General features: G+C 56.6%; 198 protein-coding genes and 3 pseudogenes (2 of these 201 cut by a window edge). 86 read left to right on the top strand and 115 right to left on the bottom strand.

From position 1 onward, the window contains the following. A protein-coding gene (gene pqqU / locus N5C09_RS01270) for a TonB-dependent receptor PqqU (RefSeq protein WP_279748291.1) crosses the window boundary here: on the bottom strand, positions 1-1,305 show its 5' portion. The gene continues 813 nt to the left of window position 1, outside the view; the window shows 1,305 of its 2,118 coding nt (coding positions 1-1,305); the start codon lies at positions 1,303-1,305; its stop codon lies off the left edge, out of view. 246 nt (positions 1,306-1,551) lie between these two features. Between pqqU and N5C09_RS01265 the strand changes: the two genes are divergently transcribed. Next, a complete protein-coding gene (locus N5C09_RS01265; RefSeq protein ID WP_279748290.1) occupies positions 1,552-2,613 on the top strand; it encodes a YncE family protein in 1,062 nt (353 codons plus the stop codon). Positions 2,614-2,705: 92 nt separating this feature from the next. Here N5C09_RS01265 and ansP read toward each other — a convergent pair whose 3' ends face one another. Further along, on the bottom strand, positions 2,706-4,202 hold the full coding sequence (gene ansP / locus N5C09_RS01260) for an L-asparagine permease (protein ID WP_279748289.1): 1,497 nt from the start codon (positions 4,200-4,202) through the stop codon (positions 2,706-2,708). 582 nt (positions 4,203-4,784) lie between these two features. Between ansP and N5C09_RS01255 the strand changes: the two genes are divergently transcribed. From N5C09_RS01255 to N5C09_RS01210, 10 genes and pseudogenes are all read left to right on the top strand, one after another. Beyond that, positions 4,785-5,786, top strand: a complete 1,002-nt coding sequence (locus tag N5C09_RS01255; protein ID WP_204642343.1) for an LLM class flavin-dependent oxidoreductase — start codon at positions 4,785-4,787, stop codon at positions 5,784-5,786. Further along, positions 5,783-6,904, top strand: a complete 1,122-nt coding sequence (locus tag N5C09_RS01250; RefSeq protein WP_279748288.1) for an amidohydrolase — start codon at positions 5,783-5,785, stop codon at positions 6,902-6,904. The genes N5C09_RS01255 and N5C09_RS01250 overlap by 4 nt, the downstream gene beginning before the upstream one ends. A gap of 16 nt (positions 6,905-6,920) precedes the next feature. Next, a pseudogene (locus N5C09_RS01245) lies at positions 6,921-9,184 on the top strand (NtaA/DmoA family FMN-dependent monooxygenase). Between the two features lie 9 nt (positions 9,185-9,193). Further along, a complete protein-coding gene (locus N5C09_RS01240) occupies positions 9,194-9,703 on the top strand; it encodes a GNAT family N-acetyltransferase (RefSeq protein WP_131637160.1) in 510 nt (169 codons plus the stop codon). Between the two features lie 9 nt (positions 9,704-9,712). Beyond that, a complete protein-coding gene (locus N5C09_RS01235) occupies positions 9,713-10,639 on the top strand; it encodes an amino acid ABC transporter permease (RefSeq protein ID WP_279748287.1) in 927 nt (308 codons plus the stop codon). After that, positions 10,623-11,396 carry an amino acid ABC transporter ATP-binding protein gene (locus tag N5C09_RS01230; RefSeq protein ID WP_279748286.1) on the top strand — a complete coding sequence of 258 codons (774 nt, stop codon included), beginning with the start codon at positions 10,623-10,625 and terminating at the stop codon, positions 11,394-11,396. The genes N5C09_RS01235 and N5C09_RS01230 overlap by 17 nt, the downstream gene beginning before the upstream one ends. A 67-nt stretch (positions 11,397-11,463) precedes the next feature. Beyond that, positions 11,464-12,081, top strand: a complete 618-nt coding sequence (locus N5C09_RS01225; protein WP_279748285.1) for a glutathione S-transferase family protein — start codon at positions 11,464-11,466, stop codon at positions 12,079-12,081. A gap of 37 nt (positions 12,082-12,118) precedes the next feature. Further along, a complete protein-coding gene (gene pptA / locus N5C09_RS01220; RefSeq protein ID WP_063866648.1) occupies positions 12,119-12,349 on the top strand; it encodes a tautomerase PptA in 231 nt (76 codons plus the stop codon). Positions 12,350-12,534: 185 nt separating this feature from the next. Then, positions 12,535-13,536 carry an LpxL/LpxP family Kdo(2)-lipid IV(A) lauroyl/palmitoleoyl acyltransferasee gene (locus tag N5C09_RS01215; RefSeq protein WP_279748284.1) on the top strand — a complete coding sequence of 334 codons (1,002 nt, stop codon included), beginning with the start codon at positions 12,535-12,537 and terminating at the stop codon, positions 13,534-13,536. Positions 13,537-13,627: 91 nt separating this feature from the next. After that, positions 13,628-14,263, top strand: a complete 636-nt coding sequence (locus N5C09_RS01210) for a helix-turn-helix domain-containing protein (RefSeq protein WP_279748283.1) — start codon at positions 13,628-13,630, stop codon at positions 14,261-14,263. A gap of 141 nt (positions 14,264-14,404) precedes the next feature. Here N5C09_RS01210 and N5C09_RS01205 read toward each other — a convergent pair whose 3' ends face one another. Further along, positions 14,405-14,881 carry a GNAT family N-acetyltransferase gene (locus N5C09_RS01205; RefSeq protein ID WP_279748282.1) on the bottom strand — a complete coding sequence of 159 codons (477 nt, stop codon included), beginning with the start codon at positions 14,879-14,881 and terminating at the stop codon, positions 14,405-14,407. 85 nt (positions 14,882-14,966) lie between these two features. Between N5C09_RS01205 and N5C09_RS01200 the strand changes: the two are divergent. Continuing rightward, a pseudogene (locus N5C09_RS01200) lies at positions 14,967-15,899 on the top strand (LysR family transcriptional regulator). On the opposite strand, the gene N5C09_RS01195 reads toward N5C09_RS01200, so the two are convergent. Next, positions 15,888-16,199 carry a helix-turn-helix domain-containing protein gene (locus N5C09_RS01195; RefSeq protein ID WP_279748281.1) on the bottom strand — a complete coding sequence of 104 codons (312 nt, stop codon included), beginning with the start codon at positions 16,197-16,199 and terminating at the stop codon, positions 15,888-15,890. The pseudogene N5C09_RS01200 and the gene N5C09_RS01195 overlap by 12 nt on opposite strands. A 161-nt stretch (positions 16,200-16,360) precedes the next feature. On the opposite strand from N5C09_RS01195, the gene fusA reads away from it, so the two are divergent. After that, positions 16,361-18,463: an elongation factor G gene (gene fusA / locus N5C09_RS01190; protein ID WP_279748280.1), complete on the top strand. Its 2,103-nt coding sequence runs from the start codon at positions 16,361-16,363 to the stop codon at positions 18,461-18,463. Positions 18,464-18,759: 296 nt separating this feature from the next. Here fusA and N5C09_RS01185 read toward each other — a convergent pair whose 3' ends face one another. From N5C09_RS01185 to N5C09_RS01165, 5 genes are read right to left on the bottom strand one after another with little or no spacing between them, the layout of a single operon-like run. Continuing rightward, positions 18,760-19,713 (bottom strand): HpcH/HpaI aldolase/citrate lyase family protein, encoded by a 954-nt coding sequence (locus N5C09_RS01185; protein ID WP_279748279.1) that lies wholly within the window; start codon positions 19,711-19,713, stop codon positions 18,760-18,762. Next, the gene (locus N5C09_RS01180) at positions 19,713-20,792 is read right to left on the bottom strand and encodes a cysteine protease StiP family protein (protein ID WP_279748278.1); all 1,080 of its coding nucleotides are present in this window, start codon (positions 20,790-20,792) and stop codon (positions 19,713-19,715) included. Before N5C09_RS01180 ends, N5C09_RS01185 begins: the two co-directional genes overlap by 1 nt. Before the next feature lies 1 nt (position 20,793). Beyond that, complete coding sequence (locus N5C09_RS01175) at positions 20,794-21,567, bottom strand: hypothetical protein (RefSeq protein WP_193033946.1); 774 nt, start codon at positions 21,565-21,567, stop codon at positions 20,794-20,796. Then, a complete protein-coding gene (locus N5C09_RS01170) occupies positions 21,560-22,702 on the bottom strand; it encodes a phosphoribosyltransferase domain-containing protein (RefSeq protein ID WP_279748277.1) in 1,143 nt (380 codons plus the stop codon). Before N5C09_RS01170 ends, N5C09_RS01175 begins: the two co-directional genes overlap by 8 nt. Before the next feature lie 9 nt (positions 22,703-22,711). Next, positions 22,712-23,770, bottom strand: a complete 1,059-nt coding sequence (locus N5C09_RS01165) for an ATP-grasp domain-containing protein (RefSeq protein ID WP_279748276.1) — start codon at positions 23,768-23,770, stop codon at positions 22,712-22,714. 317 nt (positions 23,771-24,087) lie between these two features. Here N5C09_RS01165 and N5C09_RS01160 point away from each other — a divergent pair, with 317 nt between their 5' ends. The 6 genes from N5C09_RS01160 to N5C09_RS01135 all read left to right on the top strand — a co-directional run bounded on the left by N5C09_RS01160 (position 24,088) and on the right by N5C09_RS01135 (position 28,637). Further along, a complete protein-coding gene (locus tag N5C09_RS01160) occupies positions 24,088-24,669 on the top strand; it encodes a tellurium resistance TerZ family protein (RefSeq protein ID WP_279748275.1) in 582 nt (193 codons plus the stop codon). Beyond that, entirely contained in the window at positions 24,669-25,826 is a 1,158-nt protein-coding gene (locus tag N5C09_RS01155; protein ID WP_279748274.1) for a TerD family protein, read from the top strand. The genes N5C09_RS01160 and N5C09_RS01155 overlap by 1 nt, the downstream gene beginning before the upstream one ends. A 22-nt stretch (positions 25,827-25,848) precedes the next feature. Further along, the gene (locus tag N5C09_RS01150; protein WP_203464748.1) at positions 25,849-26,304 is read left to right on the top strand and encodes a tellurite resistance TerB family protein; all 456 of its coding nucleotides are present in this window, start codon (positions 25,849-25,851) and stop codon (positions 26,302-26,304) included. Between the two features lie 22 nt (positions 26,305-26,326). Then, positions 26,327-27,367, top strand: a complete 1,041-nt coding sequence (terC, locus tag N5C09_RS01145) for a tellurium resistance membrane protein TerC (RefSeq protein ID WP_279748273.1) — start codon at positions 26,327-26,329, stop codon at positions 27,365-27,367. 48 nt (positions 27,368-27,415) lie between these two features. Further along, positions 27,416-27,994, top strand: a complete 579-nt coding sequence (gene terD, locus N5C09_RS01140) for a tellurium resistance membrane protein TerD (RefSeq protein ID WP_203464746.1) — start codon at positions 27,416-27,418, stop codon at positions 27,992-27,994. A gap of 67 nt (positions 27,995-28,061) precedes the next feature. Beyond that, a complete protein-coding gene (locus N5C09_RS01135) occupies positions 28,062-28,637 on the top strand; it encodes a TerD family protein (protein ID WP_279748272.1) in 576 nt (191 codons plus the stop codon). Between the two features lie 150 nt (positions 28,638-28,787). Here N5C09_RS01135 and N5C09_RS01130 read toward each other — a convergent pair whose 3' ends face one another. Beyond that, positions 28,788-29,360, bottom strand: a complete 573-nt coding sequence (locus N5C09_RS01130) for a flavin reductase family protein (RefSeq protein WP_279748271.1) — start codon at positions 29,358-29,360, stop codon at positions 28,788-28,790. Positions 29,361-29,465: 105 nt separating this feature from the next. On the opposite strand from N5C09_RS01130, the gene nhoA reads away from it, so the two are divergent. Next, positions 29,466-30,311 (top strand): N-hydroxyarylamine O-acetyltransferase, encoded by an 846-nt coding sequence (gene nhoA / locus N5C09_RS01125; protein WP_279748270.1) that lies wholly within the window; start codon positions 29,466-29,468, stop codon positions 30,309-30,311. A gap of 65 nt (positions 30,312-30,376) precedes the next feature. Here the strand turns inward: nhoA and narI are convergent, their stop codons facing one another. The 6 genes from narI to N5C09_RS01095 all read right to left on the bottom strand — a co-directional run bounded on the left by narI (position 30,377) and on the right by N5C09_RS01095 (position 39,270). Then, positions 30,377-31,057: a respiratory nitrate reductase subunit gamma gene (narI, locus tag N5C09_RS01120; protein ID WP_063451247.1), complete on the bottom strand. Its 681-nt coding sequence runs from the start codon at positions 31,055-31,057 to the stop codon at positions 30,377-30,379. After that, complete coding sequence (gene narW / locus N5C09_RS01115) at positions 31,054-31,749, bottom strand: nitrate reductase molybdenum cofactor assembly chaperone (RefSeq protein ID WP_063866655.1); 696 nt, start codon at positions 31,747-31,749, stop codon at positions 31,054-31,056. Before narW ends, narI begins: the two co-directional genes overlap by 4 nt. After that, positions 31,749-33,293, bottom strand: coding sequence for a nitrate reductase subunit beta (narH, locus tag N5C09_RS01110; protein WP_279748269.1), 1,545 nt, complete (start codon positions 33,291-33,293; stop codon positions 31,749-31,751). The genes narW and narH overlap by 1 nt, the downstream gene beginning before the upstream one ends. Further along, positions 33,290-37,030 (bottom strand): nitrate reductase subunit alpha, encoded by a 3,741-nt coding sequence (locus tag N5C09_RS01105; protein WP_279748268.1) that lies wholly within the window; start codon positions 37,028-37,030, stop codon positions 33,290-33,292. The genes narH and N5C09_RS01105 overlap by 4 nt, the downstream gene beginning before the upstream one ends. A gap of 67 nt (positions 37,031-37,097) precedes the next feature. Further along, positions 37,098-38,483 carry a NarK family nitrate/nitrite MFS transporter gene (locus N5C09_RS01100; protein WP_063451251.1) on the bottom strand — a complete coding sequence of 462 codons (1,386 nt, stop codon included), beginning with the start codon at positions 38,481-38,483 and terminating at the stop codon, positions 37,098-37,100. 211 nt (positions 38,484-38,694) lie between these two features. After that, complete coding sequence (locus N5C09_RS01095) at positions 38,695-39,270, bottom strand: TetR family transcriptional regulator (RefSeq protein ID WP_279748267.1); 576 nt, start codon at positions 39,268-39,270, stop codon at positions 38,695-38,697. Between the two features lie 116 nt (positions 39,271-39,386). Between N5C09_RS01095 and N5C09_RS01090 the strand changes: the two genes are divergently transcribed. Then, entirely contained in the window at positions 39,387-40,877 is a 1,491-nt protein-coding gene (locus tag N5C09_RS01090; RefSeq protein ID WP_279748266.1) for an MFS transporter, read from the top strand. Positions 40,878-40,920: 43 nt separating this feature from the next. Here the strand turns inward: N5C09_RS01090 and ompC are convergent, their stop codons facing one another. Both ompC and yddG read right to left on the bottom strand, forming a co-directional pair. Then, complete coding sequence (gene ompC / locus N5C09_RS01085; RefSeq protein ID WP_063866659.1) at positions 40,921-41,994, bottom strand: porin OmpC; 1,074 nt, start codon at positions 41,992-41,994, stop codon at positions 40,921-40,923. A gap of 623 nt (positions 41,995-42,617) precedes the next feature. Next, entirely contained in the window at positions 42,618-43,496 is an 879-nt protein-coding gene (yddG, locus tag N5C09_RS01080; protein ID WP_279748265.1) for an aromatic amino acid DMT transporter YddG, read from the bottom strand. 220 nt (positions 43,497-43,716) lie between these two features. Between yddG and fdnG the strand changes: the two genes are divergently transcribed. From fdnG to fdnI, 3 genes are read left to right on the top strand one after another with little or no spacing between them, the layout of a single operon-like run. Further along, positions 43,717-46,764 (top strand): formate dehydrogenase-N subunit alpha, encoded by a 3,048-nt coding sequence (fdnG, locus tag N5C09_RS01075; protein ID WP_193033690.1) that lies wholly within the window; start codon positions 43,717-43,719, stop codon positions 46,762-46,764. Positions 46,765-46,775: 11 nt separating this feature from the next. Further along, positions 46,776-47,660, top strand: a complete 885-nt coding sequence (gene fdxH / locus N5C09_RS01070; protein ID WP_003857048.1) for a formate dehydrogenase subunit beta — start codon at positions 46,776-46,778, stop codon at positions 47,658-47,660. Next, the gene (gene fdnI, locus N5C09_RS01065; RefSeq protein ID WP_063451259.1) at positions 47,653-48,309 is read left to right on the top strand and encodes a formate dehydrogenase-N subunit gamma; all 657 of its coding nucleotides are present in this window, start codon (positions 47,653-47,655) and stop codon (positions 48,307-48,309) included. Before fdxH ends, fdnI begins: the two co-directional genes overlap by 8 nt. Before the next feature lie 61 nt (positions 48,310-48,370). Here the strand turns inward: fdnI and ppk2 are convergent, their stop codons facing one another. Next, positions 48,371-49,189 carry a polyphosphate kinase 2 gene (ppk2, locus tag N5C09_RS01060; RefSeq protein ID WP_102751144.1) on the bottom strand — a complete coding sequence of 273 codons (819 nt, stop codon included), beginning with the start codon at positions 49,187-49,189 and terminating at the stop codon, positions 48,371-48,373. A 161-nt stretch (positions 49,190-49,350) separates the two neighbouring features. On the opposite strand from ppk2, the gene araJ reads away from it, so the two are divergent. Further along, positions 49,351-50,526, top strand: a complete 1,176-nt coding sequence (gene araJ / locus N5C09_RS01055) for an MFS transporter AraJ (RefSeq protein ID WP_279748264.1) — start codon at positions 49,351-49,353, stop codon at positions 50,524-50,526. Positions 50,527-50,566: 40 nt separating this feature from the next. On the opposite strand, the gene N5C09_RS01050 is transcribed toward araJ, so the two are convergent. Continuing rightward, positions 50,567-51,769 carry an NAD(P)/FAD-dependent oxidoreductase gene (locus N5C09_RS01050; RefSeq protein WP_279748263.1) on the bottom strand — a complete coding sequence of 401 codons (1,203 nt, stop codon included), beginning with the start codon at positions 51,767-51,769 and terminating at the stop codon, positions 50,567-50,569. Between the two features lie 130 nt (positions 51,770-51,899). Between N5C09_RS01050 and N5C09_RS01045 the strand changes: the two genes are divergently transcribed. After that, positions 51,900-52,409, top strand: a complete 510-nt coding sequence (locus N5C09_RS01045) for an Rrf2 family transcriptional regulator (RefSeq protein WP_063451263.1) — start codon at positions 51,900-51,902, stop codon at positions 52,407-52,409. 40 nt (positions 52,410-52,449) lie between these two features. Here N5C09_RS01045 and adhP read toward each other — a convergent pair whose 3' ends face one another. From adhP to N5C09_RS01010, 7 genes are all read right to left on the bottom strand, one after another. Further along, a complete protein-coding gene (gene adhP / locus N5C09_RS01040) occupies positions 52,450-53,460 on the bottom strand; it encodes an alcohol dehydrogenase AdhP (protein ID WP_063451264.1) in 1,011 nt (336 codons plus the stop codon). 208 nt (positions 53,461-53,668) lie between these two features. Next, complete coding sequence (locus N5C09_RS01035; RefSeq protein WP_279748262.1) at positions 53,669-55,378, bottom strand: ABC-F family ATP-binding cassette domain-containing protein; 1,710 nt, start codon at positions 55,376-55,378, stop codon at positions 53,669-53,671. A gap of 344 nt (positions 55,379-55,722) precedes the next feature. Then, positions 55,723-57,420, bottom strand: a complete 1,698-nt coding sequence (locus tag N5C09_RS01030; protein WP_003857058.1) for an NAD-dependent malic enzyme — start codon at positions 57,418-57,420, stop codon at positions 55,723-55,725. Between the two features lie 176 nt (positions 57,421-57,596). Then, entirely contained in the window at positions 57,597-57,734 is a 138-nt protein-coding gene (gene sra, locus N5C09_RS01025) for a stationary-phase-induced ribosome-associated protein (RefSeq protein WP_003857059.1), read from the bottom strand. Positions 57,735-57,829: 95 nt separating this feature from the next. Beyond that, a complete protein-coding gene (gene bdm / locus N5C09_RS01020; RefSeq protein WP_022648192.1) occupies positions 57,830-58,045 on the bottom strand; it encodes a biofilm-dependent modulation protein in 216 nt (71 codons plus the stop codon). Between the two features lie 141 nt (positions 58,046-58,186). Further along, on the bottom strand, positions 58,187-58,708 hold the full coding sequence (locus tag N5C09_RS01015) for a VOC family protein (RefSeq protein ID WP_063866669.1): 522 nt from the start codon (positions 58,706-58,708) through the stop codon (positions 58,187-58,189). A 51-nt stretch (positions 58,709-58,759) separates the two neighbouring features. Continuing rightward, positions 58,760-59,611 carry a Vmh family MBL fold metallo-hydrolase gene (locus N5C09_RS01010; RefSeq protein ID WP_279748467.1) on the bottom strand — a complete coding sequence of 284 codons (852 nt, stop codon included), beginning with the start codon at positions 59,609-59,611 and terminating at the stop codon, positions 58,760-58,762. Positions 59,612-59,722: 111 nt separating this feature from the next. Here N5C09_RS01010 and N5C09_RS01005 point away from each other — a divergent pair, with 111 nt between their 5' ends. Both N5C09_RS01005 and N5C09_RS01000 read left to right on the top strand, forming a co-directional pair. Next, a complete protein-coding gene (locus N5C09_RS01005; RefSeq protein WP_279748261.1) occupies positions 59,723-60,610 on the top strand; it encodes a LysR family transcriptional regulator in 888 nt (295 codons plus the stop codon). A gap of 69 nt (positions 60,611-60,679) precedes the next feature. Further along, complete coding sequence (locus N5C09_RS01000; RefSeq protein WP_063866672.1) at positions 60,680-61,108, top strand: OsmC family protein; 429 nt, start codon at positions 60,680-60,682, stop codon at positions 61,106-61,108. A gap of 31 nt (positions 61,109-61,139) precedes the next feature. Here the strand turns inward: N5C09_RS01000 and N5C09_RS00995 are convergent, their stop codons facing one another. From N5C09_RS00995 to N5C09_RS00965, 7 genes are read right to left on the bottom strand one after another with little or no spacing between them, the layout of a single operon-like run. Next, positions 61,140-62,066 (bottom strand): ABC transporter ATP-binding protein, encoded by a 927-nt coding sequence (locus tag N5C09_RS00995; protein ID WP_279748260.1) that lies wholly within the window; start codon positions 62,064-62,066, stop codon positions 61,140-61,142. Further along, entirely contained in the window at positions 62,059-63,045 is a 987-nt protein-coding gene (locus N5C09_RS00990) for an ABC transporter ATP-binding protein (protein WP_279748259.1), read from the bottom strand. Before N5C09_RS00990 ends, N5C09_RS00995 begins: the two co-directional genes overlap by 8 nt. Then, complete coding sequence (gene ddpC / locus N5C09_RS00985) at positions 63,042-63,938, bottom strand: D,D-dipeptide ABC transporter permease (RefSeq protein WP_279748258.1); 897 nt, start codon at positions 63,936-63,938, stop codon at positions 63,042-63,044. Before ddpC ends, N5C09_RS00990 begins: the two co-directional genes overlap by 4 nt. Beyond that, positions 63,935-64,957: an ABC transporter permease gene (locus tag N5C09_RS00980; RefSeq protein WP_003857077.1), complete on the bottom strand. Its 1,023-nt coding sequence runs from the start codon at positions 64,955-64,957 to the stop codon at positions 63,935-63,937. The genes ddpC and N5C09_RS00980 overlap by 4 nt, the downstream gene beginning before the upstream one ends. Positions 64,958-64,980: 23 nt before the next feature. Continuing rightward, the gene (locus N5C09_RS00975) at positions 64,981-66,513 is read right to left on the bottom strand and encodes an ABC transporter substrate-binding protein (protein WP_279748257.1); all 1,533 of its coding nucleotides are present in this window, start codon (positions 66,511-66,513) and stop codon (positions 64,981-64,983) included. 15 nt (positions 66,514-66,528) lie between these two features. Then, positions 66,529-67,101: a D-alanyl-D-alanine dipeptidase gene (gene ddpX, locus N5C09_RS00970; RefSeq protein WP_063866677.1), complete on the bottom strand. Its 573-nt coding sequence runs from the start codon at positions 67,099-67,101 to the stop codon at positions 66,529-66,531. 12 nt (positions 67,102-67,113) lie between these two features. Then, positions 67,114-67,968 (bottom strand): MurR/RpiR family transcriptional regulator, encoded by an 855-nt coding sequence (locus tag N5C09_RS00965; protein ID WP_203464727.1) that lies wholly within the window; start codon positions 67,966-67,968, stop codon positions 67,114-67,116. A 267-nt stretch (positions 67,969-68,235) separates the two neighbouring features. Between N5C09_RS00965 and N5C09_RS00960 the strand changes: the two genes are divergently transcribed. The 9 genes from N5C09_RS00960 to dsbG all read left to right on the top strand — a co-directional run bounded on the left by N5C09_RS00960 (position 68,236) and on the right by dsbG (position 80,059). Then, complete coding sequence (locus tag N5C09_RS00960) at positions 68,236-69,711, top strand: alpha/beta hydrolase (protein WP_279748256.1); 1,476 nt, start codon at positions 68,236-68,238, stop codon at positions 69,709-69,711. Positions 69,712-69,796: 85 nt separating this feature from the next. Beyond that, on the top strand, positions 69,797-71,008 hold the full coding sequence (locus N5C09_RS00955) for a diguanylate phosphodiesterase (RefSeq protein ID WP_279748255.1): 1,212 nt from the start codon (positions 69,797-69,799) through the stop codon (positions 71,006-71,008). Positions 71,009-71,096: 88 nt separating this feature from the next. Next, the gene (locus tag N5C09_RS00950) at positions 71,097-71,993 is read left to right on the top strand and encodes an aminoimidazole riboside kinase (RefSeq protein WP_063451276.1); all 897 of its coding nucleotides are present in this window, start codon (positions 71,097-71,099) and stop codon (positions 71,991-71,993) included. Between the two features lie 170 nt (positions 71,994-72,163). Then, positions 72,164-73,681, top strand: a complete 1,518-nt coding sequence (locus N5C09_RS00945) for a carbohydrate porin (RefSeq protein ID WP_193527388.1) — start codon at positions 72,164-72,166, stop codon at positions 73,679-73,681. Between the two features lie 66 nt (positions 73,682-73,747). Then, a complete protein-coding gene (locus N5C09_RS00940) occupies positions 73,748-75,118 on the top strand; it encodes a sucrose-specific PTS transporter subunit IIBC (RefSeq protein ID WP_003857085.1) in 1,371 nt (456 codons plus the stop codon). Further along, entirely contained in the window at positions 75,118-76,524 is a 1,407-nt protein-coding gene (locus N5C09_RS00935; protein ID WP_279748254.1) for a sucrose-6-phosphate hydrolase, read from the top strand. The genes N5C09_RS00940 and N5C09_RS00935 overlap by 1 nt, the downstream gene beginning before the upstream one ends. A gap of 28 nt (positions 76,525-76,552) precedes the next feature. After that, on the top strand, positions 76,553-77,569 hold the full coding sequence (locus N5C09_RS00930; protein ID WP_279748253.1) for a LacI family DNA-binding transcriptional regulator: 1,017 nt from the start codon (positions 76,553-76,555) through the stop codon (positions 77,567-77,569). A 98-nt stretch (positions 77,570-77,667) separates the two neighbouring features. Continuing rightward, positions 77,668-79,218, top strand: coding sequence for a methyl-accepting chemotaxis protein (locus tag N5C09_RS00925; RefSeq protein ID WP_279748252.1), 1,551 nt, complete (start codon positions 77,668-77,670; stop codon positions 79,216-79,218). A 64-nt stretch (positions 79,219-79,282) separates the two neighbouring features. After that, a complete protein-coding gene (gene dsbG / locus N5C09_RS00920) occupies positions 79,283-80,059 on the top strand; it encodes a thiol:disulfide interchange protein DsbG (protein ID WP_102751162.1) in 777 nt (258 codons plus the stop codon). Positions 80,060-80,097: 38 nt separating this feature from the next. On the opposite strand, the gene N5C09_RS00915 is transcribed toward dsbG, so the two are convergent. The 3 genes from N5C09_RS00915 to N5C09_RS00905 form a co-directional block, all read right to left on the bottom strand. After that, positions 80,098-81,387 carry a glycoside hydrolase family 10 protein gene (locus N5C09_RS00915; RefSeq protein ID WP_063866685.1) on the bottom strand — a complete coding sequence of 430 codons (1,290 nt, stop codon included), beginning with the start codon at positions 81,385-81,387 and terminating at the stop codon, positions 80,098-80,100. Positions 81,388-81,394: 7 nt separating this feature from the next. Beyond that, positions 81,395-81,682 (bottom strand): VF530 family protein, encoded by a 288-nt coding sequence (locus N5C09_RS00910; protein ID WP_063451283.1) that lies wholly within the window; start codon positions 81,680-81,682, stop codon positions 81,395-81,397. A gap of 125 nt (positions 81,683-81,807) precedes the next feature. After that, positions 81,808-83,289 carry a UbiD family decarboxylase gene (locus tag N5C09_RS00905; protein WP_279748251.1) on the bottom strand — a complete coding sequence of 494 codons (1,482 nt, stop codon included), beginning with the start codon at positions 83,287-83,289 and terminating at the stop codon, positions 81,808-81,810. A 111-nt stretch (positions 83,290-83,400) separates the two neighbouring features. Here N5C09_RS00905 and N5C09_RS00900 point away from each other — a divergent pair, with 111 nt between their 5' ends. Beyond that, positions 83,401-84,285: a LysR substrate-binding domain-containing protein gene (locus tag N5C09_RS00900; RefSeq protein WP_279748250.1), complete on the top strand. Its 885-nt coding sequence runs from the start codon at positions 83,401-83,403 to the stop codon at positions 84,283-84,285. Here the strand turns inward: N5C09_RS00900 and N5C09_RS00895 are convergent. From N5C09_RS00895 to N5C09_RS00880, 4 genes are all read right to left on the bottom strand, one after another. Then, entirely contained in the window at positions 84,276-85,169 is an 894-nt protein-coding gene (locus tag N5C09_RS00895; RefSeq protein WP_279748249.1) for a LysR family transcriptional regulator, read from the bottom strand. The two genes, N5C09_RS00900 and N5C09_RS00895, sit on opposite strands and share 10 nt — an antisense overlap. Positions 85,170-85,185: 16 nt before the next feature. After that, a complete protein-coding gene (locus N5C09_RS00890) occupies positions 85,186-86,163 on the bottom strand; it encodes an MBL fold metallo-hydrolase (RefSeq protein WP_193036839.1) in 978 nt (325 codons plus the stop codon). Positions 86,164-86,270: 107 nt separating this feature from the next. Then, positions 86,271-87,155 carry an SDR family oxidoreductase gene (locus tag N5C09_RS00885; protein WP_063866691.1) on the bottom strand — a complete coding sequence of 295 codons (885 nt, stop codon included), beginning with the start codon at positions 87,153-87,155 and terminating at the stop codon, positions 86,271-86,273. Between the two features lie 112 nt (positions 87,156-87,267). Beyond that, positions 87,268-87,795 carry a GNAT family N-acetyltransferase gene (locus N5C09_RS00880; protein ID WP_003857109.1) on the bottom strand — a complete coding sequence of 176 codons (528 nt, stop codon included), beginning with the start codon at positions 87,793-87,795 and terminating at the stop codon, positions 87,268-87,270. 131 nt (positions 87,796-87,926) lie between these two features. Between N5C09_RS00880 and treZ the strand changes: the two genes are divergently transcribed. The 3 genes from treZ to glgX are packed head-to-tail and all read left to right on the top strand — an operon-like array spanning position 87,927 to position 94,270. Then, positions 87,927-89,714: a malto-oligosyltrehalose trehalohydrolase gene (treZ, locus tag N5C09_RS00875; protein WP_279748248.1), complete on the top strand. Its 1,788-nt coding sequence runs from the start codon at positions 87,927-87,929 to the stop codon at positions 89,712-89,714. Beyond that, positions 89,711-92,179 (top strand): malto-oligosyltrehalose synthase, encoded by a 2,469-nt coding sequence (gene treY, locus N5C09_RS00870; RefSeq protein ID WP_279748247.1) that lies wholly within the window; start codon positions 89,711-89,713, stop codon positions 92,177-92,179. The genes treZ and treY overlap by 4 nt, the downstream gene beginning before the upstream one ends. A gap of 15 nt (positions 92,180-92,194) precedes the next feature. After that, entirely contained in the window at positions 92,195-94,270 is a 2,076-nt protein-coding gene (gene glgX, locus N5C09_RS00865; RefSeq protein ID WP_279748246.1) for a glycogen debranching protein GlgX, read from the top strand. On the opposite strand, the gene N5C09_RS00860 is transcribed toward glgX, so the two are convergent. Further along, positions 94,267-94,815: a winged helix DNA-binding protein gene (locus N5C09_RS00860; protein ID WP_063866695.1), complete on the bottom strand. Its 549-nt coding sequence runs from the start codon at positions 94,813-94,815 to the stop codon at positions 94,267-94,269. The genes glgX and N5C09_RS00860 overlap by 4 nt on opposite strands. A gap of 224 nt (positions 94,816-95,039) precedes the next feature. Here N5C09_RS00860 and N5C09_RS00855 point away from each other — a divergent pair, with 224 nt between their 5' ends. From N5C09_RS00855 to N5C09_RS00845, 3 genes are read left to right on the top strand one after another with little or no spacing between them, the layout of a single operon-like run. Next, complete coding sequence (locus N5C09_RS00855) at positions 95,040-95,762, top strand: DUF969 domain-containing protein (protein WP_063451294.1); 723 nt, start codon at positions 95,040-95,042, stop codon at positions 95,760-95,762. Continuing rightward, positions 95,759-96,745, top strand: coding sequence for a DUF979 domain-containing protein (locus N5C09_RS00850; RefSeq protein WP_063866697.1), 987 nt, complete (start codon positions 95,759-95,761; stop codon positions 96,743-96,745). The genes N5C09_RS00855 and N5C09_RS00850 overlap by 4 nt, the downstream gene beginning before the upstream one ends. Before the next feature lie 9 nt (positions 96,746-96,754). Then, on the top strand, positions 96,755-97,789 hold the full coding sequence (locus tag N5C09_RS00845) for a DUF2891 domain-containing protein (protein WP_279748245.1): 1,035 nt from the start codon (positions 96,755-96,757) through the stop codon (positions 97,787-97,789). On the opposite strand, the gene N5C09_RS00840 is transcribed toward N5C09_RS00845, so the two are convergent. Beyond that, positions 97,763-99,142 carry a DHA2 family efflux MFS transporter permease subunit gene (locus N5C09_RS00840; RefSeq protein ID WP_279748466.1) on the bottom strand — a complete coding sequence of 460 codons (1,380 nt, stop codon included), beginning with the start codon at positions 99,140-99,142 and terminating at the stop codon, positions 97,763-97,765. The two genes, N5C09_RS00845 and N5C09_RS00840, sit on opposite strands and share 27 nt — an antisense overlap. A 127-nt stretch (positions 99,143-99,269) precedes the next feature. Between N5C09_RS00840 and N5C09_RS00835 the strand changes: the two genes are divergently transcribed. The 3 genes from N5C09_RS00835 to N5C09_RS00825 all read left to right on the top strand — a co-directional run bounded on the left by N5C09_RS00835 (position 99,270) and on the right by N5C09_RS00825 (position 101,011). Beyond that, positions 99,270-100,178 (top strand): LysR family transcriptional regulator, encoded by a 909-nt coding sequence (locus N5C09_RS00835; protein ID WP_279748244.1) that lies wholly within the window; start codon positions 99,270-99,272, stop codon positions 100,176-100,178. Positions 100,179-100,271: 93 nt separating this feature from the next. Further along, positions 100,272-100,538: a DUF1778 domain-containing protein gene (locus N5C09_RS00830; protein WP_063451299.1), complete on the top strand. Its 267-nt coding sequence runs from the start codon at positions 100,272-100,274 to the stop codon at positions 100,536-100,538. Beyond that, entirely contained in the window at positions 100,526-101,011 is a 486-nt protein-coding gene (locus tag N5C09_RS00825) for a GNAT family N-acetyltransferase (protein ID WP_279748243.1), read from the top strand. Before N5C09_RS00830 ends, N5C09_RS00825 begins: the two co-directional genes overlap by 13 nt. Before the next feature lie 135 nt (positions 101,012-101,146). Here the strand turns inward: N5C09_RS00825 and N5C09_RS00820 are convergent, their stop codons facing one another. From N5C09_RS00820 to N5C09_RS00800, 5 genes are all read right to left on the bottom strand, one after another. Then, complete coding sequence (locus tag N5C09_RS00820) at positions 101,147-101,716, bottom strand: hypothetical protein (RefSeq protein WP_279748242.1); 570 nt, start codon at positions 101,714-101,716, stop codon at positions 101,147-101,149. A gap of 15 nt (positions 101,717-101,731) precedes the next feature. Next, on the bottom strand, positions 101,732-102,697 hold the full coding sequence (locus N5C09_RS00815) for a hypothetical protein (RefSeq protein ID WP_279748241.1): 966 nt from the start codon (positions 102,695-102,697) through the stop codon (positions 101,732-101,734). Between the two features lie 271 nt (positions 102,698-102,968). Then, positions 102,969-103,637, bottom strand: coding sequence for an epoxyqueuosine reductase QueH (locus N5C09_RS00810; RefSeq protein WP_063451313.1), 669 nt, complete (start codon positions 103,635-103,637; stop codon positions 102,969-102,971). Between the two features lie 85 nt (positions 103,638-103,722). Further along, positions 103,723-105,015, bottom strand: coding sequence for a glycosyl hydrolase family 28 protein (locus N5C09_RS00805; RefSeq protein ID WP_279748240.1), 1,293 nt, complete (start codon positions 105,013-105,015; stop codon positions 103,723-103,725). 104 nt (positions 105,016-105,119) lie between these two features. Beyond that, the gene (locus N5C09_RS00800) at positions 105,120-105,878 is read right to left on the bottom strand and encodes a DeoR/GlpR family DNA-binding transcription regulator (protein WP_279748239.1); all 759 of its coding nucleotides are present in this window, start codon (positions 105,876-105,878) and stop codon (positions 105,120-105,122) included. 86 nt (positions 105,879-105,964) lie between these two features. Here N5C09_RS00800 and N5C09_RS00795 point away from each other — a divergent pair, with 86 nt between their 5' ends. Both N5C09_RS00795 and tam read left to right on the top strand, forming a co-directional pair. Beyond that, entirely contained in the window at positions 105,965-106,549 is a 585-nt protein-coding gene (locus N5C09_RS00795; protein WP_279748238.1) for a GDP-mannose pyrophosphatase, read from the top strand. An 85-nt stretch (positions 106,550-106,634) separates the two neighbouring features. Continuing rightward, entirely contained in the window at positions 106,635-107,393 is a 759-nt protein-coding gene (tam, locus tag N5C09_RS00790) for a trans-aconitate 2-methyltransferase (RefSeq protein WP_279748237.1), read from the top strand. Between the two features lie 6 nt (positions 107,394-107,399). Here tam and N5C09_RS00785 read toward each other — a convergent pair whose 3' ends face one another. The 4 genes from N5C09_RS00785 to N5C09_RS00770 all read right to left on the bottom strand — a co-directional run bounded on the left by N5C09_RS00785 (position 107,400) and on the right by N5C09_RS00770 (position 111,798). Beyond that, complete coding sequence (locus N5C09_RS00785; protein WP_279748236.1) at positions 107,400-108,590, bottom strand: cytochrome c biogenesis protein/redoxin; 1,191 nt, start codon at positions 108,588-108,590, stop codon at positions 107,400-107,402. A 135-nt stretch (positions 108,591-108,725) separates the two neighbouring features. After that, entirely contained in the window at positions 108,726-110,021 is a 1,296-nt protein-coding gene (locus N5C09_RS00780) for an ATP-binding protein (RefSeq protein WP_279748235.1), read from the bottom strand. Then, a complete protein-coding gene (locus N5C09_RS00775; RefSeq protein ID WP_279748234.1) occupies positions 110,018-110,758 on the bottom strand; it encodes a response regulator in 741 nt (246 codons plus the stop codon). Before N5C09_RS00775 ends, N5C09_RS00780 begins: the two co-directional genes overlap by 4 nt. A gap of 44 nt (positions 110,759-110,802) precedes the next feature. Then, the gene (locus tag N5C09_RS00770; protein ID WP_279748233.1) at positions 110,803-111,798 is read right to left on the bottom strand and encodes an alpha/beta hydrolase; all 996 of its coding nucleotides are present in this window, start codon (positions 111,796-111,798) and stop codon (positions 110,803-110,805) included. A 648-nt stretch (positions 111,799-112,446) separates the two neighbouring features. Here N5C09_RS00770 and N5C09_RS00765 point away from each other — a divergent pair. Next, positions 112,447-113,015: pseudogene (locus N5C09_RS00765) on the top strand (GNAT family N-acetyltransferase). Here the strand turns inward: N5C09_RS00765 and N5C09_RS00760 are convergent. The 8 genes from N5C09_RS00760 to sad all read right to left on the bottom strand — a co-directional run bounded on the left by N5C09_RS00760 (position 113,003) and on the right by sad (position 121,771). After that, positions 113,003-113,917 (bottom strand): bestrophin family protein, encoded by a 915-nt coding sequence (locus N5C09_RS00760; RefSeq protein ID WP_279748232.1) that lies wholly within the window; start codon positions 113,915-113,917, stop codon positions 113,003-113,005. The pseudogene N5C09_RS00765 and the gene N5C09_RS00760 overlap by 13 nt on opposite strands. 200 nt (positions 113,918-114,117) lie before the next feature. Then, positions 114,118-115,569, bottom strand: a complete 1,452-nt coding sequence (locus N5C09_RS00755; protein WP_279748231.1) for a tagaturonate reductase — start codon at positions 115,567-115,569, stop codon at positions 114,118-114,120. A 117-nt stretch (positions 115,570-115,686) separates the two neighbouring features. After that, positions 115,687-116,214: a GNAT family N-acetyltransferase gene (locus N5C09_RS00750; RefSeq protein WP_063866713.1), complete on the bottom strand. Its 528-nt coding sequence runs from the start codon at positions 116,212-116,214 to the stop codon at positions 115,687-115,689. Between the two features lie 82 nt (positions 116,215-116,296). Next, positions 116,297-117,262 carry a sensor domain-containing diguanylate cyclase gene (locus N5C09_RS00745; protein ID WP_279748230.1) on the bottom strand — a complete coding sequence of 322 codons (966 nt, stop codon included), beginning with the start codon at positions 117,260-117,262 and terminating at the stop codon, positions 116,297-116,299. A gap of 58 nt (positions 117,263-117,320) precedes the next feature. Beyond that, on the bottom strand, positions 117,321-117,683 hold the full coding sequence (locus N5C09_RS00740; RefSeq protein WP_063451328.1) for a DUF4186 domain-containing protein: 363 nt from the start codon (positions 117,681-117,683) through the stop codon (positions 117,321-117,323). After that, a complete protein-coding gene (gene glsB / locus N5C09_RS00735) occupies positions 117,683-118,609 on the bottom strand; it encodes a glutaminase B (RefSeq protein WP_063866715.1) in 927 nt (308 codons plus the stop codon). The genes N5C09_RS00740 and glsB overlap by 1 nt, the downstream gene beginning before the upstream one ends. 62 nt (positions 118,610-118,671) lie before the next feature. Continuing rightward, positions 118,672-120,261 (bottom strand): methyl-accepting chemotaxis protein, encoded by a 1,590-nt coding sequence (locus N5C09_RS00730; protein WP_063866716.1) that lies wholly within the window; start codon positions 120,259-120,261, stop codon positions 118,672-118,674. Positions 120,262-120,388: 127 nt separating this feature from the next. Further along, positions 120,389-121,771: a succinate-semialdehyde dehydrogenase gene (gene sad / locus N5C09_RS00725; RefSeq protein WP_279748229.1), complete on the bottom strand. Its 1,383-nt coding sequence runs from the start codon at positions 121,769-121,771 to the stop codon at positions 120,389-120,391. A 99-nt stretch (positions 121,772-121,870) separates the two neighbouring features. Here sad and N5C09_RS00720 point away from each other — a divergent pair, with 99 nt between their 5' ends. Beyond that, positions 121,871-122,749: a LysR family transcriptional regulator gene (locus N5C09_RS00720; protein WP_279748228.1), complete on the top strand. Its 879-nt coding sequence runs from the start codon at positions 121,871-121,873 to the stop codon at positions 122,747-122,749. A 20-nt stretch (positions 122,750-122,769) separates the two neighbouring features. Here N5C09_RS00720 and N5C09_RS00715 read toward each other — a convergent pair whose 3' ends face one another. Both N5C09_RS00715 and N5C09_RS00710 read right to left on the bottom strand, forming a co-directional pair. Further along, positions 122,770-123,582, bottom strand: coding sequence for a PhzF family phenazine biosynthesis protein (locus tag N5C09_RS00715; RefSeq protein WP_279748227.1), 813 nt, complete (start codon positions 123,580-123,582; stop codon positions 122,770-122,772). Between the two features lie 24 nt (positions 123,583-123,606). Beyond that, on the bottom strand, positions 123,607-124,395 hold the full coding sequence (locus N5C09_RS00710) for a PhzF family phenazine biosynthesis protein (protein ID WP_236329811.1): 789 nt from the start codon (positions 124,393-124,395) through the stop codon (positions 123,607-123,609). Between the two features lie 176 nt (positions 124,396-124,571). On the opposite strand from N5C09_RS00710, the gene N5C09_RS00705 reads away from it, so the two are divergent. Beyond that, the gene (locus tag N5C09_RS00705; RefSeq protein ID WP_063866721.1) at positions 124,572-125,768 is read left to right on the top strand and encodes a sugar transporter; all 1,197 of its coding nucleotides are present in this window, start codon (positions 124,572-124,574) and stop codon (positions 125,766-125,768) included. 45 nt (positions 125,769-125,813) lie between these two features. Here the strand turns inward: N5C09_RS00705 and N5C09_RS00700 are convergent, their stop codons facing one another. After that, a complete protein-coding gene (locus N5C09_RS00700; protein ID WP_063866722.1) occupies positions 125,814-126,479 on the bottom strand; it encodes a MarC family NAAT transporter in 666 nt (221 codons plus the stop codon). A gap of 256 nt (positions 126,480-126,735) precedes the next feature. Here N5C09_RS00700 and marR point away from each other — a divergent pair, with 256 nt between their 5' ends. Genes marR through marB form a run of 3 tightly spaced genes read left to right on the top strand, consistent with a single transcriptional unit; the run spans position 126,736 to position 127,819 of the window. Continuing rightward, positions 126,736-127,170 carry a multiple antibiotic resistance transcriptional regulator MarR gene (gene marR, locus N5C09_RS00695; RefSeq protein WP_003857182.1) on the top strand — a complete coding sequence of 145 codons (435 nt, stop codon included), beginning with the start codon at positions 126,736-126,738 and terminating at the stop codon, positions 127,168-127,170. 20 nt (positions 127,171-127,190) lie between these two features. Beyond that, entirely contained in the window at positions 127,191-127,571 is a 381-nt protein-coding gene (marA, locus tag N5C09_RS00690) for an MDR efflux pump AcrAB transcriptional activator MarA (protein WP_001303241.1), read from the top strand. Positions 127,572-127,603: 32 nt separating this feature from the next. Next, entirely contained in the window at positions 127,604-127,819 is a 216-nt protein-coding gene (marB, locus tag N5C09_RS00685; RefSeq protein WP_063866723.1) for a multiple antibiotic resistance protein MarB, read from the top strand. A 38-nt stretch (positions 127,820-127,857) separates the two neighbouring features. Here marB and eamA read toward each other — a convergent pair whose 3' ends face one another. Beyond that, positions 127,858-128,757 carry an O-acetylserine/cysteine exporter gene (gene eamA / locus N5C09_RS00680; protein WP_063451338.1) on the bottom strand — a complete coding sequence of 300 codons (900 nt, stop codon included), beginning with the start codon at positions 128,755-128,757 and terminating at the stop codon, positions 127,858-127,860. A gap of 193 nt (positions 128,758-128,950) precedes the next feature. Between eamA and ydeE the strand changes: the two genes are divergently transcribed. Beyond that, the gene (ydeE, locus tag N5C09_RS00675; protein ID WP_102751203.1) at positions 128,951-130,168 is read left to right on the top strand and encodes an efflux MFS transporter YdeE; all 1,218 of its coding nucleotides are present in this window, start codon (positions 128,951-128,953) and stop codon (positions 130,166-130,168) included. A gap of 46 nt (positions 130,169-130,214) precedes the next feature. Here ydeE and zinT read toward each other — a convergent pair whose 3' ends face one another. From zinT to N5C09_RS00635, 8 genes are all read right to left on the bottom strand, one after another. After that, a complete protein-coding gene (gene zinT / locus N5C09_RS00670; protein WP_063867073.1) occupies positions 130,215-130,853 on the bottom strand; it encodes a metal-binding protein ZinT in 639 nt (212 codons plus the stop codon). Positions 130,854-130,905: 52 nt separating this feature from the next. Beyond that, positions 130,906-131,604: an urea ABC transporter ATP-binding subunit UrtE gene (gene urtE / locus N5C09_RS00665; protein ID WP_063451340.1), complete on the bottom strand. Its 699-nt coding sequence runs from the start codon at positions 131,602-131,604 to the stop codon at positions 130,906-130,908. A 9-nt stretch (positions 131,605-131,613) separates the two neighbouring features. Then, positions 131,614-132,411: an urea ABC transporter ATP-binding protein UrtD gene (gene urtD / locus N5C09_RS00660; RefSeq protein WP_064910555.1), complete on the bottom strand. Its 798-nt coding sequence runs from the start codon at positions 132,409-132,411 to the stop codon at positions 131,614-131,616. Beyond that, positions 132,411-133,484 (bottom strand): urea ABC transporter permease subunit UrtC, encoded by a 1,074-nt coding sequence (gene urtC / locus N5C09_RS00655; RefSeq protein WP_279748226.1) that lies wholly within the window; start codon positions 133,482-133,484, stop codon positions 132,411-132,413. Before urtC ends, urtD begins: the two co-directional genes overlap by 1 nt. Then, positions 133,484-135,058: an urea ABC transporter permease subunit UrtB gene (urtB, locus tag N5C09_RS00650; RefSeq protein WP_279748225.1), complete on the bottom strand. Its 1,575-nt coding sequence runs from the start codon at positions 135,056-135,058 to the stop codon at positions 133,484-133,486. Before urtB ends, urtC begins: the two co-directional genes overlap by 1 nt. A gap of 23 nt (positions 135,059-135,081) precedes the next feature. After that, positions 135,082-136,353 (bottom strand): urea ABC transporter substrate-binding protein, encoded by a 1,272-nt coding sequence (gene urtA, locus N5C09_RS00645; RefSeq protein ID WP_279748224.1) that lies wholly within the window; start codon positions 136,351-136,353, stop codon positions 135,082-135,084. A gap of 200 nt (positions 136,354-136,553) precedes the next feature. Further along, positions 136,554-137,657: a cobalamin-independent methionine synthase II family protein gene (locus N5C09_RS00640; protein ID WP_279748223.1), complete on the bottom strand. Its 1,104-nt coding sequence runs from the start codon at positions 137,655-137,657 to the stop codon at positions 136,554-136,556. 150 nt (positions 137,658-137,807) lie between these two features. Next, the gene (locus N5C09_RS00635) at positions 137,808-138,224 is read right to left on the bottom strand and encodes a rhodanese-like domain-containing protein (protein ID WP_279748222.1); all 417 of its coding nucleotides are present in this window, start codon (positions 138,222-138,224) and stop codon (positions 137,808-137,810) included. Between the two features lie 73 nt (positions 138,225-138,297). On the opposite strand from N5C09_RS00635, the gene ftrA reads away from it, so the two are divergent. Beyond that, entirely contained in the window at positions 138,298-139,296 is a 999-nt protein-coding gene (ftrA, locus tag N5C09_RS00630) for a transcriptional regulator FtrA (protein WP_279748221.1), read from the top strand. A 148-nt stretch (positions 139,297-139,444) separates the two neighbouring features. Here ftrA and N5C09_RS00625 read toward each other — a convergent pair whose 3' ends face one another. After that, positions 139,445-139,807, bottom strand: a complete 363-nt coding sequence (locus N5C09_RS00625) for a hypothetical protein (protein ID WP_015570547.1) — start codon at positions 139,805-139,807, stop codon at positions 139,445-139,447. Positions 139,808-140,050: 243 nt separating this feature from the next. Here N5C09_RS00625 and N5C09_RS00620 point away from each other — a divergent pair, with 243 nt between their 5' ends. Next, a complete protein-coding gene (locus N5C09_RS00620) occupies positions 140,051-140,284 on the top strand; it encodes a DUF2554 family protein (RefSeq protein ID WP_279748220.1) in 234 nt (77 codons plus the stop codon). On the opposite strand, the gene N5C09_RS00615 is transcribed toward N5C09_RS00620, so the two are convergent. Beyond that, positions 140,281-142,245 carry a U32 family peptidase gene (locus N5C09_RS00615; protein ID WP_063451350.1) on the bottom strand — a complete coding sequence of 655 codons (1,965 nt, stop codon included), beginning with the start codon at positions 142,243-142,245 and terminating at the stop codon, positions 140,281-140,283. The two genes, N5C09_RS00620 and N5C09_RS00615, sit on opposite strands and share 4 nt — an antisense overlap. Positions 142,246-142,325: 80 nt before the next feature. Beyond that, positions 142,326-142,853, bottom strand: coding sequence for an XRE family transcriptional regulator (locus tag N5C09_RS00610; RefSeq protein WP_063866735.1), 528 nt, complete (start codon positions 142,851-142,853; stop codon positions 142,326-142,328). A 91-nt stretch (positions 142,854-142,944) separates the two neighbouring features. On the opposite strand from N5C09_RS00610, the gene N5C09_RS00605 reads away from it, so the two are divergent. After that, the gene (locus N5C09_RS00605) at positions 142,945-144,111 is read left to right on the top strand and encodes a benzoate/H(+) symporter BenE family transporter (RefSeq protein WP_279748219.1); all 1,167 of its coding nucleotides are present in this window, start codon (positions 142,945-142,947) and stop codon (positions 144,109-144,111) included. Here the strand turns inward: N5C09_RS00605 and N5C09_RS00600 are convergent. After that, a complete protein-coding gene (locus N5C09_RS00600; RefSeq protein ID WP_279748218.1) occupies positions 144,091-144,963 on the bottom strand; it encodes an AraC family transcriptional regulator in 873 nt (290 codons plus the stop codon). The genes N5C09_RS00605 and N5C09_RS00600 overlap by 21 nt on opposite strands. A 174-nt stretch (positions 144,964-145,137) precedes the next feature. Here N5C09_RS00600 and N5C09_RS00595 point away from each other — a divergent pair, with 174 nt between their 5' ends. Continuing rightward, the gene (locus tag N5C09_RS00595) at positions 145,138-146,034 is read left to right on the top strand and encodes an EamA family transporter (protein ID WP_112792302.1); all 897 of its coding nucleotides are present in this window, start codon (positions 145,138-145,140) and stop codon (positions 146,032-146,034) included. A gap of 33 nt (positions 146,035-146,067) precedes the next feature. Here N5C09_RS00595 and N5C09_RS00590 read toward each other — a convergent pair whose 3' ends face one another. Together N5C09_RS00590 and N5C09_RS00585 are read right to left on the bottom strand one after the other, a co-directional pair. Continuing rightward, positions 146,068-146,742 carry a DUF3313 domain-containing protein gene (locus tag N5C09_RS00590; RefSeq protein ID WP_063866739.1) on the bottom strand — a complete coding sequence of 225 codons (675 nt, stop codon included), beginning with the start codon at positions 146,740-146,742 and terminating at the stop codon, positions 146,068-146,070. 132 nt (positions 146,743-146,874) lie between these two features. Then, positions 146,875-148,473 (bottom strand): ABC transporter substrate-binding protein, encoded by a 1,599-nt coding sequence (locus N5C09_RS00585; protein WP_279748465.1) that lies wholly within the window; start codon positions 148,471-148,473, stop codon positions 146,875-146,877. Positions 148,474-148,584: 111 nt separating this feature from the next. On the opposite strand from N5C09_RS00585, the gene pepT reads away from it, so the two are divergent. Continuing rightward, positions 148,585-149,814 (top strand): peptidase T, encoded by a 1,230-nt coding sequence (gene pepT / locus N5C09_RS00580; protein ID WP_279748217.1) that lies wholly within the window; start codon positions 148,585-148,587, stop codon positions 149,812-149,814. On the opposite strand, the gene tehB is transcribed toward pepT, so the two are convergent. Next, positions 149,811-150,404 carry a tellurite resistance methyltransferase TehB gene (tehB, locus tag N5C09_RS00575; protein ID WP_279748216.1) on the bottom strand — a complete coding sequence of 198 codons (594 nt, stop codon included), beginning with the start codon at positions 150,402-150,404 and terminating at the stop codon, positions 149,811-149,813. The genes pepT and tehB overlap by 4 nt on opposite strands. Beyond that, a complete protein-coding gene (tehA, locus tag N5C09_RS00570; RefSeq protein WP_279748215.1) occupies positions 150,401-151,399 on the bottom strand; it encodes a dicarboxylate transporter/tellurite-resistance protein TehA in 999 nt (332 codons plus the stop codon). The genes tehB and tehA overlap by 4 nt, the downstream gene beginning before the upstream one ends. 121 nt (positions 151,400-151,520) lie before the next feature. On the opposite strand from tehA, the gene ydcK reads away from it, so the two are divergent. Then, the gene (gene ydcK, locus N5C09_RS00565) at positions 151,521-152,501 is read left to right on the top strand and encodes a YdcK family protein (RefSeq protein ID WP_279748214.1); all 981 of its coding nucleotides are present in this window, start codon (positions 151,521-151,523) and stop codon (positions 152,499-152,501) included. On the opposite strand, the gene rimL is transcribed toward ydcK, so the two are convergent. The 4 genes from rimL to N5C09_RS00545 form a co-directional block, all read right to left on the bottom strand. After that, positions 152,496-153,035, bottom strand: coding sequence for a 50S ribosomal protein L7/L12-serine acetyltransferase (gene rimL, locus N5C09_RS00560; RefSeq protein WP_279748213.1), 540 nt, complete (start codon positions 153,033-153,035; stop codon positions 152,496-152,498). The genes ydcK and rimL overlap by 6 nt on opposite strands. A gap of 59 nt (positions 153,036-153,094) precedes the next feature. Next, complete coding sequence (locus tag N5C09_RS00555; protein ID WP_063866746.1) at positions 153,095-154,750, bottom strand: glucan biosynthesis protein; 1,656 nt, start codon at positions 154,748-154,750, stop codon at positions 153,095-153,097. Between the two features lie 229 nt (positions 154,751-154,979). Continuing rightward, positions 154,980-155,753, bottom strand: coding sequence for an ABC transporter substrate-binding protein (locus N5C09_RS00550; protein WP_279748211.1), 774 nt, complete (start codon positions 155,751-155,753; stop codon positions 154,980-154,982). Between the two features lies 1 nt (position 155,754). Continuing rightward, complete coding sequence (locus N5C09_RS00545; protein WP_279748210.1) at positions 155,755-156,933, bottom strand: pyridoxal phosphate-dependent aminotransferase; 1,179 nt, start codon at positions 156,931-156,933, stop codon at positions 155,755-155,757. A gap of 113 nt (positions 156,934-157,046) precedes the next feature. On the opposite strand from N5C09_RS00545, the gene N5C09_RS00540 reads away from it, so the two are divergent. Further along, entirely contained in the window at positions 157,047-157,889 is an 843-nt protein-coding gene (locus tag N5C09_RS00540; protein ID WP_279748209.1) for a LysR family transcriptional regulator, read from the top strand. On the opposite strand, the gene N5C09_RS00535 is transcribed toward N5C09_RS00540, so the two are convergent. Further along, the gene (locus tag N5C09_RS00535) at positions 157,876-159,381 is read right to left on the bottom strand and encodes a carboxylesterase/lipase family protein (protein WP_279748208.1); all 1,506 of its coding nucleotides are present in this window, start codon (positions 159,379-159,381) and stop codon (positions 157,876-157,878) included. The genes N5C09_RS00540 and N5C09_RS00535 overlap by 14 nt on opposite strands. A gap of 42 nt (positions 159,382-159,423) precedes the next feature. Next, entirely contained in the window at positions 159,424-160,767 is a 1,344-nt protein-coding gene (locus tag N5C09_RS00530) for a VOC family protein (RefSeq protein ID WP_193033751.1), read from the bottom strand. Between the two features lie 227 nt (positions 160,768-160,994). On the opposite strand from N5C09_RS00530, the gene N5C09_RS00525 reads away from it, so the two are divergent. Continuing rightward, positions 160,995-161,918, top strand: coding sequence for a LysR substrate-binding domain-containing protein (locus N5C09_RS00525; protein WP_063451367.1), 924 nt, complete (start codon positions 160,995-160,997; stop codon positions 161,916-161,918). Between the two features lie 41 nt (positions 161,919-161,959). Here the strand turns inward: N5C09_RS00525 and N5C09_RS00520 are convergent, their stop codons facing one another. The 3 genes from N5C09_RS00520 to N5C09_RS00510 all read right to left on the bottom strand — a co-directional run bounded on the left by N5C09_RS00520 (position 161,960) and on the right by N5C09_RS00510 (position 165,237). Beyond that, positions 161,960-163,651: a methyl-accepting chemotaxis protein gene (locus N5C09_RS00520; RefSeq protein ID WP_279748207.1), complete on the bottom strand. Its 1,692-nt coding sequence runs from the start codon at positions 163,649-163,651 to the stop codon at positions 161,960-161,962. 159 nt (positions 163,652-163,810) lie between these two features. Further along, entirely contained in the window at positions 163,811-164,929 is a 1,119-nt protein-coding gene (locus N5C09_RS00515; protein ID WP_063866753.1) for an S-(hydroxymethyl)glutathione dehydrogenase/class III alcohol dehydrogenase, read from the bottom strand. Positions 164,930-164,961: 32 nt separating this feature from the next. After that, positions 164,962-165,237, bottom strand: a complete 276-nt coding sequence (locus N5C09_RS00510; RefSeq protein ID WP_063451370.1) for a metal/formaldehyde-sensitive transcriptional repressor — start codon at positions 165,235-165,237, stop codon at positions 164,962-164,964. A gap of 244 nt (positions 165,238-165,481) precedes the next feature. Between N5C09_RS00510 and N5C09_RS00505 the strand changes: the two genes are divergently transcribed. From N5C09_RS00505 to N5C09_RS00485, 5 genes are all read left to right on the top strand, one after another. Next, complete coding sequence (locus N5C09_RS00505; protein WP_063866754.1) at positions 165,482-166,087, top strand: hypothetical protein; 606 nt, start codon at positions 165,482-165,484, stop codon at positions 166,085-166,087. Positions 166,088-166,275: 188 nt separating this feature from the next. Further along, the gene (locus tag N5C09_RS00500; RefSeq protein WP_003857263.1) at positions 166,276-166,548 is read left to right on the top strand and encodes a CsbD family protein; all 273 of its coding nucleotides are present in this window, start codon (positions 166,276-166,278) and stop codon (positions 166,546-166,548) included. Between the two features lie 188 nt (positions 166,549-166,736). Next, positions 166,737-166,976 carry a regulatory protein YcgZ gene (ycgZ, locus tag N5C09_RS00495; protein ID WP_003857265.1) on the top strand — a complete coding sequence of 80 codons (240 nt, stop codon included), beginning with the start codon at positions 166,737-166,739 and terminating at the stop codon, positions 166,974-166,976. Between the two features lie 118 nt (positions 166,977-167,094). Beyond that, positions 167,095-167,394 (top strand): hypothetical protein, encoded by a 300-nt coding sequence (locus N5C09_RS00490; protein WP_063866755.1) that lies wholly within the window; start codon positions 167,095-167,097, stop codon positions 167,392-167,394. Between the two features lie 35 nt (positions 167,395-167,429). Next, a complete protein-coding gene (locus N5C09_RS00485) occupies positions 167,430-167,696 on the top strand; it encodes a biofilm development regulator YmgB/AriR family protein (protein WP_063867076.1) in 267 nt (88 codons plus the stop codon). Positions 167,697-167,781: 85 nt separating this feature from the next. Here N5C09_RS00485 and N5C09_RS00480 read toward each other — a convergent pair whose 3' ends face one another. Next, positions 167,782-169,239, bottom strand: coding sequence for an EAL domain-containing protein (locus tag N5C09_RS00480; protein WP_279748206.1), 1,458 nt, complete (start codon positions 169,237-169,239; stop codon positions 167,782-167,784). A 285-nt stretch (positions 169,240-169,524) separates the two neighbouring features. On the opposite strand from N5C09_RS00480, the gene N5C09_RS00475 reads away from it, so the two are divergent. Continuing rightward, on the top strand, positions 169,525-170,409 hold the full coding sequence (locus tag N5C09_RS00475; RefSeq protein ID WP_279748205.1) for a MarR family transcriptional regulator: 885 nt from the start codon (positions 169,525-169,527) through the stop codon (positions 170,407-170,409). A gap of 32 nt (positions 170,410-170,441) precedes the next feature. On the opposite strand, the gene N5C09_RS00470 is transcribed toward N5C09_RS00475, so the two are convergent. The 4 genes from N5C09_RS00470 to N5C09_RS00455 form a co-directional block, all read right to left on the bottom strand. Beyond that, the gene (locus N5C09_RS00470) at positions 170,442-171,617 is read right to left on the bottom strand and encodes an HlyD family type I secretion periplasmic adaptor subunit (RefSeq protein WP_279748204.1); all 1,176 of its coding nucleotides are present in this window, start codon (positions 171,615-171,617) and stop codon (positions 170,442-170,444) included. Then, positions 171,614-173,779: a type I secretion system permease/ATPase gene (locus tag N5C09_RS00465; protein ID WP_279748203.1), complete on the bottom strand. Its 2,166-nt coding sequence runs from the start codon at positions 173,777-173,779 to the stop codon at positions 171,614-171,616. The genes N5C09_RS00470 and N5C09_RS00465 overlap by 4 nt, the downstream gene beginning before the upstream one ends. Before the next feature lie 176 nt (positions 173,780-173,955). After that, a complete protein-coding gene (locus N5C09_RS00460; RefSeq protein WP_279748202.1) occupies positions 173,956-191,964 on the bottom strand; it encodes an Ig-like domain-containing protein in 18,009 nt (6,002 codons plus the stop codon). Positions 191,965-192,085: 121 nt separating this feature from the next. Further along, a complete protein-coding gene (locus tag N5C09_RS00455) occupies positions 192,086-193,423 on the bottom strand; it encodes a TolC family outer membrane protein (RefSeq protein WP_112792287.1) in 1,338 nt (445 codons plus the stop codon). A 732-nt stretch (positions 193,424-194,155) separates the two neighbouring features. On the opposite strand from N5C09_RS00455, the gene N5C09_RS00450 reads away from it, so the two are divergent. Both N5C09_RS00450 and N5C09_RS00445 read left to right on the top strand, forming a co-directional pair. Continuing rightward, positions 194,156-194,899 carry a DeoR/GlpR family DNA-binding transcription regulator gene (locus tag N5C09_RS00450; RefSeq protein WP_279748201.1) on the top strand — a complete coding sequence of 248 codons (744 nt, stop codon included), beginning with the start codon at positions 194,156-194,158 and terminating at the stop codon, positions 194,897-194,899. A 13-nt stretch (positions 194,900-194,912) separates the two neighbouring features. Continuing rightward, on the top strand, positions 194,913-195,980 hold the full coding sequence (locus N5C09_RS00445) for an oxidoreductase (RefSeq protein ID WP_279748200.1): 1,068 nt from the start codon (positions 194,913-194,915) through the stop codon (positions 195,978-195,980). Between the two features lie 42 nt (positions 195,981-196,022). Here N5C09_RS00445 and cybB read toward each other — a convergent pair whose 3' ends face one another. The 3 genes from cybB to N5C09_RS00430 form a co-directional block, all read right to left on the bottom strand. Next, positions 196,023-196,553 carry a cytochrome b561 gene (gene cybB, locus N5C09_RS00440; RefSeq protein WP_064910579.1) on the bottom strand — a complete coding sequence of 177 codons (531 nt, stop codon included), beginning with the start codon at positions 196,551-196,553 and terminating at the stop codon, positions 196,023-196,025. Positions 196,554-196,640: 87 nt separating this feature from the next. Then, positions 196,641-198,080, bottom strand: coding sequence for an aldehyde dehydrogenase (aldA, locus tag N5C09_RS00435; protein ID WP_063866765.1), 1,440 nt, complete (start codon positions 198,078-198,080; stop codon positions 196,641-196,643). 198 nt (positions 198,081-198,278) lie between these two features. Then, positions 198,279-199,073, bottom strand: a complete 795-nt coding sequence (locus N5C09_RS00430; protein WP_193527324.1) for a YdcF family protein — start codon at positions 199,071-199,073, stop codon at positions 198,279-198,281. Positions 199,074-199,464: 391 nt separating this feature from the next. Here N5C09_RS00430 and N5C09_RS00425 point away from each other — a divergent pair, with 391 nt between their 5' ends. The 5 genes from N5C09_RS00425 (at position 199,465) to N5C09_RS00405 (ending at position 205,946) form a co-directional block, all read left to right on the top strand. Then, on the top strand, positions 199,465-200,784 hold the full coding sequence (locus N5C09_RS00425; protein ID WP_279748199.1) for an MFS transporter: 1,320 nt from the start codon (positions 199,465-199,467) through the stop codon (positions 200,782-200,784). A gap of 164 nt (positions 200,785-200,948) precedes the next feature. After that, on the top strand, positions 200,949-202,598 hold the full coding sequence (locus tag N5C09_RS00420) for an MFS transporter (protein ID WP_279748464.1): 1,650 nt from the start codon (positions 200,949-200,951) through the stop codon (positions 202,596-202,598). A gap of 19 nt (positions 202,599-202,617) precedes the next feature. After that, entirely contained in the window at positions 202,618-203,700 is a 1,083-nt protein-coding gene (locus N5C09_RS00415) for an HlyD family secretion protein (protein WP_063866768.1), read from the top strand. Continuing rightward, a complete protein-coding gene (locus N5C09_RS00410) occupies positions 203,697-205,076 on the top strand; it encodes an efflux transporter outer membrane subunit (RefSeq protein WP_279748198.1) in 1,380 nt (459 codons plus the stop codon). Before N5C09_RS00415 ends, N5C09_RS00410 begins: the two co-directional genes overlap by 4 nt. A 210-nt stretch (positions 205,077-205,286) precedes the next feature. Then, positions 205,287-205,946 carry an O-methyltransferase gene (locus N5C09_RS00405; protein WP_279748197.1) on the top strand — a complete coding sequence of 220 codons (660 nt, stop codon included), beginning with the start codon at positions 205,287-205,289 and terminating at the stop codon, positions 205,944-205,946. Between the two features lie 82 nt (positions 205,947-206,028). Here the strand turns inward: N5C09_RS00405 and hrpA are convergent, their stop codons facing one another. Then, positions 206,029-209,931 carry an ATP-dependent RNA helicase HrpA gene (gene hrpA / locus N5C09_RS00400; protein ID WP_279748196.1) on the bottom strand — a complete coding sequence of 1,301 codons (3,903 nt, stop codon included), beginning with the start codon at positions 209,929-209,931 and terminating at the stop codon, positions 206,029-206,031. 204 nt (positions 209,932-210,135) lie between these two features. Here hrpA and azoR point away from each other — a divergent pair, with 204 nt between their 5' ends. After that, entirely contained in the window at positions 210,136-210,741 is a 606-nt protein-coding gene (azoR, locus tag N5C09_RS00395) for an FMN-dependent NADH-azoreductase (RefSeq protein ID WP_279748195.1), read from the top strand. A gap of 90 nt (positions 210,742-210,831) precedes the next feature. Then, on the top strand, positions 210,832-211,518 hold the full coding sequence (locus N5C09_RS00390) for an RluA family pseudouridine synthase (protein ID WP_279748194.1): 687 nt from the start codon (positions 210,832-210,834) through the stop codon (positions 211,516-211,518). Between the two features lie 7 nt (positions 211,519-211,525). Here N5C09_RS00390 and N5C09_RS00385 read toward each other — a convergent pair whose 3' ends face one another. The 4 genes from N5C09_RS00385 to N5C09_RS00370 all read right to left on the bottom strand — a co-directional run bounded on the left by N5C09_RS00385 (position 211,526) and on the right by N5C09_RS00370 (position 213,618). Beyond that, the gene (locus N5C09_RS00385; RefSeq protein ID WP_063451397.1) at positions 211,526-212,065 is read right to left on the bottom strand and encodes a DUF2058 domain-containing protein; all 540 of its coding nucleotides are present in this window, start codon (positions 212,063-212,065) and stop codon (positions 211,526-211,528) included. Between the two features lie 137 nt (positions 212,066-212,202). Continuing rightward, positions 212,203-212,703: a type VI secretion system tube protein Hcp gene (locus N5C09_RS00380; RefSeq protein ID WP_279748193.1), complete on the bottom strand. Its 501-nt coding sequence runs from the start codon at positions 212,701-212,703 to the stop codon at positions 212,203-212,205. A 1-nt stretch (position 212,704) separates the two neighbouring features. Continuing rightward, positions 212,705-213,046, bottom strand: coding sequence for a putative T6SS immunity periplasmic lipoprotein (locus N5C09_RS00375; RefSeq protein WP_279748192.1), 342 nt, complete (start codon positions 213,044-213,046; stop codon positions 212,705-212,707). Positions 213,047-213,057: 11 nt separating this feature from the next. Further along, a complete protein-coding gene (locus N5C09_RS00370; RefSeq protein ID WP_279748191.1) occupies positions 213,058-213,618 on the bottom strand; it encodes a type IV secretion protein Rhs in 561 nt (186 codons plus the stop codon). A 309-nt stretch (positions 213,619-213,927) separates the two neighbouring features. On the opposite strand from N5C09_RS00370, the gene N5C09_RS00365 reads away from it, so the two are divergent. After that, on the top strand, positions 213,928-214,902 hold the full coding sequence (locus N5C09_RS00365) for a DUF1852 domain-containing protein (protein WP_203466113.1): 975 nt from the start codon (positions 213,928-213,930) through the stop codon (positions 214,900-214,902). A 27-nt stretch (positions 214,903-214,929) separates the two neighbouring features. After that, complete coding sequence (locus N5C09_RS00360) at positions 214,930-215,958, top strand: methionine synthase (RefSeq protein WP_279748190.1); 1,029 nt, start codon at positions 214,930-214,932, stop codon at positions 215,956-215,958. 3 nt (positions 215,959-215,961) lie between these two features. Here N5C09_RS00360 and N5C09_RS00355 read toward each other — a convergent pair whose 3' ends face one another. Further along, positions 215,962-216,894 carry a LysR family transcriptional regulator gene (locus N5C09_RS00355; RefSeq protein WP_193032478.1) on the bottom strand — a complete coding sequence of 311 codons (933 nt, stop codon included), beginning with the start codon at positions 216,892-216,894 and terminating at the stop codon, positions 215,962-215,964. Between the two features lie 98 nt (positions 216,895-216,992). Here N5C09_RS00355 and N5C09_RS00350 point away from each other — a divergent pair, with 98 nt between their 5' ends. Beyond that, entirely contained in the window at positions 216,993-217,427 is a 435-nt protein-coding gene (locus N5C09_RS00350; protein ID WP_003857304.1) for a DMT family transporter, read from the top strand. Between the two features lie 4 nt (positions 217,428-217,431). Then, a complete protein-coding gene (locus N5C09_RS00345) occupies positions 217,432-217,890 on the top strand; it encodes a DMT family transporter (RefSeq protein WP_107535305.1) in 459 nt (152 codons plus the stop codon). Here N5C09_RS00345 and N5C09_RS00340 read toward each other — a convergent pair. From N5C09_RS00340 to N5C09_RS00305, 8 genes are read right to left on the bottom strand one after another with little or no spacing between them, the layout of a single operon-like run. Next, positions 217,887-218,420, bottom strand: a complete 534-nt coding sequence (locus tag N5C09_RS00340; protein WP_063866776.1) for a DUF3833 domain-containing protein — start codon at positions 218,418-218,420, stop codon at positions 217,887-217,889. The two genes, N5C09_RS00345 and N5C09_RS00340, sit on opposite strands and share 4 nt — an antisense overlap. Then, positions 218,417-218,941 (bottom strand): hypothetical protein, encoded by a 525-nt coding sequence (locus N5C09_RS00335; RefSeq protein ID WP_279748189.1) that lies wholly within the window; start codon positions 218,939-218,941, stop codon positions 218,417-218,419. The genes N5C09_RS00340 and N5C09_RS00335 overlap by 4 nt, the downstream gene beginning before the upstream one ends. Next, positions 218,938-219,423 (bottom strand): DUF2878 domain-containing protein, encoded by a 486-nt coding sequence (locus tag N5C09_RS00330; protein ID WP_279748188.1) that lies wholly within the window; start codon positions 219,421-219,423, stop codon positions 218,938-218,940. The genes N5C09_RS00335 and N5C09_RS00330 overlap by 4 nt, the downstream gene beginning before the upstream one ends. Further along, the gene (locus N5C09_RS00325) at positions 219,420-220,640 is read right to left on the bottom strand and encodes a cyclopropane-fatty-acyl-phospholipid synthase (protein WP_279748187.1); all 1,221 of its coding nucleotides are present in this window, start codon (positions 220,638-220,640) and stop codon (positions 219,420-219,422) included. Before N5C09_RS00325 ends, N5C09_RS00330 begins: the two co-directional genes overlap by 4 nt. Then, the gene (locus N5C09_RS00320) at positions 220,637-221,359 is read right to left on the bottom strand and encodes a DUF1365 domain-containing protein (RefSeq protein WP_279748186.1); all 723 of its coding nucleotides are present in this window, start codon (positions 221,357-221,359) and stop codon (positions 220,637-220,639) included. Before N5C09_RS00320 ends, N5C09_RS00325 begins: the two co-directional genes overlap by 4 nt. A gap of 1 nt (position 221,360) precedes the next feature. Beyond that, positions 221,361-222,620: an FAD-dependent oxidoreductase gene (locus N5C09_RS00315; RefSeq protein ID WP_279748185.1), complete on the bottom strand. Its 1,260-nt coding sequence runs from the start codon at positions 222,618-222,620 to the stop codon at positions 221,361-221,363. Further along, on the bottom strand, positions 222,617-223,336 hold the full coding sequence (locus tag N5C09_RS00310) for an SDR family NAD(P)-dependent oxidoreductase (RefSeq protein ID WP_279748184.1): 720 nt from the start codon (positions 223,334-223,336) through the stop codon (positions 222,617-222,619). The genes N5C09_RS00315 and N5C09_RS00310 overlap by 4 nt, the downstream gene beginning before the upstream one ends. After that, positions 223,333-223,767, bottom strand: a complete 435-nt coding sequence (locus N5C09_RS00305; RefSeq protein WP_063451410.1) for a nuclear transport factor 2 family protein — start codon at positions 223,765-223,767, stop codon at positions 223,333-223,335. Before N5C09_RS00305 ends, N5C09_RS00310 begins: the two co-directional genes overlap by 4 nt. Before the next feature lie 258 nt (positions 223,768-224,025). Between N5C09_RS00305 and N5C09_RS00300 the strand changes: the two genes are divergently transcribed. Further along, positions 224,026-224,223: a hypothetical protein gene (locus N5C09_RS00300; protein WP_022648035.1), complete on the top strand. Its 198-nt coding sequence runs from the start codon at positions 224,026-224,028 to the stop codon at positions 224,221-224,223. Position 224,224: 1 nt separating this feature from the next. Next, positions 224,225-224,977: a hypothetical protein gene (locus tag N5C09_RS00295; protein ID WP_063866783.1), complete on the top strand. Its 753-nt coding sequence runs from the start codon at positions 224,225-224,227 to the stop codon at positions 224,975-224,977. A gap of 53 nt (positions 224,978-225,030) precedes the next feature. Here the strand turns inward: N5C09_RS00295 and N5C09_RS00290 are convergent, their stop codons facing one another. Beyond that, positions 225,031-227,007 carry an alkyl sulfatase dimerization domain-containing protein gene (locus N5C09_RS00290; protein ID WP_279748183.1) on the bottom strand — a complete coding sequence of 659 codons (1,977 nt, stop codon included), beginning with the start codon at positions 227,005-227,007 and terminating at the stop codon, positions 225,031-225,033. A 201-nt stretch (positions 227,008-227,208) separates the two neighbouring features. Between N5C09_RS00290 and N5C09_RS00285 the strand changes: the two genes are divergently transcribed. Next, positions 227,209-227,844: a helix-turn-helix domain-containing protein gene (locus tag N5C09_RS00285; protein WP_063866785.1), complete on the top strand. Its 636-nt coding sequence runs from the start codon at positions 227,209-227,211 to the stop codon at positions 227,842-227,844. A 40-nt stretch (positions 227,845-227,884) separates the two neighbouring features. On the opposite strand, the gene paaY is transcribed toward N5C09_RS00285, so the two are convergent. The 3 genes from paaY to paaK form a co-directional block, all read right to left on the bottom strand. After that, positions 227,885-228,490, bottom strand: coding sequence for a phenylacetic acid degradation protein PaaY (paaY, locus tag N5C09_RS00280; protein ID WP_102750680.1), 606 nt, complete (start codon positions 228,488-228,490; stop codon positions 227,885-227,887). 9 nt (positions 228,491-228,499) lie between these two features. After that, complete coding sequence (paaX, locus tag N5C09_RS00275; RefSeq protein ID WP_279748182.1) at positions 228,500-229,435, bottom strand: phenylacetic acid degradation operon negative regulatory protein PaaX; 936 nt, start codon at positions 229,433-229,435, stop codon at positions 228,500-228,502. A gap of 110 nt (positions 229,436-229,545) precedes the next feature. Continuing rightward, positions 229,546-230,686, bottom strand: the 3' portion of a protein-coding gene (paaK, locus tag N5C09_RS00270; RefSeq protein ID WP_279748181.1) for a phenylacetate--CoA ligase PaaK. Its footprint extends 176 nt past the window's final position; 1,141 of the gene's 1,317 nt are visible here — the last part of the coding sequence; the start codon falls outside the window, past its right edge — the gene reads right to left on this strand; the stop codon is at positions 229,546-229,548.

The raw sequence follows: 230,686 nt of genomic DNA, 5'->3' as shown, positions 1-230,686 counted from the left end.
GTAACGATCGTTGGAGTCAAACCAGACGGAACTGTACCGTACGCCCGCCTCAACGGACAGTTTTTGCGTTAGCTGCCACTGGGTTTGCAGATAGGGATCGAGGTTCCACATCAGGTTACGTTCGTCCCGGCGTTTGTTGCCCTTCACGCCAAGTTCCGGCACGCCGTTATCCATAACGAAGTTTTCATACCCGCGACGATTTTCACTCATGTTTTCGTAGTTCAGGCCGGTGGTAAAGGTCACCGGTATCAGCAGCTCGCCCCGGTGTGTCCAGCGCGTATCAATACCCTGATAGTGACGCTGCATATCAATCACGCCGCCCGCATGCGCAGGGTTTGCTGTCTGCGTGGTAGCAGGAATGGACTGGTACTGGGTCATTTCACGCTCACCGGCATACATCATCACGCTGAGGTCGTCCTGCTCGCTCAGCTGACGGTCGTAGCGGAGTCCGGCCTGGGTCTGCTTAATGGTCTTCCGCGTGTTGTACTGATCGCCGCGGGGTGACTGACGCGGGTTGTTCTGCCACTCCTGATAGCTCAGTCCGCCCGGATCGTTGGCTTTCATGTCCACGCTGTTAAAAATCAGCGTCAGCTTGCTGACGTCATCAATGCGGACACCCAGTTTCGCGTTGGCGAGGTTCTTTCGTGCGCCGCTGTGATCGCGATAGCCATGGGTGGTGAAACGGGTGGTGGATACGGCGTAGTCCACGTCTCCCGCCTGCGTACCGTCGCCCACCGCGCCGGTGGCCTTCAAGCCGTAACGCCAGGTGCCGTAGCTGCCGTAATAGCTGCTGGCCTCAACGGTGGCCGGCTGCTGTCCGGTCTGGGTATTAATGTTGATCACGCCGCCGGAGGCATTGCCGTACAGGGCGGAGAAGGGGCCGCGCAGCACGTCGATGCTCTCTACGCTGCTGAGATCGATGTTTGACGTTTGCCCCTGGCCGTCGGGCATGGTCGCCGGAATGCCGTCCACGTACATGCGGATCCCGCGTACGCCAAAGGTTGAGCGCGCGCCAAATCCGCGGACTGAAAGTTGCAGATCCTGGGCATAGTTCTGGCGATTCTGGATTTGCAGGCCAGGGACGCTCCCCAGAGATTCAGAGAGATTGATGCGCGGGGCGGCATGGCGCATGTCTTCACCCTGTACCACGCTGACTGCGGCTGGCGTATCCAGCTCGGAGACGGTTTGTGGCGTAGCGCTCACAATCAGGGTTTGTTCTTCTGCGGCCAACGCACTCAGCGGGCCAAAAGCGACGGGGACGAACAACAGTGGTAGCGATGCCCTGCGGGCAGAAATGATTTTCATGGAATAAACCGTTTAAGAAAAATTCGAACCAAATCAACTGGAACCTGTGTATATATGTTAAATCCTTTGTAAATCTTATGAAAACTATAACCGCACATTTCGTGAATGTAATGGAATGAGGGAAAGAAATACTCCACATTCAACTCATTAATGATTACTATTCTCATTAAAATAGCGGCAAAGCGATGACTTTGCCCCCTGGAAGCGATGTCAGCGGTATATCTCCTCATTTAAAAAGGAATTGTTATGTCTTTACGTCATCTGTGCTCGCCGCGCCTGCGTGGGTCTCTGCTGTTGGGTTCTTTACTGATCGCCGGTACGTTCCAGGCTCATGCTGCTGAAGAGATGCTGCGCAAAGCGGTAGGCAAGGGCGCGTATGAAATGGCCGTCAGCCAGCAGGAAAACGCGCTGTGGGTTGCGACGACTCAAAGCCGCAAAACCGATAAAGGCGGCGTGGTTTATCGCCTGGATCCGGTCACGCTGGAAGTGACGCAGGCGATTCATAACGATCTCAAGCCGTTTGGCGCCACGATCGATAAAGCCACCCAGACCCTGTGGTTCGGAAACACCGTCAACAGCGCCGTAACGGCCATTGACGCCAAAACGGGCGAGGTGAAAGGGCGCCTGGTGCTGGACGATCGCAAGCGTAGCGACACGGTGAAGCCTCTTCAGCCGCGCCAGCTGGTGGCCGATGACGCGACCAATACGGTGTACATTACCGGTATCGGTAAAGAAAGCGTGATTTGGGTGGTGGACGGCGCAACGCTGAAGCTGAAAGACACCATCACGAACACCGGCACGTTCAGCACCGGCCTGGCTCTGGATGCACAGGCAAAACGTCTGTACACCACCAATGCGGACGGCGAGCTGGTCACCATTGATACCGCGACCAATAAAATCCTCAGCCGTAAGAAGGTACAGGACGACGGTAAAGAGCACTTCTACCTGAACCTGAGCCTGGACACTGCCGGTCAGCGCGCGTTCCTGACGGATTCTAAACAGCCAGAAGTGCTGGTGGCGAGCCTGAAAGATGGCAGCGTGATGCAGAAAATCGCCGCGCCAGAATCGCTGGCCGTACTGTTTAACCCGGCACGCAATGAAGCCTACGTGACGCACCGCGAGGCAGGTAAAGTGAGCGTGATTGACGCGAAAACTTACAAAGTGACCAAAACCTACGATACGCCGGTTTACCCGAACAGCCTGGCGCTGTCAGCGGATGGCAAGACGCTGTACGTGACGGTGAAACAAAAGTCTACCCGTCAGCAGGAAGCAACCCAGCCTGACGATGTGATTCGTATTGCACTCTGATGTGGGAATTGCCCGGTGGCGCAGCGCTTACCGGGCATACAAAACAATGAAATGTAGGCCGGGTATGGCGAAGCCGCCACCCGGCTTTTTTATTAACGCGACGTCTCTTCCACCAGCGGACCGTTCTGTTTGCCCTCTTCAGGATGAACCGGTGCGGTACTGTGAATTTCGTTCACGCGTTTACGCACGCCAAACCAGCCGGCAATCAGCAACACCGCCAGCAGCGGGATCGTCGCGATGGTGTAAGTACCGTTCGGGTAGTCGAACGCCATCAGCACCAGCACGCTCAGCAGGAACAGCAGAGTAAGCCAGGAGGTCACCGGCGCGCCCGGCAGCTTGAAGCTGACGTCAGCCGCTTTCCCTTCTTTGATCGCCTTACGCAGACGCATCTGACACACCACGATAAAGGCCCAGGAGGCGATGATGCCCAGCGCGGCGACGTTCAGTACGATCTCAAACACCTGAGACGGAACCAGATAGTTCAGGAACACGCCGAAGACGTACACCACCAGCGTGGCCAGAATACCCGCGTAAGGCACCTGCTGCTTGCTCATTTTCGACATAAACTTTGGCGCAGATCCGCCCATCGACATAGAGCGCAGAATACGGCCTGTTGAATAGAGGCCGGAGTTCAGGCTGGAGAGCGCAGCGGTCAATACCACGATGTTCATGATGCTGCCCACATACGGCACGCCCAGCTTAGAGAAGAAGGTCACAAACGGACTTTGACCCGCCTGGTACGCGTTCCATGGCAGCAGCAGTACAAGCAGCACCACGGAGCCAACGTAGAACAGGCCGATACGCCAGATTACGCTGTTGATCGCTTTTGGCACCATCGTCTGCGGATCTTTGCATTCACCTGCCGCCGTACCGACCAGCTCAATGGAGGCAAAGGCGAACACCACGCCCTGCACCAGAACCAGGGCTGGCAGCAGGCCGTGCGGGAAGAAACCGCCGTTATCGGTTATCAGATGGAAGCCCGTAGCGTTGCCGTCCAGCGGTTTACCGGTGCCGAGGAATACGGTACCGACCACCAGGAAGATCACGATGGCCAACACCTTCACCAGCGCGAACCAGAACTCCATCTCGGCGAACCACTTCACGCCGATCATGTTCATGGTCCCGACAATCGCCAGCGCGCCCAGAGCGAACACCCACTGTGGCACATCGCCAAACGCGCCCCAGTAGTGCATGTACAGCGCGACGGCGGTGATATCGACGATGCCTGTCATGGCCCAGTTTACGAAGTACATCCAGCCTGCGACATACGCGGCTTTTTCACCGAGAAACTCACGGGCGTAAGAGACAAAGCTGCCGCTGGAAGGGCGGTGAAGCACCAGCTCGCCCAGGGCACGAAGAATGAAGAAAGAGAAGATCCCGCACACCAGATAGACAAGGGCGAGAGCGGGGCCGGCCATTTGCAGACGTGCGCCTGCACCTAAAAACAGACCCGTACCGATAGCGCCGCCGATGGCGATCATCTGCACCTGACGGTTGCCCATCGCCTTGTGATAGCCCTCTTCGTGAGAGTTCAACCAGCGACGTTTCGCAGCATGATGATCGGCTGCGCTTTTATTGCTTGTTTTCATTGAGTTACCTGTTTGCCTGTCTGAACCATTAACGTGATAGTCCTGCCTGGCAGAAGCCGAAACAAACGATTGCTTCTGCGCAGACACATGCTGCCTTTCCAGTCATTCTGTGTATGGATAAGGCAAAACATGGCGTGGCATCCTACCCGCAATTGATAAGCGACGCAAAATATAACCGTGTCGAAAGTGATGCATGTCGAAGGAAATCGTGTGGTCAGAGCAGACGGGGATCGTAATGCGCTGAATCGTGGCGCTTTTTTAGGCAAAAAGGCCGGTGAACGCGGATTAATCCATCAGGTTTACTTGATAATTACTGCCTGGTAGAGATTATGAATGCCGCAGGGCTTCAATGAGTAATTTATAGGCGATAATGTCGATTACGACACTGGAAGGCGATACAGCACAGTAAAAACAATATATAGGCACCTGCGGAAGTGGGAATACTGATTATTTCGCTCAACTCACTCCGTTGACAGATCCTCTATTTCCGTTTTCCGGCAATCCAAATGTAAATTAATTGTTTCTCAGAGGTGAAATCCTCACTTAATAATGACGACATGTTAAGTCAAACGAGAACGCAACATGTCATGGCGAATCAGCATTCTGGATAAAAGCCCCGTCGCAGAACACGAAACCGCCGCCGATGCGCTGGCGCGTACCTTAACGCTGGCGCAACAGGCGGAAACGTTGGGTTATCACCGCTTCTGGATTGCCGAACACCATAATACCCCGCAGCTTGCCAGCCCCTCGCCGGAACTGCTGATTGCCTGGATCCTCGGGCAAACAAAGCGTATTCGCGTGGGCTCAGGCGGCGTCATGCTGCAACATTACAGCCCCTATAAAGTCGCTGAAAACTTTAACGTACTGGCCGCCATCGCGCCGGGCCGGGTTGATCTGGGCGTCGGTAAAGCGCCCGGCGGTCTGCCGCTCTCTACCCGCGCGTTGCAGCGCGGCCTTAATCCGCAGGAAAAAGGCAGCTTTGCGGAACAACTGACGCAGCTCGATCGCTGGATCCGCCCTGAAAATCAGTCAGCGGAGGAGACGGTTCGCGCCACGCCTCTGCCCCCGGTACCTGCCCAGGGGTTTCTGCTGGGCGCCAGCACCGAAAGCGCGCTGCTGGCGGCCTCCCTCGACTGGCATTTTGTCTTTGCCGCACACCTGAACGGTGACCCTGAGCTGCTGCGCGAGGTGGTCACAGCCTGGCGTCAACACAGCGTCCGGGAGGTGATGGTGGCCGTGCAGGTGATTGTTGCCCCAACCCAGGCCGAGGCCGACGCGCTGGCGCAAAAGGTTGAAGTGTGGGGCGTGGCGCTGGCAAACGGGCAGCGCGTTACCGTGGCCAGCGAAGAACAGGCCTACGCCTTTGCGCGGCAGGCGGAAAGTGAACCGGTGCGCATCGCGCGTCGGGCGCAGTCTCTGCTGGCCGGAACGGCGGAATCGGTGCTTGAACAGCTCAACGCGCTGCATCAGCAGTGGGGCATTGACGAATTTATCATCGACACGCCGGTCGCTGACGGCGCAACGCGCGTGCAGTCCCTGCGACTGCTGGCCGAGGTACGTCTTAACAGGGAGGTTACCGTATGAACTTCAGCGAACAGCTGATTGCCTGGCGCCGGGAGCTGCACCAGTACCCTGAGCTGTCCGGTCAGGAGGTCGAAACAACGGCCCGCCTGCGCGAGTGGCTGACGGCGGTCGGGATTGCCCCGCTGGATTACGATCTTCAGACCGGGCTGGTTGCGGAGATAGGTCAAGGCAACGCACTGATTGCGCTGCGCGCCGATATTGACGCGTTACCTATCGACGAGCGCAGCGGAGTGCCGTTCAGCTCCCGGCGTGCAGGAGTGATGCACGCCTGTGGTCACGACGTTCACACCAGCGTGATCCTCGGCGCCGCGTTAAAGCTGAAGGAGCGGGAAGCCTCGCTCAACGGTCGCGTGCGGATCCTGTTCCAGCCTGCGGAAGAAAATTTCGGCGGAGCGAAAAGCATGGTGCGGGCCGGGGCGTTACGCGACGTACGCGCGATTTTCGGGATGCATAACGAGCCGTCACTGCCGGTTGGTGAATTTGCCACGCGCGGCGGCCCGTTCTATGCCAACGTCGATCGCTTCGTTATTCACATCACCGGTAAAGGCGCGCATGCCGCACGCCCCCATGAAGGTAATGACGCCATCGTGCTGGCAAGCCAGCTGGTGACCGCGCTGCAAAGCGTCGCCAGCCGTAACGTTAATACGCTGGATTCAGTCGTGCTGAGCGTGACGCGCATCGCCGGCGGGAATACCTGGAACGTGCTGCCGGAAAGCGTTGAGCTGGAGGGCACGCTGCGCACGCACCGCATGGAAGTGCAGCAGAACGTAAAGGCGCGCGTCGGTGAAATCGCCGCCGGATTTGCCAGCGCCTTTAGCGCGCAGATCAACATCACCTGGTACGCCGGACCCACCGCGCTGGTGAACGACGAGCACTGGGCCGGGTTTGCCACCTCGGTCGCGCGCGAGGCGGGGTATGAAACCCGTCATGCTGAACTGCACATGGGCGGAGAAGATTTTGCGGTCTATCTGCAAAACGTTCCCGGCGCGTTTGTCAGCATTGGCAGCAACAGCCCGTTTGGTTTACATCACCCGGCATTTAACCCTGACGAAGCATTAATTGAACCCGCTGCCCGCTATTTTGCACAGCTCGCGGAAAAAGCCCTGCAACACGTTTAATTTATTTGAGGTGAATATGTCTGCACATCGTCAATTGCGGCTGGGGACCATTTTGCATGGTGCATCCGGAAATATGTCCGCCTGGCGTCATCCGGCGGCCGTCGCGGATGCCAGTATAAATTTTGATTTCGTCAAAGAAACCGCATTAAAAGCGGAAGAGGGCAAGCTCGACTTTATCTTCGTTGCTGACGGTCTTTATATTAACGAGAAATCCATTCCGCATTTTTTAAACCGTTTTGAGCCGCTGACGGTGTTGTCCGCGCTGGCAAGCGTCACCTCGCGCCTGGGGCTGGTCGGTACGTTGTCCACCTCCTACAGCGAGCCTTTCACCGTTGCGCGTCAGTTTGCCAGCCTCGATCACCTGAGCAACGGTCGCGCGGGCTGGAACGTAGTGACCTCACCGCTGGAAGGATCGGCGAAGAATTTCTCCCGCGAAAAACACCCTGAGCATGCGCTGCGCTACCGCATTGCCGATGAGTATCTCGACGTGGTGAAAGGGCTGTGGGACTCCTGGGAAGGGGATGCCTTTATCCGCAATAAAGAGAGCGGACAGTTTTTTGACGCGTCGAAACTGCACACCCTGGATCACCATGGTGACTTCTTCCAGGTTTCTGGCCCGCTGAATATTGGCCGCACGCCGCAGGGACGTCCGATTGTCTTTCAGGCCGGCGCGTCCGACGACGGTAAAAAGCTGGCAGCAAAACACGCCGACGCCATCTTTACCCACCATGACACGCTGGAAGAAGCGCAGGCCTTTTACCGCGACGTCAAACGGCAGCTGGAAAGTCACGGTCGCCGCGCGGGTGATTTACATATATTCCAGGGCGTCAGCGTGATTGTCGGAAATGACGCCGATGACGTTGAAAACCAGTATCAAACCACGGCGGCACTGGTCTCCATTCATGATGCGCTGAACTATCTCGGGCGTTATTTCGAGCATCACGACTTTAGCCAGTATCCCCTTGACGCGCCGTTCCCGGATATCGGCGATTTAGGCAAAAACAGCTTTCGCAGCACCACCGATGACATCAAGCGTAACGCCCGTGAGCGCAACTTAACTCTGCGTCAGGTCGCGCTGGAAGCCGCATCGCCGCGCCCGCGTTTTTCCGGCACGCCGGAGCAGGTAGCCGATGGTTTACAGGCCTGGTTCGAGGAGAAGGCGGCAGACGGCTTCATCATTCAGGGCGGTACGCCGGATACCTTCCCGCGCTTTGTCGACCAGGTGGTGCCCGTTTTACAGGCGCGCGGCCTGTTCCGCACTGACTATCCCGGCACCACGCTGCGCGAAAGTCTGGGCTTAGACGAACCCAAAAATCAGTTCACACAACAATAAAAGAGAAAAACGCTATGCAGAAATCATCGCTTATTCTGGCGCTTGCGCTGGCCTTTACCCCTGCCGTCTGGGCAGAGAACGTCAATATTAACGGCACCGGCGTGAGCATTGAGGCTAATAAAACGCCGATCGACACCGCCAAAAACAGCGATGCGATCGCCCAGTTGCCGAAAGACTATCGCTTTGCCGTGCCGGGGAAATTTACCGTGGCGGTGGCGGGGCTGAATCAGCCGCCGCTGACGGTCTTTTCCGACGACAACAAAACCCTGCTGGGGAGTGAGGTCGACATTGCGCGCCTGGTGGCGGACAGCCTCGGGCTGGAGCTAAACGTGGTTCCCACCTCCTGGGAGGACTGGCCGCTGGGGGTGGCATCCGGGAAATACGACGCGGCGATCAGCAACATCACCGTCACCAAAGCGCGCAAAGAGAAATTCGACTTCGCCACCTATCGCAAGGATTCCCTTGGCTTTTACGTGAAATCCACCAGCCCGATCGCGTCGCTCCAGAAGGCGGAGGATATCGCCGGGCTGCGCATCATCGTTGGCTCCGGTACTAACCAGGAGGCGATCCTGCTGGCGTGGAACGAAGAGAACCTTAAAAAAGGGCTTAAGCCGTTTATCCCGGTCTACACCAAAGACGATGCGGCGCAAACCCTCGCGCTACAGTCAGGTCGTGCAGACGCCTATTTTGGCCCGAACGTGATCGGCGCCTGGAAAGCGGCGCTGACCGGTAAAACCAAACTGGTTGGCAGCGTCGACGGCGGCTGGCCGAAGGCGGCGCATATCGCGGTGACGCTGAAAAAAGGGAGCGGCCTGGTCGAACCGGTTCAAACCGCGCTTAACGGCGTAATTAAGAACGGAGATTACGACAAAGTGCTGAACCGCTGGGGAGAAGGCGTTGAGCGTATCCCCCGTTCCGAGGTTAACCCGGCTGGTCTGGGCGATTAAGGAGGCGCTATGCGGGAACAATTTCGTGACGTTTCGCCGGAAGATAGCGATCTTCAGCCCATTATTAACGGCCTGTTCGGTGAATACGCCGCTCGTTACGGCGACTACTTTTCAAAGGATGCGGAAGTCGAGCTGACGGAGTGGTACCTGGCGCCGCAGGGGCTGTTTATCGTGCTGGAGCGCGATGGCGAAATCATCGCTACCGGCGCTTACAAGCCCTTCGACGAACGCACGGCAGAAATCAAACGTATCTGGACGAATAAAACGCTGCGCCAGCAGGGGCTGGCCGCGCGCGTGGTACAGGAGCTGGAGCGCAGGGCGATACTGGCGGGCTACAGCCACATATACCTCACTACCGGGTTTCGTCAGCCGGAGGCGGTACGGCTCTATCTCAGTCAGGGGTATCAGCCGCAGTTCGATCTCAACCGCGATCCGGAAGAGTACAGCCAGCCGCCGTTCGATGGTCGGCTGCGTTTCACCAAGACGCTGATCCGCGAAGCGCTCAGCAAAACCGCATAAGGAGCGACGATGAGTAACGTTGAAACCATAAAAGTGGTCCCCGCACGTTATCCGCTGCGCGCAGTCGGCGCTGCGGTGGCGCTGTTTGTGCTGGCGGTCGTGATTCAGTCCGTGGCCTTTAATCCACGCTGGGAGTGGGCGGTATTTGCTCGCTGGTTCTTTGATCCGGTGATCCTCGAAGGCGTCGGTCAGACGCTGCTGCTCACGTTGATAGGCACTGTGCTGAGCGTGGTGATTGGCGGCATGCTGGCGCTGGCGCGGCTCTCGTCATCCTGGCTGTTGAGCAGCCTGGCATGGGGATACATTTGGCTTTTCCGCTCGCTGCCGCTGATCGTGGTGCTGATCGTTCTTTATAACTTCTCCTATCTCTACGACACGCTCTCTCTCGGCGTGCCTTTTACCGGTATTACCTGGGGCAGCGTTGAAACCATCAACGTGCTCGGGCAGTTTTCTACCGCCGTCGTGGGGCTGACGCTGGTGCAGAGCGCCTATACGGCGGAAATTATTCGCGGGGGCTTCCTTGGGGTCGATCACGGCCAGTATGAGGCGGCCGCCGCGCTTGGGCTGCCGGCGTGGCGTCGCACCGTGCGCATTATTCTTCCGCAGGCGCTGCGCACCATTTTGCCGTCCGGATTTAATGAAATCATCAGCCTCGCCAAGGGTACGGCGATGGTTTACGTGCTGGCGATGCCGGAGCTGTTCTACACGATCCAGATGATCTACAACCGTACGCAGGAGGTGATCCCGTTGCTGATGGTGGGAGCCGTCTGGTATCTGGTGATTACCACCGTCCTGTCTGCCATCCAGCATATCGTTGAGCGTGGGCTCGCCCGCAGCGAGCGCCGCTCCGCCGTAAACCAGAATCGGGCAGCCAGCCGGACGCGTTCCGTTACCACCTCACCAGAACAGGAGCCTGTTCATGCAAGCCTCTCCTGAAGGACACATTTCTATTACCGGCGTCAGCAAGTTTTTTGGCCGACATAAAGCGCTCGATAACGTCACGCTTGAGATACCGCCGGGTTCCGTCACGGTGATCCTCGGCCCATCCGGATCGGGGAAATCGACGCTGCTGCGTACCATTAACCATCTGGAGCGCGTAGACGAAGGCTTTATTCAGATTGACGGAGAGTACATTGGCTACCGCCGCCAGGGTGACAAACTGTACGAGCTTAAAGAGAAAGAGATCCTCAAACAGCGCGTTAACGTGGGCTACGTTTTTCAGAACTTCAACCTGTTTCCGCATCTTACGGTGCTGGAAAACCTGATTGAGGCGCCGATCGCGCATAAGAAACTCACCCGAAAGGCGGCCATCGAGAACGCATACAGCCTGCTGGATGTGGTCGGCCTGCGCGAAAAAGCCGATGCCTGGTCGCGTCACCTTTCCGGCGGCCAGCAGCAGCGCATCGCCATTGCCCGCGCGCTGGCGCTGCGCCCCCGCGTGATGCTGTTTGATGAGCCCACCTCAGCGCTTGACCCGGAACTGGTTGGTGAAGTGCTGGACGTGATTAAAAAGCTGGCCCGTTCCGGCACGACGCTGGTGGTGGTTACCCATGAGATCGGCTTTGCCCGGGAAGTGGCGGACCAGGTGGTGTTTATGGTTGACGGAAAAATTGTGGAGCAGGGCAGCAGCGAGGACGTGTTAAACCGACCTTCGCATCCGCGAACGCGCCAGTTTTTGTCGAAAGTATTGTAGTTTTCCCGCCTGGGATAACCTGGTCATGCTGCTCTACACTTAGGGTTTTCATCCCTGAGGGGGCAACATGATCAAACTCTATGGCGTACCCGGCTGGGGATCGGCAATCGGTGAAGTGATGCTGACTCTGGCAGACATCCCGTATCAGTTCGTCAACGTGGACGGGTTTGACCAGCCCGGCCCGCAGCGCGAACTGCTGTTAAAACTGAACCCGCTGTGCCAGGTGCCGACGCTGGAACTGGAAAACGGGACGATCGTGACGGAAACTGCGGCGATTGCCCTGATGGTGCTCGACAGATGTCCCGATCTCGCGCCGCCCGTAGGGCAGGCCGAGCGCCAGCAGTTTCAGCGCCTGCTCATCTGGTTTGTGGCCAACGTCTATCCCACCTTTACGTATGCAGACTATCCGGAACGCTGGGTGCCTGATGCTCCCGAACAGCTGAAGAAAAACTGCATTGAGTACCGAAAAGCGCTCTATCTGTGGTTCGACACGCAACTCAGCGCCTCGCCTTTCGCTTTTGGCACACAGCTGACGCTGCTTGACGTCTATATTGCCGTCGCGCGTACCTGGGGGCCACGTCATGAGTGGTTTGCCACCAATACGCCCCATATCACCGCCATCGCGGATGCGGTTTGCGCGCTGCCGGAACTGCACAAGGTGCTAAAAGCTAACGACATAATCTGATAACGTGGAACGCTCATCTACAAAAGGAGCCCTGCCCATGCCACATGTTGATATCAAATGTTTTCCACGCGATCTAAATGACGAACAAAAAACGGCGCTGGCGGCGGATATCGCCGAAGCGATCGCCCGTCATCTGAACAGCAAAGATCGCTCAATCTCCGTGGCGCTTCAGGAAGTTCAGGAAGCTGACTGGAAGGCGCAGGTCTGGGATACCGAGATCGGCCCGAAACTCGATAAGCTGATTAAGAAACCCGGCTATTCGATGTAACCCGCTTGCCGGGTGGTGCACTGTCACCCGGCGATCCCCGCCTTTATTTGCTATCGCAAAAATCGATAATAAAAACCATAACGATTCCGCTACAATTCTTCCTTCCGAACAATATTCGTTAAATCAGCAGGTAAGCACTGCAACTGCACCAGATTAAGTACAGATAGTAAAAGGATAATTTTTTCATGACAAAATTACCTCGGTTTTCACTCGCCTTTATTCATCCTCGTTACTGGCTCAGCTGGGCAGGTATCGCCGCACTCTGGTGTACGGTCCAGCTCCCCTATTCGCTTCTGTTAAAAGCAGGGCACGGACTCGGGCGTCTGGCCATGCGCCTGCTTCCACGCCGCGTGGAGATCGCCAGACGAAATCTTGAGCTTTGCTTTCCGGAGATGAAAGAGGATGCGCGAGAGCGTTTACTCGAGCGTAATTTTGAATCGGTTGGAATGGGCGTCATCGAAACGGGGATAGCGTGGTTCTGGCCTGACTGGCGCGTGCGCAAACACTTTAGCGTGACCGGCTACGAACATATGGAACAGGCTCGGGCGCAAGGAAAGGGCGTGGTGCTTATCGGCATGCATTTTCTCACGCTCGAGCTGGGCGCGCGCATCTTCGGCATGCTCAACGCAGGTATTGGAGTGTATCGACCCAACAATAATGCACTGCTCGACTGGCTACAGACGCGCGGGCGCCTGCGTTCCAATAAAACCATGCTTGACCGCCATGACCTGAAGGGCATGATCCGCGCGCTGAAGCAAAATGAGATCCTGTGGTATGCCCCGGACCACGACTATGGCAAAGCGAATAGCGTGTTTGTGCCGTTTTTTGCCGTCCCGGACGCTGCCACTACGGCCGGGAGCTACATGCTGGTGAAAAGTGCCAGACCGGCCGTGATCCCGTTTGTACCATGCCGTAAAGCAGACGGTACAGGGTATGAGCTGATTATCCTGGAAGATATCAGCGATACGTTGCAGGGGGGCGATAAAGCGTCGGTGGCCACGCAGATGAACAGAGCGATTGAGCGCGCCGTGCTGATGGCACCCGAGCAATATATGTGGCTGCATCGCCGCTTCAAAACTCGCCCGGAAGGCCAGCCGGACCGCTATGCACGCAAAAAACAGGCCCGTTCTCCAGCAAGAACCTTCTCTGCCAGCGACATGTCGGACGAGTCGCGAATTCAGCAGTAGAAAAGGAGGGCGGATGCCGGTGCGCTCCGCCCTTTATAAAACCTGCGGCGCTGGATAGAATTACCGCATCCACATTGTCGGGATGCAAAACATGACCGGAAGAGTCGATTATCACCTCGAAAAATACCTCCTCACCGAAGCCGCCGAGCCAGAACGCCTGACGCGCCAGTGGGCGGAAGTGATGCGCGAATGCCATGACCAGAAATCAGGGGCCGAAGAGCGCCTGCGTCTCGCGCTGCTGAATGTGGATTATGTCACCAGCTTTGAGCTTCCCTTCCGGTTACTCCTCACTCGCGCCCCGCAGTTGATTGATGGGATCAGAAATGAGTTTCAGCTCAGTCAAAAAAATGTCCTTTTCAACGGTAAACGCTTTGGCTGCGTCTACAGCCTTAAGCAGGATTTGAACGGCATTCCCGATGAGTTTACCTATCATCTTAAGACCCGTATTCAGCGAATCGATGCGGCAGGCGGTTCGGAAGTACCTTACCGGCACATTGCTCAGCAGGTGAAAGCCCCTCGCGAGCGCCTCAAGCTGGCGCTGGAAAATGGGCTTGCGGTCACGGCGCTTGACGGACTGTTCTGGTTTGGTATTCAGCGCATAGCCGCCGACGTGCAGCGGTTAAGAAAAACGGGTATGAGGATAGTGACGTCAGAGACTGAGGTGTTCGATACGCTGACGATGACAACCCGGCAGATCCCCGTCTACAGCCTGACTCAGCCGGAATGAACCTCGGTCACCGATCCTTCGAGTGCCTCAGAGAGGACGGAAAATGGCGGTAATTTCTTTCTCAGATATTCCGTGCTTCAGTAACGCCTACACTGACATTATGCCCCTGAGAAAGAGGGGCGTTTTCACGCGATGACAGCGTTAGCCAGCAAATGCCCGCAACGCATCCCCATCAAGACGATAGCGTACCCATTCGGACTGCGGTAACGCGCCGATGCTTAAATAAAAATCAATGGCAGACTGGTTCCAGTCAAGCACGCTCCATTCCAGCCGGCCGCAGTCACGTTCCACTGCGCATTGCGCGATTTTTTTTAGCAGTGCTTTTCCCGCTCCCTTGTTGCGGTATTCCGGGGAGACATATAAATCTTCCATATAGATACCGTTGCGGCCAAGCCAGGTGGAGTAGCTGGTGAAAAAAACGGCATACCCCACCACGCGGCCAGCATCTTCGGCGATCAGCGCTTCGGTTTTACTGTCTGCACCAAACAGCGTTTTGCGGATCTCGTCCGGGGTGGTGACCACTTCTTCTGGCGCTTTTTCATAGACCGCGAGTTCGTAAATCATATCGTAAATTGCCGCTGCATCTTCAGGTCGCGCCTGACGAATCGTAATGCTCATTGGTTTCCCTTTATTAGAGTTTGTAGTTGATGGAGGTAAGCATAAAGGCTAATGTCAGAAGAATTAAGTGCAATGAAATCAACCAATGATGAATATTATGCATCCGGCCTTAAGGCGCCTCGATTTAAACCTCCTGCCGGTTTTTGACGCGATTTATCGCCACAGTTCCGTTCGACTGGCGGCGGATGAGCTGGCGATGAGCACCTCGGCGCTCAGCCATGCTTTGTCACGGCTGCGTGTTTCGCTCAACGATCCGCTGTTCTACCGGGAGGGGCATCGAATGTGTCCCAGTGTCTATGCCACGCAGCTTGCGCCTGTTATTGCATCGGCCCTGAAGTCTCTTGATCGGGAGCTCTCGCCGCAGCCGGAGTTTGATCCTGCTGTGAGTACAGCGTGTTTGCAGATTGCGATAACGGACTTTACTGCGTTCTGCATATTTCCTGCGCTCATGAATGTACTTCAACATGAGGCGCCTGGCCTGCGTCTGGAATTACGTTATTTGCCGCACAGCCCAGCGTTGACGTAGTTACTGGCTGGAGAGGTGGATCTGGCCCTGGGATTCAGCACCGTTGAGGATCCCCGGTACCCGGAGCTGGAAGAGATTAGTTGGTTCGAAGATGAGTATGTGGTGATTAGCAATGCGAGCCGGATGGCACTGACGCTGGAGGATTATCTCGCCGCCCGGCATCTTGTGGTTACGCCGTGGAACGAGAAGCAGGGGGTGCTGGATTTGCAGCTTGAACGCATGGGCTATACCCGACACATTGCGATTAAAACCCCGTCCATGCTCAGCGCCCCGTTTGTTATTGCAGAAAGCGATCTGCTGATGGCATTACCGCGATTCGCCGCTCAAAAGCTACTGCCAGCCACCAATATCAAAATTTTTGACTTGCCGTTCCACATCAGTCCGTTTGAAGTAAAAATTTATTCGCATAAACGCAGCGGTAAACGAGGCGTCACGAACTGGCTAAAAGCGACACTGGGCGCGCTGGCTGAAGGCCTACAGTCAGAACGCTGATGATTTCGACTGTAACAGGATCGCCATCAGTCCCGGAAAACGGGCGTCCAGATCCTCTCTTCTCAGTGAAATCATATTCTCGCGCCCCTGCGGGCGCTGCCAGATCACGCCGCTGTCGCGCAGCACGCGCCAGTGGTGAGTCATGGTGGATTTCACCACGTCGTCCGGGCGCAGCGCGTTACAGCTCAGTTCGCTGCCGTCGGCCAGCCTGCGGACGATCGCTAATCGCAGCGGATTGCCGAGGGCGAACAGCACATTTTCCAGCAGTATTTGTTCAGGTTCCGGGTGGTTTGGGATCATCGTTTTCCTGCGTCTCGGGTCAGATTGAGCTATATCAACAATAGGTCAACCGTTAAAAAATAGTTCGATAATACTCGTACAATAGGACTATTATAACAAACGAACTCACACGCGACCATCCCGGTCGTCACAAACCAGTCTCAAAGACTTAAGGAAATATCATGCCCCGACCCATTCCACTCGAACGTTATCGCAACATCGGTATCTCCGCGCATATCGATGCCGGCAAAACCACCACTACCGAGCGCATTCTGTTTTACACCGGGATGAGCCACAAGCTGGGTGAAGTACACGATGGCGCGGCAACCACCGACTGGATGGCGCAGGAGCAGGAGCGCGGGATCACCATTACTTCGGCAGCGGTAAGCTGTTTCTGGCCCGGCATGGACAGAGGTTTTGAACCGCACCGCATCAATATTATTGATACCCCCGGGCACGTCGATTTTACCATTGAGGTGGAACGTTCCATGCGGGTACTCGACGGCGCGGTGATGGTGTACGACTCCGTCGGTGGCGTGCAGCCGCAGTCGGAAACCGTCTGGCGTCAGGCGAATAAATACCACGTCCCGCGGCTGGCATTCGTCAACAAAATGGACCGCCCGGGCGCAGATTTCTTCCGCGTGGTGCGGATGATGCAGGAGCGCCTGAAAGCCAATCCGGTGCCGATCGTGATTCCGGTGGGGGCGGAAGAACACTTCACCGGCGTGGTGGATCTCATCAAGATGCGCACCATCCTCTGGGACGATGCCACGCAGGGCATGGCGTTTAGCTACGCGCCGGTGCCGGACGATCTGCTGAGTACCGCTCAGGAGTGGCGAGAAAAAATGGTCTCAGCTGCGGCAGAAGCCAGCGATGCGCTGATGGACAAGTATCTGGAAACGGGCGATCTGGATGAAGCGGAAATCATCCAGGGGCTGCGCGTCCGGACCATCTCCGGTGAAATCCAGCCGATGCTGTGCGGTAGCGCATTCAAGAACAAGGGCGTGCAGCGCATGCTTGACGCGGTAATTGAGCTGATGCCGTCTCCACTGGACGTACCCGCTATTGATGGGGTAGACGAAGACGGGCAGCACGCTGTGCGTCATCCAAGCGATGATGAACCGTTTTCGGCGCTGGCCTTCAAGCTGATGAGCGATCCGTACGTCGGGCAGTTGACCTTTATCCGCGTCTATTCCGGCATACTGCGTAAAGGCGACGCAGTGTACAACCCGGTGAAGGGCAAGAAAGAGCGTATCGGGCGCATTGTGCTGATGCATGCCAACGATCGCCATGAGGTGGACGAGTTGCGTGCAGGGGATATTGCAGCCTGTGTCGGTCTGAAAGACGTCACTACCGGCGACACGCTGACCGACCCGAACGCGGTGATCACCCTTGAGCGGATGGAGTTCCCGGATCCGGTCATTTCGCTTGCGATCGAGCCGAAAACCAAAGCCGATCAGGAGAAAATGGGGATCGCACTACAGCGCCTGGCGGCGGAGGATCCGTCGTTCCGCCTGCACACGGATGAGGAATCCGGCCAGACGATTATCTCCGGGATGGGCGAGCTGCATCTGGAAATCATCGTCGACCGCATGAAGCGCGAGTTTGGCGTCGAGGCGAACATTGGTCGTCCTCAGGTCACCTACCGTGAAACCCTGCGCAAAGCGGTCAAGGATATTGAAGGGAAATTTGTCCGACAGTCCGGCGGGAAAGGGCAGTACGGCCATGTGGTCCTGAGCCTGGAGCCGCTAGCGGCCGGGAGTGGTTTTGTGTTTGAAGATGCCACTAAAGGCGGCGTGGTGCCGCGCGAGTACATCCCGTCGGTGGAGAAAGGCTTGCGTGAAGCCATGAACACCGGGGTGCTGGCGGGCTATCCGGTTGTGGATGTGAAAGCGACCCTGACCTTTGGTTCGTACCACGATGTCGACTCCTCGGAGATGGCCTTCCGCATGGCGGCGATCCTCGGTTTTAAAGAGGGCGCGCGGCGGGCGGACCCGGTAATTCTTGAGCCGGTGATGCACGTTGAGGTGGAAACGCCGGAGGAATATGCCGGGAACATTATGGGCGATCTCTCCTCACGTCGTGGCATGGTGCAGGGAATGGCAGAGCAGTATGGCAGCCAGATTATTCGCGCTGACGTCCCGCTGGCCGAGATGTTTGGCTATGCCACCACGCTGCGATCGATGTCGCAGGGGCGCGCAACGTATACGATGGAGTTCCACCATTTTGCGGAGGCTCCGCGAAATGTGGCGGATGAGATTATTGCGAAGCGCGTGAAGAGTTAATTAATTACACATGGTAGTCGGTTGGCTACCATGTGTTTTTTAGTTACTCTTAAAGCTTCTTCTGGCGAGTTGGTGATGAGTCCTGTGCGGTGAAATTTTTAACAATGTTCATGCGAGGATATTTATCCCTGATAACCACAAAGAGAAAAAACAGACCGAAGGGATTATTAGAGTTCATCCAACGTTTTGATGTATTCACTCGATCAATGATGATGGGCAAGTATTTAGGCGATAGTTTATTAATTCGCTAAAACGGAATATTTTAATGGTGCAATTGGTAATAATCAGAAGCCGTTTCAGGGTAATCTGTTAACAGCCATTTTGATTCCATCATCGCCTTGTTCATTCTTTAATCCGTAAAAACGCGCTCTCTCTAAAATTCCTGCTGCCCAGCGGCGATGTGTGGCGGGTTCGCACATTGCCCCCTGTGACTTAAATACCGCCAGGGAAGAATTTAGGATCCGCAGAGCGTCAGAGTGCTCACCGTGCGAGATCATTAGGGAATTATGAATAATCTCTATTTGACGTGGGTGAATGGCTGTTTTACCAACAAGTCCATGCGCCATATCAAGAGCCAGTTCTCTGGCCATGACTGCATGATCGTCAATATGCTCACATACGGGCGCGGTCAGGGCAAAATCACGCGGCCCGAAGATCGAAACAAGCATTTTGATGACGTAGCCCATCGGGCTGTCGTACAGCGTCAGATTGCGGGGACGTCGTAGCGACACTACGTTCATGAGATCGTTGCCGCCGATTCGCAGCGCAATAATGCGTTCGTGGCAGGGATGTTCAACCAGGCGGGTGGCCAGCTCGCGCATCTGAACCACGTCAAAGACGTCTTCTGTTTCCAGCGTTGGCATCATGCACAGGTGAGTCTCCCCCATGATATCCCACCATTCAGCTAACGAACTGAGGGTAAATTTCGGCAACACGAACCCGTCGACAGCGGAAAGATCATAATGCGCTTTTAACCATCTGCCCATTTCGGCATGCCGGGGACGAATGAACACCAGAGGCCAGTCATTTTTACCCAGGCTACGCATGCTGTTACTGAGCTCGTGCAGCAGGTGCTCCAGATTTTTGAGGGCGATGGGGATGTCTGCTTCACTGACAGCATCCTCCAGGCAAATCACCAGAGAGCGCAAACCCGGGATTTTTCCGTACAGAATGGCATCAGCAATATCTTCCCGTGTTGCAGGCATGTATAGCGTGGCTCCCAGATTCCAGGGAGAAAGACGATTTTTCATCAGAGCACCTTCTTGATAATGGTTACAGCCCGATACTGGCCGAGGCTTTTCCCCATTTCTGTAACAATAATTCCCCTTTCACGTGCAAGCCCCATAAGTAGTGAAACGTCCGGATCGTCAATCGAACGCACAAATATATGGTCCGGTACCCGACGTAATACAGCCCGGGTTGCCTCAGCAATACCGGGTTTAATACGATTGACGCTGTCCACTTTGAATTCATCGGCCAGGAACGCGATAACGTCGCGACTTGTTTGCCGTAAGACATGGGCTGATTCCGTATTCCAGCTCAGAGGTGCGAGTGATGACGGTGTTAACTTTTCACGGAAATGGGCAACGGTATCGACAAGCATTCTGCTGCATTCGTATCTGCTTAGATGCTCGCAAATCATGCATCCATGTAACCCTTCAGATGACCACACTGACCGGGATATCAGGCCTGACACCGGCGCACCCATGATGCCAAAAGGGATGAGCCAGTCGTCATCACTGGCCGCAAGCCAGGAACAGCCACAGGGATCGGCCAGGACAACCAGTCGCGGCTGCTCAGGATAGCCCGGGCGATCTTTTAGTGCGCGTACAAGCTCTCCGGTAATTACGCCTTTTCCTGTCCATCCGTCTACAAACACAATACCTTGGGTACCATGTCGCTTTTCAATGAGGTCGAGTGCTGCATTGTCTATTCCGCGATCCCGGATAATACTGACACCGTAATGCCATGAGGTTTCACCCATATCCCGCAGAGTCTGGTGCAGCATAACCCCGAGCGGAACGCCAGCTCTGACAAGACTGACCAGAACGATGGGCTCGTCACCGAAGCGTTTGGCCAGAGCAAAAGCGAGCTGCGTGACTTCTTTTGCAAGTCTCTCTGCGCCCCGATCCAGCGCCCGGTGAAACAAATCAAGATGCCATTGTGTAGGCGCTGGCTCCTGGCTGAGCATGTCCGAATAGTGTTTCTTTCCTGACTGAATCAGCTCTTCTTTATGCTCAACCGGCGTCATCTCAATGACAATCGGCTTTAGCAGGAATTCCACGTCACCGGGCTGGTATGATCCTGAGAAAGTTACATGTGGCTGCATTTCATTTTTCTCCAAAAATTCGCTGTGAAATGGCATCTGCAAACTGACTCTGACGCGGTATACCAAACCAGCTGCACAGTTTCATAAAACGATGATCGCTCAGGCTGTCGCCCAGACCAATTACGGGGAAAACGCCGCGTTCAGCCCGAAGTTTTTCAAGCAGCCAGCTGACAGCCAGCCCTTTCTCAACCGGTGTGGGAAGCCAGGCCACGTTATTACTGTTGCGGTGGATGTAGAAGCCCTCGGTCGGAAACACCGTTTCTATCTCATCTGCAATGGCATTGAGCTCGTCAAGGCGGGTGCTGTCGCGGTGTTTCATTACCATATAAACCGCCGTTTCACCGTATTCGGAGTTCAGTCTTGCCCAGGCATTGATCCCTTTGGCGTCCATCATTTCAGTGATCAGACGCTGCATTGATGTCAGCTTTTCCTGGTAGGGAGCCAGCTGGCCAAGCATATGGGCCTTCCACTCCTCGTCGGGCTTGCCTTCAGGTGTGAGAATAACGGCTCCGTGCGTGGTGATTGCCCATGAGTGGAAAGGGATCCGGACGCGGCTGATTTCTTCAGTACCCCGTGCGGTAACGGGAATGAGTTCAGCCTGCTCCAGGAGCCAGTCCACTAACATGGACTGTTCTTCCGTCATAAAGCTTCGTGGATTCAGGGTGCGATCAACGGCACCGGTACGGAATGGCTCCAGGGCCAGCTCGTCCACCATTTTACGACGGGTCTGAAAGAGTGTGTCGTCAAGGTCGCTCAGAACAATGGGTTTATTCATAGGTAACAATCTCCACGACGGGCGCAACTTCAGCCAGCGCCTTAAGAAGCTGCGAGTCAATACTTTCTGCGGGTGTCTCAGTACACAGAAGAATGCGGTCAAACTGCTGGTGGGCGACGTTATAGACAAAATTGGGGATGCCCAGCCCGTAGTTATCCATAAAGGAGATCGCGGACTTAATGGCATAACCAACGGCGATAGGGGAGCGGGTGGTCGAACCATAAAATGCCTGTGCCCCGGCAGCTTCGAGCCGTTCAGCAAGCAGGAACGGCTCCCAGACGAATTCCCCTGTCCCGAGAACCAGAACACGCTCTCCCTTCCGGACTGAGACCTCATGGCCGAGATCGGCCGCAGGTGCGAGCATCCCAAGTCGTCCCCATGACTGTTTTCCCTGGATGTCCCATTCTCCGCGTGAAGTGACGTTGACCTTCGGCATGTCCGGGACAGGTGCATCAGGGAATGGGGTCCATCCCCACTGACCGCTTACAAGAGAAACCGAAGTGACGGGTAAGGGGCAGCGATCGGACAGGGCATTGCCACTCCAGTCGGTAAGCGTAACGGCGATAACCTGTTCAATATGTTGAAGCTGGTCAGTTTTACGCAGGGCAGAAAGCAGGTTAATAAAGGTATTACCTGTGGTTGCCTCGTCATCAATTAAAACCAGCGTTCGTGCGTTAGTGACACGACGTCTTTTCTCTTCATCATCTGGCAGATAGATCAGATGATCGGTGGCGTGGCTGTGTTCTTCCTTGAACTCGCAAAGTAACGTGCCATCAACCGGATGCCGGGTAGAAGTCAGATAAACAGATTCACAATGCAGGTGGCGCACTTCATCAAATACACCGGCCCCAAGCCCAACGGCCGTTTCAGCCATACCGATAAACAGCACAGGCCCTGTCAGCGTTGAGGGGAATTGGCAGGCAAGCTGCCTGTAAGCCTGTCGCATGACTGAGGGTGGTACGGGTATGTGCCTGCCGAGAACTTTGCTGACAAACAGGAAGGCCCGTTTTGGGTTGCGTCTTTCGGCGATATCAAAGAGATTGTTGAGCGGAACTTCACCCCGGTACCGGGTAACCTGTATCGTACCGCATGAGAGTGTGCGGCGATAAATCATATCTTCGAGGATGACAGACATAAATACGCCTTAATTCAGCCGGTTAGAAAGTGTTTCTGGGTAGGCGATTACATCCGTGATGGACCTCACCGCAACCGGAGAAAAGGTTTTTTTAGCGCTCTGCATCACCGCATCTTCAGACATCAGACCGAGCTTAAAGGCAGCAAACAACCCGGGAAGATTCACACCGCTATGAAGGGTATAACCAACTCCGCCTGACGGACGCATGTTTGTTTCAAGAAGCACCGGATTGCCATTCACATCGTTTCGCGTCTGAACGTTCACCAGCCCGTCTGCTTTCATTGTCCGCGCACAAGCACACGCCAGTTCCAGGGCGCTTCCTTCGTTGACCAGATACTGGATAGCCCCTTCTTTACGGCGTCCTACGGCTGCGAGTATTTCGCCCTTATCCGCGAGGATATCGACGGAATATTCCGGGCCTGGCAGATAAGGCATTAAAACAAGGGGGTTGAACGGCCCAGAAGCCGATGCTGCTGCAATATACTGTTGCGGACTGACCAGACGATATTCTGGATGATTAAAGACGTCCATGGGCGAAGCACTGTCATCAAAGCGCCAGAACCCCATGCCATAGATACCCGTCACCGGCTTCACGCATATCGGGCTGTCCGAAAAAGGCGGAGCCAGAAGATGCGCCTTTAACTCAGCGAGGGTATTCACGCGCCAGGATGGCACGACGGCGAGCCCATTTTGCTCCATGAAACGGGCAAAATTAACTTTCTCGTCAGCCATAGTGAGCCAGTCGACGCCCCTTGCACCGGTAGTAAGGGTGGCTCCGGTCGATTCAATAGCTTTGCGGTGTTCTTCAAACCACTGGCTGTTACGGCCCGTATGAATATGATGGATGCCGTGGTTTTGGATAGTTTCCTGAATAAACAGAAGGCGCTTTTGAGGCTCTTCAGGTTCAGTTAAAGAATAATCCGCAACAGAGAGAATTTCATTTCTTTCGTAACGGTGGGAGGCAACAACTATAATGTCAAGATTATATTTATTAGAAAATAATTTGATCCCATGAATAATATCTCGCTGGGAGGAAAGGCCTTCCATAAGCCAAATTTTTTTATTCATTCCTTTTGGATGTCCAGCATGTCGAGTTATTTAGATAAGTGAGCTGAGTCTATGGGTGTCGTTTTAACATGTCAATCAAAGTATGACTGATTGCTATTAGCTGATTCACGCGGAGCGATATTCAAGACGACATAAGTAATTCATTGATGACTGTTATGTGAATTTTGAATGTGCTAATTTTTTATTATATAAGAATCGAAGTGTAAACTTAAAATGCGCAAATCCTACTTGAACGGAAATTTCATCGTGATATTCTCTTTCGCGATTTTCGAATATACATTTTGTTGTCTTGGTTATTGCCATTCAAGGAATTAAGCATGGTTTCATTAAGTAAAAACCAGACGGTTTCACTCAGTAAAGAATCTTCTTCATTAAGCAGACTTCAATTCGGTCTCGGTTGGGATCCGATTAAGAAAATAGGATTTCTTAGCGGATTAATAGGTAGCAACGACTCAATCGATCTCGATGCTGGTTGCGTATTAATGGACAGCACCGGAAATAGAGTGGACACCATCTGGTTCCGCAAACTGAAATCCACTTGCGGCGCTGTTGTTCACAGTGGCGATAATCTGACCGGTGAAGGAGACGGCGACGATGAAGTGATCAAAGTCGATCTCACCCGACTGCCAGCAATCGTTGAATATTTAGCGTTTACGGTTAACAGCTTCAGAGGACAATCATTCAATGACGTCGATAATGCGTTCTGCCGCGTGGTCGATCAAACCGGCAAAGAGCTGGCTCGCTATAAGCTGACAGAGCAGGGAGCACATACCGGGATCGTTATTTCTTCCCTGCGCCGTAATAACGGCAACTGGGACTTTACCGCCCTTGGTCATGCCTGTCGCGGACGTACAATCGACGATATGCACTCCGATATCGTTTCAGCAGTTATCCGTTAATGAACCTGACGCCGGGGGGCAATGCCCCCGTTCCATCCCAGGAATTGCGCGTCCGGATCACCTCGGGCGGTCAGGTAGATGCTTCGGCGTTTCGCCTGTATGCAGACGGAAAGGTGCAGGGTGATGCAGACATGGTGTTCTATGGTCAGACACGTAACGATGATGGCACCGTCAGCCTGGTCAGTGATGGCCACTACTCAACATTTGCTGTCGCGCTCAACCGGCTGAAACCTGATGTCCAGAAAATGGCGTTCACAGTAACCTGTGACGGCGGGCAGACAATATCTGGTCTTCGTAATCTTTCCATTGACGTTGAGCAGGGGGCTACCGGCCTGGTTAGCGGCACTGTTGAACTGAGCGGGCGTCAGGAAGCAGCCTTAATTCTTGGTGAATTTTACCGTCGTAACCAGGACTGGAAATTCCGTTTTGTTGCTCAAGGTTTTAATGGTGGACTTAAACCACTGGCAGAACATTTCGGCGTAAATATTGCCGACGAGCCATCTCCCGCTGCACCAACTCCTCCTGTAGTAACACCTCCGCCAGCTGAGAAAAAATTTAGCCTGAGCAAGGTATCGCTGACAAAAGAGAAGCCTGCAATCAGCCTGACCAAAAGGGATAACTTCGGCGAAATCCGGATAAACCTGAACTGGCACCGTGGGAGCAGCAAATCAGGCTTTGCAGGCATGTTCGGCTCCAGAGGTATTGACTTGGATCTAGGGGCTTTTGTTGCGCTTCAGAACGGTTATAAGTCGGTTATTCAGGCGCTGGGGAATGCTTTCGGTGACTTCCGGGATGAGCCTTACGTTCAGCTCAAGGGGGATGACCGGACGGGTGATATGTCAGACGGCGAGTGGCTGCATATCAATGGCCGTGAATGGAAGCATATCCGTGAAGTGCTGATATATGCCTTTATTTATGAAGGTGTTCCTGGATGGGACAAAACTGATGGTGTGGTCACCATTCACGTTCCGGATCAACCTCCCATTGAGACCCGCCTCACAGAAGGTGAAAACCGTCGCACATTGTGCGCTATTGCCAGACTCGTCAACGAAAACGGCGCGATTAAAGTCGAGCGCATCAACCAGTACTTTAAAGGCCAGAACGAAATGGACCGTGCTTTTGGTTGGGGATTTCGCTGGCGCGCGGGTTCTAAATAATACAGCAACAAAGGAAACAGGTATGAGCTTTTTTGACAAAGTTAAAGGTGCCATTAATACCGGTCGGGACGAACTGACGCGCCAGGTTGGCCGTTTCAAAAACAAAAAATTTATGCACGGCACCGTTGCTGTCTGCGCACGTATTGCCGTATCGAGTGACGGCGTGAGCGCAGAAGAAAAGCAGAAAATGATGGGCTTTTTGCGATCTTCGGAAGAGCTAAAGGTCTTCGATACCAACGAGGTGATTGAGTTCTTCAATAAACTGGTTTCAAGCTTTGATTTCGATATGGAAATCGGCAAGGGCGAAACCATGAAATACATCCTGGCGTTGAAAGATCAGCCCGAGGCCGCTCAGCTAGCCTTACGCGTTGGTATTGCCGTTGCTAAGAGTGACGGTAACTTCGATCAGGATGAAAAGCTGGCCTCCCGAGAGATCGCTATCGCGTTAGGTTTCGACCCGGCTGAATTTGGTCTCTGATCTACATCCCTAAGGGTAAATTATGGTTTCAACACACATCGGCTTCCCGGCTGAAACAGTCATTGTTTTCATTGCGCTTTCAGTCGGTGCCATCTTTATTGATCTGTTTATGCACCGTAATGATAAGCCAATCTCCCTGATGAGTGCGGCGTTATGGTCCGTATTCTGGGTCGTGGTTGCGATGGCATTTGCCGGTTTCCTTTACATCCACCACGGTGCTGAAGTTGCCAGTCTGTTTGTGACAGGTTATGCGCTGGAGAAAGTGCTGTCCGTTGACAACCTGTTTGTCATGATGGCCATTTTCTCCTGGTTCGCCGTTCCGGATCGTTACCGCCACCGCGTCCTCTACTGGGGAGTCATTGGTGCCATTGTCTTCAGGGGCATCTTTGTCGCGATCGGTACAAGTCTGCTGAGTCTGGGGCCGTATGTTGAAGTCGTCTTCGCTATCATCGTTGCCTGGACAGCGGTCATGATGCTTAAAAGCGCTGATGATGACGATGAAATTGAGGATTACTCCCAGCATCTTGCTTACCGCATGGTTACACGCTTCTTTCCTGTCTGGCCGAAGCTCAAAGGTCATGCTTTCCTGCTTAATCAGAAGGAAGTGGATGTCGAACTGACAAAGCCGGAAAACAGCGATGTGAGCATCGGGCGTGGTAAAAAGGCCGCACTGTATGCCACTCCGCTATTCCTTTGTGTGGCCGTTGTCGAGCTCTCGGATGTTATGTTCGCGTTTGACTCGGTACCGGCAATTATTGCTGTCAGCCGTGAACCGCTTATCGTCTATAGCGCCATGATGTTTGCCATCCTGGGTCTGCGCACTCTGTACTTTGTCCTTGAAGCACTGAAACAGTATCTGGTTCATCTGGAGAAGGCCGTTATCGTACTGCTCTTTTTCATTGCGGCAAAACTGGGTCTGAATGCGACCGATCACATTTGGCATCATGGTTACAGCATCGCGGCGACAACCAGCCTCTATGTTGTACTGGGCGTCCTGGCACTGGGTATCGTTGCAAGCGTCACGTTCCCGGTCAAACCTGAATCTGAGGAAAAGGGGAGCTAATTCCCTGAAGACTTAACCAGAACAATGACTAATCGAAGAGGTAATTTTATGAGTGTTTCTCTTTCTAAAGGCGGAAACGTCTCCCTCAGTAAAGCAGCACCGTCAATGAAGAATGTCCTTGTTGGCCTTGGCTGGGATGCGCGTTCAACTGACGGTCAGGACTTTGACCTGGATGCTTCAGCATTCCTTCTGGCCGCTAACGGTAAAGTGCGCGGCGATACAGATTTCATCTTCTATAACAACCTGACGTCATCAAATGGTTCCGTAACACATACCGGCGATAACCGTACCGGTGAAGGCGATGGTGATGATGAATCGCTGAAAATCAAACTGGACGCCGTCCCGTCTGACGTTGACAAGATCATCTTCGTTGTGACGATCCATGATGCCCAGGCTCGTCGCCAGAGCTTTGGTCAGGTATCCGGTGCGTTTATCCGCCTGGTTAATGACGATAATCAGACTGAAGTTGCTCGCTACGATCTGACCGAAGACGCGTCGACGGAAACCGCCATGCTGTTCGGCGAGCTGTATCGCCACAATGGCGAGTGGAAATTCCGCGCAGTGGGACAGGGCTATGCTGGTGGTTTGGCAACTGTATGTGCTCAGTACGGTATTAACGCGTCTTGATCGAAAAGTAGTTTTCATATCCGGGGCTGTTAATTCAGCCTCATTCAACTGTTTGCAGGAGCTAAAAATGGCAGTTTCTCTCGTAAAAGGCGGCAACGTTTCTCTGACCAAAGAAGCACCAACCATGAACGTCGCTATGGTTGGTCTGGGCTGGGACGCCCGTTTAACTGATGGTCAAGCTTTTGATCTGGACGCTTCCGTGTTCGCAGTTGGCGAAGACGGCAAAGTACTGTCAGATGCCCATTTCATATTCTTCAATAACAAAACCAGCCCTGATGGCGCGGTAGAACACCAGGGCGACAACCTTACTGGTGAAGGCGACGGTGACGATGAAAAGGTCAAAATCGATCTGACTAAAGTTTCACCAGACATTAAAAAACTGGTGTTTGCCGTTACCATCTATGATGCAGAAGCGCGTAAACAAAATTTTGGCATGGTGTGCAATAGCTTCATGCGCGTTTACAACAACGACAACGGAGCTGAAATTGCCCGTTTCGATCTGTCTGAAGACGCCTCAACCGAAACCGCTATGGTCTTCGGTGAACTGTATCGCCATGGCGCTGAGTGGAAGTTTAAAGCTGTCGGTCAGGGTTTTGCCGGTGGCCTGTCTGCGCTTGCCTCTCAACACGGCGTTAATGTTTAAAAGACGCTGAGTTTGACCCCGGTACAATGCCGGGGATTTTATGTACAGTCAGTATGAGAGGTCAGGAACATCTGGTTGTCGTTATTCGGTTCTAACATGATTTTTGTAGGAAAATGGTAGACCATGTAACGTTTGATATGATTATGTAAATCAATCCAGCGCCTTCACCATCTTCCCACTCGTCACAAACGTGCCCGCCCCCAGATGATGCAACGTATTCAGCTTATCCTCGTCAAACTGCCAGCGTCCGGCCACAAAAGCGCGCTCATCCGCCGCGGCGGAAACGACCTCCCCAAACAGGGTGTCATATTTTTCTGCCGCAGAAGTGACAGGTAATAACCGACACTCCATCCACGCCAGACATTTATCTTCTATAACCGGCAGGCCAAGTTCAGGACCATAAATAACCGGGATACCGTAGCAGTTAAATTTATCCTCGTCGCGTCCGCTGACGCTGCCGACCGCGTAGGTCCAGTTCGCTGCCGCCACGCCCGGGATAACGATGCCGAATTTACCGCTGTGCTCGATCAGCTCTCGCGACCAGGCGCTTTTGTCCACCACAATCGCGATGCGAGGCGGTTCAAATTCCACCGGCATGGACCATGCGGCGGCCATAACGTTGCGTCTGTCTATCGTTTCATCCCGACTGGTAATAAGCACGGTGGGCCCGTGATTCAGAAGACGGCTGGCATGGCGTAATTCAACGGGGCGAAAATGGCTCATAGGATCTCCTCATGTACACGATGAGTATGACGAAAAAGCACTTTTGCGCATATGCATTAGGCAAATTAGTTTATAAACAGGGAATATCCCATTCTGGAGCAGACCATGTCCCCATTTCTGAGTGCTTATTTCGCCCGCACGGGCTGGCAGCAGCCCGTACAGGTTGATATCGATACCCTGCGGGGGCTGCATTTACACCACAACTGTGCGATCCCGTTCGAAAATATTGACGTCGTTCTGCCGCGCGAAATCCATCTTGAAGATCAATGTCTGGTCGACAAGCTGGTGACGGCGCGACGCGGGGGATATTGCTTCGAGCAAAACGGTCTGTTCGAGCGAGTACTGCGCGAAGTCGGGTTTACCGTGCGCAGCGTGCTGGGGCGGGTCGTGCTGGCAAATCCGTCCCAGATGCCGCCGCGCACGCATCGGCTGCTGCTGATAGAGCTGAACGGCGAACGCTGGATCGCCGATGTGGGATTTGGCGGACAAACGTTGACGGCACCGATTCGTTTGATCGCCAACGAGGAGCAGGAAACCCCGCACGGCATGTACCGTCTTCTGAGCGAGGGTAACGACTGGGTATTACAGTTCCGCCATCACGATCACTGGCAGTCGATGTACCATTTTGACCTGGGGACGCAATACTTCAACGATTACGTGATGGGAAACTTCTGGTCGGCGCACTGGCCGCAGTCCCATTTTCGTCATCATCTGCTGATGTGTCGCCACCTGCCGGACGGGGGCAAGCTGACGCTGACCAACTTCAACTTCACCCACTGGCAGAACGGTCACGTGGAGGAGCAGATCCATTTGCCGGATGCACAGGCGCTGTATCAGCTGATGCGGGAACGCTTTGGGTTGGGTGTTGACGATCCGAAGCACGGCTTTACGCTGGCAGAACTAACGGCGGTGATGGCGGGGTTTGATACGCATCCGCAGGCGGGGAAATAGCCCGGTGGCGGCTGCGCCTTACCGGGCCCGTAGGTCGGGTAAGGCGAAGCCGCCACCCGACAAAATCAACGACGCGATCTCACCACCTGGTACCGACGGGTAAAATATTCAAACGGCGCGCTCCACACGTGCACCAGGCGGGTGAACGGGAAGATGAGGAAAATCGTCATCCCCAGTACCAGATGAACCCGGAAGATCGGCGCGACGCCGCTCAGCATCTCCGATGAGCCCCCCCTGAACGTCACGATCCCTTGCGCCCAGCCGACCAGCTTCATCATCTCGCTCCCGTCAGGGTACTGAGCGGAGAAAGGAATGGTCGACAGCCCGAGGATGCACTGAAGCAGCAGGATACTCATGATGATAATATCCGGCGTTGTGGAGGTCGCGCGCACCCGCTGGTTGAAGAGGCGGCGGATCAGCAGCATTGACCCACCAATCAGCGTCAGTACGCCGCAAATACCTCCCGCAATCATGGCTAACTGCTGTTTAACCGCGACGGGTAAAAACCAGGCATACATCCAGTGCGGGGTTAACATCCCGAACAGGTGCCCGAAGAAGATCCCCAAAATCCCGATATGAAACAGGTTAGAGCCCCAGTTCATACCGCGCTTGCTGAGCATCTGGCTCGACGAGGCGCGCCAGGTATATTGTCCGTAGTCGTAGCGCAGCCAGCTGCCGAGGAAAAAGACGGTGGCGCAGATATACGGGTAAATATCATAGAAAAATACATTCAGATAATGCGTCATTTTGGGCCTCCGGCGCTGACGTCCACGTACTGCGGCGCGACGTCCTGGCTAAAGCGTCGTTGATATTGCTGCATCGGCGAACTGTCGCACGACGTCGCGTTGTCTTCGATAAACTTCACCTGTTCTTCTTCCCACACGGCATCCAGCGCCTGACGGGTGTCATCCCGTTTTTCACCGGACACCTGCTTCGCCACGCTGTCGCTGGAAAGCCGCGTACCGGCCATCGTCAGCAAGGCGTCAAACAGCTGGTAATGCGCCACGCCGCGCTGCTTAAGGCGACCTCCAATCAGCGCCAGGATCGGCGCGACGTTTTGCAGACCTTCACGCGCCTCGTCGTCGGTGACGAGGCTGAGATATTCCAGATAGAGCGGCAGGTAGTCGGGCAGCTCGCGGCAGTCCAGCTCCAGCCCGGCTTTCTCATACTGGCTCATCAGGTCGACCATTGCCTGACCGCGATCGCGCGACTCGGCGTGAACGTGCTCGAACAGCAGCAGCGACGTCGCGCGGCCCCGTTCAAACACCTCGCACCATTCTGCCTGCTTGTCCAGCAGCGGGGCGCTCAGGTGCTGCTGCGCGAAGGGCAGCAGCATGGGTGCGTCCTGTTCTACCAGGGAAAGCGCTTCTTCGCGGTTTTCCCACAGCAGCTCATCGGGATACTCAATGAGCAGCGCGATGATTTTAAGGATCTGCATTATTCTCCCTCCCCGTGATCGCGCACTTCGGTGATGTTAATCGCGTCGATGCGGCTGCTGTTAAAGAGGTTGAACTTGGTATCGGAGCCGTGGCAGCCGTCGCCAAAGGTGAAGCCGCAGCCATTTTTTTCCGGGAAGGCGTCGCGCGCCATTTCGCGGTGGCTGGTCGGGATCACGAAGCGGTCTTCGTAGTTAGCGATAGCCAGGTAGCGATACATCTCCTCAACCTGCGCTTCGGTCAGGCCCACTTCCTCAATGGCGCGGGTGTCGGTCACGCCTTCCACGGTCTGGGAGCGTTTGTAATGACGCATCGCCATCATGCGTTTCAGGGCGCGCAGCACCGGGCCGGTATCGCCCGCGCTGAGCATGTTCGCCAGATACTGCACCGGGATGCGCAGGCTCTCGACGGCGGGCAGAACGCCATCGCTTTGCGGCAGGCCGCCGGCATCCGCGTAGGACTGAATTGGCGATAGCGGCGGCACGTACCAGACCATCGGCAGGGTGCGGTATTCCGGGTGCAGCGGCAGGGCGAGCTTCCAGTCCATCGCCATTTTATAAACCGGTGAGCGCTGCGCTGCGTCGATGACGTTCTGTGGGATGCCCTGCTTCAGCGCTTCTTCAATCACCGCCGGGTCGTTCGGATCCAGGAACACGTCGCACTGGCGCTCATACAGGTCGGTCTCATGTTCGGTGCTGGCGGCCTCTTCAATACGGTCCGCGTCATACAGCAGCACGCCGAGATAGCGGATGCGACCGACGCAGGTTTCCGAACAAACGGTCGGCTGGCCGGACTCGATGCGCGGATAGCAGAAGATGCATTTCTCGGACTTGCCGCTCTTCCAGTTGAAGTAAATTTTCTTGTATGGACAGCCGCTGATGCACAGGCGCCAGCCGCGGCATTTGTCCTGGTCGATCAGCACAATACCGTCCTCTTCGCGCTTGTAAATTGCGCCGCTCGGGCAGGTGGCCACGCAGCTCGGGTTCAGGCAGTGCTCGCACAGGCGCGGCAGATACATCATGAAGGTGTTTTCAAACTGGCCGTACATCTCTTTCTGGATCTTCTGGAAGTTGCGGTCGCGGGCGCGCTTTTCGAACTCGCCGCCCAGCAGCTCCTCCCAGTTTGGCCCCCAGACGATTTTGTCCATCCGCTTGCCGTCAATCAGCGAGCGCGGGCGGGCGGTAGGGAGGTGATCGCCTTCCGGCGCGCGGTGCAGATCCTGATAATCGAAGGTGAACGGTTCGTAGTAATCGTCAATCTGCGGCAGAACGGGGTTGGTAAAAATCTTCGACAGCACGCCCATTTTGCCGCCGAGGCGTGGGGTCAGCTTGCCGTGGATCCCGCGTATCCAGCCGCCTTGCCACTCGTCCTGATCTTCCCAGTTTTTCGGATAGCCGATGCCCGGCTTGGTCTCCACGTTGTTAAACCACGCATACTCCATCCCTTCGCGCCCGGTCCAGACGTTCTTGCAGGTGACCGAGCAGGTGTGGCAGCCAATGCATTTGTCGAGATTCAGTACCATGCCAACCTGTGAGCGTATTTTCATTTTTTCGCCTCCTGAACCTGATCCCGACCTTCGCCGTCCAGCCAGTTAATGTTTTTCATTTTGCGGATCATGATGAACTCGTCGCGGTTCGAGCCGACGGTACCGTAATAGTTGAAGCTATAGGCCAGCTGCGCATAGCCGCCGATCATATGGGTCGGTTTTGGGCAGACGCGGGTGACCGAGTTGTGGATCCCGCCGCGCCGTCCGGTCACTTCCGAGCCCGGGATGTTCAGAATGCGCTCCTGGGCGTGGTACATCATGGTCATGCCCGGCGGCACGCGCTGGCTGACCACCGCGCGGGCGGTGAGGGCGCCGTTGGCATTAAAGGCTTCGATCCAGTCGTTGTCCTCAATGCCCAGCTCGCGCGCGTCGGTTTCGCTGATCCAGACGATGGGCCCCCCGCGCGACAGGGTCTGCATCAGCAGGTTTTCGCTGTAGGTGGAGTGAATGCCCCATTTCTGGTGCGGCGTCAGGAAGTTCAGCGCTTTTTCCGGGAAGCCGTTCGGCGGGATTTCGCGCATGTGGGTCACGCTGCGGGTATCAATCGGTGGGCGATAGGCCACCAGGCTCTCCCCGAAGGCGCGCATCCAGGTATGATCCTGATACAGCTGCTGGCGGCCAGACAGCGTGCGCCATGGGATCAGCTCATGCACGTTGGTATAGCCCGCATTATACGACACGTGTTCGCTCTCAAGGCCTGACCACGTCGGGCTGGAGATGATTTTGCGCGGCTGCGCCTGAATATCGCGGAAGCGAATTTTCTCGTCTTCCTTGTTTAGCGCCAGATGGGTGTGGTCGCGCCCGGTCAGTTCGCCGAGCGCTTCCCAGGCTTTGACCGCCACCTGACCGTTGGTTTCCGGCGCAAGGGCAAGGATCACCTCGGAGGCGTCAATGGCCGTTTCGATGCGCGGACGGCCTTTCGCCGGACCGTCGAGCTTGACGTAGTTGAGCTTACCGAGGAAATCGACCTCGTTCTGCGTGTTCCACGAAATGCCTTTCCCGCCGTTGCCGAGTTTGTCCAGCAGCGGCCCAAGAGCCGTAAAGCGCTCATAGGTTTCCGGATAGTTGCGCTCGACGACCGCAATATTCGGTGCGGTTTTGCCGGGGATCAGGTCGCATTCCCCTTTGCGCCAGTCCAGGATATCAAACGGCTGCGACAGCTCCCCCGGAGAGTCATGCTGTAGCGGCTGAAGCACCACGTCGGTTTCGGTGCCAAGGTGGCCGAGGCACACTTCCGAGAAGACTTTGGCGATGCCCTTGTAGATCTCCCAGTCGCTGCGTGATTCCCACGCCGGGTCAACGGCGGCGGAAAGCGGGTGAATAAACGGATGCATGTCCGAAGTATTCATATCGTCTTTTTCATACCAGGTGGCGGTAGGCAGGACGATATCGGAGAACAGGCAGGTGCTGGACATGCGGAAATCGAGCGTCACCAGCAGGTCCAGCTTGCCCTCAATGGCGGCGGTCTGCCACTCGACCTCTTCAGGCTTCACGTCGTCCGTTGAGCCTAAATCTTCACCCTGAATGCCACTCTCGGTGCCGAGCAGGTATTTCAGCATATACTCGTGGCCTTTACCGGACGAGCCGAGCAGGTTTGAACGCCAGACGAAAAGGTTACGCGGATGGTTCTTGCCGTTGTCCGGCTGTTCGCAGGCGAAGCGGATATCACCGGTTTTTAACGCGTGCACGGTGTAATCCTGCGGCGACATTCCGGCGGCGTCGGCGCGGGCCTTCACGTGCAGCGGGTTGAGGTTGAGCTGTGGTGCGGACGGCAGCCAGCCCATGCGCTCGGCGCGAACGTTGAAGTCAATCAGGTGACCGGTAAACTTCGACGCGTCCGCGAGCGGGGAGAGCAGTTCCTGCGCGGTGAGCTTCTCATAGCGCCACTGGCTGGCGTGGTTGTAGAAGTACGACGTGCTGTTCATCTGGCGCGGCGGGCGGTTCCAGTCCAGCGCGAAGGCCAGCGGCAGCCAGCCGGTTTGCGGGCGCAGTTTTTCCTGGCCGACATAGTGGGACCAGCCGCCGCCGCTCTGCCCGACGCAGCCGCAGAAGACCAGCATATTGATCATCCCGCGGTAGTTCATGTCCATGTGATACCAGTGGTTCACACCGGCACCGAGGATGATCATCGAGCGGCCATGGGTTTTGTGCGCCGTGTCGGCAAACTCGCGGGCAATTTTTTCGATCAGGTAGGCGGGTACGCCGGTAATTTGCTCGCCCCAGGCCGGGGTATAGGCCTTAATCTCGGCGTAATTTAACGCGGCGTTGCTGTCTTCCAGGCCGCGATCGAGGCCGTAGTTTGCGAGCACCAGATCGTACACGCTCACCACGCGTCTCTGGCTGCCGTCGGCCAGCGTCAGGGTTTTACTCGGCACGCGGCGCGTCAGCACCGGCTCCTGCTTCACGCTGCGGAAGTGCGGGTTCTCGTTGCCGCCAAAGTACGGGAAGGCGACGTCCGCCACGCTGTCGTGGGTCATGAGCAGGGAAAGCGTCAGCTCGGTTTCCTGGCCTGCGGCGAGCGACTCCAGGTTCCATTTGCCTTTTTCGCCCCAGCGGAAGCCGATGGAGCCGTTTGGCACCACCAGATCCCCGGCCACGTTAAAGGCGATAGTTTTCCACTCCGGATTGTTGGCTTCCCCCAGCCTGTCGGCCAGATCGGACGCGCGCAGCATCCGGCCCGGCACCAGGCGGCCGTCTGCCTGCTCGTCGAGCAGCACCAGCATCGGCATGTCGGTGTAGCGTCGGCAGTAGTTGAGGAAGTAGTCGCTCGGGTTATCGAGGTGGAACTCTTTGAGGATCACGTGGCCCATCGCCATGGCGAGGGCGCTGTCGGTGCCCTGTTTGGGCGCCAGCCACTGGTCGCTCAGCTTGGCGACCTCCGAGAAGTCCGGCGTAATCGCAACGGTCTTGGTGCCCTTGTAGCGCACCTCGGTAAAGAAGTGGGCGTCCGGAGTACGCGTCTGCGGCACGTTCGAGCCCCAGGCGATGATATAGCTGGAGTTGTACCAGTCTGCGGATTCCGGTACGTCCGTCTGTTCGCCCCACGTCATCGGCGACGCGGGCGGCAAATCGCAGTACCAGTCGTAGAAGCTGAGGCAGGTGCCGCCGAGCAGGGAGAGGTAGCGCGTACCGGCGGCGTAAGAGACCATCGACATCGCCGGAATAGGCGAAAAACCGGCCACGCGGTCCGGGCCGTAATGTTTGATGGTCCAGACGTTGGCGGCGGCAATCAGCTGGTTCAGCTCTTTCCAGTTCGAGCGGATAAACCCGCCTTTACCGCGCACCTTCCTGTAGCTCTGTGCCTTTTGCGGATCGTTCTGGATGGCGTCCCAGGCCAGCACCGGATCGCTGTGCTGCGCCAGCGCCTCGCGCCAGAGTTCGATCAGCCTGCGGCGCACCAGCGGGTACTTAAGACGGTTGGCGCTGTAGAGATACCAGGAGTAGCTTGCGCCACGCGGGCAGCCGCGCGGCTCGTGGTTAGGCAGGTCAGGGCGGGTGCGCGGGTAGTCGGTCTGCTGGGTTTCCCAGGTGACCAGGCCGTTTTTAACGTAAATCTTCCAGCTACAGGAGCCGGTGCAGTTCACGCCGTGGGTGGAACGCACAATTTTGTCGAACTGCCAGCGCTGACGGTAGCTGTCCTCCCAGTCGCGGTTGGTGTGATACACCTGCCCGTGCCCCTCGGCGAAACTGTCGCCTTTTGTTTTGAAGTAACGGAAGCGGTCCAACAGTTTGCTCATGACATTTCTCCTGCTTCGATAGCATTGCCGGAGGGCGATGCATCACGCTCCGGCGAAAATGTAGTTATTATTTTTTTGAGGATTTGCGGCCGTACACCAGCCAGGTGACGAACACGCAGACGATGTAAAACACGAGGAAAACTTTCATGGCCCCAACCGGCGAACCGGTCATGGCCAGCGATGTGCCGAACGCTTTAGGGATAAAGAATCCACCCACCGCGCCGATGGCGGAGATAAAGCCCAGCGCGGCGGCGGTTTCCGTCACCGCTTCGTGCTGCGCCTGCTCGTCGGTGCCGCCTTGCTTTTTCACGCGGTCGAGGGTGATTTGGCGGAAGATGATTGCAATCATCTGGAAGGTCGATCCGCTGCCGAGACCCGCGGTGAGGAACAGCCCCATAAAGACCAGATAGAACGCCATAAAGCTGCCGGAGCCGGAGCCGGGAAGCGTCAGGAAGATCAGGGCGCTAAAGACGGCCATAAAGACGAAGTTGATCAGCGTAACCCGCACGCCGCCCAGCCGGTCGGAGATCATTCCGCCCGCCGAACGCGCCAGAGCGCCAATCAGCGGGCCGAAGAAGGCGAGATGCAGGATGTTAACGTCCGGGAACTGGGTTTTCGACAGCATGGCAAAGCCCGCCGAGAAGCCGATAAACGAGCCGAAGGTGGCGAGATACAGCAGGCTCAGCAGCCACAGGTGAAAGCGTTTCAGCACCGGCAACTGGCTGGCAATGGACGCTTTCGAGCTGGCGATATCGTTCATGCCAAAGAACGCGGCAATCGTGGCCAGAATGAGCAGCGGCACCCAGATCCAGGCGGCATTCGCCAGCCACATCGTTGAGCCGTCTTCCTGCGGCACGCCGTGCACGCCGAGGAAGGTGAACATTGGCAGGAAAATCACCAGCGGCGCGACCAGCTGCATGACGCTGACGCCCAGGTTACCCAGCCCGCCATTAATGCCCAGCGCGCTGCCCTGTTTGGCTTTCGGGAAGAAGAAGCTGATATTGCCCATGCTGGAGGCAAAGTTAGCCCCGGCAAAGCCGCACAGCAGCGCGATGATGATAAACACCCAGTACGGCGTGGCGGTATTCTGAATGGCGAAACCAAGCCAGACGCAGGGAACCACCAGAATGACGGTGCTTAGCACGGTCCAGTAACGCCCGCCAAATATCGGAACCATAAAAGAGTAGGGGACACGCAATATCGCGCCGGACAGGGAAGGTAATGCCGTTAGCATAAAAAGCTGATCGGTGCTGAAATTAAATCCGACTTTATTAAGGTTAACCGCAACGGCGCTAAATAACATCCATACGCAAAACGCCAGCAGTAAACAAGCAACGGAAATCCATAGGTTTCTTCGTGCGATATGTTTCCCTTTATTTTCCCAAAATTGCGCGTTTTCCGGTTTCCAGTTACTCAATAGATGCTGATTACTTTTCTCACTTTGTTGTGACATATCGCCCTCTTGCTCAACCAGATTAAGAGAAAAAACAATTAAAAACAGTCAGATATCTGTTGGTAGTATGTAGATGTTATTGGATTTTTTGGGATACATCTGAAAGGATAGATAAAAAAAGCGAATACCTGAGTTTAGAAAGGGAATCAGGGTTCGCTTTATGTGTTACGAAATGTAACTTTTTGCGGAAATTAATACTCCGATGGGAGTATTAAAACAATTCGAGGGAGATAAGTTTGTCCAGTTGCTTATTAAATGCCGCATCGTCCATTTCCGGCATATTTAAAACGTAAATACCGTCGAGACCGCAGACCAGCCCGATTAAGCGCCAGGCAATATTTTCTGGCCGGTCGGTGAGGGTAAAGGCGTTGGCCTCCGCCCCGGCACGAATTATCGCCACCGTCTCCTGGTGCCACATTTCCATGGTCAGAACATACGCACCTTTTATGTCGCTATCCCGACTTGCCAGGATCTGGGCTTCGCGCCACAGGCGAATGTAGGGCTCAAACCCGCCGTCATCGCTGCCGAGCATGGCGTGCAGGCGTTCGCGCCAGCCGGCATTTTCACCCACGACCTCCGCATCCAGCAGATCGCGGATCAGCCGTACAAACGCCAGCGCTTTGAGTTCCCCCGCCGAAGCAAAATGATGATGAACCTGCCCGGTCGAGATGCCCGCTTCGGTAGCGATGCGGCGGACGGTCATCGCCGATAGCCCTTCAGACAGGGCCACGCGCATCGCAGCGTGTAATATTTCTTCCCGACGCTCGTCCTTGCTCAGATAACGCATATTTCCTCACTCTCAATGGCAACGCAACGAGTGTAACAAAGAGCTGGACAAGTGTTCAACTTTACGTAGGATCGCATTCTGGACATGTGTCCAGTTTTTAACTGAAAAGGAAATTTATGTTTCGTCAGTGGTTAGCGTTAGTGATTATCGTGCTGGTGTATATCCCGGTGGCGATTGACGCGACGGTGCTGCACGTGGCCGCACCGACATTGAGCATGACGCTGGGTGCCAGCGGCAACGAATTGCTGTGGATTATTGATATCTACTCGCTGGTGATGGCGGGAATGGTGCTGCCCATGGGCGCGCTGGGGGATCGCATTGGCTTCAAGCGCCTGCTGATGATTGGCAGTACGCTGTTTGGCCTGTCGTCGCTGGCGGCGGCCTTCGCACCTACGGCGGGCTGGCTGATTGCCGCCCGCGCATCGCTGGCGATTGGCGCGGCGATGATCATCCCGGCCACGCTTGCGGGCATCCGCACGCTGTTTGTCGACGCGCGGCATCGTAATATCGCGCTTGGCGTCTGGGCGGCGGTGGGCTCGGGCGGGGCGGCGTTTGGCCCGCTGATTGGCGGCATGCTGCTGGAACACTTTTACTGGGGATCGGTGTTCCTGATTAACGTGCCCATTGTCCTGATTGTGGTGTCGCTCGCAGCGCGCTTTGTGCCTGCTCAGCAGGGACGGCCAGAGCAGCCGCTGAATATCAGCCATGCGATCATGCTGATTGTGGCGATCCTGCTGCTGGTTTACAGCGCAAAAACGGCCCTGAAAGGGGTGCTGTCCCCGTGGATCGTGGCCAGCACCCTACTGACCGGGGCGGCGATGCTGTTTGTCTTCGTCCGTATCCAGCTGCGCGCGAGCGTGCCGATGATCGACATGCGCCTGTTTTGCCACCGCATCATTTTAAGCGGCGTGGTGATGGCGATGACCGCCATGATTGCGCTGGTGGGCTTTGAGCTGCTGATGGCGCAGGAGTTGCAGTTCGTGCATGGTTTTACGCCGTTTGAAGCAGGGATGTTTATGCTGCCGGTGATGGTGGCGAGCGGCTTCAGCGGGCCGATTGCCGGCGTGCTGGTGGGACGTCTGGGGCTGCGCATTGTCGCAGCCGGAGGCATGGGGCTAAGCGCGGTCAGTTTTATCGGCCTGTCGACGCTCGATTTCAGTACGCAACAGTGGCAGGCGTGGAGCCTGATGGTGCTGCTGGGCTTTAGCGCTGCCAGCGCGCTGCTCGCCTCCACGTCGGCGATCATGGCCGCCGCGCCGAAAGAGAAAGCCGCCGCCGCGGGCGCGATCGAAACCATGTCCTATGAGCTGGGGGCAGGTCTGGGGATCGCCATTTTCGGTCTGCTGTTAACCCGCAGCTTCTCGGCATCCATTGAGCTGCCGCAGGCGCTGGACGCGTCGCTTGTAGATAAGGCCTCGTCATCCATCGGCGAAGCGGTCAGGGTGGCGCAGGATTTGACGCCAGCCCTCGCTGACTCGGTGATTGACGCCGCCAAAACGGCGTTTATCACGTCACACAGCGTCGCGTTAGGCAGTGCGGGAGGCATGCTGCTGATCCTGGCGGTCGGGATCTGGTTTAGTCTGGCGAAGGCAGGAGAGCAGGCATAAAAAAAGCCAGCCGCAGAGGCTGGCTTTTCATAACGAACCTGTCTTAGAACTGGTAGGTCAGACCAACGGCAACGATGTTGTCGGTTGCCACTTTGGCATCTTTGGTGAACTGGCTGTCATCAACCAGGTTGATTTTGTAATCAACGTAGGTGGACATGTTTTTGTTGAAGTAGTAGCTCGCGCCAACATCAATGTATTCCACCAGGTCCTGGTCGCCGTAAGAGCCGATGTCTTTACCTTTGGATTTCAGGTAAGCGATGGACGGACGCAGGCCGAAGTCGAACTGGTACTGTGCTACAACTTCAAAGTTCTGCGCTTTGTTTGCAACGTGGCCGTCACCGAACGCGGTCATGTTGCGGGTTTCAGAGTAGGTGGTTGCCAGGTAGATGTTGTTCGCATCGTACTTCAGTCCCGCTGCCCATACTTCTGCGTTATCGCCGCCTGCGTTCAGGTTGCTTGCTGCACGAACCTGACGGTCAGTACGGTCAGATTTCGCGTAGGTTGCGCCCACGCCGAAGCCGTCGAATTCATAGGTAGAAGACAGACCCCAGCCGTCACCGTTTGATTCGGTGATATTAGTACGGTCGTTTTTACCCTGGTACTGAGCGGCAACGTTCAGGCCGTCGACCAGACCGAAGAAGTCGGTGTTACGGTAGGTTGCAACGCCGGTGGTACGGCCAGTCATGAAGCCGTCCGTCTGCGTCCAGGTATCGCCACCGAATTCTGGCAGAACGTCAGTCCATGCGCCAACGTCGTAAGCAACACCGTAGTTACGACCGTAGTCGAAAGAACCGAATTCATCGAACTTCAGACCCGCGTAGGCCAGACGGGTTTTGTTGCCGTCGGAACCCTGAGCTTCAGAGCGGTTGCCCTTGAACTCATATTCCCACTGGCCGTAACCGGTCAGACGATCGTTGATCTGCGTTTCACCTTTGAAACCCAGACGAACATACGTTTTGTCGCCGTCGCTACCTGCATCATCAGAGAAATAGTGCAGACCTGTAACTTTACCGTACAGATCCAGCTTGTTACCGTCTTTGTTAAAAACTTCAGCCGCGTTAACAACGCCTGCTGCCAACATGGAAGTGACTGCCACTGCAACTAATTTAAGTTTCATCTTAATTGACCTTTATAATTTTAATTAGGTATTTCCTAAACCATATGAGCGATTTTTAAACGAGGCTTATCGTCAATGGCAGACTATTTTTAAAATTCCGTAGACTGCTTTCAATAATAAGTTTCAAAATATTAAAGAAAATTTCAATTAGTGTGATCGCGATCTGAAAAATTGCCGTAAATGTGGATAAATAGATTAATATTTATACATAAAACGTTTATTAACTCGCCATGATAATTTAGCGGCTTATAATTTAATAGCGGACGCTTTATTTTCTAATTCAGAGCGATAGAATGACGTTACTTAAGTGGAATTATTTTTAATTGCTGTTAAAACAGCATGTTGGGGGCGTTGTTTTAAACAGGGAAGTTGTCCTTAATAGACACATTCAGAAATAAACTATTGCAGTTTGTGCTATATAGGGTGGGAATATTTCGCTGTAATTAATTACGGGCGTTGTCAGTTTTTGTCAATTTAACGCCGCAGTCAAAGCGCATAAGGGCAATATAAGCGGAATACGTCACCCTCTCTAATGTTATAAATGATATTCTCAAGTGTGATCACATTTTAAATTTATGTTAATTAATAGCCGGGCATGGCAACCCCGGCCAGAAATAAAATGTCTATTTACGGGTGGCATACCAGCACAGTAATGACCCGGCGCAAACCATTAATGCTCCTTGCCAGAATGAGAATGAAAGCGGCGAGCTCAGCACAATAGCCGCCAGTGCGGCAGAAAGTACCGGGGTGAAGTAGGAGACGGCTGCAAGCACCGTCACGTTACCGTGGAGGATCCCAATATTCCAGGCGGCATAGCCGAAGCCAAGAGCAACGCCGCACATCAGTAGCTTCACCACTACCGGCACGCTGAACACCATATCGGGCTGGTCGCTTAGGGCATATTTCACCCACAGGCTTAAGGCGGTCAGCAGGACGAATAGGGTAATGCCGTTTTGCCCTCTGGCATACCTGCTGGTGACGGTGCAGTAGGCGGCCCAGATAAAGGCGCCGGCAAATGCCAGCCCGTAGCTCAGCGGGCTGGAAACGATGTTGTGCATGATGTCGTGAACGTGCAGCCCGTTTTCGCCGCCTAAGACCCAGCCCACGCCCAGCAGGGAGACCGCTAAGCCGGGGATCACCCACAGGGTGGATTTTTGCCCGTTGAACAAAATGGCGAACACAATCGTCAGGCTTGGCCAGAGATAGTTGACCATGCCCACCTCAATTGCCTGCGAGCGTGTCGCGGCAAAACCAAGCGACAGGGCAAGGCACATTTCATAGCTGACAAACAGGGCGCTGCCCGCAATGAGATAGCCTTTCGAAAACCGTTTAATATCCGGGAAACCTACCGTCGCCAGACACAATAACCCGCTGACGGTGTAGATCATCGCTGCGCCCCCCACCGGGCCCAGTCCCTCACTGACGCTGCGGATGAGACCCACCATGGTGCTCCACAGCAGTATGGCCGCCAGACCAATCAGCGTTGCTTTTTTTCTGTCCATTACCCTGCCAGTCTTATAAAAATCAAAGGGTAAACTTATAGCATCTAACCCATTCACCAGGCGAATTTTCTGTTTCGCGGTTAACCCGAAAGGAGTAATAAATCATACCGGCGGTGACTATTAAGGGGGCGAAGTTCGGCGACCTTGATTTGACGCAAAAAAAACAGGGGCTTTGCTGTTAGTTTGCGGCGCGAAGTCTTTTCAGATAACGAGGACAGCAATGGACGTCAGCCGCAGACAATTTTTTAAAATCTGCGCGGGCGGTATGGCCGGAACAACAGCCGCAATGCTGGGATTCGCTCCCAAAATGGCGCTGGCTCAGGCACGCAACTATAAACTGCTGCGTGCGAAAGAGATCCGTAACACCTGCACATACTGCTCCGTGGGTTGTGGGCTATTAATGTATAGCCTGGGTGATGGCGCGAAGAACGCCAAAGAAGCGATTTATCATATTGAAGGGGACCCGGATCATCCGGTGAGCCGCGGGGCACTTTGCCCGAAAGGGGCGGGACTGCTGGACTACGTTCACAGTGAAAACCGCCTGCGCTATCCGGAATACCGTGCACCGGGTTCCGACAAATGGCAGCGCATCTCCTGGGACGAGGCCTTCTCCCGTATTGCAAAACTGATGAAAGCGGACCGCGACGCCAACTTTATTGAAAAGAACGAGCAGGGCGTCACGGTTAACCGCTGGACCTCCACCGGGATGCTGTGCGCGTCTGCGGCAAGTAATGAAACCGGCATGCTGACGCAGAAGTTTGTGCGCTCCCTTGGCATGCTGGCGGTAGATAACCAGGCGCGCGTCTGACACGGACCAACGGTAGCAAGTCTTGCTCCAACATTTGGTCGCGGTGCGATGACCAACCACTGGGTTGATATCAAAAACGCTAACGTCGTGGTGGTGATGGGCGGTAACGCCGCTGAAGCCCATCCGGTGGGTTTCCGCTGGGCGATGGAAGCGAAAAATAACAACGATGCGACGCTCATCGTCGTCGATCCGCGCTTTACGCGTACGGCATCGGTGGCGGATATCTATGCGCCGATCCGCTCCGGTACGGACATTACGTTCCTTTCCGGCGTGCTGCTGTATCTGATTGAAAACAACAAAATCAACGCGGAATACGTTAAGCACTACACCAACGCCAGCCTGCTGGTGCGGGAAGATTTCGCCTTTGAAGATGGCCTGTTCAGCGGCTATGACGCGGAAAAACGTCAGTACGATAAATCGTCCTGGAACTACCAGTTCGACGAAAACGGCTACGCGAAACGCGACGACACCCTGACCGATCCGCGCTGCGTGTGGAATTTGCTGAAGCAGCACGTTTCCCGCTACACGCCGGACGTTGTTGAAAACATCTGCGGAACGCCAAAAGCCGATTTCCTGAAGGTGTGTGAAGTGCTGGCTTCCACCAGCGCCGCCGACAGGACCACCACGTTCCTGTATGCGCTGGGCTGGACACAGCACACCGTCGGGGCGCAGAACATCCGCACCATGGCGATGATCCAGCTGCTGCTCGGCAATATGGGCATGGCTGGCGGCGGCGTGAACGCGCTGCGCGGACACTCCAACATTCAGGGCTTAACCGACCTCGGCCTGCTGTCAACCAGCCTGCCGGGCTACCTGACGCTGCCGTCCGAGAAGCAGAGCGACTGGCAAAGCTGGCTTGACGCCAACACGCCGAAAGCGACGCGTCCGGATCAGGTGAACTACTGGAGCAACTATCCGAAGTTTGCCGTTAGCCTGATGAAATCCTTCTACGGCGACGCGGCGCAGAAGGAAAACGACTGGGGCTTTGAGTGGTTGCCGAAATGGGATCAGGCGTATGACGTCATCAAGTATTTCAACATGATGGATAAGGGCGACGTCACCGGTTATATCTGTCAGGGCTTTAACCCGGTTGCGTCATTCCCGGATAAAAACAAAGTCGTTCGCAGCCTGAGCAAGCTGAAGTACATGGTGGTTATCGATCCGCTGGTCACCGAAACGTCTACCTTCTGGCAGAACCATGGTGAATCGAACGATGTCGATCCGGCAGCGATCCAGACCGAGGTCTTCCGCCTGCCATCTACCTGCTTTGCGGAAGAAGATGGTTCTATTGCCAACTCTGGCCGCTGGCTTCAGTGGCACTGGAAAGGGCAGGATGCGCCGGGCGAAGCGCGTAATGACGGCGAAATTCTGGCCGGTATTTACCATCGTCTGCGCGAAATGTACCGCACCGAAGGCGGCAAAGGCGCCGAGCCGCTGCTGAAGATGAGCTGGAACTACAAGCAGCCGGATCGTCCTGAGTCTGAGGAAGTCGCGAAAGAGAACAACGGCGTGGCGCTGGCGGATCTCTACGACGCCAACGGCAACCTGGTGGCGAAGAAAGGCCAGCTGCTGAACAGCTTCGCGCTGCTGCGTGACGACGGTACTACCGCCTCTTCCTGCTGGATCTACACCGGCAGCTGGACGGAGCAGGGTAACCAGATGGCTAACCGCGATAACGCCGACCCGTCAGGCCTGGGCAATACCCTGGGCTGGGCCTGGGCGTGGCCGCTGAACCGTCGCGTATTGTACAACCGTGCATCCGCCGACGTGAACGGCAAGCCGTGGGATCCGAAACGCATGCTGATCGAGTGGAACGGCACGAAGTGGACGGGGAATGATATCCCGGACTTCAATACCGCCGCGCCGGGAAGCAACACCGGGCCGTTTATCATGCAGCCGGAAGGGCTGGGACGTCTGTTTGCTATCGACAAGCTGGCGGAAGGGCCGTTCCCGGAACACTACGAGCCAATGGAAACGCCGCTCGGCACTAACCCGCTGCACCCGAACGTGGTCTCCAGCCCGGTGGTGCGCATCTATGAAGACGACGTGCTGCGTTTAGGTAAAAAGGACAAGTTCCCGTATGTCGGAACGACCTACCGCCTGACCGAGCATTTCCACACCTGGACCAAGCACGCGCGGCTTAACGCTATCGCGCAGCCAGAACAGTTTGTGGAGATCAGCGAAACGCTGGCGAAAGCGAAGGGCATTGCCAACGGCGATCGCGTGAAGGTGAGCAGCAAGCGCGGCTTTATTCGCGCGGTGGCGGTGGTGACCCGTCGTTTGCAGTCGCTGAACGTGCACGGCCAGCAGGTCGAGACGGTGGGTATTCCGCTGCACTGGGGCTTTGAAGGGGTGGCGCAGAAAGGCTATATCGCCAACACCCTGACGCCAAACGTCGGCGATTCCAACTCGCAAACGCCGGAGTACAAAGCGTTTCTGGTCAACATCGAGAAAGCGTAAGGAGCGATTAAATGGCGATGGAAACACAAGACATTATTAAACGCTCCGCGACCAACCCGATAACCCCCGCGCCTCGTGCGCGGGACTACAAGGCAGAAGTCGCCAAGCTGATTGATGTCTCCTCCTGCGTGGGCTGTAAAGCCTGCCAGGTGGCCTGCTCGGAGTGGAACGATATCCGCGACGAGGTAGGGCACTGCGTCGGGGTTTACGATAACCCGGCTGACCTGAGCGCCAAGTCCTGGACGGTGATGCGCTTTAGCGAAACCGATCAGAACGGCAAGCTTGAGTGGCTGATCCGCAAAGACGGCTGTATGCACTGTGAAGATCCGGGCTGCCTGAAGGCGTGCCCGTCTGCTGGCGCCATTATTCAGTACGCCAACGGCATAGTCGACTTCCAGCAGGACAACTGTATCGGCTGCGGCTACTGCATCGCGGGCTGTCCGTTTAATATCCCGCGCCTCAATAAAGAGGATAACCGGGTATACAAATGCACGCTGTGCGTCGATCGCGTCAGCGTCGGCCAGGAGCCTGCGTGCGTGAAGACCTGTCCGACCGGGGCGATCCACTTCGGCACCAAAAAAGAGATGCTGGAAGTGGCGCAGCAGCGGGTGGATAAGCTCAAAGCGCGGGGCTATGACAAGGCAGGGATTTATAACCCGCAGGGCGTGGGGGGTACGCACGTCATGTATGTTCTGCACCACAATGACCAGCCGGAGCTGTATCACAATCTGCCGAAAGATCCGGCGATCGATACCTCAATCAACCTCTGGAAAGGGGCGCTTAAACCGCTCTCTGCGGCGGGCTTTATCGCCACCTTTGCCGGGCTGATTTATCACTACATTGGTATCGGGCCGAATAAAGAGGTGGATGACGACGAGGAGGAGCATCATGAGTAAGTCGAAAATGATAGTGCGCACAAAGTTTGTCGATCGCGCCTGTCACTGGACGGTGGTGATCTGCTTCTTCCTGGTGGCGGTATCCGGCATATCGTTCTTTTTCCCCACGCTACAGTGGCTTACGGAAACCTTCGGGACGCCGCAGATGGGGCGCATTCTGCATCCGTTCTTCGGCGTGCTGATTTTCGTGGTGCTGATGTTTATGTTCGTGCGTTTCGTTCATCACAACATCCCTGACAAGCAGGATATTCCCTGGATTAAAGGGATTGTTGAGGTGCTGAAAGGCAACGAGCATAAGGTCGCGAAGGTAGGCAAATACAACGCCGGGCAGAAGATGATGTTCTGGACCATCATGAGCATGATTTTTGTGCTGCTGGTGACCGGGGTGATTATCTGGCGACCGTATTTTGCGCACTATTTCCCGATTCAGGTGGTGCGCTACGCACTGCTGATCCACGCGACGTCAGCCATTATTTTGATCCATGCCATCCTGATCCATATGTATATGGCATTCTGGGTGAAAGGTTCAATTAAAGGCATGATTGAAGGGAAGGTGAGCCGCCGCTGGGCGCAGAAGCACCACCCGCGCTGGTACCGGGACGTTGAGCGTCTTGAAGCGCAAAAAGAGAGTTCAGAAGGGATGAAGTAAATGCCCTGCGCCGTCGGCTTTGCCCGGCGGCGCTGCGCTTGCGCGGGCCTACTTCTCAATATCAAAACCGCTCTGCAATATACCGGAAGGGATATTTTGTTGGCTTCACTTTGCCGATTTTTCGTTTCGGTAAATCCACCTTGTCGACGTGAACGTCTTTATAAGGGATCTGCGAAAGCAGATGCGAAATAATATTCAGCCGCACCCTTTTTTTGTCTTCTGAACGCGCCACAAACCACGGCGCCCAGGCGGTGTCGGTCGCTTTAAACATGGCGTCACGGGCGAGGGTATATTCATCCCACAGATTGAAAGATTTAATGTCCATTGGAGACAGCTTCCAGATCTTGCGACCGTCGTTAATGCGGTCGCGCAGGCGGCGCTCCTGCTCTTTTGGCGTGACCTCAAGCCAGTATTTCAGCAAAATGATCCCGGCATCGACCATCGCTTTTTCCATCACCGGCGTTCCATCAAGAAATTTTTCGACCTGCTCTTCGGTACAGAAACCCATTACCTTCTCCACGCCAGCGCGGTTGTACCAGCTGCGGTCGAAAATCACGATTTCACCGGCAGAGGGCAGATGGGATACGTAACGCTGAAAATAGAGCTGACTTTTCTCTTTATCGGTAGGGGCCGGTAGCGCAACGACGCGGAAAACCCGAGGGCTGACGCGCTCGGTGATGGCTTTGATGGTGCCGCCTTTACCGGCGCCGTCCCGTCCTTCAAAAACAATACAGACCTTTAACCCTTTGGCGACCACCCATAGCTGGAGCTTAACCAGTTCAACATGGAGGCGGCGAAGTTCTTGCTCATACGCTTTGGTTTTGAGTGGCGCATTTTTAGCGACATCATCAACAATACGGGTTTTCTTCTTACTGACCATGGTGGGTCTCCCTTTGTGTGCGGTCGCGGAATCGAGGCCGTACTAAGAGTGTAATCGACCTGAATGAATGGATTAATGTGTCAGAAAGCTGATTTGAACTGGTTCACCATACAAGTTTATTCAATAATGCACGCTGCATATTTTTCAACAGTGGTTGCGGTATGAAAAAAACAATTTTTTCGTTAGCACTGGCTACCTTTGGCCTGGGGATGGCTGAATTTGGCATCATGGGCGTGCTGACAGAGCTGGCTCATGACACGGGCATTTCGATTCCCTCCGCCGGGAATATGATTTCCTTTTATGCTTTTGGCGTGGTGATCGGCGCGCCGATTGTGGCGCTGTGCTCCAGCAAATTCTCGCTGAAAACCACGCTGCTGTTTCTGGTGGCGATGTGCGTCCTCGGTAATGCGCTTTTTACTTTCTCTGACTCGTACGTAGGGCTGGCAGCGGGGCGGTTGATCTCTGGTTTCCCGCATGGCGCGATTTTCGGTGTGGGAGCGATAATTCTGTCAAAAATTGCACCGCCGGGAAAAGTAACGGTCGCTGTGGCCGGGATGATAGCCGGGATGACCGTTGCCAATTTGCTTGGCGTCCCGCTCGGGACGTGGCTGGGACATGAATTTAACTGGCGTTACACCTTCTTTTTAATTGCGGTGTTTGACGCCCTGGTGATCCTGTCTGTCCTGCTCTGGGTTCCCTCTCTCTATGACAATTCCACCACCCGCCTGGCAGAGCAATTCCACTTTCTGAAGAAGCCTGAACCGTGGCTGATCTTTGCCGCAACGATGTTTGGTAACGCCGGGGTGTTTGCCTGGTTTAGCTTCGTGAAGCCGTTTATGGTCAACGTGTCAGGCTTCTCCGAGGGCGTTATGACCGCGATCATGATGCTGATGGGGCTGGGTATGGTGCTGGGCAATCTGCTCAGCGGGAAGCTATCGGCGCGCTTTAGCCCATTGCGTATTGCCGCCACCACCGACCTGGTGATTGTGGCTTCGCTGCTGTTACTGTTTGCGTTTGGCGAACTGAAAACGGCCTCGCTGGTGATGGGATTTGTCTGCTGCGCCGGGCTGTTTGCGCTCTCAGCGCCGCTGCAAATTCTGCTGCTGCAAAATGCGAAGGGAGGCGAGATGCTGGGGGCCGCAGGCGGGCAAATGGCGTTCAATCTCGGCAGCGCGATTGGCGCCTGTTTTGGTGGAATGATGATTACCCTTGGCTTTAGCTGGAGTTATGTCACGCTCCCGGCAGCGATCTTATCCTTCTCGGCGATGACCTCACTGCTGCTGTATGGCCTCCGGTGCGCTAAAAAGCGTCAGGCCAACGCGGGGGCATTGGCCTGATTTCACACGTTGCCCGCAGGTCGCGGCACGTAAGCGTGAACTACACAAATTTCGCCAGCGGGTCAGCGGCGGCAAATGCGACCGCTCTGTCTGCTGCTGGCGGGTAAATCAGTTCGTTGGTGATGGCCACTTTGATTTTCTTGCCCTCATTGCGCACGGATTTAACACGCTGTTCCCACCCCTCGGTATACACCGCGCCCCAGCCACCCAGATCCAGACAGGTAACGTAATTCACCTGACGGTAAGGGTACGGCGCCAGATTTAACAGGCTGGCGGCGGCGTTATGTCCGGCGAATTTTCCCAGCTGGATCGCGTGCTGGCAGGTCATGAGCGCCGTGTTGCCCACGTCGTCCGTTTTTGCGTGCGCCATATCACCCGTCGCGTAAACCTCCGGATGCGCAGGCACCTGCAACGTGTCGGTGACTTTCAGACGTCCCTGCGGGTCGCGTTCCCCGGTAACGTGCTGGCTGAGGGGGTTCGCTTCGACACCTGCCGTCCATACCACGGTAGCGCTGGCAATGCGCTCTCCTTTTTTGAGCGTCACGCCGCAGGCATCAATGGCTTCAATTTCACTGTTTAAACGCCATTCAACCCCCAGCGCGTTGCTGGCTTCTTCAATTGTGTTACGCAGCGCCTCGCTGTAACGTCCGCCAAGGGTTGCACCTCGCTCTACTACGATTACTTTGGTCTTCTTATCAGCACCGAAACGAGTGCGAAGTCGGGCTGGGAGTTCCGTTGCCAGCTCAATGCCGGTAAAACCGCCGCCGCACACTACCACGGTATTACGCTCCGGGGAGGAAGGGCGTGTAGCCAGGGCGTCCAGGTGTTGCTCGAGCAGCCTTGCGGATTCAAGCTGGTCGATATCAAAGGCGTATTCCGCCAGGCCGGCAATAGGGGGACGCTTAGTCTGGCTACCGGTTGCGAGGATCAGGCGTTCGTAGGTGACTTCAGCTGTGGCGCCGTTTGAATCGCGATAAAAAACGGTTTTTGACGTTGTATCAATGCGTTGTGCTTCACCCGAAATAAACGCAATATCCAGTTCAGCAAACAGATCGGTCAGCGGCGCGACCATCGTTGACACATTTTCCTCATAAAAGCGGGGGCGAACGCGCAGTTCCGGGACGGGGGCCAGCACGGCAATGTTAAGGCTGTTGTTACCCTCCAGAGCAGAAAGACGCGCGGCGCTGACCGCAGCCCACATGCCGGAAAACCCACTACCCACAATTAAAATCTGCTTTTTCATACTCGATCCTTTTGATCGTCAGGCCATATGTCTGACATAACTGCCACTATACTTGTCGGAGTTAACTACGACAACTTTTTTCTGAGTTAAAAATCGTTATAATGCAGCGAACGATAACCCGGAGTAAGCCATGGCGTTTTACAGTTCTGGTGTGGAATACGGCATTCACAGCCTGATGTGTATGGTGGATGCTAAAGGTAATGAGCGTGAGATGAGCGTCCGGGAGATGGCGGCCTTGCAGGGCGTGCCGTACGACTATCTTGGAAAGATCTTCACCCGATTGTCCCGTGCGGGGCTGGTTATCAGCACCGAAGGCAAAGGGGGCGGGTTCCGGCTGGCGCGTCCGGCAGAGTTGATTACCGTGCTGGACGTGGCGCATGCCATCGACGGCGAGAAAAATATGTTTGAGTGTCGGGAAGTGCGACAACGCCTGGCGGTGTTTGATGAAACGCCACCGGCCTGGGTGTGCGACGGCCCGTGCGGAGTGCGGTCAGTTATGGACAGCGCGCAGCAGCGGATGGAAGAGGAGTTAGGGCGCCATACTATCCTCGACCTGGCGCGTAAAATGTACCGAAAAGCGCCGGACACGTTCCAGATTGAAGTTCAGGAATGGATTTCCGATCGGCGTTCATCCACGTGAAAGGCCGGGCAGGGCAAAGCCGCCACCCGGCAACTGCCGTTTAAGAACGTAAATCAATCACCATACGGCCACGGATCTGGCCCTGTTCCATCTCTTTGAAGATGGCGTTGATATCTTCCAGTGGGCGCATCGTGACTTTCGGAACCACCTTACCTTCTGCGGCAAACTGGAAGGCTTCGAGCAGATCCTGACGGGTACCCACCAGGGAGCCCACCACCTGAATACCATCCAGCACCAGACGAGGAATATCCAGGCTCATCGCTTCCGGCGGCAGGCCAACGGCCACCACGCGCCCACCGGCGCGAACCGCGTCAACGGCAGAGTTGAAGGCCGCTTTCGCTACCGCCGTCACCACCGCCGCATGGGCGCCGCCGGTTTTCTCCTGAATGACTTTTGCCGCATCTTCATTGCGGGAGTTCACGGTTAAGTCTGCGCCCATGCTGGCAGCCAGTTTAAGCTGCTCATCGTTCACATCAATGGCGATGACTTTTGCATTAAAGACGTTTTTCGCGTATTGCAGGGCGAGGTTACCCAATCCGCCAAGACCGTAGATCGCAATCCACTGACCCGGTTTGATCTCGGACACTTTCACCGCTTTGTAGGTGGTGACCCCGGCGCAGGTGATGCTGCTGGCCGCAGCAGAGTCCAGCCCCTCCGGGACCTTAACCGCGTAATCCGCGGTTACGATGCACTCTTCCGCCATGCCGCCGTCAACGGAGTAACCCGCGTTTTTCACGTCGCGACACAGGGTTTCGTTGCCGGTATTACAATATTCACAGTGGCCACAGCCTTCGAAGAACCACGCCACGCTCGCACGATCGCCTACTTTCAGCGAGGTGACGCCCGGACCAATTTCTTTGACGATACCAATCCCTTCGTGGCCGAGGATCACCCCGGTCTTGTCGCCAAAATCGCCATTTTTAACGTGGAGATCGGTATGGCAAACGCCACAGCACTCCATCTTCAGCAGCGCTTCACCATGCTTGAGCGCACGTAAGGTTTTCTCTGTAACGTTAACCTGATGATCCTGAGTGACAACAGCAGCCTTCATGTGTTTCTCCTTTTCATGATGAGTCTCTGCATTGCAGGTGTAATACCCATTAAGGATTAATACTTTGGCGCAGTAATGCAAGGCAGCCGCAACATAATGTCATCATTTAGTGCAGTTTCAGATTAAGAATACGGCGATCCTCTAATAATCAGTAGGGGAAAACACTGACATCAAAAAAGACCCGGCGTAGCAACCGCCGGGTACAGATTTACAGTTGGGCTTCTATCACCTCAATCTCTTTTCGCCATTGCGCCTGCAACTGCGGTTTTTGATGTTTGGGCTTGCGCGCCAAATCCTCTTCCAGCAGCGTTTCCAGCGCGACCAGGCGTTCGAGCAAATCATCAGACGCAGCAGGTGGCGCGTTTAGCGCTGATATCGACGGCTCGGGGACAACCGGACCGGTCCCCTCGCGCAGACGTTCGAACACCGCCTCCGCATCGTGCCATTCGCTCAGCCTGCCGTCCTCAATCAGCCAGAAACGGTTACAGCTCTGGCCGATCAGTTGACGGTCATGGCTCACCAGCAGCACGCCGCCTTCAAACTGTTGCAGGGTAACAGCCAGCGCGTCTTTGCCTTCCATGTCCAGATGATTTGTCGGTTCATCCAGCATCAGCAGGCTATAGCGGGCAAGCGTCAGGCCGACGAACAGCAGGCGCGAACGTTCCCCGCCGCTCAGCGTACTGACTTTTTGCCCGTGCCGCGCCCACGGGAAGCCGGCACTGATGAGCGCCATTTTACGGGTCTGCGGATCTGGCGCGAAAGGTTCCAGCGCATCCAGCAGCGCCGCATCGTCCGGCAGCTGGTGCAGCGTCTGGTCGTAGTAGCCGACCGAGACGCGCGGATGACGCTTAAGCCTGTCGTCTAAAATCTCGTCGCGAAAATGACGCCAGATAAGCTTCATCAGTGACGATTTACCGCAGCCGTTACGCCCCACAATCGCCACGCGATCCCCACTTTTCAGCCGCGCGCTGTCGAGGGTAAACAGCGCTGGCAGACCCGGCTCCGGAGGCACGCCGAGGCAGGTTATTTCCAGCAGGCGATCGGCCCGCAGCGCGTCCCCGCGCAGGGTTAAGGTCCACGGGCTTCCCGCAGTCAGTTCTGTCTGGTTTTCTTTCAGCCGTTCGACCTGTTTTTCCATCTGCTTAGCCTTACGGGAGAGATCTTCGTTGTCGTAGACCTTGCCCCAGGTCGCGAGGCGTTTGGCGCTGGCCGTTACGCGGTCGATCTCTTTTTGCTCTGCCTTGTGGCGCTGCGCATCGCTTTCGTCTTTCGCCTCCAGCGCCTGACGGGCGGCAGTGCAGGGAAGGGCGAAGTAGTGCAGTGTTTTATCGCGCAGGATCCAGCTGCCGTTGGTTACCGCGTCCAGCAGCTGTCTGTCGTGAGAGACCAGCACAAAGCTGCCGGACCAGCGCTGTAAAAACTGCTCCAGCCACAGCAGGGTCGGCAGGTCGAGGTGGTTGCTCGGTTCGTCCAGTAACAGCAGATCCGGATCGTTTATCAGCGCTCTCGCCAGCAATAAACGCGTATGCTGACCGCCGCTCAGCGTGGCGGATTGCAGCGCCGTTTCCTGCGTCGTAAAGCCCATTTCGGCCAGCAGCGTCTCGGCCTTCCAGCGCAGACTGTCGCGCTCAGCGGTCGGCAGCTGCGCCAGCACTGCATCCAGCATGGTCAGGGGATAAAGGGTCTCCGGCAGATGTTGTTCCACGCGCGCCAGCAGGCAATGTCCCGCCAGTGAAACGGTTCCGGCAGCAGGGGACTGCGCCCCGTCGAGGATTTTCAGCAGCGTACTTTTTCCGCAGCCGTTATCACCCAGCAGGCCAATGCGGTCGCCCTTTTTCAACGTAAAGGAGAGAGAGTCGAAGAGCGTGCTAAACGCTGTATCAACACGTAAAGAATGTGCAGTGAGTAGAGTGCTCATTGTTGCTTACCCAGGAGTTACAGGCATGTTTATGCCTCGTCAAACATCGCTGACGATAACTCAGTAAGCCCGAGAGAAGGGATTTCAGGGGTTGGTGTCTTCGCTCAAGCGGAAGTTATCGCAGCACGATACCGATAACGCTTGAGCTGGTGCGATCACCAAATGTATGTGAAACATTGAAAATTTCACAGTACAGCATAATTGGCCTCCTTATATATTCAATGGGTTGATGGATGAAGGGAGTGTAGCGGGGGAATGTGGGTTTGGCTAGCGGGAAGTGCCGTATATTCCCTTCACCCTGACCCTCTCCCCTTTAGGGAGAGGGCTGGGATAAGGGACAAAATTTAAATCGAAGTACGACGATAGCTACGGTATTCCGGCATCCAGAAATTATCGTCAATTGCCTGCTGCAACGCATCGGCAGAGGTTTTCACCGCTACGCCTTGCTGCTGCGCCATTTTGCCCACCGCAAAGGCAATGGCACGGGACACCTTATGTATGTCCTTCAGCTCCGGCAGTACCAGTCCTTCACCGTTGTTCACCAGCGGAGAGTGGCCCGCCAGCGTTTCGCTCGCGGACATCAGCATTTCGTCGGTGATGCGTGATGCGCCGGAGGCAATGACACCCAGGCCAATACCCGGGAAGATGTAGGAGTTGTTGCACTGCGCGATGGGGTAGAGTTTGTCCTTCCACACCACCGGATCGAACGGACTGCCGGTCGCGACCAGGGCGTTGCCTTCGGTCCAGGCGATGATGTCCTGCGGCGTTGCTTCCACGCGTGAGGTCGGGTTTGACAGCGGCATCACGATAGGACGTTCGCAGTGCTTGTGCATTTCGCGAATGATCTCTTCCGTAAAGAGGCCAGTCTGCCCGGACACGCCAATCAAAATGTCCGGCTTGACGTTGCGCACCACGTCAAGAAGGGAAAGCACTTCGTTGTCGGTATCCCAGTTTTTCAGGTTCTCGCGCTTCTGCACCAGTTTGGTCTGGAACGGGAGCAGGTTCGGCATGCCGTCGGTCAGCAGGCCAAAGCGGTCCACCATAAAGACGCGCGAGCGCGCCAGCTCTTCGCTCAGGCCTTCACGCTGGGTCTGGGCAATAATTTGCTCGGCGATGCCGCAGCCCGCAGAGCCCGCGCCCAGGAAGACAATTTTCTGATAGCTGAGCTGGCTGCCCGCCGCACGGCTCGCGGCAATCAGCGTACCGACGGTCACTGCCGCGGTGCCCTGAATGTCGTCGTTGAACGAGCAGATCTCATCGCGATAACGGTTAAGCAGCGGCATGGCGTTTTTCTGCGCGAAGTCTTCGAACTGCAACAGAACGTCCGGCCAGCGGTGCTTCACGGCCTGAATGAAATCATCAACAAACTGATAGTACTCGTCGTCGGTAATGCGCGGGTGACGCCAGCCCATGTACAGCGGATCGTTCAGCAGCTGCTGGTTGTTGGTCCCCACGTCCAGCACCACCGGCAGGGTATAGGCCGGGCTGATGCCGCCGCAGGCGGTATAGAGAGAAAGCTTACCGATAGGAATACCCATCCCGCCAATGCCCTGATCGCCAAGGCCAAGAATACGTTCTCCATCGGTCACCACGATCACTTTGATGTTGTGGTTCGGCACGTTTTGCAGAATGTCGTCCATGTTGTGACGGTTCTGATAGGAGATGAACACGCCGCGGGAACGGCGGTAGATCTCGGAGAAGCGTTCGCACGCCGCGCCGACCGTTGGGGTGTAAATCACCGGCATCATCTCTTCGAGATGGTTCTGCACGAGGCGGTAGAAAAGGGTTTCGTTGGTATCCTGGATATTACGCAGGTAGATGTGTTTATCGATTTCGGTTTTAAAGCCCTGATACTGGATCCAGGCACGTTCTGCCTGTTCTTCAATGGTTTCAACCACTTCAGGCAGCAGGCCCAGCAGGTTAAAGCTGCTGCGCTCTTCCATGCTAAAGGCGCTGCCTTTGTTCAGAAGAGGGAACTCCAGTAAAACCGGACCGGCGTAAGGAATATAAAGGGAACGATGTTTTTTCAGTTTGTTGTCCATGTCACTCACTCTTTTTAAGAAGATCCGTCCCTGACACTGCTGTTTGTCATCTTTCTGGCCTGTGCTACGGGGTGCGGTCGGTTGGTATTATAAAGGAGCTGAATATTAATTACCGCAACACATAAACAAAAACACCATCGGGATTACCGATGGTGTTGTGAATATCGTGCCGGAACTTACTTGCCGGAAGGGCGTTTTCTGCCGGTAGCGTGGGTAACCTGCGTTTCGCTACCCTCCTCAATAACCACTTTACGCTTGTTAGAGAGCTTGTAGTTCAGTCCCAGAATGTGGCGTGCCTGACGGTTCGATTTCATATTAACTCCTCAATCCTGTTGATAGTTTTAAGGACAAGTTTGCTTACGCAAACGAAATGTAACCCCTTAGGTTGCAGATCCAGCTTAGCAGGTTTTTATAAAGGTGCGTTGCGCCCGCTAACCACATAGTTGATGGTTTGCTGGTAGATGTCACTGAGGATGTCATTGTCCGTGGCTTCCACCCACTTGGTCAGTTCCATCAAAATGTCATCTTCAGTAACAACACCGTGCTCGGCGTGAAGACCTTGTGCGATCGCGTTAACAAGTTCCGGTTGTGCTGCTGTGGTATGTGCCGGGTAATAAGTAAACATGCTGCCTCCGTGTCGTTGTCTGTTTAATGTTACGGCGTGCAAAATCGTAATTCACATTCAGAGTGACAAATATTTTCGTCGTTGTGGCTCAGATTCGTCCTGGAAATAAAAATATCACATGCCGTAGCACAGAAATAAATTTTAGGGCTTCCAGCGGCGTAAATTCGTCGTTTTTTCATAAGGCATGGGCGTCGGCCAGGAGATCAATTCTACAACGCTGCCCCAGGGGGTTTGACCATAGCAGAAAGCATTGCCTTCACCTTGCTCATCCGGAAAGCTAAGCGGCTTCGGCGCGGTAAACATCTCGCCGCCGGCGGCGGTGAAAGCCGCGATGGCACTATCAAAATCATCAACATAAACAGCAAAATGCTGAAGGCCAAAATCGCTGGCGCGGGCGGGCATACCCTGCTCAGGACCGTGCATTTCGAAGAGTTCAATGCCGGGTCCGTGAGGCATGGCGAGCATGCGGATGGCATGAATTTTAGTGCCGGGAAATAATTTTAAGGTGTGTTGCTGAGCGGACTGGTCAATATTATCGGTTTCAGCATCGACAGAATGATATAAAACCTTCGCGCCGAAAGCGTGCTCAAAAAATAGGGTGGCTTTTTCAATGTCGGGCACGGTAATACCGATATGGTCGATGCCCCTTACTGGCGATTGCATATAAAACTCCTGCTATAAAAAATTTAAATATAGCAGGAGATAATCAGGCTATTACCACTTCATTTCGCCGGTATTCACTTTGGCGCTCAGTTCCAGAGAACTTTCTTCCGCAAGGTTCGGCCACTGTTTTTTCATTGCGTTGATGACGCCGGTTGATTCTTTATGCGTCGTGAGGGCCAGTTCAAAACGCTGTAGATAGTCACGGGTAAAGTCAATCGCGCCGGTTCCCGCGGGCGGTGTTCCCAGATAGTGGCCCGGAATCACGCGATCGGGCTTACGGGCGGCCATATTATCCAGGGTCTGCTGCCACTGTTTGCGGCTTTCTGGCGTTTGGGTATCCGCCGTCCAGACGTGAATGCCCCAGGCGACGCCCGTGCCGCCGAGGATGGTTTTCGCGGAGGGGATCCAGACGTACGCCGCATAGCTTTCAGGCTCTTCAATGCTCACTCTCTCACCGTCAATCATAAAGGTGGTTGAGGCAAGCACCTGCGGTACGTAAAGCTGCGCGGGCGCGCCGTCTTTCATCTGCGGCCCCCAGAAGGCGAGCTTGGCGTCTTTAGTGGCATTGATATGATCCACCACCTGCTGCGTAGCGACAACCTTGGCGTTCGGGAAGGCTTTCACCAGCGGTTGCAGTCCGAAATAGAAATCCGGATCGCCGGAGGTGATCACAATTTTGTTCAGCGTTTTACCGCTGTGGCGAATTTTTTCCACCAGTGCTTCGCCATCCTTCACGCTGAACTGCGCATCAAACAGCACTGCCTCTTTCGGCCCAGATACCAGGGTGGATGAGACGGCAAAAATGCCTTTTTCTTGCGGGTTGTACGTATCAATGGTTAACGGCGCGGCAAACGCGGCCGGAGTAACAAGGGTGGTCAGCAAAGCAAGGCGGGCGATGGTCATGGTCAACTCTCTGTTCATCAGGAAAGTCTCTATTGTACGGATCTCTGCATTTGCCAGAATTCCTGAAACAGGAGATGCTTAGTTTCATAAATCGAGCAAATGGAGGTCAGAATGGATCGCGTAATTGCCGCCCAGGTGTACAACCGCATCTGTAAGCTGGGAAGTTTAAGCGCGGCGGCGCGGGCGCTGGGGATCTCTCGCCCGATGGTGAGCCGCTATCTGGAGCAGATGGAGAAGTGGGCCGGTGCGCGGCTGGTGAACCGTTCCACCCGCAAGCTGACGCTGACGGCGGCGGGAGAGAAAGTGCTGCAAAAGACCCGTACGCTGTCGCAAATTTCTCAGGAAATCGAAGATCAGTCCGTGAAGGATCTGCCCTCAGGCACCCTGCGCGTCGCCTGCGCGCATTTTACCGCGACCCAGCTGATCGCTCCGGTGCTGCCGGATCTGTTGCAGCGTTACCCTCAGCTGCGCATCGAACTGGATGTCAATAATCATCCGGTGAGCCTGGTGGGAGAGCGAATTGACGTGGCGATCCGCATCACCGATAGCCCCGAGCCCGGCATGATCGCCCGCAGGCTGGGAGAGTGCAGGTCCGTGCTTTGCGCCTCGCCGCAGTATCTTGCCAGCCGGGGCGTTCCTGAACAGCTTGAAGATTTAGCCCGGCACAACTGCCTGCATTACAGCTTCTTCGCGGGGCAATCGTGGCGTTTTTTGACGCCCGAAGGCGAAGCGATCGCAACGGCGGTGAGCGGCAATCTGAGCGCCAGTATCTCGTCTCTGCTGATGGAGGCAGCGATAAACCACTGCGGTATTGCCATGCTGCCCGAACGCGAGGCCAGCGCGGCGCTCAGAGAGGGCAGCCTGGTGCCGGTGCTTAACGCCTTTACGCCAAAACCGATCGGCATTTTTGGCATTTATCAGTCGCGTGACTATCAGCCGGCGGCGCAGCGCGTGTTTCTCGACGCGCTGGCAAACCACCTCGCTGCGCCTTCGGACTAGTCTGTGTTCCCTGCAAAATGGGTGAGGCGTCCTATACTTAACCCTTTGTAAGCCAAAAGGAGAGCAAGAATGACGATTCATAAGCACGGTTCAGCACACTGGTCAGGCGACATTAAGCGCGGCAAAGGGACGGTATCAACCGAAAGCGGCGTCCTTAACCAGCAACCTTACGGCTTCAACACCCGCTTTGAGGGCGAGAAGGGAACCAACCCGGAAGAGCTGATTGGTGCAGCGCACGCAGCGTGTTTCTCCATGGCCCTGTCGCTGATGCTGGGAGAAGCGGGCTACACCGCTGACTCCATCGATACCACGGCGGACGTCTCGCTGGATAAAACCGACGGGGGTTTTGCCATCAGCAAGGTCGCGCTGCAAAGCAAGGTGACGGTACCGGGTATCGATCCGCAGCAGTTCGACGGCATTATCCAGAAAGCGAAGGCGGGCTGTCCGGTCTCGCAGCTGCTGAAAGCGGAAATTACGCTGGACTATAAGCTGAACTGATTGCAGGCCGGGCAGATGCCCGGCTTATTTTTTAACGGTTACGCCAGCAGCGCACGCTTTGGCTCCCGGAAGAGGATTGAAGTTGTTGCGGCTGTTCACATCCCTGCGTCGCCAGTGGGCAACGGTCTCGGAAATAGCATCCCACCGGCAGGTGCCGGTTGCCGGGCAGATCGGTTTTTCGCAGCGCCAGCGCGTCGTCAAGCGGCTGGCCGGTGCGGGGAACGGAGTCAAGCAGCAGCTGTGTATACGGATGACGCGGCTGGCCCAGCACCTGTTCTGCCGTGCCCAGCTCAACAATCTGCCCCAGATACATCACCGCCACGCGATCGCTCATGTGCCGGACCACCGAGACGTTGTGCGAGATCAGCACGTAGGTGAGATTTCGCTGCTGTTGCAGGGCAACCAGCAAATTGAGGATCTGCGCCTGGACGGAAATATCCAGCGCGCTGGTGGGTTCATCCAGCACGATGATGTCCGGATCCGAGGAGAGCGCCCGGGCAATGGCGATTCGCTGACGCTGTCCGCCCGAAAACGCATGCGGCAGACGGTCAAGATATTCAGCACGAATGCCCACCTGCTGCGCCAGGGTTTCGGCCAGCTGACGACGCTCCCGCTCGCTGCGGCGTTGCTGTATCCACACCGGCTCGGTGATGATGCGCCAGACGGGTAAACGCGGATCGAGGGATGAGAGCGGATCCTGAAACACCATCTGCATACCGCCCGCCGCGTTCGCGCGCTGACAGGCGCCGGTGCTCGGTTTGAGCATGCCCATCAGCAGCTGCGCCAGCGTACTCTTTCCACAGCCGGATTCCCCCACAATGCCCAGCGTTTCGCCGCGATGGATCTTGAGATCCATGCCGTTCAGAGCGTGCACCTGTTCCGTCACGCGCCCCAGCCAGTTTTTGCGCGCGGGAAAATTCACGTGCACGTCGTCCAGTTCCAGCAATACCTCAGACATGGCGTGTCTCCTGTTGCGGATACCAGCAGGCTGCCTGCTGGCCTTCTGCGCCCGTGGAGTGTAAGCGCGGCGTTTCACCGCATTTCGCACCGGCCGCAAAACAGCGCTCGCGAAAGGCACATCCGCGCGGCAGGTGGCTGAGATTAGGCACCGTGCCGGGAATGGCCGGGAGGATCTCACGCGGTTCGCCATTTTCCGGCGCGCACCGCAGCAGGCCAATCGAATAGGGATGCACAGGATGGTGAATCAAGGTCTGCGTGCTGCCGCTTTCGATCACGCTGCCCGCGTACATGACGTACACCCGGTCACAAAGCTGCGACACTACCGCCATATCGTGACTGATAAACAGCACCGACGTTCCGCTGGCGCGCGCTTTATGTTTCAACAGCCGCAGCACCTGGAGCTGGACGGTCACATCCAGCGCGGTGGTGGGTTCATCGGCGATGATCAGCTCCGGCTCGCAGGAGAAGGCAAGGGCGATCATCACTCGCTGGCGCATGCCGCCGGAAAGCTCAAACGGATAGCGATCCATCACCTGTGCCGCGTCCGGAATCTGCATCTCGCCAAGCAGGGAGATCGCTTTTTGCTGCGCTTCACGCCGTGAAAACGGCTGATGCTGGCGGATCACCTCCACCATCTGCCTGCCGATCCGCCGCGTGGGGTTGAGCGCCGTCATCGGCTCCTGAAAAATCATCGCCACCTTTGCGCCGCGCCACTGGCGAAGCTGTTTTTCCGATGCGTTCAGTACATCTTCCCCGAGCAGCGTGACCCGCCCGTGGTGAACATGGTAACTGCCTTCCGGCAGCAGGCGCATCGCCAGCATCGCGGTGACCGATTTTCCCGAGCCGGATTCGCCCACTACGCCAACAATTTCACCCCGGCCAATCTCCAGCGAAACGTGGTTGAGCGCATGTACATCGCCGCGAAAAATGGGGAAGCTCAGGTGTAAATCTTCAATCGATAATACAGAATCACTCATGACTGCTTCCCTCCTGATTTGGGATCCAGCAGGTCGCGAAGACCATCGCCAAACAGATTAAACCCGACCGCCGTAATCAAAATGGCTGCCCCGGGAAACGCGCAGTACCACCACTGGTCAAGCACGTAGTTACGTCCGACGGCCACCATCGCGCCCCATTCGGCGGTGGGCTGCTGCGCACCTAACCCAATAAAGCCCAGCGTGGCGGCCATCAGAATAGCGCTGCCGATATCCAGCGACGCCTGAACGATCAGCGGCGGCAGGGCGTTACGCAGGATATGCCAGCGAATCAGGTGCCAGCGCGATGCGCCAAAGGTACGGGCGGCCTGCACATAGGTAAACTGGCGCACGACCAGCGTCTGACCACGGGCCAGCCGTACGTAAAACGGAATGCGGACAATCGCAATCGCCAGCATCGCGTTAAACAGGCTTGGGCCGAGCGCAGCTGCCAGCGCCATGGTCAGCACCAGCGAGGGGATTGAGAGCATAATGTCCATGATGCGCATGATGATGGCGTCGCCGCGCCCACCGAGTACGCCGGACAAGCAGCCGAGCAGCGAACCGATGCCGCCCGCAATCACCACCACCGCCAGCCCCGCCGTGATGGACTGCTGGCTGCCCACCAGCACCCGGCTGAACAGATCCCGGCCCACCTCATCGGTGCCGAACCAGTGCTGGAATGACGGCGCCTGCAAACGCGCGGTGAGATCCAGCGCGTTCGGATCGTGCGGCACTATCCACGGCGAAACCACCATCATCAGCAGCATCAGGATCATAATGACCCCGCCGATCAGCGTGAGCGGGCTTTTGCGTAGCATCCAGAACAGCCTCGCCCACTGGATGCGCTGTTTAGCGGTGCTGACAGGGACAGGCGTTTCCTGAGTTAACATCATTCGGCACCTCCGCGCCCGATTCGCGGGTCGATCCACAGATACAGCAGATCTACCACCAGATTGACGAAGACGTAGGCCAGCGACACCACGACCGCGAAGCCCATGACGGCAGGGAAGTCCAGCGCCTGAATGGAGGTCACGACCCAGGCGCCCATTCCCGGCCAGGCAAACACGGTTTCGGTGAGGACGGCCCCGTACAGCAGATCGCCCAGCGCCAGCCCGAGCACAGTAATGGAGGGGATCATGGCGTTGGGTAAGGCATAGCGCAGCACGATGTACCAGCCCGGGAGCCCGCTCGCCCGAGCGGTACGAATATAATCCTCGCTCAGCTGCTCCAGCATGGCGGAGCGCACCTGACGCGCCACAATTCCCAGATGCACAAAGGCCAGGGTCAGGGACGGCAAAATCAGGTGCTGAAGCGCGTTGAAGAACACTTCACCGTTGCCTTCCAGCAGGGCGTCAAGCAGATAAAAGCCGGTCACGTGGGCAGGGGGATCGAGCCAGTCGTCCAGCCTGCCGCCGCCGGGCAGAATTTGCAGCTGCCCATAGAACAGCACGATGACCCCCAGACCCAGCCAGAAGGCAGGGGTCGAGATGCCCGTCATCGCCATCAGCCGCACCAGGTGATCCAGCCAGCGGTTACGGTACACCGCCGATAAAATTCCCAGCGGTACGCCAATCACCAGCGCCAGCAGCAGGGAGCAGAAGGCCAGTTCCAGCGTGGCGGGGAAAAAGGCTTTCAAATCTTCCGCAACGGGACGACCGGTGCGAATGGACGTGCCCAAATCACCGTGCGCCAGCGCCTCAACATAGCGGCCAAACTGAATATAAAGCGGCTGGTCCAGGCCCAGCTGCTGGCGGATGCCCTGCACAATTTCATCGCTCGCGCGGTCACCGGCCAGCAGGCGGGCCGGATCGCCGGGGATCAGGTGTGAAATAATAAAGGTAATAATACAGACACCGGCCACGACGAGGATTAACCCCCAGCAGCGCTGGCGCACGATGCTCCAGAACGTCATACACTTTCCCCCGGCATGGACCGTTACTTACTCATGGTGGCGATGTTAAAGACCTGCTCCAGCATCGGATTAAAGGTGAAGCCTTTGACCTCTTTGTTCATCGCCAGCTGGTAGTTCTTCTGGAACAGATAAACGTAAGCCGCCTCGTCAATCACCACTTTCTGCGCCTGCTGATAGTCTTTGGTGCGTTCCGCCTGATCGGTGGTTTTCAGTGCCGCCTGCAACAGCGCATCGACCTCTTTGTTCTCATAGAATGAGCGGTTGCCCGGCAGCCCTTTTTTGTCCGATTCGAACCAGTAGTTCATGAACATGTACGGATCGGCGAAGTCCGGGCTCCAGTTACCAATCGCGATGTCATAATCACCTTTGCCGACGCGGTCGCGCATGGTGGCGTTCGCCAGTTTCTCCAGCTTGACGTTAATCCCGAGCTTGTTCAGGCTCGCCTGGGTGGAGAGGGCGATAGGCTCCCAGTTCGGGTCGTTATCGGAGTAGAGGAACGTCAGGCTGGCGGGTTTATCGTTGACTTTTTCCAGCGCCGCTTTGGCTTTGGCCTCGTCAAAGCTGTACTGCATGGCGTTTGCATCGAAGCCCCACATGCCCTCCGGGATCGGGCCGCGCATCTGCTTGCCGTTCCCGCTGATAATGCCTTTCACCATTCCCTGATAATCGGTCGCCCAGGAGACCGCGCGGCGCAAATCCACCTGATTCATCGGGGCTTTACTGTTGTTCAGATAGAGATAGGTCACCCGAAGGGATGGGTATTCCGCCACGGCCACTTTGCCTTCCTGCTTCAGGGCGGCAAGCTGATCCACCGGCAGGGCGTCGGCGATATCCAGATCGCCACGGGAAAGTTGCAGGCGACGCGAGGCGCTTTCACCGATAATCTTCACCGAGACGCGCTTAAAGTGCGGCTTTTCGCCCGGCCAGTGCGGGTTGGGCACCATTATCAGCTGTTGACCTTTGCGCCAGCTTTTCAGCATAAATGGCCCGGAACCTGCGGTGTTTTGCGCCAGGAAACCCCGCGCATCGTCGGCGGCATTGGCCTTCAGCACCGCCGGGTTGACGATCGACGCGCCGTCATTCGCCAGCGTGTAGAGGAACGGGGCAAACGGCTGGCTGAGGGTGAATTTCACCGTATGTTCATCCACCGCGTCCACTTTCAAATCTTTCGGGAACGCTTCGGATGGCCCCTGGTTAATTTTCAGCAGGCGTTCAAACGACAGCTTAACCGCTTCGGCGGTCACCGGCGTGCCGTCGGAGAATTTTGCATTGTCCGCCAGGGTAAACGTCCATTCTTTCTGATCGTCTGACGCCTTCCAGCCCGTCGACAGATCGCCTTCCACCTCCGTGGTGCCAGGCTTGTATTTCACCAGACGCTGGTACGAGGGGTAGGTCACCGTCCAGTCGTTGTTATCGATAGTCACCGCCGGATCCAGCGTTTGCGGATCGGCAGCTTTACCTATTACCAGCATATCTTTTGGCACTGCCGCCAGCGCGAGCGGGGCGCTGAGGGCGAGCGTAGCGGCAATCAGGGTAGTAAGCAGCGTTGTTTTCATGGCCGGGCTCCAGAATTACAGTGAGGGTGTGGTCGAATAACAGGCGAACTGGTCGTCCAGCAGCGGGTAGCTTGCGGCGTTCGGCAGCTCGAAATGCCACCATTCGCTGCTGATGCCGACAAAACCGCCGCCGGACATCACGGCGTTCAGGAGCAGACGATTACGCTGTGCCGCGGGCGGAACGGAAGGGTGCCAGGCATGAGAGCGGTCGTGCATTTCGTCAAACGCGGCCCCCATATCCAGCACGTTGTCGTGTTCATCCATCAGCGTGACGTCAATGGCGGTGCCCCGGCTGTGGTTGGAGCCAATCGCGACGTCCACCACATATTGCGGATTGGGGCAGGCATCCCAGAGTTGCGCCTGCGCCTGCTGTGGACGATAGGCGTCGTAGACCACCAGTTTCAGACCGGCCAGCGTGGCAATGCCGATCGCTTTTGCCAGTGCGGTGGCGGCGTCCGTATGCAGCAGACACGCGGCGTGCTGGTAGATTGGGCGTCCGGTAATGTTATCGGCAGTGGCGTATTTCAGATCGATATGCAGCGTTGGAAAGGTTTTCGCCACATCAATCAGTTGACTCTCTTCAGGCATAGCTCCGCTCCTTTAGCGTTCAAATTGACCAAACTCTTGTTGTAATTGTCGGTTGACTGCCAGACGCTCCGGCAGCGCATCCCCCAGCGCCTCCACCACACCCGACAGCAGCAGGTTGAACAGACAGCTCACCGGCGCCAGCGAATCCCAGAAATGGCCGGTATCGGTCTTCACCTGGAGTAAATCAATTGGGTAATCCCGCGCCCACGGGCACCAGATATCGGTGATCAGCGCCATCGACAGCCCTTTTTCACTCGCCACGCGACAGTACTGGCGGGCAATGGCGGAGTAGGCGCGGGTATCGGTCAGCACGATATAGGGGTGCGCAAACCCGGAGTTAAGCGACTCCACCCAGCTGCCGGAGAGCCCTTCGGAATAGCTCACGCGCGGACGCAGGTACTCCAGGTGGCTGAAGAAGGCATTGGCGATCCCGCGCGTGGACTGGATCCCCAGCACGAAGACGGCATCGGCATGAGCAAGTTGATGGACTACCTGCCTGAACGTTTCGCTTTGCGCCAGCTGGTAGACATGGGCAATGGCCTCCACCTCCAGCGACAGGGAGTGCTGAACGCGATCCGACAGCGGCTGCTGCTGCTTCCAGGAGTCGAGGCGCTCGTTAATGCCCCAGGGCTGATGGGGATCGCGCAGGCTTTTTTTGGCATCGTCCAGGTTGCGATAGCCCAGCTTGCGCAGAAAACGCCCGACGGTGATCCCGCTGGTGGCCGTGGCCAGCGCCACGCTTTCTGCCGTTTCGAACGGGATCTGCCCGACGTGCGCCAGCATCCAGCTTGCCACCCGCTTTTCGCTCGGGGTGAGCTGACTGAAGGTCGCTTCGATACGGCTTAACACCTCAGGTTTGGTCGTCATACCGCCTCGCTGTTAACTGGCTGTCATTGGCCGGATTTCTGTTACCGCATTAACAATGCAGGACGCGTGCCATGTTCACATTGCGGCGAAAACGCGCTGTGCAGTTAAGTTAATGCAATATTTGTTTAACAGATGATCAACATTTGTGCAGCGTAGTTCACTTTTGGTGCAGTGTCCGACCCGAGAGATATCTATTTGGTGAATACGTCAGTCTCTTCACATTTTTTGGTAAGATGAAGGATCTGTGGACAAGAGAGGGAGCCTCACATGGCGAATTTGCCCTGGCGGGTCAGCGTGCGCCTGATGGCTCTCGCAAAAAAACTGGCGATGGTTATCGGGATCATTGTGCTCGTCCTGCTCGCGGTGCGGGTTTATCTGTCCCAGCAGGGACCGGCCCTGCATCACTGGCACACCTGGCGCGCTGACGAGATGTCCGTGCAGGAGATGGATAACGCGAGCTTCGCGGCCTATGTCGCCCGTGAAAACGCCATCTTCACCGATCTCGACGCTGAGGTGACGGCGAAAGCCACCGCAGCGGAGCGCACGCCGTTAAACCGCTATTATCGCCAGAGCCTGGTGTGGCCAGGACAGTTTTCTCCGGATGCGAACCGGTCGTTTGTGCTGATGCCTGCCGGAAAGCCGCGCGGGGCGGTGGTGCTGCTTCACGGTCTGACGGATTCGCCCTACAGCGTCAGGCATTTGGCTCTCAATTATCAAAAGCACGGCTTTGTGGCCGTTGTTCCTCGTTTGCCCGGACACGGCACGGCGCCGGGCGCGCTGACAAACGTCGAGTGGGAAGCGTGGCTCGCGGCGACGCGCCTTGCGGTTCGTGAAGCGACGCGTCTGACGGGGAGCGATCTCCCGCTGCATCTGGTGGGCTACTCCAACGGCGGGGCGCTGGCGATGAAATATGCCCTCGACGCCCTTGATGCGCCGGCACTGCGTAAACCCCAGCAGATTGTTTTGCTGTCACCGATGATTGGCGTCACGGCGTTTGCTCGCTTTGCCGGTTTCGCCGGGCTACCGGCCATGTTACCGGCGTTTGCCAAAGCCGCATGGCTCAACATTGTGCCGGAATACAACCCTTACAAATACAACTCGTTTCCGGTGAATGCGGCACGTCAGTCCTGGCTGCTTACCCAGGCGCTGCATGAGCAGTTAAATCGCGATGTTCAGGACCACAAACTGGCACAGCTCCCGCCGGTTCTGGCGTTTCAGTCGGTTATGGATTCAACGGTCAGTACCCGCGCCGTGGTTACCGGGCTGTTTGATCGGCTTCCGGATAACGGCAGCGAACTGGTGGTATTTGATATCAACCAGGCCGGGAGCTTCCGTCCGCTGTTCAGGCCTTCATCCTGGACGGCGGTGGCCGATCTGCTGCCCGTGGTAAAAAGACGTTACAGTGTCACGATTGTAACCAATGCCAGCCCCGACAACTTCGATATGGTGGCAAAGGCAACGCCAGCGGGTAGCACCCGGGAAACGGTGGTGCCGCTGTCGGTCTCTTATCCGCAAGAGGTGTATTCCCTGTCGCACGTTGCCATTCCGTTCCCGCCCAATGACGATCTGTATGGCCGACATCCTGAGGTAAAAAATCACTATGGCATTAGCCTCGGGACGATTGCCCTGTGGGGAGAAACATCGGTGCTGAGCGTCGGCAAAGATGCGCTAATGCGCGTGACGTCGAATCCGTTCTACGATTACATGCAGGCGCGGATTGACAGCCGCATCGGGGAAAATTAATTCCGCTGCGGAATAGATTAGGTCCCGCCGGGGAACTGTGTTAAACAGTACCGCTCTGGCCTAAATCCCTATCGGACCTCTTTCTGTGCTGACAACTCTCATTTATCGAAGCCAGCTGAGCTTAACCTGCACCTCCGCAGCGTTAAGCGAGCTGGTTGAACAGGCCAGGATCCGCAATACGGAGCAGGGCATATCCGGCATTCTTCTCTCCAGTGGCCGTGACGTCCTGCAAATTCTTGAGGGAACGGAACAGAGCGTAGTCGCGCTGTTTAATACCATCCGCGAAGATAACCGGCATACCGGCGTAGTGGAGCTGATGCGCGATTACGGTCCGCGCAGACGGTTCGATAACGTGGGGATGCTGCGGTTCGACCTGGAGGTTCAGACCCCGAAGGCGATTCTGGCCTCGGTACTGCACTACAGCAAGCTGGAAAGCTACCTCACTTCTGAGGATCGGGTCTTCAAATTCATCCAGACCTTTGTCACCGGCAAAATCTCTGCGCCACGGGCTTCGAACTATGAGCCTGATAAATGGACGCTGTCGCGGGAAAGCACGCCGTTTGGTGAAGGGTTAGGACTGCTTGCGGGCCAGCCCTGCCAGTTTGCGCTGCAACCGATTGTCGAGCCGTCCGAAGGCAAAATCAGCTCTCTTGAGGCGCTCATACGCGGAAACGACGGCGGTAGCCCGGAGCATTTCTTCAGAAGCCTCGATCACCAACGGATTTACGAAGTCGACCTGCAAACCAAAGCCTGGACCTTTTCGCTGGCGAAAAAGCTGGGCATTGGTAGCCACAAGCTGGCGGTGAATCTCCTGCCGATGTCGCTGGTTAACGTGCCCGGTGCGGTTGAGTTTCTGGTGACGCAAATCAAACAGCACGGTCTCCAGCCAGAGCAGGTGGTCATTGAAGTCACTGAGAACGAGATGATTTCCGGCTTCAACCAGTTTAACAGTGCCATCAAACAGCTGCGCGCGGAGGGGGTTGGGCTGGCGATAGATGATTTTGGTTCCGGCTATGCCGGCCTGTCGCTGCTCACGCGATTCCAGCCGGACAAGCTTAAAATCGACAGGGAGATCGTCAGCGATATCCACCTGAGCGGCCCCAAGCAGGCGATTGTGAAGTCGATAATCAGCTGCTGCACTGATCTGGAGATTACCCTGGTCGCGGAAGGTATTGAGAAGATAGAGGAGTGGTGCTGGCTTGAGTCTGCCGGTATTCGCCGCTTTCAGGGCTTTTTGTTCGCCCGTCCACAGCTCAATGGCGTGGGTGATATCCACTGGCCCCATCGGGTGCGTTAAGCAAATTTTCCCTCGCCTTATTTCCCCAATACCACGCCTGTGCTTAAATAGCTAAACCGGTTTAATATTATTTAGCTAAGAGAGTGATATGGAGACGATCTGGGTACTTGGCGATGCGGTGGTAGATCTTTTGCCCGATGGCGAAGGCAAACTGCTGCAATGTCCGGGCGGCGCGCCGGCCAACGTTGCGGTGGGGATTGCGCGTCTGGGTGGCAGGAGCGCGTTTATCGGCCGGGTGGGCGACGATCCGTTTGGGCGTTTTATGCAAAAAACGCTTGCGGATGAGCAGGTTAATACAGAATGGCTGCGTCTGGACCCGCAGCAGCGGACCTCCACGGTGGTAGTGGATCTCGATAACGACGGTGAACGTTCCTTTACCTTTATGGTTCGCCCGAGCGCGGATTTATTCCTCGATGCTGGCGACCTCCCGCCATTTCGCGCCGGAGAGTGGCTGCACGTTTGTTCCATCGCGCTCAGCGCCGAACCCAGCCGTTCCGCGACGTTTCAGGCGATGGCCGCTGTCAGACAGGCGGGCGGTTTCGTCAGCTTTGACCCCAATATTCGCGCCGATCTCTGGCACGATGAAGCCGAGCTGCGCCACTGTCTTGAGCGGGCATTGGCCTGTGCAGACGTGGTGAAACTCTCGGTAGAGGAATTGGCGTTCTTAACCGGAAATGCGCAGGTGCATGAGGGGCTGGCGGCACTGACGCGTACCTGTCCGGCCAGACGGGTACTGGTGACGCAGGGAAAAGCGGGGGTGACCGCCTGGCAGGAAGGCACATTGACGCACTATCCTGCATCACCCGTGGAATGCATTGATACCACCGGGGCGGGAGATGCTTTCGTCGCCGGGCTGCTGTTCGGCCTGGCACGTGATGGCGAAGCCAGCCTCTCAGACGTTATCACGCTCGCCCAGCGCTGCGGGGCGCTGGCGACAACCGCAAAAGGGGCAATGACCGCGCTGCCTTACCATCACGAACTGTAATTCTCCTCTCATGGGCCGCCGGTCGGCGGCCTGAATTGTCGCCTCGATCACACTTACTAAAACGGTTTAGCAAAAACAGTTGCCGATCCAAAATTTGGCGGTTTAGTATCATCAGCCTAAACCGGTTTAGCAATTTAGCACTTTCACCAATATTTTCGGGATGCGACAAAATGTATAAAAAACGCAGACTTGCCGTGATGATAGGCATGCTGGCCGGCAGTACCTCTGTTTTTGCCCAGACGGATATGACGCGTATCGAAGCACGTCTGGCGGCGCTGGAGCAACGCTTGCAGGAGGCAGAAACCCGCGCGCAGGCCGCTGAAAAGCGCGCCACGATAGCGGAAGAGAAAACGCAGCAGCTTGTCACCGCGCAACAAAAAGCGCAAACCACCACCCAGGCGGTGGCGCAGCGTACCACGGCCCTGGAGGAGAAAGCCGATCGGTCCGGCGGCTTTGAGTTTCACGGTTATGCCCGTTCCGGCCTGCTGATGAACGACGCGGCCTCCAGCAGCAAAAGCGGTCCCTATCTGACTCCCGCAGGGGAAACGGGCGGGGCCATCGGGCGTCTGGGGAACGAAGCGGATACCTACGTGGAGCTGAACGTTGAGCACAAGCAGACGCTGGATAACGGCGCGACGACGCGCTTCAAGGCGATGCTGGCCGACGGACAGAAAACCTATAACGACTGGTCAGCAGACAGCAGCGACCTGAACGTCCGTCAGGCCTTTGCCGAACTGGGCAATCTGCCGGACTTCACCGGCGCGCTGAAGGGCAGCACCTTCTGGGCGGGCAAGCGTTTTGATCGCGACAACTTCGACATTCACTGGCTGGATTCCGACGTGGTATTCCTCGCCGGGACCGGCGGCGGCGTCTATGACGTGAAATGGAACGATACGCTGCGCAGTAACTTTTCCCTTTATGGCCGTAACTTCGGCAGCGAAGAGGAGATCGACAATAACGTTCAGAACTATATCCTCAGCATGAATCACTTCGCCGGGCCGGTGCAGCTGATGGTCAGCGGCCTGCGGGCAAAAGATAATGACGACCGTAAGGACAGCAACGGCGATCCGATTAAAACCGACGCGGCGAACAACGGGGTGCATGCGCTGGTTGGTTTGCATAACGAGAGCTTCTACGGCCTGCGGGAAGGTTCCGCCAAAACGGCGCTGCTTTACGGCCACGGTCTGGGTGCCGAGGTGAAAAGCATCGGTTCTGACGGCGCGCTGCTGTCTGAGGCCGATACCTGGCGCTTCGCAAGTTACGGTGTCACGCCGCTGGGCGGTGGCTGGCATATAGCGCCCGCCGTGCTGGCGCAAAGCAGTAAGGACCGCTACGTGAAGGGCGACAGCTATGAGTGGGTCACGCTCAACACGCGTCTGATCAAAGAGGTGACCCAGAATTTCGCCCTCGCGTTCGAGGGCAGCTATCAGTACATGGATTTGAATCCGGAAGGCTACAAGGATCGCAATGCGGTTAACGGCAGCTTCTACAAGCTGACCTTCGCCCCGACGCTAAAGGCGGGCAAGATTGGCGATTTCTTCAGCCGTCCGGAGCTGCGCCTGTTCGCCACCTGGATGGACTGGAGCAGCAGGCTGGATAACTACGCCAGCGATGACGCCTTTGGCAGCAGCGGCTTCAACGCGGGTGGGGAATGGAACTTTGGGGTGCAGATGGAAACCTGGTTTTAACCCTTCACGCTCCGGCATCGCGGGGGCGTTTCGAACATCATAAAAAGAGGTCAGGAAGAGGTATCTATGGATTTTAATCATATTGCTCGCGAGCTTATTCCGCTGCTCGGTGGCAAAGAGAACATTGCCAGCGCGGCGCACTGCGCCACGCGCCTTCGTCTGGTGCTGGTCGACGATGCGCTTGCCGACCAGCAGGCTATCGGCAAGGTTGAAGGCGTAAAGGGCTGTTTTCGCAATGCCGGGCAGATGCAGGTGATCTTCGGCACGGGCGTGGTGAATAAGGTTTACGCGGCATTTATTCAGGCGGCAGGAATTAGCGAGTCCAGTAAATCAGAAGCGGCGGATATTGCGGCCCGCAAGCTGAACCCGTTCCAGCGTATCGCGCGCTTGCTCTCTAATATTTTCGTGCCGATTATCCCGGCGATTGTGGCCTCGGGTCTGCTGATGGGCCTGCTCGGGATGGTTAAAACCTACGGCTGGGTCAACCCGGATAACGCGCTGTATATCATGCTGGATATGTGCAGCTCGGCGGCGTTTATCATTTTGCCGATCCTGATTGGCTTCACCGCCGCGCGCGAGTTTGGCGGCAACCCGTATCTGGGCGCGACGCTGGGCGGCATTCTGACGCACCCGGCGCTGACCAACGCCTGGGGCGTGGCGTCCGGCTTCCACACCATGAACTTCTTCGGCCTCGAAATCGCCATGATTGGCTATCAGGGAACCGTCTTCCCGGTGCTGTTAGCGGTATGGTTTATGAGCATTGTGGAAAAACAGCTGCGCCGGGCGATTCCGGATGCGTTAGATCTGATCCTCACGCCGTTCCTGACCGTCATTATCTCCGGCTTTATTGCGCTGTTGATTATTGGCCCGGCGGGGCGCGCGCTGGGCGACGGGATCTCCTTCATTCTCAGCACCCTCATTGCCCACGCAGGCTGGCTGGCCGGGCTGCTGTTCGGTGGGCTTTATTCGGTGATTGTCATTACCGGTATCCACCATAGCTTCCACGCCATTGAGGCCGGGCTGCTGGGTAATCCGTCAATCGGCGTTAACTTCCTGCTGCCGATCTGGGCGATGGCGAACGTGGCCCAGGGCGGGGCGTGTCTGGCGGTGTGGTTCAAAACCCGCGATGCCAAAATCAAGGCCATTACCTTACCGTCGGCGTTTTCTGCGATGCTGGGCATCACCGAAGCGGCGATTTTTGGTATTAACCTGCGCTTCGTGAAGCCGTTTATCGCGGCGCTGATCGGTGGCGCGGCGGGCGGTGCCTGGGTGGTATCGGTGCATGTCTACATGACCGCCGTTGGGCTGACGGCGCTGCCCGGGATGGCGATTGTCCAGGCCAGCTCGCTGCTCAACTATATCATCGGTATGGTGATAGCCTTTGGCGTGGCGTTCACCGTCTCTCTGCTGCTGAAATATAAAACGGACTCTGAATAATGACGTTACCTTCCCGCTGGCCTGCCGTGTTGCAGGCCGTGATGCAAGGCCAGCCGCGCGCGCTGGCAGACAGCCATTATCCGCAGTGGCATCCCGCACCCGTGACGGGGCTGATGAACGATCCGAACGGCTTTATCTGGTTTGCCGGACGTTACCACCTGTTCTATCAGTGGAACCCGCTGGACAGCGATCATCGCTATAAGTGCTGGGGACACTGGAGTTCAGCGGATCTGGTGCACTGGCGGCACGAGCCCATGGCGCTGATGCCCGACGAAGAGTACGACCGCAACGGCTGTTACTCCGGCAGCGCCGTGGATAACAACGGCGTGCTGACCCTGTGCTATACCGGCAACGTAAAGTTTGACGATGGGGGCCGCACCGCCTGGCAGTGTCTGGCGGTGCAAAACGACGATGGCACTTTTGCCAAGCTGGGGCCGGTGTTGCCCCTGCCGGAAGGGTATACCGGGCACGTTCGGGATCCGAAAATGTGGCGCCATGACGGGCAGTGGTACATGGTGCTCGGGGCGCAGGATCGGCATAAGCGCGGCAAGGTGCTGCTGTTTAAATCAGCCGATTTGCACGCCTGGGTCTCCTGCGGTGAAATCGCCGGTCACGGCGTCAACGGGCTGGCGGACGCAGGCTATATGTGGGAGTGCCCGGATCTCTTTGCGCTCGACGGCACGCACGTGCTGATCTGCTGCCCGCAGGGGCTGGCGCGCGAGCCGCATCGCTATCTCAATACCTATCCGGCCGTCTGGATGAGCGGGGCATTTGATTATCAAACGTCTGCCTTTGCGCATGGCGAACTGCACGAGCTTGACGCTGGGTTTGAGTTTTATGCGCCACAAACCGCAGTAGCAGAGGATGGCCGCCGCATTCTCATCGGCTGGATGGGCGTGCCGGACGGCGAGGAGATGCTTCAGCCCACCCGCGCGCACGGCTGGATCCACCAGATGACCTGTCCACGCGAGCTGCGCTACCGCGACGGTAAGCTCTGGCAAACGCCGGTGCGTGAGCTGGAAGCGCTGCGCGAGGATGAACACCACTGGCAGGGGCGTGCCGACGATGCGCCGGACCTGGACGGGACGCGCCTTGAGTTCGAGCTAAGCGCTTCGCACGTGAAGGTGAACTTTGCCGGTGCGTTGCGGCTGGTTATGGATGATGAGGGTTTACGTCTGGCGCGCGCCAGTCTGGAAACCGGAGAAACGATGACCCGCTACTGGAAGGGTGACGTTAATCATTTGCGCGTGCTATGCGACCGTTCCAGCGTCGAAATTTTCATTAATCACGGTGAAGGCGTGATGAGCAGCCGCTATTTTCCTGACCATCCGGCACGGGTGCGCGTCGAAGGTGCGTCCGACATCACATTACGCTACTGGTCGCTGCGCACCTGCATGATAGAATAGGCGTTTTGGCAGCCGGATCTAAGTCGTTGTGAGAAAAACAAAACGCGTCACCATCAAAGATATCGCGGAGCTGGCGGGGGTATCAAAAGCCACCGCCAGCCTGGTTCTGAACGGCCGCAGCAAAGAGCTTCGCGTGGCGGAAGAGACGCGGGAGCGCGTGCTGGCGATTGCCAAAGAACAGCATTATCAGCCCAGTATTCACGCCCGTTCGCTGCGGGATAACCGCAGCCACACCATTGGACTGGTGGTGCCCGAAATCACCAACTACGGTTTTGCCGTTTTTTCGCACGAGCTTGAGACCCTCTGCCGCGAGGCGGGCGTTCAACTGCTGATCTCCTGTAGCGATGAAAATCCGGGCCAGGAGACGGTGGTGGTCAACAACATGGTGGCCCGCCAGGTGGACGGGCTTATTGTCGCCTCCAGCATGCTCAACGACGCGGACTATCAAAAGCTGAGCGAACAGCTGCCCGTTGTGCTCTTTGACCGTCATATGAACGACAGCTCCCTGCCGCTGGTCATCACCGATTCGATTACCCCAACCGCCAGGCTGGTGGCCGAGATTGCGCGCCAGCATCCGGACGAGTTCTACTTCCTCGGCGGGCAGCCGAGGCTTTCCCCAACCCGTGACCGTCTTGAAGGTTTTAAGCAGGGGCTGCGCGACGCCAGCGTCGAGTTACGTCCGGAGTGGATCATTCATGGTAATTACCATCCGAGCTCCGGCTACGAAATGTTTGCCGAGCTTTGCGCGCGCCTGGGCCGCCCGCCAAAAGCCCTTTTTACCGCCGCCTGTGGCCTGCTGGAAGGGGTGTTGCGCTACATGGGGCAACATAACCTGCTGCAAAGCGATATCCGTCTGGCCAGCTTCGACGATCACTATCTCTATGACTCTCTGTCTATTCCCGTCGATACCGTTCGTCAGGATAACCGACAGCTCGCCTGGCACTGCTTTGATCTGATTGGCAAACTGATTGAGGGGGAGACGCCGGAGCCGATCCAGCGCAAGCTGGATGCAACCCTGCAACGTCGTTACCGGTCAGCCGAATAAAAGATGAGCAACTCGCGAATACGCCCATAACTTTAATTAATTAAAGATCTGTTTTCGCCGATAACCAAAGGGAAACTATATTCCTGAGGTTTGTTGTTATGTCGTTGAAAAAATCATCACTGATTATCCTGTTTTCCCTGCTTTTCTTCTTTGTGGCCAGCACCATCACCAGCGTTGGGCTCATCATCAAAAGTAATAATTCGCTGGATAACGTGAACAAAGAAATTCAGGTGGTTCTGTCGATTATTGACCCCATTAACCACAGCCGAACCCTGCGCGTCAGGGTCATGGAGTATGTGAAAATGGTGGAAGCGGGGGACGCAGCCGTTTCGTCCGCAAAACTGGCCTCGGTGAAGGAGGCGCTGACCAAAGCCGACCGTGCCTTTTCGGCGTTTATGGCCTCGCCGCGTTTGCAGGATGAAGCCCCACTGGTCAATGACTACCAGGTGGCGTGGCAAAACTACCGTAACCAGGGGTTGGCGCCGCTGATCGCCGCGGCTGCCGCTCGCGATGTGTCACGCTTCAATACCCTCATCCCCGTGGTGTCCCAGCTCGATCGCCAATATGAAATTGTGCTCGATCAGGTGCTTTCCGTTCACCAGAAGTACGCGAAAACGCTGAACGAGGATGCGAGCCGTAATTTCGTGTCGGGGCTGGTCATTATCGCCAGCATTGCCGCGCTGTTCGTGGTGGTGATCCTTGCCGTCAGCCTGCTGATGAAACGCCTTGTCTTTGCGCCGGTTGACCTGGCGCGTGAGCACTGTAGCCATATTGCGGCAGGGAAGCTGGATGTACCGGTACCCGTCAAGGATGATTCCGGGAATGAAATCGATCGCCTGATGGGCTCAATGGAGCAGATGCGTCAGGCGCTCCTCTCCACGCTTTCTCAGGTGCGCGATGCCAGCCATACCGTAACCCACGCGGCGCAGGAAATTGCCTCCGGTAATATCGACCTGGCCTCGCGTACCGAGCAGCAGGCCTCCGCCCTGACCCAGACGGCGGCCAGCATGGAAGAGCTGAGCGCGACGGTGGCGAATAACACCGATAACGTTTTCCAGGCCGGTAAGCTGGTGCAGGATGCCGTGAAAAATGCCCGTACCGGCGAAGCGGTAACCCGTGAAGTCATCGAGACGATGAATACCATCGCGTCCAATTCGAAGCGCATTGAAGACATCACCAGCGTCATCAACAGCATTGCTTTCCAGACCAACATTCTGGCGCTGAACGCGGCCGTTGAAGCGGCGCGTGCCGGTACGCAGGGACGGGGATTTGCCGTCGTGGCGAGTGAAGTCCGCACGCTGGCGCAGAAAAGCGCGGTGGCGGCGAAGGATATCGAAAGCCTTATCGCCCAGTCTGTTTCCAGCGTGAAAAACGGGGCGGAGCTGGTGAACCGCTCGGGAGAGGTGATTCATTCTATTATCAGCTCTGTGAATAAAGTGAATGCGCTGATGGAGCAGATTTCGGTTGCCTCGGAAGAGCAGAGCCGCGGAATTGGTCAGGTTGGGCAGGCCGTAACCGAGATGGACGGCGTAACCCAGCAGAACGCGGCGCTGGTGCAGCAGTCCGCCGCTGCGGCAGCCTCGCTGGAGGAGCAGGCGCAGCAGCTGTCGCAGAGTATTTCAAGTTTCAGTCTGCCCAGGACGGCGTAACGAGCAAGCGTTGACAGGGCACGCATCTTCGACCACTCTAAAACTCTATCTTAGAGAGGTCGTTATGCTTCAACGGTTTGCAAAGAAAAAGGTGCTGTTACTTTCTGCTCTGCTGGCTTCAGGGCTGGTCAGGGCAGAGGAGACGCTTCCGGATGTGGTGAAGCACTTCAGCGAACAGCAGGACATCAAAATCATAAAGAAAATTGATGCCCCCGGCGGCGCGCCTGCGTGGCTGGGGCAGTATCAGGACATGGGCGTGACGCTCTTTCTGACCCCTGACGGAAAGCACGTGGTGTCTGGCTATCTGTATGATGATAAGGGAACAAACCTCAGCGAAGCCTATTTCCAGAAGGAAATATACGCCCCGATGGGCCGCGAGATGTGGAAGAAGCTCAATGCGGCGCATCCGCTAAAAGAGGGCGCGGAAACTGCGCCGAAGAAAGTTTTTGTCTTTGCCGACCCGTTCTGCCCGTACTGCAAACAGTTCTGGGCAGAAGCGCAGCCGTGGGTGAAGGCCGGGAAAGTCCAGCTCAACACGCTGCTGGTCGCGTTCCTCAACCCGAACAGCGGGCGTAATGCTTCGGCGATCCTGAACGCGAAAGATCCGGTCTCGGCCTGGAAAGAGTACGAGCTCTCCGGCGGCAAAAAGCTGCCGAAACCGGAAGGCGCGGCCTCCCGGGAAACCGTTGAGATCCTGCAAAATCATCAGACGTTAATGGACAGCCTCGGCGCGAATGCCACGCCGGCGATTTATTACCTGAATGAACAAAACGAACTGCAACAGGTCGTGGGCATGCCCGACGCGAAACAGCTTGAGGCGATGTTCGGGCCGAAGCCCTAAAAGAAAGGCAGAAACAGGGCGTTTCTGCCTTTTCTTCATCAGCTACCCCAGCGTCCCCGCAGGTAATTCACCGCGTCCTGCGTCTGGGGCTGGTTAAGATAATCTTCGCGGAACAGGATAGTGCCCTTTACGTCAGGCAGGGAATCGTTGAGATCGAGCTGTTTTTTCAGCTCCGGCACGCCGCCGTTCACCGTCCAGTCCGGTTCATTTCTGGAAGGCGCGCCCACCTTGTAGAACGCGATCCCGATATACAGGCGGGTATGGGTCGGTTTCACCACGTCAGCCCACCATTTTGTCAGCACATCGTAACGTGCTGCGTCGCGGGCGAAGGGCCAGTAAATCTGCGGCGCTATGTAATCCAGTAACCCCTGCTGTACCCACTTGCGCGTGTCAGCGTAGGATTCATCGTAGGCTGCGGCACCGCGCGTGTCCGAACCTGCCGGGTCGAAGGAGCGGTTGCGCCAGACGCCCGCCGGGCTTACGCCAAACTCTACCTCAGGTTTAGCCTGCTTAATCGCCCGGGAGACCTGCACAATCAGCTCCTGGGTATTATGCCGCCGCCAGTCGGCTTTTGACGCAAATCCCTCGCCGTAGCGCCTGAAGGTCCAGGCATCATTCAGGGCTGAACCCGGCGTTTCGGTATAAAAATAGTCATCGAACTGAACGCCGTCGACAGGGTAGCGATTCACCACTTCCATCACCACCTGGGTTATCCAGTCCCGCACCTCGGGAATGCCCGGGTCGAGAACAAAACGATCCCCCGAGGTGCGGATCCACTCCGGATGTTGAACGTACACGCTGGAGGGATGAAGCGACGAGGTCCGGTTTAACGCGGCAATGGTCGACGGCTTCGTATTGGTGGAAACGCGGTACGGGTTAAACCAGGCGTGAACCTTCATGCCGCGCCTGTGCGCTTCATCCAGCATAAACTGGAGCGGATCGTAACCGGGATCTTCCCCGATAGTCCCCGTCAGGGTATCCGACCACGGCAGGATTTTAGAGGACCACAGCGCCGTGCTGTCCGGTTTTACCTGAAAGAAGACGGTATTGATCCCCAGGGTTTTCAGCTTATCGAGCTTGTCCGTCAGCGCCCGCTGCTGCTGGGCGATACGCTGGTCCGCGCTGCGGCCATTCACCGAGGAAACGGGTGGCCAGTCGAGACGGGAGACGGTCGCCAGCCAGATCCCGCGCATGGGTTCGTTGGTCTGCTGTACTGGTTTCGCCTGCGGCAGCGGGGTAACGAGTGATTTGGGTGGTTTGGAGGTGCAACTTACCAGTAAAAGCGCGCAGCCAAGCAGCGCGCCGGTCCGTTTTACGTGTCGCATCATTTGCGTTTTAGCTCCTGGGTGTCCGGCTTTCCGTCCAGGGATTAAAGGCCGGTTCGTCCTGTTCCCCGGGACCGTCATCGTGAAGGGATTCGAGGTAAAGGGCTTCGACTTCCGCCCGCGCCCATGGGGTACGGCGCAGAAATTTCAGACTCGATTTAACACTCGGGTCCTTGCGAAAACAGTTGATTTTGATTCGGTTGCCCAGTTCATTCCAGCCATATCGCGCAACCAGCGCGTTAACCTGCATTTCGAGCGTTACGCCATGCAAAGGATCGTTGGAAGTATGTGCAGTCATAGGCGTCCGGTAGTCTCAATTTTTATGGGGATGTGATAAACGCTCAAAGGTTACAAGAAAGCAGGGGACGCGGCAATTTCAGCGTGAGGTTCTTCACCCTTGAGAGGGTGAAGAAGAGGGGATTACTATTTTTTAAACAGTTCAGGCGCCCACGGCGTTGGGTCTACTTCCATAAACGGCGCGCGCTCAAAGCGAGACTTCAGCGCCCAGGGTACCGTACAGTCAAAAATCGTCTTGCAGGTTATCCCGTTTCCACGAATGGAGGGGCTGTAGTCCGGCGACTGCGAAGGATCGAGCTGATGACCGCGGAGCCCCGGCAAATGGGTGATGCTGACGTCGCCCTGCATGCGGGTGGTCATCGCCCACAAAATGTCGTCGCTGTCGAAGATATCCACGTCTTCATCGACGAGAATAATGTTTTTCAGCTCGGAATAGGTGGCTAGCGCGATAAGAGCCGCCTGACCCTGACGCCCTTCGTCAGAGGGCTGGCGTTTTTTCACCTGCAAGATGCCGAGGAATTTGCCGCCCCCAGCGGTATGCGCGTAAACGTTTTGCAGGAAACCGGGGATGGCTTCTTCCACCGCATTGCGGATGCTGGCCTCGGTGGGTAAACCGGCAAGCGTGGTGTGCTCTTCGCCTGGACCGACCAGCGTTTGCAGGATCGCCTGATGGCGCATCGTGACGGCCTTCACCTTGATCACCGGCAGCGAAGGGTTCGCCTCCCCGCAGTAGCCGGGGAATTCCGGCATCGCATGCCCGGTATGGGTATGCTGATCTTCTTCGACGCGCACGCCCGGCAGCAGTTCGCCTTCAATGATAATTTCCGCACGCGCAATCGCTTTTTCATTTACGGCCACGCCCTGCACCAGTTCAACCGGGCGTTGACGCAGGGCACCGGCGACGCCCAGCTCGTTATAGCCGAAGGGCGTGGTCGGCGCTTCGAAGCAAGCGCCAATGTAGATAGCCGGATCAAGACCCATGTTGATGGTGACCGGCAGCGGTTTTCCCGCCTCTTCGGCTTTCTTACGGAACACTTCGATGTGACGGCCCGCGGCAAGGAACATGGAGAGCTCGTCGCGCTCCTGAACGCAGAGACGGTGAATGGTGACGTCGGTCAGCGACGCGTCTTCCGGATCGCTCGCCAGCACCAGCCCCAGGCAGAAGAACGGGCCGGCATCTATCGGCGTATTGGTCGGGGCCGGAAGCAGCTTACGCAGATCGAAGTTCGGATCGTCGGCGTAAAACACCTGTTCCTGGCACGGCGCCTGTGCCGCCGGAACGACAATGGGCGCAACCGGGTTTTTCACCGCCTGGCCGACGTGTTTTGCCAGTTCAGAGGGCTCGCACCCCAACAGCAGCGCCGCCCGTTCGCGGCTGGCGTGCATGCCCACCAGGATGCGGGAATCCGGATAACCCTTCACGTTATTGAACATCATAGCCGGGCCGATGCGCGTCGGACGTTTGACCGTGCCGCCAGCGCCGATGTGCCGGTAAACGCCCGCCAGCTCTGCATTCGGATCGACCGGATGGTCAGTTTCAATGTACTGGCCTTCGTGGGGCTGGAGCAGTTCGATGGCACTTCTGAGATCGTTAATGTAGTTTTCCATATTTACCTCCTTGGTTGAATGCTTCCATTCTTAACCGGACGAACATTGCTATCAATTGCATCATTTATGCTATTTTGATAAGAAAATTAGTATCAATGACGGAGGCACGATTTGCAGTTTCGACTGATGCGCAATTTTATTGTGGTGGCCGAAGAGCTCCACATGCACCGGGCGGCAGAGCGCCTGAACATGGCGCAGCCCGCGCTGAGCCAGCAGATTAAAACCCTTGAAGATCGCCTGGGGGTCACGCTGTTCAGCCGGGCGAATCGTCGCTTAACGCTGACGCCAGCCGGAGAGGCGTTTCTCCATAAAGCCAGAATCGCGATATTTATGACCGATCAGGCGATTCTGGACGCCAGGCAAACGGCCAGGGGCGAGCAGGGCGTGCTGAATCTCGGATGTGTTTCAAGCGCGATATTCGACAGCAAACTGCCCGCCGCGCTGCGGCTACTTCATGAGAAATGGCCGGCCATCACCCTTTCTATGATGACGGGGAACGTGCAAACCCTTTACACCGGCGTGCAAAGTAACCAACTGGATGTGGCCATCATCCGTGCGCCGCTACCGCTGCTGCCTGACGATCTGCAAAGCCGTCCTTTCACCACGGAAAAAGTCGTGCTGGCGTTACCGCATCACCATAGCCTGGCGGGATCTTCCGCGCTGACGCTTTCGTCTGTGAAGGAGGAAAAGTGGATTACCCTGCGCGATCCGCAGGGTATGGGACTGGAGCAATACTTTTATGATGCCTGCCATAGCGCGGGTATACAGCCTAACGTCGTGCAAAATGCCACCGATGTCCCCACGGTGATAAGCCTTGTCGCCGCGGGGTTTGGCATCGCCATGCTGCCAGCCTCAGCGAAGGCAATACGCGTACAAAACGTGGTCTTTGTGGATATTCTTGACCGACTCCGGGAGAGTGAGCTGACGCTGGTTTGCCATCGGGTGGTTCGCTCTGAGGTTCTGAAAAAATTGATGAACATTCTCGATCATATCTGACGCCCGGCGGCCTGAAGAAGCTGTTCCCGCAGCCAGCGGTTAGCCGGGTCCTGACCGTTTTTCGGGTGCCAGTACATACCAATAACGATCGGCGGGAGATCCAGCGGCGGCGGAAAAATATCCAGCGTTTGCGCGAAGCGTTGCAGCATGCGTCTGGGTAGGGTGCAGAGCAAATCGGTACCGCCAACAATCGCAGGCGCCATCGCGTAGCTTTGCGTCGACATCACCACGTTACGCTGGTGGCCAAGCCCCGCCAGATGCCGATCGACAAAGCCTGAGAAAGGGTCCCCCTCGGACGAAACCACCAGGTGGGAAAGGGCGCAATAGCTTTTCAGATCCATCGGCCCCGTACCGCGCGGATGGCCTTTACGCTGGGCGGTGGCATATTCATCGTCAAACAGTTTTCGTCTGACCCATGCATCGTGCGCGCCCGCGTTAATGCCGACATAAATATCCACCTCGCCATTTTCCATCTGCGCCGCCAGCAGCTGGGTTTCGGGGAGCGCAAAACGCAGGCGGATGCCCGGTGCCGCAGCGCTAATCTGATTCTGCAACTCCGCCCCGAGCATCAGCGCCGGGTTCTCATGCAGGGCAATCACAAAGGTGCGGTTGCTGTTTTGCGCGTTGAACGTGGTGGGTTCAAGCATTGACGAAATGCCCTGTAAAACCGTCGTGACCTGCGGCCTTAACGCCTCGGCGCGCGGCGTAGGTAACACCCCACGTCCGTGTGGGGAAGGGACAAACAGCGGCTCACCGAACAGGAGACGCAGGCGCGCAAGGCGGGCAGACATTGCCGGCTGGCTGATGCCCAGCCGCGCGGCCGCATGGGTGATATTCTGCTCCCTGAGCAGGGCATCCAGCGTCAGGAGCAGATCTATATCCATATCGGAAGGTGGCATCTTATTTTGCGTCACGGTTGGTATAGGTCACCGGGACCCACGCGTAGCCTTGCCGCTCGCCCTGCGTGACATAACCGATACCGGGGAAAGGCAGGTGCGGAGCCGCAATGAGATCTTTGTTTTTCACAAACTCCGCGAACGCCGCGTTACGCACCCTGGCGGCGCCGTCCTGATCCTCATCGTAAGCAATCGTCACATTCGGCTGGGGGAACTGAACCGCAGCGACGTGAATAATGTCGCCGACAAAGGTGATTTTTTCACCTTTGCTCTCCAGCGTATAGAACGCCGAACCTGGGGTGTGGCCCGGATGTACCGTTCCGCGGATGCCCGGCAGAAGCTGTTCCGTCCCGGAGAAGGTCTTCACTTTTCCGGCGTCCAGATAAGGTTTTAAGGTTTTGCGCGCAACGTCGAAGTAGTTCTGGTCATAACCAGATTTTTTCTGGTTCTCGTCGTTAAAGAAAAATTCGATATCCGGTTTGCCGACATAGACCTGCGCATGAGTAAACACGCGCTGGCCGTCTTTCACCAGGCCACCGGCGTGATCGGAGTGAGCATGGGTGATGAGAATATCGGTAATATCTTCGGGTTTGATGCCCTGCGTCGCCAGGCTTTCAATCAGTCGGCCGCCTTTGCCGGGCCCAAAGAGTTGGCCTGAACCGGTGTCCACCAGGATTTTGTGGCCGGGCAGCGCGATATAGAACGCATTAATTGACGCTTCAACCGGGTTGGCCTGGAAATTTTTTGCCAGTAACGCATCGGTATTTTCCGCCGTCGTCCGGCGCAACAGGGCGTGCAGATCCTGCGGTACGCTGCCGTCCGTAAAGGCGGTGACAATCGTATCGCCAACCTGAACGCTATAGCCGCCAGCCTGCTGTTTCACCACGTGCTGGGGAACGCTGGCCACCGCGTGGATCGCGGGAAAGAAAAGAACAGAACCGGTAAACAGGGTTGATAAAGCAAGTTTTTTCACAGTAAACATGATGGGCTCCTCAATAGTAAGTTCATCATAGTTCAACTGAGATTTTTGAGAACGGAAGGGGGGTGAATGTGACCTATCCATGAAATGGATAGGTCTGAGAGAAGTTTTTACAGAACGCCGGTACCGCCGTCAGAACACCAGACCTGTCCGGAGGCGTATGAGCAGGTATCGGAGGCAAACAGCACGTACAGCGGTGCGATTTCAACCGGCTGGCCCGGTCTGCCCAGCGGGGTATCTTCCCCGAACTTCTGGACCTTGGATTGAGGCTGGCCGCCGCTGGACTGAAGAGGCGTCCAGTACGGACCCGGCGCGACAGCGTTCACACGAATGCCGCGCGGCCCCAGCTGCTGCGCCAGAGATTTGGTAAAGGCCACGTTACAGGCTTTGGTCTGCGCATAGTCGACCAGGATCGCGCTCGGCTTAAATGCCTGAACGGAAGTGGTGTTGATGATCACGGCGCCTTCCTGCAAATGGCGCAGCGCGGCTTTTGTGATCCAGAAGGGCGCATAGACGTTGGTTTTGAACGTCGCGTCAAAATCAGCGGTAGTGAGATCGTCGATCGATTCGCAGAACTGCTGGCGCCCGGCGTTATTCACCAGAATATCCAGGCCGCCCAGTTCGGCGACGGCTTTTTCCACCAGCGTATCGCAGAACGACTCTACGCGAATGTCGCCGGGAATAGCGACCGCTTTACGGCCTTCGGCCTTAATCAGCGCAATGACCGATGCGGCATCGGATTCCTCTTCAGGCAGATAGCCGATGGCAACATCTGCCCCTTCACGGGCATAGGCGATGGCGACCGCGCGACCAATGCCGGAATCACCGCCGGTGATCAGCGCTTTTTTTCCTGCCAGTTTTCCCGACCCGATATAACTTGTTTCACCATGATCCGGTATTGGCTTCATTTCCGATGCCAGCCCGGGGGCCATTTGCGGTTGTTCAGCAAACGGTGGACGAGGGTAATGCAGCGTGTGATTATTTCCTGTAGACATACCGGCCTCCTTAAATAGTGAATTCCAAGATTAGTCGTTAATTAGACGCAAGCGGGCAAAATTGACAAATTCAGACAAATCTATATTCCATTGCCGGATGTAAAATATTTTCTTAAGCCAGCATGTAATACCAGAAAAGGGCGACCTCATCTTTTTCCGGCAGGGCGTTGTAAAGATAGCGATCGTAACCGCCCAGAATAAATCCATAGTGACGATAGAACAGACAGGCTGAAACGTTGACGTTCTGCGTCTCCAGCCGTAAGCCGGGCGCATTGAGGCTTCGCGCCCAGACGTGGGTGGCAGACATCAGCTTATGCGCCGCGCCCGTCCGGCGCTTTGAACGCTCCACGGCAATGTAATCCACTGAGATAAATTTATTCCAGTTACAGGATGCAGTAATAAAACCGGCGATTTCTCCGTCATCCGTTTCGGCAATCAGAAATATTGAATCCGGATTAACGCAATGGTTTTCCAGCGTCTGGAGATCCAGTTCATACGTTTTAAGATAAGGCTCTGTTAACGCTTCAATATGCAAATCGCCATTGAGAAAGGGCTCTCTGGCAATCTCATCAACCGTGAAAGAAAAATCACAGCATTCAAGACGGGCGAGATCGGTACTTAATCCTTTTCGAATATGCATGGTATTCCTTAAGTGGGAGTTATAAATAGATAATAGACGAAGCGGCATACCCTGCTGGCATAACACTCTGTTGATCCTGGTCTAAGCTTGTATTTCGTTCCGCGTAGAATGTGGTCATTCGAGGACAGTGAATGGAATTCAGAACATGTCGCAGGCACTGGGGTGCCGAGTTTATTTCCGATGACGTTGTACGTTTTCGCGTCTGGGCTGAAGGGCAGAAAGATCTCACGTTGCGTTTAACCGACACCGACATTCCGATGGCGGCGGTGGGCGACGGCTGGTTTCAGATTGACGTTCCCGGCGTCAGGCACGGTACGACGTATCAGTTTGTTTTACAGGATGGGTTGGCAGTGCCGGATCCGGCCTCACGGGCCCAGCAGAATGACGTCAACGGCCCGTCGGTGGTGATCGACCCCCGACGCAATCCGTCCACGCAACCAGAATGGAAAGGGCGGCCGTGGGAAGAGACGGTAATTTACGAACTGCATATCGGGACCTTCACCAAGGAAGGAACCTTCAGGGCGGCTATCGCAAAACTGCCTTATCTGGCCGAACTGGGCATTACGCAGCTGGAAGTGATGCCCGTTTCCCAGTTTGGGGGGCAACGCGGCTGGGGGTATGACGGCGTATTGCTGTATGCCCCGCACCCGGCTTACGGCACGCCGGAAGATTTTCATGCCTTTATCGACGCCGCCCACGCGCTTGGGCTTGCCGTGGTGCTCGATATCGTACTCAATCACTTTGGCCCGGAAGGGAACTACCTGCCGTTACTCTCGCCGGCGTTTTTCCATCAGGATCGGATGACCCCGTGGGGCAACGGGATTGCCTATGAGGTTGACGCGGTCCGGCAATACATTGCCGAGGCGCCGTTATTCTGGCTGTCGGAGTATCATCTTGACGGTCTGCGCTTCGACGCCATCGACCAGATCCATGACGACGCAGAGACCCATATTCTTCCCCACATTGCGCAACGGATCCGCGACGCATTTCCGGATCGTCATATCCATCTCACCACCGAAGACAGTCGCAACGTCATTTTCCTGCATCCGCGCGATGAGCATGGTCAGACGCCGCTTTTCACCGCCGAATGGAATGATGATTTTCACAACGCCGCGCATGTCTTCGCGACCGGGGAATCTCACGCCTATTACCAGGATTTCGCCTACGAGCCGGAGAAAAAGCTGGCGCGAGCGCTGGCCGAAGGCTTTGTCTACCAGGGCGAAATCTCGCTTCAGACCGGAAAATCGCGCGGAGTAGAGTGTCGCGAGCAGCCTCCGCAATTTTTTGTCGATTTTATTCAGAACCACGATCAGGTCGGCAACCGTGCCCAGGGTGAGAGGCTCATCTCTCTGGCTGGCGCGGATAAAACGCGGGTGCTGTTCGCGGCGCTGCTCCTGTCGCCTCATATACCGCTGCTGTTTATGGGCGAGGAGTATGGCGAAACGCAACCGTTCCTCTTTTTCACCGACTTCCACGGTGACCTGGCGAAAGCGGTGCGGGAAGGGCGCGCGAAAGAGTTTACCGGCCATGCCGGGCACGATGAAACCGTACCGGATCCCAACGACCTGAATACCTTTATGTGCTCGAAGCTGGACTGGAACAGGGTGGAGACGGAGGAAGGCAGAGCGTGGCTGCACCTGACGCGCGAACTGATTGCGCTGCGTCAGCGCTATGTCGTCCCGTTACTGAAGCAGCACGGCGCTGTTGAGGGTAACGTCCTGCAAACGACACTCGGCATGGTTGCCGTGAGCTGGCGTTTTCCGTCCGGTACGCTGTCGCTGGCGCTGAATATCGGTAAAAAGCCGCTCACCTTGCCGGACCTGCCCGGAAAACCGATCTTTAGCTGGCCGGAGGCAATCGAAAACCTGTCGCCGAACAGCATTGTTGTTCGCTTTGCTGAAGGAGAAGCAACGCTATGATCCCGTCCTCAACCTATCGCATTCAGTTTCGCAACGGCATGACCTTTGACCGCGTGGTGACCCTGATACCGTATATGAAAGATCTCGGTATCAGCCATCTCTACGCGTCACCTGTTTTCACGGCAACCACGGATTCTACTCACGGCTATGACGTGACGAACCCCAACGAAATCGACCCGGCGATTGGCGGGCGGGAAGGGTTTGACCGCATGGCGGCGGCGCTTAAACAGGCAGAGATGGGGCTGATTCTGGATATTGTGCCGAACCACATGTCCACCTCCCTGGAGAACCGCTGGTGGCGCGATGTGATCGAGCACGGCAGGCAGAGCCGCTACGCGACCTATTTTGATATCGACTGGTCCAGACCGCTAACGCTGCCGTTTCTTGGCGACAACTTCGAAGCCGAGCTGGAGCGCGGGGCTATCACCATAAAACGTGACAGTGTCACTAATAAGGCGGAACTGGTTTACTACGACACCGCCTATCCGCTCAATCCCGGCACGTTTGCCGAGGACAAAAGCTTCGCTGAGATCCACGAGGCGCAAAGCTGGCGCCTCATGTCCTGGCGGGAAGCGCCGAAACAGCTTTCATGGCGACGCTTTTTTGAAATTACCGGGCTGGTGGGCGTGCGGGTGGAGGATGAGGCGGTATTTGCAGACACGCACCGCCTGATCCTTGAGCTTGTTCACGCTGGCGTCGTCGACGGCCTGCGCATTGACCATGTGGACGGGCTTGCCGATCCGCTGGGTTATTTGCAGCGCCTGCGGGCGGCGACCGGGCCGGATTGCTACATCACGGTGGAGAAGATCCTCGCGAAAGGGGAACAGCTTCCTGCGGAGTGGCCCGTCTCGGGTACTACGGGCTATGAGTTTATCGCCTCGCTGGCAGAAGTGCTGGTGGACGATAACAACCTCTCGCGGCTGGAGACGCTCCACGACGAGACGCTGGGCACGACCGTGGACAGGCATACGGAGCTGCGCAAGGCAAAAGGCCTGATGACCGACCGTAACTTTGAGGGCGAATTCACCACGTTGCTGACTATTGCCAGCGAGCTGGCCCGGCGCAACGACGTGGCGGTGCAGCACGACGATATTCGCCACGCCCTGCGCGAGCTGCTTATCGCCTTTCCGGTGTATCGCACCTACGGCACCGCAGAGGGGCTGACGCCCTCGGACGTGGCGCTGCTTAGCCGGGTGGTCGCCAACGTGAACACGTCCGAACCCGCCCTGAGCCTGATCGTCCGTATTCTTACCGGCGATCTGCCGGAGCATGACCACGCGCAGGCATCCCTTTTCCGCACCCGTTTTCAGCAGCTGACCGGGCCGCTGATGGCGAAATCGGTAGAGGATACGCTGTTCTTCCGCCACAACCTGGAGCTGGCGCTGAACGAAGTAGGCGCCGACCCGACGCCGCGCGCGTTTTCACTTTCCCGTTTTCACCAGGAGATGCGCATTCGTCTTGCCCGCCAGCCCGACGCGCTGCTGGGGACCTCTACCCACGACACCAAACGCGGCGAGGATGCGCGAGCGCGTCTGTACACGCTGACGGAAGCGCCGGATCTGTGGGGAGAAAACCTGGCGCGCTGGCGGCAGATGAACCAGACGCAGGTCCGGTTCCTGAACGATGGCACCGCGCCGAACGCCGCCGATACCTGGATGATCTACCAGGCGCTGGCGGGCGTCTGGCCTGCCACGCTCTCGCCTGACGATCGCGACGGGCTTAAGTCACTGGAAGAGCGTTTCCTCGGTTTTATCGAAAAAGCCCTGCGCGAGGCCAAGCAGCGGACCGACTGGATCGACAGCAACGAAGATTACGAGAGCGTGGTGCTGGACTACGTGCGGCATCTGCTCTCCCCGGATAACACCCTGTTCCTGCGTGATTTTAGTGCCGCACTACAGCCGTTCATTCGGGCGGGATTGCTGAACAGCCTGAGCCAGACGGTGATCAAGCTGACTGCCCCCGGCGTACCGGACATCTATCAGGGTAGCGAAGGGCTTAACTTTAGCCTGGTCGACCCGGATAACCGACGCGAACCGGATTTCACCGCGCTGGCGGAGAACCTGAGCACGGCGGATGGCAACATCTTTAACGATGCGCAACGCTGGCGCGACGGCAGCGTGAAGCAGTATGTCACCGCCACGCTGTTACGGATCCGGCCGCATTACCCAGCGCTTTTCCGCTACGGCGACTGGCTGCCGCTGAAGGTGACCGGCGAGCGCGAGGAGAACCTGATTGTCTATGCGCGCCTTCACGAGGAAGAGGCGCTTATCGTTGCCGTGCCGCGCCTGGTGTTTGACGTCACCGACAATGCGGCTCTGTGGGCCAATACCACCGTGGCCATACCCCAGGAGCTGGCCGGAAAGCACTATCGGGATCTGTTTACCGGAGAGCGTCGCCTACTGCCAGAGACGCTGGATTTAACGTCTGAAAAGGGATGTTTGTTGGTTCTGCTTACCTGCGAATAATCGAGGAGAACAAAAATGCCAAAGGATACAACGTTTGAAATTCGGGCCGGCCATGGCCAGCAGCTTGGCGCAAATTATGACGGAAAGGGGGTAAACTTCGCCCTGTTTTCCGCCCACGCGGAGCGGGTAGAGCTCTGTCTGTTTGACCCCTCCGGCAAAACCGAAATCGCCCGACTGGAGCTGCCGGAATATACGCATGAGGTGTGGCACGGCTATGTGCCCGACCTCGAGCCGGGCGCGCTCTACGGCTATCGCGTTCACGGCCCCTATGATCCGGAGAATGGCCATCGTTTTAACCCCAACAAGTTGCTTATCGATCCGTATGCCCGCGAACTGGTGGGCGACATTGCGTGGAACGATGCCCACTTCGGCTATGAGCTGGGGCATGACGAGCTCGATCTCAGCTTTGATACGCGCGACAGCGCGCCGTTTACGCCGAAATGTAAGGTCATCGACCCAAACGCCGCCGACTGGCAGGACTCGCGTCGGCCTGACGTTCCGTGGCCACACACCGTGGTCTATGAAAGCCATGTGAAAGGTTTTACCCAGCTTAATCCGGCCATTCCGCCCGAACTGCGTGGTACGTTTGAAGGGATGGGACACAAAGCCTCCGTGGATTACATCAAAAGCCTGGGGATCACCTCGGTGGAGCTGCTGCCGGTTCACTGGTTCCCGGACGATCAGCACCTGCTGGATCGCGGTCTTAAAAACTTCTGGGGCTATAACTCGCTGGCTTTCTTTGCGCCAGCGTCCCGCTATTACGGTCCGGCGGGTATCCAGGGTTTCCGCGACATGGTGCGCGCGTATCATGATGCGGGCATCGAGGTGATCCTCGACGTGGTTTATAACCACACGGCGGAGGGCAACGAGCTGGGGCCAACCCTGTCGTTTAAAGGGATTGATAACTTCTGCTATTACCGCACCATGCCGGATCAGCACCGTTATTACATCAACGATACCGGCACCGGGAACACCGTTAACACGTCGCACCCGCGCGTGTTGCAGATGGTCATGGACTCCCTGCGTTACTGGGCGGAATCGATGCAGATTGATGGCTTCCGCTTTGATCTCGGAACCATACTCGGACGCGAGCCGGAGGGCTTCGATCCGCGCGGCGGCTTCTTCGATGCCGTGACCCAGGACCCGGTACTGTCGAAGCTGAAGCTCATTGGTGAGCCGTGGGATATCGGCCCGGGTGGATATCAGGTTGGGGGCTTCCCGCCAGGCTGGGGCGAGTGGAACGATAAATACCGCGATACGGTACGTGAATACTGGAAGGGGGATAACGTCTCTAACGATTTTGCCGCCCGCCTGCTGGGGTCCGGCGATCTGTATGACCTGCGCGGTCGTCGTCCGTGGGCCAGCGTCAATTTTATCACCGCGCATGACGGCTTCACGCTCAACGACCTGGTATCGTACAACGAGAAGCATAACGCCGATAACGGGGAAGATAATAACGACGGACATAACGATAACCGTTCGTATAACTACGGCGAAGAAGGGCCGACGGAAAACCCGGATATCATCGCCACCCGCGAGCGGCAGAAGCGTAATTTCCTCACCACGCTTTTCTTCTCCCACGGCACGCCGATGCTGCTGGCGGGAGATGAGTTTGGCCGGACGCAAATGGGCAACAACAACGGATACTGTCAGGACAGCGAGATCTCCTGGATAAACTGGGAAGGGCTGTCAGAAAACGACGAGGCGCTGCGCGAGTTTACCCGTCGGCTGATCGCCCTGCGCGCGGAGCAACCGCTGCTGCGCCGGGAGAACTGGCGCGACGGGCTGGAGATCCGCTGGTTTAACGCCGGCGGCGGCCCGCAGCAGTCGGAACAGTGGGACGAGGGCTCCACCCTTGGTCTCTCCATCAGCCGTCCGGATCTTCAGCAGGAAGAGGGCGTCTGGCACGACGTGCTGATGCTGTTCAATCCGTTTGAAGGCACCGTGCCTTTCCAGATCCCGCAGTTTGGTGAAGGGGGATGGGTGCTCGAACTCTCGACGGCGGAGGATGCCCCCACGGGGGAAATCATCACTGAATCTGTCGATTATGAGCTGGCCGGGCGGAGTATCACCCTGTTCCGCCGCCCTTAAAGCGAGGCCGCCGCGCGTGCGGCGGTATCGTACAGGGACGAGATCGCGCGCAGCAGTTGCGCGGTCTCGCCAATTGACGTTCCCGGAATGCCACTTTCCGCATGAATGTTGATCAGGCAGGCTTCCCGCACCTCACGGTACTTCATGCACAGCGCTTTCCCGTCCTCGGTCGTAGAGAAAAAAAGCTCTTTCCCCGCTTTCTCGCTGGTGACGTAGCCCGCCTTCACCAGCTTTTTCAGCGCATACGTCACCACGTGGGTATCTTCCACGTTCAGCACAAAGCAGATGTCGGCCAGCTTCTTCTTGCGGTTGCGGTGATTCACGTGGTGCAGAAGCGAAACGTCAAAGGCTCCCATATCCGGTTCACCTGCTGCGGTCATGCAGCGCACCATCCACTTGTTGAACGCGTTGCTGGTCATGATCAGAGCGTATTCCAGCTCTGATAATTCGGCGCACCGCTCTGAGACCAGATGACGGGAGGAGACGATACGCCCGTCCGCAATATCGTCGTGGTTTAACGCTGCCTTCGTTTTCTTAGTCGTCATACCGATCCTTTCTCCAGAATGTAAACCCGTCGATAAAATAAGAACATTTTATTGATAAATTGTTTACATGTTTTTGACGTTCAGATATAGCTTTTTAGTGCAGGTTCTGCGGAGCCTGACGCAAAACACAACATCGCGCGCCGTAATGCACCGGCTTCGCTCTGCTGCGAAGTATAAAAAATAGCCGTCGGCGCGCAACGCTCACTTTGGATAGGGTAACGTTTATGGACAGTTCTACACTGTTGCCGCTTATCGGGATTCCGGTGGTGGTTATTGGTTTTGCACTGCGTTTCAACCCGCTGCTGGTTGTCGTGGTGGCGGGGCTGGCGACGGGCCTGCTGGTTGGCATGGATTTCGGCATGCTGCTGGAAACCTTTGGCGAAAAGTTTGTGAATAGCCGATCGCTTGCCACCTTCATCCTGATCCTGCCGGTGATTGGCCTGCTGGAGTATTACGGGCTGAAAGAGCGCGCCCAGGCCTGGGTGGCGAAGATCGCCAGCGCCACCTCGGCGCGTATCCTGATGCTCTACTTTGTCGCCCGCGAAGGGACGGCTGCGCTCGGGCTGATGTCGCTGGGCGGCCACGCGCAGACGGTGCGTCCGCTGCTGGCGCCGATGGCGGAAGGGGCCGCGCTGAATGAATACGGCGACCTGCCGCAGCACATTCGCGACAAAATCAAAGCCCATGCCGCCGCCTGCGACAATATCGCGGTTTTCTTTGGGGAAGATATCTTTATTGCCTTCGGCGCGGTGCTGCTGATTGACGCCTTCCTCAAGGAGAACGGGATCGAGGGGATCGAGCCGCTGCATATCGGCCTGTGGGCCATTCCGACCGCCATCGCGGCCCTGATTATCCATATGACGCGCCTGCTGCGTCTCGACGCCAGCATTCGTCGCGACGTGATGGCCTGGAAAGCAGAGCAGGGCACGCAGGAGATCGCATCATGATGACGCTCATCACCATTAACCGCGTGTACTACCTGATTGGCTTCGTCGTGATGCTGCTGGTGGTCATGACCCTTCGCGATCGCGCCAACCCGAAACGCTTTACGACCGCGCTGTTCTGGTTCCTCTTCGGCGGGATCTTCCTGTTTGGCGATCTGATGGTGCAGGAGCTGGGCAGGTCGCTGGCGTATCGCATTATTGGCGGCGCCGTGATCGTGATTGCGCTGCTGGCCGGTTTCGGGCTGGTCGGGAAGGGGCACTATAAAATGGCTACCGAGGAGGAACGCGTTGCCTCGTCGAACCGGCTCAAAAACTGGCTGTTTTTACCCGCGCTGATGATCCCGGTGGTGACGGTGATCGGGACGCTGTTCCTGAAGGGCGTCTCGATCGGCGGCGTTTACCTGCTCGACCAGAAACAGCTCACCCTGGCGGCGCTGTGCGTGGCCTGCGTGGCGGCGATCCTCACCGGCTGGTGGCTGACGAAAGGCACGCCGCTGCACGCGATTCGTCAGTCTCGTCGGCTGGTCGACACCATCGGCTGGGCGGTGATCCTGCCGCAGATGCTCGCCATGCTCGGTGGGGTGTTTGTGGTGGCCAATACCGGTGAATCGGTGCAGAAGGTGGTCAGCCTGTTTGTGAACCCGGACAGCCGCTTCATGCTGGTGGTGATTTACTGCGTGGGGATGGCGCTGTTTACCATGATCATGGGTAACGCTTTTGCGGCGTTCCCGGTGCTGAGCGCCGGTATTGCCTTGCCGTTCCTGATTAACGTTCATCACGGCAACCCGGCGCCGTTGCTGGCTATCGGCATGTACGCGGGCTACTGCGGCACGCTGATGACGCCTATGGCCGCTAACTTCAACATCGTGCCCGCCGCGCTGCTGGAGCTAAAAGACAAATATCAGGTCATCAAGATCCAGATCCCGACCGCGTTAACCCTGCTGGTGGTGAACGTGTTCTTAATGTATTTCCTCGTGTTTCGCTAAGGAGCCGCTATGGAATTAACGCAACATCAGGCTGACGCCTTCGCCAGAATGCCGTTGACCTATTTACGTCAGGAATACCCGAACCACATTATGCACCTGCTCAACGACGACGGTGACGTATTGCCGCCTCGCGAGCTGCATCCGATATTTTACGGCTGCTTCGACTGGCATTCGGCTGTACATGGCTACTGGTTACTGCTGCGCTGCCTGCGTATCTATCCCGAACTGCCGTGTCGGGAGGAGATTATCGCCCTGTTCGACGAACACCTGACCGATGAGAAGGTGGCGAAGGAGCTGGCCTATTTTACCGCGCCGTTCCGCGCGTCGTTTGAACGGCCCTATGGCTACGGCTGGCTGCTGGCGCTGGCGCAGGAGCTGCAACAATCGACGCTGCCGCAGGCGGAGCGCTGGTACCAGACGCTGCAACCGCTAACCCTGGACATTCGCCAGCGGCTGGTGGATTACCTCAGCAAGCTTACCTATCCGATCCGCGTCGGGACGCACTACAACACGGCGTTTGCCCTCGCGCTGGGGCTGGACTATGCCCGCGCGGTGAACGACGACACGCTCGAGCACGCCATCCTGGACGCATCGACGCGGTTTTATCTCGCGGATACGCATTATCCGGCACATTATGAGCCGGGCGGCGACGAGTATATCTCCGGGGCACTGACCGAGGCCCTGCTGATGAGCAAGGTGGCGGAGGATTTCCCGGCCTGGTTCGATGCGTTTCTGCCCGAAATCGCGTCCGTTTCTGCACTGATGCATCCGGCAGAGGTGAGCGACCGCACCGATCCGAAAATTGCGCACCTGGACGGGCTCAACCTCAGCCGCGCGTGGTGCATGAAGCACATTGCCCGTGCCTTACCGGAGAATCATCGCGCCCGGCAGGCATTACGCGATGCCGTTGCGCGCCATCTTTCGGCAAGCGTGGAGCATGTCGTCGGCAGCCACTACAGCGGCGGACACTGGCTGGCGAGCTTTGCGCTGCTGGCGCTGGAGAAGCCCAGCCGGGCCTCATTTTATCAGCCTCAGCGACCGTAACCGGCTTACGCTAACCAATACGGATACCGCTGAGGCTGCCGTGGCGATCCACAGCGCAGCATGAACGGGCCCTCCATCTGCTGTCAGCATTACCCCTACAACCGCTGCACCGAGACACTGTCCGAACGTCCGCATGATGGACAAAACGCCTGAAGCAAAGCTCGCATGGTCACGCGTAACGTTTGAGAGCATCTCCCGGTTATTGGGGCTCTGGAAGCAGCCAAACCCCATACCGCACACCAGGCACCGCAGGCAGATGTCCCACATGGCTGGGCTGGCAGGCAGCGTCGCCAGTAGCCCCAACCCCACAGCGAAAATCATCAGCCCGAGAGTGGAGATCGGCGGAGCCGAAATCGTGTCCGCCCACCGGCCTGCATGCGGTGCAATCAGCACGATCCCCAGCGGCCACGGCGTAAACAGCAGGGCAGAGACGAGCGGGCTAAAGCCATAGACGCTTTGAAGCAGGAACGGCAGGGCAATGAAGGCGATCCCCTGGCTGACGAACGCCATCATCGACGTAAGGGCCGCGAGGGTAAAACGTTCATTTTTGAAGATGGCAGGCGGCAATAATGGGTTAGCCGAGCGGCGGATCTGCCAGACAAAGGCGATGCCGCTTAGCGCGGCGAGCGCCGACCAGCAGAGGCTGGTGATGTGATGTTCTGCATTCTGGAAACTGTTCGCCGCCACGATCGTTGAGCCCAACAGCAGCGCCGACAATATTGCCCCCGGTGTATCGAAGGGCGCTTGCGTTCGAACCGCGTCACGCGGCAGCGCTCTGACAGCCAGATACAAGGCGAGAGCGCCCGGTATAATGTTTATCGCAAACAGCCATTGCCAGCTCAGCATATGAAGAATTGTACCGCCCAATACCGGCCCGATAGCGGAGCTGAAGGCGATGAGCAGGGCGTGCAGCCCCAGAACGCGGCCCAGCAATCGTCCGGGGAACACGGACCGCAATATCGCGGGGGCAATACTCAGCGTCGCTGCGCCACCGATCCCCTGAAGCACACGCATGCCGACGAGCGCTTCCGGGGTATTCACCAGCGCGCAGCCCAGTGACGTGAGGGTAAAGGTCGTCAGGCCTGCGAGAAATACGGGGCGGTAACCCAGGCGGGCCGCAAGCGCCGCAAATATCGCCAGCGACATCGCAGCCGCCAGTAAATATCCGTTGGCGAACCAGACGGCAAAACTGGCATATACCTGCATCTCCTGAGCCATAGACGGCAGGGCAATATTGATCATGGTGCCATCAAACACGCCCATTAACGTGGTGGTCATGACTGCGGCCATCACCCGTGCGCGCGCCGGGCCAGGCAGTCCTTCGTCGCCGGGTTGACTGGAAAAGAGCGTCATCATGTTGTCCTCTCAAAGTTTATGGATGACGAAACTATAAAGATGGCTTTTACCGGGCGGAAGGCGCACCATTTGCACTTTATCGTTGCATGAAACGCCTTATCCGAATTTGCAGGGAGGAGGGATAATGTCCGATCCGGATTTTAATTTGCTGATAGCGCTCGACATACTGCTGAGCGAAGCGAGCGTGGCAGGCGCGGCACGTCGTTTGAACCTCAGCACCTCGGCCATGAGCCGCACGCTGAGCAGGTTACGTGACGTCACAGGCGATCCGATTCTGGTACGCGCCGGACGAAACATGGTCCTGACCCCGTGGGCCGAAGCAACGCGGGATCGCGCCCGGCACGCGATGCACGAGGCGAAGGCGGTATTGCAGCCCTCAACCGAAACGTTCAACGTGGAAACTCTGGAGCGCCTTTTCACCATCCGGGCAAACGATGGTTTTGTGGTGGCGTTTGGGCCTGCGCTTATAGCGGCTGTGGCCAACGCCGCGTCGGGCGTCTGTATACGCTTTGCGCCCAAGCCGGAAAAAACGTCGCGCTATCTACGGGAAGGACTGGTCGATCTGGAGATTGGCGTCCAGAGCAATATGGGGCCTGAAATCCGTTTGCAACGGCTGTTTGAGGATCGGTTTGTGGGCGTTGTGCGTAAAGGACACCCGCTGGCTGCCCTGGCAGATATACGCGTGGACGACTATGTCTCGTGGGGCCATGTGGTGGCGTCACCCGAGGGTGCATTGCACGGATCCGTGGACGATGCGCTGGCCGGGATAGGGATGAAGCGTAAAATCGCAAGCGTCGTACCGGGATTTCCGACGGCCCTGTCCGTGGCGCTGGAATCAGATCTTATCGCCATGATACCCGCGCTCTATTTACTTAATCAGCAGGTAACAGACCAGGTACACGTTTTCGAACTGCCGTTCAAAAGCAGGCGTATTACGGTGTCGCAAATGTGGCATCCGCGAATGGAACGCGACCCTGGTCACCGCTGGCTGAGAGACAAAATTCTTGCGATATGTGGTGAGGGCAGGTCTTAACGTTAACGGCTTCCGTATGAATTTGTATAGAGATTGCTATACACAATGCCTGTGCTATGCTTGTAAAGCAAATGCTATACAAGAGGTGTTCCCATGAAATCAGATGTTCAGCTCAATCTTAGAGCCAAAGAATCTCAGCGGGCGCTTATCGATGCCGCCGCAGAGATCCTCCATAAATCACGTACGGACTTCATTCTGGAGATGGCCTGCCAGGCGGCCGAGAATGTGATCCTCGATCGGCGTGTATTCAATTTTAACGATGAACAGTATGCCGAGTTCATTGATATGCTCGATGCCCCGGTGGCGGACGATCCTGCCTTAGAAAAACTGCTGGCAAGGAAACCCCAGTGGGACGTGTAACCGCACCAAAGCCATTAACCAGCGTCCATCAACTGGCGGAGTTCGTCAGTGGTGAAGCCGTGCTTGATGAATGGCTAAAACAAAGAGGTCTGAAAAACCAGGCGCTCGGCGCAGCCCGAACGTTCGTTGTTTGTAAAACGGGCACGAAGCAGGTAGCGGGTTTTTACTCACTGGCTACCGGCAGCGTTAACCATACGGAAGCGACCGGTAATCTACGGCGTAACATGCCGGATCCCATTCCCGTGATTGTACTTGCCCGTCTGGCAGTCGATGTCTCATTGCGTGGAAAGGGGTTGGGAGCCGATTTACTCCATGATGCGGTTTTACGCTGTTATCGGGTGGCAGAAAACATCGGCGTGCGGGCGATCATGGTTCATGCACTGACTGAGGAAGCCAAGGCTTTTTATATTCACCATGGTTTCAGGGCATCGCAGACTCAGGAACGGACATTGTTTCTGAGACTTCCTCAGTAGAGATAAAGGGGAAGGGGTGAATGTGAGGAGCTTTTATTACCTTTTACTCGATGATCGATTGTTTAGCACCTCTTGGTATAAAAGCTATAAAGAAATCCCGCCGGTAGCGGCGAGATTTCTTTATGGAATAAATGTTTAGCGCGTCTGGCTGATAAGCTTGCGCCAGACTTTGTTATGCAAAGTAAATAGCAGCATCTTATAGAAAGCGGTAGAAAGGATACAGCTTCCGCTAATCCCAAGCATGACAATACTTACTAGCGCCGCGGTCAGGCTGACGCCCGGAGAAGAACTACCGCTCAGCGCGGCCAGCAGATAGGCTGCCGTTAATACCAGGCTTAGCACAGCTAACATAAGATGTAACCGCACGGCACGCATGCTACCTTTGCCAATCATAAACATCGTCACTCCGTTGATGCCGGCGAAGAGCAGGGCGATCAGCACAACCCACACGAATACGCGCTCTGCTGGCTGGCCGAGTGCAGCGAGTACGCCATACCCCAGCCACAGTTGAGGAATGGCGAAACTGACAATCACCCCGAGCGTACTGACCGCCGCCGGAATGCCCATGGTATGTAGCCCCACTGGCTTACCCATATCTTCAGCCAACTGCGTCTTCAACTGCTGCAACTGTGTCGGGGCGGCATTTTTTATGCTGGCAGACACCTCGTTACAATATTGCAGGCGACGGGTTAAAACTTTAAACATTTGAATACTCAGCGTTTAGTTAGGTAAAAAAGACTGCAACACACCAACCACATAACGTCCTGACTGGACGGTATTTTGTGGATTGCGGATAGTCCCTGTGAGTGAACTCCCCACAAAGGCAGATGCGTTATTGACCGCATTCATTAGCTCGCGTTGCAGTGATTTTTGTAACGATTCGCTGGGGAAACGTTTCGGATAAACACCTGCACGGATCGCGGCCTTTACGCCAGCACTGGAGATGCCTGGATTCTGCGCTTTAATAATTTCTTCCGTGATGCGCTTACGCTCGGCACGGCTCAGGCTCTGGAACCAGGCGGTAACTTTACTTGAAGATGCCGCTTTCATCAGCTTGTACGTTTCTAAAGTACCTCGTAGCGCGGTTCCTGCCGCAGTCAGCGAAATAACGTCCAGAACCGTCGTGGTGGCAACGTACCAGTCCTGGCTGTCGAGCCAGGCAACATCGGAACCATGGTCGTTATGGATAGCCAGCAGACGGCCCGCGCCAATCATGCATTGTGCTCCCGTAGCCAGCGTGCCGGACAGGCTAATCGCAGCAATCACGCCGGATCCGCCAGCGGTAAAAGGCACGGCCGCACCGGCACCAAACGCCATGACAAGCGTAACAATCATCGCGCCACAGGCGAAACCGGTTGAGGTGATTTCTGTCGCAAGTGCTGGCGTGGTTAACGTCGCCACCACGGCTTTTTCCGCACTGGTTTCCTTAGCATCTGGAATTCTACTTATGACCACATGGCTGACGGTACTCTGATTCACATCAGCAATGCGTCGTGACGGGCGAACCAGCCAGCGTTGCTTGCCATCATCGAAAATGATGCCGACATTGTAAAAGTTACGTGTGCAGTCGAGCTGCGCAGCCAGCTTTTTAAAGTCGATATCAGTACCGGCCAGTAAGCCAAGGCTTCGCGAGAGATCATAAGAGGGAAGGGTGCTGTCAGGCGACTGCTGACCGGGTAAATTCATCGGAGAGCTCCTTCATTCCGTGAGGACTGTGAATTAGCAGGGTAATTTATTGAAAAAATTTATGATTCCAACTTTTAGACTTAGATAATAGCAGCGTTAACTCAGCGATCAAATCACAAACAATTCATCACAATAAGTGATTTAACATAATATACATTATGCGCACTAAGATTAAAGAAGCTAAATTCTAGCGTCCGTCTCAGTCCAATCCCCAATCCGCGAAAGTTACACCATGGCGCAAAATCTGGTGCGGTTCCAGGCGTCTCTCATACTATTGACCTTCATCTTCCTTACCATAGTAAAGTTTACCGAGTTTAATCAGCGGCCTGCCTTGTGATTTACGGTGCATGTTAGTATCACGCAATGAATAAACGCAGCCACAGTACTCCTGCTGATAAAACTGTTCGCGCTTGCTGATCTCAATCATGCGCGACGATCCTCCCTGTTTACGCCAGTTGTAATCCCAGTACACCATTCCCGGATAATGCGCGGCGGCGCGCTGTCCGCAGTCGTTAATCTGCTGCATATTTTTCCAGCGGGAAATTCCGAGCGAGCTGCTGATCACGCTGAACCCATTTTCAGCGGCATACAGCGCTGTGCGCTCAAAGCGCATATCAAAGCACATGGTGCACCGAACGCCGCGCTCAGGCTCCCATTCCATACCTTTGGCGCGCTCAAACCAGTTATCGGTATCGTAATCTGCATCGACAAATGGCACGCCATGTTTCTCAGCGAAACGAATATTCTCCTCCTTGCGGATGAGATACTCTTTCTGCGGATGAATGTTCGGATTGTAAAAGAAGATGGTGTAATCAATGCCCGACGCCTGAATGGCCTCCATGACCTCACCGGAACAAGGGGCGCAACACGAGTGCAACAACAGTTTATCTGCGCCGTTTGGAAGCTGTAGTTTCGGACGTTCAAAATTAGTCATAGCCATCAGTTATTTGATTCAGGAAATTTATGGTTGCGGACAGTGTAGCATTGAAAAGATTGCTTTAAAAAATGCGATGAGTGTTGTGCTCTCAACGCTCATAAACATCATTGCTGTCCCGCGTGGCCTCCCTTGCCGTGACATGGACATCATTAAAGTGCAGCCCGTCAACGCCCGAAATCTTCCCGAACTCGGTGGCATCAATCGCAATATCTTCCAGCACGAGCCCGGATACCGGACGCTCCGGATACCCTTCAATGAAAAACGCGCGTGAAAAAATGGTATTGGCGGATCGCCGGGTCACAATGTTTTTAAGCGTCAGGCGGCTGACCGCAGTAAGCCCGGCTTCTCCCTCGACGCCCTCAGCCAGCTTGCGCCAGTGTTCTGGTTTTTCAGATAAATTGCCCTGGTCGCCATAGCTGTACTGCGGAAACCAGTTCAGCTGGATCAGAACAGGAAAGCGTACGTCCGTAAGTCGCAAATTCTGTACGGTAATATCCCGAATGAACCCGCCTCGGTTGCGGGCAGACTTAATGCGAAATCCAACGCCCGTACCGTTAAACGCATTATCTTCGATCAGGACGCGTTCAATGCCGCCTGAGGTTTCGCTCCCAAGGGTGATCCCGGACCCTTTATTCAGCGTACAGCCGCGAATCACTATATCCCGCGCCGGACGTGCTTTTTGCGCCGCTTCGCGACCCCGTCCTGATTTGATGCAGATATTGTCGTCATTGCAGGAAACGATGCAGCCTTCAACGCGCACCTGTTCACAGGAGTCGATGTCTATTCCGTCGGTGCTCGGCCCCGCAGAATTGCTAATCTGCACGCCCTCAACCGCGATATGGCGCGAATAACAGAGGTGCATGTTCCAGAATCCGGATTCCCGACTGGTGAAGTCACGCAGCAAAATGGTCTGGCTTTCATAAACCAGAACATTGCGCGGGCGCTGACAGTCGTAATCAACCACCCAGCGCAACCCTCTGGCGCTGTAGTCACCGACCATTCCGCTGTGCTCGTCCTCGCCCCAGAAGCGTTGCCACCAGACTGCACCCTGCCCGTCTATCGTGCCCGTACCGGTAATGCTGACGTTTTCACAGTTGATAATATTAATGATGCCTGCCGGCCAGCGCATTTCAATGCCGGCTACCCGGGTATCAATCAGCGGGTAATCTGCTAAATCCTGGCTTCCCATAAGCCGAGCGCCGGCGTCCAGACGAAGCGATACTCCACTTTTCAGGAACAGTGCTCCGGTCAGAAAATGGCCTTGCGGGATAACGATGACGTCGTTGCGTTGCGCGGTATTGATGGCTTGCTGAATGGCGGAAGTTGACAGGCGTTGCGCGGTTGGGTCCGCGCCGAAGGCCAGAATGGAGATCGCTTTCATGGGTTGTCCTTAAAAGAATGAAAGCGTTAGTGTAAGAATCAGCGTGACGCATAACCTTTGTCTGTTTGACAGCCCCGCAGCCAGGCTGGCAAAAAAGCGGATATTTACTGGCTTGCGATCACCGCAATGCCCTTTTCTTTCATGGCGTTGACCCAGCGTTCATCCGTTGTGTCCTCAACGACCAGCGTATTGACCAGCGACAAATCGCCAATCACAAACGCCGAGGCCGTATTGATCTTTTCCGGCGAGGCCAGTATTACCGTTTCCGCCGCTCTGCCGGAAAATGCACGTTTGATGCACGCTTCCTCATAATCTCCTGTAGTCAGCCCGGCCTCGGGATGAACGCCGGTGACGCCCATGAAGAACAGATCTGCATGAATATTGTTGATGCCTTCAATAGCGGCCGCGCCGACCGTGACGATGGAGTGTTTATACAATCGACCGCCAATCAGGATCACTTCTATGCTCGGATGGTCGACCAGCCCCAATGCGATACCCGGGCTGTGCGTCACCACGGTAATCCGTAGATCTGGCGGTAAGAACGTGATCAGTTCTGAGGTGGTCGTCCCGCCATCGACAATCACCACCTGCCCCGGCGAAATGAGCTGCGCGCCCCGACGGGCCACGCGTTTCTTGGCATCCATTTTAACGGACTGGCGCTCGGCAAAAGGCGCAATCGCTGACGATGCCGGAAGCGCGCCGCCGTGGACACGCTGCAAACGCCCTTCTGCCGCCAGTTCGCGTAAATCCCGGCGAATAGTGTCCTCTGACACCGAAAATAAGTGGCTAAGCGCAGTTGACTGAACCTGGCCTTCCGCCTCCAGCTTTTCAAGGATTAACTGTTTACGCTGACTGGTGAGCATTTTTTATTCCTGGTATTGCACGATACAGCTTGTTTTTGCACGATAGTGCTGCTTATGATGTTTACTCTACGAGAGGAGAGTTAAACGTGCAATCAAAACGTGCAGATATACGCATTATCACTAGCGAAACGTTGTCCGATAACTGGTATAACCTGAAAAAATACACTTTTGACCTCCAGCGCAGCGATGGCGACTGGCAGCGGCAAGAGCGCGAAGTATATGACCGCGGGAATGGCGCGACGATCCTGCTCTATAATCGCGACAGCAAAACCGTTATTCTGACGCGTCAGTTCCGTTTCCCGGTGTGTATCAATGGTCACGAAGAGGACCTCATTGAGGCAGCCGCGGGGTTGCTTGATAACCTGGATCCTGAAAGCCGGATTAAGGCCGAAGCGGAAGAAGAAACCGGGTTTAAGGTGACGCGCGTTGAGAAAGTTTTTGAGGCCTACATGAGCCCGGGCTCCGTTACCGAAAAGCTCTATTTCTATCTGGCGGAATATCACCCGCAGGATCGGGCCAGCGCGGGCGGCGGCGTTAAGGCCGAGGGGGAAGATATCGACGTGCTGGAAATGACGCTGGACGACGCGCTACGGGGCATTGAGAACGGCCAGATTGTTGACGGTAAAACCATCATGCTGCTTTATCACGTAGCCCTGAAAGGCATTTTATAATCTCACGGTTATCCAGATACCTGCCACGGCGCAGGTTTCTGCCTGTGCTATTCTTGCTGAACACCTCAACATGGAGATGCGAAAAATGGCAGACTGGGATCCCTCTCTTTATCTTCAGTACAGCGCAGAGCGCACGCGTCCCGCCGCTGAGTTACTCGCCCGGGTGCCGCTTTCAGACGTAACGTTTGCCGTGGATCTGGGCTGCGGGCCGGGTAACAGCACGGCGCTGCTGAAACAGCGTTGGACTACAGCGCAGATCGCCGGCGTGGATAACTCCCCTGCCATGCTGGACGAAGCCCGACAGGCTCTGCCAGACTGTCAGTTTATTGAAGCGGATATTCGTCACTACAAACCTGAACAGCCTCTTAGCCTGATCTACGCCAACGCCTCCCTGCAATGGATCCCGGACCATTATCACCTTCTGCCACATCTGGTTTCACTGCTTCAGCTAAACGGCGTGCTGGCGGTGCAAATGCCCGACAACTGGCTTGAGCCCACGCACGCCCTGATGCGTGAAGTCGCAGCGGAACAGGGCTACCCCGATCGTGGCCGCGAGCCGTTGCCGGGTATCCATGCCTACTACGATATTTTGACGGAAGCGGGATGCGACGTGGATATCTGGCGCACCACCTACTTCCATCAGATGAGCTCTCATCAGGCGATTATTGACTGGGTCAGCGCAACGGGGTTAAGGCCGTGGTTGCAGGATCTCAACGAGAGCGAGCAGAAAAACTTTCTGAAACGCTATCATGAACGGCTGGTAGAGCAGTATCCGCTCCAGGAAAACGGGCAGATACTGCTGGCCTTTCCTCGCCTGTTTATGGTTGCTCAGCGGGCACCCTGAGCCGGATCAGGAACGCGCCTCCTTGAGCAGCTGTTGTATAACGGCCTCCTGCTTGTCGTAGTGACCTTCGCCGAACGAGGTGTAACGCAGTTGCCCTTTCGCATCGAAAAAGTAATGCGCCGGCCAGTACTGGTTTCCGAACGCGCGCCAGATTTTATAGTTATTATCCGTCACTACGCGGTACGGCAGCTGCCATTTGTTGACCGCGTTTTTCACCGATGATAACGGCTTTTCCCATGGATATTCCGGGGTGTGGACGCCAATCACCACCAGGCCTTCAGACTGGTATTTCTTCGCCCAGTCACGTACGTGCGGGAGCGTGTGCTGGCAGTTAATGCAGTCCCACGTCCAGAAATCAATAAGCACCACCTTTCCTCGCAGGGATGCAGACGTGACAGGGTCACCCTTTATCCAGCCCGTGCCGCCGTCCAGCGACGGCAGCTGGCTGTTCGGCACCGCTTCAGCCACAGGTTGCAGTTTCACCTGCGTGGAGGCTGGTTGCGCAAGCCTTAACAGGGCGTTTTCCAGACGGTCAGCAATGCCGTTAGCTCCTTTCAGCGACGAACTCATTCCTGATGCGTTAAAGGCCACGGCGGTTAACATCATTACCCCTGCGCCCTGACGCAGACGCGCCATCAACGCGGATTTTGCCCTCAGAGGGGTGATCAGCTTACGCCCTCCGATGACGAGCAGCCCCAGCATCAGCGCGCATCCTCCGCCGTAAGCGGCTAACAGCGCGACGGTTGCAATGGCCGAGTGACCCGCAATATTGATGCTGAATATTGCCCCGAGAATCGGTCCGGCACAGGGAGACCACAGGAGTCCTACGGACAGCCCTGCCAGAAATGCCGACAACATGCCGCGCGTCTGTGCGCTGCGGGTGTTTAGCACGTTTCCGACGTTGACCGCCGGGCTGGCAATTCGTTGTGCGAACTGGGGGAAAATGAGGGCCAGTGCGGCGATGCCCAGCACCAGAAGCGCAATCCAGCGGGCGATAACGGTAGCGTCGGCGATCCACTCGCTGGCAACCGTGACCACCATCGCCACCAACGTAAACATCACAATCATCCCCCCGAGTAGCGCCAGAATGTGTTTGCGCTGCCCCTGGAAACCGGCGAACAGCAGAGGAATGACGGGAAGCGTACACGGGCTGAGCAGGCTAATCATGCCGCCCAAAAAAGCAATTATCAGAAACATAAAGACCTCACAATACCGTTGCTGCGAAGGTGCAGTGAGGTCATTTCACCGTAAGAATGTGTTCAGGCTGTGTGCTAAAAGCTGCATTTCGTCTGCCCGTGTATCGGCGCGGCGTACAGATACACAGGGGTACAATTAACCGCGCGGAAGGGTCACGCTGACGGCCAGCCCGCCCTCGTTACGGTTTGCAAGATGCAGTTTCCCGTCAAGCTGGGCGGTGAGCTGCGCGGCAATCGCGAGGCCTAATCCGGTGCCGCCCGTGTCGCGGTTGCGCGACGTTTCAACCCGATAAAACGGCTGTAACACGGCCTCCAGTTCAGCCTCAGGAATGCCAGGACCGTTATCCAGAATGCGGATTGCCACCTGATTTTCATCTGCATCAATGTCTATTACCGCGCTATCGCCAAACTTCAGCGCATTATCCAGCAGATTGGTCATTACCCGACGCAACGCCTGTGGGCGGGTAACGATCGGCAGACGCGTAGCGGGTGCATGAAACTGCACGTTTTTACCGATGTCCTGATAATCACTGGCGATGCTGTTAATCCACGCACTCAGTTCCAGTTTCAGCGTGGTCTCTTCAAGGGATTCTGATGACCGGGCATAGGCAATACCCTCCCGTACCAGGCGCGACATATTATCGAGGTCACTCATCAACTTATCGCGCAACTCGGGCCGATCCGCCATTTCGACCCGCAGCTTCATGCGCGTGATGGGCGTCTGGAGATCGTGAGAAATGGACGCCAGAATTTGCGCGCGTTCACGCAGATACGTCTGTATCCTCGACTGCATCTCATTAAACGCATGCGCCGCCTGACGCACCTCAATCGGTCCTTTTTCAGTCATGGGTGAATGGGCCGCAGGATCGAGCGAATCAACCGCGCGCGTGAATTGCAGGAACGGCCGGACAACCTGGCGCACGGCAATCCAGGAACAAAGCGCGACAAGTAACAGCTGAAGAACCAGCACCACGGGTAACCAGCTGGCGACGGGCGGCATACGCGGGATCAGATCGATGGTGAGCGGTGCCCCGTCGCGGAGCGTCAGATGGGCCTGAATATGGGAGATCGGCCCCGGAACCGCCGTGAACTGGAGCGGATATTGGGCAGAAAGCGTCTCTTTCAGGGTACGAACCGCGTCCCGCGAGCGTTTATCCACTGGCGCGGCGCCGGCCTCACCGGGGCCAAGAATGTAACGATAATTCCCCCGGCTTAGCCGTTCCAGCCACTGCGGGCGCTCTTTCGCGGGAAGCCGGTCGAGAATGGCCACGCTGGTGGCAACGTCATTCTCAAGATTGCCCAGCATAACCGTGCGCGCGCTGTGCATTCGCTCCACCATGACCAGCGTCAGGCTGAGTGCGTTAGCCAGCAATAGCCCAAGCAGCACAATGATCAGCAGCCGGGCCAGTAATGTTTTGGGCCACAGCGTCATTCATTGGCCTCAACGATGGTCACCGGCATGGTAAACACGTAGCCTTCACTGCGTACGGTTTTTATGTAGGCCGGCGTGCGGGCATCCTCATTCAGGCGCTGCCGCACGCGGCTCACCAGAAGATCAATCGAACGCTCAAACAGTTCGGCATCGCGTCCCTGCGTCAGGTTCAGCAGTTGGTCACGGGTTAACACCCGCTGAGGATGATCGAGGAACACGCGCAGGAGCCGGTATTCTGCCCCGCTGAGCGCCACGATCATCCCTTCATTATCGATCAGATGACGCGCCACGGTATCCAGCTGCCATTCGCCGAACACCACCAGGCGCCCTGCCTCGGTCACCTGAAGATTTGGCGGCATGGTGCGAAACCGCCGCAGGATGGCTTTGATACGCGCCAGCAGTTCGCGGGCCACAAATGGTTTTACCACGTAATCGTCTGCGCCCATCTCCAGCCCCAGGATCCGGTCCGTGTCCTCGTTGCGCGCGGTAAGCATCAGGATCGGCAGATCCTTATACCTGCTGCTGCGCAGCTGTCGGCACAGCGTCAGACCGTCATCGCTGGGCATCATCACGTCCAGCACCACCAGGTCGATATGCTGTTTGTCGAGCATCACGCGCATCTCTTTCCCGTTCGCCGCGCCAGAGGCGTGATAACCGGATTTCACGAGGTAATCGACAATCAGTTCACGAATATCCCTGTCGTCATCGACAACAAGGATGCGATCAATATGCTCCACCGCAGGCTCCTGATTAAGAGGTAACGGATTGAAAATAGCACATGTCAGAGCTTATCCGCGTCGACAACCGCTTTAACAAAGTCCTGCGGATCTTCCTGCGGCGGGTTGTGGCCAACCTTAGCGCCAAAGGTGCGGTGCTCATATTTCCCGGTAAATTTTCCGGCATAGGCCGCAGGTGCCGGATGTGGAGCTCCGTTGTTACCGCCCTCGATGGTGATGGTCGGCACCGTAATATTCGGCAACGCGGCGAGCTTTTGTTCATAGGCGTCATATTTCTGCTCACCCTTCTCCAGCCCCAGACGCCAGCGGTAATTACTGAGCGTGACGGCTACGTGGTCCGGATTATCGAGGGATTTGGCGCTGGTATTGAAGGTGGCATCGCTGAATGTCCAGTCAGGCGAAGCCTGGGACCAGATCAGGCGGGCAAAATCGTGCGTATTTTTAGCATAGCCTTCAGCACCGCGCGGCGTGGCGAAGTAGAACTGATACCACCACTGTACCTCCGCTTTCGGCGGTAAAGGTTGTTGACCAATCGCCTGGCTGCTAATCAGGTAGCCGCTCACCGAGACCAGCGATTTCACGCGCTCCGGCCAAAGCGCCGCAACGATATCCGCCGTACGTGCTCCCCAGTCATAACCGGCAAACACCGCCTGTTTGATATTCAGGGCGTCCATCAGGTTGACGATGTCTTTCGCCATTGCCGAAGGCTGGCCGTTACGCGGTGTTTTATCAGAGATAAATCGCGTGGTGCCGTAACCGCGCAGGGACGGCACGATGACACGATACCCTTTCGCGGCCAGCGCGGGGGCAACTTCCGCGTAGCTGTGAATATCGTACGGCCAGCCATGCAGCAGGATCACCGGTTGCCCGTCTTTCGGCCCGATATCGACATAACCGACGTTCAGATCGCCGGCATTAATTTGTTTTACCTGGTTAAAAGCCGACGAGTAATCCTTACCCATCGCTTCTGCCTGACAGGACATTACGGTGCCAAGCGAAACGGTCAATGCGACTGCTGAATAGGCGAGTTTGTTAAGCATGATGTTATCTCCGGGTGAGTTCAGTTGACGGAGATATAACACCATGAGTTTGTATAGGGGATGTGTGCGGAGGCGGTATTATTGCATACCCGTGTATGTCTCTCAGGCGCAGATACAGTGTGATACAAATCGGGTTAAAGGGTGATTCGATAACGGACGTAATCGTCGAGGCTTTACCTGCCCCTGCGTCACGTTCGGTAGCATCAGCAAACAGATCTACCAGATAGGGGTAAGTTTGGATATCGAACAATGTATTTCATTTATTTTTCAATCGGTTCACCAAGTTAACGCCCCATCGGGTTACCGCTATTAATACAATCAACGCAATAAGAAACCTTGAAACAACCCCCGGTCGTGATGCTTCGGCAAACTCAAGAACATCAGCGTATTTCAAAAGGGTAAAGGCGATAATGAAAAAAAGTAGGTAAATGAGGAAATTAAAGAATGGCTTCATATTAAACCCGTATGCTCGTTATTAGTTTAACTTTATGGAAACATGACCACTTCGAGTCATCATTAAACATCAATGAAGCGTTTGCACTACTACCTTAGAATCAAAAAATTGCACTACATCCGTTCAGAATATCATTAAGATAAAAATACCAGAACCCAAACAAAAACATAACGCTCAAATATGGAGATCACCGGATGACGATACCCACGCTGACGACAGCACGCCTATTGCTTAAACCCCTCGTTGCCGCCGATGCCGTTCAGATCCAGCAGCGTTATCCACGCTGGGAAATTGTTCGCTATATGGTGGCTTCCGTACCCTGGCCCTATCCGGACGACGGTGCTCAAAGCTATGTCAACAACGTTGCGCTGCCCGATATGGCCAAAGGTAAAGCGTGGTTCTGGACGATTCGCCGTCGCGAAGCGCCTGATGAACTGATGGGATTAATTTGCCTGTACGACGTGGAAGACAACAACCGAGGCTTCTGGCTCTCGTCGGAATTTCAGGGACAGGGATATATGCGGGAGGCGAGTATCGCGGCCACGGATTATTGGTTCAATACGCTTAACAAACCGGTGCTACGTGCGCCGAAAGCGGCTGCCAATAGCCGAAAGCGGCTGCCAATAGCCGCTCCCGACGTATTTCAGACAGTAGCGGCATGCGGCTCATCAGGACGGAGAAGAAAGCCTACGTCAGCGGCGTGCTGGACTCGGAACTGTGGGAAATCACCCGCGACGAGTGGAATGCCCGTCAGGTCAGCTGATAATGCTTATCCGGCATCAGTCTTTCAGGGATGTTCTCTTCATCGTTCATCTGCAACAGATCGCGCTCCATCATGTTGCAGATGGCGTCCAGCGGCAGGTCGTTATCTTCTGTCCCAAACGGATCTTCCAGCTCTTCCGCCAGGGTATCCAGCGAGATAAAGGTGTACGAAATCAGCGCGGAGACGAACGGCGTCATGTAATGCAGATCAACAACCAGCGCAAACGGCAGCATGATGCAGAACAGATACACCGTTCGGTGCAGGATCAGCGTATAGGCAAACGGGACGGGCGTATTGGCGATACGCTCGCAGCCGGCCAGCACGATGGACATATCGTTCAGGCGGTTGTTCAGGCTGTGAAACAGGATGTCTGAGAGATGCCCGCTACGCCGACGTACGGCCAGCCACTCCCCCATAATCAGCAGGATACGGTTCGCCGGGGAGTTGGCGTCCATCACCTTACGTAAATCGTCCGGAGACAGATAGCGAGAAAGCCGCTCGGCATTGATTTCTTTACGCAGAGTCATGCGCAGACAGTTAGCAAAAGCGATTTGCAGGCGGACAAACTCTCCGAGATGTTTATCATCCGGTAAGGTGTTTTTTACCTCGCGAAACAGCGAGCGCGCCGCTAACATCAACTGCCCCCAAAGCAGACGAGCCTCAACGTAGCGCGAATAGCAGGCGTTGTTCCGAAAGCCAAGGAAGATAGCGATAGCCACGCCCAGAATGCTGAATGGCGCGACGGTAAACCGGATGCCCAGCGAGGTATACCACGGCAGCATGACAATCACGGCGATGGAAAGCAGGAAGTTAAGCAGCAGTCGGGTATAAATTTTGGGTAGTACCGAACCATGCCAGACAAAAATCAGTTGCAGCCAGTGCTGTTGAGGACGAACAATCATAATCAGCTTCTGAAAAGTAAAGAGCGCGGCTATTAAACGTGATCCCTGTCACGGTTGCAAGCATGTTAACAACTCATTGCATTCCCTCACCTGATTAGCCTAAACCGCACGGTGCTGCATATGATTTAAAAAAAAGAACCTATAGTATGTTGTAACTAAAAAGAGTTGATAAAATACCCGGCTAACGCCGGGCAGTCTGATTAGCAGAGCGGTTTCACCGCATCGCGCATCCCTTTATTTAAAATCGCATCCAGATCCTGCGCAACCTGTTCTACCAGTCCATTCACTTGTGTCAGGTCCTGCTCCCAGTGCTCGCTCACGCTTAACACCGACGACACCAGATCGTGCGTAGTAATCTGCTTGTCGTGATGCTGCGTCCACAGCTGCTGATAACGTTCCAGCCAGTGCGCATCGTCCTGCACCGGATAACGCTCACCGTTGCGTTCGGCACGGTAGAAGGCAATCAGCGCCGCCAGGGCAAATGTGAGTCGTGCGGGCAGTTTGCCGGTCGTCTTCTGCCCTGCCAGCAGCTGCGGCAGAATGCGGGTGCGGTATTTCGTCATCCCGTTTAAGGCAATCGACAGCAGCTGGTGCTTAATGTACGGATTACGGAAGCGCCCCGTTACGGCACGGGCGAAGGATTGCAGCTCGTCGCGCGGCAGATCCAGTACCGGAATAATCTCCTCATAGATAGCGTTTTCAACGAACGCGCAAATCTCCGCGTCGTTCATGGCTTCCCCTACCGTATCCAGTCCGGCCTGATAAGCAACCGGCACCAGCGCCGTGTGCGCGCCGTTGAGGATCGCCACCTTACGCTCTTTATACGGTTTGATATCGTCAACAATCAGGACGTTGAGCGGGTATTTATCCAGGCGCAGTTCGGCTGCAAGCGATTTTGGCCCCTGAATAACAAACAGATAGAAATGTTCAGCGGTGTCCAGGAAACCGTCGTGATAGCCCAGCCCGGCTTCCAGCTCCGCCACCTCATCACGCGGGTAGCCGGTAACAATGCGGTCAACCAGCGTCGAGCAGAAGGTGTTCGCGTCGTTCAGCCAGGCAATGAACGCCGCCGGCAGCGCCCACTCCTGCGCATAACGCAGCACCAGTTCACGCAGGGCTTCGCCGTTGTAGTCAATGAGTTCGCATGGAATGATGATCCAGCCTTTATCCGCAGCCCCGTTGAAGTGGGTAAAGCGTTCGAACAGCAGACGCGTCAGCTTGGCCGGATAGCTGGCAGCAGGCGCATCGTCAAACTTATCGCCCGCGTGATAGCTGATGCCCGCTTCCGTGGTGTTGGAGAAGACAAACCGCATGTCCGGGTTATGGGCGAGCGCCAGAAATTCATCGTACTGGCTGTAGACGCTGATTTCACGGTTCACAGAGCGAATAAGACGCGCATCGCTTACCGCTTCCCCCTGCTCGTTCAGACCCCGAATAATCGTGGTATACAGACCATCCTGAGTACTCAGCGACGGAGGAAAATCGCTCTGGATCGGCCGAACAATCACCACACCTGAGTTGAGATCGGTGTGCTCGTTCAAAAGGTCGATTTGCCAGTCAACGAACGCGCGCAGGAAGTTACCTTCGCCGAACTGGATGATACGTTCAGGGTAGCGCGCACCGGGGAAATCACGACGGTTGAGTGTGTTCACAATGGAGGTCCTTTATGATTAGTCATACAGCCTGATAAGATTGGTGTAATAACTTATCAAAACTTCACAACCAGAACCCCTGTCTGGATCAACTCATGACGCAATGGCGAAAAATAATCACAAAAATTTATAGAACACCGAGGTCGCCGCCATATCGCCGTTCGGCATCAACGCGTATCGTGGGATCTCCCCCACCTTTTGCCAGCCTGCACGCTGGTAAAACGTCTCCGCGCCGCTGCCGGTCGTGGTATCAAGCACCAGCACCGTCAGCGCTTTTTCACGCGCAACTGCCTCCAGCGCTTCCATCAGCGCCATGGCTACCCCTTTACGGCGCGCCTTCTCGTGAACCAGAAGTTTTGCGACGTCTGCGCGGTGCGGCTGGTTTTCAGGCTGATCGGTGATGAGCTGTACCGTTCCTATTAGGCCCTGCTCTTCATCGAAACAGCCCAGGACTGTACGTTCGCCGCGCCCGGCGCTGTCCGCAACGCCGAGCCAGAACGTACGCGCCTTCTCAGCAGTAAAAGGCAGCATAAAACTGACGGAGGCACCGCCGTTAACGCAGTTGACAAGAATATCGATCAGGTCATCGAGGTGGGTAAGAATGTCCTGCCGGGAAAGAGGTTTAATTAGCATGGGAGAGTTCATAGCGCGTCCTTAGGTTGAATCTCTCCACTTTGCTATTAACATTTTTGTAACGCAACAGGCGATGACATAGGATTTTGTTATGTCATTTTTCGCGGTGATGTTGCTGCTTCATGGCGTACATCTGCGTATCCGCCTGTTTTAACCACGCCTGCATATCGTTCCGGTGATGATCGAACTCGCTCAGCCCCCAGGAGAACTGTAACGACCAGGGATGCAGCTGGCGCGCGTTGTACTTTTCCGTTTGTTCGACGAGATACTGCATGGCGATCCAGGCGCCTGGCTCATCGGTGTCCGCAAACAGCACCGCGAACTCATCTCCGCCGAAACGTACCAGCAGATCGGCCTCGCGGAAGGAGGAACGCATCAGGTTAGCCATCGCTTTCAGGGCTTTGTCGCCCTCCTGATGGCCGAAGCGATCGTTAATGGTTTTGAAATGGTCCAGATCCAGCCAGCCAAGCGTTAACGGCTCTGCCCGACGCCGCGCAACCGACAGGGCAAAATGCGCAAACTGATTAAACCCGCGACGGTTGAACAACCCCGTAAGCTCATCGGTCGTGGCCGCGCTGACTGCGGCAAATTCATCTTCTGCCAGCGCGCTAAGATCGGCCAGCACGGCGGAATCCGCCGCCGTAAATTCGCGCGGTGCGTAATCAATAATGCACAGCGATCCTACGCACGCCCCGTCGCGTAAACGCAGCGGAAAACCGGCATAAAAGCGTATGCCGCCCTCTATCACCACCTGCGGATTATCCGCAAAGCGTTCGTCCAGAAGCGTGTCACTCACCACCAGCGGGGCATCACCCAGAATCGTATGGCCACAGAACGAGAGATCGCGAGGCTGCCTGACGGGCACTTTGCCCTCGGCAGACTTCACGATGACGGCGTTGTCATCCACCAGCGTTATCATCGCCAGCGGCACCCTGAAAAAGCGTGATGCCAGCCGCGTCAGACGATCAAACGCGGGATTATTGTCGATCTCGAGCAGACCGGACTCGCGCAGAGCAATCAGGCGCTCCGCTTCATTAACGGGAACTAAAGGTGCTTTCATAACGTCTCCTGACGCTGAGCATTAGTAAAAGCGTAGCTTAAACAGAGACATTGTCAGTTCAGGAGGCACGATTTACCTCAATGACCAGCCAATGATGGATCACGTTGACGATATACTGTTGTTGCTGCGCATTGAGCGGCACGCCCTGCGGGATAGCGTGCCACTTAGCCAGACAGCCCCGACAGCAGGTTGCCGTGGCATGCTGGGCGATAAAAACCGGATGGCCGCGCATCGGCGTCTGCTTACCGTCATTCACCGGGTGTGCAGGTGCCAGCCGCGCGGATACAAAATCGGCAGCATGCCGATCGATAGTCTCCACGCCCTTATCCCAGCAGTATTGCCGCTCTTTGGTACCCAAACGAAAACGCGAACGGAACGTCGAGCGAGCCAGGCGCGCAAATAAAGGATCGAGCGTAGACATCAGTAGACGGACCGTCCCAGACGTTTGGTCAGCTGTTCCAGCGCCGCCACGCCCGCCAGTGAATTACCGGTCTCGTCCAGTTCCGGGCTCCAGACGGCAATCGCCATCTCGTGGGGGACAATTGCCACAACCCCACCGCCAACGCCGGATTTAGCCGGTAGCCCCACGCGCCAGGCAAACTCCCCGGCGTTCTGATACATGCCGCTGGTTGCCATTAAGGCGTTAATTTGCCGGGCCTGCATCGGAGAGACGACGTCCTCGGCCAGATGCGGGGCATGGCCCTGATGCGCCAGAAAAAGGAAAGTCTGCGCCAGCTCGACACAGTTCATCTTCAGCGCGCAGTAATGGAAATAGTTTTGCAGCACCGTAGCAACGTCATTATGAAAATTGCCGAAGGACTTCATCAGCCAGGCAATGGCGGCGTTACGGGCGGAGTGTTCAAATTCGGACCGCGCCACCACCGGATCGTAGGCAATGTCCTGTACGCCGGAAAGCTGACGTACAATTTCCAGCATTCTTTGCCGCGGCGCGCTCAGCCGGCTTTGCAGCATATCGCACACCACCAGCGCTCCGGCATTAATAAACGGGTTACGCGGCTTACCCTGCTCTATTTCGAGCTGAAGAAGGGAGTTGAACGGCTGACCGGACGGATCTTTGCCTACCCGCTGCCAGATCTCCTGCTCGTCATACTGGCGCATGGCGGCAACCAGGCTAAGCACTTTTGAGATCGACTGAATGGAAAAGCGCTCCAGCGCGTCTCCCGCCTGAAAGCGCTGACCGTCGATAGTACAAATGGCGATGCCGAGCTTATTCCCGCTGACTGAAGCCAGCGCGGGAATGTAATCGGCAACGTTACCCTGCCCCAGTAACGGACGAACCTGCGCCAGAATCTCGTCCAGCATCTCATTATGGATGACCGCAGCCACACTTTGCTCCTTGCCCTCAGGCTAAAACGGGCTGCGAGTATAACAGAGGCTGATACGTCACGTCAGGCAGGGAGACGAAAACGCGAGACGGCCTGCATCAAAAGATCGGACGCCTGATGCAGGCGTTCAGAGGCATTCGACGCTTCGCTGACCAGCACGTCCGTCTGACGCGATACCTGATTCAGCGCCTGAAGCTGACGGGTCATCTGATGGATACTTTCCCCCTGATTCAGGGTAGCCAGCGAAATATCGTTCAGCAGGCTGCTCAGATTCGCCACCAGCCCGGTGACCTGTTGCAGATTATCCTCCAGACGGTTGACCACCTGAGAACCTTCCTCAATGCCCTGAAGCGAGTGGTTGATCAGCGCCTGGATGGTTTGCGTGGAGTGACTGCTTTTTCGGGCAAGTAGCCCCACTTCCCGCGCGACCACCGCAAATCCGCGCCCCTGTTCCCCCGCATGGGCGGCTTCAATGGCGGCGTTAAGGGCCAGAATGTTGGTCTGAAACGCCACGCTGTCGATCATTGCGACGATCCCGCGCATTTCTGAGGATCGGTCAACGATCGTCTGCATTGAGCCATTCACCGCAGACATCATTTGCTCCCCGCCGGCGGCAGCCTGTCGGGCCTCATCGGCACGCGAGCGGGCGAGCTTTGCATAACCCGTATTGCCCTCAACGTGGGTTTCGAGATCGGCAATATGTGCCGTTACCTCCTCCAGCTCTTTTGCCTGACGCGTAGACTGCTGATAAAGCTTCTGATTTCCCTGCGCAAGTGACCCGATATTCTCAACCATGGAGGTGGTGGCCTCGCTGACCTGAGTCACCAGCTGCTGTAGCCCGCGCTGCATGGCGGTAATACTGTTGCTGAGCTGGCTGATTTCCCGGTTAAAGCGCATAACGTCAGGCGGCGTGCCCGACAGGTCCCCTGCCGCAAGCTGGTTGATATGGGCAATCAGACGGCGTAGCGGAGATATCACCCATTTCGCCATTCCGAACCAGACGGCAATGGCAATGGCGAGCAGCACCAGCGGCGCAAACAGGAACAGCCGTTGCAGGCCTGAGAGTTGTTCCATCAACGATTGACGCCCCTGTATCGCCTGCTTCTCGCTCCGTTGCTGATAGCGCGCAAAGTTGTCATTAAAATCGGTCTGAAACGCCTGGGCAGGTACGGCAAAAAAGAGATCGATACTGTTGGTTTTCACCAGCCCTTCCGCCTGCTCTCTGATGGCGCCGAAGAAAAGCTGATAGCTGTTAACCAGCCCCTCGTCTTTCGGCGGATTAAGCGCGAGCCAGGCTTGCCATGCCTGCTGAGACGCCGCCAGGGATTTTTGCGCCTCGTCCATCAGGCTATGCCAGCTCCCTTCAGAGCCGGTCTCTTTATCCTGCATAAAGTAAACGCCGGAGCGGTTGAGCAGATCGCTGGCGGCCAGCAGGGAAACGCGTGCCTGATCCAGCTTACTCTGCTGCTGCCAGGCCAGCTGATTACGCTGTTCGTTACGCTGGGCTTCATTGAGGGAGGCGGTCAGCAGGAAGGAGGAAGAGAGTTGCAGAGCGGAGAAAAGGCCAATAATACAAAAGATGCCGGTCAGCAGGCCAAACTGACGGGGAATAATGCGCTGCGCAAGACGGCGAAAAATTTGCGTTAGGTTCATAATTTTCTTCTGTAACAATACGTTAGACGCGAGCGAGTCTACGAAACGAAAATGACAGAACCATTGCAGAATAATGACAGGAAACATGAACAGCCGGGTAGCGGCCTTGCCCTACCCGGCAACAACATTACACCCGATCCTTCCAGACCGTCTGAACGTTACAGAACTCGTGCAGACCGAAATGAGAAAGCTCTCGCCCGAAGCCGCTCTTCTTCACGCCGCCAAAGGCGACGCGCGCATCGCTGGCGCTGTAGCCGTTGATAAACACGCCGCCGCACTCCAGTTCGCGAGAGAAGGTTTCAGCCTGCGCGTCGTTCGCGGTAAAGACCGTCGCAGATAAGCCAAAGTCGCTGTCGTTAGCCAGCTGCAAGGCATGCGCCGCATCGTTCGCAACGGTAATTGCGGCTACCGGGCCAAACAGCTCCTGACGGAAGGCCGTCATCTCCGGGGTGACGCCGCCGAGTACGGTTGGTGCGTAATAGTTACCGGTCCCGGACATCTTCTCTCCGCCCAGCAGCAGGGTCGCCCCTTCCGCCAGCGTAGCCTGCACCTGCCGATGCAGTTCATCGCGAAGGTCAAATCGCGCCATCGGGCCAATGTAGTGCTCTTCTTCATCCGGTGCGCCCATCTTCAGCGCCGCAACCGCGTCAACAAAGCGTTGGGTAAAGGCTTCCGCCACGCCCGCTTCCACGATAAAGCGTTTCGCCGCCGCGCAAACCTGTCCGGTATTCTGATAACGCCCGGCCACGGCCGCGCTGACGGCCAGATCCAGATCGGCATCGTTCAGGACGATAAACGGATCGGAGCCACCCAGTTCCAGCACGCATTTCTTCAGCGCCGCACCTGCCTGCGCGCCAATCGCCGCGCCTGCCCGAACGCTGCCGGTCACCGTCACCGCCGCAATACGACGATCGTTAATCGCCTGGCTGACGCCGTCATTCGTCGCGTTTACCCAGCCAAAGACACCCTCCGGGAAGCCGGCATCCGCGAACACCTGCCCAATCAGGTTCGCCGAGCCGAGCACGTTTGGCGCATGCTTAAGCAGATAGCTGTTCCCCGCCAGCAGGATCGGCACCGCGCCGCGCAACACTTGCCAGAGCGGGAAGTTCCATGGCATCACCGCCAGGATCGGCCCCAGCGGACGATACTCAATGACCGCATTTTCGACCTGGGTGGATTCCGCGCGCAACATCGCCGGGCCGTGTTCGGCGTACCAGTCGCAAAGGCTGGCTGATTTCGCCACTTCCGCACGCGCCTGGACAATGGGCTTGCCCATCTCGCAGGAGATAGTCTGCGCCATCTCTTCCGCACGGCTGCGCAGCGCCGTACCCAAATCGCGAAGTTTTTGTGCCCGGTGCGCTATGCCTTCGCGTCGCCACTGGCGAAAACCGGCATCGGCCAGCGCAATGGCTCGCTCCACGTCCTGAGACGTTGCCCACGGCCAGGCGGACAGCGTTTCGCCGGTCGCCGGGTTAACAGAGAGAGCATGGGTTGCAGATGAATAGGTCATGATGTTCTCCACGTAATAACGGTTGATTCATTGTGGCCCACTCTGGTATTTCTTAAAAATGAATAATACTCACCACCTTATTCACGAATCGAGAATGGTATGGACTTAACACAGCTTGAGATGTTTAACGCCGTCGCGCTGACCGGCAGCATTACCCAGGCGGCGCAGAAGGTGCACCGGGTGCCTTCAAACCTCACCACCCGCATCCGTCAGCTTGAGGCAGATCTGGGCGTGGAGCTGTTTATTCGCGAGAATCAGCGCCTGCGGCTTTCCCCCGCCGGGCACAATTTTTTACGTTACAGCAAGCAGATCCTGGCGCTGGTCGACGAAGCCCGAATGGTGGTCGCCGGGGATGAACCGCAGGGATTATTCTCCCTCGGCGCGCTGGAAAGTACCGCCGCCGTGCGCATTCCGGAAAGCCTGGCGCTGTTTAACCAGCGCTATCCGCGCATTCAGTTTGCGCTGTCTACCGGGCCCTCCGGCACGATGATTGACGGCGTGCTTGAGGGCACGCTCAGCGCGGCCTTTGTCGACGGGCCGCTCTCGCACCCGGAGCTGGAAGGCATGCCGGTTTACCGGGAAGAGATGATGCTGGTCACCCCTGCGGGACACGCAGAAGTATCAAAAGCCGCGCAGGTGAGCGGCAGCGACGTTTACGCCTTTCGCGCCAACTGCTCGTACCGGCGTCATCTGGAGAGCTGGTTTCATGCTGACCGCGTCACGCCGGGACGGATCCATGAGATGGAGTCCTATCACGGGATGCTCGCCTGCGTGATCGCGGGAGCAGGCATTGCGCTGATGCCCCGCTCCATGCTGGAGAGCATGCCGGGGCACCACCAGGTAGCGGCGTGGCCGCTGGCGGAGAACTGGCGCTGGCTCACCACCTGGCTGGTGTGGCGACGCGGGGCGATGACGCGCCAGCTCGAGGCATTTATCGCGTTGCTGAACGAACGTCAGCCATCGGCGACTTCTGCATAACAGCATCAGCGTACGGGCAATTAACGTTGTCCGTAATCCTGAAGGCGAAGGTAAACTTTCCCCTTCATATACAGCGTGGCCTGCCCGCCAATCAATACGCGGTCGCCCTTCAGCGCGCAGCGCAAATCGCCGCCGCGTCGGGACACCTGGCGGGCAACCATCTGCGTTTTACCGAGCTTTTCGCTCCAGTACGGGATTAGCATGCTGTGGGTTGAGCCCGTGACCGGATCTTCCGGCACCCCTTCACCCGGACAGAAGAAGCGGCTGACGAAATCATACGCGTCCCCCGGCGCCGTGATGCAGACCATTTTCCCCAGCGGGATCATCGCCGCGATGTCCGGCGTCAGGGCCTCCACCTGCTGCTGGCTGTCGAGCACGACCATATAGTCACGACCGACGCGCACCTCTTTCGCCGCGCTAATGCCCAGCGCGCTGAACAGCGCCGGCGGCGGGTTGTCGACGGCCTCGGTTGACCAGGCCGGGAAATTCAGCGTCAGCCAGTCGCCGCTGCGAGTTACCGTCAGATCCCCCACGAAGCGCGTGCTAAAGGTAATCTCCGTGTGCGGATAGTCCAGGTATTCAAAAATGACGTGCGCGGCGGCCAGGGTCGCGTGGCCGCACAGGTTAATTTCATCCTGCGTGGTAAACCAGCGCAGCTCAAAGCCTTCGTCCGTGCGCACGAAGAACGCCGTCTCCGACTGGTTATGCTGTTTCGCCATGTTGAGCAACGTCTCGTCCGCAAGCCAGGACTCCAGCGGACACACTGCCGCTGCGTTGCCGCCGAACGCCCTGTCGCTGAAGGCATCTACCAGATAAAAATCAATTTCCTGCATCGTTTATTCCTCTTATCCATTTAGTCAGCGCAGAAAAACTGTGCCCTTGAGATACAGTGACGCCTGCCCGCCCATCAGCACGCGGTCGCCCTTAAGTTCGCAGCGGACGTCCCCACCGCGGGCAGAAACCTGACGCGCAAACATCTTTGTTTTACCGAGTTTCTCACTCCAGTATGGGACCAGCATGGTGTGTGCGGAGCCGGTGACCGGATCTTCCGGCACGGCCACGCCCGGCGAAAAGAAACGGCTGACAAAATCATACTCCCCCTCATCCCGGGCGGTCACAGCCACCTTATGAACGCCCGGCAACATGGCGGAGAAGTCCGGCGTAACGGCTTCCACCTGCTCGCGGTTTTCCAGCACCAGCACCCAGGCACGGCCTATGCGGGCGTCAACATAGCGGCTGATACCGAGCGCGGAGAGCATCTCTGGAGGCGGCATCTGCGCCTGCGTCGGGCAGGCGGGGAAATCCAGCGTCATCCAGTCACCCTCCCGGCTGACGGTCAGGCGGCCGGAAGCGGTATCGAAATGAATGCGCGAGTCCGGATAGTCCAGTTCGTTGAACAGAACATACGCTGCGGCAAGGGTCGCGTGACCGCAGAGATTAACCTCGGTAAGCGTGGTGAACCAGCGCAGCTCAATCCCCCCTTCGGTGCAGACAAAAAACGCGGTTTCCGACTGGTTATGCTGTTGCGCCATACGCAGTAACGTCTCATCCGGCAGCCACGCTTTCAGCGGGCATACCGCCGCCGGGTTGCCGCCAAAGGAGGACGCGCTGAACGCATCTACCAGATAAAAATCAATCTCCTGCATCGAGTTACCGCCCGTTTTTGTTGTGTTGTTCTCTATCTTCAATGAAATCCCCCTCGCTCGCTACCGCTGCATGAAGGTAAATTTTGTGATTCACGTCACATAACGGTTGAGTTTTCGCCGTTTAACGCTTTAAGATCGTCACCTCATCTTTCAGGCAACGAATCCCAGATATCCCTATGACAACACACACGGTTTCCCGCAGGGTCGCGTGGCTACGCGTGGTCACGCTCGCCATCGCAGCGTTTATTTTCAACACCACGGAGTTTGTTCCGGTTGGACTGCTGTCTGACATCGCAGCCAGCTTCAACATGGAGACGGCACAGGCAGGCATCATGCTGACCATCTATGCATGGGTCGTGGCGCTGATGTCGCTGCCGTTTATGCTGCTGACCAGCCAGATGGAACGCCGTAAGCTGCTGATTGGGCTGTTTGTGGTGTTCATTGCCAGCCATGTGCTGTCGTTTATGGCATGGAACTTTACGGTGCTGGTCATCAGCCGCACGGGTATCGCCTTTGCCCATGCCGTTTTCTGGTCGATTACCGCGTCGCTCGCCATTCGTCTGGCGCCCGCGGGTAAACGCGCCCAGGCGCTTAGCCTGATTGCCACCGGAACGGCGCTGGCGATGGTGTTAGGCTTGCCCATCGGGCGTATCGTGGGTCAATACTTTGGCTGGCGCACCACCTTCTTTGCCATCGGCATGGGGGCGCTGATCACGCTGGTGTGTCTGGTTAAACTGCTGCCAAAACTGCCGAGCGAACACTCCGGCTCGCTGAAAAGTCTGCCGCTGCTGGTGCGTCGTCCGGCGCTGATGAGCATCTATCTGCTGACCGTGATTGTGGTGACTGCCCACTATACGGCCTATAGCTATATTGAGCCGTTCGTACAGGTTGTCGCGGGCTTCAGCGCCAACTTCGCCACCGTTCTGCTGCTGATCCTGGGCGGCGCGGGGATTATCGGCAGTGTCCTGTTTGGGAAGCTGGGCAATCGACACGCGTCTGCGCTTGTAAGCGGTGCGATTGGCCTGCTGCTGGCGTGCCTGCTTTTACTGATGCCTGCGGCGGGTAGCGAAAGCCATCTGGCGATCCTCAGCCTGTTTTGGGGCGTGGCGATCATGATTATCGGTCTGGGAATGCAGGTCAAAGTGCTGGCACTGGCACCGGATGCCACGGACGTGGCGATGTCGCTCTTCTCCGGAATTTTTAATCTGGGAATTGGGGCCGGCGCGCTGGTGGGTAATCAGATCAGCCTGCATGTGTCGATGTCGGCCATTGGCTATCTTGGGGCTGTTCCGGCGCTGATCGCACTGATCTGGTCGGTGCTGATCTTCCGTAAATGGCCGGTCGCGATGGAAGAACAGACCAGCCACGGTTGACGTTGAGTTTGCCGGGTAAGGCGTAGCCGCCACCCGGCACTGTTCTCAATGGTACGTCTTCACAATCTCCAGCACGCCGTTAATAATAAACTGCACGCCCATACAGACCAGCAGGAAGCCCATCAGACGGGAGATAGCTTCAATCCCCCCCTTGCCTACCCAGCGCATAATCGCCCCGGAACTGCGTAACGATCCCCAGACGATAAGGGCGATAAGCCCAAAAATGAGCGGCGGCGCAACGGTGATAACCCAGTCCGGGAAAGTCGAACCATCGCGCACCGTTGAGGCGGAACTGATGATCATCGCAATCGTCCCCGGCCCCGCCGTGCTCGGCATGGCTAACGGCACAAAGGCGATATTGGCGCTCGGTTCGCTTTCAAGCTCCTCCGATTTGCTTTTCGCTTCCGGCGATTCGTGCGCTTTTTGCGCCGGGAACAGCATCCGGAAACCAATAAAGGCCACGATCAGCCCGCCGGCAATACGCAGGCCCGGAATGGAGATGCCGAAGGTATTCATCACCAGCTGCCCGGCATAATACGCCACCATCATGATGGCAAAAACGTATACGGAGGCCATCATCGACTGCTGATTGCGCTCCGCGCTGTTCATGTTCCCCGCCAGCCCCAGAAATAGTGCTACCGTCGTTAACGGGTTCGCCAGCGGCAGCAACACCACCAGCCCAAGCCCCACTGCCTTAATCAAATCCAACATAGTGCACCGCAGTCCTTATCCTTATTCAACACCGCAATTATAGGGGGAAACCCTCGTCCTGAGCCATCCGCGTAACGTAACTCTCATTGCCCCGCGCAACCAATAACCTCAGATTATGTAACTGATTTAAAAGCGTACTGAAAAAGTTCCTGAAGCGTTTTAGCAATTCGTGGCATCGGCTGATTCATTCAGTTGACTTATACTTGCCTGAGCAATAATATCTGCCGTGACTAAACTACTTGCCAGGGCAACCATTGTGAAAAGCACCAGTGACCTCTTTAACGACATAATCCCACTGGGTCGTCTTATTCATATGGTTAACCAGAAAAAAGATCGCCTGCTCAATGACTACCTGTCACCGCTGGATATCACCGCAACACAGTTCAAAGTGCTGTGTTCCATTCGCTGCGAAGTGTGTATCACGCCGGTTGAGCTGAAAAAGGTGCTCTCTGTCGATCTGGGTGCGTTAACCCGCATGCTGGATCGTCTCGTCTGTAAAGGATGGGTCGAACGAAGCCCTAACCCGAATGACAAACGTGGCGTACTGGTGAAACTGACCAGCGATGGCGCGGCCATGTGTGAGCAATGTCATCAATTAGTAGGACAAACACTGCACCAGGAACTAACAAAAAACTTAACGGCAGATGAAGTGGCAACGCTTGAGCTTTTACTCAAGAAAATCCTGCCGTAAACAGAAAAAGAGGTATGACGATGTCCAGACGCAATACTGACGCTATCACCATTCATAGCATTTTGGACTGGATCGAAGATAACCTGGAATCTCCGCTCTCTCTTGAAAAAGTGTCTGAGCGTTCAGGTTACTCAAAATGGCACCTGCAACGGATGTTCAAAAAAGAGACCGGTCATTCATTAGGTCAATATATTCGCAGCCGCAAGCTGACGGAGATTGCCCAGAAGCTGAAAGAAAGCAATGAGCCGATCCTTTATCTGGCGGAGCGTTATGGTTTTGAATCGCAGCAAACCCTGACGCGTACGTTCAAGAACTACTTTGACGTGCCGCCTCATAAGTACCGTATTACCAGTATGCCGGGTGAATCCCGTTATCTGTATCCGCTAAAACATTGCAGTTAATCATCGCCTGTTAAGACGTAACCGAGGAAATCATGAAATTTATCGTCTCCGCCGCCCTCACCTTGCTGGTGCTGGTTTCCGGCCAGAGTTTCGCGGAGCAAACCCCCAGTGCGGGGCAGCAAAATAATCGTGACACCATGATTATGCCGTCCACGCAAAGCCAGTCTCCCTATGACTTCAATCACATGGGCGCTGGCAGCGACAAATCCGACGAATTAGGCGTGCCGTATTACAACCACGACCTGTAATTCGTTTTTGCCCCGCTATGGCGGGGCTTTTTTCTGCCTTAACTCCGCACTCGCGTCGCCCGACGCACCCGTAAGCCAAAGACGTTGATATACAGCCCGGCCATAATCAACCCCGCACCAGACAGTTGCAGCGCGCTGAGCGTTTCGTCCAGTAAAAGTGCGGAGCTGGCAAGCCCGACCACCGGCACCAGCAGCGATAACGGCGCCACGCGCCAGGTTTCATAGCGCCCGAGCAGCGATCCCCAGATGCCGTAGCCAATGATTGAGGCAACTAACGCCAGATAGACCAGCGACAAAATGGTCGTCAGGTCGATCTCCACCAGGCTTTTCAGCATCACCTGCGGGCCATCCAGAATAAACGACGCGGCCATAAACGGCACGATGGGGATCAACGCGCTCCAGACCACCAGCGACATCACCGCCGGACGCGCCTCGTGCTGCATTATCAGCTTGTTGAAGATGTTGCCGCACGCCCAGCTCAGCCCCGCCGCCAGGGTCAGCATAAAGCCCAGCAGGGCGACATGCTGACCGTTAAGGCTGCCTTCTATCAGCACCAGCACGCCAAAGACCGCAAGGCTTATGCCCGCCAGCTGTTTGCCCTGCAAGCGCTCGCCAAAGACAAACGCGCCGAGAATAATGGTAAAGAACGCCTGCACCTGGAGCACCAGCGAAGCCAGACCCGCAGGCATACCGAATTTAATGGCGCAAAAGAGAAACGCAAACTGACCAAAACTGATGGTCAGGCCGTAGCCCAGCAGAAGCTTGAGGGGAATTTTCGGACGGGCAACGAACAGCAGCGCCGGGAACGCCACCAGCAGGAAGCGCAGACCGGCCAGCATCAGCGGAGGCATGTTGTGCAACCCCATTTTGATGACCACAAAATTGAGTCCCCACACCACCACAACCAGCAACGCCAACAGCCCGTCTTTACGCGTCATCTTCCGCCCCTGAATTATTAAATTTTTGTAAACACTTCAAGGTAACAGAAAAAATAGCCCCGCGAGAAGATCATTAATTCTGGTACAGAGGCGAAGCACTTGCGGATAAATTGGGTGCTATACAAGCTGCCGATCCCGTGATAATCCTGTAATAACACAACAAAAAAAGCATAAGCATTTGTCGGGCAGGAAAATGAAACCATCTCTCAGGCGCTCAACCGCAGCGCTGCTGGCGTCGTCATTGTTATTAACAATTGGCCGCGGGGCAACGCTGCCCTTTATGACCATTTATCTCACGCGCGTGTACAACATGAGCGTGGAGAATATTGGCTACGCCCTTACCGTGGCGTTGACCATAGGCGTGGTGTTTAGCCTGGGGTTTGGCATCCTGGCGGATAAGTTCGACAAAAAACGCTATATGCTGATCGCCATCGTGGCCTTTATTGCCGGGTTTGTGGCCATTCCGCTGGTGAATAACGTTACGCTGGTGGTGCTGTTCTTTGCCCTGATTAACTGCGCCTATTCCGTATTCTCAACGGTGCTGAAAGCATGGTTTGCCGACGTGCTGACCACCAGCGAAAAGGCGCGCGTGTTCTCGCTCAACTACAGTTTTCTGAATATCGGCTGGACCATCGGGCCGCCGATGGGCACCCTGCTGGTGATGTACAGCCTGCAACTGCCGTTCTGGCTGGCGGCCTTCTGCGCCGCACTGCCGCTCGGGTTTATCCATTTCTTTGTGCAGAAAAGCGTAGCGTCTGACAGCGTGGAAGAAAAAGCGCCGTGGCAGCCCTCGGTGCTGCTGAAGGACCGGGCGCTGTTCTGGTACACGCTCTCCGGCCTGCTGGCGTCCTACGTGGGCGGATCGTTCGCCACCTGCATTTCTCAATATGTCCTCGCCGCGTATGCGGACAGCGATTTCGCAGAAAAGGTGGTGGCCGTTGTGTTGCCCGTCAACGCGGTGGTGGTGGTCACCCTGCAATACGCCCTTGGCCGCAAGATCTCCGCCAGCAACATCCGCCCGCTAATGACTGCCGCGACGCTCTTTTTCATCCTCGGGCTGGGTGGGTTTATGCTCTCCGGCGAGAACCTGATTTACTGGGGGATCGCGGCGGCGATTTTCACCCTGGGTGAAATTATCTATGCGCCGGGCGAATACATGCTGATCGACAATATCGCCCCGCCGGGCATGAAGGCGAGCTACTTCTCCGCGCAAGCGCTGGGCTGGCTGGGGGCGGCGGCGAACCCGATGATCACGGGGCTGATCCTGACGCATCTGCCGCACTGGTCGTTATTTATTATTATGATGGCCGCCATCGTCGCGGCGTGGCTGATGATTTTGCGCGGGATGCGCGTGAAAAGTGAAGATAGCGTGTCGGGTGGCGCTGCGCTTACCCGACCTGGAAAACCCTAATCGTAGGCCGGGTAAGGCGAAGCCGCCACCCGGCAAAACCAACAGCCTAGTGGTGCAACATCTCTTCCACCACCTGCTCTTTGTACATCTCATTCGGGTAATAGGTCGGCCAGTTATCCATCTCCTTCAGCAGCGCCTCGTGGGAGGTGTTTCCCATGAAGATATGGAAGTGTGAAGAGGCTTTCGGCCCGATGGTATGGTCGCTGAACTGCACAAATTTCGGCGCCTGGCTCGCGTTATCCTTACACTCAAACAGGTAGCGAACGCCCTTTTTACCCGAAGCATAGGTCAAAATTTTGTAGCCGCTATAGTCGTAGCGGCAGCTGCTCACCGTCTTGCCTCGGTGGAACGCCATCACGTTGTTTTCAATACCAATGGCGTCCACGTCCGTGGCGTAACCCTTGCGGTAGTAAGCTTTCACCTCGTCAGCGGATTTGTCACCCTTCTCTGCTTTCTTTTGAAAAACCGGATCCAGCGAACCATCAAGCAGGAACGGATAAACAGACTGCCAGGTCCCGTCCCAGTCAGACAATTTTCTGTCCCTGACGTCTTTATCTTCAAAGACGCCGTTCGCCGCCTTCTGTTCCGCCTCCGTCATCTGATGACCGTGCGAATGGGCAAAAAGCGAGCCGCTTACCAGCAGCGTTCCCAGAGTCAGCGCAATTTTTCCAGCATGTGCAGCCAAAGCAAAACCCTCATTCCGTGTTATAAGAATGAGGATGTTATAGTATAACATCTCAGATCGCAACCAGTCCGCGAACGCCCTCCTGCTCCATATTTTCCCCGCGCCCGTGCTGGACAATACTGCCGCGCGACATCACCAGATAGCTGTCGGCCAGCTCCGCTGCAAAATCGTAAAACTGCTCCACCAGCAAAATCGCCATATCCCCCCGGTTTGCCAGGCTGCGGATCACCTGGCCGATCTCTTTAATCACCGACGGCTGAATACCTTCCGTAGGTTCATCCAGGATCAGCAACCGTGGACGGCTCGCCAGCGCCCGCCCAATCGCCAGCTGCTGCTGCTGACCACCGGAAAGATCGCCCCCGCGACGGTGCTTCATCTCTTTCAGCACCGGGAAAAGCTGCCATATCTCCTCCGGTACGCCTTTTGCACTGCGCGCGGAAAAGCGCGACAGCCCCATCAGCAGATTTTCCTCAACGGTGAGACGGGGAAAAATCTCGCGCCCCTGCGGAACATATGCCACGCCGGACTGCACCCGCTGGTGCGGCTTACTGTGGGTGATGGTTTTCCCCTGCCAGACCACCTCCCCGGTTTTCACCGGGATCAGCCCCATCAGGCACCTCAGCAGGGTGGTTTTGCCCACCCCGTTGCGCCCCAAAAGGCAGGTGACTTCCCCGACGGCCGCTTCAAAGTTCACCCCGCGCAGAATATGGCTTCCGCCGTAGTACTGATTCAGCTCGTTAACCTGCAACATGCGTTCTCCTTAGCGTCCCAGATAGACGTCAATCACCTGTTCATTGGCCTGTACCTCGCGAAGCGAGCCTTCTGCCAGCACGCGTCCCTGATGCAGCACCGTGACGTGGTCGGCGATGGTCTCAACGAAGCCCATATCGTGCTCAACCACCATCAACGAATGTTTACCTGCCAGGGTGCGGAACAGTTCGGCGGTGTATTCCGTCTCGGCGTCGGTCATGCCGGCGGCGGGTTCGTCCAGCAGCAGCAGATGCGGGTCCTGCACCAGCAGCATGCCAATCTCCAGAAACTGCTTCTGCCCGTGGGAAAGCAGTCCGGCGCGGCGATCGCGCTCGCTGCCAAGCCGCAGCAATAACAGCATTTCGTCAATGCGGTCGCGCTGTTCGCCGCTGAGCGTGGCCCGCAGGCTCGCCCAGACAGACCTGTCGGCCTTCATGGCGATTTCGAGGTTTTCCCATACGGTCAGCGCTTCAAACACCGTCGGCTTCTGGAACTTACGCCCAATCCCCTGCCGGGCAATGGCAGCCGGTTCAAGGGTTGTCAGATCGATGGACTGATCGTAAATGGCTTTGCCGCTTTTTGGCCGGGTTTTGCCGGTGATCACGTCCATCAGCGTGGTTTTGCCCGCACCGTTAGGCCCAATGATGCAGCGCAGCTCCCCGACGCCGATATTCAGCGAGAGATCGGTCAATGCCTTAAAGCCGTCGAAGCTGACGTTAATTGCCTCAAGCTGCAATACCGGATCGGTCTGCTCGCGGTAACGATCGCCCGGCAGCTGGCGGGTAAAGAGTCCTTCAGAGGGCTGCATTATTTCTCTCCCTTACGCAACAGACCGAACACGCCGCGCGGTAAAAACAGCGTGACGGCAATGAAAATCAGCCCCAGAAACAGCTGCCAGTACTCCGGCATCGCCACGGTGAAAAAGCTCTTCGCACCGTTGACCAGCGCCGCGCCGATCACCGGGCCCACCAGCGTGCCGCGCCCGCCCAGCGCGACCCAGATGGCCGCTTCAATGGAGTTGGTTGGCGACATCTCGCCCGGGTTGATAATGCCCACCTGCGGAACGTACAGCGCCCCCGCCAGGCCGCACAGCACGGCAGAGAGCGTCCAGACCAGCAGCTTGAAGCCGCGCAGATCGTAGCCGCAAAACGTCAGGCGGTTTTCCGCGTCGCGTACCGCCGTCAAAATGCGGCCAAACTTACTCTTCGCCAGCGCGTAGCCTGTGCCCAGAGCCAGAAGCAGCAGCATTACGGTCGAGATAAACAGCGCGATCCGCGTCGTGGTCGCCGTGACGGAAAACCCGAGCAGCGTGGTAAAGCCGGTAAAGCCGTTATTGCCGCCAAAGCCGGTTTCATTGCGAAAGAAAAGCAGCATCCCCGCATAGGTCAGCGCCTGGGTCATAATGGAGAAATAGACCCCTTTGATCTTTGAGCGGAAAGCAAACCAGCCGAAGACCAGCGCCAGCAGGCCGGGGACCGTCACGATTAAAACCAGCGCCCAGGCGAAATGCTGCGTCCCCCACCAGAACCACGGCAGTTCACTCCACGACAGAAACGACATAAACGCGGGCAGGCCGTCGCCAGCCGCCTGGCGCATCAGGTACATGCCCATCGCATACCCGCCCAGGGCGAAGAATATGCCGTGCCCCAGCGAGAGCATGCCGGCATAGCCCCACACCAGATCGAGGGCCACGGCGACAACCGCGTAGCAGAGGATTTTGCCGACGAGCGTCAGCATCCACGTGGAGACAGCCAGCGGATGCGTGGAAGGCAACAGCGCGAGAAAAGGCAGCACCAGCAGCGCCGCAACCAGCAGGCTGCCGACAATCTGCGTGGTACGCGGTGCGCTGCGCGCCAGTGTTAAGGTCATTGGCTGGCTCATCAGTCTGTCACCCTCCCTTTCAGTGCGAATAACCCCTGCGGACGCTTCTGGATAAAGAGAATAATCGCCACCAGAATCAGGATTTTGCCCAGCACCGCGCCCATCTGCGGTTCAAGAATTTTATTGAAGATGCCAAGTCCAAAGGCCGCCGCCACGCTACCGGCGAGCTGACCGACGCCGCCCAGCACCACCACCAGGAACGAATCGATGATGTACCCCTGACCCAGCTCCGGCCCCACGTTCCCCAGCTGGGACAATGCCACGCCGCCCAGCCCGGCGATGCCGGACCCGAGGCCAAACGCCAGCATATCAACCCGCCCGGTCGGCACGCCGCAGCAGGCCGCCATGCTGCGGTTTTGCGTCACCGCCCGCACGTTCAGGCCCAGACGCGTTTTGTTCAGAATCAGCCAGGTGAAAAACAGCACCAGCAGCACAAAGCCGAGCACCACAATGCGGTTCCACGGTAGCGTCAGGTTGGCGAAAACCTGCACGCCGCCGGACAGCCAGGCCGGGTTCGCGACCTCAAGGTTCTGTGCGCCAAAGGTCATGCGCACCAGCTGGATGAGCATCAGGCTGATCCCCCAGGTGGCGAGCAGCGTTTCCAGCGGGCGGCCATACAGATGGCGTATCACCGTGCGCTCCAGCACCATGCCGATACCTGCCGTCAGGCAAAACGCCACCGGCAGCGCTATCACCGGATAGAGCGCCAGCCACTGAGGCATCCACTGCGCCATCATCTGCTGCACCATCCAGGTGGCATACGCCCCGAGCATCAGCATCTCGCCGTGCGCCATGTTGATCACGCCCAGCAGACCATAGGTGATAGCCAGCCCGAGGGCGGCCAGCAGCAGCACCGATCCCAACGACAGGCCCATAAAGGCCTGCCCCAGCAGTTCGCCCCACATTAAACGGTGCTGGATACGATCCAGGCTTTCGGTAGCTGCGGCACGTACCCGTGCATCCGGTTCGGTTTGCGCCTGGGTGAGCGGTGCCAGCGTGGCCTGCACGTCCGGATCGTCAGACTGTCCCAGCAGCTCAACCGCCTTCAGCCGTATTTCAGCCTGTGGGCTGGTCAGCTGAAGGTTTGCCAGCGCCAGCATCAGCGACTGCCGGGTGACATCGTCCGTTTCGCGACCGGCTCGCTGTTGCAGGAAGCCGAGCATCTCCGGCTGGGCATCACGCTGAAGCTGCCGCGCGGCATGCCGCCTTTCCGTGACACTGTCACTGACAAGCTGATGGGTCGCCAGCGCCGTGAGGGTTAATACGCGCAGCCGGTTGGTGAGGCGCACGGCTTTGGTTGCCCCTTCGGCGGTTTTTGATGCCCCCAGTGCAACCATGCCGCCGTCGATGCGGGTAAAAGCATGCTTCTGGCTGTCGGTATAAAGATTCTCGGTTTGCAGCGCCTTAAGCAGCGACAAACGTGCAGGTTCCGGCGCGGCCGCCCACCGGGTCAGCATAGCGGTCTGCTGGCTCCGGGTGGCGGCAACGAAATCATCGGCATCCGATGCCTGCGCCATCCCTGGCAGCAGTCCGGTAAGCCACACAATCGCAATAATGATGCGCATGGCGTTCATGACGTCTCTCCCTGGGTGTTGGCTTAGTTGCTGGCGGTTTTCATCGGCTGGTCAGGCTTTTTGTCGTTCCCGGCGATAAACGGGCTCCACGGCTGAGCGCGTACCGGCTGTTCGGTCTGCCAGACGACGTTGAACTGGCCGTTACCTTCGATTTCGCCAATCATGACGGGCTTATGCAGGTGGTGGTTGGTGGCATCCATGGTCAGCGTAAAGCCGGACGGCGCGCTGAAGGACTGGCCCGCCATTGCCGCGCGCACTTTATCCACGTCGGTCGTACCGGCTTTCTCAACCGCCTGCGCCCACATATGGAGGCCAACGTAGGTCGCTTCCATCGGATCGTTGGTGACTACGGTGTCAGCATTCGGCAGCTTGTGTGCTTTCGCGTAGGCTTTGTAGGCCGCGACGAAGGTCTGGTTGGTCGGGTTATCAACGGATTCAAAGTAGTTCCACGCCGCCAGGTTACCCACCAGCGGTTTGGTATCAATACCGCGCAGCTCCTCCTCGCCAACCGAGAACGCCACCACCGGCACGTCAGTGGCTTTCAGCCCCTGGTTCGCCAGCTCTTTGTAGAAAGGCACGTTGGAATCACCGTTAATGGTGGAGACCACCGCCGTTTTGCCGCCCGCGGAGAATTTCTTGATATTGGCAACGATGGTCTGGTAATCGCTGTGACCAAACGGGGTGTAGACCTCTTCAATATCTTTATCTTCCACGCCCTTCGAGTGCAGGAAGGCACGCAGGATCTTGTTAGTCGTGCGCGGGTAAACGTAGTCCGTACCCAGCAGGAAGAAGCGCTTCGCGCTGCCGCCGTCTTCGCTCATCAGGTACTCCACCGCAGGGATCGCCTGCTGGTTGGGTGCCGCGCCGGTATAGAAGACGTAAGGCGACATCTCTTCACCTTCGTACTGCACCGGATAGAACAGCAAACCGTTCAGCTCTTCAAAGACCGGCAGAACCGATTTACGCGAAACCGACGTCCAGCAGCCAAACACCACGGCGACCTTATCCTGACTCAGAAGCTGGCGGGCCTTTTCGGCAAACAGCGGCCAGTTGGATGCCGGATCGACCACCACCGGTTCCAGCTTTTTCCCCAGCACGCCGCCTTTGGCGTTGATTTCATCGATGGTCATCAGGGCGACATCTTTCAGGGGTGTTTCTGAGATGGCCATCGTGCCGGACAGAGAGTGCATAATCCCAACTTTGATGGTGTCTGCGGCCTGGACGCCAAAGCTCATGCCCATGGCGACGACGGATGCGGACAGGGCGAACGCTTTAATAAGGGTACGACGGTGCATATTTTCACTCCTGAAAAAGAAAGCTGTGCGAAGACGTCCGTTACCGCCCGGACGCAGAAAAAGTAACGTCAGTTTCAGGAGAGCAAAAAGAGTGCCAGGTTGCAGAGGCTAGATTTTAAAGGGATGCGAGAGAAGGATGACGGGAAACGACTCAGAATGGTACAGCGCTGCACTGTAATAATGCAGCGCTGTGGAGGGCGTTACCAGACGTCGCTGGCGATTTGCGTCACCAGGCGAACTTTGTCCCACTGCTGGGCTTCGCTCAGGCTGTTACCCTCTTCCGTGGAGGCAAATCCGCACTGCGGGCTGAGGCAAATCTGCTCTTTCGCGACGTACTGCGCAGCTTCTTCCAGACGTGCTTTCACCCCTTCAGGGTTCTCCAGTTCGCCGTGCTTGGTGGTAATAAGCCCCAGAACCACCTGCTGTTTGCCCGGGCGCACAAAACGCAGTGGCGCGAAGTCGCCGCTACGATCGTTGTCGTACTCCAGGAAGAACGCGTCGACGTTAACCGTGCCGAACAGCACCTCTGCCACCGGCTCATAGCCGCCCTCTGAAATCCACGTTGAGCGGAAATTGCCGCGGCAGACGTGCAGCCCGATGGTCAGGTCGTCCGGCTTGCCTTCCAGCGCTTTGTTCAGCACGTTGGCATAGATGCGGGCCAGTTCGTCAGCGTCATCCCCCCGCTCCCGGATCTGGCGGCGCTGATCTTCCGAACAGAGATAGGCCCATACGGTGTCGTCCAGTTGCAGATAGCGGCAGCCCGCGTCGTAGAATGCCCGAATGGCGTCGCGCCAGGTGGTTGCCAGATCGTCAAAGTAGTCGTTCAGGTCCGGATAGACCGTGGCATCAATATCTTTGCGGCCACCGCGGAAGTGCAGCACGCTCGGGCTCGGAATGGTCATTTTCGGTTGCGCGTTGCCGCTGATGCTTTTAAGGTAGCGGAAGTCTTCCAGCATAGGATGATCGCCGAAGCCCAGCTTGCCCGTGACGCGCACGCCGTGGGCTTTGGTCTGCACCCCGTTGAACTGTATGCCCTGCTGAGCGTCATAACGCTCCACGCCCTGAAGCCCGTCAAAGAAGTCGAAGTGCCACCAGGCGCGGCGGAACTCACCGTCCGTCACCACGTTCAGACCGCAGGCGCACTGCTGCTCAACGACGTGGCGAATGGCCTCGTCCTCGACCGCGCGAAGCTGCCCGGCATCGATCTCACCGCTGGCAAATTGCAGGCGCGCCTGTTTAATGGAATCCGGGCGTAAAAAGCTGCCGACTACATCGGCGCGGAACGGGGCGTGGTGTCGCTGCATGGAAATCTCCTTTGTCTGTCGGCGTTAATTGCCCACAGTGATAATTCATCTCTTGAATCTTTAGACTTCTGGATGTCTAAACGTCTTAAGAAGATGTCACACCGTCTCCCTGCCGACAAACGAGAAAATTTCATCTGTGTTGAAAAAAATTCATGTTCCAGAGCCGGATGATGACGATCCTGCAAACGCGAACTGCTCATCCTCCCAGCCGGTCATGCCCCCGAGCATAATCTTGACCGGCAGACCCAGACGCGCCAGCTTCAGCGCCGCCCTGTCCGCGCCGTTGCAGTGCGGGCCAGCACAATAGACGACAAATAGCGTGCCCGCCGGCCACGCGTTCATCCGCTCTGCGGTAATCTGGCTCCAGGGTAAATGCTGCGCGCCGGGCAGATGACGCCGGGCAAAATGCTCGGGCTTCCCGACCACGTGCAGCAGAGCGAAGTCCTGCTCACCGCTGGATATAGCGTGTTGCACATCGGCGCAGTCCGTCTCTACGCTTAAGCGTCGCAGAAAATGCCCCACGGATTCCTGCGGCTCGGCAGCCGGAAATTCAGTAACATAGCTCATGAATCTTCCTCATTTGTGGTGTTTGTGTTAACACTACTCTATCCCTTAATACAGCCCATGAATGCCTCCACCTATGCCAGAAAACAGCAAAAAGATGACAAACTTAAGACACACTCCTCCGCGCGCGGTCGTGCTGGCGTATGACGGTTTGTGCACCTTTGAGTTTGGCGTGGCGGTAGAAATCTTTGGCCTGCCGCGCCCGGAGATGGGCGACGACTGGTATCGGTTCGCCGTGGCGAGCGTGGATGAAGGCGAACTCCGGGCAACGGGCGGGATACGCATTCTGGCCGATGGCGATCTGCACCTGCTGGAGACGGCGGATCTGATTGTTGTACCCGGCTGGCGAGGGCTGGACGAACCCGTACCCGAGGCGCTCTGTCAGGCGTTACGCGCGGCGCACGCCCGCGGCTGTCAGCTGCTCTCAATCTGTTCTGGCGTTTTTGTGCTGGCAGCCACGAGCCTGCTCAACGGGCGGAAGGCGACCACCCACTGGCGTTACACGCACGCGCTGAAATCACGTTATCCTGCCGTCACCGTGGTGGAAGATGTGCTGTATCAGGACGAGGGGGATATTCTTACCTCCGCCGGCAGCGCGGCGGGGATCGATCTGTGCCTGCACGTGGTGCGCCGGGATTACGGTATGGAGGCGGCAAACCGCGTGGCGCGTCGGCTGGTGATCCCGCCCCACAGAGATGGCTCGCAAACCCAGCAGCTAAGCCGGCCGGTGGCTCAACTGCGGGAAAGTCAGCGCCTGGGCCATCTGTTTGATTATCTTCATCAGCATCTTGCCGTGCCACATACCGTCGGGTCGCTGGCCCTGCGGGTTGGCATGAGTCAGCGTACCTTTCTGCGCCGTTTCCAGGACGCGACCGGAACCACGCCCGCGCGCTGGTTATTGACGGCGAGATTGCAGCGGGCGAAGGATTATCTCGAAAATAGCCGACTCAGCATCGACAATATTGCAGAACAAACCGGTTTTGGACTCAGCGCCACGCTGCGCCACCATTTCCGCCAGCAATATGCCCTTTCCCCGACGCAATATCGAAAGCAGTTTTTGCAGCCGACCAGATAAAAAGGCAAAAAAAAACCGCCATATTCTGGCGGTAAATGCTTGCATGGATAGATTTGTATTTTGGTATCTACGCTCCGGTATTCCATACCGGGATGTGGATCACCTGCAATCTACCACCGTGAGCCTCAACGAAGCATAAACGAATCGATTAACCCGCTTTGGTATTAATTTGCAGATAACGCATCAGCCCCTGCTCGGCGCTCTGGCGGGCATCATCATTAATCGCTTCGAGATAGAACGCGCGAGAGACTCCGTACGGTGCCTGCTCGGATGGGTAAACGGCAAACTGAAAGGTTTTCCCCCTCGCCTTGTTGGTGCAGCCCAGCTCCCAGCGATCTTCACTTACCTGGGTGCTATTACATTCGACGCGGCCGTAATCACTGGTTAAATACGAACCGACGCGGCTTTTCGCTGACTGAATATATTCTGGTTCTTCGTTTGAATAGATGCTGGCAGCAGCACCCACAGCAACCACTACGCCCAAAAGTGATAGCACGATTATTTTTTTCATTTATTAGATCCAATCCTTAGCCAGAAAAATCTTATTGTAAATGATTTCCCCATAAATCTAGCTGCTCTTTTCATACCAGAAATGGGAGTTTACAACGTCAATATTGCTTTTAAGAATAGTCTCAGATGCGCTGTATTGCGATCACAAATTTTGACAGTTTGTTTTCTCAAATTTGAACAGTTAAATAATTACTCTATGAAATTATCCCTACGATAACCCTGGCGTATTTTCGGGGGATGAAGGATGTTCAGAAAAGGGTTGTCGCTACTGCTGGTGATAAGCGCTCTGTTCTCAGGGCAGATTATGGCGGAGCACAAAGGACATGAATTTCTGTATGTAAAAAACGCCGACCATCAGCTTCGTCATGAAGGTGACAGCGACGCGTTACGCAGCGAGGCAGAGGAGTCTGCGGAGGGGTTGCGCGAGCGCCATTCCTGGCTGAAATCGCGCAAACCCGATACCCACTTTCCGGGTTAGCTGCCTTTACGCTTCGGCAGGGTTTTCATCAAGTCGTCAGGGCTGACGGAGGCCACAATGCTGCCAGGCGACGGCATTTTGAAGATGTGATTCTTCATCTTACCGATAACGTGCATTTCACACGGACGGCAGTCGAATTTCAGCGTCAGCACTTCGTCACCATTCACCAGCTGCATCGGGGTTGCTTTCCAGCTTTTGATATTGCCTTTCGCCTGCTTCGGGCAGAGGTTAAAGGCAAACCGCAGGCAGTGTTTGGTGATCATCACCGGCACGTCGCCCTTCTCTTCATGCGCTTCATACGCGGCGTCAATCAGCTGCACGCCGTGACGATGATAAAACGCACGCGCTTTGTGGTTATAAACGTTCGCAAGGAAGGAGAGATGCGTGTCCGGGTAAACCGGCGCAGGCACCGCTTCGGCCTTACGGCTGCCGCGCGGATAGTTTGCCAGGCGCGCGTCATCCAGCATCTCAGCCGTTTCGCGACGGAACTGATTCAGCAGGCTGTTCGGCACGAACAGCGCATCCGGCAGATTCACCTCAATATTACGCGCGTAATAAATGGTCTGACCCAGCTTCGCCACGCCGTCCTTCAGGCTGTTCAGCGCTTTCTCCGCGTTGTTCGCTACCTCGAACATGCCGTCGAGGGTATGCGTCACGCTGATACCGTCTTCACAGGTCATGGTCAGGATCAGCTGCTCTTCCCAGCCCCCCAGCGCGATATCCACCGCAATGCGGCGCTCGCTGGAGGTCTTGAGCAACGCCTGCTGCCAGTTGTGGTCCAGGTTACGGTTCAGCGCCGCGTTGGGACGGGCTTTGTAGAGATCGGCAGGCATTTCGTTCGGCCAGACCCGATAGCGGTTTTCGCCGGTTTTCTCCACGGTATTGGCGCGGAAACCGACCACTTCACGTTTAATCATCACGTTAAGACCGTCGCCGTTCGCCAGCGGCTCTGTAACCTGAACGTCGAGATGGTCCTTCGCCACCTTCAGCACTTCACCCACCGGCAGGCCGATAAACTTTGGTGAGTCAAACGCGCCGATGTCCCCTTTGCGCGCATTCACAAAGTAATCCGTGCTGCCGCGGTGGAAGGTTTTGTCCGTGGACGGAATAAAGAAATGCTCCGTACGTCCGGCGGAGGCGCGGGCCAGATCACCGCGATCGTCGATGATGGCATCCAGCATCTGACGATAATGGGCGGTGATATTTTTCACGTAGCTCATGTCCTTGTAGCGCCCTTCAATTTTGAAGGAGCGCACCCCGGCGTCGATCAGCGCGCCGAGGTTCGCCGTCTGATCGTTATCTTTCATCGACAGCAGGTGTTTTTCGAACGCCACCACGCGGCCCTGATCGTCTTTCAGGGTATACGGCAGACGGCAGGCCTGAGAGCAGTCGCCCCGGTTAGCGCTGCGCCCCGTCTGGGCATGAGAGATATTACACTGCCCGGAATACGCCACGCACAGCGCACCGTGGATAAAGAATTCAATAGTGGCGTCGGTCGCCTGGTGAATATCGCGGATCTGGTTCAGGTTCAGCTCGCGCGCCAGAACAATCTGTGTGAACCCAACGTCCGAAAGGAACTTTGCCTTCTCAACGGTGCGGATATCGCACTGGGTGCTGGCGTGCAGCTCAATCGGCGGGATATCCAGTTCCAGCACGCCCATATCCTGAACGATCAGCGCGTCAACGCCGGTCTGGTAGAGATCGGTTATCAGACGCTGCGCAGGCTCAAGCTCATCATCATGAAGAATGGTGTTCAGGGTCACGAACACCTTCGCCCCGAAACGGTGGGCGAACGGCACCAGTTCGGCAATATCGCGCAGGCTGTTGCTGGCGTTATGACGGGCACCGAAGCCAGGGCCGCCAATGTAGACGGCATCCGCACCGTGAAGAATGGCTTCACGGGCAATGGCGGCGTCGCGGGCCGGGCTGAGCAGTTCAAGATGATGGGAGTGCAGGCGCATACTTCGTCGTTATCCGTTATGGTCAAAATGGCGGCTATTGTAGTCAGAAGTCTGTGTCAGTGAAACCGTTTTGCGACGCTTTAGCGGGGATAATGGATCAGAGAGTGAAAATGGACCGTCCGGGCGCTGCTGTTGCGGTACGCGTGCGGTTTGTCGCCGGCAAAACGCACCCCAGAATCAGCATAAATCGTCCGCCAGATGCCGTCGATCTGCATCTCCAGTTCACCGCTTATCACCACCACGTGTTCAATCACCCCGGCTTCGTGCGGGGTGGACTCGCTCAGCGCGCCGGGCGACAGCGTGATGGAGAAATGGTCAAACCTGAGCTGGTCGTCCCAGGGGAAAAGCGGCTTCACCACCATCGCCTGCTGTTGCGGATCAAATACCGCCTGCGGGTCGCTCTCTGGGGTAATAAACGCCGAAAAAGGCACGTTCAGCCCGGTGGCGATTTTCCACAGGGTGGAGACCGTCGGGCTGGACTCGTTGCGTTCGATTTGCCCAAGCATCGCTTTCGACACGCCCGTCTCTTCGGCCAGCTTCGACAGGCTCCAGCCCCGCGCCTGACGCAGCGCTTTCAGTGTAGTGGCAAGGTGTTGCGTAATATCCATGGTTCCTCCCGTTGTGCGAAGCATACCACTTGTACGCTATAGCGCACAGTGATACCTTACGCCGGACGTTATAACGCACAACGGAGTTCCCATGCGATCGACTGCCCCTCTCTTTCCTGCCGTACTGGCCGGTTTTGTTGCCGTCCTGGTGGGCTATGCCAGCTCTGCCGCCATTATCTGGCAGGCCGCCGCGGCGGCAGGCGCAACCCCACAGCAAATCGGCGGATGGATGACCGCGCTGGGCCTCGGGATGGGGATCAGCACGCTTGCGTTATCGTGGTGGTACAAGGCGCCGGTGCTGACCGCCTGGTCAACGCCCGGCGCGGCGCTGCTCGCCACCAGCCTGCATGGCGTCACGCTGGCGGAAACCATCGGGGTATTTATGTTTGCAAATGCGCTGATCCTGCTGTGCGGCGTGACCGGCCTGTTTGCCCGGCTGATGAAGCTGATCCCGCACTCGCTTGCCGCCGCTATGCTCGCGGGCGTGCTGTTACAGTTCGGCCTGAAGGCATTCAGCAACCTTGAGGGGCACCTTTTTCTTTGCGGCAGTATGCTGGCCGCCTGGCTGGTGGCCAAAGCCGTGGCTCCCCGTTACGCCATTGTCGTCACGCTGCTGGTGGGCATTCTCGCGGCCTGGGCCGGAAGTGACGTTGTCACGGATAAAATGACGTTATCGGTTATCATGCCTGAATTTATTGCCCCTGCGTTCACGTTCACCAGCCTGATAAGCATCGGCTTGCCCTTCTTTCTGGTGACCATGGCGTCGCAGAATGCGCCCGGCTTCGCCACCATGCAGGCTTCGGGCTACCCGCTGGCGGTCTCACCGCTTATCGTTGCGACCGGCGGGCTGGCGCTGGTGTTATCCCCCTTCGGCGTCTATTCCATCTGCATCGCCGCTATCACCGCCGCCATTTGCCAGAGCCCCGACGCCCACCCGGATGCCAGTAAACGCTGGCTGGCCGCGGTGGCCGCAGGCGGGTTTTATCTGCTGGCGGGGGTTTTTGGCGGCTCGATTTCCGGGCTGATGGCCGCCCTGCCGCTGAGCGGGATCCAGACGCTGGCCGGGCTGGCGCTTCTCGGTACGATTAGCGGCAGTCTGTATCAGGCGCTGAATCATGAAGCGGAGCGCGACGCGGCGATCGTCACCTTTTTGATGACCGCCAGCGGCGTCACGATCCTGGGGATTGGCTCCGCCTTCTGGGGGCTGGTACTGGGTGGGTTATGTTACGCGGTCTTTTCACGCCTTCGTCGCGCGTAACTGGGACGGCGTCATCCCCGTCATGCTGCGAAAACGGTTACTGAAGTGGCTGGCGGAGCTGAATCCGCAGGCCAGCGCGATGTCGGTGAGCGGCGTGGTGGTGTGCTGCACCAGCGCTTTGGCCTTCTCCATGCGGCGCTGCATAACGTACTGATGCGGCGCCAGCCCCATCGACTGGCGGAACATTCTGGCGAAGTGATACTCGCTGAGCGCGGCCTGACCCGCCAGCTCCGCCAGCGTTAAGGGTTGCGCCAGATTTTCCTCGATAAAGGCCACTACGTTACGCAGCACAAACGGCGATAACCCGCCGGTGACCACCGGTAACTTCCACTGTACGCTGGAATAATGCTGGACTAAATGCGTCAGCAGTAAGGTCGACGCGGTGCTCAGGGTGAGCTGATTGGCGTTTTGCTGCCAGTCGCAGCCCAGCAAAAACTGACGATAGAGTGCGGTGATTTTCGGATCGCTGCCAAAGATTTTTTCATCCAGCGTCAGCGATAACGGACGTTTATCCCAGATTTTCTCCCCCACGTCCCGCAGATGTTCATCGGTGCAGTAAAGGTGGACGAACGACAGGTCGTCACGAATATCCCACGTGGATTCGCTCTCTTCGGGCATCAGGCAAAAACGATCCGGCCCGCCGCCATTTTTCCAGCCACCGGGGGTTTTTTGATAGCTTTCATAGCCATCCGCCACGTACAGGCTGAGCGTATGGTGGTTGCTTTTTACGGTGATCGTATCGTGCTTGTTGTACCACGCCGCCAGTTGAATGCCAGAATTGAGCGCGACGGTTTCCCGCAGCACCGCATTTTGTTGGCGTAACGTTTCAAAGGTGTCGTAAACGAGAGACATGGCCGTAAACAGGTGATTAATCAGACTGTCAGTCTATGAAGTGTTGCAGCCTGTTACCAGCGTTCGCGTGAGAAAAAAGCGCAAGAATGTGCAAGTCCGGCGCAAGCCGATGAAAGCCGCCCGCCCGCGCTTTCGTCACACTGGGGTTTTTCGCGGTATGAGAAGAGAGAAACCATGAACGCATTACTCTATGGGCTGGTCGTTGTTATCTGGGGCACCACCTGGATCGCCATTTTTCTGCAACAGGGGCCGGTTCCCGCCCCGGTTTCCATTTTCTGGCGCTTCGCCGTGGCCAGCGCCACCATGATGATTGTCCTGCTCGCCCTTCGCCGCCTGCGCAGGCTGGCGCTGCGGGATCACCTCTACTGCCTGCTTCAGGGCTGCTGCGTATTCTGCTTCAACTTCTGGTGCTTTTACACCGCCGCCGCCCATATCAATACCGGCCTCGAGTCGGTGATCTTCTCGATGGCCGTGCTGTATAACGCCATCAACAGCTTTATCTTCTTCGGCCAGCGCCCGCCCGCACGCTTCTGGACGGCGGCAGCGCTGGGGCTTATCGGGATCATCACCCTGTTCTGGAACGATCTGCTCGCCAGCGGCTGGAGCGCGTCGTTGCTCACCGGTATTGGACTTTCCGCCCTCGGCACCTACGGCTTCTCGCTGGGGAATATGATCAGCATGCGTCATCAGCGCAACGGACTGGAAACCATGACCACCAATGCCTGGGCGATGCTGTATGGCACCGTCGTGATGGGCCTTATCGCCCTCTTCAGGGGTGATAGCTTTATGCCGGAATGGACGGTGAGCTATATGGGGGCGCTGCTGTATCTTGCGCTGTTTGGCTCGGTGATTGCCTTCGGGGCCTATTTTACGCTGGTGGGCCGCATTGGTCCCGGTAAAGCCGCGTACAGCACCCTGCTGTTCCCGCTGGTGGCCCTGTCGATTTCAACAATTTACGAGGGCTACGTATGGCATCTCAATGGGATCGCAGGCCTGCTGCTGATTCTGGGGGGAAATATGGTGATGTTTACCAAACCGGAGACCTGGTTCCGACGCCTGCGGACGGCATAAAAAAACGGCCTGCGAAGGTGCAGGCCGTGTTGATTATTTTGCAGTCTGATGAACATCAAACATGGTGGCATCCGTCGCCATGTCATCCACAACCTGTTTCAGCGTGGCGAAGCCTATCGGCGTATTTTCATTTGCCAGCTCTTCACCTTCACCTTTACGAACAACTTTAATTACCGGCTTGTTGGTGGCCGCATCGATCAGCTCGCCTTCGAAGAACAGATGCGTATCCATGGTGCGATGGCCAGTTGCCATCTGCGTTCCCGCAACCAGCAGCGCGACAGGAACCACTTCATAGAACTGCAAACCTTCTTTGTCCGAGCTCACGCCGGTGATGGCGCCACGGAAGATCAGGCTATGTTTGCCTGGCGTCGTGACAATCGGCTTACGCTGGCCAATCGCGGTTTTCAGTTTGGTATTGGTATAACTCAACACCTCATCAAGCGTTTTTTGCCCAAGCTGAGTGGTCGGTTTTGGCGCCGGGTAATAGGTAATCGGCGTCCAGATAATGCTGTCGTAATTCGCCTCATTGTAGGAAGGATCAACCCAACGCAGGGTTGGCTTCCCGGTTGCAGATGTCATCTCCTGCAAGCCTGAGTAATCTTTTAAAAAGCCTGAATACTGCTCGGGGGCTGCGACTTTTGACGCGCAGCCTGAAAGGGCCAACAGGCCAGAAAGCACTGCAACTTTAAAAAAAGTCTGAGTACGCATGATGGTATTCCATGTTATCTGCAAGTATGCACTTGAAGTTATAACAAAAAAGGAGGGAACGTGGTGTGGCAAAAAATGACGAAGACAGCACAAATAGCGAAAATAGTGCCCGGCTGAAACCGGGCAGTATAACTATTCCTCTTTCAGATCCACTTGCCAGAACAGGTGCTTGCCGAAGGGATCGATTTCATAGCCCGTGACCTCTTTACGGACCGGCTCAAAAATGGTCGAGTGGGCAATCATCACCGCCGGCATTTGATCGTGCATCATCTGCTGCGCCTGCTTGTACAGCGCCACGCGTTTTTCGCGATCGGTTATCGATTTAGCTTCGGCAATCAGGTTATCAAAGGGCTTATAACACCATTTTGCCGAGTTCGACCCGCCGTTGGCGGACGTACAGGTAAACAGCGGCCCGAAGAAGTTATCCGGATCGCCTGTCGCCGTTGTCCAGCCCATCAGCGCGGCCTGATGTTCCCCTCCTTTCACGCGCTTCAGGTATTCGCCCCATTCATAGGTCACGATCTTGGTCTGTACGCCAACTTTCGCCCAGTCCGCCTGGATCATTTCAGCCATCCGTTTCGCGTTCGGGTTATAAGGCCGCTGCACCGGCATGGCCCACAGTTCGATGCTGACGCCGTTGGCAAATCCCGCCGCCTTTAGCAGCGCCTTCGCTTTTTCAGGATCGTAATCGTAGTCTTTCAGCGCGCTGTCGGCACTCCAGACGCCAGGCGGCAGCAGGTTTTTCGCCGCCGTGCCGGTTCCGTGGAACACCGCGTCAATGATGGCGGGTTTGTTAATTGCCATCGCCAGCGCCTGGCGCACCTTCAGATTATCCAGCGGCGGCTTTTGCGTGTTAAACGCCAGGAAACCGGTATTCAGGCCAGCCTTGCTCATCAGATTGATGTCTTTGTTGGCCTTCATGCGCGGCAGATCCGCCGGATTCGGAAACGGCATCACCTGGCACTCGTTCTTCTCAACTTTGGCAAAACGCACCGAGGCGTCCGGCGTGATGGTGAACACCAGACGATCCAGCTTCGATTTCCCCTGCCAGTATTGCGGGAAGGCGGTAAAGAGGATGCGGGAATCCTTCTGGTACTGCGCCAGCTTAAACGGACCGGTGCCAATCGGCTGCATATCGACCTTTTCTGGCGTGCCCGCTTTCAGCATGGCATGGGCATATTCCGCCGACAGGATGGAGGCAAAATACCACGCCAGGTCAGCGACAAACGGTGCTTCCGGGTGCGCCAGGGTGAAGCGCACGGTGTGCTCGTCAACCTTGTCGATGGCCGTTATCAGGCTGCCAAACTCCAGGCTTTCAAAGTTGGAATAGCTGCCGTTCGAGACGTTATGGTAAGGATGATTCACATCCTTCTGGCGCATAAACGAGAAAATCACGTCATCCGCGTTGAAGTCGCGCGTCGGCGTAAACAGCTTATTACTGTGGAATTTCACCCCTTTGCGCAGGTGGAAGGTGTAGATCTTGCCATCCTCGCTCACCTCCCAGCTTTCGGCCAGGCTCGGCACCAGCTCGGTGGTGCCGGGTGTGAAATCGACCAGACGGTTATAAACCGGTACGGCGCTGGCATCCACGCTGGTTCCCGAGGTGTATAGCTGAGGATTGAAGTTTTCCGGCGATCCTTCAGAGCAATACACCAGCGTTTTTGCCGCGACGGTGGAACTGACCGTCAGCGCAGCCAGCGCCAGCGTTATGGTTGTGAATGTGCTTTTCATCATTATTTCCTGTCTTTTTAATTCGACGGCTAATTACTTCTTTTGCCGTTCCATAAATAACATTAAAGTGATGGCGCAAACACATGAAAAATAAATACAGAAGGAAACACTATGGGCTCTGAACTCTCCAGACAATTAACCCGTCGCTTTTTTCGTTATCTCGCCATTACCAGCCAGAGCGATCCAAAAGTGAAAACGTTGCCCTCCACGCCGGGCCAGCACGACATGGCGCGGGAACTGGCGAACGAGCTGGAAAAGCTGGGGTTGGACGACATTGTGATTGATGAATTCGCTACCGTTACCGCCGTGAAAAAAGGCAATGTCGCGGGTGCGCCGCGCATTGGTTTTATTACCCATATCGACACGGTGGACGTCGGTTTATCTCCGGATATTCATCCGCAAATATTAACGTTTAGGGGTGAAGATCTCTGCCTGAATAAAGAGAAAGGGATCTGGCTGCGCGTCAAAGAGCACCCGGAAATTCTGGCTTACCCTAATGAAGAGATTATTTTCAGCGACGGAACCAGCGTATTAGGCGCAGATAATAAAGCGGCCGTCACCGTGGTTATGACGGTACTGGAAAACCTGACGACCGAGCATAAGCATGGCGATATTGTGGTGGCGTTTGTGCCTGACGAGGAGATTGGCCTGTGCGGTGCGAAAGCGCTGGATTTGAAACGCTTCGACGTCGATTTTGCCTGGACCATCGACTGCTGCGAACTGGGGGAAATTGTTTATGAGAACTTCAACGCGGCAGCGGCTGACATTCGCTTTACCGGCGTAACGGCCCACCCGATGTCCGCCAAAGGGGTGCTGGTCAACCCACTCCTGATGGCCACGGACTTCATCAGCCAGTTCGATCGCCAGCAAACTCCGGAATGCACCGAAGGGCGCGAGGGCTACATCTGGTTTAACGGTATCCAGGCCGGACAAAACGAAGCGGTGCTGAAAGCCAACATCCGTGATTTCGACAAAGAGGGTTTTGCCGCCCGCAAGCAGCAAATTACCGATGTGGCGGCGCAAATAGCCGCGCAGCACCCTACGGCAAACGTGGAAGTCCACATTGAGGACACCTACAGCAATATCAGTAACGCGATTGGTGAAGATCGCCGCGCCATCGACCTGATGTTCGAGGCAATGGAATCGCTCGGTATCGCGCCCAAGCCAACGCCGATGCGCGGCGGCACGGACGGCGCAGCGCTGTCAGCCAAAGGCTTGCTCACCCCGAACTTCTTCACCGGCGCCCATAACTTCCATTCAAAGTTTGAGTTTTTACCGCTGTCGTCGTTCGAGGCGTCCTACCGCACCGCCCTACAACTCTGTCTGCTGGCCGCGCGTTAAGCGGGCTTGCGCGCAAGCATCGTGGCGAAGCGCAGCTTGATACGGTTCCCGTTGGCATCAGTACGGTGGAGTTCACCCACCTCTTCGTTGTAATTGAGCAGCTCCCAGCCTTGGTAATAGTTGCTCAGTTCACCGGTTTTGAACGCAAACGGGAAGCCAACGGTACACGGATAATCCTCGGTATCCATCGCCGCAACGATCAGGTTATAGCCGCCCGGCCTGGTGCAGCGCTGCATATTGGCGATAAGACCAGGGATGGTTTTCGCCTCAAGGAACATCAATACGACGGTAGAAAGAATAAAGTCATATTCGCCGTCAAAGGTCAGGCTGTTCAGATCCTGAATCGCCGTTTGCAGATTCGTAATCCCTTCCGCCGCCTTAATGCGCTCGATGTTATCGATGCTCATCGGGTTTTTATCCCACGCCGTCACGTCATAGCCGTTGGCCGCCAGGTAAAGGCTGTTACGGCCATTTCCGCAACCGAGATCGAGCGTTTTACCCGGCTTAACAATATTCGCGCTATGTAGCACCTCTGAGTGCGTACGGGTCAGACCATATTTCTCGGTAAAGTAGTTTTCATCGACAGTCATTGTTTTTCCTCAGATTGCATAAGCAGTGCCTTATCAGCGCGCACCAGAAGTTTGCCCTGCATCAGCAAGATAAAAGTACGGACCAGCAGCATCGCGATGATGACGTTGGTGAAAATAAACAGTGGAACAGCAAGGGCGTGAAAGAACCCTGACGGGCTGCTTTGCCCAAGATGCAAACCGGTAGTCGCCAGCGCCGAGACCCCGAACGAGAAGCTCCAGAACGACGCGTTGAACGGCTGCGACAGATACCACGGCATCAGACGCAGCATAAACAGCAGCTGCAACAGGCCATAGCCAAACAGCATTTTGGCGAAGGTGTCCGCTTCGCCGCCGTTGACGCTAAGCCAGGCGCTACAGGCCACCAGGGCTGGCGCAAGCTGGATCCCAAGCGAGGTACGAAGCGCTGCGGGTAGTTCGCCGGCGCTGCGCAGGCGCTGCAAAATGACCGGCTCCAGGCTCAGCCAGGAAAAGACGCCGGCGCCAAGGAACACCAGTCCGGCATCGTGGAAACCCAGCGCGCCGCAGGCCATCGCGCTAATAAAATTGTTCGCCACCGTCGGCAGATAGAGGCCCGGCGTTGTCGCCTCTCCCGGGTGCTTACCGCGCCACAGCCCGGCGCTTTGCCAGGCGGCATACGCAAGCTGGATCACCACGCCCACACTAAATAACACCAGCGACACCGGGCGGTACCACGGCACGAAGCCGATGGCCACCAGCATCGTTGTGGCGGGAAACAGGCTGACAAAACTGCTCATCACCGGATGTCGCATCTCTGCCAGCACGCTGCGTGGAAACCGTACCGCACGGGTGAGAAACGCTACGCTTAAAAAGAACCAGATCGTCACCGCCAGCGCCACCAGGATCTCTCCCGGCCAGCGCGTAACCGGCCAGACAGAGCTGGCATAACGCCAGGCGAACCCCATGCCAATGGTACCCAATACCATGCCAAAGTACCCGGCGGGCAAATTAAGAACGCGTTGGTTTTCATTATGCATTTTTTTTAAACTTTAAAATGTATTTGAAATGCCATTTTAAGGGGTTTCCCGTGTGGACGCCAGCACTTCGACAAGCCAAAAGTTTGCTACGTTTAGTGAAAGGCTTTTCAGGGATCAGACGATGACAAAATATCGGCTTAGCAATGAAACCCGTCTGTGGCGCTGGCAGGACGGGACCACGCCGCGCACAACGCCCCTCAGACAGATCGTTGCCGTGGACGATTTTAACGATGTTGCCCGCGGGACAAAAGGCGGTTGGGTTGAGGATGAGAACGTCCTCGCACAGGACGGGGATTGCTGGATTTACGATGAAAACAGCGTGGTCTTTGCCGGTGCCCGGGTATCCGGTAATGCCCGCCTTACCCAGCCCTGCTTCGTAAGCCACCGCGCACACGTTAGCGGCAACAGCTGGCTGGACGCCGCCGAGGTGAGTCACGGCGCGATAATAAGTGACAACGTCACTATTCAGCACTCTACGGTGCGTGGGGAATGCCGCATCGCAGGTGATGCGCGGGTGCTGCATAACAGCATGGTGATCGCAGCCAAAGGGCTTACGCCCGACCGCGAGCAGATCCTGCAAATCTACGACAGCGCAACGGTCAGCCAGTCGCGTATTGTGCATCAGGCGCAAATTTACGGCGATGCCATGGTGACCTGGGCCTTTGTAGAGCACCGCGCGGAGGTGTTCGATCGCGCCATTCTTGAGGGCAACGCGCTTAATAACGTCTGGGTGTGCGACTGCGCCAAAGTGTACGGCAACGCCCGCCTGCTGGCCGGCTCAGAGGACGATGCAATCCCGACGTTGCGGTACAGTTCACAGGTTGCGGAAAACGCCCTCGTCGAAGGCAACTGCGTTATTAAACATCACGTGCTGATAGGCGGCGAGGCGTGGTTGCGCGGCGGGCCGATCCTGATTGACGACCACGTCGTGATTCAGGGCCGGGCGCGTATCAGTGGCGATGTACTGATTGAGCATCAGGTGGAAATTTCAGACGATGCGGTTATTGAGGCGCTTGAGGGTGAAAGCATTCACGTCCGGGGATCGAAAGTGATCAACGGCGACACGCGGATCACCCGAACGCCGCTGCTGGGGGCACTATAGCGGGAAAAGCCTGGCGTAAAGATTCACGTCATCGTAGCGGCCATTGAGCATTTCCGCTTCCCGCAGGCATCCTTCCAGCACAAAACCGTTGCGCTGAGCCACACGGTTACTGCTCTGGTTATCCACGCGACACTTAATGACAAAGCGGCGGATCTCGCCGCGCTCAACGTAATAGCGCATAAACGCCTGGAGCGCCTGAGAGAGAATGCCCTGCCCCTGATGCGCTTCGTCGAGCCAGTAGCCAATGTACCCGGCCTTGTTCGCAGGCTCGATGGCGTTAAAGGAGAGCACGCCCACCAGCGCGTCGTTCATGAAAATCAGGAACATTTTGGCGTAACCGCGCTCGTGCAGCATCTGGTTGCTCTGCACGTTGCGTCGCGTGTCCTCTTCGCTGCCGACATGCTGCGCCCAGTCGAAGGCGGTTTGCAGCCAGGTTTTGTTTTTAATCACGAGGTTATGCAGATCGGCGGTATAACGTTCTTCAACGGCGCGAAGCTCGATATCCTGGTTAACGGGGATAATTTCTGAAGACATAGTGCCTCTTATTAATTGCCGGGTGGCGCTAACGCTTACCCGGCACAATCCCAAAATGATTAGCGCATAATCCGGTCGTCAACGTAGTTACGTTTGTCCGGCGCTGGCGGGAAGTATTGATACAGCCAGGTCTCGCTGATGGCGTCGCCCTGACAGCGCAGGAACAGGCGCATATCGACCGGCTCGGTAGAGTCAGAGGTTGGATACCAGTCAAACAGGATGCGATACCCGTCGAACGGCTCGACGTAGAGGATCTCCACCTGTTTCGCTTCACCGCTGGACAGCGTGATCACCGGCTCAATGCCCTTCGGTGCGGCGGCCTTCAAATCGCCCCCGACGAAGTCAATGGCAAAGCGACGGGCCCACACTTTCGGGTAATTTTCGCCCGGCGCCCAGCCCTCCGGGAAGCCGCCCATACCGGTACGGGTCGCGTAGACGTTTGCCAGCGGCGAACGCACCGGTGGCTGCGCGCTCCAGTAAAGACGGTATTTGAAGTCCAGTTCGTCGCCCGCCTGCACCGGCTTCTCCGGCTGCCAGAAGCAGACCACGTTATCGAGCGTCTCGCCGGTTGTCGGGATCTCCATCAGGGCAATGGAGCCTTTGCCCCAATTATTGCGCGGCTCGACCCACAGGCTTGGTCGCTTGTTATACCAGCCCATGACGTCCTGATAATGGGAGAAATCACGGTCAAGCTGCAATAAACCAAAGCCTTTCGGGTTCTTATCCTGAAACGCGTTAAATTGCAGCTTTTGCGGGTTGTTCAGCGGTCGGCAGATCCACTCCCCGTTGCCGCGCCACATCGCCAGACGGTCTGAGTCGTGGATCTGCGGATGAATGGTGTCGCACATGCGGCGTTCGTTGTTGCCGCAGCTAAACATGCTGGTCATCGGCGCGATGCCGAGCTGCTTGATCGCTTTGCGCGCGTAGAGGTGGTTTTCGACGTCCATGATCACCTGGCTCTTCTCGCAATGGATCACGAACTTATAGGCACCGGTAATGCTCGGGCTGTCCAGCAGCGCATAGACGGTAAAGGTGGTATCACCCGGCTTAACGGTTTCAAACCAGAAGGAGGTGAAGTCCGGGAACTCTTCCGGGGTGTCGGTAAAGGTATCCACCGCCAGGCCACGCGCGGAAAGGCCGTACTGGTAGGTATCATCCACCGCGCGGAAGTAGCTCGCGCCCAGGAACGAAACGATATCGCGTCGCGCCAGCTCGGGGGCTTTAAACACGCGGAATCCGGCAAACCCGAGGTCGCTCTGCCCTTCCAGCTGGCGGGTATCCACGCCCGTATCGCCGTAGCTGAACAGCTCAGGTCGGAAGTGGATCTCGCGCGCCTGAGAGGTGGTTTGATCCAGCGAGAACATGCGCACGCGGCGGCGGAACCCCATCCCCATATGGAAGAACTGGGCGTCCAGCTGACGACCTTCAATGTTATTCCACAGCGACTGCTTCTCATCGTAACGAATGGCGTTGTACGCCTGCGGCGTCATGGTGGCCAGCGTTTCCGGCAGCGGACGCGGCGCGCCGCCCCACGGGGTTTTCGCCAGATCGTGCGCCATGGATTGCAGAACGGAGAAGTCAAAGCGGCGGCTCTGACCGTCGGCAATATCGGAATCAGCAGCATACGCCGCCTGGGAAAACAGAGAAGCAAGGCCAGAAGTGCCGCTCAGGGCAGCCATTGCCAGGGAACCTTTGAGAAAACGTCTGCGATTCATGCCTGAGAAAACGTCCTTATGGTCGTGTGAATGAGTTTCGCGCGCAGCGAAATGACGGCAAGAAAGAACGCACAGCCTAAACAAAAACGGTTAAGAATCCAATTGTTGGCGGGTGATTATCTGAACAAACCAGGAAATATTTTCTGTCGACCAGAACGGCCTGAAAAAGGGGTAAAGTTATGTATAAAATGTCCCGGCTGGACATCAACAGCCGGGACCAACGAGGCGGTTATTTTACGCTGACATCGATACCCGGGAAGTACTTATCAGCCAGTTTAGCGATCGTGCCATCGGCACGTACTTTATCAATGGCGGCATCAAGCTGCTTCTTGGTGGCCTCATCCCCCTTCCGCAGCCCAAAGCCGATACCACTGCCGAGGATCGTGTCGTCTGACACAGGTTTGCCGATAAAGCCAAACCCTTTACCCTGCGGCTTGCTGAGGAAACCCGCCTGCCCGGCCGCTGACATCACCAGCGAGGCGTCGATGCGGCCATTCAGCAAATCTCCCCACGCCATATTCTGATCTTTATAAGACACCACGGTGACACCGTGCTTTTCCCAGTGCTCTTTGGCGTAGGTTTCCTGAATCGAACCCTGGAGAACGCCGATGGTTTTGCCCTTCAGCTCTTCCGGTGTGGCCTCTACCGCAGAGCCGGCTTTGCCCACCAGCTGGGAGGGAATGCGATAGATGGGCTGAGTAAAGTCAATGCTCTTGCGGCGCTGCTCGGTGATGTTCATCGCCGAGTTAATCGCGTCGAACTTTTTCGCCACCAGACCGGGGATCAGCGCATCAAACGAGGTTTCCACCCAGCTGCACTTCAGCGCGGCGGCTTTGCAGATGGCATTTCCCAGCTCTACGTCAAAGCCCTCCAGCTCCCCTGACGCATTGCGGCTTTCAAACGGCGGATATTCCGCCTCCAGACCGTACCGCAACTCGTTGGCGGCGAATGACGAAAATGAACACAGCAGCCCCATGCCGACAACTAACGCGCGTAATTTCATCTTAAACTCCTGAACGTGGTGTGATCCGACACAGGGCCTGGGCACCTGCCCGTAACGTCGCCTCATCTTTCGCAAAAGAGAGACGAATCAGTTTATTGTCCGTGCCATCGGCATAAAACGCCGACAGCGGAATAGTGGCAACCCCGCACTCGACAATCAGCCTTTTCACCATCTCGCTGTCGCGCTCGTCGCTGAAGCCGCTGTAATCAGCCAGCAGGAAAAACGATCCTTTGCTCGGCAGCAGCGTAAACGGCGAGTCGGCCAGCAGGCTTTGCAGCAGATCGCGCTTGCGCTGATAAAACGCCGCCAGCGACAGCCAGGTTTGCGGATCGGCCATATGTTCTGCAAACGCGTACTGCATTGGCGTATCGGCAGAGAACATTAAAAATTGATGGACCTTACATATCTCATCCATCAGCTCTGCGGGCGCCACACAATAACCCACGCGCCAGCCGGTCACGTGATAGGTTTTTCCGAAGGAAGAAATTATCACGCTGCGCTCCGCCAGCTGCGGGTGCGTCGCCATCCCGTGGTGTGGCTCGCCGTCAAAAACGACGTGCTCATACACTTCGTCAGACAAAATAATGATGTCGGTGTGGCGCGTCAGCGCCGCCAACTGGTGCAGATCGGCGGCCGAAAATACCTGTCCGCTCGGGTTGTGCGGCGTATTGACGATGATCATCCGCGTGCGCGGGGTGATGGCCGCCCGCACTTCGTCCCAGTTTACGGCAAAATCCGGTACCGTCAGCTTAATGGCGATCGGCGTCGCCCCTTGCAAACGGACAATCGGCGCATAGCTGTCAAAGGAGGGTTCGAAATAGATCACCTCATCGCCAGGATGAACCAGCCCGCTGATGGCCGAGTAAAGCCCTTCGCTGGCGCTGGCGGTCACCAGCACCTCACTGTCCGGGTTATAGTGCGTACCGTAGAGTGTGGCAATTTTGTCCGCGATGCGCGCCTTAAGCGGCTGTAGTCCGGTCATGGACGCGTACTGGTTATGCCCTGCCTCCATGGCGCGGGTCACGCCGGAGATCAGTTTTGGGTCGCAGGAAAAATTCGGCGCCCCCTGAGAAAGGTTGATCGCGTTATGCTGGGCAGAAAGCTGGCCGATAACGGTAAAAATGGTGGTTCCCACATCCGGCAATTTGGAGCGTGTCTGCACCGGCGTTTTCAAAGTCATCCTCTGTCCCTTCTCATGGTGAATGCATAACTATTCAAACAACAACTTCGCTGTCGGGACAATCGAATTGTTGTCATAATAGCCATGACAAAAACGCATAGCTAAGGTGAGATATGTCGCGTCGTTCATTTCCGCTTAATGCCGTAGAGACTTTTTTAGTGACCGCGCGTCACCTGAATCTGACCCATGCCGCAAAGGAGCTTTGTCTGACGCAGGGGGCGGTAAGCCGTAAAATCGCCGCGCTGGAAAGCTGGTTCGGCTTCCCGCTGTTCGAACGCCACGCGCGCGGCCTGCGTCTCTCATCACAGGGAAGCGCCCTGCTGCCGGAGCTGCAATCTGCGTTTGAGCATCTGCTGAACGTTGCCGAGCAGGCGCGGACGCACCAGACCGTGATCCGCCTGAAAGCGCCAACCTGCGCGATGCGCTGGCTGGTGCCGAGGCTGCTACAGGTGGAGCGTGAACAGCCGGATCTGCAAATTGCGCTGACCACCACCACCGATCATAACGTCAATTTCAAAACCGAATCCTATGATGCGGCGATTGTGTTTGGGACGCACATGAGCGCCGGCGATCTGCTGTTCGAAGAGGCCTTAACGCCGGTAATGAGCCCGCTGCGGGCCGGTTCTGCGCTGGAAACACTCACTTTCCTGCACCCGACGCGGGACAAAACGGACTGGACGCTGTGGCTGGCGAAACAGCCGCGCCCGGCGCCAGCTATGCTCAAAAATCAACACTTCGAGACGATGGATTTGGCTATTACCGCCGCTATTCAGGGGCTGGGCATCGCCATAGCGGATGAAACGCTGGTGGAGGAGGACGTGCGCGCCGGACGCCTGATGCGGCCTTACGATACGAGCATAAAAACCGGGGCGAGCTACCGGCTGGTATTCCGCGACGCACCCGGCCCGGAGAACGGGCTGGATGCGTTTCGTGCCTGTCTGCTCAGTCGAGGCTGACGTGGTGTTTCATCACCCGTTTGAAGAGGCTCATACGGGCACGCATGAAGCGGTTTTCAAGCCGAAAACCTGCATGTTTATTCACACCAATGCGTAACAGCACGTCCCGCCCTTTCCGGCAGGCGGGCCAGCGCGTCGGCCCCGGCAGGCTGTCACGTTTCCCCGCGTCCCGAGCGAAGCTCACCCAGTAGTCCGCCACCCGAGCCGCGAAGGTCAGATCGCGTTCGTTCACGTACTGTCGCGAGGGCTCGACCTGCCCGAGGGTATCGAACACGTAAGGCACTTCGTTGCCGTGCCATGCGCCGTTGATGTACGTTGCGTGCTCGGCTTCGGCCACATAATCAAACCAGTATCGCCAGCACAGGCCACCCGCTCGCTGCTGCGCCTGCATCACCACGTAGCCCATGGTGGTGAATGCCATGTCGCGGCACACCTGCCTGCCGAGCTCCTCATCGCCCTTCACGCCCGGATAAAGCAGCTTGATCAGCCCCAGACCAAAGCGCCGCTCGCGGCGGAGCTTCTGGATCTGCCCGGCCAGATCGACGCCGAACACCGACATCACGCTGGCTTCGTCGCTGTTCGACCCAATCATCACCGGCACAGGATGTTGACGGGCCGCGAAGAAGACGTCGAGCATGGCTTCAGGCAAAACGCAGTCGCCCACAATGGGCGCAGGCGCGATATTCAGCGGCGAGGTCAGCGGCCAGAACGCCTCCGGCGGGATCGCGCGAAGCTGTTCTGCGGTGGCGTTTTCCAGGCCGAAATGCGCGGCAATCGCTTCGCCTTTACGCATGGCCTGCTCGCGCGGGGTGTCCGGCAGCGTGTACCCGCTTTGCACAATGGCTTTATGGAACAGCCCTCCCGCAAGCGGGGACGCCATCAGCGAGAGTACGCTGCGCGCCCCGGCCGACTCGCCAAATACTGTGACGTTATCGGGATCGCCGCCGAACGCGGCAATATTATCGCGCACCCATTCCAGGGCCTGGATTTGATCGAGCAACGCAAAGTTATGCACTACGCGCTCTTCTTCACCCTCCAGCGCCGGATGGGCAAAAAAACCGAGGTGCCCAAGACGGTAATTTATCGTCACCACCACCGCGCCGCGCTTCGCCAGCGCCCTGCCGTTATACGGAGGCAGACCGCCAGCACCGAGGGTAAATCCCCCGCCGTGCAGCCAGACCATCACCGGAAGCGGCGCGGCGCGCGCGATCGGCGACCAGACGTTAAGGTACAGGCAATCTTCGGAGAACTGGCCGGGATCGCCGCCGCCCAGCTCCTGGCAGCTTTCGCCGCTCTGCCAGCTGGAGGCGGAGAACGCCGTTGCCGGGCGCACGCCGTCCCAGCGCCCGGGAGGACGCGGGGAGCGCCAGCGCAAAGAGCCAACCGGCGGGGCCGCATAGGGGATGCCGCACCACACGTGCGTATCGTCTTCAGTAAAACCAATCAGTGCGCCGTGGCGCGTTTCAACCACAGGGGCGGAGGGATTTTCCATAACAACCTTCTTTTTCCATCACACCCCAGCAGAGTAACGGTTTCAGAGCAAACCGCAACGCTGTTTGCTGCGCACTTCTGCCTCGTGGTAAAGGGAAAACTCGTCGTGTACCGCACAGCCGAGCGCGGCTTCGAAGGCCTGGCGGCTGGCATTGCCGTGGCTGCGCGCCTGCGTTTCATTGCCGAGATTTGACTGGAATATCCCCGCCGCGCTGACGGGCAGAAAATCTTCATAGGTGATCGGCTGCGCCACAACCCAGCCGCGCTCGATCAGCGGCTGCGGATCGTCGCCCGGACGAAACGCGTGGCGATGCGCCTCCCCTGTCGGGGTCAGACGGTAGCGGAAATAGGCCAGCTCCTGACGACGCAGGAACATTTCGCTATCCGGGAAGGCGCTGAAGATCTCGCGCAGATGAAGCTGGTGGGTCAGGTTGTCTTTACCGGTCCCGGCCTGGTTTAGCAGGCTGTCGTACAGCTCGCGTCCTTTTGGCGTAAGCGCCACGCCGCGCTGCTCAATTTCACCGAAACGCGCGGTATGGGTGCCCTGGTCTTCTCCCGCGAAAAGCACCGGCTCTTCCAGCGCCTTGAAGCTGGTCTGGCGCAGGAGGATCGGCACCTCGCGACGCGGTGGGCCTTCAATCAGAATTTTTGGCTCAATGCCGTACTTCGGCATCAGCTCCTGCACCCGGTCGATATCCAGCGTGCGCGGCGTAAGATGGTTAATATGGCACCCCGGGAAACAGACCACGTCGGCGATCAGGCGATGTTCGTTGCTCAGCGCCAGATAGGTTTCCCGATCCACCGTCGCATGGCGATGCCAGCGGAAGGTTTCTAAGGCTTCCTGCACAAATTCACGCGCCTGCGCTCCGGTAAAGTGTCCCTGCGCATCATGCAGGTCGATCAGTTCAAGGCAGCGCGGCGTAAAGATATTGCGTCGGGAGAGAATCTCCGCCGCCTTTTCGCGCAGCGCAACGTTTTCTATCAGCTCCAGGCGCAGCAGCGAGGTAAAAATGCGAAACGGATTGCGGCAGAGTGCCGCATCGTCCGTGGGACGAAACGCCGTCGAGTGGACGGGCACGCCCGCCTGGGAGAGATCGTAATAGCTGACCGGGTGCATGCCCATAATGGCGAAGATCCGGCGCAGGGTGGAAAGCTCCTGCGCGGTGCCAACGCGGATCGCACCGTGACGTTCAACATTCAGGCGCGCCAGTTCGTCTGCGTTTGCCAGTTGTTCGTGTAAAAGGGGGTTATTTTCCAGAACCGCCAGGTTAACGTCCGCCACCAGTTCCAGCAAGGTGCCGTACTGCGGAACTTCCTGCTGGTACATCGCCGACATAGCCTGCGAAAAGTGTTCCCGAATATCATCAGCCGTGATGGTGTTCGCCATGATGTCATGCCTCCAGTGAATACTACCTGGAGTGTAGAGAAGCTCGTTCCTTTCGTTGGGAAGAATTTAGAAATTGTGATCCAGGCAGACGAGTGGTCAAGGCGTGGACGTTTTCGAAAAACAGTTGTAACTCAAACAGATCAAATGTTAATAATATTTTGCTATCAGGTTATCAAATTCAAACATCTTAACTTGTCACCCGCGTCGCTCTGTTTTTAACATCGCCTATGGAAAAAAATGGTCTGTTCAGTCAGCGCATACGCTTGCGCCATTTGCATACTTTTGTGGCCGTCGCTCAACAGGGAACGCTGGGGCGAGCGGCTGAAACCCTTAACCTCAGTCAGCCTGCACTCTCCAAAACGCTGAACGAACTGGAACAGCTTACCGGAACGCGCCTGTTCGATCGCGGCCGTCTGGGCGCTCAGCTTACCCTGGTGGGTGAACAGTTCCTGACGCACGCCGTTAAAGTTCTTGATGCGCTCAATACCGCTGGTCAGGCGTTAAATCGTAAAGAGGAGCCGGCCAGCGATATCGTGCGCGTGGGCGCGCTGCCGACGGCGGCGCTGGGTATACTGCCTGCGGCGATCGGCCAGTTCCACCGCCAGCAAAAGCACGCCACGCTTCAGGTCGCGACCATGAACAACACCATGCTGCTGGCGGGCCTGAAGTCAGGGGAGCTGGATCTGGGCATTGGTCGAATGTCCGATCCCGAACTGATGAGCGGTCTTAATTACGAACTGTTGTTCCTGGAATCACTGAAGCTGGTGGTGCGTCCGAATCATCCTCTGTTGCAGGATACCGTCACCCTGAGCCGCGTAATGGAGTGGCCGGTGGTGGTCTCACCGAAAGGAACCGTTCCCCGTCAGAATGCGGAAGCGTTGCTGCAAATGCAGGGCTGCACGCTGCCGTCAGGATGTATTGAAACGCTTTCCGCGTCGCTTTCGCGCCAGCTGACGGTGGATTATGACTACGTGTGGTTTGTACCGTCCGGCGCGGTGAAGGACGATCTGCGACGCGGCGTGCTCACGGCGCTGCCGGTCACATCGCCCGGGGCGGGTGAACCGATTGGGATCCTGACGCGGGTAGATGCGCCGCTCTCTGAGGGCGCCCAGGCGCTGCTCAGCGCCATTCGTAAATCAATGCCTCTCTGACCGTAAACGCAGGACCCGCCGCGAGGGCGGGTCTGTTTTATTCAGAACGTTTCCCAGTGATCACCTGAAACGGCCGCCGCCGGGGTTAAGGGCGCGGGCTTGACTGCGGATGCAGCCGCGGTAGACCGTCCTGCGCGCGTCCCGTTGAGACGAAACGCACCAACGGCTTGCGTCAGACGTGCGCCCTGCTCTTCCAGCGAGGCCGCCGCCGCCGAGGCTTCTTCCACCAGCGAGGCATTTTGCTGCGTCACTTTATCCATTTCGGAAATCGCCTGGCTCACCTGAACAATACCGCGGCTCTGCTCATCGGACGCCGCCGCAATCTCGAGCATGATATCGGTGACGCGTTTCACCGCCTCGACGATCTCATTCATGGTATTGCCCGCCGCAACCACTTCCCCGGAGCCCTGATCGATAAGCGACACCGATTCATTAATCAGGCTTTCAATCTCTTTCGCCGCGTTCGCGCTGCGGCTTGCCAGCGTGCGGACTTCGCTCGCCACTACCGCAAAGCCGCGCCCCTGTTCACCCGCACGCGCCGCCTCGACCGCCGCGTTGAGCGCCAGAATATTGGTCTGGAACGCGATACTGTTAATCACGGCGGTAATTTCGGAGATCTTCTTCGAGCTGGTGGAAATATTACCCATGGTTTTCACCACGCCGGAGACCATTTGCCCCCCGCGGCTGGCCTTACCGGAGGCATCTTCCGCCAGCTTGCTGGCATGATGCGCGTTATCGGCGTTCTGTTTCACCGTCGCGGTCAGCTGCTCCATGCTGGCCGCCGTCTGTTCAATGGCCGCCGCCTGCTGCTCGGTACGGGATGAGAGATCGGTGTTACCCGCAGAAATCTCGCTGGTTCCCCGGTAGATCTCCTCCGCTCCCTGCCGCACGGTGCCCACGGTGGTAACCAGCGCGTGCTGCATCGTTTGCAGATCGCGCGTCAGGCGGCCAATTTCGCTGCGCCCGGTCGGTTCGTCCGGCAGGGTCAAATCACCTTTTGCGATATTTTCGATACGCGCTGCGGCGCGCTGGAGCGGGCTAATCACCGTGCGGCGCAGCACCACGAAGGTGATGACGGCCAGCGCCAGCGCCAGGCCGAAAGCGCCGAACATAAATATCAGCCCCAGCCGGGTGCGGGTGTGAGCCTGTGCCGTTAGCGCGTTCGCGCGTTCGGTGCGGATTTTAATCGCCTTCAGCAGCACTGCGTTATAGGCATCGTCCAGCGGACGCGCGGTCTCATTTTCGTGGTTGATTATGGCTTCAAACATGCCGTTTTTGGCATATTTCAGCATCGGCTGCATGCCGGCAATGTAGGCGTCGTAGCGGGCTTTCAGATCGCCATCCAGCGCTTCATCAGCCGGGGTGCGAACGGAGCGCTTCATATAGGAAGCAAATCCATCCTGCGACTGTTTGAGGCGGGTTTCGGCCTCAGCGATGTTTTGCTTCATCGCCTCCATTTCGGCAATACGGCTCGCGGCCCCCGCGTGGATCATGTTGATACGGGCCGTGCGTAAATGGTTCGAACTGTTTGACAGCCCGGTGCGCACCTGGATTTCCGCCGTGACATCCTGCTGATCGTTATCGGCCTGGAGCAGGAAATACCCTGCCAGACCCGAGCTCAATGCAAACAGGAGAATAATGCCACCGAGAATGGAGGAAAACAGCGGAACCAGCCGGATGTGATGCAAGAAACCAAGCTTGTGCTGCGTCTGCATCGATGTTGTGTTGTCCATGACCGTCGACTCTCTTATAGGTAAGATGCGTAAAAACACGCCTGTAAAAGAGTCATCGGCACGGACGGGGATAAAATTACGCCTAAAAGCGCCAGACAGTTCACACTTTAGAAAAGATTGGGGAAGAAATGCCAGCGGCAAAAACCGCTGGCAGAATAATCAGTTGTCGCCGAAATGGATAACGGTACGAATGGATTTTCCTTCGTGCATCAGATCAAAGGCTTCGTTGATCTGATCCAGCGGCAGGCGGTGCGTAATGAACGGGTCGAGCTGAATTTTGCCGACCATCGCATCTTCTACCATGCCAGGCAGCTGAGTACGGCCCTTCACGCCGCCAAATGCCGAACCACGCCATACTCGCCCCGTCACCAGCTGGAACGGACGGGTTTTGATCTCCTGCCCCGCGCCGGCCACACCGATAATAATGCTTTCGCCCCAGCCCTTATGGCAGCACTCCAGCGCTGAGCGCATCACGTTGACGTTGCCGATACATTCGAAACTGAAGTCCACGCCGCCGTCGGTCAGCTCAACGATCACGTCCTGAACCGGCTTATCGTAGTCTTTCGGATTGATGAAATCGGTCGCCCCCATTTCACCTGCGAGCGTGAATTTCTCCGGGTTGGTATCTACAGCAATGATACGACCGGCTTTTGCCTGTACCGCGCCCTGGATGACCGCCAGGCCGATCCCGCCCAGGCCGAACACCGCCACGGTGTCGCCCTCTTTCACTTTCGCCGTGTTATGCACCGCACCGATACCGGTAGTGACGCCGCAGCCGAGCAGACAGACTTTATCCAGCGGGGCCTGCGGGTTAACTTTCGCCAGCGAGATCTCGGCGCACACCGTGTATTCACTGAATGTGCTGGTACCCATGTAGTGATAAACAGGCTCACCGTTGTAGGAGAAACGGGTGGTGCCGTCCGGCATAAGCCCCTTGCCCTGCGTGGCGCGTACGGCCTGACAGAGGTTGGTTTTGCCGGACTTGCAGAACTTACACTCGCCGCACTCTGCGGTGTACAGCGGGATCACGTGGTCGCCGGGCTTCAGGCTGGTGACGCCTTCACCCACTTCCACCACCACACCGCCCCCTTCGTGGCCAAGCACCGCCGGGAATACGCCTTCCGGATCGTCACCGGACAGGGTAAACGCGTCGGTATGGCAGACGCCAGTGTGGGTAATTTTGATCAGCACTTCGCCTTTCTTCGGCGGAGCAACATCAATTTCAACGATTTTCAGCGGCTGGCCTGGGCCGAACGCGACGGCTGCGCGAGATTTCATGATGTCTTTCCCTTGTTGTGAGGTGTGTGGGTTTATTTTAGATAAGAGCGCAGCAAATGGCCGACTTCCGCCATTCGTACTGCCCGCTGGTCCGGGGTAGTCTCCCCCGTCACCAGCTCATCTTTGAGGTGAATTTCGACCATCTCTCCCATCAGGCCATTGGCAGCACCGCGCACGGCGGCGATTTGCTGCAAAATGGCGAGACAGGGCTCGCCCGACTCCAGCGCGCGCTCAAGGGCATCAACCTGGCCTCGAATGCGGCGGACGCGGGTCAGAATACGTTTTTTATCTTCGGGTGAATGCGGCATACGCCCTCCTGATACTATAGGGGGGTATAGTAGCTCGTATGCTATTGCTCTGTAAACCACAAGAAAAAAACGTTGAAATAAGCAAACAGCCTAAACGGTGCAAATGATATTTACGGTTTACTTTTGCCGCTGCGAAACCTATTTAGCTCGTAATGTTAAAAATCCACACTTATATGGCACGATGTGAACAGAAATAACATTCTCGTCACCTAACATACCTGCTACAAACAAAATGGTGGTGTTAATGATTGTACTAAAAAGCTTTTTATTCTTCGTTGGCGCGGCAGCAGCTTGCGCACTTATTATACTGTGTCTTTGGGTTGATATGCGGTTTGTTGGTCATGATATTCCGGAATTATCACTAACGGAAATTATGCAGGAAACGGTATTAGCGACCATCGTCTTTCTCCATTTTCGTCTGGCAAAAATGGACGAATCCATGCGTTACTGCAATATTCTGGTGGGCGGATTTTTCCTGACGATGTTAATTCGGGAACTTGATGCGCTTTTTGATCTTATTGCTCACGGGAGCTGGGTATGGTTCGCCCTCATTACCGCTCTGCTGGCCTTAATTCGTCCCGTTATGCATATTCGCGCTACCCTGGAACAGCTGGCAAAATACACCCAGTCCCCCTGGTATGGCATTTTGTTGAGCGGCCTGCTGGCCGTGCTGGTCTTCTCGCGACTCTTTGGCATGCAGGCGCTGTGGCACACCATTCTGGAGCATGGCTATATTCGTGTCGTGAAAAACGCCGTAGAGGAAGGTTCGGAATCGTTCGGCTATATGCTGTGCCTGGCTGCATCCCTTGGCTATTACGTTACCTTTCGCGCTAACGAACGCCAGAAATAATCCCTCGTCCCGCTGCGTATAAAAAGACGGCGAGGGAAATATCCATCAACTTCCCCCTTCGTATGTAATGGTGGTCAAGTAAGAAAGACATATCCTAAAAATGAGTCATCGGATGCCGATTTTAGTGAATTCCCTCTCACTCTTGCAAACAGCGGCTATCCTTAGACTGTCAACAAAAGGAGGTAAGAATGTCTGATTTCGACACTGATAAAAATGCACAATACGCTGGCGATAAAGCCAAAAACAAACTTGATGAATTGTCCGGCTCTGCACAGCAGCAGTTTGGTGAATTCGTTGATTCGCCTAAACACCAGGTGAAGGGTGCTGCGAAAAAATATGCTGCCCAGGCCAGTGACGCCGTCTCGGACGTCACTGAGGCCGTCAGGAACAACCCGCTAACGGGCTTAATCGCTGCGGGTGCGGTAGGTATCGTTCTGGGACTTCTGCTGGGACGTAAATAATTTCAGGCCCTCCGGGGCCTTCTTTTTTCCCCTCTTTTACCGCTTACTCCCCCCTAATTTTGATAGTTCTCATGGCGAAAGCCCGATCCTTACGAAAAACTTGTACAATTTATGTGTACAGATTTAACTGAATGGTATAAATTCGATGCCAGTGATGTTACAAAATTGTTTGTCAACGGTGGAAAATTATGCGTCGCAACCATGCTCCTTCAACAGCAGAAAGCGCTATTACTCTGTATTTTAACAAGGATAACGTGCCAACACAGCAGGAAACCCTTGGCGCCATCGTCAGTGAGATCATCAAAGAAAATGTACAATTGAGCAGAATGACAATTTGTACAAAGCTGCTGCGCAGAATCGAAGAATCAACGTCTGACGTTGAAAAAGCGCACTATAACGGTCTGATTGCCCTCTTCTTCGAGCGTTAACCTGAACACTGTTTTTTAACTTACTAAGTTAGTCATGCTGAGTGAGAATAGAGACTCTGGATGCGATGACTAACCCCATGCTACAGCCTGGCGCGTGTAGCAGAGTGAGATTGAAGCTATGCATAGAACTAAATTTGAACGACTTAAGGATGACCTTATCGGTGAGGCCGTTTTATCCATCATAAAAGAGAACGGACCCATTACCTTTGCGTCTCTTGCTAATCGCCTGCGGGCAATGGCTAACGTTGAATCAAATGATGAACGTAAAAATGCATTGATTGCTGCTGAAGATGAAGTGCGCCAGCGGGTAACTGGCGTATCGCACGATCGTGGAAGAGTGATGGGCGACTATGAAATTGGTCGCATGCGCTCTCTCTTCAGCCACACTACGCTTCTGACACCAGACAAGAAACACTAATTTTAACCGACACGGTGACCACCATGAGTAAAGCGATGACGCAGCAGACGTATAATTTTGAAGCACTGCACGATAAAGGACTGGCAGAACATTTCCTTAACGCCGGAAGGCATCTCAATGGTGAGGCTGAAGTGTTGGGCTCAGCAATACGCTGTATTCTGCTTACCGGTGACAATCTCTCGAATAAAGAGATTATTCTGCAACTGATTCACGCCCTGGAAATTACCGAAGAGCCTGAAGCCTGCGATGTCATTCGTAACACGCTTGAAATTGTTGTCGGTTTTACTCGCGATGATATCTGAGAAGTCATTATTGCGGCGGTGAGTGCCTGTTTTTTGCGGGTGGTCGAATACTTAAGTATGTCGTACTACCCGCATAGTGAGGCGATTAACTGAATAACCGTACCATCCTATCCAGCTCCTCTTCTTTCACTGCCCGTGAAAGGTAATAGCCCTGAAATCGCTTAACGCCTAACGCGACAAGTTTTTGAAATTTTTCCTCGCTATCGACGCCTTCCGCAATGCATTCGGTTCCCGTCATGTCGCTATAAACCTGTATCGCTTTTATAATGCTATAGTCTTTGTCGTTAGCCATAAAGTGCTCAACAATATCGCGGTCAAGCTTCAGTCCATCGACATTAATCTGTCTGATGGGCAACATTGCATGATATTTTGAAAAACAGTCATCCAGAAAAAGCCGACAACCCTCGGCGCGTAAACGCTGGAGGGTTTCGGGAATATTACTATCCTTTGTTACGTCTATCGTTTCAGCGAGTTCAAAGACCAGCTTCCCGGCCCACTGCGGTTTGAGTAACATTTCGACGGCCTTTTTTGCCATCCCCGGCAGCGCATTTCCCGAAGCAAGCTGGGGAGGAATATTAACTGAAAAATAATATTTCCCATTGTATTTATTGATACCCGACACAGCCGCATGGATAACAAGCGCCGTCAGCTTGAGCCATATTTCACTGTTTTTTATCCCTCCCAGAAAATGGGCGGGCTTCAGGATTTGACCGTTTTTATTCCAGCGCAGCAGGATTTCAAATCCAACGCCTTTTTTATCACCATCCGTAATAATTTGATAAGCCGCAAAGATCTCCCGCTTATGTAACGCCTGTAATACATCTATTTCGGTTTCCGAAAACGCCTGTGATTTATTCTTTACTGCACAGACTTCATTCCTGAATACGCGCGCGTCGCTAAACCATACCCGAATAAGATACAGTTTACCTAAACCCACCTTCCGATGGGTATAAATCGTTTTATCTGACAGCCCTAACCTTTCACACTGCTCTTTTATCGAAACGCCCCGATAAAAATTCAGCAATACGGTTAACTCGCGATGTGTTAAACCATGCAGATTTTCTTTACCCTCTTTATCCGGTACGTTACGCAGCAAGCGTAATGAGTCGGCACGCACGTCTGCATTATTTTTTACACAGCCCATTATTTCTGTAATATTCGCTATCCGGATCGTAGAAAGCTTTTTTGTATTATTAACGAGACTTCTCAACGTTGCATAAAGCCATCGCTCAGGTATTGCACCATACAGGGTGACGCTGCAAATCACCGGCAGTGCATTCAGAACGGACACCAGCCGCTTCAGGCTTTCCAGAAAGGCAGCAACGTCACGACCCAGAAAAACGGAAACCTCAGGCGATTGATTTTCCATCATTTTTTCAACGTCCGCAGAACATATTTCATCCTCTTCGAAATGAAGTCGCGTGACGTTTACGCCACAAGACTTAAGGAGCAAGCTATACCCCTCGAAGGTGAAACCGCAGGCTGAAATAACAAATCGTTGCTTGTAGCAAGCACCCTGCATAAAAGGTAAAGTTTGAGACATAACCTGCTCCTGAGAATGTAAACACCATTCCCGCATGTGATGAAAGCTCATCTTTTTTTCGCATTGAATAATGTTACCGCACCCCCTTTGGTTAATAAACCGTTATCAATGTTATACGCAGGAACATCTTTGCGTTAATCAACCGACTCATCCATATGCATCATAAATATTACTTTCTTTGCATATAACGACAGTAACCAGGGCTTTCTCAAGGTATAATGAAAATTCCGAAAAAGAAGTCCGGATACTTCATCTCATCGGCTAAGACATAAAAGAGAAAATGCTATGGATAATCACATCTCATCCAGAGCTTTGCTACATCGACGGGATGTCATTAAAAACAACCCGCGATTTAGTGAAGCTATAAGAGAACACTACAGAATCAATGACGCCATTTATAAAAAGCAGCCCTTATTCTACAAAACGATGCTTCAGGAATCACGGTTCAACATAATACTGTCAATGTGTTGTTTTGTTTTTGGCAATCAGGCTGAATCGGTTTCCGAGATTAAGGCGCTATGCTCTCGTTATAATATTGCCAGCCCTAACAGCGTTATTGCGATCATCACCATACTTAAAACCACCGGGCGAATTAAGACCTGGCGTTGTACCGAAGATCGGCGAAAAACAAAAATCGCGCCTACGGAAAAAGGGCTGGATGAGCTTAAGCGCTATATGTCCGGAGCGTTTACCCCTGTAAGCATTCTTTATCCGGCATTTAATATTGATGTTAACCTGATGGACAATGAAATTCTGAGGCACAACTTTTTCCGGCGCGCCGCAGAATATCTTTTCCGCGGATTAACATTCAAAAAAGTGCTTCCGGAGGTAGGCTTGTTCATCGATAAAGATGGTGGCCGAATGATTATGCTTTATCTCTATTTGCAGGCCATTAAAAATAAAACCGCACACGGCGCCACGATAGCGTATTCAGCCAGCACGCTGGCAAAAGAATTTTTCGTTTCGCGTATTCATGTTAACCGGATTATCAAATCGGCGCAGGAGGCAGGTTATCTTAAAGATCGCGGCGATGGCCGGATGTCGGTTTATCCGGCCTTTATCGAGCTTGTCGAAAATTATACCGGACTCTATTTTGCGTACGTCACGCATTACATCAACGTGGTACCGAAAGAACGGCGCCATACTCTTAACATGACGCCTTCACTCTAATCTGACCGGCGTTCGGTTACTGAACGCCTTTTTTATCTCTCGCGCAGCGCCTCTTTTGCCTTATTCAACGGTTTCAACAGATAATCGAGGACCGATTTACTGCCGGTTTTGATATCGACCGTGGCTATCATGCCCGGGAAAACCGGAAAGGCTTTTCCCTGCTTGTTCGTCAGATGGTTACTGTCCGTTCGGATATAAACGCGATAATAATAAACATCCCGTTTCACCTCATCCTGAAGGGTATCCGGGGAGATCATCGTCACCTGACCTTCCAGCCCGCCATAGATCGAGTAGTCGTAAGCGGTAATTTTCACCAGCGCTTTTTGTCCAGGATGGATAAACGCCACGTCGCGCGGAGAGATTTTCGCTTCGATGACCATCCGATCGTCAAGCGGCACCAGGCTCATCAGCTTGCCGTTCGGCGGGATCACCCCGCCCACCGTCGTGACGTCAATGTCCTTTACGATGCCGCGCACCGGGGCATTGAACGTTAAGCGGGTCAGCGAGTCTTCGCGCCCTTTCATGACGGAACGCTGGGCTTCGATCTCCGCATTCGCCTTCGCCAGCTCTTCGCGCGCGCGGACGTAATACTGGTTTTTCATCTCGGTAATTTTATTCTCAAGCTCGTTCTTCTGGCGCTCAAGACGTAACACCTCCACTTTGCTGGCTGCGCCCTGAACCACCAGCGGACGGGTCAACGCCAGTTCGCGCTGCACCAGCTCCGCGCCCTGACGCAAACCGGCCAGACCTTTCTCCAGGCTCTCGCGGCGTGACTGATAAAGCGCCGTTTCCTGCTTAACCAGTTCGACGTCATCATCCAGCTCCGCCGGGAAGGTCAGCTCCGTGTCGTTAACTTCGGCCTTCAGGCGCGCGGCGGTGGCCAGCGCGGCTTTTAACCGGGATTCACTTTCCAGCACGCTGGATTCGGTTTTGGTGCGGTCGAGCTGTGCAAGCTGCTGACCGCGCTCGACGATATCGCCTTCGCGAACCAGCAGTTTGTGGATAATGCCGCCTTCCAGGGACTGAATCACCTGCTCGTGGGAGGACGGGATCACCTTGCCGCTGCCCGTGGTGACCTCATCCAGTTCGAACAGGCTGGCCCAGATGATAAATACCGCAAGCAAAGCGAACAGCGTCCATGCCACCAGCGACGATCGCGGCAGGCGGGGTTCCTTCAGCCGGCTGTTAAAGCGGGAGAAATCATTCATGCCACGCCCTCCGTTTTCAGTTTGACGGTGCGCTGCGGCGCCCGCTGCGGGGCCATTCCGTGCTGGCGCAAAATGGCATCACGTGGTCCGTCCATCACCACGCTGCCGTTTTCCAGGACGATGATGCGGTCAACCAGGTCCAGGATCGGCAGACGATGCGTCGCCACCACCAGCGTCCGACGCTTGCCCAGCCACTGGTGCAGGTGCTGAATAAACTGCTTCTCGCTGACCTCATCCAGCCAGGCGGTGGGTTCATCCAGCAGCAGAATGTTCGGGGATGTGATCAGCGCGCGGGCCAGCAGCAGCGCCTGACGCTGTCCGCCTGAAAGCCCGGCTCCCCCTTCGTTGATGATATAGTTCAGCCCCATTTTCTGCTTACGCACAAACTCCAGCGCGCCGCTGTTGACCAGCGCCTGATGGATTTCCTCGTCTGTCGCCAGCGGATTGCCCATCAGAATATTGTCACGCACGGAGCCGAAGAACAGCCGCGCCTGCTGGCTGAGCAGCTGCATGTCGCGGCGCACATCAGCCGGGTCAAGGTGATTCAGGGCAATATCGTCCAGCAAAATGCTGCCCTGCTGCGGCTCCTGCATGCCGGCCAGCAAATGCAGCAAGGTGCTTTTCCCCGAACCGTTACGCCCGAGCACCGCCACGCGCTCACCGGCGCGAATGTGCAGTTTGCTGATGTTCAGCACGGTGAGTTTCTCTTCTTCGTCATAGTAGAAGCCGACGTCTTCCAGCCGGTAATCCCCGCGCAGGTGGGCTTTGTGCACCTTCTTCCCGTGCTGGGGATCGTCAATCGGGCGCTGCATCAGGTCGTCCAGCCCCTTTCGGGCCACCTTTGCCGACTGCCAGCGCGACAGCACGCCAGAAATCTGCGACAGGGGCGCGATGGTGCGGGACGCCAGAATCGAGGTTCCCACCAGCGCACCGGTGGTCATGTCGCCGCTGATGACCAGGTAACAGCCCACCAGCAGCACCACGGCGTAGACGATAGACTGCACCTCCTGGGTCCAGGTCAGCAGCAGCCCCGTCAGCCAGCGCTGTTTCATGCCGACGCTCGCGGCCACGTCATTGGTGTTATTCCACTGGTTCTGGAACCGCTGCTCGGCGCGCATCAGCTTGATGTCTTCAAGGCCCTGCACCGCTTCCACCAGCGTGGCGTTACGAATGGCAGATTCTCGCATCCCTTCGCTGGAAAGTTTTCCCAGCGGGCGCTGCACCAGCAGGCCGGGAATAAGCAGTAGCGGCACGGCCAGCAGAACGACCAGGACCAGCGGGCCGCCAATCATCCACAGAATGAAAACAAACAGCAGGAAGAACGGCAGATCGGAGATGGCCGCAATGGTGGTGGAGGTGATCAGTTCACGCACCGACTCCAGCTCGCGGATCTGGGCGATAAACGACCCGGTTGATTTCGACCGCGCGCCGTTTTTGATCCGCAGCGCGTGGGCAAACACGCGCTCGGAAATACGCAGGTCGGCGCGCTTCCCCACCACGTCCGAAATATGCACGCGCAGCATCCGCATGATGAATTCAAACACGATGGCGATCATCACGCCGCCAAACAGTACCCACAGCGTGGCTTCCGACTGCGACGGCACCACCCTGTCATACACCTGCATGGAAAAGACCATGCCGGAAAGCGCCAGCACGTTGGCGACCAGCGCCACCAGCATGATGTCGCCGTAACGTCGCCAGTCTTTCAGCGCCAGCTGCCAGAACCAGTTTTTCTCATAGGGTTTAATGTAATCATCCACCCGCGCGTCCGGCGTTGACTCCAGCGGACGCAATACCATCAGCCCCTTTAAGCGCGAACTGAGCTCGTCGCGCGTTAATGTCGTCTCCAGGCCGCCGTCGCCGCTGAACTGCACGCTGACGTTTCCTTCGTTGTCCATACGGTTGATGACCGCGATTTGCCCGCCGGTGAACTCGGCCAGCAGCGGTAAACGCCACGGATCGAGCGATACGGCTTCAGCCGCCATCCAACGCATCCCCAGCCCAAGCTGGCGCGCCATCTCTTCCAGCACCAGCTGGCGCGGAGACTGACTTTCATGGTTAATCGTGACCCGAACATGCTCTGCTGAAAAATCCAGCCGATAATACTTCGCGATGATAAGCATGCCCTGCAACCAGGGTTCGTACTGTGGATGTGTCTTCATAATGCTACGTCCTGTTCAGGGCGGTAATTTCGTCCTGAAATGATACCTTTACGGAATGATTTAAAACGGAACGCTTTCTAAACGAACCCGCAAAATAATCTTGTGAAATATAGGGTTATGGCTAGTGATGTAAAGAAACGCAAAAAGCCGCGAGGATCGCTCCCCGCGGCAGTGTTTTACGCAATTAACAGCTGATGATTAGCCAGCAGCGTTGCCAGATCCGTCTGCACGCCGTTCAGCGTCAGCAGCGGGGTTGAGGAGAACTGTCCGCCCGCCCCGTCCAGGTCAACATGGATCTCAGTATTGCTGCCGTTCTGCACCACGCGGACGTAGTCGGTGATGTTGCCCGCGCCGCTGTCCAGCGTCGCGACGCCGTTCACGTAGCTCGCCGAGCCGCTGCCGGTATAGCCGCTTTCGGAGAGCAGTTCGCGCAGATCGATACGGTCCGTATCCGCAGTTCCCTCCCAGGTGCCGACGGTAAAGCCGTTGACCACATCGCTGCCGTTACCGCCCGTCGCATCCGAAGCGTTGATCAGCTTGTAGAGCAGCGTGTCCTGGCCGCCGTTGCCGATGTTGAAGGTGTCGTTACCGCCGCGGCCTTCGAAGAAGTTATCCGCGGTATTGCCTGTAAAGACATCATCACCGTTTCCACCAGCCAGCCCTTCAATGTTGACAAACCGTGCAGAACCAAAACCTGTATCTTGCATACCGGTCTTACTGAGGTCGATATTCAGCGCTGTCGAGCCAGCGAGCTTGTAATCGACAATGTCCATCCCCCCTTCGGCGGACCAGACGTTCACATCGGATACCACGCGGCTACCGCCGCCGCCGTTATAGATATGCGTACCGGCCGTTGCGTATAGCGTGTCGTTATAACCCGTTCCGACAATACCTACGGAATTGCTTCCATCCGTTGCGGCCTGGGCGCTATCGACGACTGCATCCCCATTTTCGGCGGTCAGCACATAGGCATGGTTCTTCTCTACCGCTTTGAGACCCGCCCAGGAAGCGTTGACGTTCTCGATGGTATTCGTTGTCCCGGAAGAGTCGAAACTGACGGACGAAACACCGCCAAAGTCATTACCATTAGAAAGCAGTACAGCGCTGTAAGACTTGCTCGCATCAAGACCGTAGAAATACACCAGCCCTGTCGAGTCGTTCATGTTCACGCCGCCCTGCGGGTTAATGACCTGTGAACTAACAACCTTACCGGTACTCTCGTCTACCAGCAGTACCGTATTACCATAGAAGGCGTTAATACCGTTGGCGTCAGAAATACGCAGAATGATGCTGGTTCCATCGTTGATGGTGCTGGTATTTTCGATGTACTCCGTCTTGCCACCCGCCGCGCGGAACACAACCAAATCGCGATCGCCGTCATAATCAAGGTCGAGCGCAAGTGCTCCCGTGGTGACGTTAGTGCTGCCCTGATTTGCGCCCGTTAACAGCGTTTGCGACGACCATTTAACCTGACCAGTACTGGCGTTAACACCGTTGTTAAGCCAGAGCATGCCGATATTGTTGGCGTTAGTGGCAACTGTGCTGCCCGCTGCGCCCGCAATCTCGATCAGATCCATCTTGCCATCACCGTTCCAGTCAACCGCCAACGAGCTCATGCTGTTTACGCTGTCGCCGAAGGTCTGAACATTCGATCCAGTGCCCACGCCGTTAGCCGCCGCGGTTAAATTCCCGGCACCATCGTTGTAGAAAACGGCACTGGTGGCGTTACCCTGACCGGTTAGCCCTCCCACAAAGAGATCCATATAGCCATCGCCGTTAAGGTCGGCCCAGGTCATTGTGGTGTAGTAGTTACTCGTCGTCCCCTGGTTTCCATAGAAAACCCCCGTAACAATCTGGGTATTGGTCAGCGTATAATTACCGTTAGCATCCACGCCATTGGTCGCTACCACCAGACGGGTATTCACGCTGCTGGAGCCGCCGCCGGAGGTAGAGTTGCTGCCTACCGTGCCGTGATACACAATGTCGACATAGCCATCGTTGTTGAGATCCACGCCAGAGAGATCGCGGCTCATTTGCGCATTGTTATTGTTGGTCGATGCCACACCATCCTGGGTTGTAGCGGTATCAACATAAGCACCGCTTTTGTCAAAGCCAATAATGGTGCCGTCCGTGTTCATTACGATCTGAGTGTCATAGCCCCCCGGTGCGTTGGAATCGTTTGGCGATCCATCGCCGTACACCATGTCGACCAATCCATCGCCATCAATATCAATGCCCATGACGCCGCCGTACCAGCTCCATGTGTTGCCGTTGACATCGTTTGTCTGTCCCGCAACACCGTTAGAACCCACCTGGAAGGTGGTGTAGGTGCCGTCCGCATTGTATTTGAAAGACTGCTGGCCATTTGCATAACTGGTATCTGCACCGAGGATATCCATCAGGCCATCCCGGTCAAAATCGACAAATGTTGACTGCTGCTGTCTGTCCGGACCACTGATTGCGACGGAGCTGAATGAACCTAACGTCGTCGAACTGGTCGCGTTCTGGGTAAAGACCGTTGAGTTGCTGAGGATCCTCCATGAGCCATCTTCAGCCAAAGTCAGTGCCGTGCCTGTATCCTGCGAAGAGGCTGCGGTAGAGGTAAAACTGATCTCCGGCGTCGGTGATACCGTCAGCTCATTCGCGGAGTCATCCGCCGTGATCTGTGTGCCGTCGGCTTTGTAAAGTGCGGCCTTAACATCATATGTACCGAGCGCCAGTGCGTCTCCATCAGGGATCTGCACATACCAGGTACTGTTTTTAGGATCAACAACCACAACGCCATTGCGAGAACTGTAAACCACATTGTTGACCGTCACTTCGACGTATTCACCATCGAGGATTTCGAAGTCAACGCGGCCGGTAATAATCGGTGTGGTATCCAGCGTATCCTGCACCTCTACGTACATTTGCAAATCAACGGTGAAGTCAAACACAGGAGAATGTGCGCCTTCGTTGCCAGCTGCATCAACAACGACAGCGTAGAACTCCCCTTTCTGCCCATCTACCAGCGGATCCGTTAAGGCGAATGACCAAGAGGTACCGTTTACGTTAGCTTCGCCGAGCAACGTGCCGTCGGCGCTATACACGCGCACCAGTTCGCCGGTCAAAAGTGTGGAAGACAACGTACCGTTCAACACAGGCAAACGGTCGTCTGTTGTCGTGCCAGAACCAAACTCACCGCGTGATGAGCCTACCTCGTCGGTATAGCTAACTATTTTCGCTGTGGTGGTAGACGGCGTAAGATCGACGTTGACTACCTGCTGAGCAGTAGCACCTGTATTGCCCGCTAAATCCACTACCCGAACCTGATAGGTGTGTTCGCCTTCTGGCAGATTGCGAGTGTCGATAAAGCTCCAGCGATTGCCGTACATCGTGACATACTGCCAGGTTAATCCATTGTCGACGCTTATCTGTACATATTCACCGCTGGACAGTGGCGCGCCAATGGAACCATTGATAGTCAGTGACGTATCGTTAGTCAGGAAATCACTGTCGCTATAGCCCGTATCTGTTGAAATACTGTCAATGCTGACGGTAATAGCACTCTCCGGGGCAACGAGATCCACCGTCACCTGCTGTTGTGCAGAGCCACCGATGTTCCCCGCTGTGTCTATTACCCGCACATAGTAGTCATAGGTGCCGTTACCCAGCGTACGGCCGTCCACGTAATACCAGCTGCTGCCGGTGACAATCACGTTCTGCCAGGTGACCCCGCCGTCGATACTGATCTGGGCATATTCACCGTCGGCCAGCGTCGCGCCAAGCGAGCCGTGCAGCGTCAGGGACGTATCGTTAGTGATAAAGTCGCTGCTGCTCAGGCCGGTATCGTCGCTGATGCTGTCGATAGCGATCGTTTTGCTGGCGTCCGGCGCGATGGTATCAATGGTCACCACCTGGCTGGCGGTGGCGCTGATATTCCCCGCGTCGTCAATTACCCGCAGCTGGTAGTTGTAGTCGCCGTCGACCAGCGTACGTCCATCGACATAGGTCCAGGTCAGGCCACTGACGCTCACGTCGGTCCAGGTCGCGCCGCCGTCAAGGCTGATCTGCGCATGGTCGCCGCTGCCGAGCGCCGCGCCGAGCGTGCCTTTCAGGCTGATCTGCGTGTCGCTGGTGATGAAGTCGCTGTCGGACAGGCCGGTATCCTGCGTGACGGAATCCACGGTAATGGTCGTCGCCGCTGGCTTCGTCAGATCGATCGCCACGTTCTGGCTGTCCGTTGCCCCCACGTTGCCCGCGTTATCAATCACGCGGACCTGGTACAGATACGTACCGTCGGTCAAAGTGCGGCCATCGGCGTAGCGCCACGTGGTGCCGGTCACCGTCAGGTCAATCCAGGTGGTGCCGCCGTCGAGGCTGATCTGCGCCTTCTCGTTGTTGCCGAGCTGCGCGGTCAGGGAGCCGTTGATCACGATATTGCTGTCGTTGGTGATGAAATCACTCGCGCTCAGGCCGGTATCGTTTTGCAGCGAGTCAATGCTGATCCCCATCGATGGCGCGGTCAGATCGACGGTGACGGTGTGATTGTCGCTGCCGCTGTTGCCGATGGCGTTGCTGACCTGCGCGTTAATCACGTACGAACCGCCGTCTGCCAGCGCGGTAACGTCTGCGCTGCCCACCGTGTAGCTCCAGGTGCCGTCATTCTGCACGGTCGCCGCATAGGTTTTACCGTTCAGCGTGATGGTCACCGTCTGGCCCGCAGGCGCGTCGGTGGTGCCGCTGACGACCAGCGGCGTGCCATGCTCGGCAGCGTTAACAATGTCATCCTGCGCAAAGGTGTTAATGGCGATCGTCGGGACATCACCGTTCAGCGTCACGTCGTGCGTGGCGCTGCCCGGGTTGCCCGCCTTATCGCTCACCGTGGCGGTGAGGGTGTACTGCCCGTCGCTCAGGCCGAGGAAATCACGCCCTGGCACGAAGACCGACCACGAACCGTCCGCCGCCACGGTCGCCTGATAGCTGTGACCGTTGAAGGTCACGGTTACCGTCTGACCCTGCTCCGCCGTGGTAGTGCCGCGGATGGTCTGGCCCGCCAGCTGCTCGGCGTTATTGACGATATCGTCATCCGCCACGACGCTGATGGTCACGGTCGGCGCCACGGTATCCACCGTTAAGGTATGCGTCGTCTGACCGCTGTTACCGGCTTTGTCGTTCACGGAAGCGGTGACCGTCAGCGCGCCCTGGCTCAGCGCGGCCAGGTCTGTCGCCGGAACGTCCAGCGTCCAGGTGCCGTCGTTTGCTACGGTTGTGGTGTAGGTTTTGCCGCCCAGCGTGACGTTCACGGTCTGACCCGCCTCAGCGCTGGAGGAGCCGTGTACGGTCAGCGGCTGCTGAGCTTCCGCCGCGTTCAGAACGTCGTCGCCTGACAGCGCGTTCACGCTAATCACCGGCGCGGTGGTGTCCACGCTGAGGGTGTGCGTCGCCGAGGCGCTGTTGCCCGCGCTGTCATGCGCCGACACGGAAACCTGATAGCGCGCGCCATCCGCCAGCGCGCCCACGTCGGCGGCCGGAACGGTGGCCTGCCATGAGCCGTCGCTCTGAATGGTGGCCGTGTAGCTTTTACCGTTCAGGGTTACGGTGACCTGCGTGCCGCTGGCGAACTGCGCGCTGGAGCCATTGATGACCAGCGAAGCGCCCGCTTCTGCCGCATTGATCACGTCATCACCGCTGATAGCGTTGACGGTCAGGGCCACGGAGGCCGTGTTTACCACAACGTCGTGGGTCTGGGTGCTGCTGTTACCCGCGCTGTCGGTGATGGTCGCGCTGAGGGTGACGGTGCCGTCAGCGAGCGCAGAAATGTCGCTGGCAGGCACGCCCACGCTCCATTTGCCGCTGGCGTCAACGGTGGTGGTGTACTGGTTCGAGCCGATGGTGATGACCAGCTTATCGCCCACGCTGGCGCCGGTTGCGGTGCCGCTGACGATCTGCGCCTGACCATGCTCCACGCTGTTGATAACGTTATCGTTCGCCACGACGTTAAAGCTGACGGTCGGCGGTGTGGTATCGAGCGTAATCGCTTTCGCCGCGCTGCCCGGATTACCCGCGGCGTCGCTCACGCTGACCTGCACGGTGTAACCGTTGTCCGCCAGTGCGGACAGATCGGACGCCGGTACGTTAACGCTCCAGACGCCGCCCTGCTGAACCTGTGCGGTGTAGCTGTTCCCGCCGAGAGATACGGTCACCGTCTGACCGGCTTCAGCCGTCGTGGTGCCGGAAACGGTCACGCCCGCAGCCGCTTCGCTGCCGTTGATCACGTTGTCATCGGCTACCGTATCAATCGTCACGGTCGGCGCCGTCCCGTCCACGCTGTACTCGCGGCCCGCAGACGCGCTGTTGCCGTGTATGTTGTTTACGCTCACCTGCACGCTGGCGTCGCCGTCCTTCAGGCCTGCAAGATCCGAGGAAGGCACGGTCGCCGTCCAGTTGCCGTTGGCATCGACTTTCGCGGTGTAAGACTTGCCGCCAAAGGTGATGGTCACGGTCTGGTTTTCTTCCACGTTGGAGGTGCTGCCGGACAGCACCAGATCCGCCCCTTTCTCCGCCGCGTTAATCACGTCGTCGGTGGCGATAGCATTGATGCTGATAGCCACGGCCGCCAGATCGACATTGACGTCGTGACTGATGGAGACCGGGTTACCTGCGCTACTCTGACCTGCTACGGTGATTGTCACCGTGCCTGCGGCCAGAGCGCCCACGTCCGCCGCCGGGATCGCCGCGATCCATGAGCCGTCTGCCAGTACCGACGCGGCATAGGTCTTGCCGTTTACGGTCACGGTGAGCGTCGTGCCCGCCGCCAGCCCGTCGCTGGTGCCGGTGACGATCAGATTTTGACCATGCTCAATGCTGTTGATCACGTCGTCGCCCGCCACGATATTCACGCGCAGGCCCGGCAGGCTGGCGTCGATAGTGATATCGCGCTCTCCGGTGCCGGTATTACCGTGGCCGTTGGTGACGGTTGCTGACACGGTCAAATCGCCGTTGCCCAGCGCCGTCAGGACGGACTCCGGCACGCTGACGGACCAGGTGAGGTCACTCTGCACCGTCGCGGTGTAGCTGTTGCCGCCGATGGTCACCGTCACCGTGTTACCGGCTTCCGCGTTCGCCACCTTACCGGTGATGGTCTGGCCTGCGGCCACTTCCGCCGCGTTGATGACGTTATCGCCCGCCACGGTGTTGATGGTGACGGTCGGCAGCGCGGTGTCGACCAGCAGGTTCGCTGCGCTGCTCACGCTGTTGCCCACGCCGTTGGTGACGGTGGCGTTAAGGATGTAATTCGCTTCGCCCAGGCCTGCAAGATCAGCAGCCGGAACCGTCAGGCTCCAGGTGCCGTCCGCGGCCGTCGTTGCGGTGTAGTTTTTACCGTTCAGGGTCACGGTCACCACGGTGCCTTCCGCCAGGTTGGCGCTGGTGCCGCTCACGCTCAGAGCCTGACCTTTCTCCGCCGCGTTCAGGACGTTGTCACCGCTGATGGCGTTGAAACTGACCGATGGCAGACCGGTATCGACGGTCACATTATGGGTGCCGCTGCCGGTGTTGCCCGCCGCGTCGGTAACAGACGCAGTGACGGTCACGGTGCCGTCGCTGAGGCCGGAAATCACGCTCGCCGGGACGCCCACGCTCCAGTTGCCCGCCGCGTCCAGCACGGTGGTGTACGTCTGGCCGCCGATAGTCACGGTGACCTTATCGCCCGCTGCCGCGCCGGTGGCGGTGCCGCTGATAATCTGCGCCTGACCGTGCTCGGCGACGTTAATCACGTCGTCATCTGCAATAGCGTGGATGGTGATCGCCGGAACAGTCATATCCACCGTCAGGTTGTGGTTTACCGACGCCGGGTTGCCCGCCTTGTCGCTCACGCTCGCGGTTACGGTCACGCTGCCGTCGCTGAGCGCCGCCAGATCCACCGCCGGAACGTTCAGCGTCCAGTTGCCGTTCGTACCGACGGTTGTGGTGTAGTCCTTGCCGTTCAGCGACACGGTGACCGTCTGGCCCGCCTCGGCGGTGCTGGTGCCGGAAACCGTCAGGTCAGACTGCGCTTCCGTGGCGTTCAGGATGTCGTCAGTCGCAATCGTGTTGATGGTGACGGACGGCGCGGTGGCATCCACGCTGTACTCGCGGCCAGCCGAAGCGCTGTTGCCGTTGACGTTGGTGACGCTCACCTGCACGCTGGCGTCGCCGTCCTTGAGGCCCGCCAGATCCGCAGCCGGCACGGTATAGGTCCAGTTGCCGTCTGCTTCTACGGTAGTGGTGTAGATTTTACCGTTCAGGCTCAGGGTGACGGTCTGCCCGGCTTCCACGTTGGTGGTCGCGCCGGACAGCACCAGATCCGCCCCTTTCTCCGCCGCGTTGATCACGTCGTCGGTGGCAATGGCGTTGATGCTGATGGCAACAGAGGCCAGATCGACGGTCACGTCGTGGCTGATGGTAATCGGGTTACCCGCCGCGCTGTCGCCGGTAACGCTGATTTTCACGGTGCCTTCCGGCCACGCGCTCACGTCCGCAGACGGAACCGCCGCGCTCCAGGTGCCGTCCGCCAGCACCGTCGCCGCATAGTCTTTGCCGTTCACGGAAACGGTCAGCGCCGTGCCCGGCGCCAGCCCGTCGCTGGAGCCGGTGACGATCAGGTTCTGCGCATGCTCGATGCTGTTAACCACGTCGTCGCCCGCCACGATATTCACGCGCAGGCCCGGCAGGTTAGCGTCGATAGTAATGTCGCGCTCGCCGGTGCCGGTGTTGCCGTGGCCGTTGGTGACGGTCGCCGTCACGCTCAGGCTGCCGTTGCCGAGGGCGGTCAGCACATCAGCAGGTACGTTCACGGACCAGCTCAGATCGTTCTGCACCGTCGCGGTATAGCTGTTGCCGCCAATGGTCACGGTTACGGTGTTGCCCGCTTCAGCATTCGCCACGGTACCGCTCAGGGTCTGGCCTGCCGCCACTTCCGCTGCGTTGATAACGTTATCGCCCGCCACGGTGTTGATGGTGACGGTCGGCAGCGCGGTGTCGACCAGCAGGTTCGCTGCGCTGCTCACGCTGTTGCCCACGCCGTTGGTGGCGGTCGCATTGAGGGTGTAACTGGCCTGACCGAGACCGGCCAGATCCGCAGCCGGAACCGTCAGGCTCCAGGTGCCGTCTGCGGCGGTCGTTGCGGTGTAGTTTTTACCGTTCAGGGTCACGGTCACCACGGTGCCTTCCGCCAGGTTGGCGCTGGTGCCGCTCACGCTCAGATCCTGACCTTTCTCCGCCGCGTTCAGGACGTTGTCACCGCTGATGGCGTTGAAGTTGACCGATGGCAGACCGGTATCGACGGTCACATTATGGGTGCCGCTGCCGGTGTTGCCCGCCGCGTCGGTAACAGACGCAGTGACGGTCACGGTGCCGTCGCTGAGGCCTGAAATCACGCTCGCCGGGACGCCCACGCTCCAGTTGCCCGCCGCGTCCAGCACGGTGGTGTACGTCTGGCCGCCGATAGTCACGGTGACCTTATCGCCCGCTGCCGCGCCGGTGGCGGTGCCGCTGATAATCTGCGCCTGACCGTGCTCGGCGACGTTAATCACATCGTCATCTGCAATAGCGTGGATGGTGACCGCCGGAACAGTCATATCCACCGTCAGGTTATGGTTTGCCGACGCCGGGTTGCCCGCCTTGTCGCTGACCGATGCGGTTACGGTGACGCTGCCGTCGCTGAGCGCCGCCAGATCCGCCGCCGGAACGTTCAGCGTCCAGCTGCCGTTCGTACCGACGGTTGTGGTGTAGTCCTTGCCGTTCAGCGACACGGTGACTGTCTGGCCCGCCTCGGCGGTGCTGGTGCCGGTAATCGCCAGATCAGACTGCGCTTCCGTGGCGTTCAGGATGTCGTCAGTTGCAATCGTGTTGATGGTGACGGACGGCGCGGTGGTATCCACGCTGTACTCGCGGCCCGCAGAAGCGCTGTTGCCGTTGACGTTGGTAACGCTCACCTGCACGCTGGCGTCGCCGTCCTTGAGGCCCGCCAGATCCGCAGCCGGCACCGTGGCGGTCCACTTACCCGCCGCGTCCACCGTGGCGGTGTAGTGCTTGCCGCCAAAGGTGATGGTGACGGTCTGATTTTCCTCCACGTTTGAGGTGGTGCCGGAAAGCACCAGATCCGCGCCCTTCTCGGCCGCGTTAATCACGTCGTCGGTGGCAATGGCGTCGATGCTGATAGCGACGTTCGCCAGATCCACCGTCACATTGTGGCTGATGGAAACCGGATTGCCCGCGCTGCTCTGGCCCTCAACGGTCACGGTGACAGTGCCCGCTGCCAGGGCACTTACGTCCGCAGAAGGGAGTGCCGCGCTCCATGTACCGTCCGCCAGTACCGTCGCGGGATAAGTTTTGCCGTTGACGGTAACGGTCAGCGCCGTGCCTGCGCTCAGGCCATTGCTGGAACCGGTAATAATCAGATTCTGTCCGTGTTCAATGCTGTTGATCACGTCATCGCCGGCCACGATGTCCACGCGCAGGCCCGGCAGGCTGGCGTCGATGGTGATATCACGCTCGCCGCTGCCGCTGTTGCCCACGCCGTTCGTGACGCTGGCGGTTACAGTCAGATCGCCGTTGCCCAGCGCCGTCAGGACCGATTCCGGTACAGCGACGGACCAGGTCAGATCGCTCTGCACCGTTGCGGTGTAGCTGTTGCCGCCAATCTTCACGGTCACGGTATTGCCCGCTTCGGCATTTACCACGGTGCCGCTGATGGTCTGGCCTGCGGCCACTTCTGCCGCGTTGATGACGTCGTCGCCTGCCACGGTGTTGATCGTGACGCCAGGCAGTACGGACTCCACGTTCACGGTGTGCGAGGTGCTGGTGCTGTTGCCGACGCTGTCCGTTGCCGAGGCAGTGACGGTGTAAAGCGCCTCACCCAGTTGACCTACCTCGCTCGCCGGAACGGTCGTGGACCATTGGCCGTTGGCCTCAACCGTGGCGCTGTAGGCTTTGCCGTTGAGCATCACGGTCACCACCGCGCCCGCCGCCAGTCCGGAAGCCGTACCGGTGATGGTCAGATCCTGCGTTTTCTCGCTGCTGTTGATCACATCGTCATCGGAGACGGTGTCGATGGTCAGCACCGGCGCGCTCAGATTGACTTCCACCTCGCGCGTCGCGCTGTTGCTGTTTCCGGATTTATCGGTAAGCGCCGCGGTGATGGTGTAATCCCCGGCGGTCAGGGCACCGACGTCCGCCGCAGGCACGCCCACGCTCCAGTTGCCGGAAGCATCCAGCGTCGCCGTGTAATCTTTACTATTGATGGTAACGGTCACCACGTCGCCCGCCGCCGCGCCGGTCACTGAGCCGGTGACGATCAGAGCCTGCCCGTGCTCGGCGCTGTTGATCACGTCGTCATTGGAAACGGCGTCAATGGTCAGCTGTGGCACGGTGGTATCGACCAGCACGTCGCGACCCGCCGAAGCCGGGTTGCCAGCCTTATCGGATACCGCTGCCGTGATCGTGTAGTTGCCGTCGTTAATCGCGCCGACATCCGCAGAAGGCACGGTCACGCTCCAGCTGCCGTTTGCCTGCACGGTGGTGGTGTAATCCACGTCGTTCAGCGTCACGGTCACGGTCTGGCCCGCTTCGGCGTTAGAGGTGCCGTTGACGACCAGATCCTGCTGCGCTTCGGCGGCATTGATGATGTTGTTGTCGCTGACGATCTCGATAGATACCGTCGGCGCGGTGGCGTCCACGCCGTACTCGCGTCCCGCCGAGGCGCTGTTGCCGTTCACGTTGGTTACGCTCACCTGCACGCTGGCGTCGCCATCCTTCAGGCCAGCCAGATCCGCCGACGGCACGGTCGCCGTCCAGTTGCCGCTGGCATCCACTTTCGCCGTGTAGGACTTGCCGCCGAACGTGATGTAAACCGTCTGGTTCTCTTCCACGTTGCTGGTGGCACCCGACAGCACCAGATCTGCGCCTTTTTCTGCCGCATTGATCACGTCGTCGGTAGCGATAGCGTCAATGCTGATAGCAACCGTCGCCAGGTCAACCTTCACGTCGTGGCTGATAGAAACCGGGTTGCCCGCTGCGCTCTGGCCTTCAACGGTCACGGTGACGGTGCCTGCGCTCAGCGCGCCGACGTCTGCTGCCGGAACGGCGGCCGTCCAGGTACCGTCTGCCAGTACGGTGGCCGCGTAGGTTTTACCGTTAACGGTCACCGTCAATGCTGAACCCGCTGCCAGACCGTCGCTGGAGCCGGTGATAATCAGGTTTTGACCGTGTTCGATGCTGTTGATCACGTCGTCGCCCGCCACCTTATCGACCCGCAGGCCAGGCAGGTTGGCATCAATCGTGATGTCGCGCTCGCCGGAGCCGGTATTACCGTGGCCGTTAGTGACGCTGGCGGATACGGTCAGGTCGCCGTTGCCGATGGCGGTTAACACGTCAGATGCGACGTTAACCGACCAGCTTAAATCGTCCTGCACGGTTGTCGTGTAGGTATTACCACCCACTGAAATTGTGACAGTGTCACCGCTAGCGGCACCGCTCACCTTCCCGCTCAGGGTTTGTCCGGAAGCGACTTCCGCCGCGTTAATCACGTCATCGGTGGCGATTGCGTTGATGGTGACCTGCGGCAGCGCGCTGTCGACCAGCACGCTGTGGCTGGCATTCGCGACGTTGCCTGCGCTATCGGTCACGCTTGCCGTGACGGTATAGGTCGCTTCACCCAGCGCAGAGACGTTCGCCGCCGGAACGGTCACGCTCCAGCCGCCGCTGGCGTTGGTGGTCGCGGCGTAGCTGATGCCGTTGAGGTTCACGGTAATCGCTGTGCCTTCCGGCTGGTTGCTGGTTCCGGAAAGCAGCAGATCCTGGCCTTTCTCGGTGGCATTGATGACGTCGTCAACCGCCAGGGTATCAATGGCAATCGTCGGTGCCGTCAGGGAGACGTCAAGATCATGGGTGGCCGTGGTGCTGTTACCCGCCTTATCGGTGAGGGTGGCGGAGATTGTCTGATGCCCGCCAGCCAGCGCGCCCACGTCTGCCGCCGGAACGCCCACGCTCCAGCTTCCGGCACCGTCCAGCATCGCGGTGTAGTCTTTGCCGTTCAGGGTTACGGTAATGACGTCGCCCGCCTGTGCGCCCGTCACCTTGCCGGAAACAATCAGCGCCTGGCCGTGCTCGGCAATATTCACAATGTCGTCGCCCGCGACGAGGTTGAAGCTAATCTGCGGCACGGTGGTATCCACCAGCACGGCAGCATCCGCGCTGGCCGGGTTGCCCGCTTTGTCGTATACGGAAGCCGTGACCGTGGCGTTACCGTCGGTGATGCCCGCCAGATCCGCAGCCGGCACGTCGAGCGTCCAGCTGCCGTCAGCCTGCACCTGCGCGGTGTACTGTTTGCCGTTGAAGGTTACGGTAACCGTCTGGCCTGCTTCGGCAGTGGACGTCCCGCTCAGGGTCAGCTCCTGCGCTGCCTCAGCCGCATTCAGCATGTTGTCGCCGCTGATGGTATTGATGGTCACCGTTGGCGCGGCGGTGTCGACGCTGAAGACCTGCGAAGAGGAGGCCGCGTTGCCGTTCACGTTGGTCACGCTGACCTGCACGCTGGCATCGCCGTCCTTCAGGCCGTTCAGATCGGCAGCCGGAACGGTGTAGCGCCAGTCGCCGTTGGCATCGACCGTCGTGGTATACGTTTTACCCGCGACGCTGACGGTAACGGTCTGGCCCGCTTCAACGTTTGAGGAAGAGCCGGAAAGCACCAGATCCTGGCCTTTTTCCGCCGCGTTAAGCACGTTGTCGTCCGTCACGCTGTTGATACTAATCGCCACCGGGGCGAGATCGACATCCACAACGGTGCCGATGTTCACCGGGTTGCCGGAGGCATCCTGCGCGCGGGCGCTAATGGTGAGCGAACCGTCCGCCCATTGGGAGACGTCTGCCGCCGGAACCGCTGCCTGCCAGGTACCGTCCGCCAGTACCGAGGCAGAATAATCCTTGCCGTTAATGGTCACGGTTACGGTGCTGCCCGCCGCCAGGTCAGTACTGGTGCCGGAGATAACCAGGTTCTGCGCGTGTTCGATGACGTTAATCACGTCGTCACCGGCGACGATATCAATGCGCAGGCCGGGCAGCTGGGCGTCGATGGTGACGTCCAGAGAAGACGAACCGGTATTGCCGTGCGCGTTGGTGACGCTGGCCGATACGGTCAGATCGCCGTTGCCAAGCGCGGTTAACTGGCTCTGGGTTAGCGGCAGGCTCCAGGTGAGATCGTCCTGCACGGTTGCCGTGTATGTCTGCCCGCCAAGGATAATCGTGACGGTATCGCCCGATGCCGCGTTAGAGACCTTCCCGGTCAGGGTTTGCCCTGCGGTCACTTCCGCCGCGTTGACGATATTGTCGGTTGCGAAAGTGTTGATAGTGACTACCGGCAGCGAGCTGTCTACCAGCACGTCATGCGAGGTTGAGGCGCTGTTACCCACATTGTCGGTCACGCTCGCCGTCACGGTGTAACTGGCTTCGCCCAGCGCGCTCACCGCAGAGGCGGGCACGGTGACGCTCCAGCCGCCGCTGGCGTTAGTGGTGGCAGTGTAGTTGATACCGTTCAGGTTTACGGTGATGGTGGTTCCTTCCGGCTGGTTGCTGGTACCGGAAAGCCGCAGATCTTCGCCCTTCTCTGCCGCATTTATCACGTCATCTACGGCCAGCGTGTTAATACCGATAACAGGCGTCACGGTATTCACCACCACATCCAGAGAATTGCTGCCGGTGTTGCCGGACCGATCGGTCACGGAGACGTTAATGGTCCAGGTACCGTCCGTCAGCCCCTGAACGACGGATGCAGGCAGGCCGAGGCTCCAGTTGCCCGCCGCGTCCACCGCAGTGGTGTAGTCCACGTTATTAATGGTGATGGTGACCAAATCGCCCGCCGCCGCGCCGGTGACGGAGCCGCTCAGGATCTGCGCCTGAGAGTGGGCCAGCTGGTTAACGGTGTTGGTGTCGGTGACAAAGTCATTAATGGTCACCTGCGGCACGGTGGCATCCACCAGCCCAACGCGATCCGCGCTGCTGCTGTTACCCGCCACGTCGCTGACGGTAGCCGTAACGGTGATCGGGCCATCGGTTAGCGCGCCAACGTCGGCGGCAGGCACGTTCAGCGTCCAGGTGCCGTCACCCTGTACGGTGGTTTGATAGTTTTTGCCGTTCAGCGTCACGGTGACCGTCTGACCCGCTTCAGCGGTGGTACTGCCGCTGAGCACCAAATCCTGCTGCGCTTCTGCCGCATTGATGATGTTGTCGTCGGTCAGGTTATCAAGCGTAATGGCCGGCGGCTGCGTATCGACGGTCACCACACGTGAGGCGTCCGCGCTGTTGCCGCTGACGTTGGTCACGCTGACGCTCACCTGCGCCCGCCCGTCGATCAGCGTTTCCATGGCGTTCGCCGGGACGGTCAGGCTCCATGAGCCGTCCTGCTGCACCTGCGCGGTAAAGGTCCGATCCGCGAATTTCACCACCACGGTCTGGCCCGCCTCTACGCCCTGCGTCTGGCCGGAAAGCGTTAAATCCGCCCCTTTTTCCGCAGCGTTGAGCATATCGTCAGCGGTCACCGTATTGATGGTGACGGCCACGGCGTTCAGATCAAGCTCAATCGGGTGTTCAGCCACAACGCTGTTGCCCCAGGCATCTTCAGCGCTGACGCTGACGGTCATCCCGCCCGCGGTCCATGCCTTAAGGTCAGACGCGGGCACGCCAATCTGCCAGCTGCCGCTGGCGGTAATCACGGCGGCGTACTCAATATTATTGATGGTGACGACGATCGGCGTGCCGGCAGCCAGATGGGTACTGGAGCCGGTCACTGTCAGATCCTGCTGCTGTTCGATGGCGTTGATCACGTCATCGCCAGAGATGGTATTGACGCGCAGGCCCGGAAGTCCGGTGTTGATGTTGATATCACGCTCGCCGGTGCCGGTATTGCCGTGCGCATTGGTGACGGAGGCACTGAAGGTTAGCCCGCCGTCGCCAAACGCCTGAATGTCTGCGGATGGGATCGTCACGCTCCAGGTCAGATCGCCGCCAACCTTCGCGGTGTAGCTTTTGCCACCCACGCTGATTGCGACGGTATCGCCCGCCGCCGCGCCGGTCACGCGTCCGCTAAGGGTCTGGTCCACCGCCGCTTCGGCGTTATTGACCAGGTTATCCCCCGCAAAGGTGTTGATGATCACCTTCGGCAGCACGGTATCGACAAGCAGATTCGCCTCGGCGGAGCCGCTGTTACCCACGCTGTCGGTGCCGCTGACGCTGACGGTGTAAAGGGTATTCGCCAGGCCCAGCACGTCGGAAACCGGCACCTGAACGGACCAGGAGCCGTTCTCAACGGTGGCCTGATAGCTCACGTTATTCAGGGTCACGGTGACGGCGCTGCCGTTCGGCAGATTACTGGTTCCGCTGAGGCTCAGGGGCTGCATAGCCTCCTGCGCATTCAGGACGTTATCCTGGCCGATGGCGTCAATCGTGAATTCTGGCGGGTTGCCGCTGAGCGTAATACCGTGCGTCGCGCTGCCGGTATTGCCCGCCGCATCGGTGACGGAGACAGAAACAGTATGGCTCCCCTCACCCAACGTACCGATAACAGAGGCAGGCACCCCTACGCTCCAGCTGCCGTCCGCCTGGACAACACCGGTAAAGGTCTGGCCGCCGAGGGTCACGGTGACGACATCACCCGCTGCCGCGCCGTTCGCATGGCCGGAAACAATCTGCGCCTGCCCCTGCTCGCTGGTGTTCAGTATATCGTCGCCCGCAACGGTATTGATAGTCACAACCGGCGCGGCGGTATCCACGGTGAAATCGGCAGTCGCGGATGAACCGTTTCCGGCTTTGTCGCTGACGTTAACCGTCAGGGTATGCTCGCCATTTGCCAGCGCCTGTACCTCGCTGGCCGGCAGCGTGACGGACCATGAGCCGTCGCTGCCCACCGTCGCGGTATGATTTTTGCCGTTCAGGGTCACGGTGACAATCTGCCCCGCTTCGGCATCCGTTTTACCGGTCAGCGTCAGGGGCTGATTGTGTTCAGCCGCATTGATGACGTTATCCTGCGCGATCGTGTTGACAGTGATCGCTGGCGCAGCGGTATCAACGCCAATGGTCTGGCTGCCGCTCACGGTATTCCCCGCCGCATCCTTACCGCTGACGTTCACCGTCCAGGTGCCATCGCCCAGCGCCTGCGCATCTGCGGCAGGCACCTTCACGCTCCATGCGCCGTTTGCGCCCACTTCAGCCGTGTAGGATTTGCCGTTCAGCGTGACGGTCAGTTCGGTGCCCTGTGCCAGATTTTTGCTGGCACCCGAGAGCGTAAAGCCCGCAGACTGTTCGCTGGCGTTGATTACGTTATCGCCCGCCGTCGTGGCAAGCGTAACGTTGGCATCTGCCGTGGATACGGTAACGGTGATGCTGCCCGCAGAGGTCGTTTTACTGCCGTCGATCTGCACGACAGACCAGGTATGCTCGCCGTCCGCCTGGGTCGGGAGTTTAACGGTCCAGGTGCCGTCTTTCGCGACCATGGTGCTGGCGATGGTGCTGCCGCTACCGTCCTTAATCTGAATGGTCGCGCCAGGCTGCCCGGTACCGCTGAAGGTTGGGGTGTTATCGTCCGTGACCTCTTTTGCACTCAGCACACCCTGCTTGTCACCCGCTTTATCCGTCAGCAAAAATGTTGGCGTCGCGCTCTCTACTTCTTTCGTATTATCAATAACTTTTGTTTTGGTTTCGCCGTCACCGCCGTGAGAAAGCAGCGCACCGATAGCCCCGCCCCCTAACGCCGCCCCGGCAACCCAGCCCCACGGCGCATCGCTTAAGACGCCTCCCTGCTCCAGGAAAGGCTCGATGCTGCTAATGGGTGTCGCCTGCGCGGTTAATTCCGTGGCGGCAACGCCCGATGCTTCACCGGCATCGGCGAAAGAAATGTGCGTCAGTTCCTGATTATCGTTGAAGACCAGCTCTGAGTGGTTTTGCGTCTCAGGATCTTCCACAAAATAATTATTGCAGCGAATCACGCTGCCATCTTTCATATAAATGAGGAGGTCATTCCCCTGGCGGACATACCGCACCACGTCCTGAGCAGAGCCCTGAATTTCAATTACGCTCGGCGATGAAATAGAGACAGACAGATTTCCTTCACCGGTTAATTTTGTTTTTTCTGCCGTTTTTCGAATGATGACATCAACAACTTTTGCGTTACTCATATTCTTCTCCTTGCAGGTGCGCGTATTCCTGTGGATATGTCCACCAGATGGATGTAGCTATCCCTGGGAAAAATCACCCATTATTGTCTTACTTATTTCGCGCAGAAAGGCGCGCCTTTTTTTAACTCAAATCAGGTAGCTTCGCGGCAGCGTTTTTCTCGATTCCGATAAGCGGCATGAGATTATCCACTGCGGATGCGTAATTAATCGCCGCACTCCAGCCATCGTATTCAGCCATTATTTTTGCTGAGGTAGCAGCCCAGACATCCTGTTCCACGCTGAGCAGATCGTTAATGCTGCGCTTGCTCAGGGTATATTCATTTTTGTAGACGTCGCGGGCGCGCAGCGCATTTTCCAGCTGTCGTTTCCCGGCCTCCATTCGTCCTCGCGCTCCAGTCCAGTCGGCCTGCGCGACGGAGGCTTTTTGCAGGACATCAAAACGGGCCTGATCGACCTGAGTCGATGCCATCGCCCTTGCCCCTTCAGCCTGACGCACGCGCGCCGAGACCGCGCCGCCCTGATAAAGCGGTGCGTCAATATTGAGCTGGATCTGGTCATCCCAGTAGGCGCGATTATCCGACTCATACCGGGTCCGGCCCCCTTTCAGGCTCAAGGTCGGCCAGTGCTGAGACTTCGCGGTTTCGACCCCATACTGAGCGGAACGCTCCATGTTCTGTGCGGCCATCACCGCAGGAATCAGTGAATAATCAATACGATTGAGAGAACCCGGCTCCACGGCCAGACTTCCAGGTACCGGTGAATAGCGTTCAGCCTGTATGCCGGTTAATACCGCCAGCCGCGCGCGGGCGCTATTCAGGGACGCATTGTACTGCTCTACCGTGGCCTGCATACCGGCGATACGGGTACGGGTCTGAAGCTCGTCAGAGGTGGAGCTTACGCCAGCATCGGCGCGGAGTTTTGCCAGTTGCTCAACGTTTTTAAGCGCCTGCACGTTCTCTGTTGCCGCCTGCAACAGATCGCTGTAGCGCTTGACCTCCACATAGCTGAGGGCCGTTTTTTCCGCGACGGCAGATATCGTGCCCATCAGCTGATAGCGATAGCTGTCACGCTGCGCTGAAGACTGGCTGATGCTGTTGTTGGTCTTGCCAAAATCGTACACCAGCTGCGTCAGGCTCAGGCCCCAGGCAGCGGAATTTCGCAACGAGCCGCTCGAATCGGTGGTCTGGCTGTGACCGGTGCTCCCGTTCAGGGCAATTTGTGGCATCCAGGCACTGCGCGCTTCATCTATTTGCGCCTGGCCGATCCCCAGCTGTGCCGCCTGCTGGCTCACCGACGGATCGCGGTCCAGTGCGAAAAGAATACTTTCTTTCATTGTCATTGCCGCAACGGGCGATATTCCCACCGGGCCGTTATTTGCATGCGCCGCAGTCACCACCAGCGAAATGAAGGTCAGTGAAGCAGATAATTTAAGCAACCTGTTATTGCATTTCATCTTCATTATCTCCTCCGACTCCAGGTAATGGCTAAATAATTACCCATGAAGAGGTATAAATATTTTTTCAAATATTCCCCCACTCCTGTTTGATAAATTCAGGTAATAGTTCCCCATACCCATTTCATTTGAGATGAGAGCCGTACTACGTCTATTTTATTTTAAGAATTTACTTAAAAATTAATTGATTTGCAGCATAACAAAATGTGATATGTGCAACCACACCCGCAATGTTAACGTGGTGTTGCAAACAAGAAAAAAGATGGGGTTTCTGGACAAAACGCTATAAGACGCGTTTTAAATGAAACTTATAAAACCCCTGTAATTAAAGGAAAATTCCGAAATGGCCTGATGTACATTTTTGCGTTAATTTCATCTCGAATCAGACACAAAGATTTTCAAAGAAGTGTCAACTTAAGTAATTCGGCGGATAAAATTGAACTATTATGCTATTCACTTGAATCTATATAGATACAAGCACTATTTTTTAATTATAAATTAGATAAAAAAACCAATTACCGTCTGTAAACTGGCGACTTAACCCAAATTTCTATGTAAAACATAGCGATAACAACCTGGATAAAAGTTAAATACATGTTTTTGAAGAATGATTAATGCGATATCAATAATAACCTCATTAAACTGTTTTTAGATAACATTGCACGCCTGCCTCATTTCTTTTCCTGCAAAATGCTGTAAACTGCGAGATATTGCGACATTTTGCAGGATAGTGCCCTCATGCATAAAACCGCCAGACAGAAATATGTGCTTGATATTATTAGTGAACAAGGCCAGGCCAGCATCACCGAGCTGGCAGAAAGGCTACAGGTATCGGCTGACACCATCCGTCGCGATTTGACCGACCTGGAAAAGCAGGGCCTTGCGCAAAAAAACCATGGTGGAGCCATCGCACTCAATCTCTCGACGATGACCCGTGTCAGCAGGAATACCTTGCTTCCTGAAATTAAGCAGCAGTTGGGTAAACAGGTGGCGCAACATGTGCCTGCGGGCTCGACGCTTTTTCTGGACGCGGGAAGCACAATACTGGCCGTTGCCTCTTTCCTTCAGGGGCCGCTGACCATCATTACCCCTTCTCTCGATATCGCCCAGCTGGTTAGCGCTCGGGAGGATATTGACCTGATCCTGCTCGGTGGAAAGTGGGATCAGAAACAGCGCCTGTTTGCCGGAAGTGCCACCCTTTCCCTGCTCTCTCGCTACCGGGCAGATATCGCCATTCTTGGCGCATGCGCCATTCATGCCGAGCTCGGGTTAAGCGCCAGTCAGGAGGCGGATGCCGAGGCCAAGCGAGCCATGCTGGCCGCAAGCCAGGCGCGCTGGATAGTCGCCGATCACCTGAAGCTCAACCAGTGCGAACCGTATCTGGTTTCGGGGTTATCCAAGATTCATCAACTGTTTTTAGATCGTCCCTGGGCAGAGCTCGGGGACCCTGGCGCCTTGCAGGTTACCGTTTGCGCGCATTAACGTGGAGAAGGTCATGAATAAAGTGAAGACAATCAATATTGCGCTGATCGGGTATGGTTTTGTAGGTAAGACGTTTCATGCCCCGCTGATCCGGTCCGTCGATGGCCTGAAGCTGGCGGTGGTCTCATCCCGGGATGAAGAGAAGGTCAAACGCGATCTGCCCGACGTCCTCGTTGTCGCCACGCCAGAAGAGGCCATTCAGCACCCGGATATCGGCCTGGTGGTGATCGCCTCCCCCAACGCGACCCATGCGCCGCTGGCTACGCTGGCCCTGAACGCCGGCAAGCACGTGGTGGTAGATAAGCCGTTCACGCTGGATATGCAGGAAGCGCGGGATCTGATTACGCTGGCTGAAGAAAAACAGCTGCTGCTTTCTGTCTTCCATAACCGCCGCTGGGACAGCGATTTTCTCGGCATTAAGCAGGTGATTGCGCAAGGCAGCATCGGCAAGGTAAAACACCTTGAGTCACATATCGATCGTTTCCGCCCGGAAGTTCGCGTGCGCTGGAGAGAGCAAAACGTTCCCGGCAGCGGCCTGTGGTTTGACTTAGGCCCGCACATGATTGACCAGACGCTACAGCTTTTTGGACTGCCACAGTCGGTGCAGGGCAACATCGCCACGCTGCGTGACGGCGCAGAGATTAACGACTGGGCGCACGTGGTGCTGAATTATCCTGAACACAAAGTGATCCTCCATTGCAGCATGCTGGTGGCGGGCGGCGTTTCACGCTTTACGGTCCACGGCGACAAAGCGAGCGTGGTGAAAGCGCGCATCGACCAGCAGGAAGCCCAGCTGCTGGCGGGCGTCATTCCAGGCAGCGAAAGCTGGGGTGAAGACAGCGACGATATGGTGCTGTTTAATGCTCAGGGTGAAGCCAGCGCTATCCCTGCGCCAAAAGGCGATCAGCGACAATACTATATCAACGTGCGCGATGCCCTGAACGGCAAGATTGATAATCCGGTCCATCCGGTGGAAGCGCTGGCGGTGATGGCGGTGCTGGAAGCGGCGGTAAAATCGTCGGAAACGGGTTCAACCCAGACGCTGGAGTTAACGGCGCAGGAACGCGCGCAGCTGCAATAAACAGCGAAAAAAATGCCCTGCGGACTGGCAGGGCATTATCGTTTACTGACGCTTTTTCGGCATCATGCGCAGCAGCGTGTTGTCTTTCCAGAAATAGTGATGCATCAGCGCGGCAAAGGCGTGCAAACCAATGACGAAATAGCCCAGATTCGCCAGGGTCACGTGCCACTCTTTTAGGCTGTCCACCAGGTCAAAATTCCCCTGCGCCGCATGCGGCATCGTCAGGCCAAAGGCAAACCAGTCATTTCCCCGGTTATACATCATCACGATGCCGATCAGCGGCAGCGCAATGAACAGCAGGTAGATAACCAGATGCCCCAGATGAGATAGCCCGGTGATCATCGCTTTTGGCTTCGGTTGAATAGGCGGAGCCGGGAATTTAAGGCGAATAAGCAGGCGCGCCACCATCAGCACCAGGATGCTGATCCCGCAGGAAACGTGGATCATATTAATGAGCGGACGATCGCTTCGCGGGAACCATCCCCTGAACTCCATGGCGCAATAGGCCATAATGACTAACAGAAAAACCAGCCAGTGAATGCTGATTTGCAGACCCGTATATTTTGTGCGCATGTCGTTTCCCGATAAATAACAACTAACGCGCCAACATAACCACCTTTCCTGAAAATGTGAACCCCCTCGCACGGAGGGGGCTCTTGATTACGACTGCAAATAGACCACCTGCGTCTGCAAATACTCATTCAGACCGTGTTTACCGTCCGCCCCGCCTATACCGGATTTCCGCCAGCCCGCATGGAAGCCCTGCATCGCTTCAAAGTTTTCGCGGTTAATGTAGGTCTCACCGAACTTAAGCCCTTTAATGGCTTTCATGGCGACGTTCAGATCCTGCGTATAAACAGACGAGGTTAAACCGTAGTCACTGTCGTTGGCCATTTTCAGCGCCTCTTCCAGCGTGTCGAAAACCACCACGGGCAGCACCGGACCAAAGGTCTCTTCGTGCATGATGGTCATATCCTGACGCACGTCCAGCAGCAGCGTTGGGGGATAGAAATACCCTTTGCCTTCTGCTGCCTTACCGCCAAGGACAACTTTTGCCCCTTCCTGCACCGCGCGCGCCACCTTCTGCTCCACGCGCTCCAGCGCGGCGGCGTTGATCAGCGGCCCCATGGCAATGTCGGTTCGTTCCGCCGGATTGCCGAACTGGACGGCTTTCATGGCCTCGCCCAGACGATTGACAAAGCGGTCGTAGATCCCTTTCTGGACGTAAACACGTTCAGCGCAGTTACAGACCTGTCCGGTGTTGATAACGCGTGAATCGACAATGGCCTTCACGGCCAGCTCAAGGTCCGCATCGTCCATCACGATAGCCGGTGCTTTACCGCCCAGCTCCAGCCCCACTTTGGTGATGTTTTTCGCAGCCGCTGCCATGATCTTCTCACCCGCCCCGACGCTGCCGGTCATGCTTACCATCGCCACCTTCGGGTTCCCGGCCAGCTCCTGTCCAACGGTTTCACCGCGGCCCAGCACCAGGTTAAAGACGCCTTTCGGCAGGCCAATCTCGTCGACGATTTTGGCGAACGCAATGGCGTTGTTTGGGGTAAATTCGCTCGGCTTGATAACGATGGTGTTGCCGGTGATCAGCGCGGGGGCGAGCTTACGGGCGATCAGGAAGAAGGGAAAGTTCCACGGCAGGATACCGGTGGTCACGCCGAGGGCGCGTTTAAACACCAGAATATTCTCGCCCGGACGGTCGCTCTGAATGATTTCCCCTTCATAACGACGCGCCCACTCGGCCATATAGTCGATATAGTCAGCGGTAAAGTTCACTTCCACTTCCGCCAGCTGCTGGATCTTGCCGCCTTCGGCCACAATCAGCGCGCTGATTTCGCTGACGCGCTCGCGGATCCCGGCGGAAATTTTGCGCAGCCAGCCTGCGCGTTCAATGGCAGGCAGCGCCTCCCATCCAGCCTGCGCGCGCTCTGCCGCGTCAATGGCTTTGCGGGCATCCTCGGCGCCGCCGTCGGGAATACGGGAAATGACCTCTTCCGTGGCCGGATTGATCACGTCAATCCATGCATCACCCTGCCAGGCAACAAACTGTCCATCAATATACATAGGATGTTGTACGGGTACTGTCATAACCTGCTCCTGTAATTACACTGTTTTCAACAAGTAAACTTATTGTTAAAAACTATAATTACCGGGGCAAATGCCTACTGTATGAGCCTGTTTTTGTGAGATATCTCATAAAAGAAACGGGTCAGCACGCTTCAGGAATTACAAATCGGCAACATGAGATGACCGTTTGCGTAAAAGATGGCGCAAACGGGCAGATCGCTACAGCAAAGAACGGCTCACCAGCGCGTCGGTGAGAATGACGTCGTTTCGCAAGGTCTGCCACGCCGACTCCACCTCGGCGGGGATGTCGACGTGGGCAATAAAGTCACGCCCCGCCGGACCGTAGCCGTTAATGTCGTCCCTTAATCTCGGAAGTTCACCCAGCACCAGCGACAGGTAGCGCTCTACCGGCCATAACCCCTCAACCGGGCCGCTAAAGACCAGACCGTCGTCGCTGTTTTGCAGCACCGGGGTCAGGCCGGGGTGACTCACCCAGGCGGGCGATACGCTCTCGTCGCGGCATACGCGGGCAAACGTAGCCATTGTGCGACGCTGCATCGTCGGGTCCTGCACCACCAGCACACGTGCGGCATTCAGCCCGGATTGTTTCATCAACGCCCAGCTGAAGCGGGCATTTTCCCCGCAGTTGGTGGACTGGTCCTCAACGTGCAGTTTCTCAGCCGGAATATTCCAGAACTCGCGGGCGATGTCGGCAAGAATAGCCGCCTCGGCCCGCCCGGTGGTGGGTATCCTGTTGTAGCGGGGGTGTTTCGCAATCGCGGCGTAAAGGAAGGTCGTCGAGTGACCGATCCCGCCGCTGATGATCAGAGGAACACCCTGTTCAGCCGCGATTTTACAGGCAGCATCAATCGCGGGAATAACCGCGTTACCCGCCAGAATCACCAGATCAACGGGCTGGTTGTCCTGATAGTCATCCTGAGCAAGCCACGCCCCGACGGTATTCACGGCGTCGAGGGTTGTGCCAGGCAGACAGGGGAAAAGTGCCATTGTCATCGTTACCTCCTTACAGCATTCATCTTTAGAGTACTTCACGCAACGGGGTTGAAAAGGAGATCACTCTGAAAGCGGAGGTGCTCATTACGCTGCATATTTGTCATTTTGATGAAATAACCAGAAACATCCAAAAACAATTGGGTTGCACCCTAGGTTTGTGCTTTTGATTATCTGCCCTTCAATACATCCTGCCAAAACAGCGTGCTTAAAAAGCACCTGTTGCTGCTTAATCCATCGTGATCTGACCCGTTTTAGTTCTGGCTGACTTGCCAAACGTAACATCCAACCCTAAGTTTCTTAACAATTTCACAACCATTACACACCGACAGGTTGCACCTGAAGCGCGCCAGGTAACACCTCTATCATCATCCACGTGGCGGAGTTTTGAGTCATGGCACAACATGAGAGCACGACAACGGTATTGCGGAAAAACAAAAAGGTATTAATTGCCAGTCTTACGGGAAGTTCTATTGAATGGTTTGATTATTTTCTCTATGGCACCGCTGCCGCCCTGGTGTTTAACAAGATTTTCTTTCCGATGGTCGACCCGGTAATCGGGCTGATCCTCTCCTATCTCTCCTTCTCGTTGACCTTCTTTATTCGCCCCATTGGCGGCGTTCTCTTTGCACATATCGGGGATCGTATCGGTCGCAAAAAAACGCTTGTCCTCACCCTTTCATTGATGGGAGGTGCAACCGTGATGATTGGCCTGCTGCCCACCTACGACATGATCGGGATGTGGGCGCCCGCGTTGCTGATCCTGATGCGTATTATTCAGGGGATGGGTATCGGCGGTGAATGGGGTGGCGCGCTGCTGCTGGCTTACGAGTATGCGCCAGAAAACCGCAAAGGCTTCTTCGGCAGTATTCCGCAGGCGGGCGTTACCATCGGCATGTTGATGGCGACATTTATCGTCTCGCTAATGACGCTGTTCAGCGAAGAGGATTTTCTCTCCTGGGGCTGGCGCATTCCGTTCCTGCTCAGTTCCGTGCTGGTATTATTGGGGCTGTGGATCCGGAAAGATATTGACGAAACGCCTGATTTCCAGAAAGTGAAAAAATCCGGTCAGGTTGCGAAAGCTCCGCTGCGCGACACCCTAAAACACCACTGGCGTGAAGTGCTAATTGCCGCCGGGCTTAAGGTTGTTGAGACAGCACCGTTCTACATTTTCTCCACGTTTGTGGTGAGCTACGCCACTACCACCCTGACCTATCAGAAATCCCAGGCGCTGGAGGCAGTAACTCTTGGCGCACTGGTCGCCACTATCATGATCCCGCTGATGGGGCTGCTCTCCGACAGGGTTGGCCGCCAGCGAATGTACTCCGTCAGTGTCTTCGTGCTCGGCCTGTTTATCGTGCCCTGGTTTATGCTGCTGAATACCGGTACCACCTGGGGAATTGTGCTCGCGACCGTTATCGCTTTTGGCGTACTGTGGGCACCGGTGACGGCAGTTCTCGGGACGCTCTGCTCTGAAATTTTCAGTGCCAACGTTCGCTACACCGGTATCACGCTGGGTTATCAACTTGGGGCCGCGCTGGCAGGCGGAACGGCACCGCTAATAGCTACCGGACTGCTGGCGAAATACGATGGCGACTGGGTACCCGTGGCCTGGTATCTGGGCGTGACGGTTGCTATCTCCCTCGTTGCAATTTTTTGTGCCAGCCGCATCAACCGTGAACGCCACCTTCAGGCCCAGCCGGAACAGCGATAATATTATTGCGGCTCCGTTCGCGAGCCGCACTTTTTCTTCATTATTCCCTCTACATTTGATTAACATACAATAATCGTATTCACTTGAATTATGATTTGCGGCAACCGTAGAATCATTAGCCCGCTCACAATTCAACTTTTTGAAAGGTAAACCCCGTTATGCGCCTGCCCCAACGCGACCCTTATGCTCCTCGCGAGTGGCAGCCACACGAGAAACCCGCCCTGCTGGGTTCCCCTTCCACCCCGGAACATCCCACTCCAAAACGGATCGCATACGGCGTGGTCGGCCTGTTGGTGTGTCTGACCGGGGCGCTGGGTAACGCGGTCGTCACCGCCAATCTGCAAAATCTGCAAGGCACCTTCGGCGCCTGGTCGACCGAAATCGCCTGGCTGCCCGCGGTCTATGTTATGACCAACGTCTCCATAAACCTGCTGCTGGTGAAGTTTCGCCAGCAGTACGGTTTACGCGCGTTTACGGAAGGCTTCCTGGTGCTGTATGTGCTGGTCACCTTTTTCCACCTGTTTGTGAACGATCTCAGCTCGGCGCTGATGGTGCGTGCGGCGCACGGGATGGTCGCCGCCGCGCTCAGCTCGCTCGGCATTTATTACCAGATACAGGCCTGGCCCGCGAAGCATCGACTGAAGGCGTTGACCATCGGCATTACCGGATCGTCGCTGGCGATCCCGCTGGCGCGGCTGTTCTCCACCGAGCTGTTACAGCTTGACGAGTGGCGTGGACTGTACTTCTTCGAACTGGGTCTGGCCCTGATATCGCTGGCCTGCGTGATGGTGCTAAAGCTGCCCCCGGGCGATCGGCGCAAAGTCTTCGAGAAAAAAGATTTCATCACCTTCTTTTTGCTGGCGCCCGGCATGGCGCTGCTGTGCGCGGTTCTGTCGTTAGGGCGTCTGGACTGGTGGTTTGAAGCGCCGTGGATCGGCTGGGCGCTGGCTCTCTCGCTGGTGCTGATTGTCTCAGCGATTGTGTTTGAGCATAACCGCAGCAACCCACTACTCAATACCCGCTGGCTCTCCAGCGGCAGCATCGTACGTCTGGGGCTGATTATGCTGCTGATCCGCATCGTGCTGGCGGAGCAGAACACTGGCGTCATTGGCTGGCTGCAATATGTAGGCCTACAGAATGAACAGATGACCCATCTGGCATGGGCTATTTTCGCCGGGATTGTCTGCGGTATCGTCACCAGTTGCCTGACGATAAAACCCACTAAACTGGCCTGGCCGATTATCACCTCGCTGGCGCTGATGATTATCGCCTCGCTGCTGGACAGCCAGTCCAACAACCTGACCCGACCGGATCAGCTGATGTTCAGCCAGTTCCTGCTGGGCTTCGGCAGCGCTTTCTTCCTCGCGCCTGCGATGCTGGCTGCCATTGGCGGGGTGATCGCCGACCCGCGCAACCTGGTCAGCTTTTCCGTGATGTTTGGCATGAGTCAGAACCTTGGTGGCCTGCTGGGTTCCGCGATCCTCGGCACCTTTCAGACCTGGCGCGAAAAGTACCATTCCAGCCTGCTGGCCGACCAGCTCACCACCCTGAACCCGCTGGTGAACGAACGTATTCAGCTTTACACCCAGATGTATAAAAGCCTGATTGGCGACAGTTCCCTGCTGGGCACTCAGGCCATTACCCAGCTCCAGACGGTGACGGCGCTTGAGGCAAATATTCTGGCTTACAACGATACTTATTTACTGACGGCGAGCATTGCCATTGCCACGCTGGTCTGGATTTTATGGCGCTTGCTGCGCCTGCGCATCACGGCCCGTATGGCCCTTAAGAACGCCACTGGCAATAAGTCATGATTATTTTTCAGGAGAGGTTATGAGTCAGCAGGATGCCGCCAAAGAGCAGGCCAACACCCGTAAAAACGTGCGCGTCGTGTCCATTTTCACCGCCGCGGCCATCGGTATTGTCGGGGTGCTGGTGATCCTTTATGCCTGGCAGTTGCCTCCGTTCACGCGTCACGCGCAGTTCACCGATAACGCCTACGTGCGCGGCCAGACAACGTTCATCAGTCCACAGGTAAACGGCTACATTACCGAGGTACACGTTCAGGATTTCGTGCAGGTTAAAAAAGGCGATCTGCTGTTGCAGATTGACGACCGGATCTATCGCCAGCGCGTCCATCAGGCCGAGGCGCAGCTGGCAATGAAAATCGCTGCCCTGAACAACAACCTGCAACAGCGTAAAAGTGCGGAAGCGGTGATTGCCAGAAACGAGGCGGCGCTAAAAAACGCCCGTGCCCAAAGCCTGAAAACCCAGGCGGATCTGAGGCGCGTGAAGGATCTGACCGCAGACGGCTCCCTGTCCATCCGCGAGCGCGATGCAGCGCTGGCGAGTGCCGCGCAGGGTAGCGCCGATATCGATCAGGCAAAAGCGACGCTTGAGATGTCGCGCCAGGATTTACAAACGGTCATCGTTAATCGCGGGTCGCTGGAAGCGGACGTTGAAAATGCCAAAGCCGCACTGGAACTGGCGCAGATCGATCTGCAAAACACCCGAATTGTCGCCCCGCGCGACGGCCAGCTCGGGCAGGTTGCGGTGCGTCTGGGGGCGTACGTCACTGCCGGGACGCACTTGACCACGCTGGTTCCGCCGCAGCACTGGGTGATCGCCAACATCAAAGAGACGCAGCTGGCGAATATACGCGTCGGCCAGCCGGTGAAATTCACCGTCGATGCGTTGAACGATAAAGCCTATCAGGGGCGCGTAGAGAGCATTTCTCCGGCCACTGGCGTGGAGTTCAGCGCTATCACCCCGGATAACGCCACGGGCAACTTTGTCAAAATCGCCCAGCGCATCCCGGTACGCATTGAGGTACTCGGTGAGGCGGAGGAGTACCAGCTGCTGCGCCCTGGCATGTCGGTGCAGGTCACCATCGACACGCGGGAGGCGAAACAATGACGCTTCGCCCGATCGCTGGCCTGCTGATGATGGCTATCCTGGCGGGTTGCCAGTCGGTAGACGTTGAGCCCGCCACATCGTCACTGCACATTCCGGCCCAGTGGCGCGCCACGTCGGGGCCGTCCAGCCCGGCAGAGCAGCTCTGGTGGCGCAATTTTCACGACAGCCATCTGAACCGCTATGTGGATCAGGCGCTGAAGAACAACAGCGACGTGCTGATTGCCCGCGAGCGGATTAATGAGTATCAGGCCCGGGTGTACGCCGCCGACGGCAGCCTGTTTCCGTCGCTAGATGCGGGCGTGACGGGAACGCGCGGGCGCTCGCAGTCCGCCGCCACCGGGCTTCCGGTATACGGTACGCTGTATAAAGGCAGCCTGACCGCCAGCTACGACGTGGATATCTGGGGCGTAAACCGCGGCACCGCCCGTGCCGCTGAAGCATCGCTGGAGGCACAAAAAGCGGCTGCTGCGGCGGCAGATCTTACCGTCGCGTCGTCGGTGGCCTCCGGGTACGTCACCCTGCTGTCGCTGGATGAACAGCTTCGCGTGACACGTTCCACGCTGAAGTCGCGTGAAGAGGCGTTTAACCTTGCTAAACGGCAGTTTGAGACGGGATATAGCTCTCGCCTTGAGCTGATGCAATCGGATTCTGAGCTGCGCGCTACCCGCGCGCAGGTTCCACTTCTTCAGCACCAGATTGCGCAACAGGAGAATGCGCTTAGCCTGCTGCTTGGCGGCAACCCGGGTGACGTTCCGCGCGGTGAAAGCTTCGACGCCCTGACGCCGCTGAAACTGCCTTCACAACTGCCGTCGACGTTACTTAACCGACGTCCGGATATCGTCCAGGCGGAACGTCAGCTCGTTGCGGCGGACGCGACGCTGGCGTCATCGCGCGCCAGCCTGCTGCCGTCGATCAACCTCACGGCCACGGGATCGGTGCAGGATCGCACGCTGTCGGGATTGCTGGATAACCCCCTACAGCTCTGGAGCGTGGGCGGCAGTATTCTTGCGCCGCTGCTGAACCGTCAGGCGCTGAATGCACAGGTGGATATCTCTCAGTCCCAGCGCAATCAGGCGCTATACAGCTACGAAAAAACCGTACGTAACGCGTTTGTCGAGGTGAATGACAGCCTTGATGCCATCACCCGCTATCAGGAACAGCTTACCGAGCTGCTGGCACAGCAGCAGGTCGCGCAGGAGACACTGCGGATTGCGCAAAACCGCTACCGCAACGGTTACTCTTCCTATCTGGATGTGCTTGACGCGCAGCGCACCTTATTCTCGGTGCAGACCAGCGTGGTACAGGTGAAAAATAACCTGCTGCTGGCGCAAATTGATTTGTATAAAGCGCTGGGCGGCGGTTGGGCCAGTGCGTGAAAACATGCCGGGTGGCGGCTACGCCTTACCCGGCCTACACGTCTGGTGATGGTGGAACGCGGCCACGCCTCACGAGGCATACATATGTTTCTGTAGGCCCGGTAAGCGCAGCGCCACCGGGCAAAGGTTTTAGCCGGAGAAACGATAGTGCCGGCTACGCCTTACCCGACCTATACTTCGCATCTGGCGATCCCCCTAAGGAGTCAATCTATGCAACAGCAGTGGTGTTCAGTAGATAATTACATGATTTCGTCGCTTATTCCTGAAGATGAGGTTCTCCAGAACGTTCTTGAAAACAACAAACGCGCCGGTTTACCCGAGCACGACGTTGCCGCAAATCAGGGGCAACTGCTGGCGCTGTTTGTCCGCATGACGCAGGCCCACCGCATTCTGGAGATCGGTACGCTTGGTGCATATAGCTCAATCTGGATGGCGCGCGCCCTGCCGCCGGACGGAAAGCTGATTACGCTAGAAGCGGACCCGACACATGCCGCAGTTGCACGCCAAAATATTCATCTTGCGGGACTCGGCGATCGCATAGAACTCATTGAAGGCCCGGCGCTAAAGTCGCTCGAGAATTTCGGTGACGTCCCGCCCTTTGACCTGATCTTTATTGATGCCGATAAGCCAAACAACCCCGGCTACCTGGAGTGGGCGCTGCACTACTCCCGTCCCGGCACGGTCATTATCGGCGATAACGTGGTGCGCGACGGCGAGGTAGTTAACGGGCAAAGCGACGATGCACGCGTGCAGGGGGTACGGAAGTTTATCGAGTTGACTGGAGATAACCCACGCTTAACCGCCACAGCGCTGCAAACGGTGGGCGTTAAGGGATGGGATGGGTTTACGCTGGCGATGGTGGAACGATAAAAAGCCGGGTGGCAGCCACGCCTTACCCGGCCTACATGTTCTTCCGTAGGCCCGGTAAGCGCAGCGCCACCGGGCAAAGGTTTTAGCCGGAGATCTGCTCCATCGCCTGCAAGATACGCTTGTCCGAAATCGGGTACGGCGTGCCAAGCTGCTGAGCGAAAAAGCTGACGCGCAGCTCCTCGATCATCCAGCGGATCTCCTGCACGTCGTCATCCTCCCGACGCGCCGGCGGCAGTTTGTTCAGCCACTGCTGCCATGCCTGCTGCACGTTTTCGACTTTCAGCATCTGCGCCCGGTCGCGATGCGGATCGATCGCCATTTTCTCCAGACGTTTTTCAATCGCCTGCAAATAACGCAGCGTATCGCCCAGCCGCTTAAAGCCGTTGCCGGTCACAAAACCGCGATAGACCAGCCCGGCCATCTGCGCCTTCACGTCCGACAGCCCCAGCGCCATGGTCATATCCACCCGCCCTTTCAGGCGCTTGTTGATAGTGAACACGGCGGTGAGGATCTGCTCGACCTGTTTCGCAATCTCTACCACGGTATCGTTCAGCTCCGCGCGCACCTTTTCATGAAGCTGAGCAAAGCCCTCTTCCGTCCAGACCGGACCGCCCGCCTCGTGGATCAGCTTGTCCACGCCGCAGGAGATGCAGTCGTCAATCAGATCCAGCACTTTGCCGTACGGGTTAAAGTACAGCCCCAGCTTGGCTTTGTTCGGCAGCTTCTCGTGCAGATACTTAATCGGCGACGGGATGTTGAGCAGAAGCAGTCGACGCAGCCCGCGCCACATCATCTGCTGCTGCTCCTGCGGATTGTCAAAGAGCTTAATCGCCACGCTGTCGCGCTCATCCACCAGCGCAGGCCAGGCTTTCACCTTGTAGTTCCCGCGCTTCTGCTCGTAGCTTTCCGGAAGCTGACCAAAGCTCCAGATATGCAGCCCGCTCTGCTCGATACCGTCGTCCGCCACGGCAGACAGGGTTTCCTGCACTTTGCCCTTCAGGGCGTCCTTCAGTTCCGAAAGCGAGCGGCCTTCCAGCAGCTTTTTGTTTTTATCGTCCACCACGCGGAAGGTGATTTTCAGGTGATCGGGCACCTGATCCCAGTTCCAGTCCTCGCGGTCAATGGTGGTCCCGGTCATACGGCGGAACTCGCGCTCAAGCGCGTCCAGCAGCGGCAGCTCCAGCGGCGTGACGCGGCCTAAAAAGGCTTCGGCGTAGTTCGGTGCTGGCACAAAATTGCGCCGTACCGGCTTCGGCAGCGACTTAATCAGCGCAATCACCAGCTCACGGCGCAGGCCGGGAATTTGCCACTCAAACCCGCTCTCTTCCACCTGGTTTAACAGCGGCAGCGGAATGTGCACCGTCACGCCATCGGCATCCGCGCCCGGCTCAAACTGATAGGTCAGCCGCAGCTTGAGGTTCCCCTGATGCCAGAAGTTCGGGTAGTCGAGCTTGCTGACCGACTCCGCGCCCTCTTTGATCAGCATGCTCTTTTCGAAGTTGAGCAGGTCCGGGGTCTCTTTGCTGGCTTTCTTCCACCAGCTGTCGAAATGGCGCGCCGAGATCACATCGTGGCTGATGCGCTGGTCGTAAAACTCAAACAGCGTCTCGTCGTCCACCAGAATGTCGCGGCGGCGGGACTTGTGCTCAAGCTCTTCCACCTCGGCGCGAAGCTTCAGGTTTTCGCGGAAGAACGCGTGGCGCGTCTGCCAGTCGCCCTCCACCAGCGCATGGCGGATGAACAGCTCGCGACTTAACGCCGGATCGATCTGGCTGTAGTTAACCTTCCGCGCAGCGACCACCGGCAGGCCATAGACGGTGACTTTTTCTGTTGCCATCACCGCGCCCTGCCCGCGCTCCCAGTGCGGCTCGCTGTACGAGCGTTTCAGCAGGTGCTGCGCCACCGGTTCAACCCACTCCGGATCGATGCGTGCGGCAATTCGCCCCCACAGTCGGCTGGTTTCCACCAGCTCGGCGACCATGGTCCACTTCGGCGGCTTTTTGAACAAGCCGGAGCCCGGGAAGATGGAGAATCGCGCGTTACGTGCCCCGGTATACTCCTGCTTATCGGCATCCTTCATCCCGATATGGGACAGCAGGCCGGTCAGCAGCGCGATGTGAATTTCGCGGTACTCCGCCGGTTCACTGTTCACCGGAATGCCCAGCTCTTTCACCACCTGGCGCAGCTGGGTATAGATATCCTGCCACTCGCGCACGCGCAGGTAGTTGAGGAAATCCACCCGGCACTGACGACGGAACTGATTCGAAGAGAGCGCTTTTTGCTGCTCGCCGAGATAGTTCCAAAGGTTCACAAAGGCCAAGAAATCAGACTCTTTATCGTGGAAGCGACGGTGTTTTTCATCCGATGCCTGCTGTTTGTCCATCGGGCGCTCGCGCGGGTCCTGAATGGAGAGGGCCGAGGTGATGATCATCGCCTCGCGCACGCAGCCATGCTTTTGCGCTTCCAGCACCATGCGCGCCAGACGCGGATCAACCGGGAGCTGGCTAAGCTGACGGCCTAATGGCGTTAGCTTGTAGGCCGTCGCCTGCTCGTCGGTGGTGATGGCGCCCAGCTCTTCCAGCAGGCGCACCCCGTCCTGAATATTGCGCTTGTCCGGCGCTTCCACAAACGGGAAGGCGGCGATATCGCCCAGCCCCAGCGCGGTCATTTGCAGAATAACGGACGCCAGGTTGGTGCGCAGGATCTCGGGGTCGGTAAACGCCGGGCGCGACAGGAAATCGTCTTCCGAATAGAGACGAATACAGATCCCTTCCGACACGCGGCCACAGCGCCCCTTACGCTGATTCGCCGACGCCTGCGATACCGGCTCGATCGGCAGGCGCTGGACCTTGGTACGGTAGCTGTAGCGGCTGATGCGCGCCGTGCCAGGGTCGATCACGTATTTGATGCCCGGCACGGTGAGCGAGGTTTCGGCCACGTTTGTAGCCAGCACGATGCGGCGCCCGCCGTGCGGCTGGAACACGCGGTTCTGCTCGCTGTTCGACAGGCGCGCGTACAGCGGCAGGATCTCAGTATGGCGCAGGTCGCGCTTGCTGAGCGCATCGGCGGTGTCGCGGATTTCGCGCTCGCCGCTCATAAAGATCAGAATGTCGCCCGAACTCTCGTTGCCCAGCTCGTCGACGGCATCAAAGATGGCCTGAAGCTGGTCGCGCTCGGTATCGTCCGCCTCTTCAACAATCGGGCGATAGCGCACTTCCACCGGATAGGTGCGGCCCGACACTTCAATAATCGGCGCATTGTTGAAATGTTTTGAGAAGCGCTCCGGGTCGATGGTCGCGGAGGTGATGATGATTTTCAGATCAGGACGGCGGGGCAGCAGCTCTTTCAGGTAGCCGAGCAGGAAGTCGATGTTCAGGCTGCGCTCGTGCGCTTCGTCGATGATGATGGTGTCGTATTGCATCAGCAGACGATCCTGCTGGATTTCCGCCAGCAGAATACCGTCGGTCATCAACTTAACCATGGTGTTGTCGCTGACGCGATCGCTGAATCGCACCTTGTAGCCGATGCAGCCGCCCGGCTCCGTTTGCAGCTCTTCGGCAATACGGTTCGCCACGGTGCGCGCCGCCAGACGACGCGGCTGGGTATGGCCAATCAGCCCCTTCACCCCGCGGCCCAGCTCCATGCAGATTTTCGGCAACTGGGTGGTTTTACCTGAACCGGTTTCGCCCGCGACAATCACCACCTGGTGGTCGCGTACGGCCTCAAGAATGTCCTGTTTTTTCTGGCTGACGGGCAGGTTTTCCGGGTAGGTAATCTCCGGGCGTGCGGCTTCGCGCAGCACAACCTTCCCTGCCGCCTGTTCAATCTCTTTGGCCATCTCCTGGTAAATGGCCTGTTGTGCATCAGGATTTTTAACCTTCTTAACCCCGTGCAGGCGGCGCGCAAACCGCTGTTTGTCGCGCAGCATCAGCGAATTAAGCTGCTGCATCAGCATCGGGAAGGTCAATTTTTGTTGTTCTGTCATAGCGTTAACGGGCAGTGCACTGCCGGATAAAATCTCTTTTTAATGATTGCTATAGAGTACCACATCAGCGCTTTTCGCGCCTTATTCAAAAAATTCGAACATAGACTTCGATATATTGCGCTATCCCTGTGGCAGGATTGTGAATAAAGTGTCAACAAGCAACGGGGCAACCCCCTTCAATCAAATACAAAACAGGAATTTCCCATGAGCAAAGTATTAGTGTTGAAATCCAGTATTCTGGCAGGGTACTCACAGTCTGGTCAGTTATCCGACTATTTCGTTGAGCAGTGGCGCGAACAGCATACTGCGGATGAAATCACCGTTCGCGACCTGGCGGCAAACCCGATTCCTGTGCTGGACGGCGAGCTGGTTGGCGCGCTGCGTCCGAGCGATGCGCCTTTATCCCCACGTCAGCAGGAAGCCCTGGCGCTCTCCGACGAGCTGATTGCTGAATTGCAGGCGCACGACGTTATCGTGATCAACGCCCCAATGTACAACTTCAACATTCCTACCCAGCTGAAGAACTACTTCGACCTGGTGGCGCGCGCTGGCGTAACCTTCCGTTACACCGAGAACGGCCCGGAAGGTCTGGTAAAAGATAAACGCGCTATCGTCCTGACCAGCCGCGGCGGTATTCACAAAGATACCCCAACCGACCTGGTGGCACCGTACATGACGCTGTTCCTCGGCTTCATCGGCATTACCGACGTGAACTTTGTGTTCGCTGAAGGTATCGCTTACGGCCCGGAAGTGGCTACCAAAGCGCAGTCCGACGCGAAAGCCGCTATCGACAGCCTGGTCGCTGCCTAAGATCTCCCCCTCTCACCGCCCGGTGGGAGGGTTTTTCTTTTCCTGCATATTTCGTTATCATCCGCACCCACTCTCCAGCCGGGCGGCCTGATGTCTGTCATTATCGATACTTTTATTGCACCACCCTGTCACGACGACATTGAGATCCTCTGGCAGGACGAACATCTGCTGCTGATCAACAAACCTTCCGGCCTGCTTAGCCTCTCGGGGAAAAATCCGCAAAACCGTGATTCCGTTCACCACCGTCTGGTGCAAACCTTTCCTGGCTGCACGCTGGTGCATCGCCTTGATTTTGGCACCTCGGGCCTGATGGTCATTGCGCGTAACAAGGCGATTAACGCCGCGCTTTGTCACCAGTTCAGCCAGCGCGCCGTCAGCAAGGTTTACACCGCCCTGCTGTGCGGACATGTGGAAGAGGATGAAGGGACCGTGGATGCGCCGATTGCCAAAGATCCGGCGCTGTTTCCGCTGATGACGATCTGTTCACTGACCGGTAAACCCGCCCGCTCCCGCTACCGGGTGGTGGAACGTGTATACCCGGATACGAAAATGCCGTTGACGCGGGTGGAACTTACCCCGGAGACCGGGCGCACCCACCAGCTGCGCATTCACTGCCAGCAGTTAGGCCACCCTATATTAGGGTGCGATCTGTATGGAGGTCTGGAATGGCCGGGCGCTGAAGAAACGCCCCGGCTGATGCTGCATGCAAGCGAACTGAGTTTTATACATCCGCTGAGCGGCGAGACCATGAATGCCCGTCACGCCGCGCCATTTTGAAACAGGTTTACCACATTAAATCGTCAGGGATTTTGAAGTCTGCGTACGGATCGTCTTCGTCCTGCTCTTCCTGACTCAGCGCGCTGTTTAGCACAATGCTGTCTGCATCGCGCTGGGCAATTTTATCCGCTACCACCGCCGGAATAATCGCATATTCACAGTCGCCATTCGCGTTGATCACCAGACGGGCAATGGCCAGACGACCGTTAATCAGCTGGGTTTGTGTCTGCTTATCGACATCGATTTTTTTGATCAGGTTGCCGTCGGTGAAGTTAAAGGTGATGTTGCCCCTCGCCACGGTGATGCGGTTCATCTCAATCAGCTGCTTCACCTGCGCCTTAAACTCTTTCGCCAGCACCGCCTGTTTTTGCTGTTCGCTCAGCTGCTTGTCACGCTCAAGCTGCGCTTTCTTATTTTCTTCAACGGCTTCTCTCGCCTCGCGAGCCTGGACGCGGGATTTTTTTGCCGTGCGCTGGACCTTCGCCATCTTTTTGCTGCTGACTAAGCCCGCTTTCAGCATCTGCTCTTGTAGGGTGAGTTTTGTCATGATCGTTTAAACCGGTTGGAAATGTCGGGGGATTATACCTGGATTTGAGGGGGGTATGCCAGATAAGAGGAATCAGACCCTGACAGCCTGCGTGACGAAGACTTCTCATCTGGCTCAGCGTAAATTATGTCGATGATTTACCCGTTGCGTTGTGACTGTTGACCAGACTTAGACCATGAATCACCGTACTTTATCATGCCTTCGAGATAATGCCATTCAATGCTATTAAAGCGAAGACTGACGGTTTCAATCATATTGTGGCTATTTGAGCCAGGTATATAAGTGTGACTGGCGTTGACTGACATGATCGCTACGCCCTCCATCGTTATCCTGTAGATTTCCCGTTCCACTCCCGCATGATTTATCTCATAGTATCTCACTACTGCCTTTTGCAAACGCTTTGCCTCACACACATAGACGGCAAGCAAAGGTGAAAGCTTGTCCAGTTCCTTATGTATAACAAATGCCTCATGCTGCCTGCATCCATGTATTCTGCCCGTGTGCGAATCGATAGGCTGACCTACACCGTAGCTACTGCTCATAACCTCAATTGCGCCTTCTCGGCCTAAGGCAAGACTGCTACCCTTTAACATCATTCCATTTTCATCATAAAGAAACAAATAAGCGGGTAACGACATATTATCTTACTCCTAAATCTAAAACATTGCCTTCATTGTCAATAATAAAAGTGTAATAATAGTGATGGTGATCTATGGTATAACTTGTACCATATACAACACCCCTATCAAATTTCACAGTAAAACAGGTATCGGGATAAGATAATTGTTGATACTCCCTTTTAAGTAATTCTTTATACTGCTTTCCATTAGTAGAAAGTATAAATCGACTTAATACGTGGTCTTTATTTAAAGAGAAACACACATAATTCCCATTGATGAAAATCGATTGTCGAATGCCTGCCTCCTCACCTTCTTTTCCTTTACCGGGACATCCAGCAAGAAGCAGAACAGCAGTCAACATTGTTAAGCTCCTCATCCAGGAAATCCTTTTAAAATATTCTCATATCTGAGGAGTAATGTCTGAGAAGGCTCTTCAGGATTATAGTTCTTGTAATCGAAAAGATTGCTATTACCCCAGAAACCATAATGCTTTAGTAGCCAGTAATCACTGACAATCGAAGCTTGCTGTTCGAGACCGTAATCAAATAAACTATTTTTATCAAGGGTATAAGTGTAGTCTGCTGTCCATGACATTAAACCGCGCATTCGTACCCACATGCCTCGTTGGTGTTGCCAGACATGCATCATCTCATGCATGAAGAGGTGTTGTGCATTAGGCGAGCGCTGATTAACCGGCATCGAGAAATCATGCTCATATTTTTCCGCTCTGAACCACATTTCCCCATCCGGACTCATTGCCTGACCAGGATTTTGGAGATTAAAGGGAAGATAGCTTTCTAGATGAATCCATACCTTGTGGTAGAAGATGCTAAATCCAAAAAGTGAACTCGCTAAATTTATTTCTCCAAGTCTTAATCGTCTAAGTCCACCCTCGCGCGTTCGCGGCCAGTCAACAGATTCAGGATAAAACATAATGATGCCCTCAATTTGATTTGAGGGCATCGTACTCTTAATTTTATGCAAAAAAAGAGAAAAATGATGGCAGAGATCGCAAAAAAGATAAAAACAGCACAGACAAATAAGTTCACATTAAATATTCTTTCCACAATATAAAATGCATATTTAGAATAGTATATGTGAAAACATTCATTACCAAAATCTGGATCATGAAGAACCCTCATGACGCAGTGAAATTAAGTCACTTCCCCTGCGCCAGTGGCTCAGGCATAAATTATGCATTGATAACGTCCCGGCAACATGAACTTAGGATGCATAACGAAAATGAGTCAGGCTTTCACATTTACCCTTAAGCGCAGTTGCTTTGATGAAAACTATAACCCGTCAGAAAACACGCGCACGACCACCAACTTCGCCAACCTCGCCCGTGGGGAGAAGCGTCAGGAAAACCTGCGCAATACGCTGGTGATGATTAACAATCGCTTTAACGCGCTGGCGAGCTGGGATAACCCCAAGGCGGACCGCTACGCCGTCGAGCTGGAGATTGTATCGGTCGATATGAATATTGGCGGGGAATTTACCTTCCCGGCCATCGAAATTCTGCAAACGACGATCGTGGATAAAAAGACCGGCGAGCGCATTGAGGGCATCGTCGGGAATAACTTCTCATCCTATGTCCGTGACTATGATTTCAGCGTCCTGCTGCTGGAGCACAATAAAGATCAATCCCGTTTTACCCTCCCCGAGAATTTCGGTGAGCTGCACGGCAATATTTTTAAGTGTTTTGTGCATTCTGCGGAATATCGGGAGAACTTCAAAAAAGCGCCGGTGATCTGCCTGAGCGTCTCCAGCAAAGACACCTACCGCCGCACCGGTAACCACCATCCGGTGCTGGGCCTGGAGTACCAGCCGGACGGCGAGTCGCTGACGGAGCAGTATTTCGCCAAAATGGGCCTTAAGGTTCGCTACTTCATGCCTGAGAACAGCGTCGCGCCTTTTGCCTTCTTCTTCACCGGCGATTTACTGCGTGATTACACCAATCTGGAGCTGATCGGCACCATCAGCACGATGGAGACGTTCCAGAAAATTTATCGCCCGGAAATTTATAATGCTAATTCTGCCGCGGGGCAGTGCTATCAGCCCGACCTGAATCAGCAGGATCACTCATTAACCAAAATCGTTTATGACCGTGAAGAGCGCAGCCGTCTGGCCATTGAGCAGGGGAAATATACCGAAGAGCGGTTTATCAAACCCTATAAAACCCTTCTTGAACAGTGGTCTCAGCACTTCACGCTTTAATTTAATACGGATAAAAGGTTTCTACTTATGAAAACATTGCTCCCGACATCGACGGCTGGCAGCCTGCCGAAACCCACCTGGCTTGCGCAGCCGGAAACGCTCTGGTCGCCGTGGAAATTACAGGACGACGAATTACTGGCAGGGAAACAGGATGCGCTGCGTTTGTCTCTGGACGAGCAACTCCGCGCGGGGATTGATATCGTCAGCGATGGCGAACAAACCCGCCAGCATTTCGTTACCACCTTTATTGAACATCTGAGCGGAGTGGATTTTGAGAACCGCCAGACGGTGCGCATCCGTAATCGCTATGATGCGAGCGTGCCGACCGTGGTGGATGCGGTAGCGCGCCAGAAACCGGTGTTCGTTGACGACGCGAAGTACCTGCGCCAGCTTACGGACAAGCCGATCAAGTGGGCGCTGCCCGGCCCCATGACCATGATCGACACGCTTTATGATGCCCACTATAAAAGCCGCGAAAAGCTGGCCTGGGAGTTTGCTAAAATCCTCAATCAGGAAGCGCGCGAGCTGGAAGCGGAAGGCGTTGACATCATTCAGTTCGATGAACCGGCCTTTAACGTCTTTTTCGACGAGGTGAACGACTGGGGTATCGCCGCGCTGGAGCGGGCCATTGAAGGGCTGAAGTGCGAAACCGCGGTACATATCTGCTACGGTTACGGCATCAAAGCCAATACGGACTGGAAAAAGACGCTCGGCTCCGAGTGGCGCCAGTATGAAGAGGCGTTTCCTAAATTGCAGACCTCGAAGATCGATATCATTTCGCTGGAGTGCCACAACTCGCGCGTGCCGATGGATCTGCTGGAGCTGATCCGCGGTAAAAAAGTGATGGTCGGGGCGATTGACGTCGCCACCCAAACCATCGAAACGCCGGAAGAGGTCGCCGATACGTTGCGCAAGGCGTTGCAGTTTGTGGATGCAGACAAGCTTTATCCGTCGACCAACTGCGGCATGGCTCCCCTTTCCCGCCAGGTTGCCAACGGTAAGCTCAAGGCGTTAAGCGCCGGGGCAGAGATCCTCCGCCGCGAGCTTGCCCGTTAATCCTCAGGTTTGCCAGTACAGCGGCGTACCGAACCGTTCAATATAGTAATCAATCACCGCCCTGACGTTCAGGGGCGGATGACGCGCGTTCGGGTAAATCGCCGCAATCGTCAGCGGCTCCGTATTGATTGAACACTCCCTCTCCGGCAGCAATGCCACCAGCTCACCGCTTTTCAGCCGCTCGCTCACCATCCAGTCGGGAAAAAGCACAATGCCCATGCCGCCCAGCGCCGAAATCAGGAGCGTTTCCGCGTTATTGGAGGTCATCAACGGTACGACGGGATAGTGAACCCACGCCTCACCCGGCGACCTGATCAGCCAGCGGTTAGGCCCGGACGATCCGCGGTACACCAGACAGCGGTGACGGCTAAGATCGTCCGGCCCCTCAGGCGCGCCATGTTTGCGCAGATAGTCCGGCGAGGCCGCCAGATGGTAGAACTGCTGCCCAAATACCCGCGCGTGGAACGAGGAGTCCGTCAGCGCGCCGATGCGAAAGATAACGTCCGCGGCGTCGCGGTGAGGATCGATAAAATCGTCGGTGAGGGTAAGTTCAACGGAGAGACGGGGATAACGCGCCAGAAGCCCAGGCAGGCCCGGCGCGATGTGCCGTTGTCCGAAAAAAACCGGGCCATTGATGCGCAGCGTGCCCGACGGCTCGCGGGCGCGTTCATCCAGCTCGCGTCGCGCATCCTCAAGGTTCCCAGCCATCGCCCGCGCATAGCGAACAAAAAGATGTCCGCTCTCTGTGGGCATAATCGCCCGCGTGTTGCGGTAGAACAGCTGTTGCCCGAGGGCGTCCTCAAGCTGGTGGATCACGCGTGAAACCTGCGACGCGGAGATCCCTTCCCGCCGCGCGACCACGGAAAAATTTTGCGTTTCGTATACGTCGATGAAGATCAGCAGCGCGCGAATGCTGATATGTCCGGCATCCATCATTAATGCATTTCCTGCACAGGTGTTTCCTGCATTATGGCATTTTTCTCAATGATGTTCAGACGTAATCTTCTCCGCCTGGAAAAAGGAGAAAAAGCGTTATGCACATTATTTTAATTTTACTGGTGATTGCCGGCGGCATGGGGCTGTCCGTGGAAGCCGGGCTGCTGGGGCCGCTGGGCGCGGAGGTAGGCGATCTGTGGGCTGCGTTCAGCATATTCAGCGTGGGGACGGGGCTGACGTTTCTGCTGATGCTGTTTTTCAGCCCGCGCAACAGCCCCTCATTTTTTGCGCAACCGTCATGGCATCTGCTGGGCGGCGTGCTCGGTCCGGTTTACGTCATCATTCTCACCATTGCCACGCCGGCGATCGGCATCGCGATGACGATGATTGGCATTCTGGCCGGTCAGGTATTTAAAAGCCTGATTATTGACCACTATGGCCTGCTGGGTACGCCGCACCGCAGGATCGATACAAAACGCATTATTGCGCTGGGGTTTATCATTGCGGCGCTCATTCTCGTGGCACAGGGGTAACGTTATGACAGTAATTATGATTATTCTGGCCGTGATTGGCGGCGCGACGCTGAGCATTCAGGCTGCCATTAACGGGCAATTAGGCAGCAGCGTGGGGGTTTTCAAAAGCGCGTTTCTGACGTTTTCCGTCGGCGCGCTGGTGACCGCCCTGCTCATCTTCTTCTTTGAGCCGAAACAGGCAGTGAGCCTGATGGATGTGCCCAAATGGCAGCTTCTGGGCGCCCTGTGCGGCGTGCCTTATATCGTGATTATGGTGCTCGCGGTGCAGCGCATCGGCACCGCCGTTGCCACGGTAGCGGTGATCCTGGGCCAGCTGGCCATGAGCATGCTGATTGATAACTTTGGCTGGCTGAACAATGAAGCCATTCCATTTTCAATGAGCCGTCTGGGGGCCGTGGTCTGCCTGAGTATTGCGCTCTTCTTCATCTACTCAAGCAGTAAACCTCAGCCCGAAGAGGATTAACCGCCCTCTTTGCGGGTAAAGAACAGCGTCACCGTGGCGACGGTGACGCCAAATTTCTTCATCTCGGTCTTATTGAACAGACGGGTGCCGTCCTGCAAATACATCCAGTCATCGAAGTGCAACAGCCAGGTTTTGCCGTCCGCCTTCACGTTCATGCTGTAGCGCCAGTTAAGGGCGTTGCCCGCCGCCTGGCCTGACGCCACACCCTCAATATCACCCGCCGTGCCCTCGTAGCGATTCTGACCAACGCGGCGGATGTGCCACACACGCTGCTGCTTCTCGCCGTCGTCGTAGACAAAATGCTCATTCAGGGTCAGCGTATCGCCGATAACATCGCCGGCGATCTCGACGTGGAAACGGCGGATCTGCTTACCGCTACGATCCTGAACCATCCCCCACGCCTCGGTTTTCCCCTGGAAATAGGTGAAAATATCCAGCGTCGGCTGCTGCTGACGATACTCTGTCACCTCGGTGCTGCATCCGGCCACCAGCATCGTCAGGGCAAGCGCCATTAACAGGAAACGTTTCATTTTGGTCCTCCGATTAACTGCTGACGCAGTTCAGGATACTCGGTGCGGGGATCGAGCCAGATCGCCAGAAAGCGCGAGCTAAACGCTGCCGACTGGCGTGGCCCGAGTGGCGTGAAGTTTTTCTGCGACGCTGTAGGGCGATACCAGAATTGCCCCTGTCCGTCCTTCAGTACAAACGCGATCTGCGCGCCGGGCGTAACGTCGGGCCAGAGCGTGGACAACATGCGTAGCCAGGCTTCACTCTGCGGCTCCTGCTGCAAAATGCCCTGCGCCTGCCACTGCTCGCGGGTCGCCTCGACCAGGTCGTCGGCAGCAATGTCGCGGGCGTAGGTAATAATCAGCGCGTTATCGCTGTCTATCCCCGCGTAGCGCCCTTCGGGCGTGAGAAGCTGAGAGGTATAGACGGTAAGCGGCCCCCAGGTGAGCGTGGCATCGCCCACCTTGCGCCAGCTCAGCCAGTCTGCCGCCTGCACGCTACAGGTGAATAGGGTCAGCGCGAGCATGAATAACAGTTTTCTCATTGTTGTCTCCCCATCAGCAGGTGGAAAAAGAGCATCAACACCAGCCAGCCCGGGATCATCCAGCTGACGACGATAAAGGTCGGTTCCAGAAACGTTATGGCCCCCAGACGCTCGCCGATCAGGTAGGCTACCGGCCCGCCCACGGTCGCCAGCGCCGTCAGAAGCCAGCCCGGCAGCGTTGTCGTGCGGGTTAGCTGCGTCCAGACGCAGGCAAACATCAGCCACAGCGCGACCATCCATAGCGGCATTAGCGACGCACCGGTAAAGGCAATCAGCCCGGTCAGCGCCCAGAGGGGGTCAAGCAGCGCGCCCGACGCAGCCAGCACAATGGCGTATAGCCGGTGCGAAGGCGGTAACAGCAGCCAGGCAAGCACCGCCAGCGCGATCCAGATGACCAGACCCTGCTCGCGAAACAGCACCACCAGCGTCCAGTAGAGATCGAACCCGATGGCCAGCAGAAAGACCTGCCCGTAGCGCTTCATACGCGTTCCGCAGTGAGCTGCACCACGCTGATGGTGCGGGCGTTAAACCCGGCTTCACAATAGCCGAAGTAGTACAGCCACATCCGGCGGAAACGTTCATCAAACCCGAGCTTTTCTATCTCCTGCCAGGCGTGAATGAAGCGCTGCCGCCAGTGGGCGAGCGTGCGGGCGTAATCCGGTCCCATATCAAAGAGGTTACGCACCACAAAATCCGTGTGGCGTGTCATCAGGTCATTCATGGCGGTGATGCTGGGCAAAAAGCCGCCGGGGAAGATGTAGCGCTGTATAAAATCGACGCTTTTGCTGTAGTCGCGGTAGCGCTGATCCTGAATGGTGATGGCCTGAATCGCCATCCGCCCGCCTGGACGCAGACGCGCCTGACAGGTGCGGAAAAACGTTGGCAGGTAGCGTTGGCCGACGGCTTCGATCATCTCAACCGACACCAGCTTATCGTACACCCCGGTCAGATCGCGGTAGTCGCAGAGCAACACCTCAACGCGATCCTGCAAGCCTGCCCGCGCAATCCGCGCGGTGGCCCAGTGGTACTGCTCCTGCGACAGCGTGGTGGTGGTCACCCGACAGCCGTAGTGACGGGCGGCGTACTCCGCCATCGCCCCCCAGCCGGTGCCAATTTCCAGCAGATGGTCGTTTGCGGTGAGCGCCAGCTGGTCGCACAGCCTCGCCATTTTTGCCTGCTGAGCCGCCGCCAGATCCTGCTCTTCCCCGGTAAACAGCGCGCTGGAGTACAGGAGTTGCTCATCAAGGAAATGGGCGTAAAAGGTGTTGCCGAGATCGTAATGGGCGGCAATATTTTCACGCGCCTGAGCGCGGGAGTTGCGCCGCGTCCAGTGCCGTAGCCGCTCCAACGGCTTCGCGAGCAGGCGAAACCCTTTTTCCAGCTGCCCGAGGATCTGGCTATTGCGCGCAATCAGCTCCAGCAGCGGCGTCAGGTGGGCCGTCTCCCAGTCGCCATCCATCCACGCTTCCGCCGCGGCAAGGCTGCCTCCCGTTAAAATGCGCCAGTAGACGCCCGGAGATCGCACCTGGACATCGGCGTGAAGCGCGGCGGACGCGTCGCCGAAATGGAACGTCTGCGGCCCTTCCCGGAGCGTCAGCGAGCCTCCGCGCAGGCCGTTCAGCAGGCGAAAAAGCAACCAGCGCGCGACGCGAGCGTTGCGCGGGATATCGGGTTCAAGCGCAAAGACGGGATCGGTCATGATCGTTCACTCCTGCTGAGGGGATGGTTATGCAGCGGCACGCGCTTGAGCCACAGCCTGAGCGCCTGCCAGTAAATGGCAAAAACGGTTTTAAGGGTCATCAACGGAATGCGCACCAGCATCGCCCGCAGCGCCCCACGCGTCAGCGGCGCCCGGCGTAGCGTCAGCGTGGCATCAAACACCTTCGTTTCCTGATGGTTTTCAATATGCATGCGCAGCGTGCTGTCCGGGTTGTTGAAGCGCCAGTGGTAAACCATGTCCATCGGGTTAAAGGGCGAAACATGAAATGCTTTCTCCGTCGGCGGAGCGTCCTGCCCCGCCACGGCGTAGTAATGCCGTTCATTCCACGGCGTGTTACGCACTTCGGCGAGAACCCAGCGCAGAGTGTCTTCGCCGTCATAGCAGTAGTAAAAATTGACCGGGTTAAAATGAAAGCCGAAATAACGCAGCTGCGTCAGGAGCATGATCCGCCCCGCCGGACGCTGGCCGGTCAGATTTTCCAGACGCTCAAGGACGCGCTCTTTGAGCGGCGTGCCCAGCGGGTAATCCGCATCATAAAAGGCCGCGGGCGCAAAGCGATTTCGCCGTACGCCGACGGAGGGCAGTCTGTCCAGCTCATCAAGATCGAGCCACGCCATAAACACGCTATAGGTAAAATGGTGTGCTTTCGGCGTAAGACGGCGATGGCGCAATGCGCCGTGGTAAAGGCAGCTGTTCATCTCACTTGCCCTCCCCGGCCGCGAGTGCATTCACCACGTCCAGCGCGCTGCGCACGCCATCTTCGTGGAAACCGTTGTACCAGTACGCGCCGCAGAACCAGCTCCGCTGGTGACCGTTTATCTCGCCGCGCCGGGCCTGGGCATGCCAGCTCTTCGGGTTAAAAAGCGGATGCTCATAGACAAAGCGGCGCAGCACAAAGCGCTCATCCACTGGCGTTTCCGGGTTAAGGGTGACGCAAAACAGCGGACTGCCGTCGGGCAGTCCCTGCAAAATATTCATGTTGTAGGTAACGCAGGCGCTGGCATCATCCTGCTCGCTGAGGCGATAGTTCCAGCTGGCCCAGGCGCGCTCGCGCACCGGCAGCCAGCGCGGATCGCTGTGAAGTATTACCTCGTTACGCTGCCAGCCGATATCCCCCAGCACCTCGCGTTCAGCCTGCGTCGGGCTGGCGAGCATCGCCAGCGCCTGTGCCGAGTGGCAGGCAAAGATCACCTGATCGAAGGTATGCGTAACGCCTTCCCGCTCAATGTCGACGCCGCGATCGTGGCGAACAACCTTCTGAACCGGCGCGTTGAGGTGCAGCGTCAGGCGATCGCCAAGCTTGTCCATCATCGCGCGGATGTACTCCCGGGAGCCGCCCGGCACCACGTACCACTGCGGACGATGGGTGATGTCCAGCAAACCGTGGTTGTCGAAAAAGCGTAAAAAGAGCGGCAGCGGGAACCGTTTTATCTCCTGTAGCGACGATGACCAGATCGCCGCCCCCATCGGCAGGATGTAGTGACGGGCAAAAAAAGGCGTGAAGCGGTGCTGGCGCAGGAACGTCTCCAGCGTGGCGGATTCGCTAACGTCGCCCTCAAGCGTCTGTTTCGCCAGCCGGTTAAAGCGCACGATCTCCTTCAGCAGCGTCCAGAAGCCGGGGTTCAGCAGGTTACGACGCTGGGCGAACAGCGACGTCAGGGTATGCCCGTTGTACTCCAGGCCGCTCTGCGGGTTGTGCACCGAAAAGCTCATCTGCGTTTTTTGCCCGCTGATGCCCAGCTCGCTGAGCAGACCCATAAAGCGCGGATAGGTGCGGTCGTTATAGACGATAAAACCGGTGTCGATGGCATACGTACCCTGCGGGGTGTCAACATCTACCGTTGCGGTATGGCCGCCCGGCGTAGCCTGCGCTTCAAACAGCGTGACCTGATGATGTCCGGCGAGCCGCCAGGCACAGGTTAATCCGGCGATGCCACTGCCGATAATTGCAATCTTCATGGCCGCACCATCCTGCGCAGCAGTGCGCACTGAAGTACGTTGGGCAGGCTGGAAAGCAGGCGCAGCGCCAGGCTGAACCCGGCGGGAAACGCGATAGTATCTTTCCCTTTTGCCAGACCGCGACGAATGGCGCTGACGGCCTGCTCCACGCTAACCCGGCCCGGCATCGGAAAATCGTTTTTGCGGGTCAGCGGCGTGTCGACAAAACCGGGTGAAACGACCGTGACGGCAATCCCTTTCGGCTCCCAGTCGAGGCGCAGCGTATCGGCAAACCAGGTTAACGCCGCCTTGGAGGCGCCATACGCTTCGGCCCGGGGGAAGTGAAGCCAGTGCGCCATCGAGCTGACCAGCACCACGCGGTTGCCGGATACCAGCTGCGGCTGCAACGCGGCAAGGCAGTTTACCGGCCCCATGAAATTGGTGGTCATCACCCGCTCCACCAGCGCGGCATCTACCTCGCCGCGATCGAGATACTCGCAGGTTCCGGCACAGAGGATCACCGTATCGGCAGCACAGTCCGCCAGCGCCTGGCGACAGGCGTCCCTGTCCGTCATATCGAACAGGCGCACCGTAATAGTGGGGCTGTGCTGATGCAGGTCCGCCAGGCGTTGCGCATCGCGCCCGCACGCAATCACCCGGTAGCCGTCGTCGGCGAAAGATTTCGCCAGCCCTGCCCCTATCCCCGAGCTTGCGCCGGTAATCAGAACCGTTTTCATGATTTCACTCTCCGCTTAACGCCGCGTACGGCCCAGCCGAGCACCGGAAGGTGTTCATAAATCATCTCTCCGGCATCGTAGTAATCGCGCTGGCGAACAATGCGATCGTCGCACATGTCTACCACGGAGCAGCCCGGCAGTTGCCGCATTGCCCCCCGGGCGATACGCGGGTGCGACCAGTGCATAATCCAGGTGACAACAAAGCGTTCGCCCTGCTGCAACGGTGCATCGACGGTAAAGCGACAGTGCTGAACGTTAGCCAGCAGATGGGTGAAATAGCGCTGAAGCGCGAACAGCCCGCTGTGTTCGCCAAAGGGATCGATAAGCGTGGCATCGGCGCGATAAATCTCCGCCAGCGCCGAGGGTGGCTGGGTATCCAGCGTGGTGTAGTAATCAACGAACCGACTGATGACGGACGGCAACGTGCTCATAGGTCACATCCTGGCTGTAAACAACGTAGCGAAATCGCATAATTAAAACTTACACAATTAGCGTTATTTGTCCAAGTTCAGGAGAATATATTTTTTATTGTCGCTTATTTTCAACAGGTTAAATGCAGCCCGCGCAGCGCCATTTTTTGATAAAAGTTAGACACCCTCACCGAAGCCCGCTTTTTTAGGGATAACCTTAAGGCAAAAGTGCCAATTATCTTCCAGACTTATCCTTTTAATTCATAAGGATGTCACGCGATGAAAAATTTACTGATGGCGCTCTTTTCCAGCCCGGAATCTTTATTGCAGGTCATGAGTCACCAGGAAATTATCGAAGCCGTAGAGGATGGCGACCGCATCATTATCGACCAGGATGGAAACGCCTCGGTTAACTACAAAAGCAACGAGGTACGGCAGGACTTTCTGCGCCATGTCAACGCGCTAAAGAGGGCCTGAGATGGGAACGGCAATATTTATGGTATTGATGGTATGCGGGTACTGGTACACCAGCCGCGACCTGTCAACGCGATTCAAAATTAAGCGTTCATTCGGCTGGGACGTCTATTTTCTCGTGGCGCTGTATGGCTGTATTTTCGTCCTTCAGGGGGTGATCGCCACCGGCCTGCTGTGGCTGCTGTTGTTCGCCCTCTCCGCCGCCGATAACACTTTCCATTTCACGTCTGCGAAATATGCCGACTGGCAGATTGATTTTATGAACTGGAGCTTCCTGGGTATTCAGGCCCCGGTCGTGGTGATGCTGGCCTTTGCGATCCTGTTCTGTCTCTACCGCTCGAACTGGGCCGGCAGCGCGCGGCTCGACGGCGAAGGCCGGAAAAAATTGTACAAGCGGCTGGCGCAGTCGAGCGGTATCGAACAGCTGCTCTATCAGTGCATGGAAGAAGGCGAGCTGGCGCACGTCACGCTGAAATCGCGGCGGATTTATATTGGCATGATCCATACCGCCACGCTGGAGTATGAAAAAACCGCCAATATTGTGCTTATTCCGATGCTGAGCGGCTATCGTGACGGGAAAAACATGCAGCTGTGCATTGAACACAACTACAGCAAATGGTACGCCGAGCATGAGGTTACGCTCGACTCAGAGCCAAAAAGCGCCATGGATTTCCGTAAGGTGATCATGCTGGACCAGATTGAGAGTATTTCGCTATTCGATCCCGCAAGCGCGAGCGCGCTGGCGATGCGTGAATAAAAAAATGGCGCCTTATTTCTAAGGCGCCAGGATTATGAGGATGAAACCTAAACTTACGGCGTTACGATATTGAACCAGAAGTCAAACGTATCCATGTAGCTCAGCATCTCTTCCAGCTTCGCCCCGTCTCCGCTCACCTTCACGTCACCCTTGTCCACTGCCTGCTTCAGCGTCTCTTTCTTCAGGATGATGTCGTTCAGCGTGGTACGGTCAAGCGCGATGGTCGCATCGGCATCCTTCGCCTGCGCGTTGGCGGTATGGTTCAGCACGCCGTTTTCCAGCTCCAGCTTGTATTTGCCGCCATCCTTACCGAGATCGACGTTAAACACCGCTTTGGCGTTACCGGCACGCACCCCGTTGATGTGCACGCCCAGGTAATCGAAGAACATTTCTGGCGTCATCGCACGCACGGTATCCGGGCTGGCGGTGTTCGGCGTCGGCAGCTTTTTCACGCCATGTCGCAGCTCCTGCGCGCCGGTCAGGTAGAAGTTACGCCAGGTGCCCGCTTCCGCCTGATAACCTAACTGCTCCAGCGCATCGGCCTCCAGATTACGTGCCGCCTGGTTGTTAGGATCGGCAAAGATCACTTTGCTCACCACCTGGGCAACCCAGCGGTAATTGCCCTGCTGATAATCTGCTCTGGCTTTCTGCATAATGGCATCAGCGCCGCCCATGTACTGCACGAACTTCTTCGCTGCCTGTTCAGGCGGCAGTTCGTCGAGGGTTGCCGGGTTGCCGTCGAACCAGCCGAGATAAAACACGTAGGTGGCTTTGACGTCGTGGCTAACGGAGCCGTAGTAACCGCGGCTCGCCCACTGCTTCTCCAGCGATTCCGGCAGCTTAAATTCTGCGGCAATTTCATCGCGGGTCAGGCCCTTGTTGGCCATACGCAGGGTCTGGTCGTTGATGTAGCGGTACATATCGCGCTGGCCTTTCATCAGCTTGACGATATTCTCGTTACCCCAGGTCGGCCAGTGGTGCTGTGCAATAATCACTTCCGCGTCCGCGCCCCAGCGCTCAATGGCGGCGTTGATGTACTTAGACCAGGCCAGCGGATCGCGAATTTTTGCGCCGCGCAGGGAGTAGGTGTTGTGCAGCGTGTGGGTCACGTCCTCTGCGGCCTCGATCATTTTCTTCTCTTTGACGTACCACAGCATCTCCGACGGGGCTTCTGAACCCGGCGCCATCATAAAGTCGTAGGTCAAACCGTCGATCACTTCTTCCTGACCGGTATGGGTGATGTAGTTGGTCGGCGGGATGAGGGTGACGGTACCCGCAGAGGTGGTGGTGCCAAGGCCCGCACCCACCTGGCCTTTTGCGTCCGGCTTCAGCAGGTTGCCGTACATATAGCTGGCACGGCGGCTCATCGCGTTTCCGGCCATAATGTTTTCGGAAACCGCCTCTTTCATAAAGCCATCCGGCGCGTAGATTTTTACTTTGCCTGATTTCACGTCGGCTTCGTCAACCACGCCGCGCAGGCCGCCGTAGTGGTCAACGTGGCTATGGGTGATCACCACCGCCACCACCGGCTTCTTGCCGCGATTTGCATAGTAGAGATCCAGCGCCTCTTTCGCCGGTTCAGCGCTTAGTAGCGGGTCGATAACGGTAATGCCCTTCTCGCCCTCAATGATGGTCATGTTGGAGAGATCGAGATTACGGATCTGATACACGCCGTCGGTGACCTTAAACAGTCCGCCAATGTTGATCAGCTGTGACTGGCGCCACAGGCTCGGGTTCACCGTATCCGGGGCTTTTTCACCCTCTTTCACGAAGTCATACTTCGCCGGGTTCCAGATAACGTTTCCTTGCTCGCCTTTGATCATGTTCTGCGGCAACGGAGCGATAAAGCCCTTATGGGCGTTCTCAAAATCGGTTTTATCGGCAAAGGGCAGTTTATTATACAGGGCGTTATTAGCCTGCTGGGTTGTGGGTGTGGCATCCTGCGGCTGCACTTCAGCCCATGCAGAAAGCGAAAGCGATGTTAACACACCGGCCAGCGCCAGTTGCTTAGCGATTATCGTTAATTTCATTAAATGGCCTCATAGATTAATTGCGCCGCCCGGATATTTACTGCTGGCGGATAATTTAATGCGAACTCATTGAGGACCATTCTAAACAGAATACTTTCCCATCATAGTCCCATATGGGACTGGTATGAGGTTGTCTCGTCATCAGGACGCGACTCCTGCTATACTCGATGCGACGACAGACGTTGCGGGACGAGGCCTAGCGTGAATTTTCAGGACATCCATACCTATTATCAGCAGCTCAATATTGGGCGCTTTTTTCCACAAATCCTGTCTTCAGGAGAAGCGCTAACCGTTGCCGCAAATAAAAAGTTAGCCGTCGAGCCCGGCTATATTTATTTCTGTACCGAAGGTTCTCTGACGATATTAATGCCTGAAGATGGGTTGAATATTGGCAATACCATTGAATATATGCCCATCGGGCTAATGGAACGCTATTGCCCGCTAGCGAAATTTGAATATCGCAGCAGTGCGAAGGTTAAACTGGTAAAAATTCCCTACGCCGATTTCGACCAGCTATTTTTGCACGGCGGGCCAGAACGCGTGCAGGCGCTGGCCACTGTTCTGACCTTCATGTCGATTTTTACTATCGATCTGCACAACGAGCGCGGACAGGTCACGAGCTACCAGACCATCAAACACATGCTGTACCGCTATCTCTATCGGCAGGAAACCCATACGGGCGAAAATGAAGGCCTGGCGCTGTTTATCATCAAGCGCACCAACCTGTCGCGAACGCATGTTTTTCGCGTGCTGGCAGATCTGAAAGCCGGGGGGTATATCACCGTGAAGCGCGGAAAGCTGGTGTCGATTGACCGGCCGTTGCCGGAAGCGTATTAAGCTCAGCCTCACGGATTTAAAAGACGCGCACAACCGGCGATTAATTATCCCGACCAGCCGATTTTGGCCGCAAATTCTCATCGAAGACCAGCCGCTTGCGCCCGGGCTCTTCTTCGCGCAGCGGCTCCACCTGATGCAGCGTCTGCTTACAGCGGTCCACCAGCACCTGATACTCCCGCGTGCCCTGCATTTTCCACTCGATTTCCTGCGCGCTCAGCTCACGAATCGCTTTTGCCGGACTGCCAAGGATCAAATGATTCGCCGGCATCTCCGCTTTCGCCTTCACAAACGCCGCCGCCCCGACGATGCTGTTTTCGCCGATCGTCGCCCCGTCCATCACCACCGCATTCATCCCCACCAGCGCGTTACGGCGGATGACGCAGCCATGAAGGATTGCGCTGTGGCCGATATGCCCGTCCTCTTCGACCACGGTGTCCTGCTCCGGAAATCCGTGCATCACGCAGTTATCCTGAATGTTCGCACCGTCTTTCACCACGATTCGGCCAAAGTCACCGCGCAGGCTGGCGTTGGGGCCTACGTAAACGCCTTTCCCGAGGATCACGTCGCCAATCAGCACCGCCGTCGGGTGAACATAGCTCTCTTCAGGCACGACCGGCGTCAGACCATCAATTTGATAAACAGGCATACCCTCTCCTTATGTGATATTCAGACCACCAAAGCGCTGATGATAAAGCGTGCCGGGCGCGGGCAGCTCACCCACGGAGGTCTCGCCCTTCTCGCTGACAAACGCCAGGCCGCCCGCCGCCACGCGCTGGTAGATGTTAATGCACAGCTGCCGCGCGCTCTGTCCCGCCCAGTGCGCAGGGAGTAACTCCTCCGGCAACAGCGGATCTTTCAGCACCACGCGACGATAAAAATGAATGAGTAACAGCTGGATCTGGAAGCAGCGTTCCGGGGTTAACTCCTCCGGCGACGCCTCCTTCAGAAGCGGCAGCAGCGGACGAAACGAATGGATAAATGTTTCGTACATCGCGTTTTGTTCAGTCAGCTGCCAGCACTCTTCCACGCGGGCTCTTAACGCCGCACGTGATAAGGCCAGCGGTGAATGGGCCTCAAAGAAGATGACGTTTTCCGCCACGCCCGCGTCATGCAGCAGAGACTGCACATCCGCCAGGTTCTGCGACGGCGAGGCCATCAGGCTCGGTGCCAGCGTGCCAAACCCTTGCCAGATAAGCTGTTTTTTTACATCCGCGAGCGTGGTTTTATCCAGCCCCTCGGAGAGCAGCAGCAGCCATTTACCGTCCCAGGCCGGCAATTCCGCACGGTAGATTTTATTTTCCGCGCGACGGGTCAAACGCAGCCCCTTGTCGCTGAGACGGTAAAAGCTGCGGCGACCAATTCGGGACACATCCAGCCAGCCCTCTTTGTTGAGGCGAAACAGCGCGGTGCGCACAAAGCGCTCGCCAAATCCCATCCCTTCCAGCAAGGCCGCCAGGCTGCCGAGCCAGATCTCTCCGCCGCGATGGGAAAGCGCGTCGCCATACAGCGAGGAGATAAGCGACGTTCCGCTCACCGGAACCGAGCTGACCGCGTGCTGGATAAAAGCGTCAAGTTTATTCATGTGATTCATTCTGTTGTTATTTTTTTCCTGGATGAATCATAGCACAGGAATTTGGGTTTCCCCCCTCACCCCAGCCCTCTCCCTCAAGGGAGAGGGGGCCGTCATGTTGTGAGGTTCCTTCACCCGTTAGCCGCGACCTTACGCAGATCAAACACCCGACAGGCTTTGCCCTCGGAGCGCGGAATGCTGCCGCAGTTCACGATCGTCACGTCCGTTGAGATCCCCACCATCGATTTAATACGGTGCCGCAGCTGGTGGCAGACCTGACAGCGCTGTTCATGCGTCAGCGTTAAGCTGCTCTGTTTTAGTTCAACCTTCACCGAAAGTGAATCAAGATGTCCGCGGCGGTTGACCTCCAGCTGATAGTGCGGCGAAAGGTGTTCGAACTTGACGATCTCCTCTTCCAGCTGTGACGGGAAGACGTTCACGCCGCGAATGATCAGCATGTCGTCACTGCGCCCGCTGATGCGATCCATCCGGCGCATGGTGCGCGCGGTGCCCGGCAGCAGGCGCGTCAGGTCGCGGGTGCGGTAGCGGATCACCGGCAGCGCCTCTTTGGTCAGGGTGGTGAACAGCAGTTCGCCCTGCTCCCCGTCGGCCAGCGGCGCGCCGTCATTGGGGTTAACGATTTCCGGGAAGAAATGATCTTCCCAGATGGTCGGGCCGTCCGTGGTTTCCAGACACTCCATCGCCACGCCCGGCCCCATCACTTCCGAAAGACCATAGATATCCAGCGCGGTAATGCCCAGCCGTTTTTCAATTTCACAGCGCATCGCCTGCGTCCACGGCTCGGCGCCGAAAACGCCCACGCGCAGGGAACAGGCGCTGGCGTCACCGCCCATCTGACGCTCCAGCTCTTCGATAAGGTTCAGACAGTAAGAGGGCGTCACCATGATCATATCCGGCTGAAAATCGCGGATCAGCTGCGCCTGCTTCTCCGTCTGGCCGCCGGACATCGGGATCACCGTCGCCCCCAGACGCTCGGCACCGTAGTGCGCGCCCAGCCCGCCGGTGAACAGCCCGTAGCCGTAGGCCACGTGAATTTTATCCTTTGCGCTGCCCCCGGCGGCGCGCAGGGAGCGGGCGACGATATTGGCCCAGTTGTCGATATCATTTTGGGTATATCCTACCACGGTCGGCTTCCCGGTGGTGCCCGACGAGGCGTGGATACGCACCACCTGCTCCATCGGCACCGCAAAGGTATCGAACGGGTAGTTGTCGCGCAGATCCTGCTTGGTGGTGCACGGGAATTTTTGCAGG

The organism is Enterobacter sp. GD03975, assembly GCF_029838645.1.
GTDB lineage: Bacteria > Pseudomonadota > Gammaproteobacteria > Enterobacterales > Enterobacteriaceae > Enterobacter > Enterobacter quasihormaechei.
Note: the sequence above shows the minus strand (reverse complement) of the source record. Positions and strands in the feature narration are given on the sequence as shown.

Bases quoted from the DNA above. Each gene is read 5' to 3' on its own strand.
- N5C09_RS01265 (WP_279748290.1), top strand. From the start codon at position 1,552: ATGTCTTTACGTCATCTGTGCTCGCCGCGCCTGCGTGGGTCTCTGCTG.
- ansP (WP_279748289.1), bottom strand. From the start codon at position 4,202: ATGAAAACAAGCAATAAAAGCGCAGCCGATCATCATGCTGCGAAACGT.
- N5C09_RS01255 (WP_204642343.1), top strand. From the start codon at position 4,785: ATGTCATGGCGAATCAGCATTCTGGATAAAAGCCCCGTCGCAGAACAC.
- N5C09_RS01250 (WP_279748288.1), top strand. From the start codon at position 5,783: ATGAACTTCAGCGAACAGCTGATTGCCTGGCGCCGGGAGCTGCACCAG.
- N5C09_RS01240 (WP_131637160.1), top strand. From the start codon at position 9,194: ATGCGGGAACAATTTCGTGACGTTTCGCCGGAAGATAGCGATCTTCAG.
- N5C09_RS01235 (WP_279748287.1), top strand. From the start codon at position 9,713: ATGAGTAACGTTGAAACCATAAAAGTGGTCCCCGCACGTTATCCGCTG.
- N5C09_RS01230 (WP_279748286.1), top strand. From the start codon at position 10,623: ATGCAAGCCTCTCCTGAAGGACACATTTCTATTACCGGCGTCAGCAAG.
- N5C09_RS01225 (WP_279748285.1), top strand. From the start codon at position 11,464: ATGATCAAACTCTATGGCGTACCCGGCTGGGGATCGGCAATCGGTGAA.
- pptA (WP_063866648.1), top strand. From the start codon at position 12,119: ATGCCACATGTTGATATCAAATGTTTTCCACGCGATCTAAATGACGAA.
- N5C09_RS01215 (WP_279748284.1), top strand. From the start codon at position 12,535: ATGACAAAATTACCTCGGTTTTCACTCGCCTTTATTCATCCTCGTTAC.
- N5C09_RS01210 (WP_279748283.1), top strand. From the start codon at position 13,628: ATGACCGGAAGAGTCGATTATCACCTCGAAAAATACCTCCTCACCGAA.
- N5C09_RS01205 (WP_279748282.1), bottom strand. From the start codon at position 14,881: ATGAGCATTACGATTCGTCAGGCGCGACCTGAAGATGCAGCGGCAATT.
- N5C09_RS01195 (WP_279748281.1), bottom strand. From the start codon at position 16,199: ATGATCCCAAACCACCCGGAACCTGAACAAATACTGCTGGAAAATGTG.
- fusA (WP_279748280.1), top strand. From the start codon at position 16,361: ATGCCCCGACCCATTCCACTCGAACGTTATCGCAACATCGGTATCTCC.
- N5C09_RS01185 (WP_279748279.1), bottom strand. From the start codon at position 19,713: ATGAAAAATCGTCTTTCTCCCTGGAATCTGGGAGCCACGCTATACATG.
- N5C09_RS01180 (WP_279748278.1), bottom strand. From the start codon at position 20,792: ATGCAGCCACATGTAACTTTCTCAGGATCATACCAGCCCGGTGACGTG.
- N5C09_RS01175 (WP_193033946.1), bottom strand. From the start codon at position 21,567: ATGAATAAACCCATTGTTCTGAGCGACCTTGACGACACACTCTTTCAG.
- N5C09_RS01170 (WP_279748277.1), bottom strand. From the start codon at position 22,702: ATGTCTGTCATCCTCGAAGATATGATTTATCGCCGCACACTCTCATGC.
- N5C09_RS01165 (WP_279748276.1), bottom strand. From the start codon at position 23,770: ATGAATAAAAAAATTTGGCTTATGGAAGGCCTTTCCTCCCAGCGAGAT.
- N5C09_RS01160 (WP_279748275.1), top strand. From the start codon at position 24,088: ATGGTTTCATTAAGTAAAAACCAGACGGTTTCACTCAGTAAAGAATCT.
- N5C09_RS01155 (WP_279748274.1), top strand. From the start codon at position 24,669: ATGAACCTGACGCCGGGGGGCAATGCCCCCGTTCCATCCCAGGAATTG.
- N5C09_RS01150 (WP_203464748.1), top strand. From the start codon at position 25,849: ATGAGCTTTTTTGACAAAGTTAAAGGTGCCATTAATACCGGTCGGGAC.
- terC (WP_279748273.1), top strand. From the start codon at position 26,327: ATGGTTTCAACACACATCGGCTTCCCGGCTGAAACAGTCATTGTTTTC.
- terD (WP_203464746.1), top strand. From the start codon at position 27,416: ATGAGTGTTTCTCTTTCTAAAGGCGGAAACGTCTCCCTCAGTAAAGCA.
- N5C09_RS01135 (WP_279748272.1), top strand. From the start codon at position 28,062: ATGGCAGTTTCTCTCGTAAAAGGCGGCAACGTTTCTCTGACCAAAGAA.
- N5C09_RS01130 (WP_279748271.1), bottom strand. From the start codon at position 29,360: ATGAGCCATTTTCGCCCCGTTGAATTACGCCATGCCAGCCGTCTTCTG.
- nhoA (WP_279748270.1), top strand. From the start codon at position 29,466: ATGTCCCCATTTCTGAGTGCTTATTTCGCCCGCACGGGCTGGCAGCAG.
- narI (WP_063451247.1), bottom strand. From the start codon at position 31,057: ATGACGCATTATCTGAATGTATTTTTCTATGATATTTACCCGTATATC.
- narW (WP_063866655.1), bottom strand. From the start codon at position 31,749: ATGCAGATCCTTAAAATCATCGCGCTGCTCATTGAGTATCCCGATGAG.
- narH (WP_279748269.1), bottom strand. From the start codon at position 33,293: ATGAAAATACGCTCACAGGTTGGCATGGTACTGAATCTCGACAAATGC.
- N5C09_RS01105 (WP_279748268.1), bottom strand. From the start codon at position 37,030: ATGAGCAAACTGTTGGACCGCTTCCGTTACTTCAAAACAAAAGGCGAC.
- N5C09_RS01100 (WP_063451251.1), bottom strand. From the start codon at position 38,483: ATGTCACAACAAAGTGAGAAAAGTAATCAGCATCTATTGAGTAACTGG.
- N5C09_RS01095 (WP_279748267.1), bottom strand. From the start codon at position 39,270: ATGCGTTATCTGAGCAAGGACGAGCGTCGGGAAGAAATATTACACGCT.
- N5C09_RS01090 (WP_279748266.1), top strand. From the start codon at position 39,387: ATGTTTCGTCAGTGGTTAGCGTTAGTGATTATCGTGCTGGTGTATATC.
- ompC (WP_063866659.1), bottom strand. From the start codon at position 41,994: ATGAAACTTAAATTAGTTGCAGTGGCAGTCACTTCCATGTTGGCAGCA.
- yddG (WP_279748265.1), bottom strand. From the start codon at position 43,496: ATGGACAGAAAAAAAGCAACGCTGATTGGTCTGGCGGCCATACTGCTG.
- fdxH (WP_003857048.1), top strand. From the start codon at position 46,776: ATGGCGATGGAAACACAAGACATTATTAAACGCTCCGCGACCAACCCG.
- fdnI (WP_063451259.1), top strand. From the start codon at position 47,653: ATGAGTAAGTCGAAAATGATAGTGCGCACAAAGTTTGTCGATCGCGCC.
- ppk2 (WP_102751144.1), bottom strand. From the start codon at position 49,189: ATGGTCAGTAAGAAGAAAACCCGTATTGTTGATGATGTCGCTAAAAAT.
- araJ (WP_279748264.1), top strand. From the start codon at position 49,351: ATGAAAAAAACAATTTTTTCGTTAGCACTGGCTACCTTTGGCCTGGGG.
- N5C09_RS01050 (WP_279748263.1), bottom strand. From the start codon at position 51,769: ATGAAAAAGCAGATTTTAATTGTGGGTAGTGGGTTTTCCGGCATGTGG.
- N5C09_RS01045 (WP_063451263.1), top strand. From the start codon at position 51,900: ATGGCGTTTTACAGTTCTGGTGTGGAATACGGCATTCACAGCCTGATG.
- adhP (WP_063451264.1), bottom strand. From the start codon at position 53,460: ATGAAGGCTGCTGTTGTCACTCAGGATCATCAGGTTAACGTTACAGAG.
- N5C09_RS01035 (WP_279748262.1), bottom strand. From the start codon at position 55,378: ATGAGCACTCTACTCACTGCACATTCTTTACGTGTTGATACAGCGTTT.
- N5C09_RS01030 (WP_003857058.1), bottom strand. From the start codon at position 57,420: ATGGACAACAAACTGAAAAAACATCGTTCCCTTTATATTCCTTACGCC.
- sra (WP_003857059.1), bottom strand. From the start codon at position 57,734: ATGAAATCGAACCGTCAGGCACGCCACATTCTGGGACTGAACTACAAG.
- bdm (WP_022648192.1), bottom strand. From the start codon at position 58,045: ATGTTTACTTATTACCCGGCACATACCACAGCAGCACAACCGGAACTT.
- N5C09_RS01015 (WP_063866669.1), bottom strand. From the start codon at position 58,708: ATGCAATCGCCAGTAAGGGGCATCGACCATATCGGTATTACCGTGCCC.
- N5C09_RS01010 (WP_279748467.1), bottom strand. From the start codon at position 59,611: ATGACCATCGCCCGCCTTGCTTTGCTGACCACCCTTGTTACTCCGGCC.
- N5C09_RS01005 (WP_279748261.1), top strand. From the start codon at position 59,723: ATGGATCGCGTAATTGCCGCCCAGGTGTACAACCGCATCTGTAAGCTG.
- N5C09_RS01000 (WP_063866672.1), top strand. From the start codon at position 60,680: ATGACGATTCATAAGCACGGTTCAGCACACTGGTCAGGCGACATTAAG.
- N5C09_RS00995 (WP_279748260.1), bottom strand. From the start codon at position 62,066: ATGTCTGAGGTATTGCTGGAACTGGACGACGTGCACGTGAATTTTCCC.
- N5C09_RS00990 (WP_279748259.1), bottom strand. From the start codon at position 63,045: ATGAGTGATTCTGTATTATCGATTGAAGATTTACACCTGAGCTTCCCC.
- ddpC (WP_279748258.1), bottom strand. From the start codon at position 63,938: ATGATGTTAACTCAGGAAACGCCTGTCCCTGTCAGCACCGCTAAACAG.
- N5C09_RS00980 (WP_003857077.1), bottom strand. From the start codon at position 64,957: ATGACGTTCTGGAGCATCGTGCGCCAGCGCTGCTGGGGGTTAATCCTC.
- N5C09_RS00975 (WP_279748257.1), bottom strand. From the start codon at position 66,513: ATGAAAACAACGCTGCTTACTACCCTGATTGCCGCTACGCTCGCCCTC.
- ddpX (WP_063866677.1), bottom strand. From the start codon at position 67,101: ATGCCTGAAGAGAGTCAACTGATTGATGTGGCGAAAACCTTTCCAACG.
- N5C09_RS00965 (WP_203464727.1), bottom strand. From the start codon at position 67,968: ATGACGACCAAACCTGAGGTGTTAAGCCGTATCGAAGCGACCTTCAGT.
- N5C09_RS00960 (WP_279748256.1), top strand. From the start codon at position 68,236: ATGGCGAATTTGCCCTGGCGGGTCAGCGTGCGCCTGATGGCTCTCGCA.
- N5C09_RS00950 (WP_063451276.1), top strand. From the start codon at position 71,097: ATGGAGACGATCTGGGTACTTGGCGATGCGGTGGTAGATCTTTTGCCC.
- N5C09_RS00945 (WP_193527388.1), top strand. From the start codon at position 72,164: ATGTATAAAAAACGCAGACTTGCCGTGATGATAGGCATGCTGGCCGGC.
- N5C09_RS00940 (WP_003857085.1), top strand. From the start codon at position 73,748: ATGGATTTTAATCATATTGCTCGCGAGCTTATTCCGCTGCTCGGTGGC.
- N5C09_RS00935 (WP_279748254.1), top strand. From the start codon at position 75,118: ATGACGTTACCTTCCCGCTGGCCTGCCGTGTTGCAGGCCGTGATGCAA.
- N5C09_RS00925 (WP_279748252.1), top strand. From the start codon at position 77,668: ATGTCGTTGAAAAAATCATCACTGATTATCCTGTTTTCCCTGCTTTTC.
- dsbG (WP_102751162.1), top strand. From the start codon at position 79,283: ATGCTTCAACGGTTTGCAAAGAAAAAGGTGCTGTTACTTTCTGCTCTG.
- N5C09_RS00915 (WP_063866685.1), bottom strand. From the start codon at position 81,387: ATGATGCGACACGTAAAACGGACCGGCGCGCTGCTTGGCTGCGCGCTT.
- N5C09_RS00910 (WP_063451283.1), bottom strand. From the start codon at position 81,682: ATGACTGCACATACTTCCAACGATCCTTTGCATGGCGTAACGCTCGAA.
- N5C09_RS00905 (WP_279748251.1), bottom strand. From the start codon at position 83,289: ATGGAAAACTACATTAACGATCTCAGAAGTGCCATCGAACTGCTCCAG.
- N5C09_RS00895 (WP_279748249.1), bottom strand. From the start codon at position 85,169: ATGGATATAGATCTGCTCCTGACGCTGGATGCCCTGCTCAGGGAGCAG.
- N5C09_RS00890 (WP_193036839.1), bottom strand. From the start codon at position 86,163: ATGTTTACTGTGAAAAAACTTGCTTTATCAACCCTGTTTACCGGTTCT.
- N5C09_RS00885 (WP_063866691.1), bottom strand. From the start codon at position 87,155: ATGTCTACAGGAAATAATCACACGCTGCATTACCCTCGTCCACCGTTT.
- N5C09_RS00880 (WP_003857109.1), bottom strand. From the start codon at position 87,795: ATGCATATTCGAAAAGGATTAAGTACCGATCTCGCCCGTCTTGAATGC.
- treZ (WP_279748248.1), top strand. From the start codon at position 87,927: ATGGAATTCAGAACATGTCGCAGGCACTGGGGTGCCGAGTTTATTTCC.
- treY (WP_279748247.1), top strand. From the start codon at position 89,711: ATGATCCCGTCCTCAACCTATCGCATTCAGTTTCGCAACGGCATGACC.
- glgX (WP_279748246.1), top strand. From the start codon at position 92,195: ATGCCAAAGGATACAACGTTTGAAATTCGGGCCGGCCATGGCCAGCAG.
- N5C09_RS00860 (WP_063866695.1), bottom strand. From the start codon at position 94,815: ATGACGACTAAGAAAACGAAGGCAGCGTTAAACCACGACGATATTGCG.
- N5C09_RS00855 (WP_063451294.1), top strand. From the start codon at position 95,040: ATGGACAGTTCTACACTGTTGCCGCTTATCGGGATTCCGGTGGTGGTT.
- N5C09_RS00850 (WP_063866697.1), top strand. From the start codon at position 95,759: ATGATGACGCTCATCACCATTAACCGCGTGTACTACCTGATTGGCTTC.
- N5C09_RS00845 (WP_279748245.1), top strand. From the start codon at position 96,755: ATGGAATTAACGCAACATCAGGCTGACGCCTTCGCCAGAATGCCGTTG.
- N5C09_RS00840 (WP_279748466.1), bottom strand. From the start codon at position 99,142: ATGACGCTCTTTTCCAGTCAACCCGGCGACGAAGGACTGCCTGGCCCG.
- N5C09_RS00835 (WP_279748244.1), top strand. From the start codon at position 99,270: ATGTCCGATCCGGATTTTAATTTGCTGATAGCGCTCGACATACTGCTG.
- N5C09_RS00830 (WP_063451299.1), top strand. From the start codon at position 100,272: ATGAAATCAGATGTTCAGCTCAATCTTAGAGCCAAAGAATCTCAGCGG.
- N5C09_RS00820 (WP_279748242.1), bottom strand. From the start codon at position 101,716: ATGTTTAAAGTTTTAACCCGTCGCCTGCAATATTGTAACGAGGTGTCT.
- N5C09_RS00815 (WP_279748241.1), bottom strand. From the start codon at position 102,697: ATGAATTTACCCGGTCAGCAGTCGCCTGACAGCACCCTTCCCTCTTAT.
- N5C09_RS00810 (WP_063451313.1), bottom strand. From the start codon at position 103,637: ATGGCTATGACTAATTTTGAACGTCCGAAACTACAGCTTCCAAACGGC.
- N5C09_RS00805 (WP_279748240.1), bottom strand. From the start codon at position 105,015: ATGAAAGCGATCTCCATTCTGGCCTTCGGCGCGGACCCAACCGCGCAA.
- N5C09_RS00800 (WP_279748239.1), bottom strand. From the start codon at position 105,878: ATGCTCACCAGTCAGCGTAAACAGTTAATCCTTGAAAAGCTGGAGGCG.
- tam (WP_279748237.1), top strand. From the start codon at position 106,635: ATGGCAGACTGGGATCCCTCTCTTTATCTTCAGTACAGCGCAGAGCGC.
- N5C09_RS00785 (WP_279748236.1), bottom strand. From the start codon at position 108,590: ATGTTTCTGATAATTGCTTTTTTGGGCGGCATGATTAGCCTGCTCAGC.
- N5C09_RS00780 (WP_279748235.1), bottom strand. From the start codon at position 110,021: ATGACGCTGTGGCCCAAAACATTACTGGCCCGGCTGCTGATCATTGTG.
- N5C09_RS00770 (WP_279748233.1), bottom strand. From the start codon at position 111,798: ATGCTTAACAAACTCGCCTATTCAGCAGTCGCATTGACCGTTTCGCTT.
- N5C09_RS00760 (WP_279748232.1), bottom strand. From the start codon at position 113,917: ATGATTGTTCGTCCTCAACAGCACTGGCTGCAACTGATTTTTGTCTGG.
- N5C09_RS00750 (WP_063866713.1), bottom strand. From the start codon at position 116,214: ATGAACTCTCCCATGCTAATTAAACCTCTTTCCCGGCAGGACATTCTT.
- N5C09_RS00745 (WP_279748230.1), bottom strand. From the start codon at position 117,262: ATGAAAGCACCTTTAGTTCCCGTTAATGAAGCGGAGCGCCTGATTGCT.
- N5C09_RS00740 (WP_063451328.1), bottom strand. From the start codon at position 117,683: ATGTCTACGCTCGATCCTTTATTTGCGCGCCTGGCTCGCTCGACGTTC.
- N5C09_RS00730 (WP_063866716.1), bottom strand. From the start codon at position 120,261: ATGAACCTAACGCAAATTTTTCGCCGTCTTGCGCAGCGCATTATTCCC.
- sad (WP_279748229.1), bottom strand. From the start codon at position 121,771: ATGACCTATTCATCTGCAACCCATGCTCTCTCTGTTAACCCGGCGACC.
- N5C09_RS00720 (WP_279748228.1), top strand. From the start codon at position 121,871: ATGGACTTAACACAGCTTGAGATGTTTAACGCCGTCGCGCTGACCGGC.
- N5C09_RS00715 (WP_279748227.1), bottom strand. From the start codon at position 123,582: ATGCAGGAAATTGATTTTTATCTGGTAGATGCCTTCAGCGACAGGGCG.
- N5C09_RS00710 (WP_236329811.1), bottom strand. From the start codon at position 124,395: ATGCAGGAGATTGATTTTTATCTGGTAGATGCGTTCAGCGCGTCCTCC.
- N5C09_RS00705 (WP_063866721.1), top strand. From the start codon at position 124,572: ATGACAACACACACGGTTTCCCGCAGGGTCGCGTGGCTACGCGTGGTC.
- N5C09_RS00700 (WP_063866722.1), bottom strand. From the start codon at position 126,479: ATGTTGGATTTGATTAAGGCAGTGGGGCTTGGGCTGGTGGTGTTGCTG.
- marA (WP_001303241.1), top strand. From the start codon at position 127,191: ATGTCCAGACGCAATACTGACGCTATCACCATTCATAGCATTTTGGAC.
- marB (WP_063866723.1), top strand. From the start codon at position 127,604: ATGAAATTTATCGTCTCCGCCGCCCTCACCTTGCTGGTGCTGGTTTCC.
- eamA (WP_063451338.1), bottom strand. From the start codon at position 128,757: ATGACGCGTAAAGACGGGCTGTTGGCGTTGCTGGTTGTGGTGGTGTGG.
- ydeE (WP_102751203.1), top strand. From the start codon at position 128,951: ATGAAACCATCTCTCAGGCGCTCAACCGCAGCGCTGCTGGCGTCGTCA.
- urtE (WP_063451340.1), bottom strand. From the start codon at position 131,604: ATGTTGCAGGTTAACGAGCTGAATCAGTACTACGGCGGAAGCCATATT.
- urtD (WP_064910555.1), bottom strand. From the start codon at position 132,411: ATGCAGCCCTCTGAAGGACTCTTTACCCGCCAGCTGCCGGGCGATCGT.
- urtC (WP_279748226.1), bottom strand. From the start codon at position 133,484: ATGAGCCAGCCAATGACCTTAACACTGGCGCGCAGCGCACCGCGTACC.
- urtB (WP_279748225.1), bottom strand. From the start codon at position 135,058: ATGAACGCCATGCGCATCATTATTGCGATTGTGTGGCTTACCGGACTG.
- urtA (WP_279748224.1), bottom strand. From the start codon at position 136,353: ATGCACCGTCGTACCCTTATTAAAGCGTTCGCCCTGTCCGCATCCGTC.
- N5C09_RS00640 (WP_279748223.1), bottom strand. From the start codon at position 137,657: ATGCAGCGACACCACGCCCCGTTCCGCGCCGATGTAGTCGGCAGCTTT.
- N5C09_RS00635 (WP_279748222.1), bottom strand. From the start codon at position 138,224: ATGAGCTATGTTACTGAATTTCCGGCTGCCGAGCCGCAGGAATCCGTG.
- ftrA (WP_279748221.1), top strand. From the start codon at position 138,298: ATGCCAGAAAACAGCAAAAAGATGACAAACTTAAGACACACTCCTCCG.
- N5C09_RS00625 (WP_015570547.1), bottom strand. From the start codon at position 139,807: ATGAAAAAAATAATCGTGCTATCACTTTTGGGCGTAGTGGTTGCTGTG.
- N5C09_RS00620 (WP_279748220.1), top strand. From the start codon at position 140,051: ATGTTCAGAAAAGGGTTGTCGCTACTGCTGGTGATAAGCGCTCTGTTC.
- N5C09_RS00615 (WP_063451350.1), bottom strand. From the start codon at position 142,245: ATGCGCCTGCACTCCCATCATCTTGAACTGCTCAGCCCGGCCCGCGAC.
- N5C09_RS00610 (WP_063866735.1), bottom strand. From the start codon at position 142,853: ATGGATATTACGCAACACCTTGCCACTACACTGAAAGCGCTGCGTCAG.
- N5C09_RS00605 (WP_279748219.1), top strand. From the start codon at position 142,945: ATGCGATCGACTGCCCCTCTCTTTCCTGCCGTACTGGCCGGTTTTGTT.
- N5C09_RS00600 (WP_279748218.1), bottom strand. From the start codon at position 144,963: ATGTCTCTCGTTTACGACACCTTTGAAACGTTACGCCAACAAAATGCG.
- N5C09_RS00595 (WP_112792302.1), top strand. From the start codon at position 145,138: ATGAACGCATTACTCTATGGGCTGGTCGTTGTTATCTGGGGCACCACC.
- N5C09_RS00590 (WP_063866739.1), bottom strand. From the start codon at position 146,742: ATGCGTACTCAGACTTTTTTTAAAGTTGCAGTGCTTTCTGGCCTGTTG.
- N5C09_RS00585 (WP_279748465.1), bottom strand. From the start codon at position 148,473: ATGAAAAGCACATTCACAACCATAACGCTGGCGCTGGCTGCGCTGACG.
- pepT (WP_279748217.1), top strand. From the start codon at position 148,585: ATGGGCTCTGAACTCTCCAGACAATTAACCCGTCGCTTTTTTCGTTAT.
- tehB (WP_279748216.1), bottom strand. From the start codon at position 150,404: ATGACTGTCGATGAAAACTACTTTACCGAGAAATATGGTCTGACCCGT.
- tehA (WP_279748215.1), bottom strand. From the start codon at position 151,399: ATGCATAATGAAAACCAACGCGTTCTTAATTTGCCCGCCGGGTACTTT.
- ydcK (WP_279748214.1), top strand. From the start codon at position 151,521: ATGACAAAATATCGGCTTAGCAATGAAACCCGTCTGTGGCGCTGGCAG.
- rimL (WP_279748213.1), bottom strand. From the start codon at position 153,035: ATGTCTTCAGAAATTATCCCCGTTAACCAGGATATCGAGCTTCGCGCC.
- N5C09_RS00555 (WP_063866746.1), bottom strand. From the start codon at position 154,750: ATGAATCGCAGACGTTTTCTCAAAGGTTCCCTGGCAATGGCTGCCCTG.
- N5C09_RS00550 (WP_279748211.1), bottom strand. From the start codon at position 155,753: ATGAAATTACGCGCGTTAGTTGTCGGCATGGGGCTGCTGTGTTCATTT.
- N5C09_RS00545 (WP_279748210.1), bottom strand. From the start codon at position 156,933: ATGACTTTGAAAACGCCGGTGCAGACACGCTCCAAATTGCCGGATGTG.
- N5C09_RS00540 (WP_279748209.1), top strand. From the start codon at position 157,047: ATGTCGCGTCGTTCATTTCCGCTTAATGCCGTAGAGACTTTTTTAGTG.
- N5C09_RS00535 (WP_279748208.1), bottom strand. From the start codon at position 159,381: ATGGAAAATCCCTCCGCCCCTGTGGTTGAAACGCGCCACGGCGCACTG.
- N5C09_RS00530 (WP_193033751.1), bottom strand. From the start codon at position 160,767: ATGGCGAACACCATCACGGCTGATGATATTCGGGAACACTTTTCGCAG.
- N5C09_RS00525 (WP_063451367.1), top strand. From the start codon at position 160,995: ATGGAAAAAAATGGTCTGTTCAGTCAGCGCATACGCTTGCGCCATTTG.
- N5C09_RS00520 (WP_279748207.1), bottom strand. From the start codon at position 163,651: ATGGACAACACAACATCGATGCAGACGCAGCACAAGCTTGGTTTCTTG.
- N5C09_RS00515 (WP_063866753.1), bottom strand. From the start codon at position 164,929: ATGAAATCTCGCGCAGCCGTCGCGTTCGGCCCAGGCCAGCCGCTGAAA.
- N5C09_RS00510 (WP_063451370.1), bottom strand. From the start codon at position 165,237: ATGCCGCATTCACCCGAAGATAAAAAACGTATTCTGACCCGCGTCCGC.
- N5C09_RS00505 (WP_063866754.1), top strand. From the start codon at position 165,482: ATGATTGTACTAAAAAGCTTTTTATTCTTCGTTGGCGCGGCAGCAGCT.
- N5C09_RS00500 (WP_003857263.1), top strand. From the start codon at position 166,276: ATGTCTGATTTCGACACTGATAAAAATGCACAATACGCTGGCGATAAA.
- ycgZ (WP_003857265.1), top strand. From the start codon at position 166,737: ATGCGTCGCAACCATGCTCCTTCAACAGCAGAAAGCGCTATTACTCTG.
- N5C09_RS00490 (WP_063866755.1), top strand. From the start codon at position 167,095: ATGCATAGAACTAAATTTGAACGACTTAAGGATGACCTTATCGGTGAG.
- N5C09_RS00485 (WP_063867076.1), top strand. From the start codon at position 167,430: ATGACGCAGCAGACGTATAATTTTGAAGCACTGCACGATAAAGGACTG.
- N5C09_RS00480 (WP_279748206.1), bottom strand. From the start codon at position 169,239: ATGTCTCAAACTTTACCTTTTATGCAGGGTGCTTGCTACAAGCAACGA.
- N5C09_RS00475 (WP_279748205.1), top strand. From the start codon at position 169,525: ATGGATAATCACATCTCATCCAGAGCTTTGCTACATCGACGGGATGTC.
- N5C09_RS00470 (WP_279748204.1), bottom strand. From the start codon at position 171,617: ATGAATGATTTCTCCCGCTTTAACAGCCGGCTGAAGGAACCCCGCCTG.
- N5C09_RS00465 (WP_279748203.1), bottom strand. From the start codon at position 173,779: ATGAAGACACATCCACAGTACGAACCCTGGTTGCAGGGCATGCTTATC.
- N5C09_RS00460 (WP_279748202.1), bottom strand. From the start codon at position 191,964: ATGAGTAACGCAAAAGTTGTTGATGTCATCATTCGAAAAACGGCAGAA.
- N5C09_RS00455 (WP_112792287.1), bottom strand. From the start codon at position 193,423: ATGAAGATGAAATGCAATAACAGGTTGCTTAAATTATCTGCTTCACTG.
- N5C09_RS00450 (WP_279748201.1), top strand. From the start codon at position 194,156: ATGCATAAAACCGCCAGACAGAAATATGTGCTTGATATTATTAGTGAA.
- N5C09_RS00445 (WP_279748200.1), top strand. From the start codon at position 194,913: ATGAATAAAGTGAAGACAATCAATATTGCGCTGATCGGGTATGGTTTT.
- cybB (WP_064910579.1), bottom strand. From the start codon at position 196,553: ATGCGCACAAAATATACGGGTCTGCAAATCAGCATTCACTGGCTGGTT.
- aldA (WP_063866765.1), bottom strand. From the start codon at position 198,080: ATGACAGTACCCGTACAACATCCTATGTATATTGATGGACAGTTTGTT.
- N5C09_RS00430 (WP_193527324.1), bottom strand. From the start codon at position 199,073: ATGACAATGGCACTTTTCCCCTGTCTGCCTGGCACAACCCTCGACGCC.
- N5C09_RS00425 (WP_279748199.1), top strand. From the start codon at position 199,465: ATGGCACAACATGAGAGCACGACAACGGTATTGCGGAAAAACAAAAAG.
- N5C09_RS00415 (WP_063866768.1), top strand. From the start codon at position 202,618: ATGAGTCAGCAGGATGCCGCCAAAGAGCAGGCCAACACCCGTAAAAAC.
- N5C09_RS00410 (WP_279748198.1), top strand. From the start codon at position 203,697: ATGACGCTTCGCCCGATCGCTGGCCTGCTGATGATGGCTATCCTGGCG.
- N5C09_RS00405 (WP_279748197.1), top strand. From the start codon at position 205,287: ATGCAACAGCAGTGGTGTTCAGTAGATAATTACATGATTTCGTCGCTT.
- hrpA (WP_279748196.1), bottom strand. From the start codon at position 209,931: ATGACAGAACAACAAAAATTGACCTTCCCGATGCTGATGCAGCAGCTT.
- azoR (WP_279748195.1), top strand. From the start codon at position 210,136: ATGAGCAAAGTATTAGTGTTGAAATCCAGTATTCTGGCAGGGTACTCA.
- N5C09_RS00390 (WP_279748194.1), top strand. From the start codon at position 210,832: ATGTCTGTCATTATCGATACTTTTATTGCACCACCCTGTCACGACGAC.
- N5C09_RS00385 (WP_063451397.1), bottom strand. From the start codon at position 212,065: ATGACAAAACTCACCCTACAAGAGCAGATGCTGAAAGCGGGCTTAGTC.
- N5C09_RS00380 (WP_279748193.1), bottom strand. From the start codon at position 212,703: ATGTCGTTACCCGCTTATTTGTTTCTTTATGATGAAAATGGAATGATG.
- N5C09_RS00375 (WP_279748192.1), bottom strand. From the start codon at position 213,046: ATGTTGACTGCTGTTCTGCTTCTTGCTGGATGTCCCGGTAAAGGAAAA.
- N5C09_RS00370 (WP_279748191.1), bottom strand. From the start codon at position 213,618: ATGTTTTATCCTGAATCTGTTGACTGGCCGCGAACGCGCGAGGGTGGA.
- N5C09_RS00365 (WP_203466113.1), top strand. From the start codon at position 213,928: ATGAGTCAGGCTTTCACATTTACCCTTAAGCGCAGTTGCTTTGATGAA.
- N5C09_RS00360 (WP_279748190.1), top strand. From the start codon at position 214,930: ATGAAAACATTGCTCCCGACATCGACGGCTGGCAGCCTGCCGAAACCC.
- N5C09_RS00355 (WP_193032478.1), bottom strand. From the start codon at position 216,894: ATGATGGATGCCGGACATATCAGCATTCGCGCGCTGCTGATCTTCATC.
- N5C09_RS00350 (WP_003857304.1), top strand. From the start codon at position 216,993: ATGCACATTATTTTAATTTTACTGGTGATTGCCGGCGGCATGGGGCTG.
- N5C09_RS00345 (WP_107535305.1), top strand. From the start codon at position 217,432: ATGACAGTAATTATGATTATTCTGGCCGTGATTGGCGGCGCGACGCTG.
- N5C09_RS00340 (WP_063866776.1), bottom strand. From the start codon at position 218,420: ATGAAACGTTTCCTGTTAATGGCGCTTGCCCTGACGATGCTGGTGGCC.
- N5C09_RS00335 (WP_279748189.1), bottom strand. From the start codon at position 218,941: ATGAGAAAACTGTTATTCATGCTCGCGCTGACCCTATTCACCTGTAGC.
- N5C09_RS00330 (WP_279748188.1), bottom strand. From the start codon at position 219,423: ATGAAGCGCTACGGGCAGGTCTTTCTGCTGGCCATCGGGTTCGATCTC.
- N5C09_RS00325 (WP_279748187.1), bottom strand. From the start codon at position 220,640: ATGACCGATCCCGTCTTTGCGCTTGAACCCGATATCCCGCGCAACGCT.
- N5C09_RS00320 (WP_279748186.1), bottom strand. From the start codon at position 221,359: ATGAACAGCTGCCTTTACCACGGCGCATTGCGCCATCGCCGTCTTACG.
- N5C09_RS00315 (WP_279748185.1), bottom strand. From the start codon at position 222,620: ATGAAGATTGCAATTATCGGCAGTGGCATCGCCGGATTAACCTGTGCC.
- N5C09_RS00310 (WP_279748184.1), bottom strand. From the start codon at position 223,336: ATGAAAACGGTTCTGATTACCGGCGCAAGCTCGGGGATAGGGGCAGGG.
- N5C09_RS00305 (WP_063451410.1), bottom strand. From the start codon at position 223,767: ATGAGCACGTTGCCGTCCGTCATCAGTCGGTTCGTTGATTACTACACC.
- N5C09_RS00300 (WP_022648035.1), top strand. From the start codon at position 224,026: ATGAAAAATTTACTGATGGCGCTCTTTTCCAGCCCGGAATCTTTATTG.
- N5C09_RS00295 (WP_063866783.1), top strand. From the start codon at position 224,225: ATGGGAACGGCAATATTTATGGTATTGATGGTATGCGGGTACTGGTAC.
- N5C09_RS00290 (WP_279748183.1), bottom strand. From the start codon at position 227,007: ATGAAATTAACGATAATCGCTAAGCAACTGGCGCTGGCCGGTGTGTTA.
- paaY (WP_102750680.1), bottom strand. From the start codon at position 228,490: ATGCCTGTTTATCAAATTGATGGTCTGACGCCGGTCGTGCCTGAAGAG.
- paaX (WP_279748182.1), bottom strand. From the start codon at position 229,435: ATGAATCACATGAATAAACTTGACGCTTTTATCCAGCACGCGGTCAGC.